Source organism: Flammeovirga sp. MY04, assembly GCF_001682195.2.
In the GTDB taxonomy this organism is placed as follows: Bacteria; Bacteroidota; Bacteroidia; order Cytophagales; family Flammeovirgaceae; genus Flammeovirga; species Flammeovirga yaeyamensis.
Map to the genome: position 1 here is coordinate 346,029 of NZ_CP003560.2, position 230,686 is coordinate 576,714.

The 230,686-nt window shown below is 34.0% G+C and carries 200 protein-coding genes (1 of these 200 running past the window's edge); 93 read left to right on the plus strand and 107 right to left on the minus strand.

Annotated features, from left to right (window positions below):
* The 3 genes from MY04_RS01375 to MY04_RS01385 all read left to right on the plus strand — a co-directional run.
* Nucleotides 1–341, plus strand: partial view of a hypothetical protein gene (locus tag MY04_RS01375; protein WP_158297511.1) — the 3' end only. 727 nt of this gene lie to the left of the window's left edge; the window shows 341 of its 1,068 coding nt (coding positions 728–1,068); its start codon lies beyond the left edge, outside the window; its stop codon occupies nucleotides 339–341.
* Between the two features lie 88 nt (nucleotides 342–429).
* Nucleotides 430–624, plus strand: a complete 195-nt coding sequence (locus MY04_RS01380) for a TM2 domain-containing protein (RefSeq protein ID WP_066205239.1) — start codon at nucleotides 430–432, stop codon at nucleotides 622–624.
* Between the two features lie 125 nt (nucleotides 625–749).
* Nucleotides 750–2,216 (plus strand): M28 family metallopeptidase, encoded by a 1,467-nt coding sequence (locus MY04_RS01385; protein ID WP_066205241.1) that lies wholly within the window; start codon nucleotides 750–752, stop codon nucleotides 2,214–2,216.
* Between the two features lie 65 nt (nucleotides 2,217–2,281).
* On the opposite strand, the gene MY04_RS01390 is transcribed toward MY04_RS01385, so the two are convergent.
* Nucleotides 2,282–4,699, minus strand: a complete 2,418-nt coding sequence (locus MY04_RS01390) for a TonB-dependent receptor (RefSeq protein WP_066205243.1) — start codon at nucleotides 4,697–4,699, stop codon at nucleotides 2,282–2,284.
* Nucleotides 4,700–4,872: 173 nt separating this feature from the next.
* Here MY04_RS01390 and MY04_RS01395 point away from each other — a divergent pair, with 173 nt between their 5' ends.
* Nucleotides 4,873–6,075: an alkaline phosphatase family protein gene (locus MY04_RS01395; RefSeq protein WP_066205246.1), complete on the plus strand. Its 1,203-nt coding sequence runs from the start codon at nucleotides 4,873–4,875 to the stop codon at nucleotides 6,073–6,075.
* A gap of 155 nt (nucleotides 6,076–6,230) precedes the next feature.
* Here the strand turns inward: MY04_RS01395 and MY04_RS01400 are convergent, their stop codons facing one another.
* The 4 genes from MY04_RS01400 to MY04_RS01415 all read right to left on the minus strand — a co-directional run bounded on the left by MY04_RS01400 (nucleotide 6,231) and on the right by MY04_RS01415 (nucleotide 11,007).
* A complete protein-coding gene (locus MY04_RS01400; protein ID WP_066205249.1) occupies nucleotides 6,231–6,860 on the minus strand; it encodes a hypothetical protein in 630 nt (209 codons plus the stop codon).
* Between the two features lie 84 nt (nucleotides 6,861–6,944).
* Nucleotides 6,945–8,405 (minus strand): TolC family protein, encoded by a 1,461-nt coding sequence (locus MY04_RS01405; protein ID WP_066205251.1) that lies wholly within the window; start codon nucleotides 8,403–8,405, stop codon nucleotides 6,945–6,947.
* A 29-nt stretch (nucleotides 8,406–8,434) separates the two neighbouring features.
* The gene (locus MY04_RS01410; RefSeq protein ID WP_066205254.1) at nucleotides 8,435–9,769 is read right to left on the minus strand and encodes an ABC transporter permease; all 1,335 of its coding nucleotides are present in this window, start codon (nucleotides 9,767–9,769) and stop codon (nucleotides 8,435–8,437) included.
* Complete coding sequence (locus tag MY04_RS01415; protein ID WP_066205257.1) at nucleotides 9,769–11,007, minus strand: efflux RND transporter periplasmic adaptor subunit; 1,239 nt, start codon at nucleotides 11,005–11,007, stop codon at nucleotides 9,769–9,771. Before MY04_RS01415 ends, MY04_RS01410 begins: the two co-directional genes overlap by 1 nt.
* Before the next feature lie 292 nt (nucleotides 11,008–11,299).
* Here MY04_RS01415 and asnS point away from each other — a divergent pair, with 292 nt between their 5' ends.
* On the plus strand, nucleotides 11,300–12,730 hold the full coding sequence (asnS, locus tag MY04_RS01420; RefSeq protein WP_066205260.1) for an asparagine--tRNA ligase: 1,431 nt from the start codon (nucleotides 11,300–11,302) through the stop codon (nucleotides 12,728–12,730).
* A 368-nt stretch (nucleotides 12,731–13,098) separates the two neighbouring features.
* Complete coding sequence (locus tag MY04_RS01425) at nucleotides 13,099–13,446, plus strand: TfoX/Sxy family protein (protein WP_066205263.1); 348 nt, start codon at nucleotides 13,099–13,101, stop codon at nucleotides 13,444–13,446.
* 2 nt (nucleotides 13,447–13,448) lie between these two features.
* Here MY04_RS01425 and MY04_RS01430 read toward each other — a convergent pair whose 3' ends face one another.
* The 3 genes from MY04_RS01430 to MY04_RS01440 form a co-directional block, all read right to left on the minus strand.
* Nucleotides 13,449–13,895 (minus strand): hypothetical protein, encoded by a 447-nt coding sequence (locus tag MY04_RS01430; RefSeq protein ID WP_066205266.1) that lies wholly within the window; start codon nucleotides 13,893–13,895, stop codon nucleotides 13,449–13,451.
* A gap of 118 nt (nucleotides 13,896–14,013) precedes the next feature.
* Entirely contained in the window at nucleotides 14,014–14,457 is a 444-nt protein-coding gene (locus MY04_RS01435) for a hypothetical protein (protein ID WP_066205269.1), read from the minus strand.
* A 130-nt stretch (nucleotides 14,458–14,587) separates the two neighbouring features.
* A complete protein-coding gene (locus tag MY04_RS01440) occupies nucleotides 14,588–15,037 on the minus strand; it encodes a hypothetical protein (protein WP_066205272.1) in 450 nt (149 codons plus the stop codon).
* A gap of 156 nt (nucleotides 15,038–15,193) precedes the next feature.
* Here MY04_RS01440 and MY04_RS01445 point away from each other — a divergent pair, with 156 nt between their 5' ends.
* From MY04_RS01445 to MY04_RS01465, 5 genes are all read left to right on the plus strand, one after another.
* Complete coding sequence (locus MY04_RS01445) at nucleotides 15,194–15,676, plus strand: GNAT family N-acetyltransferase (RefSeq protein ID WP_066205275.1); 483 nt, start codon at nucleotides 15,194–15,196, stop codon at nucleotides 15,674–15,676.
* Between the two features lie 17 nt (nucleotides 15,677–15,693).
* Complete coding sequence (locus MY04_RS01450) at nucleotides 15,694–16,656, plus strand: YheT family hydrolase (RefSeq protein ID WP_066205280.1); 963 nt, start codon at nucleotides 15,694–15,696, stop codon at nucleotides 16,654–16,656.
* Between the two features lie 2 nt (nucleotides 16,657–16,658).
* Nucleotides 16,659–16,889 carry a hypothetical protein gene (locus MY04_RS01455; RefSeq protein ID WP_066205285.1) on the plus strand — a complete coding sequence of 77 codons (231 nt, stop codon included), beginning with the start codon at nucleotides 16,659–16,661 and terminating at the stop codon, nucleotides 16,887–16,889.
* 200 nt (nucleotides 16,890–17,089) lie between these two features.
* Nucleotides 17,090–18,964 (plus strand): glycoside hydrolase family 13 protein, encoded by a 1,875-nt coding sequence (locus MY04_RS01460; RefSeq protein ID WP_066205287.1) that lies wholly within the window; start codon nucleotides 17,090–17,092, stop codon nucleotides 18,962–18,964.
* A 196-nt stretch (nucleotides 18,965–19,160) separates the two neighbouring features.
* Nucleotides 19,161–19,619, plus strand: a complete 459-nt coding sequence (locus tag MY04_RS01465; RefSeq protein WP_066205289.1) for a hypothetical protein — start codon at nucleotides 19,161–19,163, stop codon at nucleotides 19,617–19,619.
* Between the two features lie 4 nt (nucleotides 19,620–19,623).
* Here the strand turns inward: MY04_RS01465 and MY04_RS01470 are convergent, their stop codons facing one another.
* Nucleotides 19,624–20,418, minus strand: coding sequence for an inositol monophosphatase family protein (locus MY04_RS01470; protein WP_066212937.1), 795 nt, complete (start codon nucleotides 20,416–20,418; stop codon nucleotides 19,624–19,626).
* Between the two features lie 54 nt (nucleotides 20,419–20,472).
* Nucleotides 20,473–22,728: a transglycosylase domain-containing protein gene (locus tag MY04_RS01475; RefSeq protein ID WP_066205292.1), complete on the minus strand. Its 2,256-nt coding sequence runs from the start codon at nucleotides 22,726–22,728 to the stop codon at nucleotides 20,473–20,475.
* A 165-nt stretch (nucleotides 22,729–22,893) separates the two neighbouring features.
* Between MY04_RS01475 and MY04_RS01480 the strand changes: the two genes are divergently transcribed.
* Entirely contained in the window at nucleotides 22,894–23,490 is a 597-nt protein-coding gene (locus MY04_RS01480) for an NAD(P)H-dependent oxidoreductase (RefSeq protein ID WP_066205295.1), read from the plus strand.
* A gap of 510 nt (nucleotides 23,491–24,000) precedes the next feature.
* Here MY04_RS01480 and MY04_RS01485 read toward each other — a convergent pair.
* Nucleotides 24,001–25,239 carry an aminotransferase class I/II-fold pyridoxal phosphate-dependent enzyme gene (locus MY04_RS01485; protein WP_066205298.1) on the minus strand — a complete coding sequence of 413 codons (1,239 nt, stop codon included), beginning with the start codon at nucleotides 25,237–25,239 and terminating at the stop codon, nucleotides 24,001–24,003.
* Nucleotides 25,240–25,512: 273 nt separating this feature from the next.
* Complete coding sequence (locus MY04_RS01490; protein WP_066205301.1) at nucleotides 25,513–29,763, minus strand: CHAT domain-containing protein; 4,251 nt, start codon at nucleotides 29,761–29,763, stop codon at nucleotides 25,513–25,515.
* Between the two features lie 270 nt (nucleotides 29,764–30,033).
* Between MY04_RS01490 and MY04_RS01495 the strand changes: the two genes are divergently transcribed.
* Entirely contained in the window at nucleotides 30,034–30,744 is a 711-nt protein-coding gene (locus tag MY04_RS01495; RefSeq protein WP_066205310.1) for an NUDIX hydrolase, read from the plus strand.
* A gap of 124 nt (nucleotides 30,745–30,868) precedes the next feature.
* On the opposite strand, the gene MY04_RS01500 is transcribed toward MY04_RS01495, so the two are convergent.
* Together MY04_RS01500 and MY04_RS01505 are read right to left on the minus strand one after the other, a co-directional pair.
* Complete coding sequence (locus tag MY04_RS01500) at nucleotides 30,869–31,522, minus strand: SanA/YdcF family protein (protein ID WP_066205316.1); 654 nt, start codon at nucleotides 31,520–31,522, stop codon at nucleotides 30,869–30,871.
* Between the two features lie 97 nt (nucleotides 31,523–31,619).
* Nucleotides 31,620–32,000, minus strand: a complete 381-nt coding sequence (locus tag MY04_RS01505; RefSeq protein WP_066205319.1) for a group III truncated hemoglobin — start codon at nucleotides 31,998–32,000, stop codon at nucleotides 31,620–31,622.
* 331 nt (nucleotides 32,001–32,331) lie between these two features.
* Here MY04_RS01505 and MY04_RS01510 point away from each other — a divergent pair, with 331 nt between their 5' ends.
* Complete coding sequence (locus MY04_RS01510; protein WP_066205323.1) at nucleotides 32,332–34,257, plus strand: tetratricopeptide repeat protein; 1,926 nt, start codon at nucleotides 32,332–32,334, stop codon at nucleotides 34,255–34,257.
* Between the two features lie 488 nt (nucleotides 34,258–34,745).
* Here the strand turns inward: MY04_RS01510 and MY04_RS01515 are convergent, their stop codons facing one another.
* Nucleotides 34,746–35,567, minus strand: coding sequence for a murein L,D-transpeptidase catalytic domain family protein (locus tag MY04_RS01515; protein WP_066205325.1), 822 nt, complete (start codon nucleotides 35,565–35,567; stop codon nucleotides 34,746–34,748).
* A 224-nt stretch (nucleotides 35,568–35,791) separates the two neighbouring features.
* Here MY04_RS01515 and MY04_RS01520 point away from each other — a divergent pair, with 224 nt between their 5' ends.
* Both MY04_RS01520 and MY04_RS01525 read left to right on the plus strand, forming a co-directional pair.
* The gene (locus tag MY04_RS01520) at nucleotides 35,792–36,265 is read left to right on the plus strand and encodes a hypothetical protein (protein ID WP_205958210.1); all 474 of its coding nucleotides are present in this window, start codon (nucleotides 35,792–35,794) and stop codon (nucleotides 36,263–36,265) included.
* Nucleotides 36,266–36,280: 15 nt separating this feature from the next.
* Nucleotides 36,281–37,078 carry a class I SAM-dependent methyltransferase gene (locus tag MY04_RS01525; RefSeq protein ID WP_066205331.1) on the plus strand — a complete coding sequence of 266 codons (798 nt, stop codon included), beginning with the start codon at nucleotides 36,281–36,283 and terminating at the stop codon, nucleotides 37,076–37,078.
* A gap of 281 nt (nucleotides 37,079–37,359) precedes the next feature.
* Here the strand turns inward: MY04_RS01525 and MY04_RS01530 are convergent, their stop codons facing one another.
* From MY04_RS01530 to MY04_RS01540, 3 genes are all read right to left on the minus strand, one after another.
* Complete coding sequence (locus MY04_RS01530) at nucleotides 37,360–37,806, minus strand: hypothetical protein (protein ID WP_066205334.1); 447 nt, start codon at nucleotides 37,804–37,806, stop codon at nucleotides 37,360–37,362.
* Nucleotides 37,807–37,942: 136 nt separating this feature from the next.
* Nucleotides 37,943–38,959: a helix-turn-helix transcriptional regulator gene (locus MY04_RS01535; RefSeq protein ID WP_066205337.1), complete on the minus strand. Its 1,017-nt coding sequence runs from the start codon at nucleotides 38,957–38,959 to the stop codon at nucleotides 37,943–37,945.
* Nucleotides 38,956–39,678, minus strand: a complete 723-nt coding sequence (locus tag MY04_RS01540; protein WP_066205341.1) for a tRNA1(Val) (adenine(37)-N6)-methyltransferase — start codon at nucleotides 39,676–39,678, stop codon at nucleotides 38,956–38,958. The genes MY04_RS01535 and MY04_RS01540 overlap by 4 nt, the downstream gene beginning before the upstream one ends.
* A gap of 349 nt (nucleotides 39,679–40,027) precedes the next feature.
* On the opposite strand from MY04_RS01540, the gene manA reads away from it, so the two are divergent.
* A complete protein-coding gene (gene manA / locus MY04_RS01545) occupies nucleotides 40,028–41,233 on the plus strand; it encodes a mannose-6-phosphate isomerase, class I (RefSeq protein WP_066205342.1) in 1,206 nt (401 codons plus the stop codon).
* A 108-nt stretch (nucleotides 41,234–41,341) separates the two neighbouring features.
* Here the strand turns inward: manA and MY04_RS01550 are convergent, their stop codons facing one another.
* On the minus strand, nucleotides 41,342–41,869 hold the full coding sequence (locus MY04_RS01550) for an AAA family ATPase (RefSeq protein ID WP_066205343.1): 528 nt from the start codon (nucleotides 41,867–41,869) through the stop codon (nucleotides 41,342–41,344).
* 202 nt (nucleotides 41,870–42,071) lie between these two features.
* Nucleotides 42,072–43,175: a hypothetical protein gene (locus tag MY04_RS01555; protein WP_066205353.1), complete on the minus strand. Its 1,104-nt coding sequence runs from the start codon at nucleotides 43,173–43,175 to the stop codon at nucleotides 42,072–42,074.
* Between the two features lie 65 nt (nucleotides 43,176–43,240).
* On the opposite strand from MY04_RS01555, the gene MY04_RS01560 reads away from it, so the two are divergent.
* Entirely contained in the window at nucleotides 43,241–44,257 is a 1,017-nt protein-coding gene (locus MY04_RS01560; protein WP_066205357.1) for a helix-turn-helix transcriptional regulator, read from the plus strand.
* An 88-nt stretch (nucleotides 44,258–44,345) separates the two neighbouring features.
* Here MY04_RS01560 and MY04_RS01565 read toward each other — a convergent pair whose 3' ends face one another.
* The 4 genes from MY04_RS01565 to MY04_RS01580 all read right to left on the minus strand — a co-directional run bounded on the left by MY04_RS01565 (nucleotide 44,346) and on the right by MY04_RS01580 (nucleotide 49,268).
* A complete protein-coding gene (locus tag MY04_RS01565) occupies nucleotides 44,346–45,116 on the minus strand; it encodes a head GIN domain-containing protein (RefSeq protein WP_066205360.1) in 771 nt (256 codons plus the stop codon).
* Between the two features lie 676 nt (nucleotides 45,117–45,792).
* Nucleotides 45,793–47,706: a hypothetical protein gene (locus tag MY04_RS01570; protein WP_066205363.1), complete on the minus strand. Its 1,914-nt coding sequence runs from the start codon at nucleotides 47,704–47,706 to the stop codon at nucleotides 45,793–45,795.
* Nucleotides 47,706–48,680: a FecR family protein gene (locus tag MY04_RS01575; protein ID WP_066205365.1), complete on the minus strand. Its 975-nt coding sequence runs from the start codon at nucleotides 48,678–48,680 to the stop codon at nucleotides 47,706–47,708. Before MY04_RS01575 ends, MY04_RS01570 begins: the two co-directional genes overlap by 1 nt.
* 42 nt (nucleotides 48,681–48,722) lie before the next feature.
* Nucleotides 48,723–49,268, minus strand: coding sequence for an RNA polymerase sigma-70 factor (locus tag MY04_RS01580; protein ID WP_084005722.1), 546 nt, complete (start codon nucleotides 49,266–49,268; stop codon nucleotides 48,723–48,725).
* 149 nt (nucleotides 49,269–49,417) lie between these two features.
* Here MY04_RS01580 and MY04_RS01585 point away from each other — a divergent pair, with 149 nt between their 5' ends.
* The 6 genes from MY04_RS01585 (at nucleotide 49,418) to MY04_RS01610 (ending at nucleotide 53,741) form a co-directional block, all read left to right on the plus strand.
* Nucleotides 49,418–50,200: a DUF1295 domain-containing protein gene (locus MY04_RS01585; protein ID WP_066205368.1), complete on the plus strand. Its 783-nt coding sequence runs from the start codon at nucleotides 49,418–49,420 to the stop codon at nucleotides 50,198–50,200.
* A 429-nt stretch (nucleotides 50,201–50,629) separates the two neighbouring features.
* Entirely contained in the window at nucleotides 50,630–50,983 is a 354-nt protein-coding gene (rplS, locus tag MY04_RS01590) for a 50S ribosomal protein L19 (RefSeq protein ID WP_066205370.1), read from the plus strand.
* 216 nt (nucleotides 50,984–51,199) lie between these two features.
* Nucleotides 51,200–51,943 carry a UDP-2,3-diacylglucosamine diphosphatase gene (locus MY04_RS01595; RefSeq protein WP_066205373.1) on the plus strand — a complete coding sequence of 248 codons (744 nt, stop codon included), beginning with the start codon at nucleotides 51,200–51,202 and terminating at the stop codon, nucleotides 51,941–51,943.
* Nucleotides 51,912–52,715 carry a hypothetical protein gene (locus MY04_RS01600; RefSeq protein WP_162273782.1) on the plus strand — a complete coding sequence of 268 codons (804 nt, stop codon included), beginning with the start codon at nucleotides 51,912–51,914 and terminating at the stop codon, nucleotides 52,713–52,715. The genes MY04_RS01595 and MY04_RS01600 overlap by 32 nt, the downstream gene beginning before the upstream one ends.
* Before the next feature lie 121 nt (nucleotides 52,716–52,836).
* Nucleotides 52,837–53,205 (plus strand): YkgJ family cysteine cluster protein, encoded by a 369-nt coding sequence (locus MY04_RS01605; RefSeq protein WP_236941090.1) that lies wholly within the window; start codon nucleotides 52,837–52,839, stop codon nucleotides 53,203–53,205.
* Between the two features lie 134 nt (nucleotides 53,206–53,339).
* Nucleotides 53,340–53,741, plus strand: a complete 402-nt coding sequence (locus MY04_RS01610) for a hypothetical protein (protein WP_066205380.1) — start codon at nucleotides 53,340–53,342, stop codon at nucleotides 53,739–53,741.
* A 99-nt stretch (nucleotides 53,742–53,840) separates the two neighbouring features.
* Here the strand turns inward: MY04_RS01610 and MY04_RS01615 are convergent, their stop codons facing one another.
* The 4 genes from MY04_RS01615 to MY04_RS01630 all read right to left on the minus strand — a co-directional run bounded on the left by MY04_RS01615 (nucleotide 53,841) and on the right by MY04_RS01630 (nucleotide 56,436).
* Nucleotides 53,841–54,479 (minus strand): hypothetical protein, encoded by a 639-nt coding sequence (locus tag MY04_RS01615; RefSeq protein WP_066205383.1) that lies wholly within the window; start codon nucleotides 54,477–54,479, stop codon nucleotides 53,841–53,843.
* Nucleotides 54,480–54,705: 226 nt separating this feature from the next.
* Nucleotides 54,706–55,239, minus strand: coding sequence for a hypothetical protein (locus MY04_RS01620; protein WP_158297512.1), 534 nt, complete (start codon nucleotides 55,237–55,239; stop codon nucleotides 54,706–54,708).
* 198 nt (nucleotides 55,240–55,437) lie between these two features.
* Nucleotides 55,438–55,824, minus strand: coding sequence for a hypothetical protein (locus MY04_RS01625; protein WP_066205390.1), 387 nt, complete (start codon nucleotides 55,822–55,824; stop codon nucleotides 55,438–55,440).
* 123 nt (nucleotides 55,825–55,947) lie between these two features.
* The gene (locus MY04_RS01630) at nucleotides 55,948–56,436 is read right to left on the minus strand and encodes a thioredoxin family protein (RefSeq protein WP_066205393.1); all 489 of its coding nucleotides are present in this window, start codon (nucleotides 56,434–56,436) and stop codon (nucleotides 55,948–55,950) included.
* A gap of 14 nt (nucleotides 56,437–56,450) precedes the next feature.
* Between MY04_RS01630 and MY04_RS01635 the strand changes: the two genes are divergently transcribed.
* Complete coding sequence (locus tag MY04_RS01635; protein WP_066205395.1) at nucleotides 56,451–56,684, plus strand: YgjV family protein; 234 nt, start codon at nucleotides 56,451–56,453, stop codon at nucleotides 56,682–56,684.
* On the opposite strand, the gene MY04_RS01640 is transcribed toward MY04_RS01635, so the two are convergent.
* Nucleotides 56,665–58,113 carry an arginine deiminase family protein gene (locus MY04_RS01640; protein ID WP_066205397.1) on the minus strand — a complete coding sequence of 483 codons (1,449 nt, stop codon included), beginning with the start codon at nucleotides 58,111–58,113 and terminating at the stop codon, nucleotides 56,665–56,667. The genes MY04_RS01635 and MY04_RS01640 overlap by 20 nt on opposite strands.
* A 574-nt stretch (nucleotides 58,114–58,687) precedes the next feature.
* Between MY04_RS01640 and pckA the strand changes: the two genes are divergently transcribed.
* Nucleotides 58,688–60,298 (plus strand): phosphoenolpyruvate carboxykinase (ATP), encoded by a 1,611-nt coding sequence (gene pckA, locus MY04_RS01645; RefSeq protein ID WP_066205399.1) that lies wholly within the window; start codon nucleotides 58,688–58,690, stop codon nucleotides 60,296–60,298.
* Between the two features lie 406 nt (nucleotides 60,299–60,704).
* Complete coding sequence (locus MY04_RS01650) at nucleotides 60,705–61,985, plus strand: porin (protein ID WP_101958123.1); 1,281 nt, start codon at nucleotides 60,705–60,707, stop codon at nucleotides 61,983–61,985.
* 72 nt (nucleotides 61,986–62,057) lie between these two features.
* On the opposite strand, the gene MY04_RS01655 is transcribed toward MY04_RS01650, so the two are convergent.
* The 3 genes from MY04_RS01655 to MY04_RS01665 all read right to left on the minus strand — a co-directional run bounded on the left by MY04_RS01655 (nucleotide 62,058) and on the right by MY04_RS01665 (nucleotide 67,210).
* Nucleotides 62,058–62,633: a hypothetical protein gene (locus tag MY04_RS01655; protein WP_066205400.1), complete on the minus strand. Its 576-nt coding sequence runs from the start codon at nucleotides 62,631–62,633 to the stop codon at nucleotides 62,058–62,060.
* Nucleotides 62,634–62,740: 107 nt separating this feature from the next.
* Complete coding sequence (locus MY04_RS01660; protein ID WP_066205402.1) at nucleotides 62,741–66,316, minus strand: ABC transporter permease/M1 family aminopeptidase; 3,576 nt, start codon at nucleotides 66,314–66,316, stop codon at nucleotides 62,741–62,743.
* Nucleotides 66,317–66,319: 3 nt separating this feature from the next.
* Nucleotides 66,320–67,210: an ABC transporter ATP-binding protein gene (locus MY04_RS01665; protein ID WP_066205404.1), complete on the minus strand. Its 891-nt coding sequence runs from the start codon at nucleotides 67,208–67,210 to the stop codon at nucleotides 66,320–66,322.
* Nucleotides 67,211–67,513: 303 nt separating this feature from the next.
* On the opposite strand from MY04_RS01665, the gene MY04_RS01670 reads away from it, so the two are divergent.
* On the plus strand, nucleotides 67,514–68,467 hold the full coding sequence (locus MY04_RS01670) for an aldo/keto reductase (RefSeq protein ID WP_066205408.1): 954 nt from the start codon (nucleotides 67,514–67,516) through the stop codon (nucleotides 68,465–68,467).
* A gap of 74 nt (nucleotides 68,468–68,541) precedes the next feature.
* Here MY04_RS01670 and MY04_RS01675 read toward each other — a convergent pair whose 3' ends face one another.
* Entirely contained in the window at nucleotides 68,542–69,969 is a 1,428-nt protein-coding gene (locus MY04_RS01675; RefSeq protein WP_158297513.1) for a hypothetical protein, read from the minus strand.
* 94 nt (nucleotides 69,970–70,063) lie between these two features.
* Here MY04_RS01675 and MY04_RS01680 point away from each other — a divergent pair, with 94 nt between their 5' ends.
* Nucleotides 70,064–70,231, plus strand: coding sequence for a hypothetical protein (locus tag MY04_RS01680; RefSeq protein ID WP_158297514.1), 168 nt, complete (start codon nucleotides 70,064–70,066; stop codon nucleotides 70,229–70,231).
* A gap of 203 nt (nucleotides 70,232–70,434) precedes the next feature.
* Here MY04_RS01680 and MY04_RS01685 read toward each other — a convergent pair whose 3' ends face one another.
* Complete coding sequence (locus MY04_RS01685; protein WP_066205415.1) at nucleotides 70,435–71,091, minus strand: LolA family protein; 657 nt, start codon at nucleotides 71,089–71,091, stop codon at nucleotides 70,435–70,437.
* Nucleotides 71,092–71,196: 105 nt separating this feature from the next.
* On the minus strand, nucleotides 71,197–74,043 hold the full coding sequence (locus tag MY04_RS01690; protein WP_236941091.1) for an FtsK/SpoIIIE family DNA translocase: 2,847 nt from the start codon (nucleotides 74,041–74,043) through the stop codon (nucleotides 71,197–71,199).
* Nucleotides 74,044–74,526: 483 nt separating this feature from the next.
* Here MY04_RS01690 and MY04_RS01695 point away from each other — a divergent pair, with 483 nt between their 5' ends.
* Entirely contained in the window at nucleotides 74,527–75,837 is a 1,311-nt protein-coding gene (locus MY04_RS01695; RefSeq protein WP_158297515.1) for a GAF domain-containing protein, read from the plus strand.
* A gap of 149 nt (nucleotides 75,838–75,986) precedes the next feature.
* Nucleotides 75,987–76,496 carry a hypothetical protein gene (locus MY04_RS01700; protein ID WP_066205423.1) on the plus strand — a complete coding sequence of 170 codons (510 nt, stop codon included), beginning with the start codon at nucleotides 75,987–75,989 and terminating at the stop codon, nucleotides 76,494–76,496.
* 107 nt (nucleotides 76,497–76,603) lie between these two features.
* On the opposite strand, the gene MY04_RS01705 is transcribed toward MY04_RS01700, so the two are convergent.
* The gene (locus MY04_RS01705) at nucleotides 76,604–77,017 is read right to left on the minus strand and encodes a hypothetical protein (RefSeq protein ID WP_158297516.1); all 414 of its coding nucleotides are present in this window, start codon (nucleotides 77,015–77,017) and stop codon (nucleotides 76,604–76,606) included.
* 287 nt (nucleotides 77,018–77,304) lie between these two features.
* Here MY04_RS01705 and MY04_RS01710 point away from each other — a divergent pair, with 287 nt between their 5' ends.
* From MY04_RS01710 to MY04_RS01725, 4 genes are all read left to right on the plus strand, one after another.
* On the plus strand, nucleotides 77,305–77,463 hold the full coding sequence (locus MY04_RS01710) for a hypothetical protein (protein WP_158297517.1): 159 nt from the start codon (nucleotides 77,305–77,307) through the stop codon (nucleotides 77,461–77,463).
* 96 nt (nucleotides 77,464–77,559) lie between these two features.
* Nucleotides 77,560–78,729 (plus strand): T9SS type A sorting domain-containing protein, encoded by a 1,170-nt coding sequence (locus MY04_RS01715; protein WP_066205428.1) that lies wholly within the window; start codon nucleotides 77,560–77,562, stop codon nucleotides 78,727–78,729.
* 91 nt (nucleotides 78,730–78,820) lie between these two features.
* Complete coding sequence (locus tag MY04_RS01720; RefSeq protein ID WP_066205430.1) at nucleotides 78,821–80,068, plus strand: exonuclease SbcCD subunit D; 1,248 nt, start codon at nucleotides 78,821–78,823, stop codon at nucleotides 80,066–80,068.
* Nucleotides 80,068–83,592, plus strand: a complete 3,525-nt coding sequence (locus MY04_RS01725) for an AAA family ATPase (RefSeq protein WP_066205432.1) — start codon at nucleotides 80,068–80,070, stop codon at nucleotides 83,590–83,592. Before MY04_RS01720 ends, MY04_RS01725 begins: the two co-directional genes overlap by 1 nt.
* 64 nt (nucleotides 83,593–83,656) lie before the next feature.
* Here MY04_RS01725 and trhA read toward each other — a convergent pair whose 3' ends face one another.
* On the minus strand, nucleotides 83,657–84,361 hold the full coding sequence (gene trhA / locus MY04_RS01730; RefSeq protein ID WP_084005725.1) for a PAQR family membrane homeostasis protein TrhA: 705 nt from the start codon (nucleotides 84,359–84,361) through the stop codon (nucleotides 83,657–83,659).
* 254 nt (nucleotides 84,362–84,615) lie between these two features.
* Between trhA and hutG the strand changes: the two genes are divergently transcribed.
* From hutG to MY04_RS01755, 5 genes are all read left to right on the plus strand, one after another.
* Nucleotides 84,616–85,605, plus strand: a complete 990-nt coding sequence (gene hutG / locus MY04_RS01735) for a formimidoylglutamase (RefSeq protein ID WP_066205434.1) — start codon at nucleotides 84,616–84,618, stop codon at nucleotides 85,603–85,605.
* Nucleotides 85,606–85,616: 11 nt separating this feature from the next.
* Nucleotides 85,617–86,279 (plus strand): uracil-DNA glycosylase, encoded by a 663-nt coding sequence (gene ung / locus MY04_RS01740; RefSeq protein WP_066205437.1) that lies wholly within the window; start codon nucleotides 85,617–85,619, stop codon nucleotides 86,277–86,279.
* Between the two features lie 19 nt (nucleotides 86,280–86,298).
* On the plus strand, nucleotides 86,299–87,165 hold the full coding sequence (locus MY04_RS01745) for a cell division protein FtsX (RefSeq protein ID WP_066205439.1): 867 nt from the start codon (nucleotides 86,299–86,301) through the stop codon (nucleotides 87,163–87,165).
* A gap of 16 nt (nucleotides 87,166–87,181) precedes the next feature.
* A complete protein-coding gene (locus tag MY04_RS01750; protein WP_066205442.1) occupies nucleotides 87,182–87,538 on the plus strand; it encodes a translation initiation factor in 357 nt (118 codons plus the stop codon).
* 202 nt (nucleotides 87,539–87,740) lie between these two features.
* The gene (locus tag MY04_RS01755; protein ID WP_158297518.1) at nucleotides 87,741–89,417 is read left to right on the plus strand and encodes a hypothetical protein; all 1,677 of its coding nucleotides are present in this window, start codon (nucleotides 87,741–87,743) and stop codon (nucleotides 89,415–89,417) included.
* 52 nt (nucleotides 89,418–89,469) lie between these two features.
* Here the strand turns inward: MY04_RS01755 and MY04_RS01760 are convergent, their stop codons facing one another.
* Nucleotides 89,470–90,771, minus strand: a complete 1,302-nt coding sequence (locus tag MY04_RS01760) for a cryptochrome/photolyase family protein (protein ID WP_066205448.1) — start codon at nucleotides 90,769–90,771, stop codon at nucleotides 89,470–89,472.
* A gap of 152 nt (nucleotides 90,772–90,923) precedes the next feature.
* On the opposite strand from MY04_RS01760, the gene MY04_RS01765 reads away from it, so the two are divergent.
* Nucleotides 90,924–92,501, plus strand: a complete 1,578-nt coding sequence (locus MY04_RS01765; RefSeq protein WP_084005726.1) for a S8 family peptidase — start codon at nucleotides 90,924–90,926, stop codon at nucleotides 92,499–92,501.
* Nucleotides 92,502–92,512: 11 nt separating this feature from the next.
* Complete coding sequence (gene galE / locus MY04_RS01770) at nucleotides 92,513–93,541, plus strand: UDP-glucose 4-epimerase GalE (protein WP_066205452.1); 1,029 nt, start codon at nucleotides 92,513–92,515, stop codon at nucleotides 93,539–93,541.
* A 55-nt stretch (nucleotides 93,542–93,596) separates the two neighbouring features.
* On the opposite strand, the gene MY04_RS01775 is transcribed toward galE, so the two are convergent.
* Complete coding sequence (locus MY04_RS01775; RefSeq protein WP_066205454.1) at nucleotides 93,597–94,475, minus strand: YicC/YloC family endoribonuclease; 879 nt, start codon at nucleotides 94,473–94,475, stop codon at nucleotides 93,597–93,599.
* Nucleotides 94,476–94,711: 236 nt separating this feature from the next.
* Here MY04_RS01775 and MY04_RS01780 point away from each other — a divergent pair, with 236 nt between their 5' ends.
* A complete protein-coding gene (locus MY04_RS01780) occupies nucleotides 94,712–95,551 on the plus strand; it encodes an alpha/beta hydrolase (protein ID WP_066205456.1) in 840 nt (279 codons plus the stop codon).
* Here the strand turns inward: MY04_RS01780 and MY04_RS01785 are convergent.
* The 11 genes from MY04_RS01785 to tgt all read right to left on the minus strand — a co-directional run bounded on the left by MY04_RS01785 (nucleotide 95,548) and on the right by tgt (nucleotide 110,460).
* Entirely contained in the window at nucleotides 95,548–96,393 is an 846-nt protein-coding gene (locus MY04_RS01785; RefSeq protein WP_066205459.1) for an AraC family transcriptional regulator, read from the minus strand. The genes MY04_RS01780 and MY04_RS01785 overlap by 4 nt on opposite strands.
* A gap of 4 nt (nucleotides 96,394–96,397) precedes the next feature.
* Nucleotides 96,398–97,201: an SDR family NAD(P)-dependent oxidoreductase gene (locus MY04_RS01790; RefSeq protein ID WP_066205462.1), complete on the minus strand. Its 804-nt coding sequence runs from the start codon at nucleotides 97,199–97,201 to the stop codon at nucleotides 96,398–96,400.
* A gap of 79 nt (nucleotides 97,202–97,280) precedes the next feature.
* Complete coding sequence (locus tag MY04_RS01795) at nucleotides 97,281–98,153, minus strand: B12-binding domain-containing radical SAM protein (protein WP_066205463.1); 873 nt, start codon at nucleotides 98,151–98,153, stop codon at nucleotides 97,281–97,283.
* Nucleotides 98,154–98,663: 510 nt separating this feature from the next.
* Nucleotides 98,664–100,283: an aspartate:alanine exchanger family transporter gene (locus MY04_RS01800; RefSeq protein ID WP_066212950.1), complete on the minus strand. Its 1,620-nt coding sequence runs from the start codon at nucleotides 100,281–100,283 to the stop codon at nucleotides 98,664–98,666.
* Between the two features lie 297 nt (nucleotides 100,284–100,580).
* On the minus strand, nucleotides 100,581–101,501 hold the full coding sequence (locus MY04_RS01805; protein WP_066205464.1) for a universal stress protein: 921 nt from the start codon (nucleotides 101,499–101,501) through the stop codon (nucleotides 100,581–100,583).
* A gap of 218 nt (nucleotides 101,502–101,719) precedes the next feature.
* Nucleotides 101,720–104,947 carry a hypothetical protein gene (locus MY04_RS01810; RefSeq protein ID WP_158297519.1) on the minus strand — a complete coding sequence of 1,076 codons (3,228 nt, stop codon included), beginning with the start codon at nucleotides 104,945–104,947 and terminating at the stop codon, nucleotides 101,720–101,722.
* Nucleotides 104,948–105,088: 141 nt separating this feature from the next.
* Nucleotides 105,089–105,343 carry a hypothetical protein gene (locus tag MY04_RS01815; protein WP_066205466.1) on the minus strand — a complete coding sequence of 85 codons (255 nt, stop codon included), beginning with the start codon at nucleotides 105,341–105,343 and terminating at the stop codon, nucleotides 105,089–105,091.
* A 289-nt stretch (nucleotides 105,344–105,632) separates the two neighbouring features.
* A complete protein-coding gene (locus MY04_RS01820) occupies nucleotides 105,633–107,318 on the minus strand; it encodes a DUF6909 family protein (RefSeq protein ID WP_066205468.1) in 1,686 nt (561 codons plus the stop codon).
* A gap of 218 nt (nucleotides 107,319–107,536) precedes the next feature.
* The gene (locus tag MY04_RS01825; protein ID WP_066205470.1) at nucleotides 107,537–108,286 is read right to left on the minus strand and encodes a class I SAM-dependent methyltransferase; all 750 of its coding nucleotides are present in this window, start codon (nucleotides 108,284–108,286) and stop codon (nucleotides 107,537–107,539) included.
* A 378-nt stretch (nucleotides 108,287–108,664) separates the two neighbouring features.
* The gene (locus MY04_RS01830) at nucleotides 108,665–109,216 is read right to left on the minus strand and encodes a hypothetical protein (RefSeq protein ID WP_066205474.1); all 552 of its coding nucleotides are present in this window, start codon (nucleotides 109,214–109,216) and stop codon (nucleotides 108,665–108,667) included.
* A 107-nt stretch (nucleotides 109,217–109,323) separates the two neighbouring features.
* Nucleotides 109,324–110,460: a tRNA guanosine(34) transglycosylase Tgt gene (gene tgt, locus MY04_RS01835; RefSeq protein WP_066205477.1), complete on the minus strand. Its 1,137-nt coding sequence runs from the start codon at nucleotides 110,458–110,460 to the stop codon at nucleotides 109,324–109,326.
* A 565-nt stretch (nucleotides 110,461–111,025) separates the two neighbouring features.
* Between tgt and MY04_RS01840 the strand changes: the two genes are divergently transcribed.
* The 3 genes from MY04_RS01840 to MY04_RS01850 all read left to right on the plus strand — a co-directional run bounded on the left by MY04_RS01840 (nucleotide 111,026) and on the right by MY04_RS01850 (nucleotide 113,249).
* Nucleotides 111,026–111,634 (plus strand): hypothetical protein, encoded by a 609-nt coding sequence (locus MY04_RS01840; RefSeq protein ID WP_169055518.1) that lies wholly within the window; start codon nucleotides 111,026–111,028, stop codon nucleotides 111,632–111,634.
* Between the two features lie 274 nt (nucleotides 111,635–111,908).
* Nucleotides 111,909–112,583, plus strand: a complete 675-nt coding sequence (locus MY04_RS01845) for an SAM-dependent methyltransferase (protein WP_066205483.1) — start codon at nucleotides 111,909–111,911, stop codon at nucleotides 112,581–112,583.
* Nucleotides 112,584–112,625: 42 nt separating this feature from the next.
* Complete coding sequence (locus MY04_RS01850; RefSeq protein ID WP_066205485.1) at nucleotides 112,626–113,249, plus strand: hypothetical protein; 624 nt, start codon at nucleotides 112,626–112,628, stop codon at nucleotides 113,247–113,249.
* Nucleotides 113,250–113,284: 35 nt separating this feature from the next.
* Here the strand turns inward: MY04_RS01850 and MY04_RS01855 are convergent, their stop codons facing one another.
* Nucleotides 113,285–113,788, minus strand: a complete 504-nt coding sequence (locus tag MY04_RS01855; protein ID WP_066205487.1) for an acetyl-CoA carboxylase biotin carboxyl carrier protein subunit — start codon at nucleotides 113,786–113,788, stop codon at nucleotides 113,285–113,287.
* 82 nt (nucleotides 113,789–113,870) lie between these two features.
* Here MY04_RS01855 and MY04_RS01860 point away from each other — a divergent pair, with 82 nt between their 5' ends.
* On the plus strand, nucleotides 113,871–114,575 hold the full coding sequence (locus MY04_RS01860) for an outer membrane beta-barrel protein (RefSeq protein ID WP_066205491.1): 705 nt from the start codon (nucleotides 113,871–113,873) through the stop codon (nucleotides 114,573–114,575).
* Complete coding sequence (locus MY04_RS01865) at nucleotides 114,575–115,075, plus strand: hypothetical protein (RefSeq protein ID WP_066205494.1); 501 nt, start codon at nucleotides 114,575–114,577, stop codon at nucleotides 115,073–115,075. Before MY04_RS01860 ends, MY04_RS01865 begins: the two co-directional genes overlap by 1 nt.
* Before the next feature lie 6 nt (nucleotides 115,076–115,081).
* Here the strand turns inward: MY04_RS01865 and MY04_RS01870 are convergent, their stop codons facing one another.
* From MY04_RS01870 to MY04_RS01890, 5 genes are all read right to left on the minus strand, one after another.
* Nucleotides 115,082–115,717 (minus strand): class I SAM-dependent methyltransferase, encoded by a 636-nt coding sequence (locus tag MY04_RS01870; protein ID WP_066205497.1) that lies wholly within the window; start codon nucleotides 115,715–115,717, stop codon nucleotides 115,082–115,084.
* Nucleotides 115,714–116,436 (minus strand): hypothetical protein, encoded by a 723-nt coding sequence (locus MY04_RS01875; protein WP_066205499.1) that lies wholly within the window; start codon nucleotides 116,434–116,436, stop codon nucleotides 115,714–115,716. The genes MY04_RS01870 and MY04_RS01875 overlap by 4 nt, the downstream gene beginning before the upstream one ends.
* 122 nt (nucleotides 116,437–116,558) lie before the next feature.
* The gene (locus MY04_RS01880; RefSeq protein WP_066205504.1) at nucleotides 116,559–117,461 is read right to left on the minus strand and encodes a type IX secretion system protein PorD; all 903 of its coding nucleotides are present in this window, start codon (nucleotides 117,459–117,461) and stop codon (nucleotides 116,559–116,561) included.
* 22 nt (nucleotides 117,462–117,483) lie between these two features.
* Nucleotides 117,484–118,692: a bifunctional phosphopantothenoylcysteine decarboxylase/phosphopantothenate--cysteine ligase CoaBC gene (gene coaBC / locus MY04_RS01885; RefSeq protein ID WP_066205508.1), complete on the minus strand. Its 1,209-nt coding sequence runs from the start codon at nucleotides 118,690–118,692 to the stop codon at nucleotides 117,484–117,486.
* Between the two features lie 105 nt (nucleotides 118,693–118,797).
* Entirely contained in the window at nucleotides 118,798–119,106 is a 309-nt protein-coding gene (locus MY04_RS01890; RefSeq protein ID WP_066205510.1) for a DNA-directed RNA polymerase subunit omega, read from the minus strand.
* A 275-nt stretch (nucleotides 119,107–119,381) separates the two neighbouring features.
* Here MY04_RS01890 and MY04_RS01895 point away from each other — a divergent pair, with 275 nt between their 5' ends.
* From MY04_RS01895 to MY04_RS01920, 6 genes are all read left to right on the plus strand, one after another.
* On the plus strand, nucleotides 119,382–120,230 hold the full coding sequence (locus MY04_RS01895; RefSeq protein ID WP_066205512.1) for an ABC transporter ATP-binding protein: 849 nt from the start codon (nucleotides 119,382–119,384) through the stop codon (nucleotides 120,228–120,230).
* Nucleotides 120,231–120,234: 4 nt separating this feature from the next.
* Nucleotides 120,235–120,999, plus strand: a complete 765-nt coding sequence (locus MY04_RS01900) for a hypothetical protein (RefSeq protein ID WP_066205515.1) — start codon at nucleotides 120,235–120,237, stop codon at nucleotides 120,997–120,999.
* Between the two features lie 2 nt (nucleotides 121,000–121,001).
* Complete coding sequence (locus tag MY04_RS01905) at nucleotides 121,002–121,361, plus strand: GntR family transcriptional regulator (RefSeq protein WP_066205518.1); 360 nt, start codon at nucleotides 121,002–121,004, stop codon at nucleotides 121,359–121,361.
* Nucleotides 121,362–121,724: 363 nt separating this feature from the next.
* On the plus strand, nucleotides 121,725–122,564 hold the full coding sequence (locus MY04_RS01910) for a hypothetical protein (protein WP_066205521.1): 840 nt from the start codon (nucleotides 121,725–121,727) through the stop codon (nucleotides 122,562–122,564).
* Nucleotides 122,565–122,571: 7 nt separating this feature from the next.
* Complete coding sequence (locus MY04_RS01915) at nucleotides 122,572–123,573, plus strand: S41 family peptidase (protein WP_066205522.1); 1,002 nt, start codon at nucleotides 122,572–122,574, stop codon at nucleotides 123,571–123,573.
* Between the two features lie 81 nt (nucleotides 123,574–123,654).
* On the plus strand, nucleotides 123,655–123,921 hold the full coding sequence (locus tag MY04_RS01920) for a hypothetical protein (protein WP_066205524.1): 267 nt from the start codon (nucleotides 123,655–123,657) through the stop codon (nucleotides 123,919–123,921).
* A gap of 299 nt (nucleotides 123,922–124,220) precedes the next feature.
* Here the strand turns inward: MY04_RS01920 and MY04_RS01925 are convergent, their stop codons facing one another.
* From MY04_RS01925 to MY04_RS01935, 3 genes are all read right to left on the minus strand, one after another.
* Nucleotides 124,221–125,300, minus strand: a complete 1,080-nt coding sequence (locus MY04_RS01925) for a hypothetical protein (protein WP_066205528.1) — start codon at nucleotides 125,298–125,300, stop codon at nucleotides 124,221–124,223.
* Between the two features lie 120 nt (nucleotides 125,301–125,420).
* The gene (locus tag MY04_RS01930) at nucleotides 125,421–126,980 is read right to left on the minus strand and encodes an arylsulfatase (protein WP_066205531.1); all 1,560 of its coding nucleotides are present in this window, start codon (nucleotides 126,978–126,980) and stop codon (nucleotides 125,421–125,423) included.
* Nucleotides 126,981–127,246: 266 nt separating this feature from the next.
* Nucleotides 127,247–129,343 (minus strand): T9SS type A sorting domain-containing protein, encoded by a 2,097-nt coding sequence (locus MY04_RS01935; protein ID WP_066205534.1) that lies wholly within the window; start codon nucleotides 129,341–129,343, stop codon nucleotides 127,247–127,249.
* A 750-nt stretch (nucleotides 129,344–130,093) separates the two neighbouring features.
* On the opposite strand from MY04_RS01935, the gene MY04_RS01940 reads away from it, so the two are divergent.
* Nucleotides 130,094–130,240, plus strand: a complete 147-nt coding sequence (locus tag MY04_RS01940) for a hypothetical protein (protein ID WP_158297520.1) — start codon at nucleotides 130,094–130,096, stop codon at nucleotides 130,238–130,240.
* A gap of 18 nt (nucleotides 130,241–130,258) precedes the next feature.
* Here MY04_RS01940 and MY04_RS01945 read toward each other — a convergent pair whose 3' ends face one another.
* The 8 genes from MY04_RS01945 to MY04_RS01980 form a co-directional block, all read right to left on the minus strand.
* Nucleotides 130,259–131,155: a DnaJ C-terminal domain-containing protein gene (locus tag MY04_RS01945; protein WP_066205536.1), complete on the minus strand. Its 897-nt coding sequence runs from the start codon at nucleotides 131,153–131,155 to the stop codon at nucleotides 130,259–130,261.
* A gap of 185 nt (nucleotides 131,156–131,340) precedes the next feature.
* Nucleotides 131,341–132,273 (minus strand): TIGR01212 family radical SAM protein, encoded by a 933-nt coding sequence (locus tag MY04_RS01950; protein ID WP_066205539.1) that lies wholly within the window; start codon nucleotides 132,271–132,273, stop codon nucleotides 131,341–131,343.
* An 89-nt stretch (nucleotides 132,274–132,362) separates the two neighbouring features.
* A complete protein-coding gene (locus MY04_RS01955; RefSeq protein WP_158297521.1) occupies nucleotides 132,363–133,595 on the minus strand; it encodes an MFS transporter in 1,233 nt (410 codons plus the stop codon).
* 147 nt (nucleotides 133,596–133,742) lie between these two features.
* Nucleotides 133,743–134,756: a class 1 fructose-bisphosphatase gene (fbp, locus tag MY04_RS01960; RefSeq protein ID WP_066205546.1), complete on the minus strand. Its 1,014-nt coding sequence runs from the start codon at nucleotides 134,754–134,756 to the stop codon at nucleotides 133,743–133,745.
* Between the two features lie 302 nt (nucleotides 134,757–135,058).
* On the minus strand, nucleotides 135,059–135,427 hold the full coding sequence (locus MY04_RS01965; protein WP_066205551.1) for a phasin family protein: 369 nt from the start codon (nucleotides 135,425–135,427) through the stop codon (nucleotides 135,059–135,061).
* A gap of 143 nt (nucleotides 135,428–135,570) precedes the next feature.
* The gene (locus MY04_RS01970; RefSeq protein ID WP_066205554.1) at nucleotides 135,571–136,482 is read right to left on the minus strand and encodes an alpha/beta hydrolase; all 912 of its coding nucleotides are present in this window, start codon (nucleotides 136,480–136,482) and stop codon (nucleotides 135,571–135,573) included.
* 5 nt (nucleotides 136,483–136,487) lie between these two features.
* Entirely contained in the window at nucleotides 136,488–136,892 is a 405-nt protein-coding gene (locus tag MY04_RS01975; RefSeq protein WP_066205557.1) for an acyl-CoA thioesterase, read from the minus strand.
* Nucleotides 136,893–136,897: 5 nt separating this feature from the next.
* The gene (locus MY04_RS01980; RefSeq protein WP_066205560.1) at nucleotides 136,898–137,806 is read right to left on the minus strand and encodes an alpha/beta hydrolase; all 909 of its coding nucleotides are present in this window, start codon (nucleotides 137,804–137,806) and stop codon (nucleotides 136,898–136,900) included.
* A 167-nt stretch (nucleotides 137,807–137,973) separates the two neighbouring features.
* On the opposite strand from MY04_RS01980, the gene MY04_RS01985 reads away from it, so the two are divergent.
* The 5 genes from MY04_RS01985 to MY04_RS02005 all read left to right on the plus strand — a co-directional run bounded on the left by MY04_RS01985 (nucleotide 137,974) and on the right by MY04_RS02005 (nucleotide 142,598).
* Nucleotides 137,974–139,728: a M14 family metallopeptidase gene (locus MY04_RS01985; RefSeq protein WP_066205565.1), complete on the plus strand. Its 1,755-nt coding sequence runs from the start codon at nucleotides 137,974–137,976 to the stop codon at nucleotides 139,726–139,728.
* A 23-nt stretch (nucleotides 139,729–139,751) separates the two neighbouring features.
* On the plus strand, nucleotides 139,752–140,498 hold the full coding sequence (locus MY04_RS01990; protein ID WP_066205566.1) for a hypothetical protein: 747 nt from the start codon (nucleotides 139,752–139,754) through the stop codon (nucleotides 140,496–140,498).
* Nucleotides 140,499–140,616: 118 nt separating this feature from the next.
* Complete coding sequence (locus tag MY04_RS01995; RefSeq protein WP_066205570.1) at nucleotides 140,617–141,042, plus strand: YkvA family protein; 426 nt, start codon at nucleotides 140,617–140,619, stop codon at nucleotides 141,040–141,042.
* Between the two features lie 88 nt (nucleotides 141,043–141,130).
* Nucleotides 141,131–141,847, plus strand: a complete 717-nt coding sequence (locus tag MY04_RS02000; protein ID WP_066205574.1) for a hypothetical protein — start codon at nucleotides 141,131–141,133, stop codon at nucleotides 141,845–141,847.
* 64 nt (nucleotides 141,848–141,911) lie between these two features.
* Complete coding sequence (locus tag MY04_RS02005; protein WP_066205575.1) at nucleotides 141,912–142,598, plus strand: hypothetical protein; 687 nt, start codon at nucleotides 141,912–141,914, stop codon at nucleotides 142,596–142,598.
* 132 nt (nucleotides 142,599–142,730) lie between these two features.
* Here the strand turns inward: MY04_RS02005 and MY04_RS02010 are convergent, their stop codons facing one another.
* The 6 genes from MY04_RS02010 to MY04_RS02035 form a co-directional block, all read right to left on the minus strand.
* Entirely contained in the window at nucleotides 142,731–143,429 is a 699-nt protein-coding gene (locus MY04_RS02010; RefSeq protein ID WP_158297522.1) for a PdaC/SigV domain-containing protein, read from the minus strand.
* Between the two features lie 67 nt (nucleotides 143,430–143,496).
* Nucleotides 143,497–145,104: an aminopeptidase P family protein gene (locus MY04_RS02015; protein ID WP_066205579.1), complete on the minus strand. Its 1,608-nt coding sequence runs from the start codon at nucleotides 145,102–145,104 to the stop codon at nucleotides 143,497–143,499.
* Nucleotides 145,105–145,199: 95 nt separating this feature from the next.
* Entirely contained in the window at nucleotides 145,200–146,744 is a 1,545-nt protein-coding gene (locus tag MY04_RS02020; RefSeq protein WP_066205582.1) for an acyl-CoA carboxylase subunit beta, read from the minus strand.
* A gap of 91 nt (nucleotides 146,745–146,835) precedes the next feature.
* A complete protein-coding gene (locus tag MY04_RS02025) occupies nucleotides 146,836–147,498 on the minus strand; it encodes a head GIN domain-containing protein (protein ID WP_066205585.1) in 663 nt (220 codons plus the stop codon).
* 75 nt (nucleotides 147,499–147,573) lie between these two features.
* Nucleotides 147,574–148,161, minus strand: a complete 588-nt coding sequence (locus tag MY04_RS02030; protein WP_066205591.1) for a hypothetical protein — start codon at nucleotides 148,159–148,161, stop codon at nucleotides 147,574–147,576.
* A gap of 149 nt (nucleotides 148,162–148,310) precedes the next feature.
* On the minus strand, nucleotides 148,311–148,886 hold the full coding sequence (locus tag MY04_RS02035; protein ID WP_066205592.1) for an outer membrane beta-barrel protein: 576 nt from the start codon (nucleotides 148,884–148,886) through the stop codon (nucleotides 148,311–148,313).
* A 141-nt stretch (nucleotides 148,887–149,027) separates the two neighbouring features.
* On the opposite strand from MY04_RS02035, the gene MY04_RS02040 reads away from it, so the two are divergent.
* On the plus strand, nucleotides 149,028–150,161 hold the full coding sequence (locus MY04_RS02040) for an MBL fold metallo-hydrolase (protein ID WP_066205595.1): 1,134 nt from the start codon (nucleotides 149,028–149,030) through the stop codon (nucleotides 150,159–150,161).
* Nucleotides 150,162–150,326: 165 nt separating this feature from the next.
* On the opposite strand, the gene MY04_RS02045 is transcribed toward MY04_RS02040, so the two are convergent.
* Together MY04_RS02045 and MY04_RS02050 are read right to left on the minus strand one after the other, a co-directional pair.
* On the minus strand, nucleotides 150,327–151,229 hold the full coding sequence (locus MY04_RS02045) for a diacylglycerol/lipid kinase family protein (RefSeq protein WP_066205597.1): 903 nt from the start codon (nucleotides 151,227–151,229) through the stop codon (nucleotides 150,327–150,329).
* 88 nt (nucleotides 151,230–151,317) lie between these two features.
* Nucleotides 151,318–152,061, minus strand: a complete 744-nt coding sequence (locus MY04_RS02050; RefSeq protein ID WP_158297523.1) for a metallophosphoesterase — start codon at nucleotides 152,059–152,061, stop codon at nucleotides 151,318–151,320.
* A gap of 341 nt (nucleotides 152,062–152,402) precedes the next feature.
* Here MY04_RS02050 and MY04_RS02055 point away from each other — a divergent pair, with 341 nt between their 5' ends.
* Entirely contained in the window at nucleotides 152,403–154,151 is a 1,749-nt protein-coding gene (locus MY04_RS02055) for a SulP family inorganic anion transporter (protein WP_066205603.1), read from the plus strand.
* A 273-nt stretch (nucleotides 154,152–154,424) separates the two neighbouring features.
* Here the strand turns inward: MY04_RS02055 and MY04_RS02060 are convergent, their stop codons facing one another.
* The gene (locus tag MY04_RS02060; protein WP_066205606.1) at nucleotides 154,425–154,985 is read right to left on the minus strand and encodes a rhomboid family intramembrane serine protease; all 561 of its coding nucleotides are present in this window, start codon (nucleotides 154,983–154,985) and stop codon (nucleotides 154,425–154,427) included.
* Between the two features lie 40 nt (nucleotides 154,986–155,025).
* Nucleotides 155,026–156,213 carry an anhydro-N-acetylmuramic acid kinase gene (locus tag MY04_RS02065; protein WP_066205609.1) on the minus strand — a complete coding sequence of 396 codons (1,188 nt, stop codon included), beginning with the start codon at nucleotides 156,211–156,213 and terminating at the stop codon, nucleotides 155,026–155,028.
* A 45-nt stretch (nucleotides 156,214–156,258) separates the two neighbouring features.
* Here MY04_RS02065 and MY04_RS02070 point away from each other — a divergent pair, with 45 nt between their 5' ends.
* Nucleotides 156,259–157,509 (plus strand): competence/damage-inducible protein A, encoded by a 1,251-nt coding sequence (locus tag MY04_RS02070; protein ID WP_066205612.1) that lies wholly within the window; start codon nucleotides 156,259–156,261, stop codon nucleotides 157,507–157,509.
* A gap of 100 nt (nucleotides 157,510–157,609) precedes the next feature.
* Here the strand turns inward: MY04_RS02070 and MY04_RS02075 are convergent, their stop codons facing one another.
* A complete protein-coding gene (locus MY04_RS02075; protein WP_066205616.1) occupies nucleotides 157,610–158,770 on the minus strand; it encodes an MFS transporter in 1,161 nt (386 codons plus the stop codon).
* A 158-nt stretch (nucleotides 158,771–158,928) separates the two neighbouring features.
* Here MY04_RS02075 and MY04_RS02080 point away from each other — a divergent pair, with 158 nt between their 5' ends.
* From MY04_RS02080 to MY04_RS02100, 5 genes are all read left to right on the plus strand, one after another.
* Nucleotides 158,929–159,540: a thioredoxin family protein gene (locus tag MY04_RS02080; RefSeq protein ID WP_066205618.1), complete on the plus strand. Its 612-nt coding sequence runs from the start codon at nucleotides 158,929–158,931 to the stop codon at nucleotides 159,538–159,540.
* A 7-nt stretch (nucleotides 159,541–159,547) separates the two neighbouring features.
* The gene (locus tag MY04_RS02085) at nucleotides 159,548–160,135 is read left to right on the plus strand and encodes a hypothetical protein (protein WP_066205621.1); all 588 of its coding nucleotides are present in this window, start codon (nucleotides 159,548–159,550) and stop codon (nucleotides 160,133–160,135) included.
* Between the two features lie 89 nt (nucleotides 160,136–160,224).
* Complete coding sequence (gene bshC / locus MY04_RS02090; protein ID WP_066205624.1) at nucleotides 160,225–161,787, plus strand: bacillithiol biosynthesis cysteine-adding enzyme BshC; 1,563 nt, start codon at nucleotides 160,225–160,227, stop codon at nucleotides 161,785–161,787.
* A gap of 117 nt (nucleotides 161,788–161,904) precedes the next feature.
* Entirely contained in the window at nucleotides 161,905–162,504 is a 600-nt protein-coding gene (locus tag MY04_RS02095; RefSeq protein WP_066205627.1) for a sterol desaturase family protein, read from the plus strand.
* A 33-nt stretch (nucleotides 162,505–162,537) separates the two neighbouring features.
* Nucleotides 162,538–163,902 (plus strand): dipeptidase, encoded by a 1,365-nt coding sequence (locus MY04_RS02100; protein ID WP_066205630.1) that lies wholly within the window; start codon nucleotides 162,538–162,540, stop codon nucleotides 163,900–163,902.
* A 40-nt stretch (nucleotides 163,903–163,942) separates the two neighbouring features.
* On the opposite strand, the gene MY04_RS02105 is transcribed toward MY04_RS02100, so the two are convergent.
* Entirely contained in the window at nucleotides 163,943–164,914 is a 972-nt protein-coding gene (locus tag MY04_RS02105) for an AraC family transcriptional regulator (protein ID WP_066205633.1), read from the minus strand.
* A 223-nt stretch (nucleotides 164,915–165,137) separates the two neighbouring features.
* On the opposite strand from MY04_RS02105, the gene MY04_RS02110 reads away from it, so the two are divergent.
* The 11 genes from MY04_RS02110 (at nucleotide 165,138) to MY04_RS02160 (ending at nucleotide 177,875) form a co-directional block, all read left to right on the plus strand.
* Nucleotides 165,138–165,686 (plus strand): hypothetical protein, encoded by a 549-nt coding sequence (locus tag MY04_RS02110; protein WP_066205635.1) that lies wholly within the window; start codon nucleotides 165,138–165,140, stop codon nucleotides 165,684–165,686.
* Nucleotides 165,687–165,901: 215 nt separating this feature from the next.
* The gene (locus MY04_RS02115; RefSeq protein WP_066205638.1) at nucleotides 165,902–166,918 is read left to right on the plus strand and encodes an ABC transporter ATP-binding protein; all 1,017 of its coding nucleotides are present in this window, start codon (nucleotides 165,902–165,904) and stop codon (nucleotides 166,916–166,918) included.
* 26 nt (nucleotides 166,919–166,944) lie between these two features.
* Nucleotides 166,945–168,165: a peroxiredoxin family protein gene (locus MY04_RS02120; protein WP_084005730.1), complete on the plus strand. Its 1,221-nt coding sequence runs from the start codon at nucleotides 166,945–166,947 to the stop codon at nucleotides 168,163–168,165.
* Nucleotides 168,166–168,226: 61 nt separating this feature from the next.
* Nucleotides 168,227–168,826, plus strand: coding sequence for a ribonuclease HII (locus tag MY04_RS02125; protein WP_066205640.1), 600 nt, complete (start codon nucleotides 168,227–168,229; stop codon nucleotides 168,824–168,826).
* Entirely contained in the window at nucleotides 168,826–169,542 is a 717-nt protein-coding gene (locus MY04_RS02130) for a lipocalin family protein (protein WP_066205643.1), read from the plus strand. The genes MY04_RS02125 and MY04_RS02130 overlap by 1 nt, the downstream gene beginning before the upstream one ends.
* A 3-nt stretch (nucleotides 169,543–169,545) precedes the next feature.
* Nucleotides 169,546–170,526: a Smr/MutS family protein gene (locus tag MY04_RS02135; protein WP_066205646.1), complete on the plus strand. Its 981-nt coding sequence runs from the start codon at nucleotides 169,546–169,548 to the stop codon at nucleotides 170,524–170,526.
* Nucleotide 170,527: 1 nt separating this feature from the next.
* On the plus strand, nucleotides 170,528–171,112 hold the full coding sequence (locus tag MY04_RS02140; protein ID WP_066205648.1) for a hypothetical protein: 585 nt from the start codon (nucleotides 170,528–170,530) through the stop codon (nucleotides 171,110–171,112).
* Nucleotides 171,113–171,178: 66 nt separating this feature from the next.
* Nucleotides 171,179–173,038 (plus strand): DUF3857 domain-containing protein, encoded by a 1,860-nt coding sequence (locus tag MY04_RS02145; RefSeq protein WP_066205651.1) that lies wholly within the window; start codon nucleotides 171,179–171,181, stop codon nucleotides 173,036–173,038.
* Between the two features lie 5 nt (nucleotides 173,039–173,043).
* Nucleotides 173,044–175,011, plus strand: a complete 1,968-nt coding sequence (locus tag MY04_RS02150; protein ID WP_066205654.1) for a DUF3857 domain-containing protein — start codon at nucleotides 173,044–173,046, stop codon at nucleotides 175,009–175,011.
* Nucleotides 175,012–175,068: 57 nt separating this feature from the next.
* Nucleotides 175,069–175,977 carry a homocysteine S-methyltransferase gene (gene mmuM, locus MY04_RS02155; RefSeq protein ID WP_066205657.1) on the plus strand — a complete coding sequence of 303 codons (909 nt, stop codon included), beginning with the start codon at nucleotides 175,069–175,071 and terminating at the stop codon, nucleotides 175,975–175,977.
* Nucleotides 175,978–176,228: 251 nt separating this feature from the next.
* Nucleotides 176,229–177,875 carry an AMP-binding protein gene (locus MY04_RS02160; protein WP_066205659.1) on the plus strand — a complete coding sequence of 549 codons (1,647 nt, stop codon included), beginning with the start codon at nucleotides 176,229–176,231 and terminating at the stop codon, nucleotides 177,873–177,875.
* Between the two features lie 398 nt (nucleotides 177,876–178,273).
* On the opposite strand, the gene MY04_RS02165 is transcribed toward MY04_RS02160, so the two are convergent.
* Nucleotides 178,274–178,843 (minus strand): YceI family protein, encoded by a 570-nt coding sequence (locus MY04_RS02165; RefSeq protein ID WP_066205665.1) that lies wholly within the window; start codon nucleotides 178,841–178,843, stop codon nucleotides 178,274–178,276.
* Between the two features lie 629 nt (nucleotides 178,844–179,472).
* Between MY04_RS02165 and MY04_RS02170 the strand changes: the two genes are divergently transcribed.
* The 7 genes from MY04_RS02170 to MY04_RS02200 all read left to right on the plus strand — a co-directional run bounded on the left by MY04_RS02170 (nucleotide 179,473) and on the right by MY04_RS02200 (nucleotide 186,451).
* Nucleotides 179,473–180,054, plus strand: a complete 582-nt coding sequence (locus MY04_RS02170) for a TetR/AcrR family transcriptional regulator (protein WP_066212958.1) — start codon at nucleotides 179,473–179,475, stop codon at nucleotides 180,052–180,054.
* Complete coding sequence (locus MY04_RS02175; protein ID WP_066205668.1) at nucleotides 180,054–180,407, plus strand: carboxymuconolactone decarboxylase family protein; 354 nt, start codon at nucleotides 180,054–180,056, stop codon at nucleotides 180,405–180,407. The genes MY04_RS02170 and MY04_RS02175 overlap by 1 nt, the downstream gene beginning before the upstream one ends.
* A 158-nt stretch (nucleotides 180,408–180,565) precedes the next feature.
* Nucleotides 180,566–181,924: a glutamine synthetase family protein gene (locus MY04_RS02180; protein WP_066205670.1), complete on the plus strand. Its 1,359-nt coding sequence runs from the start codon at nucleotides 180,566–180,568 to the stop codon at nucleotides 181,922–181,924.
* Nucleotides 181,925–181,926: 2 nt separating this feature from the next.
* Nucleotides 181,927–183,087: an iron-containing alcohol dehydrogenase gene (locus MY04_RS02185; protein ID WP_066205673.1), complete on the plus strand. Its 1,161-nt coding sequence runs from the start codon at nucleotides 181,927–181,929 to the stop codon at nucleotides 183,085–183,087.
* Complete coding sequence (locus MY04_RS02190; RefSeq protein WP_066205676.1) at nucleotides 183,080–183,817, plus strand: gamma-glutamyl-gamma-aminobutyrate hydrolase family protein; 738 nt, start codon at nucleotides 183,080–183,082, stop codon at nucleotides 183,815–183,817. The genes MY04_RS02185 and MY04_RS02190 overlap by 8 nt, the downstream gene beginning before the upstream one ends.
* A 5-nt stretch (nucleotides 183,818–183,822) precedes the next feature.
* Nucleotides 183,823–185,190: an aldehyde dehydrogenase family protein gene (locus MY04_RS02195; protein ID WP_066212961.1), complete on the plus strand. Its 1,368-nt coding sequence runs from the start codon at nucleotides 183,823–183,825 to the stop codon at nucleotides 185,188–185,190.
* 79 nt (nucleotides 185,191–185,269) lie between these two features.
* Nucleotides 185,270–186,451 (plus strand): bifunctional alpha/beta hydrolase/OsmC family protein, encoded by a 1,182-nt coding sequence (locus MY04_RS02200; protein ID WP_066205679.1) that lies wholly within the window; start codon nucleotides 185,270–185,272, stop codon nucleotides 186,449–186,451.
* Between the two features lie 40 nt (nucleotides 186,452–186,491).
* On the opposite strand, the gene MY04_RS02205 is transcribed toward MY04_RS02200, so the two are convergent.
* From MY04_RS02205 to MY04_RS02220, 4 genes are all read right to left on the minus strand, one after another.
* Nucleotides 186,492–187,190: a hypothetical protein gene (locus MY04_RS02205; RefSeq protein WP_066205682.1), complete on the minus strand. Its 699-nt coding sequence runs from the start codon at nucleotides 187,188–187,190 to the stop codon at nucleotides 186,492–186,494.
* A gap of 187 nt (nucleotides 187,191–187,377) precedes the next feature.
* Nucleotides 187,378–188,007: an NAD(P)H-dependent oxidoreductase gene (locus MY04_RS02210; protein WP_066205685.1), complete on the minus strand. Its 630-nt coding sequence runs from the start codon at nucleotides 188,005–188,007 to the stop codon at nucleotides 187,378–187,380.
* 159 nt (nucleotides 188,008–188,166) lie between these two features.
* Nucleotides 188,167–189,279, minus strand: coding sequence for a DUF819 family protein (locus MY04_RS02215; protein ID WP_066205690.1), 1,113 nt, complete (start codon nucleotides 189,277–189,279; stop codon nucleotides 188,167–188,169).
* Nucleotides 189,280–189,362: 83 nt separating this feature from the next.
* Entirely contained in the window at nucleotides 189,363–189,542 is a 180-nt protein-coding gene (locus tag MY04_RS02220) for a hypothetical protein (RefSeq protein ID WP_066205692.1), read from the minus strand.
* 139 nt (nucleotides 189,543–189,681) lie between these two features.
* On the opposite strand from MY04_RS02220, the gene MY04_RS02225 reads away from it, so the two are divergent.
* Complete coding sequence (locus tag MY04_RS02225) at nucleotides 189,682–190,761, plus strand: lipid A-modifier LpxR family protein (RefSeq protein WP_066205695.1); 1,080 nt, start codon at nucleotides 189,682–189,684, stop codon at nucleotides 190,759–190,761.
* A gap of 78 nt (nucleotides 190,762–190,839) precedes the next feature.
* Nucleotides 190,840–192,660, plus strand: coding sequence for an ATP-binding protein (locus MY04_RS02230; RefSeq protein WP_066205699.1), 1,821 nt, complete (start codon nucleotides 190,840–190,842; stop codon nucleotides 192,658–192,660).
* A gap of 32 nt (nucleotides 192,661–192,692) precedes the next feature.
* Here the strand turns inward: MY04_RS02230 and MY04_RS02235 are convergent, their stop codons facing one another.
* From MY04_RS02235 to lon, 4 genes are all read right to left on the minus strand, one after another.
* Nucleotides 192,693–194,402 (minus strand): glutamine--tRNA ligase/YqeY domain fusion protein, encoded by a 1,710-nt coding sequence (locus tag MY04_RS02235; RefSeq protein ID WP_066205701.1) that lies wholly within the window; start codon nucleotides 194,400–194,402, stop codon nucleotides 192,693–192,695.
* Between the two features lie 82 nt (nucleotides 194,403–194,484).
* A complete protein-coding gene (gltX, locus tag MY04_RS02240; RefSeq protein WP_066205703.1) occupies nucleotides 194,485–196,029 on the minus strand; it encodes a glutamate--tRNA ligase in 1,545 nt (514 codons plus the stop codon).
* A gap of 219 nt (nucleotides 196,030–196,248) precedes the next feature.
* The gene (locus tag MY04_RS02245; protein WP_066205705.1) at nucleotides 196,249–197,238 is read right to left on the minus strand and encodes a beta-ketoacyl-ACP synthase III; all 990 of its coding nucleotides are present in this window, start codon (nucleotides 197,236–197,238) and stop codon (nucleotides 196,249–196,251) included.
* A 224-nt stretch (nucleotides 197,239–197,462) separates the two neighbouring features.
* Nucleotides 197,463–199,922, minus strand: coding sequence for an endopeptidase La (gene lon / locus MY04_RS02250; protein WP_066205708.1), 2,460 nt, complete (start codon nucleotides 199,920–199,922; stop codon nucleotides 197,463–197,465).
* Between the two features lie 279 nt (nucleotides 199,923–200,201).
* On the opposite strand from lon, the gene MY04_RS02255 reads away from it, so the two are divergent.
* The gene (locus MY04_RS02255; RefSeq protein WP_066205710.1) at nucleotides 200,202–202,301 is read left to right on the plus strand and encodes an OmpA family protein; all 2,100 of its coding nucleotides are present in this window, start codon (nucleotides 200,202–200,204) and stop codon (nucleotides 202,299–202,301) included.
* Nucleotides 202,302–202,476: 175 nt separating this feature from the next.
* Nucleotides 202,477–203,718, plus strand: coding sequence for an ornithine--oxo-acid transaminase (rocD, locus tag MY04_RS02260; RefSeq protein WP_066205713.1), 1,242 nt, complete (start codon nucleotides 202,477–202,479; stop codon nucleotides 203,716–203,718).
* Nucleotides 203,719–203,778: 60 nt separating this feature from the next.
* On the opposite strand, the gene MY04_RS02265 is transcribed toward rocD, so the two are convergent.
* The 10 genes from MY04_RS02265 to MY04_RS02310 form a co-directional block, all read right to left on the minus strand.
* A complete protein-coding gene (locus MY04_RS02265; RefSeq protein ID WP_066205716.1) occupies nucleotides 203,779–204,123 on the minus strand; it encodes an antibiotic biosynthesis monooxygenase family protein in 345 nt (114 codons plus the stop codon).
* A gap of 135 nt (nucleotides 204,124–204,258) precedes the next feature.
* Nucleotides 204,259–204,657 carry a hypothetical protein gene (locus MY04_RS02270; protein WP_101958124.1) on the minus strand — a complete coding sequence of 133 codons (399 nt, stop codon included), beginning with the start codon at nucleotides 204,655–204,657 and terminating at the stop codon, nucleotides 204,259–204,261.
* Nucleotides 204,658–204,788: 131 nt separating this feature from the next.
* The gene (locus MY04_RS02275) at nucleotides 204,789–207,491 is read right to left on the minus strand and encodes a choice-of-anchor D domain-containing protein (RefSeq protein ID WP_066205721.1); all 2,703 of its coding nucleotides are present in this window, start codon (nucleotides 207,489–207,491) and stop codon (nucleotides 204,789–204,791) included.
* 388 nt (nucleotides 207,492–207,879) lie between these two features.
* Nucleotides 207,880–210,435 carry a family 20 glycosylhydrolase gene (locus MY04_RS02280; RefSeq protein WP_066205723.1) on the minus strand — a complete coding sequence of 852 codons (2,556 nt, stop codon included), beginning with the start codon at nucleotides 210,433–210,435 and terminating at the stop codon, nucleotides 207,880–207,882.
* Nucleotides 210,436–210,714: 279 nt separating this feature from the next.
* Nucleotides 210,715–211,566: a DUF5777 family beta-barrel protein gene (locus tag MY04_RS02285; RefSeq protein WP_066205726.1), complete on the minus strand. Its 852-nt coding sequence runs from the start codon at nucleotides 211,564–211,566 to the stop codon at nucleotides 210,715–210,717.
* On the minus strand, nucleotides 211,563–212,105 hold the full coding sequence (locus tag MY04_RS02290) for a YceI family protein (RefSeq protein WP_066205729.1): 543 nt from the start codon (nucleotides 212,103–212,105) through the stop codon (nucleotides 211,563–211,565). The genes MY04_RS02285 and MY04_RS02290 overlap by 4 nt, the downstream gene beginning before the upstream one ends.
* Nucleotides 212,105–212,524: a c-type cytochrome gene (locus tag MY04_RS02295; protein ID WP_066205732.1), complete on the minus strand. Its 420-nt coding sequence runs from the start codon at nucleotides 212,522–212,524 to the stop codon at nucleotides 212,105–212,107. The genes MY04_RS02290 and MY04_RS02295 overlap by 1 nt, the downstream gene beginning before the upstream one ends.
* Before the next feature lie 90 nt (nucleotides 212,525–212,614).
* Nucleotides 212,615–213,328 carry a hypothetical protein gene (locus tag MY04_RS02300; RefSeq protein WP_066205736.1) on the minus strand — a complete coding sequence of 238 codons (714 nt, stop codon included), beginning with the start codon at nucleotides 213,326–213,328 and terminating at the stop codon, nucleotides 212,615–212,617.
* A 96-nt stretch (nucleotides 213,329–213,424) separates the two neighbouring features.
* Nucleotides 213,425–213,766, minus strand: a complete 342-nt coding sequence (locus MY04_RS02305; RefSeq protein ID WP_066205738.1) for a hypothetical protein — start codon at nucleotides 213,764–213,766, stop codon at nucleotides 213,425–213,427.
* Between the two features lie 209 nt (nucleotides 213,767–213,975).
* Entirely contained in the window at nucleotides 213,976–215,700 is a 1,725-nt protein-coding gene (locus tag MY04_RS02310) for a phospho-sugar mutase (RefSeq protein WP_066212964.1), read from the minus strand.
* Between the two features lie 201 nt (nucleotides 215,701–215,901).
* Between MY04_RS02310 and MY04_RS02315 the strand changes: the two genes are divergently transcribed.
* Complete coding sequence (locus tag MY04_RS02315; RefSeq protein WP_066205741.1) at nucleotides 215,902–217,101, plus strand: J domain-containing protein; 1,200 nt, start codon at nucleotides 215,902–215,904, stop codon at nucleotides 217,099–217,101.
* Between the two features lie 78 nt (nucleotides 217,102–217,179).
* Here MY04_RS02315 and MY04_RS02320 read toward each other — a convergent pair whose 3' ends face one another.
* Entirely contained in the window at nucleotides 217,180–217,410 is a 231-nt protein-coding gene (locus MY04_RS02320) for a hypothetical protein (protein ID WP_066205743.1), read from the minus strand.
* A gap of 372 nt (nucleotides 217,411–217,782) precedes the next feature.
* Between MY04_RS02320 and MY04_RS02325 the strand changes: the two genes are divergently transcribed.
* A complete protein-coding gene (locus MY04_RS02325) occupies nucleotides 217,783–219,222 on the plus strand; it encodes a hypothetical protein (RefSeq protein WP_158297524.1) in 1,440 nt (479 codons plus the stop codon).
* A 34-nt stretch (nucleotides 219,223–219,256) separates the two neighbouring features.
* On the opposite strand, the gene MY04_RS02330 is transcribed toward MY04_RS02325, so the two are convergent.
* The 3 genes from MY04_RS02330 to MY04_RS02340 all read right to left on the minus strand — a co-directional run bounded on the left by MY04_RS02330 (nucleotide 219,257) and on the right by MY04_RS02340 (nucleotide 224,688).
* On the minus strand, nucleotides 219,257–221,083 hold the full coding sequence (locus tag MY04_RS02330) for an ABC transporter ATP-binding protein (RefSeq protein ID WP_066205747.1): 1,827 nt from the start codon (nucleotides 221,081–221,083) through the stop codon (nucleotides 219,257–219,259).
* An 88-nt stretch (nucleotides 221,084–221,171) separates the two neighbouring features.
* Nucleotides 221,172–222,095, minus strand: coding sequence for a PP2C family protein-serine/threonine phosphatase (locus tag MY04_RS02335; RefSeq protein ID WP_066205750.1), 924 nt, complete (start codon nucleotides 222,093–222,095; stop codon nucleotides 221,172–221,174).
* A gap of 367 nt (nucleotides 222,096–222,462) precedes the next feature.
* Complete coding sequence (locus MY04_RS02340) at nucleotides 222,463–224,688, minus strand: FUSC family membrane protein (protein ID WP_066205754.1); 2,226 nt, start codon at nucleotides 224,686–224,688, stop codon at nucleotides 222,463–222,465.
* Between the two features lie 314 nt (nucleotides 224,689–225,002).
* On the opposite strand from MY04_RS02340, the gene MY04_RS02345 reads away from it, so the two are divergent.
* A complete protein-coding gene (locus MY04_RS02345; RefSeq protein ID WP_066205756.1) occupies nucleotides 225,003–225,590 on the plus strand; it encodes a DUF4625 domain-containing protein in 588 nt (195 codons plus the stop codon).
* 140 nt (nucleotides 225,591–225,730) lie between these two features.
* Here MY04_RS02345 and MY04_RS02350 read toward each other — a convergent pair whose 3' ends face one another.
* From MY04_RS02350 to MY04_RS02370, 5 genes are all read right to left on the minus strand, one after another.
* The gene (locus tag MY04_RS02350; protein ID WP_084005732.1) at nucleotides 225,731–226,741 is read right to left on the minus strand and encodes a cytochrome-c peroxidase; all 1,011 of its coding nucleotides are present in this window, start codon (nucleotides 226,739–226,741) and stop codon (nucleotides 225,731–225,733) included.
* Nucleotides 226,717–227,523 (minus strand): MbnP family protein, encoded by an 807-nt coding sequence (locus tag MY04_RS02355; RefSeq protein WP_066205759.1) that lies wholly within the window; start codon nucleotides 227,521–227,523, stop codon nucleotides 226,717–226,719. Before MY04_RS02355 ends, MY04_RS02350 begins: the two co-directional genes overlap by 25 nt.
* A gap of 2 nt (nucleotides 227,524–227,525) precedes the next feature.
* Complete coding sequence (gene dcd / locus MY04_RS02360) at nucleotides 227,526–228,062, minus strand: dCTP deaminase (protein WP_066205762.1); 537 nt, start codon at nucleotides 228,060–228,062, stop codon at nucleotides 227,526–227,528.
* Nucleotides 228,063–228,378: 316 nt separating this feature from the next.
* Entirely contained in the window at nucleotides 228,379–228,996 is a 618-nt protein-coding gene (locus MY04_RS02365) for a hypothetical protein (RefSeq protein ID WP_066205765.1), read from the minus strand.
* Between the two features lie 367 nt (nucleotides 228,997–229,363).
* Complete coding sequence (locus MY04_RS02370) at nucleotides 229,364–230,545, minus strand: class I SAM-dependent rRNA methyltransferase (protein WP_066205767.1); 1,182 nt, start codon at nucleotides 230,543–230,545, stop codon at nucleotides 229,364–229,366.
* Between the last annotated feature and the right edge of the window lie 141 nt (nucleotides 230,546–230,686).

A 230,686-nucleotide genomic window follows, 5' to 3' on the forward strand; every position in this document is an offset into this window, starting at 1 on the left:
ATCTTTATGTGAGAACAGGATTTATTTATGGCTATGAGGTAGAAAAAGATGAGGCAACAAAAGAGTATGGGGATTTAGCTATTATTCCAATTCAATTTGAATATAGATTTGGTAAAGGGGTGATTAATCCTAGATTAAATTTAGGTTTTAACTATTATCATGTTCCGAGTACTCGTAAAAATGATTTAGCATTTTCAGGTGGAGCAGGATTGAATGTGAATGTAACGAAGAGGTTTTCTTTATTTGGAGAAATTCAAACAGATATATTAGTAATGTCACTAAATATTCAGCCATTTTCGACCTATTCTCCAATGTTCGGATGCCAAATAAAATTCTATTAAATTTTGATGGTTTAATAGTGTGAAATTAGCAACTGTTTACAATTGATTTACGTATAATTGTATAAGTGTCAAATTAAAATACTAAACCATGAAATCAACAGCAGTATCGTACATTTTATGTATATTTTTCGGTGTCTTAGGCATCCATCGTTTTTATTTAGGTAGGCCTTTATCTGGATTACTTTACTTGTTTACAGGAGGTATCTTTGGTATCGGTTGGATAGTAGATCTTTTCTTTATTCCTACCATGGTAGAAGCTGAAAACGGAAAAATGCGATTTTAATCGTTAAACATAAATTTTAATGAATTAAGTGGTGCAGTGAAAACTGTATCACTTTTTTTGTGTTTTGTAGGTTGGTGAAAATTGTATTACATTCGAAGGAAAACTAAAATAAACTTCTATTTCTTATGAGAGTATTACAAATTATTCTATTCAATTTTATTACACTATTATTATTATCATCTGAGGTATTTTCACAAAAAGCACATCTAGAGGCAGACTCTGTAAAAACACAAGAGTTAATCAGCTATTTATCAAAAGACAATATTGAATCTCATTTAAGGTATTTGGCATCCGATGATTTGGGAGGGAGAGGAATGCTGAATTTGGGGAACTCTAAAGCATCATCATATATCCAAAATCATTTTCATAAGATAGGTTTAAAACAACTAAATAATTCTTGGACACAAATTTTTAATGTATATCAGCCGGGATATTCTAAGATGAATATATTTAACGAAAACGATACTATTACGAAAGAGAATATTTTGATGATGTTCGGGCAGGAAACATCTACTTCAGAGGTTGAATTACATTATTTGAATCAATTAACCTTAAAAGATATTGCAGGTAGGAAATTGAAGAATCAAGCATTAGTACTCAAAGAGTATAATCCAGTTGATCAACAAATACAAGTGCCGGATACCCATGCTAAATTTGTCATTTTTATTGCGAAAGATGAGAAAGACCTATTAATTCGTCGTATTCGATTTAGTTCGATGATGGGTAATAGAATGTACCTTTCACCTCAAGAACGTTTTAATGATTTAAATAGCCTTGCTTTAAAACAAGAAGATATATTTTCTTTATTAGGAAAAGAAAAACAAGCACTAATTGAGAAGTACGATGAATTATCAAGAAAAGATAAAAAGCAGTTGAGTACCTCTGTCACTATCGAATTAGAGTATGAAAATCTTGAGTATAATAATGAAAATGTACTAGGTTATATTGAGGGAACTGATTTAAAGGATGAATTTATAGTCGTTACTGCTCATTATGATCATTTAGGAACAAAAGAGGGAGTGGTATTTAATGGTGCTAATGATAATGCATCTGGCACATCTGCAATCATGGAAATGGCCGAAGCCTTTAAAAAAGCAAAGGAAAATGGAATAGGCCCAAGGAGGTCGATACTTTTTATTGCTTTTGCAGCTGAAGAAGTAGGTCTTTTGGGTTCTGAATTTTTCTGCCAAAATCCATTAGTACCCATGGAGAAAATTGTAGCAAATTATAATTTTGATATGGTCGGTAGAATCAACAAAAAATACGATGATCATCCAAATTATACCTATCTTTTAGGAACGGGTGAACAGTCGAAACAATTTTATAAGGTCAATAATGAGGTGCATCAAAGGTATATGCCGGAGTTTACTGTCGATCTAAAAGATCCTGAGAATTTATATAAACGTTCCGATCAATATCATTTTCTAATAAATAAAATTCCAATTGCATTTTTTACGGATCACTGCATGAAAGATTATCATTTACCTTCTGATGATTCAGATAAAATAAATTATGAGGTTTTATATCAAAGAACCAAATTAGGAATGATGATGATTTGGGAAATAGCCAATAGAAATCAGATACTTAATTAATAAGAAAGGTGATAAAGTCAGCAACTCTATCACCTTTACACTTACTAATCTATTCAATTATCTTCTTACAGAAGATTACCAATTTTAATTTCGATAAAATACATTCTTGGAGTAATTGGACCATACACAAATGCTGCATCCTTTTCAGAACCACTTACAAATTGACTTTGCATTTGGTTAAAGATGTTTTTAACACCTGTACCAATCTGAATGTTTGCATTCTTACCTAACTTAGTTCTGTAAGATACTTTAGCACCCATATCGAAGAATGATTCACTTTTAATTAAAGTTTCATTTTCTACAGGTTGGCCATTCATGAAACCACCAGGAAGTAATGGAACGTACATGCTACCAGTATAAACTCCAGTCAATGATGTTGTCCATTTTTGAGCAGGTTGGAAGTTCAATGTCAAAGAACCATATTGGTTAGGAGTTCTTAGAATTTCTTTAGAAACACTTGTTTCCTCATCACCCCATTGATTGTCTTCTTCATATCTAGACGATTGGAAGGTGTAAGCTCCTTGAATGTTGAATTTTTCAGAAGGGGCAATTTTGGCTTCGATATTTACGCCTTGAACAATTGCATCTGAAGTGGAATTTCTTTTGAAGTTATAAAAGATTTCGTTTCCATCTTCATCTACATCTACAGTAAACTGATTGTCGAAGCGATCATAAATTCTTGTATGAAAACCTTCTACTAAGAAATAAGCTTGTGTGTTACCAAAGCTATGTTCCATATCCCACGCAAAGTTGTATGACAAAGATCTTTCTGCTTTAAGGTTAGGATCAAGTACTGTACGAACTGCTTGTCCACCTGCAACTTCAACGTGTAAATCTTCTGAGAACATTTGTGGTGCTCTAAAGCCAGTAGCAATACCACCTCTAATTTGCATATCTTTTGTAAGATTATACTTAAGGTTTAATCGAGGATTGAAAGCAGAAACGTTTTTATTATTGTCTGTATTTTCAAAATCTTGAATCATTACATAATCCATTCTTGCTCCTAAAAGGACAGAAAGTTTATTGCCTTTCCATTCGTTTTGAGCAAAAAGTGCCATAGTTTGAGATTCTTGATTAGAAATTGGAATATCGTTAGTTTTTTCTCCAGCATCCTGATCATAATAACCTAACTTCTTATCGTGGATATTATCATAGATATATTCCGTACCAACAACTAAATAAGAATCGGCATTTAACATTTTACCCAAATTGAAGTTCATTTGAGCACCTCCAATATAAGTTAAACCTGTTGTTAAGCCGTATCCATCTAACGCTTGATCTGCACCATAATAACTGTCTCTATTTACATATTGTAGGTTAGAGTAAGCGTTTAAATGCTTCTTTTTATCTGCACTGTACCAATCATAATTTAAACCACCACTTACAATATTCATGTTTACCCACTCTGTGATGTCCGTTTCATGAGGTTCTTTATCAAATTTATTACCTCCACGACGGTCTTCATGAATAAACCTGAAATCGGCAGTTAATTTATTTTGATCATCAAATGAATGATACACTTTTGTTCCTACTGATGCTGTTTTTAATTGAGGAAGTTCCGAAAAATCATCTTTCATTGGATCCCCTATAGGTTGTTCGTTGTCATCTAAGTGATACCAAATGTCATTAGGATTTGCATTCCAGGCATCTCTATTTCTATATGAACCATAAATATATGCACCAGTTTTATCGTTTTTAGATACTAAAGAAGTATTAAAGTAAAGGTTGTAATCATTTGATTTACCATCGATAGTACCAAAGTTGGTTCCAACTTCATATGAATTAAATTGAGGTGCTTTCGTGATAATGTTTACAGTACCACCAATAGCATTTGCTCCGAATAGAACGGAACCACCTCCACGAACTACTTCAATCTGATCGACCATAGATACTGGAATTTGTTCTAAACCATATACGCTGACCAAACCATTAAATAATGGACGGCTATCCATTAAGATTTGTGTGTATGGACCTTCAAGTCCATTTAGTCTTAAAGCTGTTGTACCACAGTTACCACAATTGTTTTCTACTCTTACACCTGAGACAAAGTTTAAACCATCTGCAACTACTTTTGAACTTGAGATCTCAAATATTTCTTTATTAACAACATTGACCACTGCCGCTGTTTCTTTTCTAGATTGCTCTCTACGGTTACTAGAAACAACAACTTCGTTTAACTGAAGTAAGTCTTTATCTAAATCAATATGCAACTCATCAGCATTGTTCTTTGCTGTATACTTTAATTCTATGGTTTTATACCCAACTGCAGAGATAGTAATTGTATATTCTTTCCCTTTTTCAAGAGCTAGAGAGAAGTGTCCTGTTTCATCTGTTGATGTACCAAATTTACCATTATCTACAGAGATAGTGGCAAAAGGAATATGTTCTTTGTTAGAAGTAATATGTCCTCGAATATTTACATTAGTTGCACCCATTACAATTGAGGCGATTAACACAAATAAGAAAGTGAAATTTACTTTCATGATTTATTTTGAATTTAAGTAGTGACTAACTGTTGGTAATGCAAATGTAAAAATAATTTTTAGACAAGCCTAAAAATATTTTGAGATAAATAAGAATAATTGATAATAAACATTTAAACACATCTAAAGATTAATCAAAATCAATTATCTTCGAATGACCAAAATACCATTAAATGAAAAATCTAATTATTCTGGCAGCCATCACATTTTTGATGTCTTGTCAAACCCATAAATCAAATCAGAAAAACAATACTGTTATCCTCGTATCATTGGATGGATTTAGATATGATTATCCAGAAATTTACGATACACCTAATCTAGATGAGATAGCCAAAAATGGAGTAAAATCAGTATCCATGATTCCTGCATATCCATCAAAAACTTTCCCGAATCACTATAGCTTGGTAACGGGGATGTATCCTCAAAACCATGGTTTAGTGCATAACGTTTTTTACGATCCTGATAGAGATCAAAAATATCATATAGGATTAGAGAAGAAAGATGCAACTTGGTGTAAAGGAGTGCCTTTGTGGAATTTAGCTGAACAACAAGGTATAAAGTCTGCCTCTTATTATTGGCCAACGTCTGATGCAAGAATAGGAGGGATGCAAGGAAGTTATTTTTATAAATACAATAAGTCAACTCCTTATATAGAGCGAGTGCAACAAATAGAAAATTGGTTAAGTTATAAGGAAGATGTGAGGCCTCGATTCATATCTTTATACTTTTCATTGGTAGATACTCAAGGGCATCATTATGGGCCAAAAAGTGAGGAAACAAAACAGGCCGTAGAAGAGGTGGATACTATTCTTGGAAAACTAATGGGAGTGATTAATAAAGCAGATGTTCCTGTAGATTTAATTGTAGTATCCGATCATGGAATGATAGAGGTAGATAAAAAGAACCCAATTGTAATCGATGACTTAGGAACATTTGAGGAGTATGAAGTAGTAAATGCAGGCGGTTCACAATTATTTTTCTACAACAAAGGAAATGGTGATGACGAGCAGCTAAAAAAATCTTTAGGGAAATATAAAAATGATTTTAAGGTGTATCTAAAAAATGAAATGCCTCAAAAATTACATTATTCTGAAGGGAGTCGCATTCCTGATGTGATATGTGAAGGAATTCCTCCTAAAGCCTTTGCCTACAAAGGAAAAACAGTGAGTAAGGGAATGCATGGTTTTGATCCTTATACCAATAAAGAAATGCATGCTGTATTTTATGGTGTCGGACCTCATTTCCAAAAAAACAAAGTGATTCCTTCTTTCGAAAATGTACACATATATCCATTTATTGCTGATCTTTTAGATTTAGAGATTCATCATCAGATTGATGGAAAGTTGGAAGTTTTGAAGGAAGCAATGAAAGAATAATAGGTGATATTTTCTTTTATGTATCGAATCCCGTAATTATAGATACTTAAATAGTAGTTTAATTCCTATTATTAAAGTCTACGATTACGGGATTCTATACATATTTAGTAATATGTAATTATACTTTAGTGTAATAAAAATTTTTTCAAGATTTTCTAAATAGGCTCTTCTCCATAAAAATAAGGAACGGGTTGTAGAGAAGCTTCAGGCATTTCTTTTTTTACTTTATCGGCATAATCTTTTATCAAGTAGTTCCATTGTTGAGCAGCACCGTTGTAGTAACCTCTAGTAAAAATATCCCTAGTACTAGAATTATCAATGCTTTCTACCAACATGGCTGGTCGAGGATATTTTTCAAAACCACCTACCGATTCTTCCAATCTTTTTAAAGCATCTAATAAATTTTGTACAGCTTTATCATAAGCCATCATTTTATCATTATCACCCAAAGAAATTTCGTTGTATTTAAGGTTCTCCACTTCAACGATTGCTTTTTCTAGTTCTTTTCTAATTTTTGGTTTAATCGTAACTCCAGAAAGAACTAAGTCGTCCATGATTTGCTTAGAGAAATTGATCTTTAAATTCTCAGAAGCCATCGCTTCATTTAGCAAAGAATCCAACTCAGAGTGTAAATCATTAGAATTTAATGTGTTTATATCTACATCTTTTTCTAAACTGTACTCTTCGTATTCAGTAGTTTCAGTCTCTTCTTTCTGGGTGTTTTTTTGCTCACAACTGAATATCAAAAAAATGAAGGATAATAATATTAAGTGCTTTTTATTCATGACGGATATCGGAAATTTGATGGTTAATCAGCTAAGAGAAAAAACGCTTAGCTGATTATCTATATATCAAAATAAAGACCAATTCTAATACGTCATGATCTTTTCGTTTTTAATAAAATCATAAAGTGTAAACATTCTAAGTTGATAAAATGACAGCCAGAATTCTTTTAAAGCAGCTAAATATTCTCTAGTTGCTGTATCTTTATCTCTTAATGTGATGTTTAAGTCGGTAACACTAATCTTTCCTACCAAATATCTCTGACGGGCAATTTCATAACTCTTCTCGGCAATTACTTTTGCTCTTTCTGTTGATAAAGCTTTATTTCTGATGATTGGGATCTGACGAGCCAACATATAAATGTTCTGAGTAAAAAGTTGTTCCTCTTGTTGTACTGTACTCTCAACGAGTCTTTGATTTGAAACCGCAGTTTCTACAGCTGACTTACGACGTCCCCAATCGACCAAAGGAATATTAAATCCTAATCGAAACTGTTGTTGGTCGTTAGGATCTTGATACACACCACTTGGGTCCACAGCTTGTTGAGTTAAACCAAACTGACCACTTAAATTAATTTGTAAACCAGCATCTCCTTTTGCCTTGGCAACATCTCTTTCTGCCTCCAGACGCCTTCTCTGAAAACTAATATATTGCTGCCTATTGATCTGTGCTTCCTGTATTGCGATATCCGTACTAATCGTAAGGTCGGGCAATTCTTTTGGAAGGGATAAAGTGGTATTATCAACTGTTGGGGGCAAACCTAAAAATGTTTTTAAGTTTAATGAAGTACGTTCAACATCCAAATTGGCCGATTGAAGGTTTCTTTCTGCAGTGATCACGTTCAATTCCAATTGAAGTAATTCGTTCTCCGCAATTTTACCCAAATTATAACGTCCCTTACCAATCTTAAAGATCGTATCGTTATTTGCCAAGTTTGTAGAGGCTACTTGATGATTGATTTGAGCCAATAACATATCAAAGAAATATTGTGTAGCATCGTAAGCCACCTTTTCCATTTCTTCTACAAACCTCTTTTGGGATTCCTCATATTTTAAAGGCTCAATTTTCTTATTCCACTTAAAAGGGTTATAAGTAAAAAGGGGTTGGTTAAAACCAACTACCAAAGGTTGACCGGCGTAACTTGTTCCTTGATTAATACCTTCGAAGTTATCAATTCTTTGTAATGTCGATCCAAAATAAACCGAACCACCTGTTAGTCCAACATTTTGTTGTAGCGATAGATTAACATCTGAGTTCGCCACACTTACCGCTCTAAATTCTGTCGAACCGTCAGGCTGAGTAACTGGAGTAATGGAACGATTAAAGTTGGGAAGATTACCATTTAACACCAATTGAGGTAGGTAAACAGATTTAAACTGTTTATATAGCCAGTAATTATTCTCTTTTCTATTCTCAGCTTGTTGGGCCGAAAGTGATTGTTCTTTGGCTATATTAATTACCTGATCTAATGAATACAACTGTATTTCTTGAGCTTGTATTTGATAGGATACCATCAAAACAAACACAATAGTGAATATATTTTTCATGATTTGAAGTCGATGTAAGTAATAGTTTTTTATTCGTATCGTAACGATTCAATAGGATCTTGATTAGCTGCTTTTCTAGCAGGAGAAATACCAAAAATGATCCCGATAGAGGTAGCTACTCCGAACGAAATTAATACTGAAGTAAATGATACAATCGTCGGAATATCAGCGACACTTGCTATTGCAGTGGCCATTATAAATCCAAGAATAACACCTATTGTTCCCCCAGATAAACTGATTAAAACAGCCTCTAATAAAAACTGTAGAATGATATCTTGCTTTTTGGCTCCCAAAGAAATACGAAGACCGATCTCTTTAATACGTTCTAGAACAGAAGCCAGCATAATGTTCATAATACCAATACCTCCAACAATTAAAGAAATTGATGCAATTGCACCTAAGACAATATTAAAGATGTCTTTTGTTCTCTGTTGTTGTTTTAGAAGCATCTCAGGAATACTAATTTCAAAATCGACTTTATCGTAATGTCTTCTCGTCAACATTTTTTGCAATACCTCAGCGGCCAAAGAAAGATGTTGAGATTCTGCCATCTGAATCACCACTTTATCCAGTTGATGATAATTGACGTTTTTATTCTCTTGTTCTTTTCCTTGTGCTGCATCTGCAGAAGCTTTTTGAATATCTGATTTGGTGACTTTCGCTCGGTCTTTATATCGAATAAGCATCGTATTTAAAGGAATATACACATCCATATTCGCGTTTCGTATACCTAGTTTTTCCAGATTTTTTGATGAAACCATTCGTTCCTTCAATACACCAACAACAGTCAGCCATTGTCCACCACATTTTATCTGTTTCCCAATAGGATTTTCCTTGCTAAAGAAACGAGTTTGTAAACCTCGACCAATCACACAAACAGGTTTTCCGAATTTGAAATGAGTATTAGAAAATAAAGCACCTTCGCTTAATTCATGATTATATATTTCAAAATAGGTATTCTCCACCCCAATCAACTTGGTCGATCTTCTTATACCATTCTTAATAATGTAGGTGTCTAACTCAATTTCAGGACTAATTTTCTGAATGTTCGGAAGAGTGTGAGCGATGTTTTCAATATCAAGGACACTTAGACCAGGTGAGAATTTCTTTTTATCTTCACCTCCATTGTCATCATCTAATTTTTCCTCACTCTGTTCTTTAATTGGAGTAATCACAATATTATTTACTCCCACCAATTTCATCTGATCCAAGATCTCTTTTTGAGCACCTTGTCCAACAGCCAACATGGCAATTACAGCCCCAACACCAAAAATAATTCCTAGGGCAGTTAAGAAAGATCGTAATGTGTTGGCTAAAATAGCTTCTAAAGCGATGGACAGGTTAATTAATATTCTGTCTATCATTATTCTACAGTCGCTATGTTTGAAGAAGATGATTCAGGTGTATTCAAAGAGATTTCTTCTCCTTCAGAAAGACCGGTAAGGATCTCAATATCTTGATCATTCATCAAGCCCGTTTTTACTTCTTGTTTTTCGAAACCTCCTACTGTTTTCTTGTAGACAAAGTTGATGGAATCTCCTTCAGTATGAAGTGCTTCAATAGGAATTAATAAAACATTCTCTTTACTTCCAGTTTGAATGATGTTGGAAGTTGTCATCGAAGGTCGTAAAGTACTATCTGATTGATTCACAAGGATAACTACTTCGAATACTTTGGCATCTGAATTAGGTTTTTGTTCACCTACATTAGCTACTTTTGTGACTTCACCTGTAAGGTTTTTATCAGGGAATGCATCCAGGCCAATACTCACAGTTTGTCCTTTTTGAATTTTACGGATATCTACTTCGTTCACATAAGTTTTCGAGATCATCACGGATAAATCAGGTAGGGTGGCCACAACAGGGTCCCATGCTCGAATATTTGATCCTTCTTTTTTCTTCTTGCCATCCCAATCTTTGGCGTAAATCACCATTCCAGATTCCGGAGCAACAATGGTAAACTCCTGAAATAAATCTTCTAAAAACTTCACTTTACTTTTCGCCTGACTAAGATTAGCATTCACCTCACGCATTTTTGCACTTAGTTGTTTTTGTTTTACGAGGTAATTCTGTTTGGTTTGTCTAAGATCCCTTTCCGCTTTAATTACCTCAATTTCTGCTTGTTTAATAGTTGCAGGTGGTTCAAAAGCAGATTGCTCAAGGGCTAATTTTTTTTCTTGAACAGTAAATTCTAAGTTGATGATTTTATCACGCTCTAAACTTAGTTGAAGTGCAGTATCTAATTGAGTTTGTTCCCATTGAGATTCAGCCTTAGTTAAATCGGTGCCTTTTTGTTCTAGTTTGTCACCCAAAGAAGAAGCATCCAAACGAGCTACTTGTTGTCCTTTTTCAACCACTGTACCTTCAGGCACTAAGCTGTTGATTTTAGTTTCCCAAATTTGTGCTTGTCGCATTCCTAACGGACCTTGAATTTCTACAAAGTTTTTAGCTTCAAGTTCACCTGTAGTACTTACATTGATATTTAGATTATCAATTCTAGCTTTTGTAAGTAATACTTGTTCAGAATTGTTTCCAGAGAAAAAGAAGATAGAAATAATTAAAACAAGAAAGACCGAGCTACCTATAATTATTTTTTTACTCATTAGTTGGTTTGCTATTTGAAAAAATTGAATAGATTAGTCATTTAATAATTTGACACTATAAGTTTGTGAATAGACATTGAAAGTCGTAAAAAATATTATTAAGCTTTGTTAATCGACGAAAATACCCCCTTATTTAAATCGACTATTTATAACATATGAAAAGAAATTAGCCTCTTTGTATTAAATCCTTTAGAAACGACTACAAAACTTGCTTAATCTTTATATATTTGTGCTCATTTTTATGACAATTCCGTATTGTCTTTTTTTTAGAACAATTTAAACTACCACGCAAGTGAAAAGAACAAAGATTAAAGACTTGCTGGCAACCGGAGAGATCGGAGCCAAAGTTAATGTAAAAGGATGGGTAAGAACATTTAGAAGCAATCGTTTCATCGCATTGAATGACGGTTCTACTATCAATAATTTGCAAGCAGTGGTAGATTTTGAAAATACTGACGAAGATTTACTCAAAAGATTAACGACTAGTGCTGCAATAAGTATTGACGGTACAGTGGTTGAATCTCAAGGTAAAGGTCAAAGAATCGAAATCACTGTAGATTCATTGGAGATTCTTGGAGATGCAGATCCAGATGAATATCCATTACAACCAAAAAGACACTCATTAGAATTCTTGAGAGAAAAAGCGCACTTGCGTCCAAGAACTCAAACAATGAGTGCTGTTTACAGAGTACGTAACGCTTTAGCATATGGTATCCATAAATTCTTTAACGAGAAAGGATTTATCTATATGCACACTCCAATCGTTACAGGTTCTGATGCAGAAGGTGCAGGTGAGATGTTTAAGGTAACTAACCTTGATCTTAAAAACCCTCCACTAACTGAAGATGGAGAAATCGATTACAAAGAAGATTTCTTCGGAAAAGCGGTGAACCTTTCGGTATCTGGACAGCTAGAGGCAGAGGTAGGGGCAATGTCAATGGGCGAAGTATATACTTTCGGACCAACATTTAGAGCTGAAAACTCTAACACTACTCGTCACTTAGCAGAATTCTGGATGATCGAGCCAGAGATGGCCTTCTATGATTTGGACGACAACATGGACCTAGCAGAAGAAATGATCAAATATTTGATCGACTTCGCTATGGAACAATGTCCAGACGATTTGGCTTTCCTTGATCAAAGATATGCACAAGAGCAAAAATCAAAACCTCAAAACGAAAGATCAGAACTAGGTCTTGTTGAGCGTTTGAAATTTGTATCAGAAAATAACTTTGAGCGTTTGACTTATACTGAGGCAATCGAAGTATTGAAGCGTTCAAAACCATTTAAGAAAGGTAAATTCAAATATCCTGTAGATTGGGGTATCGATTTACAATCGGAACACGAACGTTACCTTGTTGAAAAAGAATTCAAAAAGCCAGTCATCCTTACTGATTACCCTAAAGACATCAAATCGTTCTACATGAAGCAAAATGATGATGGAAAAACAGTAAGAGCAATGGACGTTCTTTTCCCTGGTATTGGAGAAATCATCGGTGGTTCTCAAAGAGAGGATTCACTAGAGAAACTTCAAACTAGAATGGAAGAAATGGGAGTGCCTCAAGAAGAACTTTGGTGGTACTTAGAATTGCGTAAATTCGGTACAGCACCTCACTCAGGTTTTGGTTTAGGTTTCGAAAGAATCGTATTATTCGTTTCAGGTATGTCTAACATCAGAGACGTAATTCCATTCCCACGTGCTCCGAAAAGTGCGGAATTTTAGAAAAAAATCATTTTTAATAAAGCCGTTGATTAGCGATAATCAGCGGCTTTTTTTTAATTAAAAATGAAAAGTTAAAAATGAAAAACGTGAAATGTTAAATAGTTCGTAGGGGGAATGTACGGATTTAAATAATTTTTTTAACTAGCGCGAGTCTCCCGACTCGTGCCCGCGTAATGAGGAGCGTAAATTCATCAACTCCTAACTCCTAACTCCTAACTCCTAACTCCTAATTAACCCAAACCTATAACCTACTTTCCCTCTTACTTCTTCCCTCTTCCCTTAACCCAGTTGCTTTTCCCAGCACAGTTCTCTACATTACCTATTCCTTATTAGTTATTACTTAATCCTTAATCCTTAATCCCTAAATCATGGCATACGACGAATATTTAGGCGAACGCATCGACCGATGGTTCCAACAACAAAACGTAGAGTACTTCCCAAAGAAAATGATGGGAGGATTGGTTTTTATGGTGAATAATAAAATGTGTTGTGGGATTCATATTGATAAAAAGTATGGGGATAGTTTGTTGATGGCCAAAATAGGGGAGGATCAATATGTTTTGGAGATAGAAAAAGAAGAAACCCTTCCAATGGACTTTACAGGTCGACCAATGAAAGGGTTTATATATATTATTCCTGATGGATTCGATATGGATGAACAACTAGAATATTGGTTAGAAAAAGCACTAGAATACAATATCAAATTGTATGGTTAATGCTATTGAAAAGATTTTACTGCAGTTGTTCTGTTATCTACAGGTCTCCAACCAATATCTTCAAAATGCTTATATGAATATTGTTTCCATGTGATTTTGCCTGTTTCTTTATTCACTTTCTTAATTCTCCAGATCAATAAACATTTGTTCCCATCTGTTTTATCCGTATAGATTCTAACATAATCTGTTTCTTGATCTAAATGATCAAATAAGATATTGTCAGTTTCTTTATCAATAATCATTTGATGATGCTTACCATCATAAAAAATTTCTAAAGTACCATTCGCAGCAACACCTTGAATGTGTGGAGCCGTTTTAATTTTTGGATTGGTATTCATATGATCATAATTTTCTGATCTTTTATTTTTACCATCTTCTCCTCCTTCTGCAAAGGCGATACTATTAATAATTAATAGAAAGATAACCGATATTAAAGTGTACTTTTTCATAATATTATAGTTTTTGTTCACTTACTTATATCAGCGGAATAAAAATGTCACCAAAAAAAAAGGCTATCGGATGAAAAAAAATCCAAAAGCCTTTATTGGAGCTAATAGTATAAATATTTTATTTATATGATTTTACCTGTGTTGTAGAATTATCTACAGGTCTCCAACCTATATCTTCAAATTCTTTATAAGTAAATTTTTTCCAAGAAATTTCTCCTGTTTTTTCATCAGTATCTATTTTTCTCCAGATAATTAAACAGTCTCGACCATCGGTTTCATCTGTGTAAATACGTACAAAGTCGGTTTCTTCTTTTAAACCATCGAAAAGAATATGTTCCTTTTCAGTATCGATAATCATCATGTGTTTTCTGCCTTCTTTGAATAGCTCCAAGGTAGTTTCATTAGCTAGACCTTGAATAAATGGAGCCGTTTTTATTTTAGGTGCAGTGTTCATATGATCATATTTTTCACTTTTCTTTTTCTTCTCACCTTCTTCTTCATGATCTGCAAAAGTGAATGATGATACAAATAAAAGGGACAATATAAAAAGTAGATTTTTCATAGGGGTAAATGTTTGAGTTTAAACTATAAACGCATGATAGCGATTGAGAGATGTTTGATTTTAAACAAATTAACATAAAAAAAGATCGACAAATACGTCGATCTTTTATGACTTTAATATAATTTGGATGCTAGTTAAATGCTTTCACTATAGTGGTTTCATTATCTACAGGTCTCCACCCCACATTTTCAACTCTCTTGTAAGTATATTTTTTCCAAGTGATTTTTCTGGATTTATGATCATAATGTTTTATTCTCCATATGATCATATTTTTAGTGTGATCTCTTGTATCATTGAATACCCTAACGAAGTCTTTACCCTCAATAAGTCCATCAAATAATATATGGTCAGAGGTTTTCTCCACTAACATTAAATGATGTTTTGAATCTTTATATATTTCTAAAGTAGGTTCTGCAGCCACACCTTTAATAAATGGTGCAGTTTTTACTTTCGGTGGTGTAGCCAAATGATCATATTCACTTTTTTTATGTTTGGGGTGATGACCATCAATGGCATTTGAACCATAAATATTAAATGAGAAGAATATTAAACCGAAAACTAGAGCAATTAAATTTTTCATAGTATTATTGTTTAGATGATATAAGTAGCTGACAATCATTACTAATACTATCAAGTTGGTTAGTTACCCTACACGTATTAAGAGTTATTAAATTTATTTATCTTTGTATCTTACTTTTCCACATTCAAATCATCAATTCAAAAGCATAAATTAAAGATGTTAAACATTCGACCTATTCGAAGTGAAGACAACCCTATTATTGAACAGATTATCAAAACTTCATTGGAAGAACACAAGGCAAATCTGCCCGGTACAGCTTATTTTGATAAAAACTTAAGTAAGCTATCTGAGTTTTATAGTCATATTGATGATATAGAATATTTTGTAGCCGAGTATGATGGGAAAGTGGTAGGAGGTTCTGGAATTGGAAAAATTGAAGGAAACAATACCAATGTTTGTGAACTTCAAAAAATCTACCTTTCCAAAGAAACTAGAGGGAAAGGTATAGGAAAAGCCTTAATGCAGGCTTGTTTAGAATTCGCAAAAGAAAAGAAATATGATGCGTGCTATTTAGAAACAATGCCTCAATTAGTAGGAGGTGTCAATTTATATCAAAAAATGGGGTTCAAAACCCTAGACAAACCTTTAGGAAATACAAATCATCATGCATGTCAAATATGGATGTTGAAAACATTATAACTTAAATCCATCTCATAATGCCCAATATTAACTCAGAATATCACCCACCATTTTTATATAGAAATAAACATGTAAATACCATTTTTGCGAATAGAGTTCGTCCACAAAAAGGGGCTTCTTATGTAAGAAAACGTTTTGAGTCTGTTGATGGAGATTTTTATGATGTAGACACTGTTTTGGGTGGTCATGTTTCTGCTATAGTGTTAATGCATGGTTTAGAAGGCTCAGCACAATCGACCTATATTTTGGAAATGGCCAATCATTTTGAAAATCAATTTGATGTTTGGGCGATGAATCATAGGAGTTGTAGTGGGACTCCAAATCGTTTGTATTCCTCTTATCATAGTGGTCATACAAAAGATTTAGATACTCTTATTCAACATCTTGATGAAAAATATGATCATATTATCTTACTGGGAGTAAGTCTGGGTGGAAACATCACTTTATTACATGTTGGACGATCTGCAGGTCAACTTTCTAAAAAAATTAGGGCTGCTGTGGGGATATCTGTTCCTGTTCAACTGAATAGTGCGGCAAAAGTGTTACAGAAATCAAAGAATATGGTTTATCTTCAAGACTTTCTAGTATCTTTGAAGGGAAAAGTTATACCTAAGTTAGAAAAATATAATAAGAGTCAGGAATTAATTGATAAAATAAGTAAAGCAAAAACATTTGTAGAATTTGACAGCCTTTACACCGGGCCAGCACATGGGTTTAAAGATGCCGAGGATTATTGGACACAGTGTAGTTCAGAACAATATCTTCAGGATATTTCTATTCCCACATTACTTTTAAATGCTAAAGACGATCCTTTTTTGTCTGAAGAGTGTTATCCCTATGAAAAAGCTGCAGAGAATGAATGTTTATTTTTAGAAACACCAAAATATGGAGGACATGTTGGTTTTCTAACCTCATTTAATGATAAAAGATGGTACTTATCTCGTGTTGATGAATTCTTGAGAGAACATTTAAAGAATTAATAATGATTGGATTTTTATTCACTATTCTAGGCATCATAACTGCTGTTACATCTTGGATTGTTTTTAAAGATAATGAGCTGATAAGATATTCAGGTCTTGGCGTGTCATTTTTATTTTTTGTTTACGGAGCCTATTTAAAAAATAAATATATGATTAAATTGAAGAAAGAAATGAACGAAAAAATAGAAGCTGCCAAGAAGAAAAAAGAAATGGAAGCACAAAAAGCAATTTAAGCTTGTAACTTAAATGTTTACCCCAAAAACCCTCTAAAAGCTAAAATAAGCGTGTTTTTTCTTTCTATGTTTACTTCGTAATAGCTTATGTTGACCTTTTGATGGCCAACAAAAGTTGCGTTTCTACGTCTAATAAATCATGTTTGTGTAAACGAATTACACAATTCATATTCTTATATAAAGAGTTATTACTTACCACAATGAGAAAAACACTTACAATCATTTTAGGAACACTATTATTACTTACTAATGTAGTTTCCGCTAAAACAAAAACATCTATTGATAGAGTAGAACCTGCCTTTTGGTGGGCAGGAATGGTCAACCCTAAATTGCAACTACTTGTTCATGGAAATGACATTTCTGATTTGGATGTTAGCCTTTCTTATGAGGGTGTATTGCTAGATCAAGTAATTAAAGTTGATAATCCGAATTACCTTTTCCTAAATCTTACTTTAGATAAAGATGTTGAGCCAGGTAAATTCCCTGTTCAGTTTAAAAACTCAAAAGGCAAAGTGGTTTTCACTTACGAGTATGAGTTAAAACAACGTAGAGAAGGTTCTGCAGAAAGAGAAGGTTTCAGCAACAAAGATGCAATGTACCTTATCACACCAGACCGTTTTGTGAATGGCGACGAATCTAACGATACTGTTGAAGGTATGTTAGAAGGTGTTGATCGTTCAAATAAAGGTGGTCGTCATGGTGGTGATATTCAAGGTATCATTAATCATTTAGATTATATCCAAGATTTAGGATTCACAGCTCTGTGGATCAACCCATTATTAGAAAATAACATGGAAAGTTATTCTTACCATGGTTATTCAACTACCGACTACTATAAAATTGATCCAAGATATGGTTCTAACGAATTGTATGTAACTCTTGTAGCTGAGGCGAAAAAGAGAGGTATCAAAATTATCATGGACCAAATCGAAAATCACTGTGGTTTAAATCACTGGTGGACAAACGATTTGCCAACAAAAGATTGGTATAATTACCAAGATCTAGAAGAGAAGCCAGTGACTTCACACCAAAGAGCTACTTTAGCAGATCCTTATGCAACAGAATCTGATAAAAGAAGACATGCGGATGGTTGGTTCGTGGGTACAATGCCTGACTTAAACCAAAGAAATGAGTTATTGGCTACTTATTTGATCCAAAACTCAATTTGGTGGGTAGAATATGCTGATCTAGGTGGTATTCGTCAAGATACTTACCCTTACCCAGATGCTGATTTTATGTCAGATTGGTCAGGTGCGATCATGGCTGAATATCCAAACTTTAACATCGTAGGTGAAGAGTGGACTTCGAATCCTGCTTTAGTATCAAGATGGCAAAAAGGTAAAGTAAACCAAAACGGTTACGTATCGAATAGCCCTTCTATGATGGACTTCCCAATTCAAGAGTCTTTAGTGAATTCTTTGAACAAAGAAAAAGCACCATACCAACAAGCATTCAACGAAGTGTATGAGATGTTGGCGAACGATTTCTTGTATCCAGATCCATTCAACTTAGTTACTTTCCCTGATAACCACGATACACCACGTTTCTGGGATCAGGTAAATCATAACTTCGATTACTTTAAAACAGGTTTAGTATATATCTACACTGTTAGAGGTATTCCTCAAATTTACTATGGTACTGAATTAGTGATGGGTAACAACGATCCAGCTGGCGACCATGGTTTAATTAGAGAAGACATGCCAGGTGGTTGGGCAGGTGACAAAGTCAATGTTTTTGAAGGCAAAGGCTTAACTGATCAGCAAAAAGAAGCTATGGATTTAGTGAAAAAGTTAACCAACTTTAGAACAAAAACTACAGCTTTACAAGATGGTAAATTAACTCACTTTTCTCCATTAAACGAGGTGTATGTGATGTTTAGATATGATGATGATACAAAAGTAATGTCGATCTTCAACAAGAATACTGAAGAAACAACAGTAGATTTAGATCATTATCAAGAGGTACTAGAAGGAGCGAAAAAAGCAACTGATGTTGTAACTGGTAAAACATTCGATTTAACATCGGGTACAATTACAGTTCCTGCTAATTCAGGTACTATGTTAGTGGTTGAATAATCAAACAGTTAGACATAAATAGAAAGATCCACTTTATTTATTTAAAGTGGATCTTTTCAATTATATGAAGGTGTAATTGCTTCTAATCGTTAACATCAAAAAATAATTTGAAAAAATATAACAAAAAAGTCATACTTTTGTTGTTCATAGTGCAATTACAATTGTCTTTAAAACAAAGGCAACAAACATAAGCGTAATGAATAGAAACATCATTTTATTCGCTATTTCATTCGTTTTTATCTTCAGTGCTTGTGTACCGCTTAATGATGAAGATGACGTACTAATTAACGACCCGATTGAAAACGTTTTTCATGATATTGAGGTCTTGGGAGTACAAGATTCAGCTTCACAGTTAGCAGTGAGAGTGAAAATATTGGGATGGAATAGAGATAAGAGGTCGTCTTACACTTTGAATTATCTATTGATAAACGATTCTACTTCACAAATTGTAGAACAAACGTCGATTCCGTATGAAGAATTGACTATTAAAGATAATGTACTTAGTAAAGATTTAGAGTTTAACGATCTTGATAGTGCAACATTATATTTATTAGAGTTCAAAACTTTATTTGAAGATGAAACTTCTAATGCAGATACATATTTGTTATACACAGACGGGTATCTAGATGAATTTGATTCTACTAATGTGGAATAGTTAATTAACTATTCCACTTTTTGTATATGATCGATTGCATTTCTTTGTGGATAGAAGGAGCAGCAGCAATAATTTCTCGGTCTTCAATATAACTATCATTGTTACTAAAAGTAGAGACTATACCACCAGCTTCTTTTACTATAATACCACCTCCTGCAACATCCCATGGATTTAGGTTATATTCGAAAAAACCTTCAAAACGACCACAAGCCACATAAGCTAAGTCTACAGCAGCAGAACCCATTCTTCGTAAACCATGTGATCCTTCCATCATACCTTTTAAGATATTGATGTACTGAGGCATTTTTTCAAAATCGTAATATGGAAAGCCTGTAGCAATTAAACCAGATTTTAAATTAGTTTGCATAGAAACATGAATTGGAGAGCCATTCATAAACGCACCTCCATCTTTCCAGGCATAAAAACATTCGTTTAGATTCACTTCTCTAACAACGCCTAAACAATAATCGTTTTCAGATACTAAGGCGATACTGATAGAGAAAATAGGCACACCATGAATAAAGTTGGTCGTACCATCTAATGGATCAATAATCCAAGTTAAACCATTCTGTGACGGTTTATTTGTTCCTTCCTCCCCAATAAAACCGGCTTCTGGTAAAAGGGTAGTCAGTCCCTCGACAAGTTTTTTCTCTGCAGTTTTATCTACATAAGAAACCAAATCGTTAAGGCCTTTGTATTCTATTTTAGAACTATCGAAGTTTTGTCTTTCAATGGCAATAAATTCGCCTACCTTCTCAGTTAGTTTTACCACTTTATGGGTCAGATCTTTAAAATCCATTTTGTTCATTTTATAAGGTTATGAGCATGTGCTTATTTTGAATAGTAATATTAATCAAATCCCTCGTTTTTCCTTTCTTTTTTGCCTTTTTTCCTTTCTTAATTCCTTTCGTTTTTGTTTTTCTTCTTTGGATTTCGGTTTGAAGATATTTTTAAAGAACATCTCAACGTCTGTTCCCTCTTTATAATCTTCACAATTCATACTATTTGATAAATACGATGGGGTAGCATCAAATGGAATAAACCAATTTTTTAGCTGACGATCCTTTTGTACTTTTTGCAAGCTATAAGCGGTAATCGGTAAAGCCAATGCACTTCCTGATCCATTTCTTCCAGAAGAAAAATGGATTTGATTGGTCGAGGCACCAACTCTTGATATAATCACCAAATTTGGATTGTAGGTAGCAAACCAAGCATCTCCATAGTTTTGTGAGGTACCTGTTTTACCAGCTAATGGTAAAGTGACACCATATCTACTTCTCATTCCTACACCAGTGCCTTCATTCATTACTTTCTGCAACATGTCCGTCATTTGGATAGCGGTGTTTTCTTGCATTACTCGATGTGAGTAAGGAACTTTAGGAGCAGTATAAAGAACTGTGCCGTCTGCTGCGACAATTTCAGTAATCATACTTGGTTGCACATAAAAACCACCATTAGCAAAAGAGGCATAAGCTTCCGATAATTCCCAAATACTAGCATCTGTTGTACCCAATGCTGTTGAGGGAAAATCCTTTATTTCTTCTTCGAATTGAAGGTTGTCCCATAGTTCTTTGAGATCATCAAATGGAATTTTATTATAGATTCTAACCGTTGGAATGTTTAATGATTTCGCCAAAGCAGCTGCCATACTGTACATTCCTCCGGAGGTCTTACTATAGTTACTAGGCTTCCATCCTTCCTCATTTTCATCTAATTCATTTTTGATGTATTTACAAGGATAGTAACCGTTTTCAAGCCCAACAGCATATAAAATCGGTTTAAAAGTAGAAGCCAATTGTCGTTTAGCCATTACTTGATCATATGGATGAGATTGGAAATCTATACCACCAACATAGGCTTTCACTTCTCCATTTTGAGGATGTATCGCCAAATATCCAGCATGCAATAATAGCAACTCATTTCTAATACTATCTTTTACCGAGAGATCATCGACTTTATTTCCTTCCCAAGTAAAATATTCCTGCTTACTTACCGTATTCTCAACATTTAGTTGATTGAATTTTCTATCAATAATCTGTTGTAGCTCCGTTTTATATTTCTGCATTTTATACTGCTGAAATAAGGCTTCTTGCTTTTCTTTTAATTGACGTTCAACTGCTTCGATAGCGTATTTTTGAAGCTGGGCATTTAGTGTGGTATGAATTTTTAATCCATCCGCCTCAATATCATAGTGTGTTCCATTTTTCTGATTGTACTCCGTGATAATAGATTGAGCCTTAATTTTTACTCTTGATAAAAAGTAGTCAGCAATCCCATTATTTTCTTTATTGGCATAATCAAGTGATATGGGGAGTTTACTTAATGAATCGTATTGTGATTTTGTAATGTAGTCGTATTTCATCATTTGATGTAAAACGACATTACGTCTTTCCAAAGCATGTTCAGGATATTTTCTTGGGTTGTAATAAGTGTTGGCTTTCAACATCCCAATAAGAACAGCCGCCTCTTCAATCTTTAAATTGTTTACTTTTTTATTGAAGAAACGTTGTGAAGCCGTTTCAATACCATAGATACTTTCTCCAAAAGGAATAGTATTAAGGTAAAGGGCTAATATTTCGTTTTTAGAATAGAGTCGCTCTAATTGTTGGGCCGTTTTAATTTCTCCAGATTTATTAATTAACATGGAGAAAATACCGTAGTCTTTACGCCCAAACATATTTTTGGCCAATTGTTGGGTAATCGTACTACCACCACCACTACTTTTATCGCCTAACAAGACACTTTTAACCATCACTCTTAAGACGCTTCGAGAATCGACACCTTCGTGTTCGAAATAACGAGCATCTTCTGTGGCAACAAGGGCCTGTATCAAATAATCTGGGAGATCTTCGAACTGTGCATTTGTTCTATTTTCAGAAAAATATTTTCCTAACAATACCCTGTCTTCAGAAAAGACTTCAGAAGCTTCATCATTCTGGAAGCTTAAAATTTCATCATCCGAATAGGAAGGGCCAAAATATCCTCCTAAAAACAGTATTAGTAAAAGAACACCAATACCCATCAACCCTAAAAAAGAGGCGAGTAGAAGCTTCCAATGTTTCTTTGAGAAAGAAAGTATGATTTGAAAGTAATGATTAATAGGATTCATATCGAATCGTTGTTTGTTATGTAGATTTTGTTGGGGAACAGCAACAAAGGTAATAAAAAAATGATAAGCGTACACTTTGTGAATACTTACTAAATCTTAAGAGAATAGAGAACATTTGTACATTTTTTTCGGTAATCTTATTGAAAGAATATCAAATTATATCTCATGAAAAAAGTATTAGTAATCAACGGATCCCAAAAGTTTATGCACTCTAAAGGATCCCTTAACATCCATATAACACAGTTTTCCGAAGACTATTTAAAGAATCACCCAGACACAGAAGTGAAGGTGACGAATATTGATCTAGGCTATGACATTCAAGAAGAAGTAGAAAAATTCGTTTGGGCAGATGTAATCATTTACCATACACCAATATGGTGGTTCTCTATTCCATTTGCTTTTAAAAAGTACTTGGATGAAATCCTTACAAACGGAGAAGGAAAAATTTACAATAGCGATGGGAGACATCGTGTTGATCCAAAATTAAATTACGGAACAGGTGGATTACTAAAAGGAAAAGAATACATTTTGACAACATCATGGAATGCTCCAGAAGAGGCTTTTACCTTAAAAAATGAGTTCTTTGAAGAACAATCTGTAGATGCAGGCCCAATGTTTGGTTTTCATAAAATGAATCAGTTTATCGGTCTTAGCGGTGCATTCTCTTACCACTTTTATGATGTGATGAAAGATCCGCATATTGAGGAGAACTTGGCGGAATATAAGGAACTTTTGGATAGCTATTTTGGAAAGGAAGGGTAGGTGATAAGTAATAACTAATAGGGAAGAAGTAATAGGTAAGAGGGAAAGTTGAAGTTTTCTTTGGTTTTAGAATGAGGAGTTAGGAACTAGGAATTAGGAGTTGCTGAATTTACACTCGTTTTTTAACTAAGGAACTAAGGAACTAAGGAACGAAGTTGATGATTTTGTAATGTAAATAGAGAGGTGGTGTAACCCCTCAATTTTATCGATTATAAATCTACCGTTTTCTACAATCCAAGTTATTCACAATTTTATCGATATACTCATCTTCCCGAACGAGGGGTGGCAACCCCTCGAGATGTCGGGATAAGCCAAAATGTAAGTATAGAATCAGAGCCCTCTCGTTATGCCCGGGTAAACTAGAGATTCAAGTACAGAGACAGAGCACCTTCTAGATATAAGGGAGATACAATACTAAGAATAAGTAAAGTTACCCTACATAAACTAAAAGGCTGTACCAAAACAGATAAACCTGTTTTGGTACAGCCTTTTATTCTATATCAATTAGAATTACTTCTTAGCAGCAGCCAACTGTACACATACAGCTAGAACTCTTGTAGCTAATTTGATCTCGCCCATTGAAGGAAGAGTTGGAGCAATTCTGATATTTTCATCTTTAGGATCGTTCTTGTAAGGGAACGTAGCACCTGCAGCAGTTAACTTCACGCCAGCTTCAGCAGCTAAACGTACTACTTCTTTTGCACAACCTTTTGGAACGTCTAATGAGATGAAGTAACCACCGTTTGGATTTGTCCAAGTAGCAATTCCTTTATCACCTAGCTCTTTTTCTAGGATTTCGATTACTGCTTCGAATTTCGGAGCGATAATCTTAGCGTGCTTCTTCATGTGTTTTTCAACACCTTTCATGTCTTTGAAGAAACGAGTGTGTCTGATTTGGTTTAATTTATCAGGACCAATTGTAGACATCGATAAATGACCTTTCATCCAGTCGATATTTATTTTGGCAGCACCCATAGCAGCAACACCGGCACCAGCAAATGAGATTTTAGAGAATGAACCGAAGATCAATACTCTGTTCTCAGTACCTGCTTCTTTGGCTAGCTCTAAGATGTTCGCTAATTCGTCTTGTTCTTTAGATAAGTGGTGAACAGTATAAGCATTATCGTACATGATACGGAAGTCCTTTGCCGCCGTTTTCATTGTCGCCAAACGTTTTACAGTTTTCTTAGAACAAGTGATACCTGTAGGGTTAGAGTATTTTGGAACTACCCAAATACCTTTAATCGATTTATCTTCTGCAACCAATTTTTCTACCACGTCCATGTCCGGACCTTTTGATGTCATTGGAACAGTAACCATTTCAATTCCGAAGTGCTCACAGATAGAGAAGTGACGATCGTAACCAGGAGAAGGACAAAGGAATTTTACCTTTTGCTCACCCCAAGGTTTTTTACTTTCTGGGAAACCGTGAGTAACTGCATGAGAAATTGTATCATGCATTAAAGTTAAAGAAGAGTTACCTCCAACAATTACTTCATCAGTAGAAGAAACTTCTAAGAAATCTTTAAAGATCTCTTTCATTTCTGGAATACCATCAAGACCACCGTAGTTACGCGTATCAGCACCCGCTACAGTTTTGTAATCTTTCGATGTTACCAAGTCCAACATTGGTAACGATAGGTCTAATTGCTCAACACCCGGCTTACCTCTAGTCATGTCTAAAGCTAATCCTTGTGCTTTGTACTCTTCGTACTTTTTCTGTAATTCTTTTTTTGTTAGTGAAGCCATTGTCTAGGATGATTTATTAATCTTCTAAAACTGTGTTTAGATGTATGTAAAGTCTACTTCTAAAAAACTATTCAAACTTAGAGGATATTTTTTAATATTTAAATTATTTGATCAATAATTTATAAGATATTTAAAGTAAGTAGTTGATAGTAACGAAATTGATAAATTCAGTTTGTTTTATAACAACATAAGATCAAAAAAAGACCGCCACAATTAAGCGACGGCCTCTAGCAGTTAGTCAATAATAGCCTTTAGAAGTATTATTGTTTATCTTTAGATCTTACCAATCATAATAAAGGCACCCCAATATTTTGGTTCAGGGTATTCTTCTCTTAGTTGTTTTTTGGCAAGAGCAAATGCATCTCTTTTGTTATGTCCTTCTTTTAGCCAAAGTTGATAGAAGCTTATCATTAATTTCTGAGTGGCTTCATCAGATACTTCAAACAAACTCATGATAATATTGTCAGCACCCGCTACTAAAAAGGCTCTTTGAAGACCATAAACACCTTCACCTACTTTATTATCACCTTTACCTGTTTCACATGCAGACAATACGACCAATTCAGTTTCATCGAAATTAAGGTTCATTGCTTCGTAGGCAGTTAATACACCCTCTTCTTTGTTGAAAGCATACACATTATCAGTATCCATTAGATCACCTGCATTGGTAAGTAATAGACCCGATCTTAATAAAGGGTTGATGTCTTGTTGCGTATTGAAAAGCGATTTTGTGTTATTACTTTCCAAGTCATCCAAGAAGAAACCGTGAGTAGCAATATGGAACACTCTAGGTGATGTTAATCCCTTCACTGCTGTCTCTGTAGCGTCTTTGTTTAAGAATACTTGATCGTTTGTATGATCCTTAGATGATAACAGTTTATCCAATGCTTTTACTTCCTTATAAGTACCAGGAAGCTGTGTAATCGGACGAACAGTATACTGATTATATTGATCAGGTGTTAAGTCTTTGTAGAAAACAGGGTTACCAAACAACGAAACATTCATATTGTCTTTTTTATCTTCTTGTTCTGAAAGAATTTCAGCCGTAGAACTTGTAAGTACAATATTGTTTTGGTCGATGATGTAGGTTCCTTTATCAAGGTTAACAGGAATAGACTCTAAGTTTATTTGATTATATACCCCATCAGAAGAGAAATACACTTTAGTACCATCACCCACAACCTCATTGATTGGTTTCCAGAATGCAGCATAAGATTCCTCATCTGGGAAACCAAAAATTAAGTTAGTTTTATAGTAACCTAAGCCCTCAGTTTCTATCATATTGCCATTAGGGATGATTTTAAAGACAGGAGCCGTTTTTGTTTTCGGAGTAAGAATAAGTGCCGCATACATTACCGAATCGGTAAATACATTCGTGAAGTTTCTAAATCGGACGATCTCTACAGCTGCTTCACCATCAGCAAGGTTTTTCTGAATATCCTTCCACGAAATACGTTCTGAAATTCTATTGTTAAATACACTTGAGCGAGCACTTAATTCCTTTTCAAGGACATTAATTTCTTTTTCGAGGTTTTTAATATTGATTCCCTCTTCTAAGCGTTGTTCGATAGACATGGCAAACACCTTCGTCAACAACTCCTTTTTCTCTACCCAATTTTCAAAGTCTTTAATGAGGGTTGAATCACCACTATTTTGAATTTGAGTACGGATTTTTACCGAGCTACTTAACAACAAAGGTTTAGTTTGAAGTGCATAATCGTACATCTTACCATAAAGTTTCTTCTTCTGATAAGTGTTTGTTAGAGAGTAAAAATAGTTGTAATCGTTTTGAATCGATTTCCAATATTTTGCCTTCTCTTTAGCACTTAAAGTAGGGAAATATTCTCTGATGAAAATTTCATTCTGATCAAGTGCAATACTCGCATATTTTAAAGCTTTGTTATAAGAACCTGCCGCATAATAAGCTTGAGATCTCTTCAATGTAGATTTCACATAAAGTGGGTGATCTTTAGTAAAGATCTTACTGTAAATCTTTTGAGATAAATTATAATGATCTTCTGCTTGTCCATAAAACTCACGTTTCATTTCTAAATCACCTAATAGTAAAGTGATTTCGGCAGTATTTGTATTGTTTTCTGTTTTTAATTTATCGATCCAAATCTTATTGGCTTCTTTTAGTAGATCTTCAGCTTCTGCATATTCGCCTACCTCAATTTTTGCTAAAGCCAAGTTCTTTAAGGTAATAGCAAATACCGGGTTATCTTTTCCTAGTTGAATGGCTACAATGTTCACTGCATCTTTAAAGAGGTGCATTACCTCTTCGGCAGGGTAGCCCATGTATAGACCAATTAAAGCTAGATTAGTGTAGCCTTTTGCCACTTCAGTGTGACGTTCGCCATAGACTTTTTTGGTAATTTCTAATTTCTTTTGAGTGTACTCTTGAGCCAGTTCATAGTTACCCATTGCAATGGCAATTTCTGCTTTCACCTCAAGTGGTTCTATGTCTTGCTTGGTATCCTCTCCAAAGATTTCAATACTGATTTCGTGTGCACTTTGGGCAATCGAATCCGCTTTTATATAATCACCTTTAAGGTAGGAGAGTCGGGCCAACTGAGTGTATGGAACTATGAGCAAACGGCTGTGATCACCAAATCTTGCTGTTCTATGTTCAATTGATTTATTGATGATTCTCTCTGCATTAGAGAAGTATTCTTTCTTTAGGTAAATCTGAGCCTGAGTGTCATCGAAAGAAGATGAAGCCACTTTATCGGGAGAATTCTTTGATAAACGATTGGCTTTACTCAAGTTCTGGGAAGCGATATCATATTGTCCGGTAAGCACCTGAAATCTTGCCGCTGTTTCTAAAGCTGTAGCATGAACAACGTTTTGAGTGCCTTTACGGTAAGTATGACTATCATATAAATTCAACATTTCAGTAATCTGAGCATCAGCATCTGCATATTCACCCAAATCAATTGCAAAAGCTGCTGTACCTTGAAGGCCATTAATGTATTCTAAATGGTCGGTACCGTAATAATCGGCATAAGCTTTTTTGATTGAAGCACTTAATTCAGCCGCTTTTTGAGTATCGCCCATTAAAGCATAATAATTAGCTCTTTCTTTTTCCGCTTGTAATCTTTTGTAATGATGAGGACTCAAACGCTCCTTTATTACTGGAAGGTGTTCAGTGAAAAGTTCGTCTGCTTTTTCAAATTTATCAGAATGCATGGTCAAATAGGTCGCTTCATCAACTTTTGCAATGTGATAAGCAAGTGACTCTTTACCGTAATTCTTTTCTGTGTGTAATACATAATTGTCCAAAGCTTTCTGGGCAACTCCTTCCTCTTCTAAAGCTAAAGCGACTTTATAAAGTAACTGATTTGCCAAGATGTATTCTTTATGATTTTTAGGAAGTTGACCTTCGTTGAAAACTTCTTCTAGTATTTTTCCAGCACGCTCAAAATTTCCTCTCAAATAATCGTCCTTTGCAGCTAAACGATTGGAACAAGCTTGCTGAATACTGTTTTTACCAAAGTATAATGACGTGTTGGTATCAAAATCCCATTGCGTTTTTTCACCTTTAAAATGAAAACGTTGCCAAGCGTAATAGTCTACTAAATCTTCTTGAATCTTAAAGTACAACTGATGACTGATTCCTAACACTCTTTCCGCTCTATAGATGTTTTTTTCTAACATCTTTTTAGGAAGGATAGGGTCGATTTTACTTTCGATTATATTTAAAGTACGTTCATGAAAGTTACTGATATAGCTTTCATCGTCTTTACGGATGTTGGTTTCAATCCAAGTTTCAGTAGATAGAAGCACACTATCGGCCATATTGTAATTGCCAATTAAGCGATAAAGCTTTCCTTCTAATGTTTTAGAAAAAGCATATTCTCTTTTTAGACGTTTCTTCTCTCTACTCGAGAATTTAACGTCTTGGTGTTTATTCGATCTTGATTGATAAATAGTTTGACCGCTACTTTTATAAAATTCTTCGGCAGTCAACTGATAGTGAGTTAATGAAGTTTGAGCACTATCGTAATAGCCTAATGATAAATATAGCTCGGTTTTGACTTTAGCCCTCAGTAGATCGTCATCTTTACCTCTCTCTGCTAATTTTACTAACTTAGGATCATTATCAAGTATTTCGATGGCTTTTTGATACATGCCTTGTGCTGTTACTACATCACTATATTCTAAATATAAAGAAGAGGCACGTAGTAAATTATAGGCATAGCCAAAAGAAGCATTTTTTCGTTTTTTAGAGATTTCTAAAAATGCAGCAGTTGTTTCTTCAAATTCTTGTAGATTAGAAAGTACCAATTGATACTTCGCACGGTAATACAATAAATCGATTAACGCAGAGTCTCGTTTTTTGGCAATTTCTATCGCCTTATCGTTCCATTCTAAGGCCTTTTTATATTCACCATCGTCTGCATATTTCTGACTAATCTTTAAAAGATTGTCGATTTTATCGTTCACGCGATCTGCTTTAGACGGTGTAGCAGTTAAAATAAAGAATAGACAGCAAAGAAGAAAAGTAGTGTAAATCTTCATCATAGTAGATCTAGAAGCTTGAGTATTTAGATTTTGAGGTATAAATATAGAGAATTAGATACAAATGTAAATAAAAATTAACATATTCTGAATGTTATTACTATTTGAATTGATTAAGACACCTTTATAATATAAATTTGTAATAAAATTATATATTTACATTTAATACTATCATAGATGGGTTGTAAATACCAACTTTACACCATAATTTGATACTACGAAAACTTAATATCTGATTAATAGACTGATTACAGTAGAAGATACATACAAGATATGAACGAATATTATAACAGTGCATATAAACCACTCTTAGCTATAGATTGTGTAATTTTTGGATACGAAGATGGAGAATTAAAAGTCCTCTTGACTAGAAGAAAAGTAGAACCTTTCAAAGGTGCTTGGGGTCTAGCAACAGGTTTCCTTCATTATGGAGAATCTTTAGATTACGCTGCAGAACGTGTCTTAAAAAAGCAGACAGGTTTAGATAGAATCTATATGGATCAATTAAGTACATTTGGTGAAGTAGACCGTGACCCTGTGGCACGTGTAATTTCATTAGTGTATTACGCATTGATTAAAGTTGATAGCCAAGACGAAGAAATTCTTGAAAGAAACCAGGCACAATGGTTCCCGATTACAGCTTTACCAAAATTAATGTTTGATCATGAAACAATGATTCAAATGTCATGGGGTAAATTGAGAAGAAAGTCGAGATATCAACCTATCGGTTTCGAATTATTACCAGAGAAATTTACTTTACCTGAATTACAATCGCTTTACGAAGCTATTCACCAAAAGCAATTCGATAAGCGTAACTTCAGAAAGAAAATTTTAGCTACTGGATTACTTAAGAAATTAGACGAAAAACAAAAAGGTGTGTCCAAGAAAGGGGCTTACTATTATGTTTTCGAAGAAGGTAAATACGACGAGTTGATCTCACAAGGATTTAACTTCGAATTAAAATCTATGGCATTTGGTTCATAGATAATTATAAAAATAGCCATCATTTTAATGATGGCTATTTTTATATAAGCTTATTTTCTAAAGTTTTAAAGAAGGTTCATCTGTACAGACGTTTTACCAAAACGTCCTCACGGAACACTTTAGATTATTCTTCCCCTACTTTTTCTTCCTTCCCTAAAAACTTAGGAGAGGTCTTTAGTACATAAAGATCAAGCATCATTTTTACTCGAGCGAGTACTTCTCGATATTTTACCCAATATCCCTTTTCGAAGGGAACATCTTCCGCAGCATAGCCATAGGCTTCAATGCCATGATATCTTGCGATAAAGATGGCTCTTTCAATATGAAACTTTTGTGAGATGATAATAAATCGATCTTGACCAAATACTTCTTTGGCTCTAATCACTGAATCTAATGTTCGGAAACCGGCATAATCTAAGACAATGTTTTTTTTGTTCACACCTTGTTTCACTAAGGCCTGATACATTTTTTTTGGTTCGTTATAATCGTTGGTTTTATTATCACCACTTACAATAACAAATTCAATATCGTGTTCTTTTAGTAGTTTAGTAGCAGCCTCAATTCTGTTAGTGAAATAAGGATTCGGTGCCCCACTTCTAAGATAGTTGCTTGTACCTAAGAGTAAGCCTGTTTTACAAGAAACGGTCATGTTGTCGTGTTCCAAGATATACGGACTACTTTTCTCACTTACATAGCTATTGATGTATAGGGTGAGAAAAAATGAAAATATGCCAAGAACAATGCTAGTTTTTATGTACGTCTTTACTTTAATTCTCATAATTTCAATACGAGTTTAAAGATAAAATTAGAATTGACAAAGTTACCTATCTTAAAAATGTTGTTAGAAGAACAATTCGTTAAAATTATTCCTAGATTTACATTCTTCCCTGAAAGATTTTCATAAATAACATATGGGACATATTTCTTGCTCTCGACTTTAAGGTATCCGCATTTTGTCCTTCAAAATGTTCATCCAAGGTATTGAACCAAAGCTGTAGCCAATGTCCAAAATGTTTTTGTTCAATCGGGCTTACCTTATCCACACTTTGGTGTGTTACTACAGGGTTTCCCTTGTATTTATTTACAGAGAAAAGATTACTTTCCCAGAAGTCGTACATAATAGGTAGATGAGTATCCCAATTAATTTTGATTTCTTCATTAAAAAAAGGACCTAAAGTAGGGTGCTGTCTCACTTTGTCGTAAAAGCTATTGACCAAAACTATAATGTCCTCTCTATTTTCGATTTCTTTTTTCATGATTACTATTGGATGTTAGGTAAAGGTAGTGATAAAAGTATATATTTAGGTTTGATGATTAAAGTATACTGATTATCATCCTTTTTATTCTAAACCCACCCAAACCTTATACAAGCTTCTCATCTTCACCAAAAAATACTATATTGTAATTTGTACTTAATAACGAATAAATAAAATAATATGTAGTTTACTCGATCGATTAGTTACTCATCAACTTTCTTTTCCCTATTTAAAGTAAGTTAAATATATTGTAATAAACATTAACGAGTTCATCGAATAGACGACTAACAGGGTTAATACTAATGTATAACCTACCTCAAAACAAAACTGTATGAAATTATTATTTCTATATCTTACCTCCTTTCTTTTAATAAGTCAAGTTGCCTTTTCTCAAAATTGGATGGGAGATGCAATGCAACAATCTCAAAATGGCGAAATAGATAAAGCAATTGAATCTTTAAGTAAAGAGATCGATTTCAATTTAATGAATGATATCGCTTACTTGGAAAGAGCGAAGTTATATATTTCAAAAGGGGAGTATGATAAAGCAAGTGAAGATGTAGATCAAGCAATATCTTTAAATGCAGTGCATCCGGCAGGGTATTATTTAAAAGGATACATCGACCTAGCCAAAGGTGAAAATGCCGAAGCAATTAATAATTTCTCAGCAGCTATTGATTTAGATGCAAATTATGTCAATGCTTATGTTTTTAGAGCAGAGGCCTATTCCAATATTGGTAACATGCCTAAAAGTTTATCAGATTTTGATGCAGTTTTAAAATTAGAGCCTAATGTAGGAATGTACTACCACAGAAGAGCATTGGTAGAATTCCGTATGGGTAAAATTGAGGAAGCCAAGCAAGATTTCTCCAAAGCAACATTATATGAGGTAGGACTTATTGATGCATACACGCATTTGGCTGAAATCTATGTACAGCAAAACAGTTTTGATTCAGCAATTGTAGTGATTGATAAAGGATTAATTGTTAGTCCTGACAATATCAAATTATTAAGCTTACAAGGTGATACTTTTGTTCATGCCTTAAATTATGAAGATGCCTATTTTGCTTACAATAGAGCCATCCAAATTCAACCCAACTATGCTTATGCACATTGTCGTAGAGGTGAGTTGAACATAAAAACAGGTAAGCTACATCAAGCAGAAAAAGATTTTGATAAAGCCGTTAAATTGGCTCCTAAATACAGTTATGCTTTTTATCAAAGAGGATTATTGCATGCGTATCAAAAAAGATATGTATCTGCAATTTCAGACTTTGATTCAGCATTAATTTATACTCCTAACTATTATTCAGCTTTGTTGGAGAAAGCAAAATCTAATCTCGCAATAAGAGAATTAGATGACTGTATAGCTACTCTCGAAAAAGCCAAAGAAATCAATCCAAATGAGGCTTATCTATACACGATTTTAGGTAATGCTCATTTAGCCAAAAAAGAATATAAAGAATCACAAGAGGCATTCTCAAAAGCCATTGCATTATCACCTAAATATGGGTATGCATTACAGCAAAGAGGGTATGTTAACTTCTTGTTGAAAGATTTTGATTTAGCGTTAACCGACTTAAATCAATCCATAATGCTTTCTTCAAATACTGCTAAAGTATATTCTTACCGTGGAGATGTATATATGGCAAAAGGAGAATTCAATAAAGGAATGAAGGATTACTCAAAGGCATTAGCTTTGTATCCTGACTTTTCATATGTTCTACATCAAAGAGCATGGGCATTCATTAAGAATAATCAATACGATGAAGCCTTGCACGATTTCCAAAAGTTAGACAATATCGGTAAATCTAAATATGTAGACCTTTATGGTAAAAGCGTAGCTTATATGGAAAAAGGGATGTTGATCAAATCAAATGATGTACTTGAAAAAGCTATCAATAAATATCCTAATTATTCATCTGCTCACCTATTATTAGGTTTCAATTACGCAGTAATGGGGAATACAGCTAAGGCACAGCAAAAAATCATAGAGATTGAAAAGCTTCAAAAAGATACACCAGAATTGATCGGTGTAAAAGGTATTGTGGCCTACAATCAGAAGAACTTTAAGAAAGCATTAAAATGCCTAAACTCGGCCATCAAATTAAATCCAGAAGATAAACGCTTAGTGTACTACAGATCTTTGACTTTCTCAAAATTAGGTAAAGAAGAAAAAGCTCAGAAGGATATGGAGAAAGCGACAAAACTTGGGTTTGTGGTAAATGATGGACTTTCTGTTACATCGCTAAAATAAAGAAGTTTATTATTTTTAAAATATTATCAACGAGGTGGAGGGATCTGCCTCGTTTTTTTATACGACAAAGAATTAAGGAACTAAGGAACTAAGAAACTAAGGGGTATTACGAAAGGCCAGAGGGATTAATTCTGTGGAAGGGTTTTTAAGGTAAGAGGTAAGAAGTAAGACTCAACTGGCGCAAATGTTAAGCGCAGCGACATTTGTGCCTAATAAACGTTAGAGGTCTCCCGACCTCGGTCATTAATTAGAAGTTAGGAACTAGGAATTAGGAGTTACTGAATCTACGCTCCTCATTACGCGGGCACGCGTTCGGAAACTTGCACTAGTAATTAAAAAAATTCTTATTTAACACATACTTTCCTCCACGAACCACCTAACATTTCACGTTTTTCATTTTTAATTTTTCATTCCCTAAACATTTCACATTTTTCACTTTTAACTTTTCATTTTTAATTTAAAAAAAACGCTCTTCACTTGTATTCCACCTAACTTTTCATTTTTAATTCCCCCTTCACTTCATGTTTCGGCGCAGGAATATCTCTTTCCATCATCGAAGGAGTCGAAGAAGTATAACTCGAAAGTAGTTCTAAAGCGTTGTTAGGAATTTCATCAAGATTGTCATCAGACGAAGTATTCATTTTAGAATAGATAAAAAACACAGATCCACCTTTAATGGTATTGATTACTTGTTTGTGATCTTTATAGGATAGGGCAGGGCAGCCGAAACTACGACCAAGGTAGCCGTTTTGTTGTACGAAAGTTTCTGATACATATTTGGCAGGGTGGATAACAATAGCTCTTTCTCTAGCTTTGTTGTTGATGTTTTTTTGTAATCCATCTAGCTTTAGAGATAGGCCATACTTACCAAAATAGGTTTCTGATGCTTTAAAAAAACCACAGCTCGATTGTTTAGAGTTCATGATGTTGCTGAAGTTATCAGCATATAAAGTTCCTGAATTTCTTCCGTGAGCCACTAGAGTGTTCATTAATAAAACCCCTCTTTTGATATCTATAATGTATAAACGTTTGTTTGTGGAAGGCTGTGAGAAATCGACAATACTTAGAATTCGGGTGTTTTTTATTTCTCCTTTATTTAAAAGATTTAAATATCCTGTTAATCCTTTTGCAAAAGCTTGAAAAGATAAACCATAATCTTGTAACTTCGCCTTTTGATATAACGAAAGAATTAATTCTTTGGTGGTCTCACCAACGTGAGCTTCTTTAACTCTATCAGTAGCAGTTGTGTTAGTAAAATTAATACATAGCAGCGTGATTACTATGATTAATGATTTGAAACTGAAGTTCATTTGTAAAATCGTTTTTTCTTTTAGTTATATCGTAAATGTACAAAATGTTATTAGTATTATTATTGATTTATGTTAATAACTGATTATCATATACATATATTTAACAGTTTAAAGACCTAAGGTCATGACAGAATTTACTTCCTTAAAGTAATGATGGTAATTTTATTATGACAAGAATCTTATACTATGTAACTTTTGTTTTTTCTTTGTAAACTATTTATACCTTGGATTTAACCAGATACATATCAACTTTAATTACAAGTGCTTTAAAGTTCCTTTTTGGTCCTATTGTAGGATACGGAGCCGGTTTAACTATTGTAGAGACCACTATTCTTACCATTGTAGGAATGATGATTACAGTAGTTTCACTTACTTATGCAGGTACTGAGGCCAGAAAAAAACTTCTTTTATGGTTAAATAGAGGTAAATCAAAAAAGCTATTTACTAAGAGAAACCGTATGATTGTCCGTATTTGGCAAAATTACGGAATGAAAGGAGTGGCATTTTTTACTCCAATTTTATTTGGTCCGCCCATAGGTATGCTTATCGCTTTATCTTTTGGAGAAAAAAAGAGAAAAATCATCACTTATATGTTTATGAGTGCCGTATTTTGGGGGATCATAATGAATATAGCTATCTTTTACTTTGGTGAATATTTTGGGTTTTTAACCGAAACAGAAGTATCTCCAAACAATTAATTAGAACAAACAACAATGGCTTTTGATTTTCATAAGGACAAAGAAGTCTATTTTAATATACAAACTGATAATGCCAATAAATATGTACTTCCATTTATTGAGCAATCGCTAAAAATCACACCCAACTTAAGAGTACTTGAGGTTGGATGTGGTGAAGGTGGCGTTCTGAAAGCCTTTTTAGAAAAAGGGTGTTTTGGTGTAGGTGTTGAACTCAGCATGCCTAGAGTAGAGTTAGCCAGTGTTTTTCTTAAAGACTTTATTGATAAAGGTCAGGCACAAATTATAGGTAAGAATGTTTATGATATTGATGTAGAAAAAGATTTTGGAGAAAAATTCGATTTAATTGTTCTTAAAGATGTCATCGAACATATTCCTGACCAGGAAAAAATCATACATTATTTCCGTTCCTTTTTAAAAGAGCACGGAAAAATCTTTTTTGGTTTTCCACCTTGGCAAATGCCTTTCGGAGGTCATCAACAAATTGTTGAAAGCAAATTGCTATCAAAACTACCTTACTATCATTTATTACCTTCTTTTCTTTACAAATTCATTTTAGATAATGGAAATGTGAGTAAAGGGTTGGTAAAAGAACTGATGGATATAAAAGCTACGGGAATTTCTTTAGAGCGTTTCGAAAGAATTTGTAAACGTCAGCAATTTAAAGTGAAAGAGAAAACTCATTATTTTATCAATCCTATTTATGAGTATAAATTTGGATTAAAGCCAAGAAAGAAGATTCCTATTTTAGGAGATATACCTTGGGTAAGAAATTTTGTAACAACTTGCGGGTTTTATTTAGTAGAAAAATACTAGAGAAGGCGTTTAGTAAAATGTCCGTACATTTTACATAGGTAAAATAACTGTACATAATATCAACTTGGAAAGTTCGTCTTTGTATTCTCTATAACGAACGTACTAATACAAGAAAGGACGTTTCAATGAAACGTCCTTACCTAATGATACTATTTATAACAAGTAAGCTCTATTGCAACTGTACTTACTTGGATATAAAAAGAAAAAAGACCTAGACAGTAATACTGCTAGGTCTATATCTTAATTCACTATAATTTAATAACCCTGATTTTAATCTTTGATTACTCTGCTGGAAGGAATGCGCCTGAAGCAACATTAAACTCCTCAGAAGTAATAATATTTTGAGCTCCTTCTGCATCACTTGAGTGATAGAATTGTGCTTGTAATTCATACATACCTGCTGCAGATGGTGTAATAGTAGCAGAAAGGTTTACAGTTTGTTCACCTGCAATTTCTGGGATTTGACCAATTAAGTCAACAGTTACAGTTTCATTAGTTTCAGCATAAGTGAATACTAATTGAGGTGCTTCGATTGTACCTTCAGGGATGTACAATGTAGTTTCGATAACGGCCTCTTCTCCTATTGTGAAAATCTGTCCATCTTCTACGTTTGTGATGTCGATTGTTGCAAATTCTGGAGTTGCATCTACTTCGTCGTTATTGTTTGAACATGAAGCAAAAACGACCATAGCGATGAAAAGTGCAGATAAGTTGTGTAAAAATTTCATTATATTCTCAGTTTTGTTTTTATGATTAGGTGAGCATTTTTTATTGTTTTGCTCTAAACACAATACTGAAAACGGCAATGTTTTGGTTTGGATTTACTAATTTGGTCGTAATGTTTACCAATTTTGTCGGATGATATTAAAAATGTTTAATTCGCTTCGATCCCCTTAATTCTGAAGGTGTATACCCATAATATTTTTTGAAAGCACCTGTGAATTTTGATAAATGACTATAACCCAATTCTTTAGAGATATCACCAATTAAATCATCGGTACTTCTTAATAAACGATGAGCGTCCATCATTCTATGGCTAGTAATAAATGAGAAAATAGATTGGTCAAATACTTTTTTGAAATCCTCTTTTAGTTTAGTCTCACCGATACCGAATTTTAAAGCAATATCTTTAGTAGTAGGTATATTGTTATAATCGCTCAGGATAAAGTCTTTGATCTCGAAATATTTAGTGAGGGTTTCTTCTGTAATCTTATTTTCCAGTTTCTTTTTTTTATGTTCAAATAGCTTTATCAAAAGTTTACCCATTAATTGTAGGCCTAAACCACCAATAATCGCATTTCTTCCAATTGACAACTTTTGAGCAAGAAAAAGGTCTTCAATTATGCTTTCAAGTTCTGTAGTACTTTCTTCATAGTAATTTTGGTTGAGTAGGTAATCAATAAACTCCTCCGAATCTTTCTTATTAATATTGATAAGTGGACCTATTTTGTCGAGGTCCATTCTCATTCCTATCCAAAACATTTCTTCATCTTTATCAATGTCAATAAAAACATCCTTCCGATTCTGACGAAGCATGATATTATATTTTACACCTCTAGCCCCTAAGTGCATTTCATCACTAGCATAATCACTAATTTTTATGCTTGAGTTTTTTCGCATGAATAATATAAATAATTGAGTTGTTTCGGATTCATTCGTATCCTTTACATATAGATCTTGAGTTATATGACAATAATTGATACTTAATTGAAAAGGTGCTCCAATATCAAAATACTCAAGATACATCTGTCCAATCTCAGGATCATTCAATATAAATTGACGCTCAAGAAGTTCTCCTCCAAGGTCTTTTTGAAGTTTAGAATACGTACGATCGAAACTTGTAGAATCGAAATACAAGATTCTTTTATTATCTTTTTTCATAGGAAAGGATGAAAACTTTTGGTGAGGTTTTGATATTCTTCCGAGTAATCGTTATTGTGATTCGCTCTTATATAAAAAGGTTTTCCTTCTATTTTATTATTGATGGCTTTTTTCTGTAAAGCAATCAATAAACGTTTCGCTTTTTTGTTAGCATTATGATGGACAATTCGTAAATCAGAAATATATAATTGATGTAATTCTGCTAAAGAAATAATTTCATCCAAAGCTTCAATAGGATAGATCATACAAAATGTTCCATCGCGAGAGAGTAATTTACTAACCTTTTCGATTAACTGATGTAAACTAAGACTATCTGTGTGTCTAGCTAGATTACGTTCTTTTGTTTCTGCTTTTAATGCATTTTCAAAATAAGGTGGATTGGAAACTATTAAATCAAAAGAAGAAGAAAAAGCAGCGGTTCTAAAATCACCTATTTGAGCATCAAGTCTATTATACCAAGGGCTATTCATAAAGTTTTCTTTCGATTGCTCGAAGGCTCCCTCATCAATATCTATCCCTGTCACTTCTGCATCTTTAAATCTCTGTGCTAACATCAAACTGATTAACCCAGAACCACAACCAATATCTAATACTTTTGGATTTTCCATAGAACTTGTTGCCCAAGCACCTAACAGAATGGCGTCTGTTCCAATTTTCATTGCACATTTTTCCTGATTCACAGAAAACTCTTTAAACTGAAATAAGGCGTACTTACTCATCAATTTGAAATTATAAAACGAACTACATTTTCAATATCCCAAAAAACAATTTTAAATCCTTTATTCCACTCTTATTTTTTGAGGAACTTAACAAAGCATCAAGAATTTGAAATGAAATTTAAATAATAGGATTTTTTAAATCGATAGAATATTTCCGAGTTATAAGGTTTTGTTAAATAGTTTGATACGTTATTATTATTATTTTTGCAACCGAATGCAGTGACTAATTCGATAAGGACATCTCGTCTCATTATCAAAATTAACTTTCACCAAATTCAGAATTACTACTTAACTATATGCTAGAACAATAACAATTCTAGTGATTGTAAATAAATCAACAGTCAAAATAATGTCTACTACAAAATTATTTCCTATTAAAGGAAAAGTACAAAACTATGCTTGGGGCGGTGCCAATTTTATTCCTGAAATGATCGGTATTGAGAAAGAAGATCAACCATATGCAGAATATTGGATGGGCGCACATGATAATGCTCCAGCGAAAGTGGGCGATGATCAATTCTTAAATGAAATGATTAAGTCTAATCCAGAGGCTACTATTGGTAAATATATTAACGATAAATTCGGTCGTTTACCTTTCTTATTTAAAGTTCTTGATGTTAAGGATGTGCTTTCAATTCAAGTACACCCTACAAAAGTAGAAGCTGAAAAAGGTTTTGCTAGAGAAAATGCTGAAGGTATTCCTGTAACAGCCTCTCATAGAAATTACAAAGACGATAACCATAAACCAGAAATTATGGTAGCGTTAAGTGAATTCTGGTTATTACACGGTTTCAAACCAAAAGCTGAATTAAGAGAGACATTAGTTACTGTACCAGAGTTTAACGACTTAGTAGAGATCTTTGATGCCGAAGGTTATTATGGTTTATACAAAACAGTAATGGAATATTCTGCGGAAACTATTAACGAAAAACTTCGTTCGTTGGTTGACCGTGTGATGCCATTATATAACGAAAATAAAATCGAAAAATCTTCTCCTGATTACTGGACGGCTAAATCAGTAGCTTTAAATCCAGAAGGAGCAGATTTAGATAGAGGTATCTATTCGATCTACTTCTTTAATATTGTTAGAGCAGATATCGGAGATGCTATCTTCCAAGATGCAGGTTTACCACACGCTTACATGGAAGGTCAGAATATGGAATTAATGGCCAACTCTGATAACGTATTAAGAGGAGGTTTAACACCAAAACATATTGATGTACCTGAATTATTGAAGCACGTTACTTTCGAGGAAACTATTCCTAATATTATGAAAGGTGAGCTTCAAGAAGATGGTTTTGAAAGAATCTACAAATCTCCAGCTCCTGACTTTGAATTAAGTAGAGTAGCTATTTCAGCAGGTGATGAATACAAGAGCGTAGCAAAAACTGCTCAGATTATTATTGTTTCTGAAGGAGAGGCGACAGTGACGGAAGGAGATACTTCTGTAACTATTAAGAGAGGAGAAGTTGTTCTTTTATTAGTAGATGCTGATTATACAATTACAACAACAGATAAAGCCGTTTTATTTAAAGCGACTGCTCCTGTAGCGTAATTATATTTTTATATACAGTATAAAGGGTTGAATCAAAAATTATTCTCGTATTTGGACGTTGTAGTAAAACTTCCATACAAGACTAATAATTTGATTCAACCCTTTTTATTAAAGCTTATGCAAAATGTCCTTCATCTTCTCAAATCGTTCAATCATGTTACCATTGATGAGGTGATATACTCCATAAGTATTTTTTAATTCTTCTTTATAGCTTTCTAGTAGCTGTTTTCTAGTTTCTATGTTTGGTGTTTCTCTGTATTCATCATATTCCCATGGCAGATCGACATCCATTAAAAATACAGCATCAAATTTTTGTTGGTCTAAATGATCTAGAATCCAAGAATCACATTGTTGATATTTAAACTCCGACCATACTTTGATGACTTCTAAGCCAGTATCGCAGAATAAAAATCGATTGGCCAATTCGAAGTTGATATTCTGAATCTCAAATTGCTTTTTAGCGATAACAACCAAATCTTTTTGTACATATGGCCGGTTTAATTGCTCAAGATAATCTCTTGCATATTCATTCACCCAAAGAGTGTCGTACCACTCTGCAAGTTGATGAGCCAACGTACTTTTCCCTGTCGATTCAGGACCGGTGATCAATATTTTTTTTACTTCTGAATTGTGCATACGTTAAACAACACTAATCTAAATTAGGTTGTCAGCTAAAATTGAATAGAATAATAGTTACAGTACTTAGAAAACTGTTTTTGTTAGTTTAAAATTCCAATAAACATATTAAATGTTACTTATTATTGGCAGAAACTCATCTGTTTCTGCTAAATGTTCAATTTTAAGGGGAACTGACAAGCTGATTTTATTATTAAAAAAATTACATTAAAGTCTGTAGATATTGCTTCAATTCGTGATCGGAAGAAGTTTTATCTTTTAGTTGTCGTAGTTGATAAGTAGATTTCTGAAACTTCTCTTTCATAGCCAAAGAATGTTTTCGAATTCCATTCCCATGTAATCCGGTATAGTTTGAAAAAACATATTGCTCTAACTTACTATGAAGAAACTCTTCTTTTTCACGATCTAAAGTATCAGATTTAGATTGCAAGGATTCCAAAATATGCTCTATTTCATTTTGACCAATATTTATTGCATCTGCAACGTATTTCTGATAAAAAACGATGAGTGTAAACAGGTCGTTGTTATTTTTTGCTTTAATAATTTCTGACATCTTAAGATGCCTATCCTGTTTTACATTATCGTCTTGTACCAAATCAGGATGCAATTTTTTTGCCAAGGCTTTATAGATTTTATTTAAAGAATCGATATGTGTGGTTGTATGCTTTGTTATTGATTTTTCTTCTTCTTTATACCTTTTTATGGCCTTGTTTTTTTCTTTTTCTAATAGAATCGGGGCGATTTTTTTTTCGTAGAATGCATCCACTTTACCTGGGTTTTCTATCAAATGCTCCCAATCCTGAGCAGTAATATAATCTTCTATATTGTTGATTGATCTTGATCTGAATTTTAATTCATATAGTATACTTTGCTTCAACTCTTTCATCAATTGAGACTTACTTCTACTGTGTTGATTACTTTCTATAGATTGATAATATTCCGGGATTAAGCGGTGAACATTAGTTTCATAAACATAAGGAGAGGATAAAGCAGACATCATTAAATTTTGAGTAATTAATTGATAGATCTCGAATTGCTTATTACTTAGAGTAGTCGTCTTTTTGATAAAAAATAAATGCTCTAAAGTAGATTTAATTTGTTCTATATAGGTCTTATGGGAGGAGCTAACAAACTCATTATATTCCGTTAAAAGTGATTTAAAACCATTATAAAGTCGTTTATTTCTTCTATTTTTCTTTTCAACCTCTTGCCATAGCTTTGTTAATTTGTCGGTAGGAGTCTTAGGATTTTTCTTAGGTTTTCGATGGATGATTTTATCAAATACTATTAATTTATCTTCTTTCATTGTAGAAATTCTTAATTTTACGACACATACCTAAAATACAAATATACATACCCTGATAATACTCTATGTCTACAGATCAAGATATTAAATATCATTATACGATAGACCATAAAGATAACTACACTTTCTTTGAACAATTAATGAATCAGGCAGGAGGAGAACTGCTGCATAACGAAAAAGTACTTAAAATACATAATCGTGTAGGCGATGTGCTTTTTCATCGATTTACACATTTCGATCAATTAAGATTGGTCGTTCAAAGGTGTAATTTAAACGAAAAAGTAAGTGTTGAACATATACCCAGTGATGTACAGAAAAATTATATATTCTTTGTGATCCACAAAAGCGGGGCGGTACATCATATGTTTAAAAACGAAGAGACAATTTCTTTATTTGGGAAAGACAGTCATCAAGGGGTGGTGATCACAAACTTTATGAACTCATTGACTAACATTGGAGAAAAAAATATTAAATCAGAGTGGGTAAGTTTAGTCGTTAAAAAATCATTCATATTAGAGTTATTAGAAGAGGTACCTAAAGGTTTTAAAGAGTTTTTATTATCCGATAAACCTTGGCTATTGTTTGAACCGGTGAATTATACCATTTCTCAAGCCCTTCATGACATTTTTAGTCAAACTGAAGAATACCAATTCCGTAATTTTAAAATCTACGGAAATGCAATCGATTTGGTGGGAGAAGTGTTAAAACATATGTCCAACCGTAACTTCGAAGACGTAAATAACTTGTCTAGTCAAGATACTAAAAGAATGTTTGAGGTGAAGGAATATATTTGTAGTGATTTATCAAATCCTCCTACATTAGAAGATATCTGCAAGGAATTTGGTTTAAGCCGCTCTAAATTGATTCGTGATTTTAAAACCGAATTTGGGGTTCCTGTATATCAGTTTTATAATAAAATGAGAATGCAGAATGCGAGAGAGCTTTTGGTAGAGAAAGGGCTGACTGTCACCGAAGTGTCACAAAATTTAGGCTATAAAGGGTTATCAAAATTCTCGGATGCGTTTAAAAACTTTTATGGTGTTTCTCCTAAGTCGATGGTGGAACAGTATAAAATCAAATAAGTTATTCACATTTGTTGTAATATGAATTGAAGTTATCAACATATGTGAATAAACTATGTTGGTAACTTCAATTTTAAAGAATTATTTTCTAATCCATTTTTTTCAAACTTCCCGATGAGGATGTGTTTACATCAAAACTTGGGTTGCCTCTGTAATACAAACTACCACTTGATGATAATCGACCGATTAATGTTTTATTGGTGTGTGTATATACATTTCCTGAAGATGAGATCGTAAATTTACCATGATCCACCTCAAGGTTTTCAGCTTTTAGTCTTCCTGAAGAAGAAAGTGCCCCCGTCAGTTGCAGTGACTTACCATATAATGTGATACTGCCACTGCTACTAATCTCTGCATTTACTTTTTCTGTAGTAACATTTTCGATTTCAATATTTCCAGACGAAGTAGTCCTAACACTCAACTCTTCGGAAACATCTGAAACATCTTGAATTCTTATTTGTCCACTAGAAGATGAATTAACTGTAAAATAAGGTTGGACCACTCTATCAATATCAAGATCTCCTGAACTGCTAATTGAAGCTTTCTTTAAAAATGGAGAGGTGATATATACTTTTACTGAGTGATCACTAAAAAGTCTTCCAAATTGAATATCCCAATTTTTACCTGATACAGAAGTATTTAAAGAATTTACTGCTTCTTCTTCTCCTGTGACTCTAACTTCCACTTCTTCACCGTAGGTTACAAAAACATTCATAGACCCTTTTACATTAATGCTTTCGAAGGCATCTAAAAATAGTTGTTTTTCAATAATAGGACCTTCTGCTTTTTTAGTGATTACACCACAGCTTGAAAGGAAGAATATTGTGAAAATAGATAGGTATGCATATAGCTTTTTCATTAGTTTGTCAATTTATGATTAGATGTTAAGAACAGATTTCGATTTGTTTGAGAATAGATTGATACGTTTTTTGAAACTCTTCTTTTTCAACCTTACTGAAATTTTTTTGAGCAATTTCAAATAATGATTGATATCTATAAGTGGTATTTTTTTTTATTTTTCATCAAATAACTTATTAAAAGTGGATTTTTATCGTGCTTTCAATAACATGACCCTTAAGAAGAGGTTTACCCCTATTTTAAAGTTGATTTTTTTTTGAAAATCAACTTTTGGGAATTAAAAATGAAAAGTTAAAAATGAAAAACGTGAAATGTTAGATGGTTCGTGGGGGTAAGTATGGGTTTAAATAAGATTTTTTTGATGACTAGAGCATGTTTCCAAACTTGTGCTCACGTAATGTAGAGGGAGCGTAAATTCAGCAACTCCTAATTCCTAGCTCCTAACTGCTAATTCCTAACTCTTAATTAAAAACCGAGGATGGGAGACCTCTAACGTTATTAGGCACAAATGTCGCTTCGCTTAACATTTGCGCCAGTTTTCCTTCTTACTTTTTCCCTCAAAAAAGCATCCCCAAGATTAAAATCCTGGGCTTTTGATACATTCTCTCCCTTAGTTGCTTAGTTAAAACGAGCGTTAACTTTGCTACCTGCTACCTGCTACCTGCTACCTCAAAAACCTACCACGTAAATTGCAATCCAAAGTTCGCCGATATCCAAAGCGGTCCACTTTCGAATTCATTTTTCCATAGATTTGGAGGCACAGTCATTCTTCTTCCATCAATTTCTGGACTCCAATTTACTGTAGGGCCAACTAAAATATTGAAGTGTTTTCCGATAGGTTGAACGTATCTAATTTTAGTATTTACATAGAAGGAAGTCCAATCATCATAATCTGTAGTCATGCTAAATACGGCACCCGCTTCGAAGTTTAATCTTTTCATAAGGAATGTACCAAAGCCATAACCTACACCTATACCTTCAGGGTGGTATTCGTTTCCAAAGTTGTATTTCACATGAAAGTAATTATACAGCTTTCTTGATCCTGAACGGAAATAGAAATTGGCCCAAGTGGTTTCGTCTGCTTCTATACCGGCAGAGTGATACCCATCGTCATACCACGCAAAAAGTCCAATAGGGAAAGCGTTCTTTCCTCGTTTTGCAGAGTTGACCAAACCAATTTGTACACCATTCATATTCTTGGCGTAATTGTAAATTCCGGCTAATTGAACACCACTAATGGTATCAGTTACTGTATTTGAAATACCAGCAACCTGCATTCCTCTTAGTTTTTGTCCATAGTTGTAGATACCCGACATCTGCATGCCATTCGAATTTTTTATTGTTGTATTGGTAATACCACCTATTTGAATACCATTGAATTTTTCAGCATAAGAATATATACCGCCAATTTGAATACCATTAGTTTCCTCGACAGAGGTTGATACAATACCTCCAATTTGGATTCCGGTCGTTTTTTTTAAGGTTAAATCGGCAATACCACCTACGTGTATACCTAATACAGTGTCTTTTGCAACATTCAGAATACCACCAAAGTTTACACCGTTTACTTTACCAAGGTTATAGTTAGAGATACCGCCTACTTGAAAACCGTTGACATTACCCCCTACAATATTGGCCAAGCCACCGACTTGCATACCTCTCATATTGAATCGGTTGATGTTCACAAAACCGCCGATTTCAAGTCCTTTTACACCTGCAGAATAGCCTACAAATGTATTTATTGATAAACGGTTTTCGTAAGAACCACCTAAGAAATTGGTATTGCTTAAAAATGGAACGAAGGTAAATTGAAATACCCTAGTTTCCACTTGCTCGATATTATTGGAAATAACATCGACTTTAGTCGGAACTAATTTCTGAACTAAACCTAAAGAATGAGGGTTTGTTGCAGTAAGTGTAAAATCCTTATCAATAGGACCAGGCTGATCTAGATAAGGAGTAAGGTTAACATTGTATTTTATAAACTTGGCTTCTTTGTCAGGGTCAAATTGTACCATAGTATCGTAATACCCACGACCTCTAAAAAAGACCCCTTCATTTAGTTGTTCGACAGGAATATCTAAGCGATAATAACCGGTGGAATCAGTTAAGGTAAGTAGTTTTCTTCTACTATCGTATACGACTACATTTTCGATTCCTTTACCTGTTTTTTCATCAAGTACTTTACCAATAAGAGGAATGTCTTCTTTAAGTCTTTCTTGTTCAGCAGGAGTTAATCGCTTTCGATCCTCCATAGGGCGAATTGTTAGTGTAAATGCTTCCCTTATGATGATATGAGAATTTCCTACTTGTCTAAACTCATAGGAATCTCCAAGTATATCATAAAGAATATTCTCAATAGTTTTGTTCTGAATCCTTTTAGATATCAATTGATTTTTATCGATTATAGAAGAGTTGTAAGAAAACAAAAAACCTCCTTTATCACTGATAATTTCAAGTGCATCCTCTATTGGTTCATTTCTTATGTTTATGCTTATGACTCTATTTAATAAACTTTCAGTATCTGCAGCAATTATTGAAGTAGAAATGAAAATAAAGAAAGTTAATAGTCTAAATATCTTGTTTTTCATTAATCAATTAAATATTGTTTGTCTGCTGTTTTCTGTACTCTCAAGTTTAAGGTTGCTTCCATTACTTGTAAAACACCCTCTATGGATTCATGGTCAAATGAACTTGTAACTTCTTTATGGTAAAGGTTTTCGTTATTCACCTCAATTTTCACATCATAAGCTTTTTCAATTGATTTTACGACCTCTTGAAATTCTGCGTTTTTAAATTCTAATTTTTGATGTTTCCAGAACATCTCATTAACCACATTTACCTCGTTTTCCAGAGGAACGGCTTGTCCTGAGGCATAAATACCTTGTTTTCCTTTAGGAAGTAAAACATACTTTTTGTTTGGAGCGGTTAGTTTTACTAGTCCATCGGTTACTGTAACTGTTACTTTGTTGTCTAAAGTATTTACGTTGAATTTAGTTCCCAAAACAGTAATGTCTCCATACTTAGTATGAACAATAAATGGTTGATCTTCGTTGTGAGCCACTTCAAAATAAGCTTCTCCATCCAAAGTCATTTCTCTGGAGTTACCATCAAAAGATTGTACGGCCAATGCACTTTCCTGATTTAAAGTGATGACAGATCCATCATTTAAAGTATCCAATAGGGTAGAGGTAGTTGTGGCGAAACGTTGTACATCATCCACAACCGTTGTATTGGATTGTTGGAAAAAGCGTACTCCGAAAAATATAACAAGCATTGCAGCAACAGCCGCCGATACCATTTGCCAAGGAGTAAACTGAATTGTTTTCCCTTTTTTAGTCTCAATTTCCTCAGAAAACTTATTCCAAGCTTTGTCCACATCAACAGCTGCCGAAACTTTTCCGGGCTGTGTTGCTTCCCAAACCGCTTTCATTCCTTCGAAATGAAGTTGGTTTTCTTCGCTTTTCTTCACCCAAGCATCCAACTGTAATTCCTCCTCAAAGGAAATATCACCTGCCAAGTGTTTAGCGATTAATATATCTTCTATTTTTTGGTTCTCTTCCATAGTTACTTTTATGACACCTCATTATTCTTTTCCCCCTATTCTTTAATCAAAAAAAATGATGAAAAATGCGATAATTATAGATATAAATGAGGAAAGTTCTGATTTTAAATACTTTAAAGCGGACGACATTTGGTTTTCAACCGTCTTCACACTAATATTTAATTGATCGGCAATTTCAGAATACTTGAGCCCTTCAAACCTGCTTAATAAAAAGATATTCTTCCTTTTATCAGGCATGCTTTGTATTGCTGATTGGATTTTAGTATCCAATTCTGAAGCTTCAAGGTCTTCTTCTACATGTTGTGAAGAGGAATTATGTTCCATTTGAACTTTATAATTCTCTTTCACTTCTGAGTGTCGAATAACATTCAGACATTTATTTCTTACAGCTCGAAAAAGATAAGCATCTAAAGAGAGGTCAATATCAATTTGTTCTCTTTGTTCCCAAAGCTTAATTAATACATCATGAACCACATCTTCTGATGCTTGCATGTCTTTAAGGAACGTATTTGCATAGGCACAAAGCTTAGGATATTGTGCTCTAAACATCTCCTCGAACTGATCTTTCGTAATGATTTCTTGTATCAAGACTACTATTTTTAATTCGAATTATAGCTAAGTAAGAACATAGTTCTCACGAATGCATTTAGTTTTTGTGATCTTCTGAATGCAATATAAGTATATTCAATATTTATTACATTTACATGATAACAAACATTAAAAGCAAAGTTATATTCATGATTTTTTTAAACACCCTCTCCTTATTCGATACCTTTTTCTTTATTTCTTATGGATGGATTATTTTAGGAATCATTACATTTCTATGCTTATTTTTTGGTAGAGTAACCGCTCCTTTTGGTCGACACACTAGATCAGATTGGGGTCCTTTGATTTCCAATAGTTGGGGTTGGTTTATTATGGAAATAATATCTCCAATATTTTTATGGATAGGTTTTTTATGGGGAAGTAGTAACACACCTATATTCAATTATTGGTCTTACATCGGAATGTTTCTTTGGACGATTCATTATTACAATCGAGCGTGCGTATTCCCATTTCGAATGGCAAATAAGAAAAAGAAAATGCCCGTCATTATCATGTCGTCTGCTGTTTTCTTTAACATTATCAATGGATCTTTGAATGGGATATTTCTATCATTCCATGAAACAAATGTGATGACCGATTGGTGGATTTGGGTAGGGGTAGCCCTCTTCTTCTTGGGAATGTACATCAATATAAAATCTGATAATATACTTCTGTCATTAAGAAAGCCAGGAGAGAGTCATTACGTTATTCCTAAAGGATTTTTATTTGATAAAGTAGCTTCTCCCAACCTATTTGGAGAAATTATAGAATGGACCGGCTTTTTTCTCATTGTACCTAACTATGCATCACTTAGTTTCTTGATATGGACCCTCGCTAATTTGTTACCAAGAGCAAGAGATCATTACGAGTGGTATATCAAAAAGTTTGATGATTTTCCGAAGGATAGGAAGGTGGTTTTTCCTTTTGTTTATTGATCATTAATGTATTAGAAGTCTAATATTGAGGCGAATGCGATTCGCCCTTACATCCATATAGGATATAGGTATGGATCGATGGATCTCGGAGGGGTGCCCCCCTCCTTGGGGAAGAGTGGTAGCTTGAGGTGGTTGAGATATAGTTATAGTATTAAATCAATAAGTTCTTAATTGGTAATTAAAGAGGGGTTAAACCACCTCTTTTTGTGGTCTAACTCAAAGAATGGGTTCTAGCTAAAGATATTTTTTTATACGAGCGTTAAATTTGCTACCTGCTACCTGCTACCTGCTACCTGCTACCTGCTACCTGCTACCTTAAAAAACATAATGCTTCATTAACGAAGTAAATATCAAAGTTTTATTTCTTTTCTAAATTATCTTTTCTATCTTTGCATTTCGAAAATTTTGTACGATAAATTTTATCAAACAATGGATTTAATTAAAAAAGTTGAAAAGGATTTTTCATCCAACATGGAGAAACATCCCGCTTTCGGCGCAGGTGATACGGTAGACGTATACGTAAAAATTAAAGAGGGTAACAAGGAGCGTGTTCAAAAGTTCCAAGGTACGGTTATCCAACGTCGTAACAAGGGTTCTTTAGGTGAAACTTTCACTGTACGTAAGATCTCTAACGGTATTGGTGTAGAGCGTATCTTCCCTTTAAACTCACCAAACATCGACAAGATCGAGGTATTGAGAAAAGGTAAAGTAAGAAGAGCAAGATTATTCTACTTACGTGGTCGTTATGGTAAGGCTGCTAAAGTTAGAGAGAAAAGATTCTAATCTTTTATCTTTGCTTTTTTACCAAAGACATACAAAAGTCAGTTTCCTTAAGGAGACTGACTTTTTTTTTGAGATCATATCTTACACAGAATAAGAATTATTTACTCTGAGTCTGAAGATTAAGTCAATTTTTTTAAATAGCTTCAAAACACTATCAGATTTTTGATGAAACTGTTAGTTTTGTAGTCAGAACAAAATAATACATCAATAAAATTTATGTCTAAGAAAATATATTTCGCATCCGATTTTCATTTAGGAACCCCTTCCTACGAGGCAAGTCTTGAAAGAGAAAAGAAGATCTGCCGTTGGTTGGATATGGTGGCAGAAGATGCAGAACATATTTATTTATTAGGCGATTTATTTGATTTTTGGTTTGAGTATCGATTCGCAGTACCAAAAGGCTTCCTGAGGTTTCAAGGGAAACTAGCAGAGTTAAGAGACCGAGGAGTACCCATCACTTTCTTTACTGGAAACCATGATATGTGGATGTTTGACTACTTCCCTAAAGAACTAGGAGTAGAGGTCATTAGAGAACCGATTGATGTAGAATGGTGGGGAAAGAAGTTTCATATCGGTCATGGAGACGGCCTAGGTCCTGGAGATTATACCTACAAGTTTATTAAGAAGGTTTTTGCCAATCCGTTGTGTCAGTGGTTATTTGGCTTTTTGCATCCAACCATAGGTATGGGCATTGCACAAACATGGTCAAAACAATCTAGAGCAGCAGGAGCAGAGAAAGACCATGAGTACCATGGACCCGAAAAAGAATGGATTTGGCTGTATTGTCAGCAAAAACAAAAGGAAGAGTACCGAGATTATTATATATTTGGACATAGACACTTATATCTTGAACTAGATGTCGACAATGGAGGAAAATATATTAATACCGGCGAATGGCTCTCTCAATATAAATACGCTACTTTCGACGGTGAAAAAGTGGAGCTACTTACTTTTGAGTAGCCTCTTATTCTTAACAGGAAATTCATATGCACAAACCCAGCTTTTTGAAATAGAAGTAGGAGAGGTCGCCGCCATGGATATCGACCGAATGGGTTTTATTTATATTGTAGATCATGAAGGAAACGTGATGCAATATAGAGATGATGAGGAAGTACGTCGTTATTCACCAACAACTCCCGCTGAGGTTCAAATTGATGCTTGGGCAATGCTCAACACGGTTTTATTTTCTCCTGATTGGCAGGGTATTAGAGCCTTAGGACAACAACTTACTCAACAATCCGAATATTTATTTGATGAAGAATTGATAGAATATGCTTCCGTGGCTACTAATGCTACCGACGGAGGGATATGGGTATACGACCAACCATCGTTTCGTCTCAAAAAATATTATCCCCAACAACAGCAAGTCAGCCTGGATGTATCGATTGAACAAATTCTATCTGCAAGTTATTGGAACCCCACTTGGATGAGGGAATATCAGAATAACTTATATGTTGTAGAGGAAAGGATGGGTGTATTTACTTTCGATTTATTGGGCAATATTTTATCTGAACCTACTGATATTGGAGGAGCTACGGTAATTGGATTTACCGACGATAAAATGTATTGGCTAAAGAAAGATCAAATACATTTTAAATCATTGTACTCAACTGAAAAAAATACCCTAGATTTGCCCGCGAAAAAAGTGAAATTTGCGGTATATAGTGCGTCAAATCATACAGTCTATTGTATTGTAAAGAATAAAATGATCGCCTACCGAATGCAAGAATAATTATGGATTTATACGAAGATTGGCAGAAAAATTCTAAAGCGAAATTAAAGGAACACAAGACTTTTCTTCAACGCTTGAAAAAACAAAAAAAGGAAAACAAATAGATCAAATTGTCAATCGCTTGGACGATGAAGCTTTTGAACAGTTTGATTGTTTAGCCTGTGCCAATTGCTGTAAAACGATAAGTCCAGTAGTTACGCAAACCGATGTAAAACGTATAGGTAAGCATTTAAGAATTAAGGAAACTGAGGTGATTGAACAGTATTTAAATGTAGATCACGAAGGTGATTACGTGATGAATCAACAACCTTGTCCTTTTCTTGGAAGCGATAATTACTGTTCAATATATGAAGCACGTCCGAAAGCTTGTAGGGAATATCCATTAACTCAAAACCAAGGTTTTAACCAAAGACCGGCACTCCACGCTAGAAATACCATCACTTGTCCAGTAGTATTTCATGTCGTTAAAGAGTTGAAAAAGGAACTATAATCTAATAAATTCCTAATAAAAGTGAATGCAAGGAACATTTACCTCTAACATTGACCAAACCTTTGTAGTTTTAACCCTATTACTAGCAGATAGTTACATTTTGTAGCTATTAAATTATTTTATTCTTTCTAGCAATGAAAAACTTTACCCTAGCCCTAATACAATTAGTGGCATTACTTTACCTTGCAATTACCCCATCATTTGCAACAGAATTGGACAAACTTACAGATGAGCATCTATCATCAGTAAAAAACAAAGTATTCACAGAAGAACATGCTAAGTCGTTTATTCTGGATTACATCGGTATCCACTCAGAAGGAAAGGCTGATTACCTGTATCATACAGGATCAGAAGACCTTGTTGCGAAATTCAAAAAAGGAATTAAAACCGCAAGTTTAGTCGAGGTTGTTAAAACCAAGCACATCACGAATGTTTATTTCAAAATCAACGATGTGTTAATCCACACTTCTTACTTTAATGAAACAGGTGAAATGAACATCTGTAGATTTAAACACAAAGGAAAAAGTACAAGATAAGTACTTTTGAAACGAACAAGTTTCTGGATTCAATCAAAAAGAGGCTATAATTATATAATTAATTATAGCCTCTTTCTCTATCAAATTTTTATTTCAGTATTAAAAGCCAAATACTAAATCAAGCGTGGCCCCAAATGTTGGCTGATGCGTATGTACATCAATACCAGGAGATAGTGTAAATCCTGTACTCCAATGATTATTTAATGAATAAGCAAGTCCAGTTTGTACAATTACAGCACCTCCCCATTCACGATGATTCCCGTCTTCAACAGGAACATCATCAGGGTGAGTCATATCTTCCACATCAACATCAATATAATGTTCATCAGTGAAGTCATGGCTATCATGAGAACCAAATGTACCACCTACACCTACAAACGTACCCCATTTAGAATGACCGATCGGAATTTCTCTGACAACCACAGAAGCAAAGTGTTTACCCGTAAATTCTACTGTACCTTGGAATTTAGTAAGGTGAGCAAAATAAATGGATCCTGTAAACTCCCAATGCCCTGAATTACTGTATGAAATTTCTAATTCATATTTATGATGTTTCCCTTCATGGGAAGTTAACTCTTCGTGATGTTCTACTTGAGTAGTAGACTCGTGCTTAGTAGTGAGATCTTCTTGTTCAACATCTGTATAATTATGAGTAGTTTGACCTATAGCACAGGCAAACGATCCCGTAATGAAAAGGAAAGTTAAAATAGTTTTGATTGATGTACGGTAATAAAACATAGGTTTGAAACTTAGTATAGAGATAATTTACCTGAGACCGGAATAACAGGTAGAATAGCAATAAAATTGTTTTCTAAATGAAGTAACGTAAAGGAATTTTTTATGTTAGCTATCAAACAATGTTTTAAGATACTTTATAAAAAAAGTGGTATTATCTGATTTTTAATCCATCAAATAATACCACCTTACCGTTCTATAAACTGTTTTTCTTTAATTTTTTTTGAGCTTAAAAACCAAACACCAAATCGAATGTCATCCCAAAGTTGGGTTGGTGAGTTTCAAAATCAACACCTGGAGAAAGTGTGAAACCTGTACTCCAATGTCTGTCTAGTGAATAAGCAATGCCCGATTGGAAAATTAAACTTCCCGACCAATCTAAGTGATCTTCATGATCTGTTTGAGGAACAGAACCAGAATGTTGGTCTTCTTCGTGGCTAAAGCCAAAAGTAGAACCTAATCCTACAAAAGTACCGAATTTAGAATGTCCCAAAGGTATTTCTCTTACAAAACATCCCGCAAAATGATGTCCCGTGAATTCGACTGTACCCTGAAACTTTGTCAAATGAGCAAAGTAAACAGAACTTGTAAACTCAAAATGACTAGCATTATTATAAGATAACTCTACCTCAAAATGATTTTCATGATGAGTATCTGAGTTTTTTGTATGTTTTTTATCATCTTCATCACCAAAAGCTTCTACAGAAACCGGAATAAAGAAAAACATTGCTAATAAATATTGTAAATAAAATTTATTGGTCACCACCATGTTGTAAGTTTAAGAATTTAGTTGCTTTTATTCAGCCTTAGGTTTAAAACGTAAATAATTGCTGTTGCACACATTGTAATAATTTCACAGGCTTAATTTATTAAAAACTCCTAAAAACCATCAAATATATTAGTGGATATTAACATAAAGTGTGTGGTGTTATGAAATTGGATAAGTGGGTAAAAATGGTGTTTAGTTCGTTTGAGTGTTTAGTACATCCCATAAAACAATTTCAACAGTATCAATTCTTGGAATTGCTGTAGATTCCTTTACAGATGCATAGGAGAAGTTTTCTGGATTATCATAACGTTCGAAAGTGAGGTTACCTCTGTAATTTACTGCTAAATAAGTGGTAGTATCAGTTTTACTATTTCTTCTAAGATTTCTTGTACTTCCATAAACAGGAGGTTCAAGTGGGTAGCGGTCCAACACAATTACGCGTCCATCTAATGAATTACATTTTTCCCAATTAAAAGCAATAATAACAGTACGCATTGGGTAATTTTCTACAGGTTTACAGGCATAAATTAATAAAGGAATACTTGATAATAAAAGGAATTTAAGTAGGATGTTTTTCATATATTTAAAGTGGTTGTTTGTAGATTTTGATATAACTCCTTGGTCTATATAACCTCAAAGTTATATCAAACTCTTTTATGATTAACTGAAGTAAATAAACTTAATACTTCAATTGCCTATTTTTTAATTATACGTCTTAGGATCTATTGCTGTTGTTGTCCAACCTTTCAAGAACATCATCACTTTATTTTTATCATATCCTTTACCACTTTCTAGATAAGCCGAATTTTGAATATGAATCACTTTCCCATGGCCATCTAAAATAACAAAAACAGGATAGCCAAAGCGTTGCGGATTTCCCAAATACTTCATTGCTTCAGGATTTTTGTTGTCATTACTCCAATTTACTAACACTTTAACATAGTAATCTTCCATAAGTTTTGAAATTTCGGCATCTTCATGTGTAAATTTGGCATATTTCTTACACCAACCACACCAATTACCACCGACCTTTACAAAAACGTGTTTCCCTTCTTTGGAAGCAGTTTTTACAGCTGATTGAATGTCCTTCATGGCATCAGCAGAAGGATCGTAGGTTTCTGTTTGTGCAAAGCAATTGAAGCTTAAGGTGAGAAGTATCGATAAAGTAAACGATTGAATGATCTTTTTCATTAATAAATAATTTTATGAATCCAGAATATGTTGGGCATGTAGCCTCTGTAATTTTAATGATTTCTTTTACGTTAAAAAAAACAAGACAATTAAGAATTGTGAATTCTATAGCTTGTCTTGCTTTTGTAGCTTATGGAATAATGATAACGGCTTGGCCCGTAATTATATCAAATGCATTTATAGCTATCGTAAATACTTATTATTTGATACAAATGAGATCGGGAGCTGCTACCAAAGAGGAGTCCTAAGCAGCGGCATACTCATACAATGAGAACCACCTCTTGCCCTAGATAATTCTGCTGAAGGTAATAATATTAAGGTATTATTTACTTCCGAGGGGTGAAGTTCCTCATTTTTGAATTTATCCAATAAATCTGCTGCTCTGATCACCTCAATTCCTTGTTTCTGGAAACCTTTTGATGTTTTGTCATTTCTGTCATAACCAATCACCACACCCTCTTTTAGTGCTAACACATTACAAGAGTCAGTCCACTGCTCTCTACGTCCATGCGGAAATTCATTATCACCAGAATAAATAAACTGTGTTGGCTCCTCAGATCTTAAATCGGTTTGACTGATGTCGTTCAATAAGTCTTCTAGGTAATCAAATTTGATAGGGTCATCGTAAGATCTGCCTTTGATGTATTGTAGGATCTCGATTTCGTTCTCACTTTTTGATCCACCAAGAGACATGATGTAATCTCCTTGTTCTTGTTTTAAACCTTCTTTAGAGAAAGATCCGAAAATCACCCACATATTACGTTTCACCTGAGTAAAAGTAGTATCTATATGCATGTAGGCTCTTTTAGCAGGTATTTTAACGATCGTTACTTTTTCTACAATATCTCTTTCATGCATCGTACGTATCACTTTACTTGCTGCATGAATAGAGGTTCTCTCACTCACCCCAACCAATAAATGATTAGGAGCCACCATCATTACATCACCACCTTCAATAGTCACAAGCTTTTTCTCTTGTTCCTCTTCGTCCAATAAGAAGAAATCTTCAGGATCGTTAATTTCAATGATATTATTTGTATAGGCTTCAAACATTGGATGATTAAAGAAGATATACTTCATAATAATCGACTCTCTAGTACGGGCTTTTTTCTTAGGTTTGTTTAGAAGTATATGATCATTCACCGTGATACCTATATCCCTTGTGAAAATAAAGTTAGGAACAGGAGGGAAGATCATACGTTTATCAGGCAAGATTCCAGAAATCATCACTCGAGCCAATACAGAACTTTCTAGTTCCATTAACTCAGATTGTAAGGAGTAAGCAGTACCCTCATGTGCACAGATAGAAGCAATCATCCTTTGTCTAAGGTCTTTGTTGTCTAATAAATGTGCAAGTAGATGTTGGGGTTCTATTACTTTGTCTGAAGCAAAGTAATTCTCCTTGTCTGGTTTGTAAAAATGTCTTTGTGCTTCCTTAGAATCAATTTCGTTAATTCTCGGATGAATGTTTTCATAATCTAGAAAGTAGAGCAAGATTTTCAGATATAAATCATACTCCTTTTTTCTCATTGTGTCTACATGTATGATATCTTCAAATAGCCAATCTTGTGCCTTAGTAGGAATCACTTTGCCGATCCCTTCATCAGGACTGTGAATTAATAGTCGTTCTAATGTACCAACTTCAGACGATACATTAATTTTTCGATGGTTTTCCATTTTATAGTTAAATGTTCTCAATAGGCGTTCAATATAAACAACTTTCTATCTAAATGATAAGAATTCATTTATTCTTTAATGATATACAAAATATTATTTGGATGAGAATCATTACTATTCAGTGACTAATGTTGTTGTATTATATCTATAAATTGTCTTTTTAGAAGAAAAACGAAAAAATAATCAAAAAAACTTTTGTATTAAAAAGTGTAATTTCTACATTTGAGTGTCCCAATTCATTAATTTTTTCATTATTAAATGTTTTTGAATAGAATTCATCCTAAAATCTCATCATCTGTTTTAATCTCTAATTATATAAAACACTGTATATTAAGTTATTATGAATGATTTGTAAATAGTCATTATATAATGATGATTAAGTTTTTAATACTTATTGACAAAAGTCATTCTGACACTTTATCAATATGCTTAGGTTTGTATATAATCGATTAGCACAAATAACCTAGGTATTTCGAAAACAACGAAAGCACATAAACAACATTTTATATTTAACACACTACTTTATGGTATTGGATTTTTTCAATATGATAGTTGTAGTACATTAACCAATACAATGACAAATACACACAAATTAGCCAGTAAACTTTTAGCAGAGTCGAAACAAGTAAACACAGACTTGTCAATTGCACAATTAGTTGCAGAAGCAATTAAAAACGGAGAGGGTGTTCTTAACTCTACAGGTGCAATTATGTGCGACACTGGTAAATTTACAGGCCGTTCTCCCCAAGACCGTTTTATTGTAGAAGATAATTACACTAAAGACAGAGTGTGGTGGGGGAATATCAATAAACCGTTCCCACAAGATAAATTCGATGGTCTAGCACACAAGATGGTGGACTATTTAGTAGATAATCAAAAATTATATGTAAACAATGTGTATGCAGGTGCAGATCCAGCATACAGAATCAAAGTAAGAGTAATTACTCCTCTGGCTTCTGTATCTCACTTTGTAAACAACATGTTTATTGTTCCAACAGACGAGGAACTTAGATCTTTCGGAGAGCCAGATTATGTGGTATTGCAAGCTCCTGAGTACAATGCTAACCCAGCAATTGATGGTACTCGCCAAGGGAACTTCTCTATTCTTAACTTCGAAGAGAAATCAGCTTTAGTTGGTGGTTCTCGTTACACTGGTGAAATTAAAAAAGGTATTTTCTCAGTACTTAATGCGTTATTAGTAGATCAAAATGTATTACCAATGCACTGTTCTGCTAACGAAGGTGTAAATGGCGATTCAGCTGTATTCTTCGGTTTATCAGGTACTGGTAAAACAACTTTATCGGCAGATCCAAACCGTAACCTAATCGGTGATGATGAGCACGGTTGGTCAGATAATGGTATTTACAATTTCGAAGGAGGTTGTTATGCTAAAACGATCGACTTAACTAGAGAAAACGAGCCAGAAATTTGGGATGCGATCAAGTTTGGTGCAACTTTAGAGAATACTCGTTTCTTCCCTGGTACATCTGTAGTGGATTACACCAATGTAACTGTAACTGAAAATACACGTGTATCTTATCCTATCAGTCACATTGAAAATGCTAAGATACCTTCTGTTTCAGAAACACACCCTAAAAATATATTCTTCCTAACTTGTGATGCTTACGGTGTATTACCTGCCATCTCTAGGTTAACGAAAGAGCAAGCAATGTATCACTTTATGTCAGGGTATACTGCAAAAGTAGCAGGTACTGAGGCGGGTGTTACAGAGCCAACACCAACTTTCTCAGCTTGTTTTGGAGCTCCATTTATGCCACTTCATCCATCTGTTTATGCAATGAAACTAGGAGAGAAGATGACAGAGCACAATACAAACATTTGGTTAATTAATACAGGTTGGTCTAATGGTCCATCTGACAAAGTGGGTCGTACTAAATTGAAGTATACTCGTGCGATGATTACTGCTGCCTTAGAAGGTAAACTAGATAATGTTGAATTCGTTGAGCACCCAGTATTCGGAGTACAAGTTCCACAAGTTGTAGAAGGTGTTCCTGCAGAAGCACTTGATGCAAGAGCATCTTGGATTGCTAACGGGTTCGAAGGCTATGACGAAACAGCTGAGAAACTAGCGATTAAGTTTGTAGATAACTTTAAGAAATTTGAAGAAGGTTTAGAAGATAAATCTATTCTTGAAGGGGCTCCTAAAGTAAAAGCAAATGTTTAGTCTATAAAGACTATCTGATATAAATCGATTTCTAATTAATGGGTTACTGAATTTTCGGTAACCCATTTTTTATATTCCTTTCTCTTATATAATAAATTGAATAAAAAGTCTACTTTATATTACACTGTAGTATGTGTTTACAAAACAGAACAATCGACTGTTTAGGTTTTATAAAAAGGGTGAAAATAACATTTAAAATATCTATATATTTCTTAAAAATATACAATTTCTTAATGAGTATTAATGCATGTAACACTGAGTAAACTTTAATGGCTTAAATGTTTACGTAGTGTTTATCTAATATGAACTTAATGTTAACTTATTGATTTCTATATTTTTTACCAATCACGACCTCTATACTTGCATCACAATCGCATACGCATACTACAAACAAATAAAATCTTTTATGAAATCGCATATATCACTACTATTGGTGATGCTATTCGCTATGTCGTCTATGAGCTTATATGCTCAAGATAACTTTGAAAATGAAGAAATCCTGATTGATTCTGCAGCATTAGACTTAGATCAAGATGGTGAAGGACTTATTCAACAGTCATTGCCAAAAAGCTGGACTGATAGAATTAAAGTAAGTGGTTACATTCAAGCTCGTTACAACGGACTGTTTGAAACAAACCCTGATTTAGAAGTACCTCAAATGGATAAGAATTGGGGGGCTGATAAAGGTATATCTCTTAGACGTGTACGTCTTAAGGTTAGTGGATGGTTGTTAGATAATGTATACATGTACATGCAAGCTGATTTTGCTGGAGCACCATCATTAAGAGATGCATACATGGATGTTTATTTCGATCATCATAGGTCAACATGGATTAGAGTAGGTCAGTCTAAAGTACCTTTCGGTTATGAAAACATGCAATCTTCTCAATTCCGTATGCCTCTAGACCGTACGGACGCTATTAACTCTGCATTGCCAAATGAACGTGATTTGATGGCAGTTTTATATCACACTCCTCAAAAAGTGAGAAAGATATATAACTATATGAAAGAAAATAACCTTAAGCACTCTGGTAACTATGGTACATTCGCGTTAGGTGCTTTTAACGGACAAGGTATTAATACGCCAGACGCTAACGATAACCTACATGTTGTTGGTAGAGCCTCATGGCCATTTCAATTAGCAAACAATCAGATTATTGAAGTTTCTGCTCATGCTTATACAGGTAAGTATATCTTACCAAATGTAACAGATGGAATGATGGCAGAAGTGAGTAACAATGGTAAAAGTGAACTAGTTGAAGCAGCAGGGTATAATTTTAATGATTCAAGAGTAGGTGCTACATTTGTATACTACCCTCAACCAATTGGTTTTCAATTTGAAGCAAATTACGGTGTTGGACCTGAATACGATGCTGCAGAGAATGTAATTAAGGAAAAGAACTTATTTGGTTTCTATGGGATGGTTTTCGCTAAAATCAATTATGATCATCATACATTCTTCCCTTTTGTTAGATACATTAATTATGATGGTGGTAAGAAGTTTGAATTAGACGCGAGAAGCTATAAGGTTGATGATTGGGAAATTGGTGTAGAGTGGCAACCAAATAGAGCGTTTGAATTTGTAGCAATGTACACTATTGCAAACAGATCGTATGTAGATTCTAAAAATCCAGTAAACGATCAAGCTGGTAACTTATTAAGATTACAAATGCAGGTGAATTTCTAAGGAAATACCTCTGGTAAATATATAAAAGCCTCATGTTTTAAGATTTATACTCTTAATGCATGAGGCTTTTTATTAAAAACGTTTTCCGATACCAATACCAAATGTAAAAGCGTCGTAAATACCATGTCCATGGCTAGATTTTAATTCGTATGATAATACTGGGGTAACATCCCAACCGCCTTCACCCATAATTGGAAATTCTCTTTCTACAGTAATTTTACCAACAAAGAAATTATGATTTTTTTCTATTTCAATACCGGGACCAATACCAATTATCAAAAGGTGAGACACTTCATACATAGCTAATATGGCTCCTACATAGGCATACTCTCTTTCTACTTCTTCAGTATGATGCCTAGTTTCCACAACATAATTGGATAGTTCCAATTCATTTGAAAGACCGATAGCAAATTTGTGTGAGAAAAAATATTCATAGTCTAACCCTATAGTAGGTATAATTAGTGTTTGAGGTTTATCTGGGTTGGAAAATGCTTTTGGGACATATGCATGCCCCCAAATAACAGATAAGCGGTGATGTTTTAATTCCCCATGGGCTTCTTCTCTACCATGCAATTCTCTTTTTTGAGCTAAGGAGATTGAAGTAGAAAATAGTACAACTGTGAGTAATGAAATAAAATAACTTTGCATAAAATAAGTATATGAATCTTATAATTTACAAAATCAATTACTCTTAACTCTATTTCCACATTTCAATCTCTTTTTAGCTCAAAAAGAACTTTATTAAATACCATCAATTAGCTTTTACTATTGATTTTTGCTGTGTTGTCATCATATATTCTTTCGATAAGAATACGTTTAGGATCAACACTGGCTTTAACGGCTTTTTTATCTGATTTTATCTGAATTTGCGTTTGATTCTTATCTAATTTTATGCGTTCAACATAAATAAGATCTTTCTCCTCTGCATCAGCATATAAACCTACATCTACCCAATCATCTAAAGTAGCCTCTTTTTCATTTCCAAGAGAATCAGAATGAAATTTTTTGGCTTCAATATCTATCACATAAGTGAAAATGGAATCTTCCTCAAACATTTCGGCATTGGTTAAGCGGTAATCGTATAAAGTGATTTCCTTGAACCAATCATTTACTAGATAGTTCAAAGAATCCGGTACTTTGTTTTCTAGAAGATTTAAGTAATCTAAAGAAGTTGGATATGGAGGTTCCTTATATCTAAATTCTGTAAGAAATTCCTTTAAGGTTGCATTCACGCTATCCTCTCCAATATAATCTTGCAATGCGTACATTATCAATGAGCCTTTACCGTAGTGAATGTATCCTTGATTTTCCACTTTGTACAATGGCATTTCCTTTTCTTGTTCTACTGAACGTCCTCTTAAATAACGGTTCATATTGTACTTCAAGAAATTTTTCATCTTGACGTCATCGTTATTTTGTTTCATCACCATTAAAGCAGAATATTCAGCAAATGATTCAGTCAACATAGTAGAGCCTTGCATATCAGCACTGATTTCTTGATGGGCCCACCATTGATGAGCCATCTCGTGTGCAATAACAGCATCTATGATATTGTTTTCTTCCTCATCTTCTAAATTGGTGATAAAACCAAAGGCTTCTGAATAAGGCATTGTTCCAGGGAACGCTTGTGCAAAAGTGGCATACCTTGGGAATTCAATAATTCTAGCTTGATTATGATAATATGGACCAAAATTCTCTGTGTAATATTTTAAGGAACGCTCCATTGCACTTAACATCTTAGGTACATTTACTTCGTGTTCCTTTATATAATACACCTCAAGGTCGATACCATTCCATTCTTTCTTGGCAATCTCAAATCTAGCAGAGACAAAAGAAGCAAAAGCTTGTGAAATGTGGTCCACCTCATAATTATAATAATTACGTCCATTCTGTTTCCATTTTCTAGTTAAAGAACCCGGAGCGATGGCAATTTGATCTTCAGAAGTGGAAATAGTTGTTGTGATATTAACCCAATCAGCATTTCCTCTCGATAAGTAATTTTTAAAGCACAAATCGTGGTTATTATCTTCTGTAAGCTTTGGTGTTCTATCCCTAGGTGGAAGGTTGTATTCTCTTCTTTTATATTTATCTGATATTTCAAAATAATTGGAGTACCCAAAAACGGGGAGAATATCGAAATTATTAATAAAAGTTCCATTCTCTACTACTTTTGTACTAGCAGATCCATTTTGAAAACCTTCTTGTATGAAATTAGATTTAATGGTCATTTTTAATGTATCACCAGGCATTAGTGGTTTCTTCATTGCAAATTTCTTGAACCCAATTTCTTCATCAAAAAACGATTCTTCAGCATTGCTAATTAAAAATTCAACCTTCCATTTTTCATCGACGACAAAGAATAGAGAATCAATTGCTTCTTTCGACTTATTTTTTAAAGTAAGATTGTTGACTGTATATACATTCCCTTCTTTAGGGTAAATACTGATATTATGATGTATATCAGTAAGCACCGGTTGTGCAACACCTTCGTATTTTTTATACTTTTTCTCATACTCTGCTTGTTGTTCGTAATTCTCATCAGAGGATTTGTACGAGTTCAATACTTTGGTGTTGTAGTAAATGTTACCTGCCAAACCGATCCATATTAAACCAACTAAACCGAGTGCTCCGATATAACTAGTATCTAGATTATTCGATATATTTTTAAGACGATATTTAAATGAATTCGAGGTGCCTCTTGTCCACATCAAACTGCCCAATAAAAGTAGAAGTATTCCGAAAAATACCCAATACATATTAAACCATATTACTGCGTCAACATTGGGGCCAAACCCGTTCATATCTGAATACATAATGTAAGGTGCAGAAGCAATTTTCAACATATTGGATTGGATATCCATTATAGAGAAAATGATATTAGATCCTATCAAAAGGAGTACCGAGGCACCATAACCAATATATTTATGGTTGATAAGCACATGAATAAATGTACACACTAATGTGAGTGTGATCATTTCAGGTAGCTTCAATAAAATGAAATCAATAAAATAAACATCTAATTTGATGTTGGTAAATCCATTACCAAGTTGATATAGAATTCCTATGAAACAATTGATGAAATATAGTATGCAGATACTGCCTACGATAGCGATAATATTGGCCAATAACGATAAAAAACTAGAGTGAGGGGTAGAGTCAATAACTTCGTTGATATTCGTTTCTCTACTTTGCCATATCAGTTCTCCGCTATAGAAAATGATAATAATTGTAATAAATAATCCAGAGTTATTACCTATGGAATCAAGTACTTTATAAGTTACAGGATAGGATTGAAGACCATAATATTCATATCCTTCTAATAAATCAGCAAGAATCATTATCAAGCTACAAATTAAAAGGATTTTGAAAGTGTTGCTCTTCATGATATTCTTGAAATTGATTTTCAGAAAACTAATGAATTGCACCCAATCTGTCTTACTTGTAAATTGATGATGAAGTTTTGGTTTGATGAAATCAATTTTCTTTTCAACAACAGCGACCTTTTCTTTTTTAATTTTCTTTCTAACTTCAAAAGAGAAAAGTTTATAGAACAGTCCTATGATAGAGAAACTGATACCCACCCAAATAATACGGTTCAAACTTATAATTGATGTTATAGCAGGAATTAATGTATTCTTTTCAACTGGTGTATAGTACTTCGTTTCTAAGTTGATGGCTGATAAACCAAAAATATCAATCAATGCAGCCAATTGTTCATTCTCTAAATCAGAGCTGTAAGTTGTTCCAATAATGTACCCCACAAAAATGATAACGGCACCAACAAATGAAATAGTTGTTGATCTAAATTGAGTTGATAATCCAAAAATGATGGCTCCAGAAATGAGCATATTTGGAAGAATGATCATAAAATATGACCAAAGGAAAGCTAACCAAGGTGTAGGTCCAAATTTTTCGGGATCGGTCCAATCGAAAATTGGTCCAATAATACTGCCTAATAAAATACCTAAGGCAACACCTAGTAGAGGTACTGTAGAGAGAAGTAAAGCTCCTAAAAAACGTCCAAAGAAATAATCTCTTTTCTTAATTGGAGCAGAAAACATTATTTCGTTAAACCCGCTATTAAAGTCTCTTAAAGCTGCATTATTAAAAAATGCAGTGGCAAACAGAATACCGAAAATACTTAAGATTAAAGTGAAATTAATAACTACCGTTGGGGAGTTAGAATGTATATTTCCTATAGCACCTCCAATCATTACTTTATCTGATGCAGTTGCTCCGAAACAAAGCAAGGCCACAACAAATAAGAATATATAGATCATAGGTTGTTTGAAAGCACTAACAACCTCTTTTTTAAAAAATTCTGCAAACATAAATTATAGTTCTTGAGTCTGAGGAGTTAATGATGTTTTGGTAAAGAATACGTCTTCCAAGTCGGGTTCTACTTGAACAAAACCGTTAGAAGGATCTAAATTGCTTAGTATGTGAATAACAGTTTTACCACCCACCATTTTATTAGAAATGATTTTATAGTTACTGTCATATTCTTCTAATTCATTTCGAGCAATTGTTTTTTGCCAAACCAATCCCTCTAATTCACTGATTACATTTTCTGGAGAACCGTTATATACAATTTCACCATGACTCATGATGGCCATATCAGTACATAATTCTCGAACATCGTCAACAATGTGTGTGGATAAGATCACGACAGCACTATCACCAACATCAGCTAGTAAATTGTGAAAACGATTTCTTTCTCCAGGGTCTAAGCCTGCAGTAGGTTCATCAACAATAATTATTTTTGGGTCTCCAATTAAAGCTTGGGCAATACCCACTCTTTGTTTCATACCTCCAGAAAATCCTTTTACAGCTTTATTTTTGTGTTCATAAAGGTTCACCTTATTCAGAAGGAAGTCGACCAACTCTTTTCTTTCTTTCTTTTGGGTGATTCCTTTTAGAATTGCCAAATGATCGAGTAATTCTTCAGCGGTAATTCTTGGGTAAACGCCAAACTCTTGAGGGAGATAACCTAGAATTTGTCGTAGTTGATCTTGATTTTTCAGAATATCTAATCCATTTAATGTAATGGAACCACTGTCAGGAGTTTGAAGGGTTGCTAAAGTACGCATCAAAGAGGACTTGCCAGCACCGTTGGGACCTAATAATCCGAACATGCCATTATCAATAGTCAAATTAATATTATTTAATGCATGAACTCTGTTACTATAGATTTTATTGAGATCCTGAATAATTAGTTTAGCCATGATATGTAGTATAAGAGAGTTATATTAAGAATATTAAAAATACAAATTTAACTGTGTAATTAAAAATGGTTTTCAATAGACTGAAAGTTTAATTGAAAGACTCATAAAAAACTAAAAAGGTTGCATCACATTTTAAAGAATTACCTTTTAATAACCTTTTATTAATTGTATATTCATTACAGTAAAATAATGATAGGTTACTAGGGAGTAATAAACTTATCTATCCTGCACATAAAGTATATATAAACATACCTCTAATAAGTAACCAACAGTTACCAAATACCAACCAAATAACTATTTAGTATGAGCAAATCATTTAAATTAAACAATGGCAAAACTATTCCCAGCATCGGTTTGGGCACATGGAAATCTAAACCAGGAGAAGTATATGATGCTGTAAAAAAAGCAATAAAACTAGGATACCGTCATATAGATTGTGCGGCAATCTACGAAAATGAACCTGAAGTAGGTAATGCAATTAAAGAGTGTATTGAAGAGGGGTTGGTAAAAAGAGAAGAATTATTTATTACTGGTAAACTTTGGAATGATTCTCATTTAAAGGATGATGTTCCAAAGGCATTGGCTCAAACATTATCTGATCTTAAGTTAGATTATCTGGACCTTTATTTAATTCATTGGCCTATTGCTTACAAGAATGGAGTGAAGTTTACTCAAAAAGAAGAAGAGTTTCTTACTTCTGAAGAGGCTCCTATTTTAGAAACATGGGAAGCAATGGAGGAATTAGTTGATGCTTGTAAAACTGTTTCTATTGGTGTCTCTAATTTTGGAGTTACCAACTTGGAATTGATTTTATCAAACTGCAGAATCAAACCGGTAGTGAATCAGATCGAAATGCATCCATTAAATCAACAAAGAACGATGATGGAGTATGCGGATGCTCATGGAATAATATTGACGGCCTATTCACCTTTAGGTTCCAAAGATAGTTTACAGGAAAAAGATGGTGTACATCCTCCAATTTTATTGGAGAACGAGGTGCTGAAAGAAATAGCCGAAAAGCACGATGCTTCAACAGCTCAAATCATGTTGGCTTGGGCGAATAGAAGAGAGACAGTAGCTATACCAAAATCTGTACACGAACATAGGTTACAACAAAACTTAGATGCTCTGAATATACAATTAACTCCATGGGATTTGAGAGAAATATCTTTACTTAACGAGAAATATCGTTTTGTAGATGGAACTATCTTTACCGATGGAGGAAGTCCTTATACTTTGGATTATTTGTGGAAGTAATTTAGAAAAATGAAAAAAGGCAATCTCTTTAAATAATATAAAAAGAGATTGCCTTTTTGATTATAAGTTACTTTCTATAAATCCTTTTGAGAATAGATAGAGAATGAATTTATTTCTAATGATGTTAAAAAGTTAGTTGAAGTAACGAATCCTACTTTTTCAATATTATTAGAAAAGAAATCTTTAAATTTCCCTGAATTAATTTCCTCAAAACCCTCAAAGTCAAATTTTAAAGGTACGACCACTCTAACATTATCACGACCACTACATCTTATATAATTTTTATATATAGTATTACCGATAGTTTCATCTTGAATTACTAAATGAACTGAATTATAAATGTTCAAAGGAGTATCATAATTGAAAGGGTTTAATGCAATATAATCATCTGTGATTTCATAGTCTTGTAAAGAAAAATCAAGAGGTTTTGTGAAGCTTTGATCTAAAGAATTTACAAGAGAAAAGAATGAAGAATTATTATTTACTTCAGGACTTACTTTTGTTTCTCCAAAATAAGAGATTTCAGAATCTTCATGATTTAAGAATTTATAAACTATAAAAGCATTACCATTCTTCTCACAAAAAATATTATCACGAAGCAAAAGGTCATTATATTCAAAGCATTGATATAGTCCCACAACATCATCATTCAATTCTTTAGCAATAGGCTCACTTAATAAATCTTTACTTACTACTATCGTGTCTCCTTCGTTTAATTGATCAAGATCTACTTTAATTCCTTGGTTATCAGAATTATCTTTAATCAAAACAGTATTGTTAGTGAAAGCAAAATTATTTTCAAAATAATGGTAAGCATCTTTTATTTCAAGTGAGTAATAGGTGTAATCATCATCGTATGAAATAACATGTTGACGATTTAATATTACATTAAGTTCACCAAAATCAGCATTTTTAATAGCTAGGACTACATTTCTTTCATTTCTTTCATCGAATTGAAAGTGATTAGCTTCTAAACGGAATTCATCACCTTGACTATGGAAAGGAATTATATTAACTACTCTTTCATCTTCATATTGATCAGCTAGAACTTCTCCAAGATATTTACTGTATTCATATTTCTCTGAACTTTGAATTCGATAAATCATAAAGTTTTGACCTTCTGCATTTTCAGGGATTTCATAAACTTTATTAAACTCTTTGCCATCAGCTTTATAAATTTCAGTTACTTGGTTAAAGTTTTCATCAAGTACTAGAAAACTTTCTTCTTTGTTAAAAAATCGTTGAACCCATTCAAGATCGATACTTTCATCTTCACCAGAAAGTTCAACATCTTCAACTTGGATGAAACCCTCTTCAATAAACATAAGCGGCAGGTAATTATCCACTTCGACTAAAATATCTTGAGACAAAGAAGTAGAGGGTAATTCTAAATCACTATCTAATGAGAGATTGATTGTGATATTATTCTCACCCTCATTAAGCTGTTTTGAATCAAATACAATTTGAAGTTTATTATCCGTTGTCGTTTGATCAATGTTCAAGGTTTTTTCATCTGCTGATACTTGAATATCAACAATTGAAATCTGTTCGTTTGCGTATTCTCCTAGGTCGATCTCTAGTGTGTCATTGCCTCTTATGAAATCTTTTTCAGTGATTGATAGAGAAGGAAGGTCGTCTTCAGATAACGAAATGGGAGTTTCTACTTCTTCTTTAGTACATGAAAATAGTGTAACTCCAAGTAAAGCTGTAAGTAGTAGTTTTCGATTGAATTGCATGAAAAAAATAAAAAGATTGAAAAACTAGTTTAATTTGATTGTGAACTTAATATAAAATCCTTTTAAACTAAATTAACAAAGCACTGATTTATTATATCTATATGAATTATTTTGATAGTTATTTGAAGTGTATAGATAATTCTAGAAATAATGCAATTGGGAGGAATGATTAGAATATAAAAAAGCTGTTCCATTAAGATGAAACAGCTTCTCATTAGAGTGTTGTCTTAATTATCTCAAATCAACTACTTCAACATCTGGGTGCTTTGAAGTGTCGAATTTGAAATCGTTGTCTGTTACTGCAATATTCTTCTTAAAGTTACTTACAGTATAAACGTATTTGTTTTGATTTCCTTTTTCGAACATTTCCCACTTTACCAATTCGTGTGATCCAGGTTTGATATACATTCTTATTCTAAAGAAATTAATATCAGCACCTTTTTCTGGAGAAAGGTCTACAATATCATATCCACCTTCTTGACCTGTATATAGATACTTAAAGTTCTTTTTATACAATTGATAGATTTCAGCTGGAGAACTTGCTAATTCTCCTTCAGTATCTGCCTCTTCAATGGTTACTTCTTCCATTTCTTGATCATAACGATAAACTGTTTTAGCATCGCTATAAATCACCTGACCTTCTAAATGCATCTGATATTTATTTCCAGCAATAATAGCTTTAATATCAAGGTCGCCCATTTTTCCATCATTAATAGAAATCATTTCTTGATGAATATCCGCACTAAATGAAGATAAACTCATATAATGATTACTCATATCATCTAGAATTTTTTGTGCTTTTTCATCTTTTTGTGCCATCGCAAAGTTAGATGATAAGATAAAGGCGAAAATAAATAAAATAGAATTGTATATATGTTTGTTTTTCATCGTTTTCTGATTGTTGAACTGAATATAATTTGACATGTTAACTATTAACGTAAAAATAGGGTATAAAAGTTACATTTTATACCCTATTACTATAGAAAAGGCAAATTAAAGAGTGGCTAGAAGGGATTCTAATTCCATCTCTGATTTTACATTAACTTGCCTTGCTTTACTACCTTCGAATGGACCAACAATACCGGCAGCCTCTAGTTGATCAATGATTCTACCAGCTCTATTATACCCCAAACTTAATTTTCTTTGAATTAAAGAGGTAGAACCTTGTTGATGTCTTACCAGTAAACGAGCGGCCTCCTCAAATAAATCATCTCTGTCATCTGGACTTCCGGCCCCACCACCTGATTTAGAAGAAGGTGGTTCTTCCTCAAACTCAGGGAGCATGTATGCAGTATGGAAACCTGTTTGTTCAGCGATGAAATCACAAAGATGTTCTACTTCATCCGTATCAATAAATGCACATTGTAAACGTGTAAGGTCATTGCCCGTCGATAAAAGCATATCACCCATACCAATTAATTGTTCTGCTCCACCAGCATCTAAAATTGTTCTAGAGTCAATTTTAGAAGTTACTCTAAACGATAAACGAGCAGGGAAGTTGGCCTTAATCATACCCGTAATAACATCTACGGACGGTCTTTGTGTGGCTACAACTAGGTGAATACCGATGGCACGGGCTAACTGAGCCAAACGAGCAATTGGTCCTTCTATTTCTTTTCCTGCGGTCATCATTAAATCGGCTAATTCGTCGATAACCAACACAATGTATGGAAGGAATCGGTGACCCTTTTTAGGGTTTAATCGACGCTGACAGAATTTAGCGTTATATTCTTTAATGTTTCTAACACCTGCAGCCTTTAATAAAGAGTATCTCATATCCATTTCTGTACACAATGAATTTAAGATATGAACTGCTTTTTTGGTGTCTGTAACTATGGCTTCTTCGGCATCAGGAAGACTGGCCAAGAAGTGTCTTTCAATTTTATTGAAGAGTGATAATTCTACCTTTTTAGGGTCGATCATCACAAATTTAAGCTCCGATGGATGTTTTCTATAAAGTAAACAACTCAATAGAACATTAATACCCACCGACTTACCTTGTCCCGTAGCTCCTGCCATCAAAAGGTGAGGCATTTTAGCAAGGTCCATGACAAATACTTCATTCGAAATAGTTCTACCAAAAGCAACCGGCAATGCCATTTTAGCCTTAGCAAACTTCTCTGTGGCTATCACAGATGAAATTGAAACCATTTCTCTATTATTATTTGGTACCTCAATACCAATTGTACCTCTACCTGGAATTGGAGCGATAATACGAATACCTAAAGCTGCTAAACTTAAGGCGATATCATCTTCTAGGTTTCTAATTTTAGAGATTTTGATGCCCACTTCAGGAACAATCTCATATAAAGTAACTGTAGGTCCTATGGTAGCACTAATAGACGCAATACCAATTTTAAAGTGACGAAGTGTATTAACAATACGTTCTTTATTTGCCTCTAGTTCCTCTTTCGTTACCTTCGCCTTAGACTCTTTCGGAGGGTGTAAAAGCGTAAGTTCTGGGAAACGATAATTACTGAGATCTAAACGTGGATCGTATTCGTCCATGTCCTCTACTTGTACTAATTCATCAGGTTCATCTAGAGCATCTAAACTAGCTTTATCTACATCATCGGTATTATTTACACTGCTTAATGATGTAGGGTCAACTGATTTGTCCCTCGGTTTTGGAGGGGCAGGGGGATCAAGCTCAATTGGAGGAGCTGCATTACCTTCTTCCTTTACATCAATCATAGGTGTAGGAGGAGTTTCAGGAGCAGTTTTTTGTTTTGGAGCCTCCATTTGTGGAGTAACATTGTTCGGACGGTTAATTTCTTTGGCCTCAATTTCTTGAGGTGAAGTTTCTTGTCCTACATGAACATGTTCCACTTGAATATTTACATCTACAGAAATAGGATCTACTTTAATAGATTGTTCTTCTTTCTCGTCTTTTAATTCAGGGAGAATTGGTTTTGCAGGCATCAAATCATTTGATTCTGCTGTTTCCTTGACTGTTTCTTTTGTTTCAGTAACAGAATTTTCTTCTATCTGAGTTTCTGATGAAGTGGTGATATCTTCCTCTTCTACTTTGTTTTCAGTAATCTCTTCATTATCATTCTCAAATTCTTGAAGCGATTCTTGATGTAGTTTTTCTATTTCCTCTGCTGCAGCTTGATCTTCAACAGTTTCAAAACGATTTGTTGTGACTTTACGAAGGGCTTTGTCTAATTTTTTGAATTTTGATATATACACTGAATGTATCAATACCATTAAAATCAGAAGTATTAATGTACCAAAACCAATTAAACTGTATAAAGCGTTGGCTATTACGAAACCAACTTTACCACACAAGAAACCTAAGATATTGGGGGAATCTTTTACTACAACGATGTATCCCAAGAATAAACTAGTCCATAGCATGTAGAAAAAGCAGATGTATCCTAACTTTCTAAAACGGATCACTTTGCCTCTACCCAAAGTAAATAGTTCATAGCCTTTAGAAAGAAGCATAGGTACAATTAGGATAGCACCAATACCAAAAAGGTCATACACCAATAAGTGTGACAAGGCAGCACCTAATAAACCAAGCCAATTGTCTACTTCTTTTCCCGTAGAAATTAACTCGGAAATTCCACCCACATTTTCAATCACACTTTGATCGGCTTTGCCAGTAAAGACAAAAGATAATAGTGCGAGGAATGAGTAGATGGCTAAGAAAATAAGCGAAAGGCCTATGCTCGTTTTAAATCGGGGGTCACTGAACTTGTCTCTATTGAATTTTAAACCATCAAATGAGATTCGTTTAGGCTTTTTCTCTTCATCAGATGTATGAGAATTTTCATCATTTGAAGAAGGTTTGTATATATTTTTTCTTACGTTCTGTTTTCTTTCAGAAGACATATTTAGAATTTTGTGGCGAAAGTTTAAAAAGTTTCCATTTACCAGGAATGAATCCTTCCAAAATTATAATAATTTAATTGGATATGGAATAAATCTACAGTTCTTTATAAATAATAAGGTAAATTATAGATTTACCGAATGTTCATAAGAGGAAATGTACAGCACTTAACTTGGTAATGAGTACTAGATTGTATTATTACCGTTTATTGTTTCATCAGCTTACACTAATTTACCAATTTTTTGGAGAGTAATTAAAAACAATCTATTTTTTTCCTTAATAACCCGTGTTCGATGAAAAATAATTTCTCCAACCAAGGTTTTAATCCACTCTCATACTAATTTTTATATAGAATGCGTTTCATAAATAAACATGTTAGCACCAATATTGCATGAGAATCAAAAGGCATTAATGAAGTACTTTTTAAGATGAATTTAGTTCAACAGATATTTAATATAGGTATAAACAAAAATACCAAAACAATAATGAGCGAAAAGGTATTCACTACCAATCAATTCGCTTTTTACTTGATGATTTTTCATGTTTTTTATCTTATTGTTTCTATCGTTAAAGCCCCTACATTATTGCAATGGCCATTAATGGGCATACTTGCTAACCTAATTGTATTGTCTTTAAATTATCTAAGGTTATTTACCATTGCTAGAATTTTGCTTTGTACGGTACCTATGTCGGTGGTGATTATATACAACTCTTATTTAACACCAGTCGGTGCAATTCCAAGAATGTCAGGTTATCTAATAGGTATGGTGCATACTATTATCCCATTCCTTGTTTTTGATATGAAGGAGAGGATTGCTCAATGGTCACTATTTCTGGTTTTATGCTTTACCATTGTTGCCATGTTCCCTTTATCGGACTTGCTGATTGATCCACTTTTGGATTATGATTTAAATTATGCTCCAATGTCGAAAAGAGGATTAATTATAGGTCTTGCTGGTTTAGCAATTCTTCTGTTTTTAATGCAAAAAGAGCAATTAAGGTATAGAAATGAAAGCGAAAAATTAACAAAAGAAAGAGTTGAACGAAACTTAACATTAGAGAAGTCGGAAAAAGAATTAAAAGAAGCACTAACTCAAGTTCAAAAAACAAAACAAGAAGACGAAGAAAGGTCTTGGACCACTCAAAATATTTCTGATTTTAACGATTTAACCCGATCTGTAGAAGATCTAGATGAGCTGATCGATCATTCTGCTAGCTTCTTGGCAAGAGTGCTTAATCTTAATCAAGTAGCAGTTTTTACTCGTAAAGAAGATGCCGATGGGAATGATTTTTTAAAAAAGCAGTCGGTTTATGCTTACGATAGAAAAAAATATCTTGATAAGACAAATATAGAAAGAGGTGAAGGCCTAATTGGTCAGTGTTACATTGAGAAGAAGCCGATCATTATTAAAGATGTTCCTCAAGGATATGTGAATATTAGTTCCGGACTTGGTGATGCAACAGCATCTTTTGTAGCCATCTATCCATTACTCGCTTATGAAAAAGTGGAAGGTGTAATTGAGGTTGCTGGATTCAAGGAACTAAAAGAATTTGAATTAGATTTCTTAAAACGTATTTGCGAAAGCTTAGCGATTACTATCTTAAACAAAATCGGAGCAGAACGATTAAAAGAATTACTTAAGGTTTCTCAAGAGCAAGCTGAACAGGTGAGGTCTCAGGAAGAAGAAATGAGACAGAACTTAGAGGAAATGACAGCCACTCAAGAGGAGTTAAAAAGACAGAAAGAAGAATATGTCAAAGAAATTGACCGTTTGAAGATGCTTTTAAACTCTTAAAAAACTATCATTTTATATAAAAAAACGAAGGTTTACATAAAAAATATCTTAATACTCTTGTAAGTTGGTAGACTTTATGTACTTTTGTGTAGGCAGTATTTAAAAAGCCTATTAAAAATAAATCATCCTTTTAAAATTTATCACGTCCTATGAGCTATATTTTATCAAAAGAAAAAATCGTCCCAGTAGGGGAAAAATTAAGAAATAATCCAATTGGAGTAGTTTACAGTTCTGAAACTTATGGTGCAGGAGAAACTAAACTATCTATTTTCTCGGACGATCAAAAAAAGCAACTTGATCAGATTTGCGAAAGCATCTTGAAAAACTTATCTGCAAACCCGGATCGTATTTACCGTATCTCTTTAGAAGGTAGAGGACAAGCATCTGGAGAAGAAGATAAAAGAAATATTAAGTTAGCATCTTTTAGAGGAAAATATATGCGTGATATGGCGTATAAATACATTCTTAAATACGAAAAAAATGGTCATACAATCGCGTCTCACGTATTGTCAGGTCAGTTAACGCTAAGAGTAATTGATATCAAACCATTTTATGATGTAAATAAAGGAAGAATTTTATGGGCAGACGGTCAAGCAGGCGATCGTCAGTATCAAAGATCAAAAGTAAATGTCTATTATGAATCTAAATTGAAAAAATAATTCTTGAAGTATGAATAAAAAATAAACAATCAAGAATTGTTGAATTAGATACAAGGACATTTTAAAGGATAAATTAAGAGAGCCATCAATTATTTGATGGCTTTTTTTTACATCATATGATAGAATTCCCCATTCCAAATGACAGATAATTTCCCCATGTATTCAGTGACAGAAACATAGATTTCGTCGTTTTTATCATGATTCTCGAAAGTAACTACACTTGGTGTTTCTTTATTTTTTTCTATGATTACACCATCGAGCATTTCGTGATGATGTGAGCCATCTGCTCCAATAAAATCCAAGATAACTTGTTTATTGTTTTTGTTGTAAGTCACTTTTGCTTTTACATCAAAAGATTGTCTAAATTCTACTATATAGACATGAATATTGTCTTCAAATTGCCCCCCTTTTTCACTGAAAACAGTGAGCTGAGCATAAGGATTTTCAATAACAGTATTCTTGAAACTTGTAAGGGGTAGAATAAAAGGTAAAGCAAAAAGTAGGGTAATAATGGTTTTCATGAGTTTAATGTTTAGGGTCATCACAATAACACATTTTTGATTTAAAAAATTAAATATGCCGAACAGTTTGTTTAATAAGTCATGTAATTTCGTGCTTAATTAAAATTCAGATTTCAGAACAATTCAACACATAATTGGTTCTCTTGTAAAGGTCTTACATCAATAGTATTTGATATTTAAATGGATGAAAATAAAAAAGAAATTACATCTCATCATTAATTATTGATAACTACTTTATAATAATTAATCAAACCCCTATATTTGAGCCAACTTAAACACAATAAACTATGGAAACGAGTAATTTTATTTATAAAGTTATATTTATTCTTACTTTAAGTACGATTTTCCCTATGGTAGGCTATTACTTAGATTACCGTTCGAAAAAGAAGAGATTTAAAAGAAGATCGGATATTGTAGGAAATCAATCGAATACAGATTCAAAATAGATATAGACTCCAATGGTTTAAACATTGGAGTTTTTTTTATTTTACGAACTTTTTCAAACATGTGTATGTTTCTAAATTACATCCATAATTGACCACATGCACATCCCAAAAAAACTTTCTCTTTTATTTATAATTTTTATCGTAAACGTTAATGTACTTTTTGCATCATGTGGAATACCTAATCCATTAAATAATAATGTAACTCTATCATCATGTTCAGAAGGTGATGGTTCAACGAATTTAATTATTGATGGAAACAATAGTGCTGATACTGTTTTTATAAATGGAGCGGTAACATGGGATTATGATACCTTATTCATCACTAACCAAGCTGTGGTGGTTATTGAATCCTCCGGTAATTTAAATTTAACTGCCACCCATTTTGTCGTAGAAACAAATTCCTCTTTTATAATTGAAGGTGATATTACCCAAAATCAATCTATTAATAATAAAGGCATTCTTGTTTTTCATAAAAATCATACGGCATCAAACCTTACTAATAGTCACAGATTATTTGCCAAGGCAAATCTTACGACTTTAGGAGCACTAACGAATACTGATTCCGTAAAAGTTGGAGGAGATGTTACCATTTCTGGTTCTATGTTAAACTATGAGCACATATTTTGTATGAATACCATCACCGTTGCAGGTGTTTCCATTGATGGTACAAAAAAGGAAAATTATACATTCCCTCCCGATGATGAATTTTGGGATTATTTTAATTCAGCAGATCTTCCTGTACATCTTATTTATTTTTCTGTTAGCATAAAAGATACTAAAATAGAATTATCATGGGCTACTGCTATGGAAGAAAATGCTTCTCATTTTATTATAGAATCTTCTAGCAATAAACGGGATTGGTATACTGAAAAACGGATAAATGCAAATGGAAATACCAATACCAGAACTAATTATATCGTTACTTTAGATGTAGAAAATGAAGTATTATATTATCGTTTAAAACAAGTTGATTTTGATGGTCGATTCGAATATTATTGTCCTAAAAGTATCTTGAATAATAACTCTACGACTGATGTGAATGTTTTCCCTAATCACGTTAGTAAAGGAAAAACTATACATGTTCAAACTATCAATTTTACATTTTTAGCATCTTATCAAGTATTTGATGAAAACGGTAAATTAATTGTAGAAGCTACAAACGGAAATTTAAGTAGTATCAATACTCATCAATTATCAACAGGTTATTATATTTTAAAAATAACCCATGGAAGAGAACAATTTGTGAAGCGTTTTTATATACAATAAATTTAAGATCTTTCATCAAATAAATATTACGTTTTGTGCTTACAAGTAAAAGCGGTATTTTCATTTTCTTAAATCAAAGTACCCCTTTTTAATGAAAATACTTCACACAGCAGACTGGCATATTGGTAAACGCTTACTTAATTATTCTTTAGAAGAAGATTTTGAACGATTCAAAGATTGGTTAATTCAATTCATAAATAAAAATAATATTGATTTACTGATAGTAGCAGGTGATATTTTTGATTCAGCTTATCCCTCTTTAGGTAGTCAAAAACAATTTTTAGATCTCTTAAGTAGATTACAAAACGAATGTCATCAGATCCAAGTAATTATCACGGATGGTAACCATGATAGTGTTTCATCTATGGGAATCACTATAGAAATTGCCAAGCATGTGAACACTCAAATTATAAGTGGTGTGACTCATCAGTTAGCTGATGAAATAATTGAAGTAAAAGACAAAAATGGTGCACTTCAATTGGTGGTAGCTGCCGTCCCTTTTTTAAGGGATAGAGACCTCAAGAAAATGGTTGAAGGAAGTACTTTTGATGATAGAATTCAAGCCATAAAAGAAGGGGTGAAATCTCATTATCAAGAAATCGGGGCGATAATTAAAGATAGAAATTATTCTGTTCCAGCTTTAGCTATGGGGCATTTATATGCGCATGGAGCATTATCAGATACTAGTAGTGAAAGGGAAATACAGATGGGGCATCAAGCGGGGGTAGAAGGTGATATTTTCCCAGAAATCTTTGAATATGTTGCCTTAGGACACATTCACTCTTCTCAACAAGTAAAAGGACAAGTGCCCATTTTTTATTCAGGTTCACCATATCCTTTAAGTTTCTCAGAACGTAATTACCAACACGGAGTTAGAATAATTGAGGTGAATGACAAGGAAGTGACTTCTGAAAAAGTGGTAATTCCACCTCAAAGAAAATTGGTTAAAGTAAGTGGAACTTTTGAGGAGTGTAAAAGCAAACTTTTCAAATTAGAAAATGATGCTACTCAGCTGGATCAACTGATCGAATTGGAAGTGATTGAAGCAAAATATAATCCCACTTTATTTATTGATATTGAAACGCTTATCAAGGAGTTTAGTGAAAGCTATGAACAACATAGAGGGATAATCATCAAACATCGACATACTTTTAAATCTGAGTCTAAATCTGCTGCTGATTTGTTCGAAAATCATATTGACTTAGACGATCTGACTCCATTGGATATTTTTAAACAACGATTAGAAAAAGAAGATAAAATTGAGATTGATGAGGAATTGAAAGATCAGTTGATACAGGCTTTTATTGAAATAGAACAAAACGAAGAAACGACTAACTAATGAGACTAAAACGATTATACATTAAGAATATAAACTCACTTAAAGGTGAGCACACCATAAATTTTGATGACACTCCCTTAAAAGAGGCGGGCTTAATAGCCATTGTAGGGAAAACAGGTGCTGGTAAATCGACTATTTTAGATGCCATTACTTTAGGTTTGTATAACAGAATTCCAAGGGCATCTGGTCAGTTTTCTAGTAATAATATTCAGTCTTCCGGAGCATTATTGACACGAGGGGAAACTGAAGCAGTTGTGGAGGTGGACTATGAGGTGAAGAACTTGGGAAAAGTATCAAGTTATAGAAGTAAATGGACAGTTTCCACTTTAATAAAAGGGGCAAGAAAAGGAGAAATCCGTGATTATCATATGGAAGTAGGGCATCTTGAAACAGGTGAAATCATCCCTATTAAAAAAGGAGAAGTCCCAAAGAAAAACGAGGAGCTTATTGGTTTGAGTTACGATCAATTCGTGAAATCTATCATGTTGTCACAAGGGGAGTTTAAAGCATTGTTGGCGGCAGACGAAAAAGATCGTTCTGAATTATTGGAGAAGATTACGAAGAAGCTTGATTATAGACAAATCAGTATAGCGGTTTTTGAAAGAGCTTCACAATTAAAGAAGCAGTATGATATTCTTTCTCAGGTAATTGATGCAATTGAAATCAAGGGGGAGGAAGAGATTGATGAACTTCAAAGATCTTATGATGAACACAATGCGCTATTGATTAAACTCGATAAAGACAAAACGGTTGGACAGAAATCGATAGATGTTAAACGCACTGTTCTTGATTTTGATCTCAAATTAGAAAAACAAAATGAGGAGTTAGATCAAGTAATCGAGAGGAAAGAAAAGTTGAAGCCTTTACGTTTAAAGGTGGAACAATATGAACAGGTGCTTCCTGTAATTTCTTTATATAAAGAATGTCAGTCACTAAAAGATCGAATAGCAAAAGGACAAGTAAAACAGGAGGAGTTAAATAATCAATCAAAAAATAATAAGCTGGAGATAGATAAAAATCAGCTTAAAGGATCTGAGATACAAAGTAAAAAAGAGAAGTATCTCCAAGAATTATCAGCATCTGAGAAATTATGGAATGAAGTAGAGGGGGTGGATAAAGCAATTAATGATGCTGGAATAAAATTAAAAAATCAAGAATCAGATCTTGAGGAAAGAAAGGAAAATAAAAAGAAATTACTAGCGGATATAAGTCAAAAATCCGATTCAATTTATAAACAAGAACAGGAACTCCAATTAGGAAAAGAATGGCTATTTGAACATCAAAAACTAGAAAAGATAGCTTTTGATTACCCACTTTTAACCAATTTGATGAAAGAAGTGGAGGAGGATCAAAAAGCATTTGATATTAAAATTGATCAATCTAAAGAGGGGATCAAAAAGCATTTGAATGGGAAATCATTTCCTGATCAATTAGCACTACTGAATCAATGGAAATTATCTACCGAAAACTATATCAATGAGGCTTTAGCAAAACGTCAGCTTCCTGATTTAAATACTGAAGAGGTAAATAGCCTAATGGAGCAGTTGCAGTTGATGGATATTAATTCTCAGCAATCGAATAAGGTAGAAGAACAAAAGAAGGATTTGGAGCAAGAAGTAGTTGATCTTCAGAAAGAAATTGAAGGAAATACTAAGCTGGTAGAGGGTAGTAAAAAACAGTTGGAAGGTATTGGGTTGTTTTTAGATGAGCTCACTACGAAAGAGAAAAGGTTGAAGTGGGAAGCTGCTGAGGATATAAAGGTATTGAGGAATCAGTTAGTGGAGAATGAACCTTGTCTAGTTTGCGGTTCTTTGGATCATCCTTATACAAAAGAAGTAAAATCGGAAGATGAGTTGCAAACGGTCCAAAAACAACTCAAGGAGGTAACGGAAAAGAAAAGTCAACAGGAGAACGAGCTCAATACATTCCTTCAAAATGAAGTGAAATTCAAGACTAAAATCGAAGAAAAGAAAAAACAGATTGTTGGTCTGAAATCACAATTGGAGGCAATTAATGCTTTGATTGGTCAAAGTCAAAGTGAGTTAGAACTTAAGAATATTTCTTATACATCAGATACTTTCAAGACTTTTAAGAACGAACAATCATTACTTCAGGACATTCAAAATAAAAAAGAAGGTTTAAATGAGGTGCTTGAGTTATTGAATAAAGCAGACGATGTTCGAAAAAGTAATCTTCAATCGGATGGCATTTTATCGAAATATGAGGGGTATTATCAAGAAGAAAGTTTGTTGGTGGATCTGAAACGTTGGTTGGATGAATATCAGAAGAAGCAACAAATTGTAGAGAATGCACCGAAGTGGTTGGAAGAATATCAAAAGCAATTGACTGCTCTTCAGTCAGAGTTGGGAAAGCTGGAAACTCTATATATATCTAAAGAAGAGGAGACGAATCAGACAAAATCATTTTTATCAAAACTAAAAGATAAACGTTTTGAACTCTTCAAAGATCAAATGGTTCCTGAAGAAAGAAAATTGATGCAGGAAAAAGGGAAGAAAATTGATGAGCAACTAAATGAAATCAATGTAATATTAGCTTCTCTAAAGAGTAATGAAGAAAGTCTGACCAATCAATTAGCTGATTTGAAAACTGAATTAGCGGAATTATCAGATAGTTTGTTGGAACAAGAAGCATCTTTTGATAAAGCACTTGAAGAAAAGGGAATTCTAGTGGGGCAGTTTGATGAAGTTTTAAAAGAAGAATCAAATCATCAGGAAAATAAAAAGTTATTGAAGGAAGTAGATGATTTAGAAATCACTTTAAAAACATCGATTAAGACTTATAATGAGGAAAGACAGCAGGCGCTACTTAAAGACACAATACCAAATGAAACATTGGATGAGATAGAGGAAAAAGTAAAGCAGCAACTTCTGAAAATGGAGGAATTACGACTGACTTTGGAAGAGATTGGCGGGGAGATAAAAAATAATGAAGAGAAGAAAAAAGAGGTAAAAGATAAACTCGAGCAAAGAGATAAACTAACGCCGGAGTATAACTTATGGCGAATAATGGAAGACCTTATTGGGTCAGCAAAAGGAGATAAGTTCAATAAGTTTGCACAGAGTATTGTATTGAAAACTTTATTGATGAAAGCCAATCATCATTTAGTGAAGTTTACTGATCGCTACCTGTTTGCAGAACCCAAAACGGGAGACAATAAACAGCTATTCATTATTGATCGCTATGCGGGAGACAAAGAAAGGGTGGTAAATTCTACTAGTGGAGGGGAGTCCTTCTTGTTAAGTTTATCACTTTCTTTGGGTTTAGCCGATATGGCTAGTAAGAATGTAAAAGTGGAAAGTTTATTTATTGATGAAGGATTTGGTACCCTCGATGAACAAACGTTGGATCAAGCAATATCTGCATTGGAACATCTAAGAGATACTGGCGGTAAGACGATCTCTTTGATATCACACTTACCACAAATTAAAGAAAGGATACCTACCAAAATCGTTCTTTCAGAAGGAACGATATCTGGGCATAGTGTTTTAAATATAGAAGGATAAAAAAAACAGGGTTGTTTCAATTTTTTGAAACAACCCTGTTTTTTTACTTATCTCATTTATTCTTTTAAAACACATAGTGATAAAAACCATAGTAGACACATGCAGCTCCCGCAACTACAAATAAGTGCCAAATCGCATGGTTATACCTAAGCTTTCTCCATAGGTAGAAAGGGACTCCAAATGTATAACATAATCCACCTGCGATAACATAATTCATGCCATCACCCACTTCAGTAAACATCTCCGGTAAGAGGAATATTCCAACCCAACCGGTACAAATGTATAGTGTTACGGACAGCCATTGAAAACGATCAGCAAAAATTACTTTAAAGACTGTACCAAGGAATGCGATGATCCAAACCATAATAAATAACCAATGTCCACCAAGATGAGGAATCTTGATTAAGGCCATTGGAGTATATGTTCCGGCAATTAACCAATAAATTGCACTATGATCTAAAATAACAAAAGTCTTTGTAAAGGCGTCGTCAGTATGTAAGTGTAATAGTGTAGAGCATGTGAACAAGATAATCATGCTACCACCATAAAGCATGGCGCTGATCATCATTTTAGGATCATGAATATCTATTCTAGAAAGTAATGCCCAAAGACCTACAAAAGCAAGTAAGGCAGCGACTCCGTGGGTTAAACTATTTATGCGTTCTTCTTCGGGTGTATCTCTAGGTATTTCTAATTCGTTGGCAGTAGATGGATGTTCAAGTTGTGATTGATGGATGGTAGAAGTAGGTGATAAAGGAATCTTTTTCATGGGAAAATTATATTTTTAAATGAGATTAAGTTATTAGGTTGCGTTCTTATATATTTAGACAAACAGCTAGTTGAATATGTCAAGGGTAAGAACATTTTGAATAAAATATTAATGTGTTTATGTGATATATTTAAAAGAATCGAATTATATTATACAAAATTTTTCGCTCATAATCAAGCTTTTTGTTTATTTGTATTTGATAAAACACATACTAATTTTTTTTCCTAAATCCATATTAGAATAGTACAATTATAATGATAGATAAAGCATATTTAGCAACCAATGAAAACATTTGGTCAGGACGTAACGATGGTGAAGACTATGACCTACAAAGATGGCATCAAAGAATAGATGTTATTGATTTATCCACTTCAGAAATTCCTCCACTTGCAGAAAATCAAAAAGGTATTGCCTTAATTGGTTTCATGTGTCAAGAGGGAGTGAAAAGAAATAAAGGAAGGTTAGGTGCTATTGATGGCCCTTATGAGCTAAGAAAAGCATGTGCCAACTTACCTGTTCACTTTTCTAAAGAATTGAAATTGGTCGATTTAGGAAACATTCAATGTTTGAACGAAGATCTAGAGCAAGCTCAAATTAATCTTGGTCAATTAATCACTAAAGCATTGCTATCGGGTTATCAGCCATTTGTTTGGGGTGGTGGACACGAAATTGCTTATGCACATTACTTAGGTATACGTGATTTTATGGATCAAAAACACCCTGGGAAAACTTTGGGAATCGTGAATATCGATGCTCATTTCGATTTAAGAGAACCTAACCCGCTACCAAGTTCTGGAACACCTTTCTATCAGATTGCCCAAGATCAGAAAGAAAGAGGTGAGGATTTTAATTATTTAGTGATCGGGATTCAGAAAAACAGCAACACAAAGCGTTTGTATAATATTGCAGATGAACTTGGAGCAAGATACATTTCTGGTCGTCGATTAACCGAAGCAGATAAAGTAGGAACAACCCATAAGTTGGTGGGTTTTATGGATAAAGTCGATTTTATATATCAGACAACATGTTTGGATGTTTTTGCTGCCCATTACGCTCCAGGTGTAAGTGCCTCAGCTTTTAATGGTATTTCACCAAATCCAACCTTTATGAAATTGTTTAAGAAAATTCATAAAAGTGGTAAGGTAATCAGTTCAGATATTGCCGAATTAAATCCAACTTATGATATTGATCGTAGAACTGCTAAATTAGCAGCAGCTTTATCATTTGAAATTGTAAAAGACTAATTGTCTACTCTATGGACGTTAAAATAGCATCGAGCTGGAAAGACAAACTTCAGGAAGAGTTCGATAAACCGTATTTTGAGGAGTTGGTTACTTTTGTGAAAGCAGAATATGCTTCAAAAGAAATATTTCCTCCCGCAAGTCAAATTTTTAACGCTTTTGATCGTTGTAAATTTGATGACATTAAAGTGGTAATTATCGGACAGGATCCTTACCATGATGTAAACCAAGCACACGGCTTATGTTTTTCAGTAAACGATGGGGTGAAAATTCCTCCATCTTTGAGAAATATTTTCAAGGAAATCAAAAACGATTTGGGGATTGAACCTCCAACATCGGGTAACTTGGAAAGATGGGCTGATCAAGGCGTATTATTACTGAATGCCACACTCACAGTTGAGGCACATAAAGCAGGTTCACATCAGAAGAAAGGATGGGAAGAGTTTACCAGTGCGGTGATTAAAAAAGTCTCTGATGAGTGTGAAGGGGTTGTATTCTTATTGTGGGGAAGTTATGCTCAGAAAAAAGGAGAAGTGATCGATGAAACGAGACACAAGGTGTTTAAATCGGTACATCCATCTCCTTTATCGGCATCAAGAGGCTTCTTTGGAAATCATCAGTTCAGTAATACCAATGCCTATTTGAAGCAAAATGGTAAGACTGCGATACAATGGTAAGATCCTATTTTTTTGATATATGAAGAAGAAAATTGTTGGAAGCTATCCTTACGCAAACGTTTTATTTAGTATCTCTGCAGCACTCTTTATGATTGCCCTTTTTGCATTATTTGCATTAGGTACTACTAGACTTGCAAATCGTTTGTCATCTGGCCTGGAAATGCAGGTGATCTTAGAGAAAAATCTATCAAATGTTCAGAAAGATACTCTTCTTGCACAAATCAAAGCATTTGAATTTGTAGCAGTAGGTGAAGAACCTATCTACATAAGTAAAGAAGAGGCCGCTGAGTTAATGAAGGAGAGTACAGGCGAAGACTTTGTAAAGTTTATTGGAGACAATCCACTACGTGATGCCTTCGCTGTAAGAGTAAACATAGGTTTGGATAGTGATGAGGAATTACTTCAATCGAAAAAGAGTTTGGAAAACCTTGGAGGAGTTTACGAAGTAATCTACACAAACAATTTGATTAGAAGTGTTAGAAACAATATGGAAATAATTGGAGGGATAATCATTGGATTATCAGTGATCTTCTTTGTTATTGCCATCATGCTAATTAACAACTCTATCCGTTTGGCACTTTTCTCTCAGCGATTTTTAATTCGATCGATGCAGTTGGTAGGGGCTACTCAAATGTTCATCAAAAAGCCTTTCTTAGTGAGGGGAGCTATACAAGGAGCGATTGGCGGATTGATTGCGTCGGTGTTATTGCTTTTTATTAGCACTTCAACTATAAGTTCGATTCCTCAGGTATCAAAATTACTAAATACAGTAGATGTAGGCTTAATTGCATTGTTTTCTATTATTTTAGGAACCTTTGTAGTGGTAAGTAGCGTATATTTCTCTATAAGTAAGTATCTAAAAATGAAGTTAGACGATTTGTACTAGCTCAAAAAATATAATTATGGCAAAACAAGATTCTGGAGATTGGAAAGATCGTTTGGGTGTAGTATTCAGTACTGATCCTGATTACGATTATGATTATGACGAGGAGCAAGAAGAAGAAACATTGCCACCTCAGCAACAAAACTTAAAGGTGATGTTGGACCGTAAAAACCGAAAAGGAAAAACGGCTACACTAATTACTGGTTTTGTGGGTACAGAAGACGATTTAAAATCATTGGCCAAAACACTTAAATCCAAATGTGGTGTAGGTGGTTCTGCCAAAGATGGAGAAATTATAATACAAGGTGACTTTAGAGATAAAGTCTTAGAACTCCTGAAAGCTTCGGGTTATAAAGCCAAGAAGGCAGGGGGGTAGAAAAAAGCCATTTGAAACGAAAAGTTTTGAATGGCTTTTTTGCTTTTTACAGATTCGATCAAATAACATTGCACCTCTAAGTTAATGGTTGTTAATTGCGAATATTATATAATATTACATTATTATATTCACTTTTTAAATTTGATTAACTATTATGCCGTTCATGAGACTTTTTACTAAAAACGTCTTACTAATCTTAGTAATGACCAACCTATTTTTTTGCTGTACAACTAAAAACGAAGAAAAACCAAATGTTAAAGAGCTCGATTTGCCCAGAATCTCATTGGTTGACTCTGTTGATTTCTTAAGAAGAACAGCAAAGCTAACTGTTAACATAACAGATTATGAAAAGGAATTACTTACAATTCAACAAGTAGGACTTTATAGTAATGGATCTTTGATTGCAGATGGTATTTTAACAGAGAACAATAAATATAATTTTGAGTTTGATTCGAAATTATTACCAGAAGGTATGAATGATCTAGAGGTAATTGCTCAATTTGAGGAAGCTGAAGGATTATTAGAAACAAAAACAAAGTTAAACATTACGATAGAAGTAGATAATTATTTTCCTTCCGTTGTGGTAGAAGACTTTTATGTTTCAAGTCGTTCTTCAAGTTTTGGTCCACGTGGATATATTTATTATTCTGATCATTATTATTCATTCTTTTTTACAGATGAAAATGGAAAAAGAATATCGGAGATATATGATGTATCTAAGTATGAAGGTGATTCTATAAATTTAGAGATTCCTGAAGAATTTGAAGGTCAATCATTCATGTTATGTAAAATTAATACTTATACTCTTAATTATTCTGAACAAACAATATATAATAAGAATACTAAATATAAGAAAGTTAATCTAAGTGAACTAAACTCTAATGATGCTCCCATAGAATACAAACTTACAAGTGATATTACTGTTGAAAAAGAAATAACAATCATTTATCCTAAAGAATTTAATACATATAGTATTGGGTATAATTTTAAAGACGTTGATACTAAATTTGAAGGAAATAATGTAGTACTATCATTGAAAGTGACTCATCATCTCGGAGAAAAGGATAATGATTTTTATGGTAACTATTTTATTTGCAAAAAAATTAATGGTGAATATATTTACTTAGTCACAAGTTTAATAGAATCAGGAACAACAATAATTCTTTCTGAAGACAATTTTTCTAATGTTTACGATACACAAATTTTTAAAAATGAGGATAAAGTTTTTGATAATAATTATGTAATGCAAACACTTTTCCAAGTGTTTGATTATAATGAAGCGTATTGTATTATTAATGATGGTATCAATAAAATGGATGATGGAGAAAATACCATTTATGAAGTAATGAGACCAATGAACAGCGTAAATAAAGAATATAAGTTAATATCAACTGTTTATGGTAATGGTTATGAAAAGAGAATATCAAATACATCACCTACTTTACCTATTCTAAATTATAATAATTTTATATCTGATGATAATTTTATCCATTCTTATGATGGTCAAAAAGTAATATTAAAATCATCATATGATGAGGGGAATTTAAATTTTCGTATTACTAGAAATATTGATGATGAAGAAGGAGAATATTTAGTTAAAACATATTTAGATATCGATTTTGATAGTGAAGTGGATTTTGATTTTAGTAAATTAGATTTAGGTTTAGAAGAATTTCACGACCCTAGGATTAGGAATATATTAGAGTTGTCAAATTCAGATTTTACATTATTAACCTATAAAGATGTTAATTTTTTAACAGATGGTTTTTTCTATAATAAATGGTTTTATGAAAAGTCAGGATCAAGAAAAAACTATGTGGAACTACCTCAAAAAACGAATGATCCATATATTGTGGATAATGCATTATACTTACAATAAGTAAATTAAAATAAAGGCAATTTCAATATTACTTGAAATTGCCTTTATTGATTTATCCTAAAGCCAACTTATACGTTTCAATAGCCTTTAACCTAGCCGCTTTATGCTCTACAATCGGCTCTATATAATTATCAGGATCATAATCAGGAATCCATTTCTTTACGTAAGCTAAAGACTTATCAAACTTCTTCATTTGAGCTTCAGGATTAAATACTCTGAAATAAGGTTGCGCATCTGTCCCTGTTCCTGCCGCCCATTGCCAGCTGCCATTGTTAGCGGCTAAATCATAATCCAAAAGCTTTTCTGCGAAATAGGCTTCTCCCCATCGCCAATCAATCAAAAGATGTTTACAAAGGAAACTAGCCACAATCATACGTGCTCTATTGTGCATGTAACCGGTGGTGTTTAACTCGTGCATTGCAGCATCTACAATAGGGTATCCTGTTTTTCCTTGTTTCCAAGCTTCAAAGTAGGCCTCATTGTTTTCCCATGGTACTTTATCGTATTTTCTGTTGTAATTCTCTCCAACCACATGAGGGAAATGAAATAAAATACTCATGTAGAAATCTCTCCATATTATTTGGTTGAGAAACACCTCGTTAAGTGATTGATATTGTCTAACCAATTCCCTTACACTGATTGTCCCAAAGCGTAAATGTATACCCAAGTGAGTAGTGCCAGCTATGGCAGGGTAATCCCTCTGCTCATCATATTTTCTGATTACTTCAGGGTCAACATCAATTAATGGAATTTCGATGGAAGAATTGGAAAAATTCATGTCTTCCAAAGTGGGAAACGAAAAAGGATCACAGGTATAATAATGATCAAATAATGTGCAATTTCGTACCTCTATTGCTTCTGGTTCTTGAGCTAATTTTGCTTTCCATTTGCGAGAGAAAGGAGTGTAGACTACATAAGGATCTCCATTGTCTTTGGCAATCTCATTTTTCTCAAATACACATTGATCTTTGTGTGTGATGAATGGAATATTGTGACCAGATAAGAAGTCTTCTATCTCTTGATCACGTTTTATAGCATAAGGTTCATAATCATGATTTGTATGCACAGCTTCAATATCAAATTCCTGTATAATTTGCTCCCATGCTTTTTTGGGTGTATCATAATAGGTTTTTAGTGAACTCCCATACTCTTCTAATTGTTCTTTGATCTGAAGTAATTGTTTATGTATAAAGTTTACCCGAGCATCCTTTCTATCTTGTAGATCATTTAAAATATGTTTATCGAAAATAAAAATAGGAAGCACCTTATCTGATGTTTTTAGGGCTGCAGAAAGGGATGTTTGATCGGTTAATCTCAAATCTCTTCTTAACCAAACGATAGTGATTTTGGACATAGAATATAACTTTTTCTTAATTGTAGAGGTGTTCTAAGGATAATATTCAAAATACTAAACTATCTAATAAGATACTTGTTTTAATTTTTATATATTCGACCATCAACCAAGCAATTTATTTAATTTTGTGTTGACAAAAGTAGGCATCTCACATGAAACCATTTTTTATAATACTATTCCTTTCTTTAGTGTTTGAACTTCAGGCACAGGAGACTTTTTATTTAGTGTCTTTTAAAAATAAAGACAATACTACTCATGCGTTGGATCGTCCAGAAGAGTATTTATCTGCAGAAGCTATTGCTCGTAGAACAAAATATTCTATTGCTATAGATTCTACAGATTTACCTGTACCACAAGCTAATATTGATGAGGTAGAAACCACAGGAGCTAAAATTTGGTATCCCTCTAAATGGTTTAATGCAGTAATTGTTTCTGAAGCAGACTCAACTGCTATTGCTCAGTTATCTATTGTAGATAAAGTGATGAATATGAGTGATAAAACTAACGGAGGAATTGAACGAAGTGAAGAAATTGAATGGAAACGAAGTAATGTAAATAATCAAATTCAAAATGAATTGATTGGTATTGATCATATGCATGAGATGGGTTATAAAGGAAATGGAATTTCTATCGCAGTCCTAGATGCAGGATTTAGTAACTACAATAACATTACTTACTTTAGTGAAACTGATATTATAGATACCTACGATTTTTATTCAAAAAATGCTACGGTGGAAGACGATCATCATCATGGTACTGAAGTGATGTCAACCATGGCGGCTGTAGGAGATGATTATTTAGGAGGAACACCCGAGGCATCTTATGCTTTATACAGAACTGAAAATGTGGCTTACGAATCTCGAATTGAAGAGTTGATGTGGTTGATCGCCTCAGAGAGAGCAGATTCCTTAGGAGTAGATATTATTCAATCATCATTAGGATATTATGATTTTGATGATGTCTCTCAGAACTATACGCATGATGATTTAGATGGTCGTAGAGCATGGATCACCATGGCTGCCAATCATGCCTTTACAAAAGGTATTTGTGTGGTAGTTTCTGCAGGAAACGAGGGTTTAACATCTTGGAAGCGTATTACATTTCCTGCTGATTCACCATTTGTTTTAACTGTAGGTTCAGTAGATAAAAATGAAGTAAAAGCAGAAAGTAGTTCTATTGGTCCAACTGCGGATAGTAGAATTAAACCTGATATTATGGCTTTGGGGAAAGCTTGTTACGTTGTAGGTACGAGCTCCAATGTAAAAACATCAAATGGTACTTCTTTTGCAGCACCACAAATGGCTTCTTTCGTTGCAGGTCTACTGCAAAGTGATGCCAACCTAACACCATCACAAATATTTCAAAAGATTAGAAATTCTGGCTCTAGGTCAACTGATATAACGAATGATTATGGTTATGGTACAGCTAATTTTGAGAAATCTTTAACTGTTACTTCAATCCATGATGTAAATCTGCTAGGAGACCTAAAGGTATATCCAAATCCGGTAAATGGGGAACGATTTCAAATGGAAGTGCCTCAAAAGGTCGTTGGAAAAACGCTAGATATTATATGGTACGACATGAGCGGTCGTAAATTGGATAAAAATAAACTTCATCAGGTAGAAAAAGTGACGATATTGAACGTTCCTAAAAAGGCACAGGGTAATTATTTGTTGCTTAAAGTCTCAGCTGATAAAGAAACAAAGACAATCAAAGTAAAAGTCAATTAAATAAAATATAAATGAAACAGATTCTTGTTACAGGAGGAACCGGCTATATTGGTTCTCATACTGTTGTGGAATTACAAAAAAAAGGCTACGATGTGGTTATTGTAGATGATCTTTCGAATTCTGAAAAAAATGTTTTAGACCGTATTGAAAAGATCAGTGGAGTGAAACCACATTTTGAGGAGTTCAATTTGGTAGATCCTTTAAAAACCAATCAACTTTTTGAAAAATACCCGAAAATAGAGGCAATTATACATTTTGCAGCTTTTAAAGCTGTGGGAGAGTCAGTACAAAAACCATTGGCATATTATCAAAATAATTTAGTCTCTTTGATTAATTTATTGAATGCAATGAAGGAATATAAAGTTCCTCATATGGTTTTCTCTTCTTCTTGTACGGTTTATGGTCAGCCAGAAAAATTGCCTGTAACTGAGAATGCTCCAGTACAACCAGCAGAATCTCCGTATGGTAACACCAAGCAAATCTGTGAGGAAATATTGAGAGATACCGCAAAGGCTTATCCAGAGTTAAATACCATTGCCCTTCGTTATTTCAATCCTGTAGGAGCACATGAGACTGCTTTAATCGGTGAGTTACCAAAAGGAGTACCTCAAAATTTGGTGCCTTTCATTACGCAAACGGCTATTGGATTGAGAGATCAGTTATCTGTTTTTGGAGACGATTACAATACTATAGATGGGTCTGCAGTTAGAGATTATATTCATGTTGTTGATTTAGCACAAGCACATATTATTGCTGCAGAAAGATTGTTGGACGCAAATAATGAGGAAAACTTTGAGTTCTTTAATCTAGGTACAGGAACAGGAAGTTCTGTATTGCAGGTTATCAATGCATTTGAAGAGGCCAACGGCATCCCCGTGAAATATAAAATTGTAGATAGAAGAGAAGGAGATGTAGAACAGATTTGGGCTGATACAACAATTGCCAATGAAGTGCTGGGTTGGAAAGCATCTAAAGGCCTGAACGAAATGATGAGTTCTGCTTGGGCATGGGAAAAAAATATTAGAGAAGGAGATTGTTAATCACTTTCTCAAAATAAAAAAAGAGGTTGAATTTTTCGTTCAACCTCTTTTTGTTTTACAGAATATTTAAATTCTGCTCCTTTATTTTTTCGAGTTCATCTTTCATATTCACCACGACTTTTTGAATATTTACATCGTTGGCTTTAGAACCGATAGTGTTGATCTCTCGACCAATTTCTTGAGCAATAAACCCAAGTTTCTTACCATTTGATTGTGGAGTATCTAAAGTCTGAATAAAATATTTAAGGTGCTGTGTAAGACGAACCTTTTCTTCGTTAATATCTAATTTTTCAATATAGAATATCAATTCTTGTTCGAAACGACTTGGATCGAAGTTATCGTTGTTTTCATATTCAGCAATCTGATTTTTTAATTTTTCTTTTAAACGATCAATACGCTGAGGGTCTAACACTTTTACCTCTTCTAAGTATTCAGATATTTTTTCGATAGAACCTCTAAGGGCTTTTTCTAAAGCTTCACCTTCATGAGTTCTAAATTCGATAGTCTTATCAATCGCTTCTTTAATTGCTTTTAAAACAACAGGCCAATCTTCTGCTAAAACATCCTCATTATTTTCTTTTTGATATACCTCAGGCATTGTCATCACAATTTGAAGAAGCGATTCATTGCTTTCATTCAAATCATCAGAAATACTTTTTAAGTCGTTGTAATAGCTTTTGATCACACTCGTATTCAAAGCCGCTTTTAAAGAATCCTCTCTCTTAGATGCATAATTTAATAACAGTAATATTTTACCTCTCTGTAATTTAGAAGTTAAAAGATTTCTGATTTCAATTTCTTTATCTGAAAAAGCAGATGACATTTTAATGTTACAGTCAGCATTCTTAGAGTTTAAAGTTTTAATCTCTATAGATACACTTAACTGATCGTTTTCTACACTTTGTTGGCCAAAGCCAGTCATCGATTGCACCATAATTTAAATTTCTTGTTCATTATCATTCGATAAAAATGATAACAATAATGTTTTAATAACTTGAAAAAGGAATCACAAATATAATCTTTTACTTGAATGATGGATGTTAAGAAATGATTTATTATTCATTTATATTGGTAGAATGAAAAAAATAATATAGAAAGTATGAATGTATCTCACATTGTCCTAACTTACTATTTGATTTAAATGATAAAAACCAAAACTAATAAATACTCATGAAGAATTTTGATTACGGTTGGCAAACGTACGACAAAATAGATATCTACGGCAAATGTTGGTTACCAGAAAACGATTCTCAATTAAAAGGAATGATTTGTCTTGTGCATGGTTTTGGCGAACATATACTTCGATACGAACATGTAGCTCAATTTTTTACAGATCATAATTATGGTTTTGTTGCTTACGATCAGAGAGGACACGGACAGACCAAAGGGAAAAGAGGGGTAGTTCCAAGCTATAAAGATGTTATTGATAATGTCACTGAGTTCCTTTCATTAATCAAAGAGAAGTTTCCAAACACTCCACTAATTTTATATGGTCATAGTATGGGTGGAAACATTGTTACTTCTTATGTGTTGAATTATCCTGATCCACCAATAAAAGGAGCGATTATTACTTCCCCATGGTTGCGCTTAACAAAATCACCACCTAATTGGCAAGAGAAAATAGGAGAGTTCCTTGGTGGTTTAATCAAAGATTTTGTGATGCCATCGAAGTTGACTCCATCAGATTTGTCAACCGATTTATCAGTAGGAGAGGCGTATGTGAAAGATCCGTTGGTACATAAAAAAATTAGTTCAGCTCTCTATTTTGGAGTGAAAGAATCAGGAAAAAGATCTTTAAAAACGGCTCAAAAATTAAAAGTGAAGACACTATTAATGCATGGTACAGATGATAATATCACTTCATACGATGCCTCAAGAAGCTTTACACTTAAATGTGCAGGTGAACTTTTAACCTTTAAAAGCTGGGACGGTTTACGACATGAATTACATAACGAAAAGAAAAAAGACGAAGTGTTAGGGGAGATGTTATCTTTTGTAGATGCACTCTAACATACTTGGGTATTTCTGAAATCACGAATACTCATACCGTACATTTTTTTAAATGATTTTGATAAATGACTGCTGTCCGTAAAGTTAAGCTGATAGGCAATTTCTTTTAGAGACAGATCGGTATGCTTAATTTTTGTCTCAACAATTCTAAGCTTCGCTTTGATGATGTAATCCACCAAGCTCATCTGAGCGTTCTTCTTAAAGTATTCAGAAAAATAAGTTTTCGATACATTAAATTTCTCAGCTAAATAAGGTATTTTCAGTTGTTCAGTATTCGTAATATTCTGATTGATGAATCGGAGTATTTCAGTGAATTTACTATCAGATATTTGGGTTTCTTTGAGGTATTTTTCCTCGATATTTCTACCTAATAATTCAAGGACAGTCACCAGAATACTATTAATGATAGATTTTGAGTATACATCAGTTTTAAGTGATTCTCTGTAGATCATATTCAAGTTCTGAATAAGAAACTGACGTTCACTTTCTGAAGAGATAATATCACCTGCCACTTTATTGTAGTGAGCAATAATATAAGAAATTTGTTCAAACCAACGGTTGTAATCCGTTTTACCATCACTATTCATAAAGTAATGATCGGTAAAACGGATGAACATAAACCGTGTGGTTTCTTTTATTTTGAATGAATGACAATCGAGTGGTGGAAGCAAGAAAATATTACCTTCCTTGTATTCAAATTCATGATCGTTAATGCACTGGAAACCACTTCCTTTTTCGATATATACGATTTCAAAAAAGTTGTGTTTGTGTGGTCTTTTTTCCCAAACGGATAATTCTTCAATATGAATTTCAAATACTCTTTGTAACGATTGTGTGATCATTTCCTTATAAATTACTCAATATAGACTCTGTTTCTTGAATTAAACTGTGGTTTTTTGATAAGTTATAAGCATCAGCATGTGCACGGCCAATTTGTTCTTGGTCGTTATCAAAGTAGATACCTGACTTATTTTTATAGGTATCATCTACAGCCAATTCATACAATATATTTCCTCCTTTATCAGCTGATGACCAGAATTTACCATAGGCCACCTTCACCATATTAGTATTCAGTAAAGAACCTGGGTTAACGGCAATTACAGTAATGCCTTTTTCATCTTCAGCTAAATTAAACGACCACTGCGTTAAAGCCAATTTACTTTGAGCATAGGAAGCATTTTCAGAAATATCTTGTGTTCCCTGTAATGCAGGTATCGATACTGGAGATTGAGCTGCAGAACTTAAATTAATTAACCTTGGAGTATCTCCTTTTTTCAAAAGTTCTAATAGCTCTTTGGTGAGTAGGTAAGGTGCAAAATAGTTTACGACAAAACGTAAGTCCAATCCATTTTCGTTTTTTAAACTTCCACCATAGTAAACACCCGCATTATTGATCAGGATATCTAACTTCTGAAGCTTATTCTTTACATCAGAAGCTAGTTTTTTAACTTCATCAAAAGAAGATAGATCAGCCACAAAACCATCTATATTTTGGTTGTTCGATTGTGCTTTGATTTCTTCAATGACTGACTTTAATTTATTTTCATTTCTGCCGTGTATGTATACTTCATGACCATCTGAAGCCAATTTTATAGCAGCTAGTTTTCCAATACCGTCAGTACTTCCTGTAATAAAGATTGTTTTTTTCATGTTTTGGATTTTTTTATCAGCGTTTGATAAACTATTAGATTTATCAAACGCTATTTCTATTTTCTAAATGAGAAATTTCTTACCAAGCGAAGGTTCTTAGTGTTTCTTTATGGATCTCCGGATGATATTGTCTCGCATGTTCTAAGTAAGTTAAGAAACGATCTTTATTTTCCATAAACATCCCTTTCATTGGTGTTAAATTATTGCCATGATCTCCCCAATACATTGTATCAAAAGTCATATGCTCTATCAGATATTTCTCTTCTTCTAATATTTGAAGCGGTGATGCCTGAATAAATTCACCATCTTTAGCTTGTTGTTCCAAAGTTGTACCTGGCTGTAAAGCCAAAGCCATTGGAGCTATTTCTTCTGGCCGAATGATATTCAATAGATCAGTCGTTTCTTTAATATGTTCCTCAGAACGATACTTACCTCCCAAACCGAAGATGAATGAAGCTAAAGTACGTATTCCAGCTTCTTTGGCTTTTCTAGCACCATTGATGATCTCATTGTGATCTAAACCTTTTTCAACAAAATCTAAAGTCTGCTGGTCACCTGACTCTAAACCAATGTAGGCCATAGTTAAACCTGCTTCTCTTAGTATGGTTAACTCTTCAACTGACTTTCTGTTTAAATCGTTGTAGCTACTATATAAAGCTATTCTTTCTAATTCAGGAAAAGTTTCCTTGATCTTTTGTATTACCTGTAATAGATAATCGGTTTTTAAAACCATTACATTACCATCGGTAAGGAAAATAGAGTGAACATAGGAGTACAATGTTCTCGCTTCTTCAATATCTTTAAAGACATCTTCTAGCTTTCTTTTTCTAAACTTCTTTTCTCTGAACATATCACAAAACGTACAAGTATTGTGCGTACAGCCTATAGTTGTTTGGATAAGTAAACTTTCAGATTCTATCCATGGGCGATAAATTTTTCCTTCGTAATGCATAGTGTCCTCCTTTTTTAGTTTTTTGACTTTACAAAGATGGAGGATTAAATACAGTATTTTGATGTAAAATTATTGGCTAAATATGTATAATTATGGGGAAAAGATAACTTTTACTTGCATAGTGTGGATTTTGATGGTGGATTTACCAATATAAATACATTTTTTAGGTAGCAGGTAGCAGGTAGCAGGTAGCAGGTAGCAGGTAGCAGGTAGCAGGTAGCAGGTGCAAAATTAACGCTCGTTTTAAGTAAGAAGTAAGAGGGAAAAAGTAAAACTGGTGCAGATGTTAAGCGAAAGCGTCATCTGTGCCCATAAACTTTAGAGGTCTCCTGACCTCGCGTTCATAACTAAGAAACTAAGGAACTAAGAAACGAAGTGGGTAATTTTGCAATATATTGAGAGTGGAGGTGAAATCCCTTGTTTTGCATCGACATAAAAAAACACCTGCTGAAGAATTCAACAGGTGAAGGGATATTTAAGGTTTTGTTATTACAAATATAATAATTAATGCTATAAACCTCCAATTATCTGTGCAACAATGATAATAGCTACCAACGCGAAAGGATATACTGTAGCGTATGCTACTTGAGGAGCATCGCTTTCTGTCATATTATCCATTGCAGATAGACCAGGAGTAGAGGTCATGCCACCTGTTAGTGCACCCATTAAAGAAAGGAAGTTTACTTTGAAAACAAAGTGTCCTAAAAGGGTAACAATTAACATAGGTACCAGTGTAATTAAAGCACCAATACCGAATAGTTGGAAACCGTATTCACTAATAGTGGCTACTAGTTTAGAACCCGCACCTACACCAACTGGAGTAAGGAATAATAATAAACCAAATTGTCTTAAAAGGGCATTTGCGTTTGATGGTAAGTGCCAAATAATTGGACCTGTTTTACCTAATCTACTTAAACCTAATGCAGCCATTAATACACCGCCTGTTAAACCAAGTGAGAATGATGTACCTCCGAATAGAGGAATTTCAATTTTACCAAGTAATACACCTACGATAATACCCAAGGCTACAGGTAAGAAACTTGGCGTTTCTACCATTTTGATACTATCACCAAATAGTTCAGTCAATCCTTCAACGTTACCTTTCGTAGATGAAATTAAAATTTTATCACCAAATCTTAATTTAGTTGAGGGACGTGGAGTTAGATCCAAACCAGCTCTTCTTACTCTTGTAACAGTTGCCAAATAGTTATTATGAAGATCTAGCTCACCTAATGATTTACCTACGATATTTCTTGATGAAACCACAAACCAACGGATTTCGTGTAAACCAGAACGAGGGATTTTCTTATCAGTAACTTCTCCTAAGAGTAATTCAACACGTTTTAAAGCCTCTTGTGTACCAACGGCTTTTACAAGATCACCTTTGTGTAATATTGTTTCCTTTGTAGGAGGTTTACTTTCATTATTGTTAGGTTCCATCACACGAGAAACATTCGCTTTTGTCATGAAACGTATATTTAGCTCACCAATACTTTTCCCATCCACGTTATCGTTAGTTACGATAAAGTTTTTGTTCATTAACTCTGGAGTGCCTGCATTAGCTTCTTCTTCATATTTTCTTTCTTCATCTTCTACTTTAACTCCAAAGAACTTTGGAGCAAGTTTCACAAAAAGAATAACACCAATTACACCGAACGGGTATGCAATACCATAACCAATAGAGGCTAATGGAGATTGTGAGCTTTCAATGGCTGCTGCTAAACCTGGTGTAGAAGTAAGTGCACCAGTTAATAGGCCCACAGCAATTTTAAAATCAACATCAAATGCTACTCCTAAAGCAAATGTGACAATACCACCTACTACCACAGAGACAATAGCGAGGATGATTAATTTACTACCTTGAGATTTGAATGCTTCAAAGAAGGAAGGACCAGCTTGCATGCCTATTGTAAAGATGAACAATAGTAATCCTACTTTTTGAATTATACCTGGGATTTGGAAATCATCAAAACCAAGTGCATTGGTGAGGTAACCATAGAACATCGCCACAAATATTACGGCAGATAATCCAAATGAAACTCCTTTAACACTGATTTTCCCTAATAATATACCAAATGCAATAATTGCGAATAATGCTACGTAATCTGATTTCAGTAGCGTGTAGAACATCTCCATTAATGAAAGAATGTTGAGTTTGAGATTATTTTTAATTGACCCTGCAAAAATGCACGATGCACAGTACAAAGATGATTATAATTTTTGCTTTTATATGATGATTTTTTTCATTCTTTTTTTCGAAAAAAGTGATAGTTTGTTAAGCGTTTAAAGTACGTTATTGAAAAATGCTACCATTTTATCTTCTAATATTAAATTAGGTGATAAAATGATAGCATTTTGACTAATTATAAAATTTAAAGAATAGTAAAGTATTGAGATACAACTTTCTATATTCTTTGTTGATGACTATTAAATTCTTTCGAAGAAATCGAATACATCTAATGTTTTCTTTTTATTCTTGTAAATCATTAGAGGTATATTTATATCAGACTGAAGTAATTGTTCCGCCGTAGAACTTAACAACATAGAGGCCATCCAAGTTCTACTTTTTGATCCAATCACTATGATATTGACATCTTCTTGTTTAGCATATTTATAGACTGTATCTGCTACATTTTCGTCGTCTTTAACTAAAACAGATACTGTTTTAATATTATCAGAGTTATTCGTTGTGCTCACAAACTTATCTAATTTCTTCTGAGAAACATCTCCTAAGATTTTGGTCATTTCTTCATAGCTTTTACCCACAGATGAGTAACCACTAGGAACTTTATAACAGTTTACTGCAACAACCTCTACATTATCGATTAATTCAGCGATTTCTTCTACCTGTTCTAAGGCTTCTTTAGACGTATCGCTAAAGTTAATAGGAAGAAGTACTTTCGGTGTCTCTTCGTTTAATAGTTCTGGTGCAAACATGATAGACGATGGAGAGAAGGAAGCAATTTTACGAGCAATTGCACCTGTTTTCTTTCCAGAAGAATTTTTGCCAAGAATCACCATAGTAGCTTGCTTTCTTTTTGAAAGCTTAATGATGGTCTCAGCAGGATCGCCTTCTTCTACCATCAGGTCATAATCCATATCTTTAATATATGGAATATGTTCAGTAACTAGCTTTTCGATATTTTCTCTGATTGACTCATCCAAAGGACTCATCATATCAGGATATTTTTCTAATACTTCTTTAGGCAGGTCCAATGATTCTTGAACGTGCACAAAATAAATTTTCTCTACTTCATTTCTTTGCAGGTATTTGCTTGCATGTTTTAGTAACGGAAGGTCTTTTTCTGTTCCATCTAAAGCGATTATTGTTCTTTTAAATACTGACATTGGCTAAAGGGATTTATATAGTTTTATCAATTAAAAATGAGTAGAATACCCAATTTATATTATTTATAGATCTTACGTAAGTGATCTTCATTTCCTTGTTAAAATTAGTACTTTTTCAAGAAAATCAAATGACTACGGTCAGTAAATAAAAAAAGCCTCACGATTTGTTATCATGAGGCTTAATTTAAGAGTTTTCTAACTCATAAGGCGATTAAAAATTAATCACCAAGTTTATCTAAACGCATCATTGCTGCCGCGTAAAAGTTTCCTAGTGGATACTTTCTAATATACGTTTTATAACCTTCTACGGTATCAATTTTCTGTGCTCTTTTCCAATCGTCTTCTTCTTTTGCTTGAGAATCGTTTTTCAGATCTTTAATTTTCTCCTTTGCATCTTTCCAATATTTCTTCTTGGTTGTCAGGTTGAGATAATTAAAATAAGCACCTAAAGTATTTTCATCACATGTAGAAGACCACAATTCTTCTTCTTCAGCATCAGTTTCTACTTCTTCCTCTTCATCTATTTCAAAGGATGTAGGTAAAGGAGTATCCAAGTTTAAATCGTCTTCAATTTGACTTGTTACTTCAGAGCCAAAAGTGTTTTCAGAATCATCAGATGTTTCCAATGGAGTAATCTCTTCAGAAGTAAGATCGTCTATTAAACTACTGTCTTCTTCTATTGAAGATATGTCATTAGTAGTGTCTATACTATCTGTTGAAGTTTCGGAGGTAACAACTACCTCTTCTCCATTTTGAAGTGTATTAATTCTTGAGTAGGCATCTGCAAGGAAATTGTTTTCTTCCGTTCTCGATAAATACTCTTTATAACTATCTATAGAATTGATGTTGCTAGCAGTTGACCAAAGTTCCTCTTCTGACATTCCGTCTTCAAAAGAAGAAATGGATGGAGTAGCAACTTCTTCTTCAGTCGTATTAATTATTGAATCTACAACAGATTCTTCTTCTTTTTCTTCGACAGTTTCTTCTACTATTTCAGGAACAGGAGTTTCTATAGCAGAAATTGAAACTTCTGGAATTTCACCTTGATCTATCTTATTAATTCTGTAATAAGCCTCGGCAATCTGATCAGCAGTTTTTGAAAGGTTGATATACTCTAAATATCCCTCTTTATTATTAAGCTGCTCAGCGCGTTTCCATAAATCTTCTTCAGATAAATTTTCAATATCTTCTGTATCAACTGAAGGAGTTGTTTCTGCTGCTGTTTCTTTTTCTACAGAGTCATTTACAATAGAATCAACTACGTCGTTAGTAGATTCAGCTTCTTCTTCAACAGTTTCATTAGTACTATCTTCTGTTGTAAAAGTGTTTTCAATGATCTCCGCCTGAATTTCAGCCTCATTGTTCTCTTTTTCTAAAGCATCTTTAGAAAGTTGTTGTGCCTCTTCAATAGAGAAAGATTCAGAGCTAACTTCAGTTACTTCTATTGCAGAAGGATTCTCTTCAGCAACTTCGTTTATGATCACTTCTTCTACTTCTTCAACAGCAGAAGTTTCTTCTTCAATTTTCTCTATAGAAGTTTCTGGTTTCGTTTCTTCCTCAACCTCCCTAATTGCTTCGTCCATGACAAGGTCTAATTCAGAAACAGGCTCCTCTACAGGTTTTGTTTCTGTAATTGTTTCTTGTTTTTTATCGAATAGCAATCGGTCAGTTTCAGTCCAAAGGAGTAATTCACCTTTTAAACCTTTGGCTTCTTCTATTTTAGCAAGAACTTCCTCGATAGGTTCCATTCTTAGATCCATCAATAAAGCTCTGTCAATGCCTAGTTCTTCAACAATAACAGCTTTCTTTGGAGGATCAACAAAGACTTTTGATTCTGTTGGAGACTTTTCTTTTTTGATGGTTTCATTTACCATCAAATTGTTGATCTGCTCCATTCTTTGATGTGCCTTGTTGATATACTTTCCTTCAGGGAACATCGATAAATAAAACTGATAGCCTTCAATACTATTCCAAACAGCAGTCTTTTTCCAGATATTATCTTCTAACTCTTTTGTGACCTCTTCTTTAGATTGTGGTTGAAGTTCAGCAATAAGTTCAGCTTTTATTTTTGCTCTAAGTTCCTCCTCAATCTGAGTTTCCTTAGATTTAATTTCTTCAGATAATTTTGAATCGATTTGTTGTCCAAATTCTTTTTCAAGCTCTTTTCTAACTTCTTCACGTAATTCATTTTCTCTTAAAAGAACATTCTCACATTCTTTTTTTCTACGAGCCACTACAGGGTCGTTTCTATGTTCTAATGCCTTACTGTAAAGTTCTTTTGCATCGTTAAACTTATTCTCGAAATAGGCCTTATCTCCTTGGTCGACCCAATTTGCAAAGTTCAGTTCCGTATCGCAATATTCAATACGTTGAACGTAGGCTGTATTTTCAGGATTAAGTTGTTGAAGTTGTTGATATGTTTCTTTAGAGGCGATAAAATCTTTACGATCGAACTGATCAACCGCAATTTTTTCTAACGATTTGATAATGCCATCTTTTGCTACTTTCTCATTTCTGATTTCGTAAGCTGCTTTAAAACGTTCCATTGATGCAGTATAAGACTGCGTAATGTACATGTGTTCAGCTTGTTGGAGTGTTTCTATAAAAGAAGCAAGGTTGTTGAAATCCTCATCGTTTTCATAATTCTCTATCCCTTCTTTTAGTAAAGGTAGTGCATCATCAAAACGTTTTTCTTGGAAGCATTTATCAATTTCTACTCTAAGTTTTTTAGTGATAGAATATCTCTTATTTAAACTTATAGGAGCATCTTCAGATTTATCTGATAAAAATATTGTTTCTTCTAAACCTGCAGTGTTAGAAAAGTGATTTTTTAAATCTAGAACGGTCAATACTTCACTTTCCTTTTCGACACCTTTTTGAAAAATATCGGCAAGGCCGGAAGCAATCGTTTTTGTACTATTTTCTTGAAGTAACTGAGTTAATATGAATGATTTGTCAGGCCCATAAGGTTTTAAATCTTCAATAGACTTAATGCTAAGTTCTTCGAAATCATCACCAAAAGTAGATGATTTTCTATACTCTGCATCAAGAATAATGAATGCTCTTTTCGCTTGAGATTCATTGATTAACTCTACAATCTCACTTAGTGGAATTCCATTAATGTGACATTGTTGTATAGTAGTATGAGGGGAAGAAAGAATTAATTTTCCTCTTCTTTCGATTAAGTAGCCAGAGTAGAAAAATATTAATGTATCCTGAGTGGTATCGGCAATTTCGGCAATACGTTCCTTTATCATCGTATTTCCTTCCGAATCCACTAAAGAAATGATATCCTTTTCATTCAGTCCAAGAATTTGTTGGTCTGTAAAAGTCTCTCTTAAAAGACTGATATCTTTATACACATGCTCTCTTCTTTGGAGTTGCTCATCCTTAAGAAAAGTTCCTATTCCAATTAAAATGGCTCTGGATTTTGATGAATCAAACATCAATGGCATATCAAATAGTACTAAAGAATTTCAACATAAAAATTGTGCAAAAAATAATACACTCCATTAGTATTTGCACTTCAAAAAATATAACGATATGATTTTGGTCCTATTGTATAGAGTCGATGGAATTTATAAATTTTACAAGTCTTCTTCCTCTATATCATCATTTTTAAGGGCATCATCATAGTCTTTTCTAATGATATTGATTTCCGCTAGGAAATCATCTGGATAGGGGCTACTCTTTTCTTCTTTGGAAAGATGTTTCTTTTCAGAATCAATTTTTTCTTGATCCACTTCCTCTTCCTTTAGATTAGCAGTGTTACGTTTATCTTCTGCTTCTAAAGCATCCCAATCAATTTCTTCTTCTTTCGATTTATTATTAGAGTTTCCCATTTTTTTTAGTCAAATAAATACGGCTAATTCAATTAATAATTAGTACATATTTTTAATGGATAATTGTGAGTAGTAAAAAACAGCTACTCAGCATACAAAACTAAAAAAATCCTATCATGTTTCTAATTATATCAGAAAGTAAATACTTATTTTCTTAAACTAATATATAAATTCAAAAAATTAAAGTGAAAAAGCAATAAAAAAGAGGTTGTACCATCATATAAATGATACAACCTCTAGATATTATTAAATCTCCTTCAATAAGGGACTTACGACTTTATCAAAACACTTAGTTTAAAATCTTATCCAAGATTTTTAAAGTGATGGCATAAGTTGGTTTCACACCCGTTAAACCAAGGCTTCCGTTGGCTAAAGTACTACCTGTTATCAAAGGATTGTCTGATGCATAATAGGCATATCTTACCTTCACATCTTTCTTGATGTTGTTCCTGATTTTAGAGGCTCCTTGGATGGCTTTTTGATAGTGTGCACCTTCCATTTCCAAGCCAATTGCTCCCCAAGAAGAATCTTTAAAGAACTTCAAAATATCTTTGTTTTGTAGTGACGTACCCAATACTGAAATCATAGGGCCGTCTACAAAGTTAAGATCGTCAACATCTTTAAAATCTTCTAATTTTAGATCGTTTTCTACAGGGTAGTTGTCGGCTGTACCTTCAAAAACGTGGGCTGTAGGTATCATGATGTCTCCTTTGTTACCCTTCAGAATCCCAGCTTTACCCATGATGGAAACCGATTGGATATCCAAAGGAATGTTTAATCCTTCGTTAATGTATGGTTTTAATAACTCATCCATTGTTTCGAAGGCTTGCTCACCAAATGCGTAATCCATTACCAAAATGATCGGAGCATTTTTCTTATCTCTTTTCTTTTCAGGTTTAAGCGCCTTAGGTAATTGGGCGTCGTTGATGAATGCTGTATCAAATATCTGAACCGAAATATTGGTTCCTGAATCCTCAGTCACTTGAATCATTCCTTTATCAAATGCCTTTTTTCTGATGTTATCTCTTAGGTGACCATTTTCAGGCTGACTCACCATTTCCATCAGTTTATCGAAGTCTTTCTCATTTACATCAGAGGAAAGTGCCTCTTTAGCATAGAATGAATTCATTACACTGTGCAAATTCGCACTGATAATGTGAATTGGTCTATGAATTAATTGATGATCAGACAGGACTTTCTTAATTCTTGTTGCCCAACGATCGCCATAAATGTGATGTCCGATTCTTTCTCTAAGTGTTGGACTAAAGCTAATCACTCTAGCATCACCTTTTTGAGCTTCATCGATAGCTAATTTACCCATCCAGTAAACAATATGGAAAAGGCCATTATTTTTATCGTGATTTTGAACAAATCGTTGGTGGGCGTTTTTCGTCTCTTTGTATGTTTGTCCTAATAAAGTGGCTAGGTAAGTGAAGGCAACCTCTTCATTTTGAGGTGATAATTCCTCTTCACCTGTGACAATTTTTTCTAATTGAACCCACTCTCTAACAGGGTTTCCTTTTTCATCTTCTGCGTGCTCTTTAATTTTTTGAGCTTCAATATAGATAAATGTTAGATGTGTTAGAATGTCGTATATTTCTGATCTACCTCTTGTGATCTCGATAAACATTTGTTCCTCATCAATTCTGTAGCAATTTCTTCTTCTTGCGTGAGGAATAATTTTTTCGAAGGAAGATTTTTCATATCCTTCTTCAGAGGTTAATTTAATATATCTAGTTTCTTCAATACCTTTTGGTAATCGATCAAAAACATAGACCAAGCCATTAAGATCTACTTTTTGAGGGTCGGCCAATGTGCCATAAATTTCAGGTTGTAAAATTAATAAGTCCTGCATAATTGCACGCCCCGAAGCTCCACCTGGCTTGTAATGACCTCTTATAAAAAGGTGACGCATTACAACATACATTCTTTCGATGGCAGCTCTCGATGCTTGTGCTCTAGTTAATTCTATCATAAATTAATTTTATTTATATGGTTTTTAATTGAAGTTAGTCTGTCGTTTCAGACAGTAGAGTAAATAGTTAATAGAGTTGAAGGATAAATCAATAATAAAAGGGCTATTCTAAGCTATTGAGATTGAAGTGTATAACTTCTACTCAGTACCAATAGTATATTCCAATTTAAACTGTATTGAGAAGTATTGTTCTATACTATTGATGATATTTTGATTATTTAATCGTTTTTTAATGATAAGGAAACCAAATAATGGTTTAACTCTCCAACGTACAGTAATTTGATGTCGTAACCGGCCGTTGCTGAATATTCTTCTAATACAGGGTAACTCACATAAAGCCAATCAAATTCTGCTCCTTTGATGTCCTTGAATTCCATCCAATATTGAATTTGACCGTAGTACTCTGCAGTAAGGTCAATAAGGTATGAACCGTCTTCATCTTCAAATAGATGGATGATGTCGGAAGAATCAAATACTAGTTGACCTCCTGGATTTAGATAGTCTTTTGCTTTTACTAAAAACTCGGCAAGACCATCTAGCGTTCCCACTAAACCGATACCGTTCATCAGCATCAATAAAGTATCGAACTTTGGACCGGTATATTGATAGATATCTCCTGCAATTACATTTTTTACACCTCTCTTTTTCATTGTTTCTACAGCTTTCAAAGAGATGTCCATAGCAGTAACATCTTTCCCTCTTTTCTGAAGGGCCATTGCATGGGATCCAGCACCAGCACCAACATCTAAGATTTTACCATTACACTGATCTAATGCCAAAACTTCAATTTCTGGCATATCATTTTCTTCTCTGAACAACAAAGGAACAGGGATGTCGTCGGGTTCGCTAAAATCCGAATAAACTTTTACACAAAGTTCATCATCTTTAGAATCGTAGTATGAAGCAATACCACTTCCCATGGGGTCATTTTCAGGAGCTAAAGCTTTTCCAAAAACTTTTTCTGTCATGTAATCTATTCTCGTCCTATTAACCTGATTTCGGCGAAAAATATTTTCACAGTTTGATCTGATTTTGAGTAGAAATTTTGACAAATTCTTGCAGTAATACTGGTTGTATTACAAAAAATTTTGGTGAAATTTATACCAAAATCAGACAAATCCTCTGGAAAAGTGGTGTTCACTCCATCTTTGCACTGAATACCTTTCAAAATAACCAGTTATTTTTTCAAGATATTCAGCACAAATCTGGAATAAACATCACTTTCTGTGAGTAATATTTTTCGTCGAAATCAGGTTATTATAAAGTGTAAAATTTTCGCAAATAACTGCATTTAGGGAGAATATACAAATTTATTGAGGTTTGTTAGCGTATTGGTGTTGTCGATCCTAGAATAAAGCAACTAAACGGTAATAATCTACTAATGTAATTCTAAAAGCTTCTCTTTCTTCTTCAGTGGTTAAAAAAGGAAGGGTTTTATCGCCAAATGAGATTTCGTATTTGAAATTGTCTTTCTTAAGGGTATTGTAAATTTCAGTAGCAAATTTAAATTGTTCATTCATACTTCCTTGTTGATATCTAATCTCATTCCATAAACCCGTATCATCTGTCCATTTTACTTTGTAATGCATGTAACCATCGAAAGTTTGGTTAGGGGAGAGCATAATATATGCATTCTGCGTAGTTTCGTGGAAGACAATGTGAAGTTGAATGATGGCTTTTGTGGTATCATGAACCGCTTTTCCAATTTGATACACAATCATGTCATCAGTAGCTTGAGGAACTTTTATCAAATCATAATAGGGAGCTCTTACATTTTTAAAAAACATACGACCTTGATCCAAAGTCTCAAATTTGGGTTTATTGGGATCAATATAGATTTCTTTGTGTTGACCGCAGGAAATTAGAGTAAAAAGTATAAAAAGTGCGAGGTGTTTCATTAATGGGTAGGGTCTACTAAAAAACAATTGTAGGGTATAGAAAAAGATCTATACCCTACATTTATAACTCTTAAAAATTTTATTTGTTATGCCTCAACTAATAAAATTTATAATCTCTGCATTAATGTCGGAATGATCGCATTTTTCCATTCTCTGAAATCTCCATCAATAATATGCTGACGAGCCTCTCTTACTAACCATAAATAGAAAGTAAGGTTGTGTACACTCGCGATCATACCACCTAAAGCTTCCCCCGCTTTGAAAAGGTGTCTCATATATGCTTTAGTATAGAATGTGCTGGCATATCCTCCTAATTGAGCATCAAGAGGTGAGTAATCGTCTTCCCACTTCTTATTCTTCAAGTTCATGATACCTTGAGTAGTGAAAACCATACCGTGTCTCGCTTGACGAGTTGGCATCACACAATCAAACATATCTACACCTAAAGCAATGTTTTCTAGAATATTTGCAGGAGTACCTACACCCATAAGGTATCTAGGCTTGTCTTCTGGAAGAATGCTACAAACAAGTTCAGTATGTTCGTACATCATCTCAGCAGGTTCTCCAACTGATAAACCACCAATAGCATTACCTTCACATTCAAAAGAAGCGATTGTTTCCGCCGATTGTGTTCTTAAGTCTCTGTAAGTCGATCCTTGTACAATTGGGAAAAGTGCTTGATGATATCCGTACTTAGGTTCAGTTTCATCCAAACGATCCACACATCTTTGCAACCAACGGTGCGTAAGGTGCATAGAGTTTTTAGCATATGTATAATCCGATGGATAAGGAGGACATTCATCAAAAGCCATGATAATGTCGGCACCAATAGTTCTTTCAATATCCATCACTTTCTCTGGTGTGAATAAGTGTTTTGAACCATCAATGTGAGATCTGAAAGTTACTCCTTCTTCTTTGATCTTTCTATTATTGGCTAAAGAGAATACTTGATATCCACCACTATCGGTTAATATAGGTCTATCCCAACCATTAAATTTATGTAGACCACCTGCCTTTTCTAAGATTTCCATGCCTGGTCTTAGATATAGGTGATAGGTGTTTCCTAAGATAATTTCTGCATTAATATCCTCCTTTAATTCACGTTGATGTACCGCTTTTACAGTTCCAGCAGTACCTACAGGCATGAATATAGGAGTTTTTATCTCACCATGTTCGGTGGTTATTTTACCTGCACGAGCCTTTGTTTGAGGGTCTTTGTGCGATAATTCGAAAGTTAATCCCATAATTTAAATTTTAATTGCAGCGCAAAGTGCAAAGGTAGCAAAGATAATTGTTCTATCTGTTTTTAATTTATCCTTATTAACCTGACTTTGAATAGAGCCTCTAAATAAATGAAATATGATCTTAGTTTTGGACAATTTAAAAGTGTATGATGTGTTAGTTATTGTATGATTTGTAGTTTGTTCATGAACAATTAATGATTTAAGACAATTTATTTGATAATGAATTTTAGATTATAGTAAATAATAGTTAATATTACATTGGTTTAACTGTGGTATTTTCATTTGTATAATATGAATTATTTCAAATGTTGACGTACAGCTACTATTTGTCACTAACTTAACATGAATTAATTATCCAATTCACATGATCAATGATAGATTGATTTTACTGAACAAAAGACTTCATTTTACTCTTTTTTTCGTCTTTTCTACATTTTTTGCATTTGCTCAAGACGGTGAAATGATTGTTACAGGGGTTTATAAAGGTTCTAATCTTTATGTGGAAAACCCTATGCTACACGATGGCTCTTTTTGTGTTAGTAGAGTGATCATTAACAATAGTGAAATGCAAAAGCTACCGAAAGCCAGTGCTTTCGAGATTGAATTGAGTCATATTCAAAAGGGAGATCATATATCTGTTATTTTATATCACTCGAATGACTGTGTCCCTAGAATTCTAAATCCAAATGCAATACGTGATAAGGGTCATTTTCAATTTATTGAATTAGACGTGACAGAGGAAGGGTTGGAATGGGAAACCTCAGGCGAAGCTGCCGAAGGTAGTTTTATGGTGCTTCGATATGAACATGATAGTTGGGTGGAAGATATGATCGTTCAAGGAAAAAGCGATGAAAGAAAAAACAAATACCACTATAAAGTGTTGCATCACTCGGGTTTAAATAAGTATAAACTGAAGTATATAGAAATTACCGGTAAGGTGTATAATTCTGAAGTATTGGCGCATGAGTCATCTTCAGAACAAGTAAAGTTTTATCCTAACCGAGTTAGCGAAACTTTATCATTCACAAGACCTGTTCGTTTCGAAATACTCGATCAATACGGTAAAGTGGTACTTAATGGTAACGATAGTAAAGTCGATTGTTCAGTGCTAGCTGGAGGACGATACTATTTTGTGAATTATGACAATAAGACCGAAAGGTTTTTTAAAAAATAAATATACGCTCTTTCTTCTAGGCCCCTGCATTTTTATGTAGGGGTTTTTTTATTACTTCATTTTAGAGTGGTTTGAACGATTGAATTTTCTACAATAATATTTCTATCTGATTTATAGGTAGGTAAAGAAGATACAAGCAATTTTCTTGAAAATTTTGAGGTATATAATTAAATTGAACTTAAATATGATATTTCAATTTTACGACCTGACTAAATCCAATTAAATCAGCCTAAAATATCATATTTATTTGACTTATATGTGACCAAAACTAATTATGACCTTTAAGCTAAATACAACTGTGCCTTGGGGAAGAACCCTAGAGGAATACGTTAAAATGTTCTCACTCTCTGATACAGACTTGGATAAAAAACTTATCGGTTTTGGAGATGGCCCAGCAAGTTTCAATCAAGAAATGACCTCGAATGGTAAATCTGTAGTCTCTTTAGATCCCATTTATCAGTTTTCAGAAAATGAAATAAGAGAAAGAATCGAAGAAACTAGGGATATTGTACTTGAACAAACAAAAAACAATCAAGAAAAATTTGTTTGGAGTACTATCAAAGATCTTGATGATTTAGAGGACATTCGTATGGATGCCATGAATACTTTTCTGGAAGATTTTGAAGAAGGTAAATCAGATAGAAGGTACATCTCACACGAGTTACCTGCAAAAACATACTTTTTGGATAAAGATTTTGATATCGCCCTAAGCTCTCATTTCTTATTACTGTACTCTGATTTAGGATTGGATTTTCATATTCAAGCTATTGATGAAATGTTGAGAGTGGCAGAAGAAGTTAGAATTTTTCCTATAGTTAATCTAAATGGTGAACGTACCGAACTTCTTGATGATATCATTAAAAATTATGCAGGTAAGAACATGGTGCTTTTACAAAAAGTAGAATACGAGTTTCAGAAAGGAGCCAACGAAATGTTGGTCATCAAATAAAAACTATAAAACAAAAACTATATTACAAAGACTAATTGGACAATGAAAACTTATCAATTTATCCTGTTGATATTGTGTGGATATTTTTCTTTTTCATGCAATCCCAACATTGATCAAACACCCAAAATTGAAGAAATTGTTTTAGAAGTAGAAGAGGAGTATACTTTTAAAGAGTTGAAATTTTTTAAATCTCCAGAAGATACAGATTCTCTTTTTCAGAAAAAGGTACCGAAGTTGTCTTTTAATGGTCTACCCAATGATGTGACAATGCCTATCCATCCGATTCGTGAGAATAAAAGATCTTACTTTAGGTGTGAGGCTAAGGAAGCTTTTTTAAGGTTAAAAGATCAGGAGGTTTCAGTGGAAATTCCTTACCAAGTAGAGGGAAACCAAATACATTTTTTAGAAGGGCAAAAGGCTGTTTATAATCGGTTAGATCATATTGTAGAAAGTGAGCACAACCAAACAAAAGATGTGATTGTTGCTCCAGAAGGTAGTTCTAGATTTTATGTTGATACAGAATTTAGAAAACGACAATTGTCTTATCAGTTAATTTTGATCAATAATAGAACAGGAGAAGAAAAAGAGGTACACGGGAAGTGGTACGAAATTGCTCCAACAGGAGTTTATAAAATAAAACAAGAAATTTCTTCAGATGAAATATAAAAAAATCGAGGGGTGAAATTGCCCCTCGATTTTTTTTATTCTGTTTCTAAATCAATTAGAATCTGATTTTTCTCGACAGATTGATTATTGGAAACATAAATTTTTTCAATTACGCCATCAGAAGGGGCTTTAAGCACATTTTCCATTTTCATGGCCTCAAGGATGATCAAGTTGTCTCCTTTTTTTACATGCTGCTCTTCTTGGCAAATTATTTCTATAACTTTCCCAGGCATAGGGGCTTGAATATGCTTTTCTTCCTGCTCGATTTTCTGATTCATACCTAATTTTTCAAGCATTTTATCCAAAGAAGTTTGTCCCTCCAATTCTACTTTCTTTCCATTAATTCTTAAGGTTGCTTTTTTACATTCCTCATCAATTTCTAAGATTTCGATATCAAATGTTTGATTGTTGTAGGTAGCTTCTATAACACTGTAGTGTGTATGTTTTAATTTTAAATCTACTTTTCTTTTGTCTACTACCAAAGATTGTTTGTCTTTGATAAAAGAATAGGAAAGTTCGTTAAGTTTTACTGTAAGCATAGTGTGTGTTTATGGTGTGTTTTCCGAAAAATACCTATTTTAATTAAAACTACATCAATTTTTATTACTAAATATCAAATTAATGAGACTAAAAACACTCATTTTCTTTAGTTGTTTGTTCTCTTCCCTTTTTGCTTTTTCACAAACTCAAGATGGGGGGAGTAATCCTGAATATCAAGAAAATAAAAGTTATGAGAAGCCAGTTAGACAACATGAATGGGGTATCTATTTGGGTCCATCGTGGTCTTTTCCCTCTGGAACAATACCTCAATTAAATACTGGATTAACTTACGATAATGAACGCTCGAGATCTAGAACTGGCTTTGATTTCGGTGTGAAGTTTAATTTTTTTATCGATCATCAGTGGTCTGTTGACTTTAATGCTCAGTTTAAATCTGCGGGTCAGAAAATTCAATATTCTGGCTATTGGCATGAGTTAGGTTATTCAGAAACCAATGTGAATTTTACAGAATCTGTTCTTTATTTTAACTTCCCTGTATACGCTAATTATTATTTAAATGATAATTTCTATATCAAGGGTGGAGTATATGGTTCCGCAATTTTAAATGCTCAAAGAAGAGAAGGAAATCTATTTTCCGATTACAACGATGTAGGGCATTTGTATAAAGGTGGAGACTTTGGTTTGACAGCAGGTATTGGTGCAGCCATGAATGTTTTCTTCTTAGAGTGGAGATACTACAGAGGTTTAGTGGATATTACTTTTGATGATGCTAAGCTTTATAACCAATCGATTCAATTAATTTGCGGCTTTAAATTCGGAGGATAATGAAATACATATACAAATTAAACCTTTTATGTTTACTACTTTTATTAGGCAGTTGCGGTAGTGAAATTTTTGATAGTGATATAGACGATAACTCCCCAGAAAGAGGAAATTACCTTTACGAATCGACAGTAGATTATTATGCAAAGCCTACGGATACAACTCCGATTCATACTCAAAAATTTGAAGGTTTTATCGAATATAAACCAACCAACCGTCAGATTGTAGTACACCCATATGATAGTTTTTCTTGGTCGTTAATTATCTCAGATAGTGTGCACAATGGTAATAAGGTGTTGTGGCAGATTCCAAGTGATCAGAATATTACAGTTAATGACGATACCTTTACAATTGATGGTATTGTTTTAGACGAGTATAACAACGAGGATTATCATGTTTCTATCGAGGGCGATAGCTTAAAGTTTAAGTATCGTTCTTATGTACTAGATAGAGATAGAGAGGTACAAGTAACTAAAAGTAGCTTTATATCGATTAAGTTTTAATTGATATTACTTTTTGGAGAAGAGAGCAGTAAACATCATGTCGAAATAGGCATATTTTACTGCTCTTTTTTTATACAGTTTTGTCGCTTCAATCTCTTTGATGTAATTCGGTAACTGAGTGTTTTTTAAGTTGGCAGTCACTTTAAAAAATAAAACCATCGTTTTGTGTAAAGCCCAATGGAAATACCTCTTCTTGGGATGCGGGTCAATTCTGAAATCGCTTACTACCCAATAACCATCATCTTTCATTAAGTTACTGATTTTTGGTAGTACATCAGATAATTGGGGCGGAGTGAGGACGTCTAAAAAGAAGTTGGTGATGATAATATCATATTCTTCTTTTTGCTCGAATAACACTTCATAACTATTATTTATAAATTCAATACGACCGTTGTAATCTACTTTTTGAGCAAGTTCGATCATCACTTTAGAGTAATCCAAAAACACTAAATGAGCTGGTTGTAGTTTCTTTTCTATGTAAGGAATAATTTTTCCGGTTCCTCCGCCAATAATCAACACTTTTTTATTCTTGGGTAATCTATAGAAGGTACGTTGTTGAATTTCTATAATTTTTTTACCAAACACGAAGCTTGCTAGAAGGTCGTACACTTTAGCAATATGATCAAACTGATTGGCTTTCATAATTGGAAATAGAGTAAATAAAGCCCAGGAAATAGAAAAACAAAATCGCCGAAAATTCGGAAGTATTCGTCTTTGCTGAAAAAGTCAGCTTTGATATAAATAAGAATTAGAGAAGATCCCATCAATAAGAAAGTGAAAAGAACGAGGTAGTCCATTTCTAAAAAATAAAAAGAAGCCATCATCAAAAGAATATAAATGATGATGAGTACTTGTATTCTGAATTTTAAACGTTGATGACCTAATATTCTAGTACCTGATAGCTGTTCGTCTTTCGTATCCGTTTCAAAATCAAAGAGTGCAAACTCCAAAAGATTTATTGATGCTAACACAAAGAATATTAATGTTTGAGAAACAAAGAGCATGCTAATTTCTTCGACAAGGCTGAATACCGGAAGGGTAATGCCTGCTGTATAAATAAATGCTACAGTAAATTCCTTAAAGGTGGGAAAAGGTAAAATCTTTAAATTGATGATGCCTAAATACAGTAAAACAATCAAAGAAAGTAGTACGCCGTTTTTTATGATTACATCAGGAAGAAAAAGGAAGGTGTTGGCTAAACCAATTACTCCAACAATTAAACATACAGCACCAATTGTTTTTTTATACTTCTGATGGAACGCATGTCGAAATGTGTGGGCGGTATGCTGAATTGAATGAGCATCAAGAAGGTGGTCTAAGGTATAAATAACCCAAACCGCTGTGCCTAATGATATGAACACAGAGTAGGGAAGCACAATGCCATTGATTACTGCTAAAAACTGACAGCAAAAAATGGCACCGAAAGCTACATCAAGACTTAATGCTTGAATGTAATGATATATATTTTTAACGTTACTGATGTTTAAGGCCTTAAAAGTTTCTTGTAAATCTGAGCTCGAGTAGGATCAAGTTCCAACAAAATTCTACCTACTTCGTCCGCTTGTTCTTTTGTTGCTTTACTAAACATGTTAGCAATCTCAGCCCCTTTGGCTGCAAAGAACACATCCATAGTGACTGATATAGGAATAGCTCTACGAACTCCTTTTAATTCGTTTAAGCCCTGAATGATATTGGTTCTTGCTTCATCAGGAGATTCTCCAAAAATATCTAATCCCAAACGGTGGTAGGTGTACAAGAATTTACGAAAGTTCTCGAATTGGGGATCCATAAAATCTCTAGCCAAGTAATAACGATCTCTTTTATCACCAAAAGCACTCCAACCCGGTCTTCCGTTTTGTTCGGAATAGTTGGCAATTTCTAAGGCTTTTTCGTAAAACTGACTTCCTCCCAATAAAGCAAAAGAGTCATAATCCATACCTAATGTGATATAGGCATAATAGCTTAATAAGGATACAATCTCAGTAGTGTAAATACCTCTTGTATATACTAAACGATCAGAGTTGTTATAAGAAAATGACCATTTTGGATCTATAAAATTAAGCATCGTCGTTTCGTAAGAGGCATTATAAACAGGTCGAATAGCCTGTATTTGCACATCTGCCTGATATGTCTGACTTGGTACATCAGAGTTATTACCTAAGGTGATCTGTATGTTTAGCTTAATTTTTTCGTTGTCCTCAAAGCGATCATCCGTCCATTCTTGATTCAACATAAACTGTTGAAGTTGGTTCTGCAGATCTGTAAAAACTTGAGTTTCGTTTGTTTGTACCCTATCTCCATTTACGGTTACTGTCGGATTAAATTCTTGAGATAAACCGATGAAAGGCAGGAGTAAAAAGCTTAAAAAAATAAAGGTTTGCTTCATTTTATATATCGTTAGGAAAAGTTTATCCTTTTCTGTCTATTATTTCTTCCACAATATGTGTGGCAACTTCCGTCTTAGATAACAAAGGCAATTCTTTGACATCCTTTTCTGATACAATATAGACTTTATTCGTGTCGTGGCCAAAACCGGCTCCTTTTTCTTTTAAGCTATTGAGTACTACAAAATCAACATTTTTCTTTGTCAATTTCGCTTTAGCGTGTTCTAATTCATTATCCGTTTCCAAAGCAAAACCTACTGTAATTTGATGTGGTTTTTTGCGTAACCCCATTGTTTTAGCAATATCAGTAGTACGCTTCATGTTGATGGCTAAATCGCCTTCTTTCTTTTTGATTTTGGAATCAGAAACTTCTGAAGGTGTATAGTCAGCTACTGCTGCAGTGAAAATACAAATGTCGGCATCATCAAAATGTTGGTCTACTTGATGGTACATTTCTTCTGCGCTCTCCACATCAATTTTTATGATTCTATTAGATGGATTTAGTAATACAGGGCCAGAAATCAAAGTTACTTCAGCACCTTGATTCTTTAATTCCTCTGCAATAGCATAGCCCATTTTACCAGTAGATCCATTGGTGATAAAACGTACAGGATCAATTCTTTCTTTAGTTGGCCCGGCAGTAATCACCGCTTTTTTCCCATACAAAGGTAGGCTTTCAGATGGAGTGAAGAAGTTTTCGATAGCTTCTACAATATGTTCTGGTTCTGCCATTCTTCCTTTTCCAACAAGGCCACTTGCTAGTTCACCTTCTTCTGCATCGACAATGACATGACCATAAGAAGTAAGAGTATCTATATTTCTAGTAGTTGATGGATGCAAGAACATATCCAAATCCATGGCAGGGGCGATCATCACTGGGCATCTAGCCGAAAGGTAAGTAGCCATAAGTAGGTTGTCGCACATACCATTGGCCATTTTAGCCATTGTGTTAGCTGTTGCAGGAGCGATAATCATTAAATCTGCCCATAAGCCAAGTTTAACGTGGGAGTTCCATTCGCCGGTCTCCTCGTTGGCATAGGTAGATAATACAGGGTTTTCTGATAATGTGGAAAGAGTAACCGGAGTAATAAACTGTTTAGCTGCTTCGGTCATTAACACTTGCACTTCTGCTTTCTGTTTCTTTAATAGGCGTACTAGCAAAGCTATTTTATAGGCAGCAATACCGCCTGTTACGCCAATCAGAATCTTTTTTCCTTTTAATTTATCGCTCATTTGAAGTTTTTATTTATAACGGCAGTAAAAATAAATAAAAAAAAAGAACTTCCTATTCTACTTTCATAGTATAGGAAGTTCTTAAAACAAAAGGAAGAGTCTTTTCTAGTAGTTAGACTCGTCTACTTTTGTGAAAAAGATTTTGTCCTCGATCAACTCCTCTGTTGCAAGAGTTGTTGGCTTAGGCATACGCTCGTAGAAACGAGAAATCTCAATTTGCTCACGGTTTTCTTGAACTTCTTCAAGGTTATCTACTGTAGTAGCGAATTCAGATAACTTAGCGTTCAACTCATCTTTTAATCTAGATGAGATTTGTCTTGAACGTTTTCCAGTAATAACGATAGACTCATAAATATTTTTAGTCTCTTTCGTCATATCCGTTAAATCACGAGTGATTAGAGATGCGTTCGGCATGGATATATATTAATTTGTAATCGATTACTTTACTATAAGTGATGTTATGTAGATACATAATTAGTCACTTAAGCCCGCAATATAAAGGATATATTTGGGAATCTCAAGTATATCCGAGATTCACCAATTAAAATATCTAAATAACCTAATATTCTGATAATGACATTAAATATCTACCCTTTATGAAAAAAAATTGAAGAAAAATTTGGAATTAATCAACTAATGAATTAATGTTGTAGTGTAATAGTTGATTAATACACTAAAACAATAATAAAATGATCGATATAAACCAATTAACCTTCGGGTATAACAAAAGAAACATCTTATACGATGCACTGGATTTAAATCTTAAAGAAGGAAATATATATGGCCTATTAGGAGAGAACGGTGCAGGTAAATCGACCTTATTAATGTTAATCGCAGGTTTGAAAAAGCCATTCAGTGGTTCTATTAATGTAGGAGGATATGAAGCAGACCACGGTTCAGCAGAATTTTTAAGAGAGATCTTTTTTATTCCAGAAGAAATGACTTTCCCTAATGTGACAGTATCGGACTATATTTCTGTATTAGCACCATTCTACCCAAAATTCAACCGAGAGCATTTTATTGAAATGATTACGGAGTTTGGATTAAGTGCGGAGCAGAAGATGAATAATATGTCTTACGGACAGAAGAAGAAAGTATTGATTTCTATCGGTTTAGCATCAAATACTCGTTTGTTGTTGATGGATGAACCGACCAATGGATTGGATATTCCTTCTAAAAGTCAGTTTAGAAAATTAGTAGCCAAATATATGACGGACGATAGAGTATTTTTAATATCCACTCACCAAGTGAGAGACTTAGAAAGCTTAATTGATCCAATAGTAATTGTCGATAAAGGTAAAGTAGTATTTAATGAAACGTTGGATACTATCAGTGAAAAATTATTATTTACTACAGCAGATAAAGTAGAAGCTTCTGATATTATTTACACAGAAAATGGAGTAGCAGAGGACAAAGTAGTGGCCATAAACCATACTGATGCACCAAGCAGAATTAACTTAGAATTATTGTTCAACGCTGTCTTAACAGAGAAAGCAAAAATGAACGAAGCATTACCAACTCATCAAATTAAAAACTAGTGTCATGGAAACGAAATTAAATTTACAGAGAGTCACAAACCTTTTTAGATACGAGCTTACATTATTAAAACATCCGATCATATTAGCTGCCATTGGTTTTGCATTATTTATTACTGCTATTTGTGCAATGGCTAGTTTATCTGATCCCACAGGAATAGTTAGTGAGAAAACATTAGCAGGACTTTATGGAGTAGCTTTTACTTTAGGATTTCCGATTATTACGAGCTTCTCATTCCATAGAGTTTCTACCAAAGGTGGAGCGATTAATTACTTATCTCTTCCTGCATCTAGAGAGGAGAAGTTTTTAGTGACTTTCCTAAATACAGCCATATTATTTCCGTTAGGCTTAACATTGTTATTCATTATTGTGGAATATGTTTTAATGTTGGTTTGGACTTTATTTGGGGGCGAAATTGGGGTATTCATGCCAATACAACTTGAGTTAGGTTTAGAAGGGATCATACAAGTGTTCTTATCTTTTGTAGGTGTACATTCATTTTTCTTCTTTGGTTCTGCCATTTTTAGAAAATATGCATTCTTAAAAACATGTATCCTTGGTTTTGCTATCATTACAGTTCTGTCAGTGACAGGTGTCTTAATAGCAATGGCAATTGGAGCAACTTTAGCAGGAGAGGGTGGATCACAGAGCTTCTATTGGGATGGATCTTTAAATGGAGTATGGCAATATATTGCTAATGGTATTAGTCTTACTATAGTTTTGATTCTTTGGACAGTATCATATTTAAAATTTAAAAGAGCGGAGGTGTAGTTATGGAATTCAATAACAACAAAGCCATCTATCTTCAAATTATGGATCTCATTTGCGAAAAAGTATTGAAAGGTAATTGGACTGAAGGAGATAAAATTCCTTCAGTTCGCCAGATGGCAGTAGAATTAGAGGTCAACCCCAACACAGTCGCACGTTCGTATAGTGCGTTACAAGACGACGGTGTGATATATAATAAAAGAGGCATTGGATATTTTATATCAGAGGATGCCATCAAAGTAGTTCAGCAATTTTCTAAGACTGAATTCTTGAAAAACGATATCCCCAACTTCTTTAAGAAGATGAATTTATTGGGAATTTCCATCGAAGAACTATCGAATTTATATAATCAACAGAGTAATTAGTGTTTTCTACTAGTGTCAAATCAGAAAACATAAACAGTGTCAAATTTCATCAATAACTAAAAGCTCCCAATTTAAAATATTGGGGGAAAATCAAATAATAATTGAATTGGTTGTGTCATCCTACATTCTTTTGAGTGTAGGATGATTTTTTGTATAAATTTTTAATACCAATTATATCTTTTGAGTTGAGTTTTTGTTAACATATTTCGCATTGTATTTTATGTTAATTAACAATTTTAGTTTGAAAAGCTGTGTTTTACACATTTTCAATGTTATAGGTTGTTAACTGATTTTTCATGTCAAGTTCGCCAATTTGATTTTCTCATTATTGACTAAATAAATCATTCAATCAAAAATTAAATAATGACTTTTAGAAACATTCAAATAATAGTGTGCTTACTTTTAAGTCCACTATTTGTTCTCTCTCAAACAAACGATTCTATATTAACCATCAAAGAGCAGAAAAAGGCACGACCTGTTTATATTAATTTTTCTGCTGGTTTAAATCAGATAAAATTTAGAGATGAAGCCACATCACCTGTATATTACAGAGGTGCTGTGAAGTATTTTTCTGTTGGTTATCGAAGAGGAGATCAAGCGAGAGATACCGAAATAGGCGTGGATATATCAACAGGGAAAACAACAGAAAATGTAAGTAAGTTAAACCTTGAGAGTCAAATTACATCGATTCGATTTCACTATGGGAGATTATTCAGAGTAAATCCAATATCAAGTGGTAAGATGAATTATATGGCCGGTGGTCTATTTAATTCCACTCAGAATATCCGTACTAACCCTGGATTTATGAATAATGCTGTTGGTTTAGAAAATTTTTCATCTTTAATGGCTTCTTTAAAAGCAACGAGGGATTTTAGTAAAGAGAAAAATAATTCAAATAGAAAACGTGAACTATCTCTTCGGTTAAATATTGGGGTGATGAATAACTCTTACAGAAACGGATACATTTACACAAATACCTCTTCGGTGCTTAACGAACCAAAGGCTTTTAGTAATTATGAATCCAAATATTTTTCTGGTTTCAGAATGAGTACAGAGTTGGATTATACCATTTTTCTTCAAAATAAAAATGCCATTAAGTTCTCCTATCTATGGGATGGATTTAAATCGGGTGGAAGTTATAACCAATTTGGTATGACCAATAACATTCTAAAAGCAACATTCTTATTTGGAACAAAAAAGTAATTCAATCATGAAAAATATCATTAAATATATATTCTTAATTCCTGTTTTCTTTTCTTGTAATAAACTCATCTTCAATGATGACTTAGAAACACAGTCGAAACACGAAAATTTTAATTATTTGTGGAATCAAGCCAATGAAAAATACGCTTATTTTGAAGTGAAAAATATAGATTGGGATTCCATAAAAACAGTCTACGAACCTCAGGTAAATGAAGAAATGAGCGATGATGCTTTCTTTACTTTGATGGGAAACATGTTATCTGAGTTAAAAGATGATCATACCAACTTGGTGTCTGATTTTAATGTATCAAGATTTGGCGTTAAGTATGATGCACAAGATAATTTTGATTGGCGTTTGATAGAGGATAATTACCTTCCTCGAAATTATTACACATCGGGTTCTTTCAAACACGCATTTATTGATAATGGAAATATTGGTTATATCCGATTCGCTGAGTTCACAGGGAAAGTTACTCATGATAACATGAACTTCATGTTAGATCGATATAAAAATACCAAAGGATTAATTATTGATTTAAGAGAAAACGGAGGAGGCGTAATTAACGATGCTTTCACTATTTTAAGTCACTTTGTGGATAAGGAAACTTTATTATTCTATTCCAGAGCAAAAGCAGGCCCAGGACATGATGAGTTTACCGAAATAGAACCTACTCGTGTATCTCCATCCGGCACTTATTATGGTAAAAAAGTAATGGTATTAGTTGATAGAGGTACTTTTAGTGCTGGATCGTTTACTTCTTTGGCGACTAAAGCAATCCCTAATATGATTTTAATGGGGGATACTACAGGGGGTGGACTAGGTCTTCCAAATGGTGGACAATTACCTAATGGTTGGACGTATCGATTCTCTATCTCTCAAACACTCAACCTTCAAAAAAGTCCTGAATTTGAACAAGGTGTTCCAGTAGAAATTCCAGTGAACATGAATTGGGATAACAAGAACACAGATGAAATTATTGAAAGAGCTATTCTTGAAATAAATAAATAATCAATTCGAAATTTCTATTAAGAGTTTACATCAATTTTATTGGTGTGAACTCTTATGCTAGCATAAATAACTTCAATTTATATGAACTACTTTAAATCTATCACTTTTTTTGTTCTCTTTTCCATCTTCACAATATCATGCGATAATCATAATGATTTAGATGATTTTATGGCCTTAAAAAGATTAGAAAACACATCCAATTACAATGATTTTAGAAAGGAATATCTAAGAACGAATCATGAAGCCTTAGAAGAATTGCATCATCGATATAACAAGGACTCATTTCTTATTATTCATGATGTTTACTCAGAATTTATGATTATGAAACTCTATAGTGAGCTAAAATAGGAAGTGATGAGGAAAGTGTTTTATCGATTTAAAAAATTACTGGCTATAATTGCATTATTTGCAAGTGCCTATATCATAGATTATCATCTTGAGTATGATTTATCGGAAATCAAAAAAGATTTTTATACATCTATCGGAAATTACTCGAATAAGAAGGAAATAATGCATTACGTAAAACTGAAAACGAATACTTTTTTCTTTAGATGGGTTTTTGCCAGATAAAAAATAAAATCATCCTACATTCTTTTGAGTGTAGGATGATTTTTTAATCTAATATTATAACTAACATGAATTAAAGTTTATAAGTTACTTTTTAGCTCCATTGAATTATTGGTAGTAAACTTTTCTAATAATTTCACTACTAAAAAATAGATAGCAATTTCAGCAATAAATGAGAAAAAGATATCTCCAGAAAATGTGGTTAAGCTATTAATGTCTAGTGTGTTATTGCTTAGTAATTCATTTTGAATGACATAATATTTATAATAGAAATGAAGTCCTATATAAATGATTAAACTTCCCAAATAGAAATTATATTTATTTGTTAAGAATACAATAAACATTAGACCAATGAGGCTCCCCATGAATCCGGTAAAAAACTCAGAAAATATTACTGTCTGAGCGTTATTTTCCTCAAATAGTAAAAAGTATATTGTAATCAGTAATTGAGAGAGGAGACTGATACTCAATAAACTTTTGAAGGGGCTAAACCCTTTATCCGAAAGATACTTGATGCCAAAAGAAGATAAAAACGGTATGGTGAGCAATAAAAAACTATGATATATTACTGTTTGATGAATTACTTCTTCATCTTCAAACATAGTAGTATACACATCAATATTAATACTTAAACTAAACAATAAACCAACAGCAATACTTAACGCATAGGCTAAATAACCGAATTTAAGGTCGTCTCTTAATAGTTTTTTAGTTTCGAGTAATGGTTTGAAATTAATAGTATTGATGAAATAAAATATACCACCAAATAGACTGAGGTTAAGGAAATAAGCAATGATCCCCGGTCTTATAAAGAACTTCAAAATTCGACCAAATAAATCACTAATTCCTACTCCGATATTGTTTTTAAATTGGTCTAATCTAACATAGGAGTATTCATTTTGAAGGTGTACGCCTAGATCTAATAAGAAGATACATGAGAGCAATATGATGATGCTCTTTTTTAAATTTTTATTCTCTTTATAAATCAAAAAATCATGAATGAAGGCGAATGCGACAGTGACATAAATGTAGTTCACCAAATCGTATTTATAGTGCCATGTAGGAGCAAATCGTGAATTTATAATTAGAAATAGTAAAACACATAAGATCTGTGATACAGTAGTTTGCTTATTATAAAAAGATTGAAGTTTTGATAGCATAAAAAAATATTTTTGTTGAGTTGAATTCTAAAAATAAGAAACCCCACTTTAAAATAAAAGTGGGGCTAAAGTAAGCAATTAGAATGTTAGTATTTGTACATATAATGAGAACGTGTATTACTATTGTCGATTCTGCTTCGCATTTTCAGTCTGCTTGATTATGCTTTTCATAATTTGATCCACAGTGAAAGATGCGGCCTTTTGTTTTGGAGGATATTCCATTAAAGTAGCCATAAACTGACCTACTTTATCTTGTGCCATGTATAAGTAAGGCACGTGATCGAAATACCAGTCCCAATAAGCGTTTGAGTCAATGTCAGCACGCTCGTAAGGGTCTCTTCTTAAGTTGAAAATCTTAGGAAGTCTAAGTGTTACGAAAGGCTCTGACCATACGGCCATTTGATGTGCTCTTTGCTCCATGAAGACAATCTTCCAATCGTCCATTCTGATTGCAGTTAATTGTGCATCATCGTTAAAGTATAGGAATTCGTGACGTGGAGATTCTTCTTTTCCGGCTAAGTGATCTACTAAATCATAACCATCTAAGTGTGCTTTGAATGTTTTACCATTCGCCTCTACACCACCATCTAATAAGTCTTGTTTGATGTTATCATTACCTGCATAGTGAAGGATTGTAGGTACCCAGTCTAAGTGAGAAACCATACCGTTTGATACTTGACCTGCAGGAATTTTACCAGGGAATTTTACCATACAAGGAACACGGTAACCACCTTCCCAGTTGGTGTTTTTCTCACCTCTAAATGGAGTTACTGCAGCATCAGGCCATGAGTTGTAGTGAGGACCGTTATCTGTAGAGTACATCACGAAAGTGTTTTCCTCAATACCTAACTTTTCGATGAAGTTCAACATCTCACCAATTACCTCATCATGAGAAACCATTGCATCAGCATAGATACCTTGTCCGTCTGATTTACCCGCTTCTTCTTCAGTAATATGTGTTCTGAAGTGCATTCTTGTTGTATTGAACCAAACAAAGAAAGGTTGGTCAGCATCTACTTGCTTTTGGATAAATTCTTGAGCAACACCCATTACTTCGTTGTCAATTGTTTCCATTCTTTTCTTAGTCAAAGGACCAGTATCAGAAACACGACCGTCAGCATAAGAGTGAATCACACCTCTTGGGCCAAATTTCTTTTTGAACTCAGGGTCTTGAGGGTAATCAGGTAATTCTGGCTCTTCCTCTGCATTTAAGTGGTAAAGGTTACCAAAGAATTCGTCGAAACCATGGTTGGTAGGTAAATCAACGTCTCTATCACCAAAGTGGTTCTTACCAAATTGACCAGTGGCATAACCTTGTGCTTTTAAAAGTTCTGCAAGTGTTGCTGTATCATCAGTCAAACCTTTTTCAGCTCCAGGAAGACCAACTTTAGTCATACCTGTACGGATGCCAGCCTGACCAGTGATGAATGAAGAACGACCAGCAGTACAAGATTGCTCTGCCATATAATCAGTAAAAGTGATACCGTCTTCAGCGATTTTATCGATGTTTGGAGTTTTGTAACCCATCATTCCTCTGTTCCAGAAAGAAAGGTTGTACATTCCGATGTCGTCTCCCCAAAGGATGAGGAAGTTCGGTTTTTTAGGATCTTTCTTCGCGAAAGCCGTTAGGTTCGCAAAACAAAGTAGGAGTGCGGTAAATGGTAGTATTATCTTTTTCATATCAATTATTAGTTATTTGATTTTATCTCTTGATATCATCACGAGTGCAAATCTAAAAACATATACTTGTTTAATATCAAACAAGTTGCAAATTAATCGTTTATTTAACTTTTGTTTTAAATAAGAAGCTTTGAGTACATAATTGTTGAATAATTTAAGAGTTTAAATTCAAATTAAATTAACTAAATGAATGTTAGATATTATACAAAATAAAAAAGCCATCCCTTTCGGAATGGCTTTGAACCCTCGCTTACTTACTTTATATTCTAGTTGTGTACTATAAATCTTTTTACTTCTTTATGACCGTTATGAGTGGAGATGCTTAGGTAATAGATTCCATCATTTAAGTCATTGATATTAATTGTATCCATGTGGTGCATATCTACAGTTTTAACTGCAACACCTAAAGCATTTAAGATTACTGCTGATGCATTTTCTAAATCCTCATCCGAAGATACTCTTGCATGGATTGTTCCGTGTGCTGGTACTGGGTATAATGACAATTCAGTACCGTGAATTAAGTTGTGTGTATTGATCGTTACAACGTTTGAATATTCGAATGCACCATCAAAATCAACTTGCTTTAATCTATATTTTTTATACTTTACAGAATGTGCATGGTCAACAACAAAATCATATTCGATGGTAACATTAGAGTTACCGTTACCATCCACTTCACCAATTTTGTTAAAGTGTCTACCGTCTGTAGAAGCTTCGATTTCAAAATGAGAGTTATTTAATTCAGTAGCAGTTTCCCAGAACAATACTACTTCGTCGTTATCATTTACTTCAGCATTGAACGTTACTAATTCTACTGGTAAATCGTGATCAGAACCACCACCTAAAGTAAAAGGTGAGAAACTTGAAGCAGAAGTGGATAATAAAATACCGTGGTTATTACTTTCTGTAGTATTGGCTGCTTGTCCTTGTGATTCCCAGTGTGTACCATCGTAGTGCATTACTTCAACATCACTTACATAGGTGTTGTTTACACCACTCTCGTCATCATAAGTTAAGATTACTGAGGCAACCGAAGAACCTGATGTTCTATCTACATCCCAATACTCAGAAGCACTTACTGCTGAAACTGTTGCCATTGGATCAATACTTAAATTAGTGTGTGCGTTATCATGGTATTCAATTCTAAAGTTCACTGCAGAGTTGGCTGTAAAAGCTGCAACACCAGCTTCTCTTAACTTTGTTCCGTTACCTACTGGGTAGATTAAGTGGAAGTTGTTCGCAACAATACTTAATGCTACTTGTAATCCAGAGGTATAGTTAATTGTTTTAAGTAATGGACCGTTAATATGTGAGTTATCAGAACCACCAGAAGCATATGTAGACCAAGAATAGTTGGCGTTGGTAACATAAGAGAATTCATTCATTCCTAAAACATTCGTCGTTGTGGTGTTTAAGATACCATTCGTTAACGTCAAAGAAGAAGTGTTATACGACGTATTGAAGATCTCTAAAGTACCATTTAATGTAATTCCTGAAGTACCTGTAGTATTCATCGTTAAAGAACGTACTCTGTTCTCACCTGTTGCAATAGTTACTGTACCAGCAGATTGACCTGCGAAAGTTAAATCTACTGAAGGTTGGATCGCATTGTCTGAGTTATCATCAAGGTGTACGGTTACTGTAGAACTTACTGAATCGGCAATAACTAAATCGTTTCCTTGTGTATAAATATCTACTGTCTGACCAGCTAAATTAGTTACTAAAGCGGCATTACCTGTTAATACGATATCACCTACATTAGAGGGAATACCATCAATAGTACCTTGTATAATAGATTTTGGGTTATCACCAGGTAACGCATTGATCTGAGCTGATGAGATTAAATTATTTGATGCACCACTAGTTGATAAAGTCACATTATCCTCTACAGAAATACCACCTGTCCAGTTTAAGCCAGAATAAGAGTTAGATCCTACAGAAGGTACAGCGAATTCAGCACCGTCTTCTAAAACAATATCTTGAACATTTACATATAAACGACCACCTGAGTGATTGTCGCCATTAAAGTTACCTGTACCAGAAACGATGATCGTTCCAAAATGACAAGTAGTTCTATAAGCTGTATTATTAATAGTACCGTCCACAAATAAAGTATCGATAACTACGTCTGGATCAAAAGAGTTATTTCCTATATATACATTCTTTCCAGATTGAATTCTAACATTATAATTTCCTGTCCAAGAAGGTAATGAATTTCCATCCTCATCCTCAAAATCTGATAAACTTCCTCTTGTTCCTATATATACATAACCTGAAGCTGAACTTGATACTGAGTAGGTTTGGGCTAATAATGATAATTTTGTAATAAAAATTAGGAGCAATAATAATAAAATCTTTTTCATCTTTTTAGCGAGTTAAATAGTTATTAGGTTCAGTTTTCTTAACGGTTTTGTTGATGAAAAGGATGTATTTGTACAAAGTAACTTAAGTAAGTGATTGTCAATTATTATGGGGTAAAATGGATGTGTTAAGATAACTTACATGACTTATTCTAAGAAAATCGGGAGTTTATTAATCAAAAGTAGTTAATAATCAGTGTTTTATTTCAAAATTAACTATTGTTTACATATGTAAGTTATTTGATGTTTGAAAATAAAAATATCAAAAAATGAGCGTCAAAAATGAAAAATAACATTGTAGTTTTCCCGTCACCAAGTAGTCGTTTTTGAAAAAAATGATGTGAATTTGTGAGATAATACATGGAATATCGCTGGGATCTGAGATGTATGATGTGTCAATATTATCAATATATATGGTATATGTTATGGACTCGCCTCGATCTCATCCCTAACGAGGCGGCCTTGGCCCCTCGAGGTCTATGGGCTATGAGATAATATGGGTTATATATAGATCTTGATGGATGTGAGATGAGAGATGTATGATGCTTCTTCACTTTCAAAATACATCGCAATTATATTTCGATCTCCGTCTCCAACGAGGCGGCCTTGGCCCCTCGAATCCTAAGGGCATATTAAGATATATGTGCCAAACACAACCCCAAGTGCAAAAAAAAACGATATCAACTTTAAATAATTGATATCGTTTCTTGGTGTTATACTTTGTCTTGTTTCAACGTGTATAAAGCATAGCCGATGGATACTAATAAGGGTGGTACCATGAAGCCCATCGCTGCGATCTCTAAATATGTAATTGCTTCCATGTTAGTTGGAGTTTATGAAATTCCTTTAATTCGCCACAATAATAAACAATTGTTACTATCTATCCAACAGAGTTGCTGATTTTAATCATCGTTTTGATTAAGATAAATCTTTCAGTTGTTGAAATAGAGATTTTTGCTCTTCTGTTAAGTTTTTAGGAATCACAACGTTGTAGGTAATATATAGGTTACCGTAGTTATTATCCGATTTATAGATGGCAAAGCCTTTTCCAGATAATTTAACTTTTGTATTGTTTTGCGTTCCTGCAGCTACTTTTAGCTTTACTTTTCCAGTGAAAGTATCGATAGTAATTTCTCCACCAAGGATAGCAGTATATAAATCAATATCGACTGTATTGTAAAGATCTGCCCCTTTACGTTCAAAAGGAGTGGAGTTACTAATATTGAAGGTCATGAGTAAGTCGCCTTTCTCTCCTCCATTAATGCCGTCTTTACCGTGTCCTTTTATCTTGATAGTCTGACCATCCTCGATACCGGCAGGGATAGTTACACGAATATTTTTCTGATTGATCTTATAGGTTTTCTTCTGTGTTTCATACACTTCCGTAAGATCTAAATTGATATTCACTTTAAAATCACCTCCTTTTTGAGGTCTTGGAGCTCTTCTGCCTCCTCCACCAAACATGGAATTAAAGAAATCGGAGAAATCGCCACCTTGGTCAAAGTTGCCAAAACCACCAAAGCCGCCTCCGCCTTGACCAAAACCGCCAAAGCCTCCACCACCGAAGCCTTGAGATTCAAACTGATCGGCATGTTCCCAATCTTTACCGTATTTATCGTATTTCTTTCTTTTATCTGGATCACTTAATACCTCATTGGCTTCGTTTACCTCTTGAAATTTCTTCTGAGCCGCTTTATCGTCAGGGTTTTTATCAGGATGATATTGACGAGCCAATTTTCTATATGCTTTTTTGATCTCACTTTGAGATGCACTTTTATCAATTCCTAAAACTTTATAATAATCGATGTATGCCATTTTGATTCTTCAAATTTGATCTTTTCTTCTCTACAAAAATAAAGAAAGCCGTTGTAACTTCCCTTACAAACGGCTCTAAAAATAGAGTAAATTGCTCACCAATCGCTCTTTGACTCTATTTATCTCTTTCTATTTTTTATCGTTATCAAAATATCTATTTGATAACGGAACCTAGTATTCTGATTCTATTTATATAATCTACCTTGATAGGTATCTCTTTCTTTTAATCTCTTTTCAATCATCAATTGAATTTGATTAGGACGGATTCCCCAATTAGGTGCCATTCTAAGGTTAATCGGTGTATCGCTACTAAAACGTTGAATCGCCATATCCGGACGAAGTCTTTCTAAGAAATCCACCATGAAATCAACATACTCATCAGGTTGAAATAATGGAAACTGATTAGGGTCTTCTTTGTATTGTTTTGCCATAATCGTACCTTTTACAATCTGAAGCTGATGAAACTTTACAGATCCCAAAGGTAACTCTGAAATCATTTCCGCTTGTGCTAAGGTTTCTTCTCTGCTTTCACCAGGTAATCCAAATAGCATATGGCCTGCCACAGGTATACCTCTATCGGCAACTTTCTTTATAGCTTCAACAGAATCTTCGTAAGAGTGACCTCTATTTACCCTTTCTAATGTCTTATTATAGCAAGATTCTATCCCAAACTCAATAAAAATATAATGATCTTTGGCCAAATCGGATAAATAATCCAATTGTTCATCAGAAAGACAATCGGGACGTGTACCAATGACTAGTCCATCAATCTTCTCATGTTCAAGGGCTTCTGAATAAATTCTCTTTAGGTGTTCTACCGTACCATAAGTATTCGAATAGGCTTGGAAGTAGCCCACAAAAGCTTTCGCACTATGGTATCTTCCTGGTAGGAACTCCATACCATGATCAATCTGTTCGGTAATGCTCTTCATACCGTCATGAAGATAATTAGGTACGAAACTATCGTTATTACAGAAGGTACAACCACCATATCCTAAAGATCCATCTCTATTAGGACAAGTGAAGTCTGCATGAATAGAAACTTTCTGGATTCTTCCACCATATTGTTGTTTAAGGTGTTCAGAATAAGGGAAATATCTTCTTGATGATTGATTCATTAATAATGGAATTTAAAATAACACGCCAAATCATTATCACTTAATTTAGCACAAATGATTGATTTTTTGATCTTGCTTACAAAGATAAATTAAGGAACGGATATAGATTCTTTTTGGGTGTTACTTACAGGTTTATCTTTCAAATACTTGAAAAACACAACGCCAAACATTGTTGCAGTCACACTTATGTATCCTAAAATATTATAATGATTTAAAGTTTGATCTATCGGATTTGTTGTGATAATCAATCCAGAAGCAAAAGATGCTGCTCCTTGTGAAAGATTCTGAACAGACGAACGGATACTCATAAAACTACCTCTCTGTGCCGCTGTTGTGGTATTTATAAGTAATGCATTTGCGGGGATAGAACGTGACCCACAAATAAACATAATAGTAGATAATACCAATACAAAAGGAATACTCATTGGAGCAACATTCGTTAAAACTAAAACGGGTAGGATGGTAATGAAGGAAATGATGACAAACGTTTTGTATTTGCCAAATTTATCAGACCATTGGCCAATTTTAGGTGAAAAGTAGATGGTGGCTATACCTCCTAAGAAATAGATCCAAGTAAGTTGTTGGTCTTCGAACCCAATATTTGATACCAAATAAGGAGTGAAGAATGGAATAATGATAAAATGCCCAAAGAATACCAACGACAAAGCAAATAAACCAGTCAACTGTTTTTTATTCTTAAGTACCATTAAAAGAGGTGTAGCGAAAGAAGTTTTGGTGTTTTTATGAGTTAGATGTCCATCAAGCACTGGAAGTCTCTTGTAACTGACCACCCATAATATGGCTGCTAGGGCAGATATAATTAGGAAAGGAGCATGCCAATCAATTTTTACTCCTAGGTATAATCCGATAGGTACACCCACTGCAGAAGATACAGCAAAACCTGTCATTAAGATCCCGATGCCTGTACCTCTTTTATTTTCTGGTAATAAATCGCCTACAATCGTAAACAAAGCCGCATTGATTAATCCACCAAAAATACCAGTGAATAATCGTGCAATTAATAAGAATTGATATGTCGTAGCAATACCACATAAAAATGTACCTATTGTAAAGAAGAAGTAGATGCTTAAAAACATTTTCTTTCTTTCAAATTTATCAATGATAAAAATGGAAAGTAAACCTGATACTGCGGCTGCTAAAGTATATGATGAAACAACAGCACTCCACTCAAAGGGAGTCATGTCGAAAGTTTCTTGCAATGTATGACCAAGGGGCATAAGCACAACAAAATCTAAGATATTTGTAAAACTTATGGCCGCTAGCATATAAAGTGTTAGTTTTTCGTTTCTAGTCAATGACATTTTGATAATGTTTGATGAAAGTTGTAATCTTCCAAATAACATCAAAAAAAATCAGAATGTTTAATTCAAAACAAAACTATTAACTAAAAATATTTATGCTAATAAAAAAATGAGGCTGATGTTAAAAATCAGCCTCACAAGGGTTTATTATATTTTTTCTACCTTTTCTAGTTGTTGTAAGCAGCGCATTGCTTCTTCCACCATGTTTTTAGATCCTACATAGAACGGCGTCCTTTCGTGTAGTTCGGTAGGTTTTAATTCCAATATTCGTTTGTATCCATTCGTTGCCATACCTCCAGATTGTTCAGCAAGGAATGCCAAGGCATTACATTCGTAAAGTAATCTTAATTTTCCTTTTGAGTATTTGGAAGTTGAAGGGTAGATATAGATTCCGCCTTTTAAAAGGTTTCTGTGGAAATCACCCACTAACGAACCAATGTAACGAGCAGAATATTCTCTTTCTTTGCACATTGCAATATACTCCTTTAGACCTTCTGGGAAGGTATTGTAGCCACCTTCGTTTATAGAGAAGATAGAACCATCTTCTTTACATTGCATATTAGGGTGAGATAAGAAATACTCACCTAAAGAAGGTTCGTAGGTAAATCCATTTACCCCGTAGCCAGTAGAATACACCAGCATAGTCGATGATCCGTAAAGAACATAACCGGCAGCAATTTGTTCAGTTCCTTGTTGAAGCATATCTTCCTCAGTTGGTGGACGGCCAATAGGGGAGCGTCTTCTGTAGATTGAAAAAATTGTACCTACTAATACATTTACGTCAATGTTAGAAGATCCATCTAGTGGATCTATTGTGACAATGTATTTTGCATGATGATTACCTGTATCGATAATATCATCCATTTCTTCTGAAACAATACCGCAAGTTTCTCCGCCTTTTGAAAGGGCTCTTGTAAATCGCACGTCGGCAATCATGTCTAGTTTCTGTTGTGCTTCTCCTTGCACATTATTAGATCCTGCTCCTCCTTCAATACCCGCTAAACCTGCTCGGTTAATTTCACGGTTAATAATTTTGGAAGCCAAGGCAATGTCTCTCAATAATTGAGAGAGTTCACCTGTAGCATAAGGAAATTGCTCTTGTTTTTGTTGAATAAAACGATCGAGAGCTGTGCCTACAGATGCCGTAAGTTTATCTATCATAGGGGTTATGATTATAAAAATGTATTTTATGTGTGTAAGTTATTGAAGATGTGTTATTTAAGTAAGTTGTGTATTTTACAGCAGAGAATATACAATCGTGTTAGTAGTAGAATTTCTTGATATACCTCAAGTTAAATAATCGAACAGACAAAATAATATCAACAATAAATTCTTACATCGGTAAAAATACAGATTTTTATTAAGAATCCGCAATCGATTGCATAATGTATAAAAAAAAGGACCGACATTATTGTATTTATACAATAGTGTCGGTCACACACATCACAAAAGTACCAGAAAGCTTACGCTTCCGATGACTCTGAAGATGTAGATTCTTTAGCATTTGCTGCTTGTTGTGCTTCTAAAGCTTCAATACGAGCTTTTAGAATTTCTACTTCTTCAGAATCATTGCCTTTGAACATTGAAGTGATTTTATCAAAATCAAAATCCATAGACGATGTAAATTTTTCTACTAGAGACTTCACCTGTCCTTCAAACTCCTCTTTCTTCGCTTCAGTGTTGGCTACAAGCTCATCAACGATCTTTTTACCTTCTTCAGAAGTGATTTTTTCTTCAGCTACAAGTTTGTCTACTATCTCGTTAATTTTCTCCACTGTAAATGCTGTGATACCCACTCCAGTGTAAACGATTTTTTTTAGTAACTCTTCCATATTTTTTTGCGTTATAAAGTGTGATTTTTATTTGTGCAAAACAATAATAACGGTGAAGTTCTATTGCTTACACAAAGGTATGAAAAATAAATGAATGAACAATCATTTATAATTTCAGTAACCATTTTTTTAGATATTTTAATTTACGAAACTTTTAGTTTAGAGTTCAGAAAATCACAGACTTTATTGATGGCATCTTCAGATTCTGGAATAAATCGCCAAAACAGTTGCCACCAATGAATTAAACCGTCCCATTCTTGGTAAGTCACTTCTCTTTTTGCTTCCATCAATTTGTCTCTTAAACGTGTACTGTCACTATACAATACTTCGTTACTAGAAGTTTGAATCAACATAGGAGGGAAGTTGGAAAAATTACCATTAAGCGGTGAAACCATTGGGTCTTTAAGGGGTTTGTTCCCAGCGTATACTTGTGCCCAATTCTGCATTTCATTCACTTTTACAAAAGGATCAGAATACTTATTATCTACTGTAGAGGAACCAGTATGTTCTAAATCCATCCAAGGTGATAAACATATTCCACATTTTGGTAAGTCTTTCTTCAATTCATTCAACATAAAAAAGAAAGAACAGACCAGGCCACCACCGGCAGAATCTCCAGCCACTGCTATTTGATCAGGATGATATCCTAAATCTAATAGATATTGATACCCTTTAAGTGCATCTTCTATAGCTGCTGGGCAAGGAAATTCTGGAATTTTTCTGTAATTCACCAATACGGCGGTCACTTTGGTTTCATCTACAATCTTTCCCACTAAAGAACGATGAGTTTGAGAAGAACCAATGGCGTAACCTCCTCCATGTAAATACAATAAAGCTTTCTTTTCAACATGTTCTTTTACAGGCGAAATAACCTCTGCTGTGATACCATCTAAGGTCAATTTCTTAGCTTTAACTCCCCAAGGAAGTAGTGCAAATAAAGACAATAGTTCGGTAGACTCCCTTAACAAAGTGAGGTTGATGTTCTCCGATGGAAAAGCTATTGCCGTTAGGTTTAAGCCTAGTTTTAAAAGTCTATGTTGAATCGAAATACTCATAAGTGTTATTTTATGATTTCAGCTCTCATCTCTTCTGTAATTTCAGCAGGTAATTGTGTTTTGATATCAAAAGATACTAAAGTTACATTAGCAGATAAGGCTTGTTTTTGATTTTCCTTTATAAAAATTTCTTGTTTAAATACGACACTCTTTTTTCCCATTTTGGCTAGAGACGTTTTAATTTCAAGTGTTTGATCCATACTTGCTGGATACAAATAATCGATATTATAGTTGGCAATAACAAACCCAACACCACTTTTAGCGACTGTTTCAAGAGTTTTATTCCCTTCAAAGTGTGTCCATCTTGCTTCTTCAAGAAATTCCATGTACCTCATGTTGTTGACATGTTGGTAACTATCAATATGATAACTTCTTACTTTGATGTTTGTTGTACTAGTTCTGTATTCCACAGTGTTTAATTATTATGATGGTGAATATTAATTTGTGAAATGATGGTATGTATATATTCCATCACTTTTTGTTCATATTGTTTTGGAGCAACTGATATTGATTTAGCATGTTCTGCATTTTCTACTAACCATAAGAATTTCTCTCCATGTTGTTTCATGGCATACATCTCCTCAGTCATTTCCTTAGGAATATAAGTGTCTGATATCCCATGGATAAATAAGAATGGAACCTTAGATTGGGCCACTTTTTCTCGGGGAGAACTATCACTAAAAAAGAAACCGGCACGTACCCTTGCCATAAGACTAGTTGCTTCTACAAATCCTAGATCTGGTAACCCCATATCTTCTTTTGCTCTTAAAGTCAATAAATCTTCAGTATCAGAAAAAGCACAATCCGAGATGTAGAAATTTACAGAATGCGTTTCTTCATTAATACCAGAATGCATACAAACTGTCGCGGCTCCTAATGACTCCCCATGAGCACCAATCCAATGATCTTGTTGTTTGTTTTTAGTCCATTGAATCACTTTTTCCAAGTCCTTGCTTTCGAAATAACCAAAAGAAACTTCGTCACCCCCACTTAAACCATGTTTTCTATGATCGTACAAAACCACATCAATACCATGTTTTAAGTAGACCTGAGCATAACGCATCATTCTCCAACGATCATGTGTTACTCCATGCACCATAACCATTGTAAGGTGGAATTTGTTTTCAGGAACCTTCAACCAAGACCCACTTAAGTTGTATCCAAAATCGGAAGGTATACTAAAGTTTTCTTCAGTAACGCTGTCCAATAAAGTAGTATCAAAAGAGTGGTTGTGTTTTTCTTCTTCTATGTGACTTACGCCTTGGTTGGTTCGGATTAAAACCGACTCTCCATAAGCCAATAAAGCCACTAAAAAGTAAAACATACATAGTAGGAATAGGAGTCCTACAGTAATTTTTTTAACTCTGGAATTTTTAAATGTCATTGATTGATTAAATGAGTATTGAAATACAATATAATTATCTTTTGCTCAATTGAATTAAAAATTAGAAATTTATGTAAATAAGAACTTTTTATAATACCATAATTCTCGTGAAGAAATACTTTTTTTACCAATTCATACTCATTGGCTTTTTGATAAGCTGCGATACTAAACAAGAACAACCACTTTCAGAAGAAGTAGATTGGTCAACCGTTTTTGAGAAGACCAACGGAAAGGAAACGTTCACTTACCAAGAAGGAATCGACTACTTACAAAAATTAAATAAGCATTACGAGAAGTTTCATGTATTGGAATATGGAACAACTGATGCCGGTTATCCTTTGCATTTAGGTATTTACACTCCAGATGAAAATTACCTGCCTACCGATTTCAAGGAAAAAAATGTCCTTCTAATAAATAATGCCATACACCCAGGAGAACCTGATGGTGTAGACGCCTCTTTTATGCTAGTAAGAAATATTCTTCAAGGAAAAGAGGATTTTGAGGTGAAAAATACCATCATCGCTTTTATTCCCTTTTACAATATTGGAGGAGCACTAAATAGAAATACAGGAACTAGGGCCAATCAAGAAGGACCTCATTCCTATGGCTTTAGAGGAAATGCGCAGAACTTGGACTTAAACCGTGATTTTATCAAGATGGATTCCAAGAACATGAAAACGCTTGCCGAAATTTTCCATTTGATTCAACCCGATTTATTTATCGATACGCATGTGAGTAACGGGGCAGATTATCAATATACCTTGACATACCTTGCTTCTCATGAAGGAAAATTAGGTGAGGTTGGGAAATTCGTAAAATCAACTATGAATCCGTATTTCGAGAAAAATATGGAAGAAAAAGGATGGCCGATAGTTCCTTATGTAAATGTTTGGGGTACGACTCCAGATAAAGGTTACCGTCAGTTTTACGATTCTCCAAGATATTCTTCTGGTTATGCAGCCTTATTTAATGTGCCTAGTTATGTGATTGAAACTCATATGCTGAAGCCTTTTAAACAAAGAACTCAAGCGACCTATGAGTTTCTGAAACAAAGTATTTTACTCTTGGAAGAAAAAGGAGATGCACTAACTCAAGTGATGAAAAAAGAAAGAAACCAACAACAATTAGCCACTTATCTACCTATCAAATGGCAAATTGATGAATCGGTTGCCGACACGTTAAATTTTAGAGGGTATAAAGGGGAGATCATCAAAAGTAAAGTATCAGGATTGGACCGATTGTATTATGATCGATCGAAACCATACACTAAGAAAATACCTTTCTATTCAGGTCTTACTGTGGTGGATAGTGTGAAGGTTCCAGCAGCTTATATTATTCCAAAGGGATATCAAAAAGTGGTAGAAATGCTGAAGCAAAACAATATTGATGTGGAGGAATTACCTACTGATATAGAAAAACAAGTAATGACTACTTATATAGATGATTTTCAAACGGTAAATTCACCCTATGAAGGGCATTATCTTCATTATGATATCAAAACATCAGAAAAAGAGGAAAATATCAAATTTCTAAAAGGAGATTATTTGATTAAAACCGATAATCAATCCAAACGATTTTTAGTGGAAGTATTAACCGCTAGAGCACAAGACAGTTACTTTGCTTGGAACTTCTTTGATGCGATTCTTCAACAAAAAGAACATTTTTCATCTTATGTTTTTGAGGATAAGGCCGCAAAATTGTTAAAAGAAAACCCTCAATTGCTAAAAGAATTGGAAGATGCCAAGAAAAGGGACACCGAAATGAGGAAAAGTGCCTATAAGCAGTTAAATTTCATATACGACCGTTCCAATCATAAAGAAACATCTTATCGAAGATACCCTGTGTATAGTGTGTATCATTAGATGATGATATTCCCAATAATACTATGGATTTTAAACAGTTACAATTAAGACCTGCCGAAATTGCATTGCTTACCCGATCGAATACTATCGATGGAAAAATACTCATGCGATATACTCTAATCTATCTTGTTTTTGAAAGAGTACTCGATGGAGTGGGCGGGGCCGATGTAACGAAAAAGAAAACCATTCTAAAAATAGGGAAGCATTTCAATGGGTTTATGGCGAGAAACTTCGAGAAGTGTTTTCTTCAATATTTTTATAACAATAACAACCTTCAAATTAGTACTCGTGAACTGCTGTCAAAGGTGGAATCGGATATTACTTACAAAAAATTTCTGAAGGAATTCCTAAAAGAAGAACATCAAATTAAGCCTTACATTAGAGAAAATCTGATTGATGTTTTACGTTCAAGTATCACTCTTAATGATAAAGGTAATTTACTGGTCGGAGATGTAATTTCTTACCTCAAAGAAAGAAACCATGCGTATAAATATGCTATGAGCGTGGATAAAAAAATGGAGGTGATTAAGGAAATGGGTTCTTATGCCATACTTTTACCATCCTTCGATCAAGAAATTTTACCTCAATTCACTTCTATTCTCCACACCAAAAGAGAATGGGACGGAGACGCCGATGAAGACGATTTCGATATCTATTTCGACGAGGAACCATTTTACTTGGGGTCGCTTAAAATCTTAGAAAGATCTGGTGGAATTGACGAGAGTGGACATACGATGGATAGTCAGGATGATGGAGGGGAAGGAGCGTGATTTTGAAGTAAGAGGTAAGAAGTAAGAGGGAAGGGGAGATTCTTGTAATTCTTGGGTAATTTGAGTTAGGAGTTAGGAGTTGGACTATGTATTTGAATAAATTGAAAATTAATAAACAATGAAAAAGATAAACCTAGAGAACATTGATGTAGATAAATACGCTACTAAATTTAAAGAAAACGATTTCCTGCAATCCTTATTTAAGATTGTAAAAAAGGCGGGTCAAAAAGTGGTTTATGCTGGATTGATATTATTCTTCATGTACATTGATAATGATACGCCATCGAAAGCGAAAGCAGCCATCGCAGGTGCACTAGGCTACCTCTTAGTACCATTTGATTTGATTCCAGACTTTATCCCTGTAGTCGGTTTTGCCGATGATTTTTCTGTAGTTCTTGCGGCTTTAAGCTATGCTGCAGTTTGCATCAAAGAAGATCATAAGGATTTAGCCGTAAAGAAAATGAAAGAATGGTTCGACGATTTCTCTGAAGAAGAAGTGGAAATGTTGAATAGCATCATTTTTAAGAAAAAGGAAGAAAAATAAAATTAGTAACAAAAGCCTCGGAAATTCATTCCGGGGTTTTTGATATGAAGTATCCTTTTTAACTCTTCAATATAAAACCAATAAACTAATGAAAATCAAACGATTACTTTGTATTGTAATTACACTTTTCTATTCCTGTAAAGATACTATTGATGAAGATATGGGATTGCAGGAGTTGGTGTATAAAGGGGAGGCAGTACATCATAATCTTGATTTATTAAGCCCTGAATCAAGTTGGGGAAACATAACCAATAATGTCATTTTATCGATTTATAAAAATAATGATGGGTCTAAATCATTTGAATATTTTTATTTCAAACATTATATCATAACCTATACTATTTATCCAAATGACAGTTTAACTAGAGTGGATATGGTAGACGGGAAGAAGGAGTCTGTCAAAAAATACGATTTAAAAGATCAGGTTCAAATAGAATTTGAGGGAGACATTATTGATGTTTATAAATTCAGAAAATTATCAGACGGAATCTGTATGTGCGGATCTTGTTACGAATCTAGAACGTATTTTAATCCGGATTTGGGTTTGATATGTAATTATAGTTTCAGCACCTCTAAAACATATGTGCTATCTGATACAAGATATCATAAAGATAGTTTTACTAAAATAAATTCAACACTAAGCCAAAACAAACAGTTTTATCCTGATGAAGAAGAGTTGGTCAAGAATTTTTATTCTAGAATAAATAATTTAAAAAAAATTATAATTAATGATGTTGGAGAAGATATTGAAGATGAATTAGAATTGGATATTTATGAAATGGAGGAGGATGACTTTAGTCAATAAGGTTAATTCATTGGTACAAAATGTCGTTTAAAGAGAATAATAAAAATTAAAAGACTATCTATTTATGAAGCTTAAATATTTAATTTTTGTTGGGTTGATATCTTTCCTTTCATCTTGTAAAGATACTATTGATGAAGATATAGAATTGCAAGAGTTGGTGTATAAAGGGGAGATAGAATACAAAAATTACAAGATAAACATTTCAGATTCCTCCAAAAGTAGAAATTATCAACTAACTGTTTTTAAGGACAAGAACAACACAAAAGCATTTGAATATTATTTAAGTGAAGATTGTATCGAAACATTTTCATTTTTTGAAAACGATAGTCTATCTAAAACAACAAGGTTGGGGCAAAATGAAATAATAAAAACTTATTTCAGGTTCATTGATCATCTTTCAGTTATGACATCAAATGAAGTTTTTGATGTTTATAAGTTTCAGAAACTATCAGATAAAAAATGCTTTGAAGCATATTATCCTTTATCAATTATATATTTCAGTCCTCAAATCGGTCTCTTAGCAGAATTTGAAAGCAGATATGTTTGGGGAGATAAAATACAACACGATAGTCGTTATTCTGATCCTACTATAAATGAATTATTCCATCAGTTAAATAGCAATAGAGCATTTTTCCCAGATGAAAAAAAGATGAATGAAATTGAGGCTGAAAAGATGTTGAATTTTATGAAACTTGAAAATGAAACAGATGAATCAGAAATTGATGGTGAGATTATTTTAGAATTTGATTGATAATTAATTGACAAACAGTAGTTTTTAAAATCGGAATTTCTAAGGATGAATAAAATAAAAACTCCTAACTCCTAATTCCTACCTCCTAACTAAAATTTCCAAAAGCCACCCTTACCTCTTACTTCTTACCTCTTACTTAAATCCCTCCCCATATTCACTCAACAACCCAGACATCTGTCCCCACTTCACCATCACATTATCCGGACATTCTTTCCCTTTACATCTCGTTTTATCTAATAAGAAAACAATGCCTTCTTCTTGAATACAAAAGGAATTAAGTACATCTTTTTTCACTTTCTTACCATGACCAAGATTGTCTTTGATGATATCAAATAGTTGATCTTTGTAATCGATATCTCCTTTGAATAAATCGGATAACTGAATTTTTCGTTTATTGGTGGCATCATAATTATAAGCGAGCTTTTTGATATCAATATCATCAATACCATTATAATATGTATCTTTTTTAAAGGAGATACTTAAAATGCCATTGTTGTTATGGAATACGTTATAATCAAGGTTAAGGTAACTTAGTCCAATCGCCCCTTTTTCAGCTTTTACACTAGTAATTTTAGCTCTGAAATCGTTAATAGCCATGAAAAGAATGTTCTGAATATCCAAGTTAATCTTATGTTCTAGATCTACTTTCCCAGAGCATTTTACTTTAGGATAAGAGACATTCAGCTCATAATGAAGGGATGAGTTCAACTTATTGAACCCCTGTTTTTCAATCTCAATAGACTGTTCCAACAGGGCGTTATTCAACACGAAGGATGTTTGTTTAAAAGAGGTGTTGAAATAAAGTAGTATGAATACAAATAGGAATCTCATTAATGCAATGATGCCTTATTAACTTTAAAACAAGTATTCTTTTGAAATATTGTGTTTGGGTTGAAAATTATTCTAAATCTGGAAGAACTAGCTGATTAAAAACACTTTCCTTTTTCATCAGATCTTCTATTTCTTCTGTAGTTCTTGGTGCTTTCTCTGATAAATTTACTGGACCTTGAGGAGTGATCAAAATATCATCTTCAATTCTTACCCCAATACCCCACCATTTTTCATCACAATCACTATTTAGGGGGATATAAATTCCCGGCTCTACGGTCACCACCATATTGTTTTCGAGTGTTTGATAGTGTCCTTTGTCATGTACATCCAATCCAATATGATGCATCAATCCATGAGGAAAATAAGTATCGTAATATTCTGGAGAAGGAATAATTTTGAGTTTGGTTAAGCCTTTACCAATAATGTCAGTAGATCGCTTATATATCTCGCTAAACGATTTTCCTTCTAAACACATTTCGATACATTTATTTTGTGCTTCAAGGACAATATCATAAATCTGTTTTTGCTCTTTAGAGAAAGTGCCATTTACAGGAATTGTACGTGTAACATCGGCAGTATATCCTCTATATTCTGCCCCGCAATCCATCAGAATTAATTCTCCATCTTCTAGTTTTGGTTTGTTATTACTGATGTAATGTAACATACAAGCGTTTTCTCCTGCACCTACAATACTCGGATACCCCACTGCTTTCGCACTATATTTTTTATATACAAACTCATGTATGCCTTGCACTTCAGTTTCTGACATTCCCGGTTGTATCGCTTTCATGACTTCATTCTGTCCAATAGCCGACATTTCAGCGGCCTTTCTGAGCAAAGTAATTTCTTCTTGGGTTTTAATCTGACGTAAATCGCTCATTAAACTATCCAATACTGAGATCACTATATTGGTTTCGGGAAGGGTTTGTACCACTTCCATACGTTTTTCATTGTCTTGTGCAGAAAGGAAATTGATGATATTTTGATCTAATCGAAGTACGCTAGTATACCTTAATTGCTGTCCAACTACTTTTGCTACATTCGAAGCATTTTGAAGTGTAGTCCTTTTCATTGCTTCATATACTTTTTCTGATGCAGGATTTAAATACTTCGGATAATTGGCTTTCTTTTTAAATGATTGAATCAAATCATACAAGTCGTTTGTAGCATATATATCATCCCTTGAATCTCGATGAGGATCAAACGTAAGTAAATAATCAAATGATGTAAAATCGATAGGGATGTTTTTAAACTCTTCATTCGATAACACTGTGGTTATTTTCAATGTTTCTTTAGTGCCTTCAACGCCTAATCGAGCACCATTCCAACGTTCATCATATTCATCTTTTGGTTGAACATAAATCACTTCTTGGGTAGGGGTGCCGAACACATTGGTTTGTTCAGAAAATAAAACTAAGACAGCATTAGGTTCTCTGTAGCCAGTTAGATAATAAAAGTCAGGGTCGGGATGATAGATAAAGTTGACATCATTTGCCCTATTTCTTATAGGATTGGCAAAAAATATGGCAACACTATTTTTAGGCATCTTCTTTATCAACTCTGCTCTTCTTTTAACATGAAAATCAGACGAAATATAATCTTTTGGAGCATGTTTGTACTGTGCAAAAAGAGAGGAAAGTGATAATGTTAGAAGTAAAAATAAAATGTTACGCATCTTAATATAATTGGAGTCAGACAGTTTATTATTGTCTTTGTATGTAAAATAAAAGGTTGTATCAATTAATATGATACAACCTCTTCAATATACTGCTAAAGTGGAATATTTCCATGTTTTTTCTTCGGAAGGTGATCCACCTTATTACTTAACATCTCAAAAGCAGAAATTAATCGCTCCCTTGTTTTTTCAGGGAGAATAACTTCATCAATATAACCTCTATAAGCTGCTCGATAAGGATTGGCAAACTCATCTGTATATTCATCAATCTTCTCCTGTAATTTTGCTTCTGGATCTTTGGCTTCTTTAATCTCTTTTTTAAAGATGATTTCTGCTGCACCTTGAGCACCCATAACCGCTATTTCTGCTGTAGGCCAAGCGTAATTTAAATCAGCCCCAATATGTTTAGAGTTCATTACATCATAGGCACCGCCGTAGGCTTTTCTTGTAATGACTGTAATTCTAGGAACAGTGGCTTCACAAAATGCATATAATAATTTAGCCCCGTTGGAGATAATTCCGTTCCACTCCTGATCAGTACCCGGAAGGAAGCCAGGTACATCTTCAAAAACTAAAAGTGGAATATTGAAGGCATCACAGAAACGAACAAAACGTGCGGCTTTTTTGGAGGCATTAATATCTAGTACACCTGCTAAAACTGCAGGCTGATTACCAACAATTCCTATACTGCGGCCACCCATTCTTGCAAAACCAACCACAATATTTTCAGCATAGTCTTCGTGAACTTCAAAGAAACTATCTTTGTCGACACAACCAACTACGACTTCTCTTATATCATAAGGTTGATTGGGGTTATCTGGAACAATACTATTTAATTCGACACGAGTTTCTTCTTGATCCGTCTCATATGGATATTGTGGAGCTTCTTCTTCACAGTTTTGAGGGAGATAAGAAAGCAACTTTCTCAATTTCTTTAAAGCAATCGCTTCGTTAGGAGCCTTAAAGTGTGTGACACCACTCTTGGTAGAATGTGCAGATGCCCCCCCTAAATCTTCAGAAGTCACTTCCTCGTGAGTCACCGTTTTTACTACGTTTGGCCCAGTCACAAACATGTAAGAAGTTTGCTCGACCATCATAATAAAATCTGTAATGGCAGGGGAGTAAACGGCTCCACCCGCACAAGGTCCCATAATACAAGATATTTGAGGGATCACCCCCGAAGCCATCGTGTTTTTAAAGAAAATATCAGCATAGCCGCCAAGAGACTTTACCCCTTCTTGAATACGGGCACCGCCGGAATCGTTTAATCCAATAATAGGTGCACCATTTTTCATGGCCATGTCCATTATTTTACAGATTTTCTCTGCTTGAGACTCAGATAATGATCCACCAAAAACGGTGAAATCTTGAGAGAAAACATAGACCAATCGACCAGCTACTTTTCCATAACCTGTCACTACACCATCTCCAAGATAATGTTCTTTGTCTAAGCCAAACTGAGTTTCTCTATGTCGAACGAGTTTACCTACTTCATGAAATGTACCTTCATCTAAAAGTAAAAGTAGACGTTCTCTTGCGGTTAATTTTCCTTTTTTATGTTGCGCTTCAATTCTTTTTTCACCGCCCCCTAATTCGGCTAGGTGGTTCATTTTCTCTAATTCTTGAAGTTTATCTTTCATGTGTTTATTGCAAGGTGTTTTTTTTGATAGTTGTTTTGAAAGAGAAACTTAGAGAAAAAAAGATAGAATTAAAAGGAACATCAAAGAATAATTAATTATCCTTCATGTCATTATAGTTCTTAACGCTACCAATACCTGAAGAGCTAATTTTACAAGTATTGTAAGCATTCACCTTCATGTTACCGATACCTGTCCAAGTTCCTTCAAGATCACGAACCAACAATTTACGAGCATCAAAAGAACCAACACCTGTACCTTCAAATTTGGCAGTCTGTGCTTTTCCTTCAAACTCAACAGAACCAACACCTGTCACTTCAACATCAAGGTCTTTGGCTTCCATGTTTAATTTTAATTTTCCAACGCCAGTATATTCCAATTCAAAAGAGTTGAATTTCAATAGTCCTTCGCTCTCAATATTACCTGCGATAGCACATTCCATTTCTTCAAGATTTTCAAAAGTAATTTGAACAACCATGCTTGTTTTGTCTGTCTCGTTATGTCCATCTTTACCTTTGTGATTATCAACATAAAGAGTATTGTTTTTTACATAGACTTTTAACTCATCAATTTCTTTTTGTTTGCCATTAACAAAGACTCCATGTTGGTTGCCTTGAATTAAAACAACGTGATAACCACCACTTAATTCAATTTTTTCAAATGAATCCACTTTATAATCTTTTGTTTGATTTTTTTGAGCAAATAAAGCTGTTGAAGTTAATGCGAATAAGATGAAAATGTTTATTAGAGTTTTCATATGGAGTTTAATGTTATAATTTATAATAGTATGGTTTAATGACAATAAGAAATTTAATAGGTTGCATCTGCTCAATTATTTTTTTGATAATAGATAGGTCAACCCAAAACTAAGGCTACTTAGTTGTTCCTCCTCAAGGTAAATATTTTCATATTCAATCTGAAATTGTATTGACCTTATAAGATGAATACCTAAACTTACCCCATAAATAAAATGAGTTTCGTTAGCATCATTGCTATACTTGGTAAGTTGAACACGATTATTTTGACTTGGTAACGTTTTTTTGACAACAAAATTAGTGGTTGTATTGCTGTAAAAAGCACCGGCTTTCCCTTTCAAGTTGAATCTTTTCCATTGAAACCTACCAAAACCCATGACGTCTATCCCCCGGTTGTAGTAGTTAAAATAATAAGTGGGATTTTCGACTTTTAATGTGCCATTGTCACGGTAAGAAACCTCCATTCCAAAAAAATCTAATTGGTAACCCGTAAAGATTTTCCAAAAGGTAGTTTGTCCTTGTGATTCAAAATAGACATTCCCGACTTCAGCCAAACTATGATTTGAATAACCAAAACCGATATTTCCACCGAAATAATATTGGGAAAATGATTTATGGGCGAAAAGAAGGAAGATGATAATTGAGAAATAGTATTTGAGTTTCATATTTATAATGTAACAATTTATTCATATTAAGTCAATGAATATCAAATTATAAGGTATGAAAAAAGCGATTGATAGTACACCAATCGCTTAAAAGTATTCGCTCGATAAGTACCTAGTCTTGGCTAGATAATTATTGATTAATATTATTTCTAGTCTTGATCTCCGAAATGGAAAGCAGCACCTACTGTCAACATAGAAAGATTGTTATCACTACTCATATCCATATTTTCCCATTCTAAACGTAGTTCTAATTTTCCAAGTTCAACACCTGCGCCTACGCCCCATAAGAACTTGGTATTGTTTTCAATTTCTGAAACAGGAACACCTCCTGTTGATGGAATTGCTTCGTTCTCGTATCGTGCAAAAAAGGCTCCTGCTTTACCAAAAGCGAAAATTGGACCTGCACGTAAAGTTCCTTTTGCAGCTACATCCCATCCTGAAATTGTTGATTCTAGAGAATGGTTAGCAGCATAATCTGTTACCTTACCTAACGAACGGTAACCACCTTCTACACCTAAATGACGGCTGCCAATACCACCATATAATTTCCAGGCAAATGCATTTTTATCAAATGAAAAATCATTTCCGCTGATGTCTGTAACTTTATGATTAATGAAAGAGTTACCAAGGTTACCACCTAAATAAAAATCTTGTGCTTGTGTTGCTGTTGAGTTAATGATGATAATACCAAAAACAATTGCAATTAATAAGGATAGTTTTTTCATAATATAAATTAGATGATAGGTAATTAATTTGATTCGTATTATAATGACAACTTATTATCTAAGGCTGACAAAAAATAATTTAATAAATGATTTTTTGATGGAAAGCATTATCTTCAATAATTCAAATTTATACTTCTATTTATGTCTTTAAGAAAAATATTCCGATTCCTTGCATTTGGGATCTTGTTTTTGGTGTTATCCGTTGTCATTATAGGTACATTATTTATCAACTTTAGTCCAGAGTTTGGTGGTTCACATACCGAAAACGATATAAATAGATACAAAGAATCAGGACACTATAAGGATGAAGGTTTCTATAATTTAATGCCCACCTCTCTTGATATGAATGCCGATAGTTTATGGGCAACGTTAAAAGAGTACGTTAATGGTGTTCAAAATCAACGTCCATCTAGAGAACTTGATATTTTAAAAATTGGCAAAGAAGAGATTGTAAATAACGATTCTCTTACAAGAGTAGTTTGGTTTGGGCATTCCGCTTTTCTTCTAGAAATTGATGATAAAAAAATTCTTTTAGATCCAATGTTAGGAGATGTTCCTGCTCCTCATCCATGGTTAGGAGAATCAAGATATTATAAAGAATTACCCATATCTATCGAAGACATGCCCCATATAGATGCTGTCCTGATTTCACACGATCATTATGATCATTTGGATTATGGAAGTGTGATGAAATTAAAAGATAAGGTTGATGATTTTTTCTTGCCACTAGGCGTTGGAGCTCATTTTAGAGCATGGGGAATAGAAGAAGATAGAATTCACGAAATGAATTGGTGGGATGAGATCAAATACAAACAATTGGATTTAGTTTTTACACCATCGAGACATTTTTCAGGTAGAGGATTAACCGATAGAAATGCTACTATGTGGGGATCTTGGATCGTAAAGGGGATTCGTCATAATATTTACTTTAGCGGTGATGGCGGGTATGCAGAACATTTCAAAGAAATCGGAGATAAATACGGACCATTTGATTTAGCCATGATGGAATGTGGTCAGTACAATTCAAAATGGGCACAAATACACATGATGCCAGAGCAAACCGCACAAGCTGCAGTAGACGTAAAAGCCAAATTAATGGTGCCAATACATTGGGGAGCATTTACTTTAGCCTTGCATTCATGGACGGATCCAGCAGTAAGAGTCACCAAAAAGGCAAAAGAGCTGAATATGCCTATCACCACTCCAGAAATCGGAGAACCTATAATCGTAGGAGAGAAGTCGTATCCTATGAGTCGATGGTGGGAGAAGTATTAAAAATCTTCTGTGTCTATAAAGGTCGGTTAGTTTCCCCTCATGAAAAACGAGGTCAGGAGACCTCTAAAGTATATAGACACAGATGACGCTATCGCTTAACATCTACGCCAGTTTTCCCTTTTCCCTTTTACTTAAACGAGCGTTAATTTTACTACCTGCTACCTGCTACCTGCTACCTGCCAATTTATTCTTCCTAGTAGTAATATACCTCACCGCACTCTCAATAATCTCCACTTTAATTTCGGTAACATCCCCAATAATCTCTCCGTCTAGTTGGAGAAGTTGAGGTTTCTCGAATCGTATAATTGCTTTGTTAGTGCTGTAAACATTGCCATCTGCTTCTTCTAAGAAGCTTTCGTCGAATTTTGATAAACCGACAAGTATAAGATCTTCAAAATCCATTTCGGGGATTGCCACTAACTCAAATTTACCATCAAACGGATTGGAAATACTATTTAGCGGTACACCTGTTCCGAATTTACGGGCATTACAAATAGCTAGCATTATACCGCTTTCGTTGTATTCATCACCATCAATCTCAATGCTATAATCAATGATGTTGGTTACACGCAATTGTTCGAGAAAGTATTTGATGTAGGTAGTCATGCCTCTTTTACTATCAGAGGAATAGCCTTTAACAATTTGAGCGTTAACGCCAATATCACCAATATGTAGGCAATAATGTTCATCGTTTACCTGAATTAAATCTAGGCCAGCAGTAATGTTTGAAAGCAAGATTTCTTTCAAAGCTTCCATAGGATCAGAATCCACAAAAAGTTCTACAGCCATTCCATTAGCAGAACCAAGGGGTATGATTCCCATAGGAATGTCAGTTCCCATCAAAGCAGTAGATGTAAATAGGGTAGTACCATCACCACCAACAGAAGCTACTCTGTCGGGTTGATACTGTTTTATACTTTCTTTGAGGTTTTCTAAATCATTTACTCCAGTCGTATAAAAAACATGATATCCGATTCCATAGGTATCTAAATAGGTCTTTGCTTCTGAAAGGAAAGGTTCTTTGTCGATATCACCAGAAATAGGGTTAACAACGAATAGAATTTTCATGGAGTAAAAAGTTTATTGTTCTTGCTTTTTTTCGAAGCTAAATATATAAAAATAATATCAAGTTTGAAGAACAATAAGTGTATTTGATCTAGAATTCTTGATCCCTATTTTTTACTTTGATCACCTCCATAGTATCTAAGTTGAGACACGTCAAGAAACCTAATTCAATTCTTTGTTCAATATTAGGAGGCTTACCAAATGCACAACCAGAATCTAAATTGATGACTAAACCACTTTCAGCTATATTTTTTTCGATTTCAGTGATAAACGTTGGAGTATGACCGTGAACCAAACGCTTTTTCTTCAATACCTTTTTGATTACTTCATTTTCTGGTAAAGGTTTTCGAACCGTTAGCATTGATGTAAAATCCTTTTTTGGTTTTGGTAGATCAAAATCAAATCCAGCATGAGTGAAATGAAAATCTTCAATAGTGATTTGATAAGGTAAGCTTTTTAGAAATCCTTTAAACGACCAAAAGATATAGCCATCTTCATTCAAGATTTTCTTTTTTAGGCTAGTGCTGAACATCTGAGAGAAGAATCTTAAAAATCTTGGCTGATAATTCTTCTGCTTATCCATAAGATTTTGTTCGTGATTTCCTCTAATAGTATATATAGGATAACCATCTTTCTGAAGATTAATGATATAATCGATTACCTCATAACTTTTTGGTCCTTTGTGAACATAATCGCCAAGCAGAACAACAAAATCGTTGGTGGTAATTTGAATCTCTTCTTCTAAGAGGTGTTTTAAAGTAGCAAAACAACCATGTACATCCCCAATCGCAAAACGACGTACATATTTCTCGGTTTTAAGTTTGACTTTTTTCAAGGTCATATTATTTAATTTTGCTCAAAGTTATAATTTTGCGCTAAATTTTTAAAATACTCTATCTATTTTCATCTTACATGCTTTACTATCAGTAAATTAAAGTGTATTTGTTGAAATAGTTATATATTTTTGTGTTCGTATATTGGAAGTTATGCACAATGTGTTAGAGACTTGATAGTCATATTGTTGATAACTTTGGTGATATATTAACAAAATGTCCCAAAAAAGTAAAAATATTTACTTGTTATATCTACACTTGTAAATAAAATTGAATAACAATGTTGATAACTTAAAAATTTGTTGATAACTTGTTGTTGTTGGAATAATACAATTTTAAATCTATGGGGAATCCTATTACAGCATTTGGTTTATTAAAGAATTACCGAAAGAAAAATTGGTCAGGTGATATTTCTGCAGGTTTTGCTACAGGTGTATTACTTATACCTCAAGGGATGGCGTATGCTGTAATTGCTGGCTTGCCGGTCGAATATGGTTTATATGCCGCTTTGATGGCTCCAATTGCGTACTTTTTATTCGGAACAACAAAAAAGTTAGTTATTGGTCCTGCAGCCTTAGATTCTATGTTATTGGCTTCAGGTGTGGCTTCACTAGGACTTGCACTTACTACAGAACAGTATGTAACTCATGTTTTAGTAATAGTATTCTTTGCTGGACTTCTACAGATCTTGGCAGGGATATTTAAATTCGGTTTCATTGCCAATTTCTTTTCACAACCTCTTTTAAAAGGATTTACTTCGGCTGCTGCTCTTTTAATTGCTTTTAGTCAGTTTGGAGGGTTAATAGGATTAAAAATTGAGGAAAAGTCGTTTTTTCATCAAGAAGTCATTCAATATATAAACCAACTTCATGAAGTACATTGGCCTACTTTGTTTTTGGGTTTTGGAACTTTAGGCATCATTGTATTATCAAAGAAATTTAAGTTTAATAAGCTCACAACACCTTTAATGGTATCCATTGGAATATTATTAAGTATTCATTTTGGTTTTGAAGAAATGGGTATTAAAGTAATTGGAGAAATCCCAAAAGGTTTACCTCATTTTAGTGTTCCGGATTTTACATCAGTAAATCTTATACAAGTAATGCCAATATCGTTAGTTGTGGCAATTATTGGATTTACAGTATCCAATAGTATTATCAAAAGTGTAGAAGAGGACAATAAATCATTGAATATAAATAGAGAATTTACTGCTTTAGGTTTAGCCAATACACTAGGAGTATTTTTTGGTGGATATCAGGCAAGCAGTAGCTTTTCGAGATCAGCCATAAATAAAGAAGCAGGAGCAAAAACAAGAATGTCCAATTTGGTTTCTTGTTTTATGATCGCCGTTGTTCTCTTATTTTTTACTCCAGTTTTTTATTATTTACCGAAAGCGATCTTAGCGGCTATTATTATTGCTGCAACACCATCATTATTTAGTTTCACCTATTTTAAAGAACTATATTCTCTAAGAAAAAGAGAATTCTTTGTTGGAGTATTCACTTTTCTAATGACTTTAGAGTTTGGCGTAATCATAGGATTAATTGCTGGAGTAACTGTTTCTATGTTTGTCTTCCTATATCAAACATTAAAACCTCATGTGGCCATCTTAGGTAAAATAGGGGATACGAGAGTATATAGAAATATCTTGCGTTTTGAAGATGCCAAGGAGCAAGATCAAATAGTAATTATAAGAATTGATGCTCCTTTATACTTCAGTAATATCCGATTTGTGATCGATGAAATGAAACAAGCACTTGATGAAAGATCAAATATCAAGTCATTAGTGATCAAATCAGAAAGTATTAACTCTATCGATATTACTGCCCTAAACGAATTAAAATATTTCATCGAAGACCTCAATAAAAAAGGCATTCATATTTATTTCTGCTCTGTGGTCGGCCCAGTAAGAGACTTGCTTTACAAAGTAGATATTGTCTCAAAACTTGGAGGAGAACAATTGTTCCTATACCTCAACGATGTGGTTGATTTTATTCAAAACGACAAAGAATTCTCGGAGAGAAAAGTAAGTATTGCCAACCAAGCTGATTTAGTGAAGAGTGAAGAGGGAATAGTGAAGAGCGATTTTTAAATTAAAAATGAAAAGTTAAAATGAAAAACGTGATTACTAATTCTTACGCTTGTGGGGAAATTAGAAATTTCCAATGAAGAGTGAATAGAGAATAGTGAAGAGCGGTTTTAAATTAAAAATTAAGAATGAAAAATTAAAAACGTAATTACTAATTCTTACGCTCGTAGAAGAATTAGAAATATAAAAACTCCTAGTTCCTAATTTTACCCTATTAGTTATTCCTTATTAGTTATTACCTAAAAAACGAGCGTCAACTTTGCTACCTGCTACCTGCTACCTGCTACCTAATCTATCGCTTCCAAACCCAAAGATAGCTCCACAAACGCCTCCCATAAGATGTGCCATCTGAGAGATATTATCTTGACTAAATGAGTTAACCACTTCTTGTCCTAGGAAGACCACAACGACTAATATGAATGTTAGAGGAAGAGACCCTTTTTGGACATTGACTACTGAGCTAAGTAAAATGAGCATAAATACTATTCCACTTGCTCCCAATAGTGCACTGCTTAAGAAAATGGCATTGATTAAACCTGTAATTAGTGCAGTCATCAACATCATGATAAGAAGTTGTTTACTGCCGTATTTTTCTTCTAAAATTGGGCCTAGTAAAAGGATGTAAGTGAAGTTACCTAAGTAATGATCCCAGCCGCCATGACCAATAACATGACTGAATAAACGAAAGTATGAGAGTGGATTTGTTAATCCCATTTGGCCGAAAGGGGCAACATTAAACATAAATGTGAGATCAAACCCTATACTTTTAAGTACCATAAATGCAGCACAAATAAAGGTAAAAGATAGAGTGACTGGGGCGTTATATTGAATGCGCATATATTCTTAATTGATTCTTTAATTCTTATTTCTTTAGAGTTTAACCTCCGCAACCAATTATTTTATTGAAGTTTGGTCTTTCTTCATTTTCATCAAATTGATCTTCTGAAGTCGATTCTTCTTTAGCATCAGGATAGATATAGTGAACAACTCCACCAATGTTATCAATTTTAGCACCAGTGACGCTTTTCAGACAATTCACTTCTTTGTGTAATCTCAAGTTACCTAAAAAGGCGAAGAGTAGTGCTTCCTTATGATTGATAATTTTCTCATTGGGTAAGACTACTTCAACATTAGAGCAATAGTTGCGAATTCTTTCGATCATATAATCGTTAAATGCACCACCTCCTGTGATAAGTAATTTTGATTTTGAAAATCTGATCTTAGAATGTTGCTCGGCTTGATCAATAATGCGTTTGATTTGATAAGCGGTATGTTCGATACTTGTTGCTAATCGATCTTCAATTTTCTCAATTTTATCAAGTAATGGTAAATATTGGGCTTCCACCCATTCCTTTCCTAATGATTTTTTCTCGAAGGTTTGATAAAAAGGTAAATTGTTTAGGGCATCAAATATTTCTTTTCGAACAAAACCTCTTCTTGCCATTGCTCCCTGATCATCATATTCTTTACCAAGCGTTCTCATGTAAATATTTAGGGGCATGTTGGCAGGGCTCGTATCAAAGGCGATGGTTTCATTATCCACTTCGTATGAAATGTTACCAATGCCTCCCAAATTTAGTCTGTAATGATATTCGCTAAATAATAGACGATCGCCGATAGGAACTAAAGGAGCCCCTTGTCCTCCTAAGGCTACATCGCCAATTCTGAAATCATTAATCACATTATGACCCGAAGCTACTGCGATCTCAGGACCTGAACCAATCTGTGATGTTACACCTAAATCGGTTTGATGAAAGATCGTATGACCATGACTACTCACATAATCCACTTTCAAATTATGCTTGTCGATAAAACATTTTGCTAATTCTCCTAGTTTCTTACCAAGTTCACGATCTAATTTTATATATTCAAAAGCAGAAAGGTGTTCTGCAGTATTGAGTCGTATTCTCCAATCTTCAGAATAGGGATAGCTTTCCACATATGGCATATAATATTGCCATTGTCTTTTACTATCTTTCCAAAATTCGGCATAGCAAAGATCCACGCCATCAAGGCTAGTTCCAGACATTATGCCAATTAAACGGAATTTATTCTTTTTGCTCATGCTGTTAATTTCGTAACTCTAAATTTAATTTGAAAAAAAATATCAATGAATAAACCTACATCAGTCGAAATAGTTACAATTGGCGACGAAATTCTTTATGGTCAGATAACAGATACCAATTCCCAATGGATGGGAACAGAACTTAATAAGATAGGGTTAAAGGTGATTCGTAAAACCTCAATAGGTGATACAAAAGAAGAAATTTTAGGTATTCTAAAAGAAGCAAGTGATAGAGCAGATGTGGTTTTGATCACTGGTGGATTAGGTCCTACAAAAGATGATATTACTAAAAAGACGATAGGTGAATATTTTGGAGTAGGGATGACTTTCAGAGATGAAGTCTTGGCTAATTTGGAAGAGCTTTTCAAAAATAGAAACCGAAAAATGACAGACTTGAACAGGTTGCAAGCAGAAGTGCCAGCAAATGGTAAAGTCTTGATGAATGACGTAGGTACTGCTCCTGGAATGTGGTTTGAAGAAGATGATACTGTTTTTGTATCTATGCCAGGCGTTCCTAGAGAAATGAAGTTTTTGATGAGTACTCATGTGTTGCCTCAATTGCAAAAGAAATTTGATACTCCACATATTGTACATAAAATGCTAAGAACAATGGGTATTCCAGAATCGTTTTTAGCACAAACTATAGAGGAGTGGGAAAATAACTTACCTGAATTCATCAAACTCGCTTATTTGCCTCGATTTGGTCAAGTAAGATTACGTTTAACAGCCATAGGCGATGATAAGGCCTTGCTACACTCGGCCATAGCTGAAGAAGTAGAAAAGTTGAAGCCATTATTAGGTGAAAAACTATACGCAGAAGAGGATGTTGAAATTGAATACATGATCATGGAGAAAATGATTGAGAAAGGTTTCAGTTTAGCAACAGCCGAATCGTGTACAGGTGGTTTTGTAGCACACAGAATTACAAAAATGGCCGGCTGTTCAACATTTTATAATGGAGGGATAGTATCCTATAGCAACGAAATAAAAATGTCACAATTAGGTGTAAACGAAGAAACGCTAAGTAATCACGGAGCGGTTTCTGAGCAAACAGCTATTGAGATGGCACAAAATGTAAAAGCTAAGTATGGTGCTGATTTTGGTATTTCAACTACTGGTATTGCAGGTCCTGGCGGTGGTACACCCGATAAACCTGTTGGAACAGTTTGGATTGGTATTTCCACACCAACTGAGACGAAAGCAAAGTTGCTTCAGTTAACCAAACAAAGAGAAGTGAATATAACGGCTACATCAAATAATATCTTGCAGTGGCTATACGATGAAATAAATGAATAAAAAGGATGTCTCATACATCCTTTTTTTTCTCGTATCAAAAACCCAGGAATTCATTCCTGGGTCTTTAATATGAGGTTTTGTAGAAGGTTGTGCTTATTTTTTACGCTGATGTTTCAGGCTTCACTTTCATAAACTGTGTAAATGCTAGAGATAAAACACAAAGGAAGGCACCACCGTAAAAAGGCAATGTCCAATCTTGTAACCATATCCATCCTCCAAGAAGAGGTAGAAAAACGGCAACAACATGATTAATGGTAAACCCAACCGCCATTGAAGGAGCAATATCTTTTGGATCCGCTGTTTTTTGGAAATACGTTTTAATACCAATAGAGAAGCTAAAGAAAATGTGATCGATAACATATAATCCAGCGACCACCCAACGGTTCTCCACAGTGGCATAACATAAAAAGACCAATATAAGACTGATATACTCGAAGCTTAACATCTTCCGCTCCCCATATTTGTTCAACAACCTAGCAATAATAGGGTTGAAGTACATGGAAACAATATTGTTCAAGACAAATAAGATAGTGATTTCTTGAATAGTGAAATCATATTTTTCTACCAATAAAAGCACAGCAAATACAACAAATACTTGCCTTCTTGCACCACTCAAAAGGTTAAGTACATAGAAAAGCCAGTACTTGGTTTTAAATATCATTTTCTTGTGTTGAGGTACTGCGTCTTTATGGATTGGGTTTTGGAATAGCGCCCATCCTCCAGCAATAACTACAATTATACCTATAAGTAAGTAGATGTTTTTAAAGTCAGTAATAAAAGTAAGTCCATATATAGCACCACCAATTGCGATATTTGTGAAGGCCATAATTGATCGTAATCGAGCCATTACATGTGGACTTTCTAGTTTGCTAAAGCTTTGTAAGGTAAGCGATTGATTGGAAGTTTCGAAGTAATGAAAACCGATTGACATGATGAGGGTGGTGTACATTAATCCCCAAAAGGAAGGGAATAAACCTGTAATGCCAATTCCAATACCCATCACAATAATTGATATAGAAGCGAACTTATCTTCTCGAATAAACATTAAGAAGAAGAGGGCAGTAACAACCAAAAAGCCAGGGACTTCTCTAAAAGATTGAATTGCTCCGATGTCAAAGCCGTTTAGACCAATTTGATCAACTGCAAAATTATTAAAAAGTGTTCTCCATCCTTGAAAACCTAAAGCAGTAGCTATAGAGAGTACAAGTAGGAAAACATACATAGGGTTTTGTCGAAGTGCTTTGATTGCTTGTTTGTCCATTGTTTCAAATTAGATGAACTGCAAAGAAAAGAAAAAAAGAGGATAAAATTTTTCTAACTTACAGTTGTAAACACTTTATCAATTTAGTAGATTGTTACATCCATTATTTGAAATGAATATTAAATACAACACTTTCCTTAATTATTAATTCAATATTTATGTCTGAAATCCAAACTGTAGCAAAAGAGTATATTGAACATGCTTTCACCTATGAAGCTTACAGAGAAGCACTTGATGCTTTATTAGCTGCCGATCCTACCATCATTAACTATGATGATTCTCAGTTAGTAGATTACACGAGATTAAATGTATCTCGTATGCAACGAATTGATAAAACCAATCGACTGAGAGATGATCTTAGAGAGGCGGCTAGAGGATTAAACCGAAGTGTTTATTGGTTAGTCATCACAGAAGGTTGGTGTGGTGATGCTGCACAGAGTATTCCAATCATTGCAGAAACAGCACAGGTTTCAGAAAAAATTGATTTACGATTTGTACTTAGAGACAATAATGTAGATCTGATGGAGCAATTCTTAACCAATGGTTCTAGATCAATCCCAAAATTGGTTGTGGTTTGTCAGAAAACATTCGAAGTCTTGGGTGTTTGGGGACCAAGACCTAAAGAATTAACGGATTTGATACCAGAAATTAAAAAGGAAGTAAACGATAATAAGCAACAATTCAGTATCAAAGTACAACAATGGTACAATAAGAATAAAGGCAAGGCGATCATGAAAGACCTTCAAGGAATTATCGAAAATATAAAATAATAAAAGCTTGTCATCACATCATATTGTTCGCGACGATCAAGAGCCGGCATTGCTAATTTTACATCTCGATCAGAACAATCATTCTATCATCCATTCCTTACTGGGGTGGAGTCCTATTGTTATTGCCAATTATCAAACAGCAGAACAATTAATTACTTTAGATATTAAGGTGGATTGGGTGTTGGTAAACGAAAATCAGCAAGAAGAAATTGAAGATTTAATGCTTTATCAACATCCTTATCAACTTAAAATAAAACAAAGTAACGACGATATTAAAGAAGCATTAGATTGGCTGATTGAAAAAGGACATAATGCGGTAAATATTATTGGACATCAATTTGATGATCACACTTTAGACCTTATTCTCCATCAAACAGACTTAGAAACCATCGTGCTATTTGATAAAGATTTTAAAGGTCTGATTTCTAAAAAGAATACCTTTGAGAAGTGGATGAGGAAAGATCAACATCTTAAAACCTCTGCCATTTCACTTCAAAATACATCTGAGCAAGAGGGCGAATTGGTCGTTTTAGAAGACGGCATGATTCAATTAGAAGCTAATCCACCCTATTATATTTTTGAGAAGTGGAATTGATTTCTATTGTTTAAACAAATATTGCAATTTCTCCTTTTATTTTTCAATTCATTGATTAACTTCGTGATTCTAAAGTACGATTAACAAGTATGAATCAATATACTATCCCATTTGAAAAAGCGGGTCTATACGGTAAAATGTTTTTGGACTATTTATCGGGTAAAGACCAACTGAAGACACTATACAAACATACTCCATCTATAGACGCATTCGATCAAATAATTGAAAGTCGACAATCTTTCCCCCAATATAAAAGGGATTTATTGGTAGATGTGCTTAGCGATCAATATAGAAATATTGAAGATGCACCTGTAGCTCAAATTTTAAAATTAGGAGATAAGAACACCTATACTGTTGTCACAGGTCATCAATTAAACATATTCACTGGACCACTTTTCTTTATATATAAGATTGCTGCAACAGTAAATCTATGTAGACAATTGGCCCAAAAGTATCCTGATCTTAATTTCGTTCCTGTCTATTGGATGGCCACGGAAGATCACGATTTTGAAGAAATTGCCTCATTTAACCTTGGAGATAAAAAGTACACTTGGGAACATCCTCAAATAGGAGGTCCAGTGGGTCGTTTATCTTTAGAAGGGATGGATCAGATTATTGATCGTATAAAAGATATGCCAGAAGTCTTTAAAGAGGCCTACACTAATTTTGGCAACCTAGCAGACGCTACACGTTATTATGTGAACTCCCTTTTTAAAGAATACGGTTTGATCAGCATCGATGCTGACGATGTACGTTTAAAAACGGAATTCAAAGAAATCATCCAACAAGAAATATTTGATCAAAAAGCAGTAGAGGAAGTTGAAAAAGCCAATCAATTGATTATTGATAATGGTTATAAACCTCAAATACATGCAAGGGATATCAACCTATTTTATATGGAAGATACGGAACGACTTCGCTTAGAAAAAGTAGGCGATGAGTTCAGAACTGTGGATGCAGATTACAAATGGTCAGCTACCGAAATGCAACAACTCATTGATGCATCACCGGAGAAGTTTAGTCCAAATGTAGTTTTAAGACCTGTTTTGCAAGAAGTATTGTTACCTAACCTGGCTTATCTTGGAGGACCTGCAGAGGTGATCTATTGGTTACAGCTTAAAGGCACCTTTGATACTTACAATGTGGATTTTCCTATGGTCCTTCCTAGAGGTTTTTGTTTAGTAATGGACGATTGTTGTACCGTAAAATGGCAAAAGACAGGTTGGTCTCTAGAAGATGTGCTTAAAAATGAAAGAGCTATAGAAGATAAAATTCTGGAAGAACATCAAGAGGTAGATACCGATATTTCAGATCAACTAGCACAAATAAACAGTTTATATAATGATATTCTAAAGAAAGGAGTGGAGATTACCCCTAATTTAGAAAAGCATATTATTGCTGAACAAAAAAGAGTATTAAAAAGAGTACAGCATACTCAAGATAAATTGAAAAAAGAAGGTAGAAGAAAATTAAAAGACGAAAGCGATCGTATTTTAAAAGTGAGATCTTTTATACTTCCTAATAATGCTCCTCAAGAAAGGGTAAAAAACATTATGGAATTTTGGAGTATTCATCAAGAGGTCATTGGAGATTCAGTGAAATGCTTAAATCCTTTGTCGTTTAACCTCAATGTGTTATGTGATGAGTGCTAATTTTCGAAATTAGATAAAGAAATCAGTAAAAAACGGACAGGAATATTTTTAAAATTCCTGTCCGTTTGTATTTTTATAGAGTAAATAATAACCCGAACCCAAATTAACTACCCCAATATGTCTGTTGCTCATAATAAAAAAAGTAAAGCTCTTTTTGAACATCCACTATTAGAAAAACTTACCCATACACATGCATTCGTTCCCATCAGTATGTATTTAATCATAGGATTAGGACTTTCTGTTTATGGTTGCTGGAACAATCTGTTATCTATTGGGCCAACAGTGGGATTGTTTATGTTGGGTTTATTATTCTTCACCTTAGTCGAATATTTGATGCATCGTTTTGTTTTTCACATGTTGCCAGATACTAAATTAAAGAAAGATATTACCTATAAATTTCACGGCGTTCATCACGATCAACCAAAAGATAAGTCTAGGTTAGCAATGCCTCCAATTATAAGCATTGTTTTATCATCTGCTTTTTTTGGCTTCTTTTATTTGATAATGAGTAATTATGCTTTTGGATTTGGTGGAGGCTTTTTAGTGGGATACAGTGCCTATTTGGGCATTCATTATATAATACACGCTTACAGACCTCCCAAAAATTTCTTTAAAATCTTATGGATTCATCATGGGATTCATCATTATAAGTCTGATGATAAGGCATTTGGAGTTTCTTCTCCATTATGGGATGTAATTTTCAGAACAATGCCTTAAATTTGCAGTTAGAATATAGAAATTAATTGACATATGACTCCATATATAAAAGACAACAAAGACAGATTCTTAGCAGAACTTTTTGATCTACTTAGAATTCCATCAGTAAGTACGGATGCAACTTACCAGCCAGACATTAAGAAAGCTGCAGCTTTTATTGCACATCAATTAAATGAGGCTGGAGCAGATAAAGTAGAAATTTGCCAAACTGCAGGTAACCCTGTTGTATATGGTGAAAAAATCGTTGACCCTAAATTACCAACAGTGTTGGTTTATGGTCACTACGACGTTCAACCTGCAGATCCGATCGATCTATGGGATACACCTCCTTTTGAGCCTACTTTAAAAGACAACAAAATCTACGCAAGGGGAGCATCAGATGATAAGGGCCAAATGTATATGCACGTGAAAGCCTTTGAATCGATGATGAAAAACAACACTTTGACTTGTAACGTCAAATTTATGATTGAAGGTGAAGAAGAAATTGGTTCAGTAAACCTTGGTCAGTTTATCAATGAAAGAAAAGAAAGCCTTTCTGCAGATGTTATTCTAATTTCTGATACAGGAATGATTAGCATGGATACACCATCAATTACTGTTGGTTTGAGAGGTTTAAGCTATATGGAACTGGAATTAACAGGTCCAAACAGAGATCTTCACTCAGGAATGTACGGTGGTGCAGTTCAAAATCCATTGAACGCATTGGCAGAAGTAGTAGCCGCTTTAAAAGATAAAGACGGTCATATTACTATTCCAGGATTCTATGATAAAGTAGAAATCATTTCAGATGAGGATAGAGCAAAAATGGCTAAAGCGCCGTTTAACTTAGATGCTTATAAAAAAGCTTTAGATATCGAAAAAGAATTTGGCGAAAAAGGATATTCAACAAATGAAAGAACATCAATTCGTCCTACTCTTGATGTGAACGGTATGTGGGGTGGTTATACAGGCGAAGGTGCAAAAACAGTAATTGCATCAAAAGCTTATGCTAAAATCTCTATGCGTTTAGTACCTCACCAATCATGGGAAGAAATTTCTGAGTTATTCACTAAACACGTAGAATCATTAGTGCCAGATGGTATTAAAGTAAAAGTAACTGCTCACCATGGAGGTACTCCAGTAGTTATTCCTACGAATTCTATTGAATTTAAAGCAGCATCAAACGCTTATGCTGAGGCATTCGATGGTAAAGAACCTATTCCAGTAAGAAGCGGTGGATCAATTCCAATTGTAGCTTTATTCAAAGAAGAATTAGGTTTGGATTCTATCATGATGGGCTTCGGTTTAGACTCTGATGCTATCCACTCACCTAACGAAAAGTTTGGTGTAGATAATTTCTTAAAAGGAATTGAAACGATCGAATTATTCTACAAGCATTACGCCGCTGTGAAAAAGTAATTTGATATATAAAATATATTAGCCAAGTGATTCACCATAATTACTTGGCTTTTTTTATAAACTCACTTGGCGTGCACCCATATTTGTCTTTAAATAATTTTCCAAAATGTGTCATACTACTAAACCCTAAATGATACGTACAATCAGAAACATTATGAGTGCCATCAATCAACCACTGATGCGCCATGGTAATTTTATAATGGTTGGCGTATTGTAATATGGAAATCCCGACTATTTCTTTAAATAGTTTTCTTAGCTTACTGTAGCTAAACTGAGCAACCTCTGCTAAATTTTCAGCTTTAATCACTTCAGTGTAGTTTTCTTCTATGTAATTCTTTACTCTAAATACCTTTTCAACATCAGATTCTGGATAGCGTTTTGGAAGCATGCCAGTGCCAAAACGATTTTCTACTTTATTGGCAAAGTTATAGAGCAGCTGATAAGTGAGGTAATCAAGCTTTAGCTTTTCAATATCATTATTAAAATTACAACCTTTTACATCTTTAATGATCTGTTGAGAGGTCTTGGAGATACTCTCATAAATGATAAAAGGAGATTTCGTGTTCAATAAATTATTAATTAGTGGGACACCATTTTGATTATATTTCTCCATCATTGCATAGGAATGTTTAATTGATAAGATGGAGACTTTTTGATGGGCAGGGAAGTAGAACACTTCATCTTCTTTGATATTCGACCAGTATTTTTTTTTCTGAATCTGAAAATCTGAGAAATCGTATTCGTTGGTAAATCGAAAAGGAGTAAGGAAATAGGCAATAACAAAAGCAGGGTCATCATTTTTCGTTCTCACCAATTTAATAGGCTCATTGATGTACCCTTCAATTTCTGAAATCTCCAATCCGTCATTAATGGAATAACCTCTAATGGTCAACGAACTTTCTTCATTAATCGTCACTTTTAACTCATTGCCATAGTAAGTGCAATCAAATTGTGAAGATAACTCATTGAAGAAATTAGTATAAGAACTTTTATTGATAATGATTTCTCTCATTTTGTCATTTTCGTTTAAAAGAAGTTGATGAAAGAAATTAGATAGATAGCGATGATTTTGTTGGTTCAAAGTTAATACTTCAACATATCACAAATAATAACCTGCATCACTTTAACAGCATTTAGTATTAAAATGTCAGAATGAGAGAAGATAAGGTCATAATCAAATAATAATATTCTTGGAGGTGCCTCATATTTGTATCATCAACAAAACGATAGATACGATGCTCAATAACCTAATAGACTTAACAAAGAAAGTACAAACAGACCTTCTTATTTATCAACAACAATATGATAAGATAAAAGAGAAGGCAGATGAAATTAAGGGAGAAGTTCAATCGGAACTTTCCTTGAAAATTAATGATCAAATTCTTCAAAGTGAGATTAATGCTTTGGAAGATTTAAATCAATTAGAAAAAGGTTCAAACGAGTTTATTGATAAACTAACAAACTTAAATAAAAACATTCTGGACTTCACGGAGGATGCCAATAATATGATTATTGGTTCTCTGAAAGATAGTGCTGTACGGAAAATTAATGATAGCAATTTGATAAAGGATGAGAATAAAATCCCCATTACCGAAAGAGCAGTTCGTGATTTAGAAAATTTACAAGCAAGTTTGGAGATTCTGATTCGAGATAATAAACAAAAATGGAATGAAATGAATTTGTCTTCGAAAAAAAATGTAAAAGAAACCGGCGAAAAGATAGAAACTCTTGTTTCTAAAGCCGGTGATTTTACCGAAGACTTATCCAACAAACTAATCTATTAACCATTAACAGTACCTTATAAATAATAGAGTTTGAAAGTTAAATGTACTACAAACAACAACAATAATGGGTGTTATAAGGGTAACAGGAATTTCTTGTTGCCCTTTTCTTTTATTTCTGTCAGAAAGTAACCTTAACGTAATAAAAAAATGAGTTTATCCTCAGTAGAATAAGATAAATCGTTTATTTTTGCCATCAGAAAAACGAAAAATTATATATGTCAAAAAGGAAAACGATTTTAAGGGTTGAAAACTTTGTAAAATCATACGAAGAAGGAAAATTAGCAGTAGATCATTTATCATTTGATGTGAAAGAAGGAGAAGTCTTTGCATTGATTGGAAAAAGTGGCTGCGGTAAAACAACATCCTTAAAACTTTTATCTGGACAAATGCGTCCCGACAATGGGAGTGCATACATTTATGGCGAAAGAATATTAGGTCCACACGAACGTCTATTGGCGGGACATGATAAAATTGCACTTGTAGAGCAAGACTATAACTTATTTAATCATCAAACTGTAGCAGATAATATTAAATACCCTATTAGAAGGTCGAGTAAAAAATATCAGGAGTACCGTCTAAAAGAACTTTTAAGAATCTGTGAATTAGAGGATTATAGAGATACTCGTCCAAAAGAACTATCTGGTGGACAAAAACAAAGAGTAGCCATTGCTAGAGCAATAGCAGACGAACCACCTGTACTTTTATTGGATGAACCATTCTCACACCTTGATATGGCAATGCGTTCAGATTTAAGAAGAATGGTGAAAAATATTGCTATTGAGGCAAATATTTCTGTAGTATTCGTAACACATGATACACACGATGCATTATCTATGTCGGATAGAATAGGTGTAATGTCTCATGGAAAAATATTACAAATCGCTTCTCCTGAAGAAATTTATAAGCAACCATTAAATGGTTATGCTGCACACTTTTTCCCTCATTGTAATGTCTTAACTTCTGATCAATTGGCTTCTATTGGTATCCAAAAAGAAAAAGGAGAATATATGGCCAGACCAGAATGGTTAGATGTAGTAGAGGCAGATAACTCTGAACATACAGCCACATTAAAACACATAGATTATTTTGGTAATGCAAGTTATGGTGAGTGGAAATTTGAGCAGGGATTTAGTATTTGGATCCATCACGATAGCTTTTTTACTATCAAAATTGGAGAAAAACGTAATATCCAGATGTTGAATCATGTGGATTGGTGGAAATTACAAGATTAACAGTGACTATATTATTTCGATTAACAATGAACTTCTTAAAAACAATATCCATCTTACTTCTTGCACTTTTCATGGGCTGTTCAACCACCCAAAAAGAGGAAGGGAAAAACACTACTCTTTCTAAGTGGAGGGCAGTAATAACGAACAATCATCAAAAAGATATTCCATTTTATCTACAAGTAGAGGGAGAGGGAGATCAACAAGTATGGACGGTTATTAATGGTGATGAAAGAATGAAACTAGATGAGGTTTACTATGAAGGAGACTCTCTTCATGTTCCATTATTGATTTACGAAGCAGAGATCATTGTAAAAGAAAGTGAAGAATCATTGAATGGTCGTTTTCTAAGAAAAGGTGCTTACTCTCTTCCATTTCTTGCAGAAAAAGGAAAAGCGAATCGTTTCTCTGTATCGGAAAGCCCAGATGTGGACTTTACAGGAAAATATGCGGTAAAACTAGGTAAGACCGAATCTATTGGATTATTCAGACAAAATGGAATGTATGTTACAGGTACATTCATGACTGCCACTGGAGACTACCGCTATTTGGAAGGAGTTGTTGAAGGTAATAAAATGAAACTTTCTTCTTTTGATGGTGTTCATATTTTAAGATTTGAAGTCGAAAAGGAAGAAAATAAACTTGTGAATGGTAAAATGTGGTCAGGAAAAGAAGCCTTTAAAACATGGCAGGGCGTTAAAGATGATCGTGCTAAGCTTCCAGATCCAAAAACATTGACTTACCTTAAAGAAGGATATAGCCATATTTCTTTTGCCTTTGAAAATTCAGAAGGTAAAGTGATTTCACTAGGAGATGAAAGGTACGACGATAAGGTAGTGATCTTACAAATTATGGGTTCTTGGTGTCCAAACTGTTTGGACGAGAGCAAGTTTTTTGGTCCACTTTACAAGAAATATAATGAGAAAGGATTAGAGATTATCGGTTTGTCATTTGAACGTTCTGAAGAAGCAGAAAAAGCATTTAAGAGAATCTCTAGAATGAAAAATAAACTAAATTTAGAGTATGAAATTCTTTATGCGGGTACTCCTCAAATGACTTCTGATGCTTTGCCAATGTTAAATAAAGTCATGTCTTTTCCAACATCAATAGTCATTGATAAAAACCGAAAAGTAAGAGAAATTCATACAGGTTTTACTGGACCAGGAACAGGAGAGTATTACGAGAAATATGTAGCCGAATTCACTCAGTTAATTGAAACACTATTGGCTGAGGAACCTTCACAGAAATAATATATTCGAATAAGTATCATTATGGTTTTGACTAGGTGATATTGTTAGATAAATTGCAGTTATGTTAGCATCAAGTTTTACAAAAGATAAAGTAGAAGCAGGTTTAGATGAAGCGGGAAGAGGTTGTTTGGCAGGACCTGTAGTCGCTGCTGCTGTAATTTTACCTAAGAATTTTTCACATCCTGATTTAAATGATTCCAAAAAGTTGACCCATAAAAAAAGAATGGTGTTAAGAGAGGTAATCATGAAAGAAGCCATAGATTATAAGGTAATAGAAGTTCAGGCTGAAGAAATTGATAAAATTAATATTTTGCAAGCCTCATTTACAGCAATGCATCGCTGTGTAGATGGCTTAACAGAAAAACCAGAACTTTTATTAATCGATGGTAATCGTTTTCGACCTTATAAAGGGATAGAGCACGAATGTATCGTAAAGGGAGACGGTAAATATTTAAGTATAGCTGCAGCATCTATTCTAGCAAAAACGCATAGAGATCTTTTAATGACAAAATTGTCAGAAGAATTTCCTCATTATGGATGGGAGAAAAATGCTGGGTATCCTACAAAACAACATAGAGCCGCTATTGCAGCCCATGGAACTACTCCTTGGCATAGAAATTCTTTCAAACTTTTACCAGAGCAAAAAACAATTGAGTTTTAATGAAAAAGTACCTTTACATAGTATTGTTGTTACTTCTTTGGGCTTGTGAGAATCCTAAGCCATTTGGAGACTTATATGTTCAGGTAAGAGATGAGCAGGGAAAGGAGGTAGTCAATGGAAAAGTGAACCTATATGCTTCACATGAAGATTTTGTGGATCAAAAAAATGCAGTAGCACAAGAACAAACTACAGATGTTAATGGGTTAGCCTTTTTTCTAAAACTGGATAGTGGTTCCTATTACGTTTCTGCATCATTAATAGATACTGCCAATGGAATAGAAAAGAACAATTTCTTAGTGAATACTGAAGTGAAAGTAGTTTCTACAGAAATTGGTTATAGAAATTCAATTACTGTAATTATCTGGGATTCATTCATTACTCATTTAACATCTCCTACAGGAAAAAAATGGGTCATTTCGAGAATGATAGATAATGCCACAGGGGAAGAAGTAGAAATACCTGAATGTTCTAAGGACGATGAGTGGGTGTTTTATAGAAATGGTACTTTTAAATACAATGATTTGAGTACAAATTGTACTGAAACGGATGATGATAGTTTTGAAGGTACATTTGCACCTGTAGGTAATGGATCGTATATATTGATTCAGGATCAGGATCAAAAAGTGAGGTATGGTTTATACATTATCTCCGTTACTGCGAATCAAATGTTGGCCCAGTATGGTCCTCACCTAATTTATTATCAACTAAAGCAATAGAAAATGAATATTGGAGATAAAGTAAGAAGTTTACACGATAACATGGATGGTATCGTAGTCGGCTTTAAGAAAAATAATATTATTGAGGTAGAAGTGGATGGCTTTCGAATGGATTTTGTCGAAGGTGATTTAGCCATTGTATCTCAAGTAGAATCTGATGAGTTCGGAAGTGTTGAAGAAGAGGAAAGAGTTGTCACTCCTTCGTTAAAAAAGAAACAACAAAACCGACCAAAAGCAGCTTTACCTATGATTTCCGAGAGGGGATTATTTATTGCTTTTGTTCATCAGAACGATCAGATTCTTGACGTTTATATTTGTAACAACTCAGACTTAACCATTCCTTTTGTATTAGGAACGGAGAGAAAAGGGGATTATAAAGGAGTGCATACCGCTGTTCTTCATCCTAGAACACAACTAAAGGTAGATCAGGTAACCCTTCAAAATTTTGAAGAATGGCCTGCTTATGTATTCCAATCTTTATTCTTTTATGCTGGCCCAAGTGTTAACCACGAGCCTTTAATTAAAAAGCTAAGATTTAAAGCATCTACTTTCTTTAATAATAAAAAAGATGTTCCAGGTATGAGTGCTGATGGATACGTTTTCCAATTAGACGTAAAAGCATTGGAAGCAGTAGACGCCGACAAAATTAAAGACGGTATTTTAGAGAAAAGAACACCTTCAGAAAAAGTTGAAAAAGTTGTTCAGAAGCCTGCCTCTGAAGTAGACTTACATGCTGAAGCTCTGGGGTTAGATCCAAATATGGGCAACTCTACTTTAAGTATGCAAATTCTTCATTTTGAGAAGGAATTAGATGCTGCAATCGTAACAGGTATGGATCATATTACTTTTATCCATGGAATTGGAAGTGGAAAACTGAAAACTGAAATTCAGAAGCGTTTATCTAAACACCCTGATGTGGAGTATTATGAAGATGCTAGAAAAGAGAAGTTTGGTTATGGTGCCACCTATGCTAAACTAAAATAAGATGAACGTTAGAATAGCTGTTGGTTTAGTTTTAGTAGGGGTTGCAATTCTTATTTACGGAGTGAGTGCTCCAAAAGTAAACAAAGAAGCAGATGCCTTGGAAAAAGCAATACTAAACCAAGATAATTTAAAGATTGTCGAAGGAATAGTCGATTCATCAAATTTTCTGGTTGAAAACTTTTTGGTGATTGCTTCAAAAGAAGAATTCACTGGAGCAGGAAAACATAATGGATTTAAATCAGTAGAGAAAAAACTTCAAGATATCACCGTAAAAACACCTAAAGGCAAAGAGATTTTGGTGTTTGATAAAGTACCTTGGAGAGGTGAAGATGTTGCTCATATTCTTTTAGATGAGAAAACAAGTTCGAATGCACCTATTCAATGGTTAGGATTAAGACAAGGGGCTAGGATTATTGCTGTAGGGCAACCTGAACATGATAAACTAAATGTTCAATACGCTTATGCAGGGGACCTTTCGGATTATCTAAATCTTTTAGAAGAAGGTCAAAAGATATTGAATATTGTATGTGGTATTATCGCATTAATAGGTTTTCCTCTTTTAATATGGGGATTTGTTAGAAAATAAATAAGAAGTCGCTTTTTAAAAGTGACTTTTTTTTTGATCTTTATATTTCAAGCGAACTGAACATCTATGCTTTATTATTACAAACAAATTTTAATTACTCTATTTCTATTATCTCATGCTGTGGTCTTTGCTCAAAATGCACAAGTCGTAAGTTATGATACACATATTGCTATTGAAAATGGGAAATTAAAAAAAACTGTTGATGTATCTATCCAAATAAATGACAAGGACGCCGTGTATTATGGAGAAATTGAAATCCCTTATAATTCTTCCATGCGTGTTAACCGTGCTTATATTTTAGATCAAAATGGTGTTCAGGTAAAGAAATTAAAAGGAAAGGATATTGGCACAAAAAGTCTAACTGATAATAGCACTTTTTACAGCGATGCCCACGTAAAATACTTTAACTTAAAGTGGAGTAATTTTCCTTATACTATTTATTATTCTTATACTGTTTCGGAAGACAATTATGTAAACTTAGCCACATGGAGTCCTGCGTATTTTAGTAACATAGATATTCAAAGTGCTTCTTTAGAAGTTGAATTACCCTTGCATTACCAATATAAAGTATATGAAAAGGGGAATTACATTAAATCTGAAAACGAGAAAGAAGGAAAAAAAACAATATCATGGGAGTTTGATTTGTCTCAGGATTTAGTCATCAAATCAGAACGCTTTTCACCTCACCTATTTGATAAGTTACCATTAGTGATTATCACCCCTAAAAATGTTGATTTTGGAGGGATAGGCGATATGTCAACATGGAAATCTTATGGCGATTGGGTCTATAGTTTATCTGATGGATTGGATGAATTAACTCCTCTAGAAAAGAGAAGGGTGCATGCTTTAACAGATCATATACCTAACAAAAGAGAAAAAGCAAAAGTACTGTATCGTTACATGCAAGAAAATACAAGATACATTAATGTAACGATTGATATTGGAGGCTTAAAACCTTATCCAGCAGAATATGTTTGTGAAAATAAATATGGCGACTGTAAAGCTTTAACCAACTACATGAAAGCACTTTTGAAGGAAGTAGACATCCCATCCTACGCAATTGATGTAAATGCTGGTTCAGAAGTGAAAAAAATAATATCCGATTTCCCAAGCCAACAGTTTAATCACGTCATCCTTGGAGTGCCATTTGAAAAGGATACGGTGTATTTAGAAAATACCTCAAAATATCTGCCTTTTAATTATTTAAGTGACTTCACTTATGGCAGACAAGCCTTATGGGTTGAAAAAGGGAACAGTCGTTTAATTACTTTACCAAGTTATACAACAGATAATGCCAAAGAAGAAGTTGATCTAAACTTTAAATTGAAAGACAACTTATCAGCAGATTTGTCAGTGGATTGGACAGTTAGAGGGACTCACTTTGCTACTTTATTAGAAGTGAAAAATACATTTAATGAAAATGAACAAAAAGAGTATTTTAAAAACTTAGCCTTAGTGTATGATATTGAAGTGGATAGTATGTCTATCAATACAATTCCGGATTCAGATGCCTTGGAAGTGAAATTGGAAGGGACTGTTCAAAAAATCATCAGACAGGTTGGCACCTTAAAAGTGATTTCACCAATTAATTTTTTCAATACCAAATTAGAAAATATAAAAGATAGAGTTCACGATGTTGTAGTTCATCATCCCATACACCAACAATTTACTGTCACTTACGATTTAAGTGTTTTTGATAAAGACTTTGTAGAATTCTCCCCCGAGAAAATTATTGCCACAAAATATGGTAGTTTTGCCATTACCTACGAACACATAAAACAAGAGAATAAGGTCAAAATGCATCAGACTTTATTGATACCAAGTGGACACTATCCAATTAAAGAATATGCTGGATTTCATGATTTTATAAAAAATGTAGAGAATATCATGAAAAATTCTAATGTTATACTTAAACGAACTATTTAACTAAAATGAAACATTCTTTTTTATTTATCACCTTTTGGGTGATTTTTTCAACAATTAGTTTTTCTCAGAAGATTGACAAGAACTATGGAAAAGTAACAATCAATGATTTTAATGTAGAAGTACCTGAAAATGATGATGCAGTAGTTATTTTCGATAAAGGGGAAGTCAAGTTCACAGAAGGAAGAGATCGATTTCATATCATTTTTGAAAGGACGAGAAGAATTAAAATAGCTACCGATAGAGGTGTAAGCTATGCTAATGATGAAATTCTTCTATATAAATCAAAAGAACGAAGAGAACAAGTTTATCAATTCTCTGCTGCTACATATAATTTCAATAAAACAACTGGTCTAATAGAGAAAGAAGAGATTGATAAAAAAGATCTAATGAGTGAAGAGGTAAACAAATACTGGCAAAGAGAAAAGTTTACCTACCCTAAAGCAAAGAAGGGATCGATCATCGAATATAAATACAAGGTGGAATCTCCATTTATTTTCACTCTACCCAAATGGAACTTTCAAGCAAAAATTCCTACTCTCTACAGTAAATTTACAGTAAACATAATTCCATTATACAATTATGTATTTACTACACAAAGCATTAAAAAATTCTTTTCAACATCAAATAAAAGGTTAAATGGAGTTTTTAATTTTAAAGGAAAAGATTACGATATTATTCGTTATGATTTTGTCATGAAAAACACTCCTGCCTTTAAGGATGAGGAATATATATCATCTATAGATGATTATCTTATGCAAGTGAAATTTCAGATTTCTGAATATCAAAACTTACAAGGCGGTACAGTGGAGGTACTTTCAACCTATCCTAAATTTATTGATGAGTTGAGCAAAGATCATCGTTTTGGTAAGTACCTAAAAAAGTCAACGTCTTTTGCTAAAAAAGTATTTGAGGTACATCCAGAATTAAATAAAGGACCTGAAGCTGAAAAGGCTGAAAAAATTATCCGATATGTAAAAGATGGATATAATTGGAATAATTTCTACAGTAACTTAGCCACAGAGACTCCAAAAAAGATCTTTGATACTAAAGAAGGAAATGTGGCAGAACTTAATTTCTTTACTGCGGGGCTTTTACAAGCTGCAGGAATTAAAGTGTATCCAGTAATTCTAAGTAGTAGAGGACATGGAAAAATCAATAAAAAATATCCTTTTCAGGAAGTATTTAACTACACAATATTCCTAATCGAATTGGATGGGAAAGAGCATTTATACGATGTGACCACACCTATGTTAGGAACTTACATTCTACCCCCAAGATGTAATAACGGAGATGGATTACTGATTAATGGTGATGAATCAAAGTGGATAAAGATAGCAAACCATTTAACTTCTTTAGATCAAACCACAATCAATATTAGTGATATAGACTTGGAGAAGCATACTGCTTCAGTAAGTTATGTAAACAATACTTCAAGTATAGAGGCCTACATTAATAAACTTAGATTTAACGATAAAGAGGAAAAAATCAAGAAGTATTTATTGGATAATGGGTTTACGTCTATTGATCAACAGAGAACAAAGGGATATAAAGACTTCGATAAACTTTACAGGATTGCTGCAGCTGGTAAATCAGAAGTAGAACAATTGCAAGATCATATAGTGGTACAACCTTTCTTGAAGTTATTTGAAGAAAAACAACCATTTACCTCACATATTCGAACATATCCTATCGATTTTACAAATGCATTTACTAAAGGAGCAAAATCGACAATTGTTATTCCAAATGGATATGAATTCATAGAAGGTCCTCAAAATTATAGTTTCAAAGATCCTACAATGTCATTAAAAGTATCGACGAAGGTGAATGGAAATAATGTTGAAATAGATTTTAAATTAAGCTTTAAAAAAGCAGTGTACGATGCTGAGGATTATTTTATGATTAAGAAAATATATGATAAATACTTGAAAGCAGTGGAGACACCTGTGGTCTTAAAGAAAAAAGTAGAACAGTAAAATACGTTATAAAAGGTTGTTTCATGGTTTTGTGGAACAACCTTTTATTTTTACTATATGGCAGTATTAGAAAAAGATTTTTATTTATTAGACGGTGGATTATCCAATGCTATCAAAAAGCTTGGGGGTAATGTCAATAACCAATTATGGACAGCCGATTTAATTCATCATCAAGAAGAAGTAATTAAAAACGCACACCTGAATTATTTGAAATCAGGAGCAGAGATCATCATAAGTAGCAGCTATCAGGCATCTATCAAAGGATTTATGGAGAAAGGATTTTCTCATGAAGTGGCCATAGATCTTTTAAAGAAAACGACAGAAATAGCTCAATCAGCAAAAGAAGAATATAGAGAAATTTCAAAAAGGGAGGTTTTCATTGCAGGAAGTATTGGTCCTTATGCAGCCTACTTGGCGGATGGAAGCGAATACAAAGGGTATGATGAAGCGGTAGATGAAAATACATTAAGATCATTTCATAATGAAAGGCTAAGAATTATTGATGCTACAGATATAGATGTTCTTGCAGTAGAAACAATTCCATCACTTGAAGAAGCTAAAGTTCTAAACGATTTAATAGAGAAATGTGGGCATAAAGCTTGGTTTTCTTTTTCATGTAAAAACGAAAAACAATTGAACGATGGTACCGATATTATCGATATTGTTTCTTTGTTAAAGCATAATAATAATGTAATGGCTTTAGGGATTAATTGTACACATCCAAAATATATTTTAGGTCTTATTTCTGAAATATTAAATGCAGGTTGGAAGAAAAAAATAGTGATATATCCTAATGCAGGAATGGTATATAATCCCGATACAAAAACTTGGCTGGGAACCTCATCTCCAGAAGATTTCCTCACTTTAGCTTTACAATGGAAAGAGGCCGGAGCTAATATTATTGGAGGATGCTGTGAAATTAGCGAAGAGCACATTCACTTACTCCATAAAAGGTTAGTATCGTGATTTTTAAGAAGATATATAAAAAAAACGATAAATTTATTTGGCTAATTATTATAATGTTTGCAATTTATATTACTATTGATTTCATTATATGAAATTTCAAACGGTAATCTTATAAACTGAGGATCAATTATGAAGACTCAGCTATTAAAAGTATAAAAGTAGAATTATACAATTTTATACTTTTATGTGTTACAAATAGAAATGAAATACTCAATACAAAATAAGCACTCTTAAATACACACACACAGACTATGACTTTTATCTCAGCACTAGACGCATTTCAAAAATGGGAGAAGGAAGCTCCAAACCTGCCATTTTTGCATCAGAACATTCATGGGGAAAAACTAACGGTTACGTATCAAGAAGCTGGAGAACAATGTAGAAGAATGGCTTCAGCATTAATGAACATGGGCCTAGAAAAAGGGAGTCACGTGGCACTTCTTTCTAAAAACTGTTCACATTGGATCATGGCCGATTTAGCTATTCTTATGGCGGGTTGTATAAGTATTCCAATTTATCCTACTACTGACAAGGATACGATTAAACTCATTCTTGAGCACTCGGATTCTAAAGCTGTTTTTATTGGTAAGCTAGATGATTATTCATCTCAAGAAGAAGGTGTTAAATCTGTAGACATTCCTAGAATTGGAATTGAAATGCATGGAGTGAAAGAGGAGTATGGTTGGGATGAATTGGTAAAAAAGAATGCACCAATGCAAGATATTGCCAAACCTGGACCAGACGATTTGATGACTATTCTTTACACTTCAGGAACTACCGGAAACCCTAAAGGAGTAATGCATAAATACAGTAGTGTAGAATTTGCAGTAAAAGAATTTGAACATCATTTTAGTTTGCCTAAAAATCCAAGGTTCTTTGCTTTCTTATCTTTGGCACATATTGCTGAAAGAGCGGCTTATGAATTCATCGGTTTATACTTAGGTGGGTCGATTGCTTTCCCTGAATCGTTAGAATCCTTCCCTGCGAATCTAGCTGAAGCTAAACCTCATATGTTTTTTGCTGTGCCTAGAATCTTCCAAAAATTCCAAGAAAGTATCCTTAAAAAGATGCCTCAAGGTAGATTGGATTTACTGCTGAAAATTCCAGTGATTAATAATGTCATTAGAAAAAAGATCAAAACAGCTTTAGGTTTCCAAGAAGCGGTTTCTGTAATTTCTGGTGCAGCACCTATATCACCTGATTTACAAGAATGGTTTAAGAAATTAGGCATTGATGTCAATCAAGGGTACGGAATGTCTGAGGATGTTTGTGTATCGCATATGAACTTCCCTGGTATGAACAGAATCGGAACTGTTGGATTGAAATATGATCATATTCAAACCAAACTTTCTGAAGAAGGTGAGGTGAGATTAAAGAGTGATTGTTTGACTCTTGGTTATTATAAAGAACCAGAAAAGACAAAAGAACTATTTGATGAAGATGGTTTCCTTAGAACTGGCGATTTAGGAGAATATGATCATGATGGTTATTTATCTATTGTTGGTCGTGTAAAAGATCAATTTAAAACTGATAAAGGGAAGTATATTTCACCAAACCATTTAGAATTACCAATTTCTGATAATGCAAATGTAGAACAAGTATGTGTGGTGGGAACAGGAATTCCACAGCCTATTGCTCTAGTGATTCCTTCTGAAGATGGTAAAGCTATATCAAAAGACGAGTTGTCTTCTTCTTTATCAACTACTCTACAGGCATTAAATGCTACTTTACCCAACTATGAAAAAGTAGCTAAAGTGATTGTAATGAAAGAGGATTGGACAATAGATAATGGACTTTTAACTCCTACTTTGAAGTTGAAGAGAAATAATCTTGAGAAAATTCATCAGCCATATTATAGTGAGTGGTTTGCAAAGAATGATACAGTTATCTTTGAGTAACAGATACTTGTGATCAAATACTGATGTAGTCTTAATATTTTGAATACTACAAAGAATGGTTTGAAAGATTTTTTGCTTTCGAACCATTTTTTTTATCTTGAAGCAACCTTTCTAAGAATCCGTTGTCATTATAACAAAGTACCAACAAAATCACTTAAATTAATTTCAACAATGAAAATCTTCAGTCTAATATTTATCGTTTTATTAAGCTCATGTAACTTTATTTGCATTAGCTTCGAAACACAACAATCAAAAGAGATCAAAAAAATCGAAAAGCAAATCATGGATCTTCAAGTGAAAAAAGACTCAATGCTTAATCAACCTCACTATTTTCAATTTTCATAAAAAAAAACACCCCTCGAGGTCGAGAGGTGCCTGGATAATGGGCTGATAATGCCTTAGATAGTTTGAACTTTGAAATCGATATCAAATTCATCTGCAATAGCCTTGTCACCTAAGTTGTCAAAGAAGCTATCTGATCCATATTTAAGACCAAATTTAGTACGGTCAATCTTGATTTTACCCTCTAGTACATGTACTTTGCCCTCTTTAGATAATTTAGAATCAAAAGCAATTTCTTTTGTTACTCCTTTAATCGTCAAATCACCTTTAAGTTTGTGAACATCACCTTCGTGAGATACCTCTTTTAAAGTAAAAGTAGCTGTTGGGTGTTCTTCAACATGGAAGAAGTCAGCACTTTTTAAGTGACCATTTAATTTTTGTTGCCATTCCCCTTCTAGGTCAGTTGATGTAAGTGAAGAAAGGTCGATAACAATTGTACCTTCTTGAACTTTACCTTTTTTGATTTTTAACTCACCATCTTTAACTGCAACAGTTCCTGTGTGGTTCGAACCTACAACTTTGTAACCTGTCCAGTTTACTTTAGATTGCTCAGTATTAAGTTTTTGAGCAAATGTAGAAGCGAAAGTAAATAAAATTACACCAAGTGTAAGAGTAAGCTTTTTCATAATATAAAAAGTTTAAGTATTAATTTTTGTTTCTGTTTTTGTCATTGTTTTTTGTTGACATTACAAACATATGTATATATAATATTTGTTCAAACAAATTACGTTTAAATTACTGTTATTTTAACTTAAATTAACATATTAAATTCGTTCCATTAGGTAGGTATTTAAAGGAATTAGTAAAGGACAAGGATGTTAATGCTTAATAATCAAATGATTATACATGAGGAATATTTTGTTTTAATTTTGAAATGCAACTTACTTCTTATGTAAGTAGGGACTATCTTAGATTTATATTGTATATTAGATAGAAACGGTGAGGCTATACTTGACTTAATAAAACTAGATAATGAAAAAGGTAACTTTATATTACATTGTATTAATAATCTGCTTAAGCAGCTTAGTTTTCTTGTCTTATTCAATAATACCTCAAGCACACTTTCAGAACTCATCAATACTGATCTTGCAAGGTATTCTGATCACAATATGTTTTATACTTCCTTTCAAGATTTATAACTACAGTCAAACTGTAAATCATCATCAAGAATCTTAAGACCGATATGGTCTTTTTTTTTGGTTTAATTTTGACAGTTCAGTCAAAAATATTTTTATTTGCAAAAAAAAAGAATTCTATGGCTGGTAGACCTAAACTATTTAACCGCGAACAGGTTTTAGAAAAATCTATTCTTCTTTTTTGGGAGAAAGGATATGAAAATACAAGTACTGCCGAGTTACTAGAGGTGGTCCAATTAAATAAAGGCAGCTTATACAATGAGTTTAACTCAAAGAAAGAATTATTTATTGAAGGGTTGAAGTATTTAGAAGAAAAAGCATTACAAAATTTAGAAAGCAATTTAGCTGCATCCGATGCACCTATTGAAGTGATAAAATCTTTATTTTATGGTGTATTGAATGCTTCTCCTGAACAAAATTGTAAAGGTTGTATTCTAGGAAATACAATCATGGAGTTTGCAGGTCAGCAAAAAGATATAGTAGATATTGCTGGTAGGTATATCAAGCAGCTAGAGGGATTATTTGTTACCTACATTCAAAAAGCCAAAGACAATGGAAGTTTTTCTGGTTTAGGCACCGCGGAAGATATTGGAAAGTACCTTATCAATTTTTGGAATGGAATAAATATTAGTCGCCGAATTTATCAAGATGATAAAGTTTTAAAAGAGATGATCGATTTTCACCTAAGAATATTAAACTAATGGATTTATTAAAAGAATATAGAGATAGAAGATCAGCACAGAATCAAAAAGTAATTGATAATGCTGATAAAGTGGTTAAACGTATCTACAGCTTAGATACAATCACATATAACGAAGGTGCATTAGATGCGAAAACAAAAGAAATGATTGGCCTAACCACTTCATTGGTTTTAAGATGCGATGATTGTGTTAAGTATCACTTAGAGAAATGTGTGGAGTTGGGATACACCAAAGAGCAGATAGTAGAAGGAATGGCTGTTGGAAATGTAGTAGGGGGTACAATTGTGATTCCACATTTACGTCGAGCAGTAGAATATTTAGAGGCTCTTTTTGAAGAAAAAGAAAATAGCTAAATCATTCACTATGAATGAAAGAGGAAGGCAATAACTGTTATATGTCTTCCTCTTTTTTTTTCTGTAATTTCTTCTTAATTTATATACATAAACAATCAGAGGTGCTAATTTCTATTGGTCACCTTTGTTTCGCTAATTCACCCAAAAACTAACCATAAATGACAAAACAAGAGATTATTGACTTGCTGGAGGATAGCAGGCATAATAAAATTAAGGTAGCTATTGTCGATATCGATGGAGTATTGAGAGGCAAATACATGCACATTAAAAAATTTATTTCTTCCCTTGATAAAGGATTCGGGTTTTGTGATGTAATCTTTGGTTGGGATATGGTGGATGAATCTTACGACAATGTGAAAGTCACAGGTTGGCACACAGGGTACCCCGATATGCCTGCTAGAATAGATACATCCACATTTAGACAAATTCCCTGGGAAGATGATCTTCCTTTTTTTATCGCTGATTTTAGTAAAGATAATAATGATGATACCACTGTTGGACCCCGTGCACTTTTAAAAAGAGTGAGGTCTAAGGCAGAGGAGATGGGATTTACTCCTCTATTTTCTCAAGAATTTGAATGGTTTAATTATAGGCAAACGAGTTCGGAGTTACATCATAAAGACTTTAGAAAGATAACTCCTCTAACAGAAGGGATGTTTGGTTATTCGATATTAAGATCTTCAGAGAATAGCGATTTCTTCCATGATCTTTTTGATCTGCTTGAGGAGTTTAACATTCCTTTGGAAGGGTTACATACTGAAACTGGTCCAGGAGTTTTTGAAGCCGCAATTCAATATTCTGATATTGTATTGGCTGCTGATCGTGCTACATTGTTTAAATCAGCCGTTAAGGAAATAGGTTATAAACATGGAATAATAGCTAGTTTCATGGCGAAGCAGAATATGGAATTACCAGGTTGTAGCGGTCATATTCATCAAAGTTTATGGGATAAACATGGAGAAAAGAACTTATTCTTTGATGTAAATGAAGCGGATTGCATTTCTAAAACCATGCAATCTTACATTGCTGGTCAACTTCATTGTTTACCCTATATTTTACCTATGTTGGCTCCAACTATAAACAGTTATAAAAGATTAGTAGAAGGGGCTTGGGCGCCCACCACCTTAACTTGGGCAGTAGATAATAGAACTACTGCTTTGAGAGCATTACCCTATGGCGAAAAATCATCCCGCTTAGAAACGAGAGTAGTGGGTTCTGATGTGAATCCTTATTTAGCAATGTCTGCGTGTTTGGCTGCAGGTCTTTATGGTATTGAAAACAATCTAACATTGGATGTCCCTCAGACAATAGGAAATGGTTATAAAAACAAAGAAAATGGCACGCTGCCGACAAACCTATGGGAAGCGACTCAAAATATGAAAAATTCCGAATTGGCTCAATCGTTCTTTGGAGCTGACTTTGTAGAACATTTCTGTTTATCGAGAGAATGGGAGTGGAAACGTTTTATGAACGAGGTGACCGATTGGGAAACAAAGCGCTACTTTGAAATCATTTAATTATGCTTAATATACATCAAAAATATACCTATAATTTCCCTACAAAAATCAGATTTGGAGTAGGTGTCATTCAAGAATTATGTCCCTATTTAAAAGAAGAAGATTGCAGACACCCTATGCTGGTTACAGATGCTACTGTACATCAATTACCCTTCTTTAAAAAAATTATCGAGCAATTAGAACAGTCTCATTTAAAGGTGACGGTATACGATAAAATGCATAAAAATCCTGTGAAATCAGATGTTTTGGGTGGTAAGGAGATGTATAGAGAAGAAGGGTGCGATGCAATAATCGGTATTGGTGGAGGTGTTGCCATGGATGTGGCAAGAGCGATCGCTTTAAGCATTAATCACCATAGAGATTTATTTGATTATGATGATTTGATTGGTGGAGATAAATATGTGACTGAAGAAGTACCCTTATTCGTTACAGTCCCCACGACCTCAGGAACAGGAAGTGAAGTGGGGAGGTCGGCCATCATATCTGATGATGAAACCAAACAAAAGAAGATTCTATTTTCACCTAAATTATTAGCCAAAATTGTTTTTGCAGACCCATCCTTAACACTAGATTTGCCCCCTTTTATCACTGCAGCTACTGGAATGGATGCACTCACACATAATATTGAAGCCTATCTATCGAAAGGATTTAATCCTATGTGTGATGGAATCGCTCTGCAAGGAATGAAACTAATTGCCACTTCTATTGTCACAGCCACAAATGCTCCAGATTTATTCTCTAGATCTAAAATGATGATTGGCTCTTTAATGGGGGCTGTTGCTTTTCAAAAAGGATTAGGAATGGTGCACAGTTTAGCTCACCCTTTATCAAGTTTATTGGATATGCATCATGGACTAGCTAATGCAATCTGTTTGCCCTTCGGTTTGGAGTTCAATCAATCTGGCTTTGAAGAAAAGTATAACATAATGGCTTACACTATGAACCTAGGACCAAATCAAGGTAAAAATCTAGTGGATTCTATGCATGTTTTTAATCAACAATTGAACTTGCCCAGCAACCTTTCTTCACAAGGTGTAACAGAAGATCATATTGATAAGCTATCAAAATTAGCAGTCCAAGACTTTTGTCTTCCATGTAATCCCAAAGTAGTGAGTGAAGAAGATTTTAGAGACATCTACAAAAAAGCGTTGGATTATGATTAAAATAGGCATCTCTTCATGTTTTATGTATCCGGATATATCAAGGTCTACCTTCGGACCTAAAAGCTTATCTTATGTTGAAAATGATATGATGGAGTATGTGTCCCAAAATGGAGTTTTACCTATCTTATTACCTGATATCAATAAGGAAAAGCTGAAAAGGATATTAGACGAATTGCAAGGTGTAGTTTTGCAAGGTGGAGTAGATGTTGCCCCAGAAATGTATGGGGAAAAGCCAATAGGGAAATGGCTAGGTGATGCTTACCGAGATGAGTATGAGTTATTTATTATTGAGGAAGCCATAAAACGGAATCTTCCGATTTTAGGAATTTGCAGAGGGTTTCAATTACTGAATGTGTATTATGGCGGTACATTATACCAAGACACCATTACTCAACGCACACAATCATTACAACATCGATCTGCAGAATTATATGATAAAGTGAATCATAAAATAAGTATTCATAAAGCCACCCCACTTTATGAAATTTATCCTTTTGATCAAGATGTTTTTGTAAACTCAGTACATCACCAAGCCATAAAAGACTTATCCAGCCAACTTGAAATTTGGGCCACTTCTGAAGATGGTTTAATCGAAGCATTTGGCCACAAAAATTTTAAAGATACAAAGGTGATGGGGGTGCAATGGCACCCTGAATTTTCGAAAACATTAGATCAACTAGTTATAAATGCAAACCCATTAATTCAATTATTTATACATCAAGCATTATGAGTAAAATGGATATAATAAGCCCTTCTAATGGAATGGTGTTGACAACGCTTGAAGAAGATAGTCGAAATGTTTTATCCGATAAATTGGATCACTTAAGAATTGGACAGAAAAGTTGGAGGGAACAAAGCGTAGAAAGTCGTTTAGATGTAATTGTAAAATTTGGTGAGTTAGTGATGGAAAATATCGATGAACTCGCCAATATATTAACGGATGAGACAGGTAAGCCTATCACTCAATCTTATAATGAAATAAGAGGAGCGAATAATAGAATAGAACACCTTAAAGCCCATGCATTAACGACATTAAAAGAAGAAGTGGTGCCCAATTTAGAAGGTACTTACGAAAAAATAGTGTACGAACCTTTAGGGGTAATCGCCAATATATCCGCATGGAACTTTCCTTATAATGTAGGATATAATGTATTTTTATACGCATTGGTAGCAGGAAATTCAGTAGCCTATAAACCTTCTGAACATGCAACCTTAACCGGATTGAAATTTCAAGAACTATTGTATGAAGCAGGATTGCCCGAAGACGTTTTTCACTGTATGGTAGGAGGACCTCAAGTGGGAGAGTTTTTATTACAAAACGATTTAAATGGATATTTCTTCACAGGTTCTCATAAAGTGGGATTGCATGTTGCTTATAAAACTTTTCAGAAACTAGTACCCATACAATTGGAATTAGGAGGAAAAGATCCCCTTTATGTGATGGAAGATGTGAAAGACATAAAGCAAGCTGCAATCAATGCTGCAGAAGGTGCTTTTTATAACAATGGACAGAGTTGTTGTGCCGTAGAACGGATTTATGTTCACGAAAAAATATATGAAGCATTTACTAAAGCTTTAGTCGAAGAAGTTCGTTCTTATAAGATAGGAGATCCACATGAAAAAGATACTTTTATTGGTCCATTAACGAGAAAGAATCAATTGTACTTTTTAAAAGATCAAGTACATGATGCTTTAGAAAAAGGTGCTTCTTTATTGATTGGGGGACATAGAATAACAGGAGATGGTTTTTATTTTGAACCCACCGTTTTTAAGGACGTCAACCATAGTATGAATATTATGACGGAAGAGTCTTTCGGACCAATCATAGGTATTCAAAAAGTGATGGACGATGAAGAAGCTTTTTCTTTAATGTCAGATACTAATTATGGATTAACAGCTGCAGTATTTTCTTCGGATAAAGAGAGAGCTTATCAAATTTTAGATAAAATGAACACAGGAACCGTGTATTGGAATTGCTGTGATCGTGTGAGTCCTAATGTTCCTTGGTCCGGTAGGGGAAATTCGGGAGTTGGTGCCACATTATCAACTCAAGGAATCCGTGTTTTTACAAAACCTAAATCATATCATTGGAGGAAACCATAGCTATACCTCTTTGATAAAGGAGTAGAGAATAAGCCAAGTTATTGTCTATATTTGCAATACATATATAAACTTATTATCCATGTCAGCCACAATAATCAATTTTAAAAATAGATCTGAAGGATCACTTCATGCTCAATTGTTTTTACCTGCAGATGAAAAGCCGTTAGCATTTGCATTGTTTGTACACTGCTATGCACTTTCGGGGCAAAATTTTGCATCACAGGCAGTAATTAGAGGCCTAAATCAAAAAGGGTTTGGCATTTTAGCTTTAGATTTTACTGGGGAAACTGCACAGGATGCTAAATACATAGCTTCTTCTAATGATATTATTGATGCAACAGAATATCTAATAAAGAATTATGCTGCTCCTAAATTATTGATCGGACATTCAATAGCGGCATCAGCTTGTCTGATTGCAGCAAAAGAAATACATAATTTAGAGGGGATTGTATCTATTTCAGGAATTGTGGATAAGGAGCAATTGTCGGGGAGATTTAAAAAGTTGAAGTATTACTCTAAGTTTGAATTGGGTGATCATAAATTAAAACTTGACAAGCAACTTCAAGATCAATTATTATCTGATAAATATCAGGAAGATATCAAGCAGCTTAAGAAGCCAATACTAATTTTCCACTCACCTTTTGATGATCTGATTCATATCAATAATGCCGAAACAATTTATCAGCAGTCTTTTCACCCAAAGAGTTTTATCACTTTAGATAAAGCAAATCACTTTTTAACGAATGATGATAACGCCGATTATGTTGGTAAAATGATTGGCAGCTGGGCAGAAAGATATATTGAAATGCAGAGGGAAAATCCATTGGAAACTCAATACCAAACTGCTGTAAGAATTGGAACGACGAAATATATTACAGAAATTAAAGCAGGAAAGCATCATCAAATTGCTGATGAACCAATTGAAGATGGAGGGAAAGATTTAGGTCCTAATCCATATCAGTTTTTATTGGCAGGATTAGGAGCCTGCACAGCAATGACGCTAAGAATGTATGCCAACCATAAAAAATGGCCTCTTGATGAAGTGGATGTACATTTAAATCATGAAAGAGAATACCTTAAAGACGCCAATGAGACCAATAAGAGAACGGCTAAATTGGATAAACTCTACCGTCATATTCAGGTAAAAGGTGATTTAACGGAAGAACAAAGACAACGACTTTTAGAGATTGCTAACAAATGTCCTGTACATAGAACATTAGAAAATAATCCAATAATTATCACAGAATTATTGGAAGAATAAATTAGTTTTAGAGGACGTTGGGTTACAACGTCCTCTAAAACTAATTTATAATAGTAAAATTTAGCTTTACATAAGGGTTAAAATAACTGGCTTGTATAGTTTGAGCATAACTATCAAATCCTTCTTGCAACAACTTATCCCACCCTGAATTACTTCTAGTCGTTATATTTTCTTCATTGATATAAGGTAAATCAGAAGACCCCATGTAATTACAACCGATAAGAATACCAAAATTTTGATTGGGATAAACACCTATTCCACCTCCAATTCCATACCCTAGAAATATTTCATTATTCATCTTAATATTCTCATGTTTATCACTATGATTAAAGAATGAATCGAAATTGAAATTTCCCTTGGTATGTGCTCCTCGAATTCCTAAAAGTGCATCCGCATATGGACGAAGGAGACCTTTTTTAGAAGATACTCTAAATAAAAAATTCAAATTATAAATATTAGAAACCGATTTATATTCTTTTACTCTGGGTAGGTTGTATAAAGCTTTTTGATCGGTGAGGATATAATCAAAGTTTACTCCTACTGTAAAAGAACTCTTAGGAAAGCTGTAATGTAAATCTAATGCAAGACCGCAACTATAATTGCTGCTGATGTTTTGTGCTAGAGTTCCTGTTGGTATAAAACCACTTCCACCAATACCGAGATCAAGGCTTTGGGATTTAGATATTTTTGGGTACAGTAATAAACAAAACAATAGGTAAAATAGTGATAGTTTTTTCATTATTTGTGCAATATCAACCTAATTGTAAATAGGTTTCTGGGTTAAAAAGAATCTTATGTTCGATGTTTTTACATCAATGGGTTATTAACACGAATATAACTATTATCTATCAGAAAGTCATTGATTTATGAAATAAAAAAATCCCAAGGATTTACCCTTGGGATTCAATGTTATGGTAATATTTATATTAAATATATAATACGCTATCTGATAACGATTTTCTTACCTTTTTAAGTTGTTGGTAATCATCGTCTTCAGCTCTAAAACCTATTGGAAGTAAAACGGTAGATTTTAAACCTAACTTATCCAAACCTAAGATTTCGTCATATTTATCTGGAACAAAACCTTCCATTGGAGTGCTATCCACTTTAAGTTCTGCACATACAGCAAGTAAATTACCCAAGACAATGTAAGCTTGTTTACCAACCCACACATCTTTATCCTGATCACTTAGGTTGTTGACTGTATTAGTCATCATTCCTTTGTATTCAGCCAATGCTTCTTGAGGAATTCCTCTTGTTTCAGAAATATTTTCGATAAATGCTTGTACATCGCTTTCAGCAATTGCACTATGGCGAGCAATAACCAAAAGGTGAGAAGCATCAACTACTTGTTGTTGCCCCCAAGAGTGTTCTACTAGTTGTTGTCTGATTTCTTCGTTTTTAACAACAATAATTTTCCAAGGCTGAAGTCCATAAGAAGAAGCACTAAGATTACCAGCTTCTAGGATTGTGTTTACAGTAGCCTCATCTAATTTTTTAGTTGGGTCGAATTTTTTTGTGGCATAGCGCCAGTTCAGGGATTCTATAATACTCATAGTTGTATTGATAATAGATGTTTAAACAAATTATGTTGCAATATGTAACAAACATATGTAATCAGCAAATGTTTTTTTATAACTATGAAAAAATAATAATGGCCACAAACCTAAATTTGTAGCCATCATTAATTTGAGAAAATATGTAAAGCTAAAGAGCTAAAATAAGTTCTTAAGTATCTCTGCAATAAAAATTCCCCAGTAGTTCGCAATAGCGTACCCTAAAGCGCCCGCTGTCATTCCAGAAACAACAACATGTTTATTATTTAAGGCTTTGGCAATAGGTCCGACAAAAGCAGGTCCATACAAGCAAGCAGTCGATGTTACTAGAAAGGTATCTGTATCTATTTTGAAAAGTTTAGAGAGAATAAAGTGTATTGTTATACCAATACTCATTACTGTAAATGTAAAAGCCAAGAAACTCCCTCCACTTTCGATAAGTTGATTGAAATTAGATAAACTACCTAACCCTAAACAAAACAGTAAAATAAAATATTCACCTACTATATAGCTCCCTTCAATAGTTCTTATGCTTCTAATATTTGATGCTAATAGACATAATGTTGTTACCCCAAGTATAATGAAGATCTCATCCATTTTATCGAAAAGAAGTATGGAAATACCTACACAAACGCCAAGGTTCAAGACCACCACACCTAATGCTTTTAGAATACTTAAAAGTTTAGGATGAGTATAAGCTACATTATTTGCTATCTGATTATTTTTTAACTGATCCGAAGAAAATGAGGGTAAAAATTTCCCGAATATTTTTTGAGCAATGCTTATTAGAAAAAGCATCCAAATACCACCAAGCAGCATGTCTGCTGTATTCATTAGGATAAAGCTATCTTCATCAGCTTTTAAGGCTACCCCGATGGCTGACATATTGGGTGTACCTCCGGTATATAAACCAATAGACATCCCAGAAATAATATGGGTGTCATCAATCTGATTTTGAAAAAGAAAAAAGGCTATTATTGCTCCCGAGGTGATCCCAAGGGTACAAAATATAAAGGATAATATAGTAGTTCTAGCTTCTTTCAGCCACAATAAAATATTTGATGAAATTAAGATTAATCCAATAGATAATGGAACAGCAACTTCTATTAATGTTTTTGAATTGTTTTCGTGAAGTGGTAATCCGCTATTTCCCCAAAGGATTCCTATAGCATAAGCAATGATAACCGTACCAATCTTCTCTAATAGTGGAAATTTCTTAGTCCCGAGAATTAGCATAAGTGGGACCAACAACATAATTATTATTTGTATCATAAGCTGAAAAAATTTCAGCTAATTTAGTTCTTATTCAGGGAATAATGTAATAGTTTAATTTTTGTTTGTGAATTATTTAAAATTTATTTCTGAGCATGGTGTCTCTGTATCAAAAGCCTTAATGCAGTAAGCTTAGTTTCAAGAAGTTCCTTTTTTCTTGTCACCTTTTTGATACTATTTTCTAACTCTTTGCTTGATTCAATATTGTCATTAATTTTTGATAATAACGAATCAACCACCGTCCTCGAATCTTTATCTTCCATAATGATAGTTGTTTTTGTATTCAACAGTGATAATACAAATAACGTAGGTATTTGCTAAATTGATAATAAATTATGTGTAATGCTTGTTAAGGAGAAACTAATAAGTATTAATTAAAGTGATATTGATCATCAAAAAAGAATGCGTTTAGTTTTTGTTTTTGTCTTGAGCGTCTGTTTTTACCAACAGGTATCTGCTCAAGTCGACTCTCTTCATAAAGATCAAAGTGAATTTATTTCAATTTCATCCCAAAACGATTTTTATCAATATTGGATGCAATCCGATAGAAACTTCACCAACGGAATACATCTAACTTGGTCGAGTCATCATTTTAATAATAAACTGATGGACAAACTTTTGGTTGGACTTAAAAATGCAACACAGAAAGAATTCAGTTTAGGAATTGGTCAGGATATGCATACTCCAGAAGATGCTACAAAAACAGAAGTAGACTCTACAGATCGACCTTATGCAGGGCTATTATATGCTACTTATAAAAAGGTGACCTCTAATTATTGGAAAACTTTAAGAGTGGAATCAAATCTATATTTTGGAGTTCAAGGACCTGCTGCTTTTGGTGGGGAAACTCAAAATTTTATGCATAGTTTATTTTTAGAAAATAAGGATTTTGAGGGATGGCATAACCAAATTGGTAATGGTTTAATTCTTGATTATGATGTGACAGTTCATAAAATGCTTCCTTTTGTGGGTAATCTATATGAAACAAGTGCTTTTGCAAAAATACATGTTGGTACCATCTATAACTATGCACTTACAGGATTGAAATTTAGATTCGGTAAATTTAACGACACCTATTACTCAAAAGAGGGCGTAAGGCAAAAGAACCCCCCTTACTTAAAAACTAGTGAGAATATGAGTAAGGCAAGGAAAAAGTTAATGAGCAAAAGAAAGTTAGGGAATACTTTTGATCGTCTTTTACCTAGCTTGAATGAGGTAAAACAAATCTATTTCTTTACAGAATTTCATATTGGAGGTTTAGCCTATGATGGTACTGCACAAGGATCCCTAATACAATTTGAATCAAGTCCTTATGTTTTAAAAAGTCATGAAATTCAGCCTTTAATATTGAACTGGGTGTATGGATTTAATTTCAATATCAAAAGATGCATGTTTAGGTACTATAGAGTAGTGGAGAATGATAGTTTTAAAAATAGAAATCTGTTTGGTTGGGGAGAGATTTCAGTCTTTTATGGTCTATAGATCAGTGAATTAAAATTGGAATTTTACAATTATTTTACTAGTTTACTGTGACTACTCAAATGTATTTAACAATTAACTGTGGAATTCAATATATTAAACAATTTCTTAGAATCTACTCTTCTTACTGATAAAAAATCAGCTATAACTTTTTGTAATCAGTCATTTTATCAGGAATTCAATTATTCATCAAGCATTTTAGGGGATGAACTTAAAACCCTAATACCTAATTTTCTAGTTGATGCTCAAAACAATCAAAAAGAAATTACCATAAAGGATAATCAAACGATCACAATTATTAATGGTAATGGAAAAAATGTGGAGGTATTAATTACCAAAACTATTTTTGAGAAAGAGTATTTTAAGTACACATTTATTCCTATCAATCATTTAAATCCTCTTAAGAATGAGGAATTGATGAAGATGGAGATGTATTTATCTCTCATTGAGCATAACATCGATCATTTATTTCAATTAGACGAGAATTTAAATATTTTATATATCAACCATGTTGCTCCAGGTCTTGTAAAAGAAGAGGTTATTGGAACAAGTATTCTAAACTATCTTCCCAACGATGCATCCATGAAAATTGTAGAGGAAGCATTAAAATTAGTGAGGAAAACAAAGGAAGGCACAAGGTATGTGGTTGATTATGATTCCCCATTAGGGAAAATGTATTTTGATACAACTGTAACACCTGTAATAAAAGACAATAAGGTTTTTCGTTACAATCTTATTACAAGAAATATAAGCGATGATTACTATAATAAAGCTGCTTTAGCTCATAAAAGTAAGTTCGTCGAAAAAATCAGTCAGAATAATCTTGCAGGAATCTATATTTTTAATGTGAGAAAATCTAAAAATTTGTACAGTAATGAAAGATGTAAAGATATTTTAGGTTTCAAAAATGAAGAATTTAAAAATATGTCCGGTAGGAAGTTCATTAATCATATTCATCCTGACGATCGTGAAAAAGTGATGAATCACTGGCAGAAATTAATTGATGCTACATCCAAAGAATCTTTTGTAGTTGATTATCGATTTAAATCAAAATCTGATGGATATAAATGGTTGAGGTCTCGTGATTCTAATTTTGAGTATGATGACAAAGGTGAACTAGAATCTATAATAGGTTCATTTGTTGATATTACTGATATCGTTGAATTACAGAACACTAAAAATGAACTTCAGAAAAAGAATCAAGAAATTGAAGATTTTGTTTATTCTGCATCTCATGATATTAAGTCACCTATCAATAATGTAGCTCAGTTGATTGATTTTAGCATTTCTAAAGGGGATTTAAATGGGCCAGAAATTGAGGTGATTAATAAAGCAGTTCAGCGATTAAATAATTTAGTGATTGATGTATTAGACTATGGTAAATCCAAAAAACTAGGTGTACTAGAAGAAGTGGATCTCAATAAAGTATTTGATAACGTCAAAGAAGATTTAAAGACAGAGATAGATGAATCAAAAGCGAATATTGAAATAAATATCTCACCTACTAAAGTAATGACCTATTATTTTGGGCTCTATAGAATTTTTCTAAACTTAATAGGAAATGCCATTAAGTTTAGAGACAAAACCAAATCATTAGAAATAAAAATATCCGGTTTCGAAAAAGGTGATTTTTGGGAATTCACATGTGAGGACAATGGCATAGGAATTCACGAAAAAAGCTTTGATAAAATCTTTGAGCCTTTTGTGAAATTACATAATGCAGATGTGTATGCGGGTAGCGGTTTGGGTTTATCGAATTGTAAAAAGATTGTTCAATATCTGAAAGGAGATATTCATGCCACGAATTCCGATATGGGAGGAGCTAAATTTACTTTTACTGTATCAAAAGACTTTTTTATAGAGAAAAAAAGAGACACTAATAATAGTGCCTCTTCTGTATAATATTTATAATCCCTCTTAGAGGGATTTTTTTATTATTTTTTCTTTGCCCAAGAATCTCTTAAACCAACTGTCTTGTTAAAGATCAAATTGTCTGGAGTAGATTCCTGATCTAAAATAAAGTAGCCCAATCTTTGGAATTGGAAGTTATCACCTGCTTTATTTTCTTTTAAAGAAGGTTCTACTTTACATCCTTCGATCACTTGTAATGATTCAGGGTTTAAGAACGTCTTGAAATCAATTGGCTCTTTTGTTTCCGGATCTTTACGTGCATCAGGAGCTTCATCTGAGAACAAACGATCGTAAAGGTTCACTTTAGCATCTACCGCATGTTCAGCAGATACCCAGTGTAAAGTACCTTTCACTTTACGTTGAGATTCTTCAGTTCCTGAACCTGATTTAGAAAGTGGGTCGTAAGTACAGTGAATTTCTGTAATATTACCCTCAGCATCTTTTACACAGCTCTCACCTTTGATGATATAAGCATTCTTCAAACGAACCTCTTTACCAATGGTCAAACGGAAGAACTTACGGTTGGCTGACTCTTTAAAGTCTTCTCTTTCGATATATAACTCTTTTGAGAAAGGAACCTGACGTGAACCAGAGTTCTCGTCTTCTGGGTTGTTTTCCGCTTCTAACCATTCTGTTTTACCTTCCTCATAGTTATCAATAACTAATTTGATTGGATCAAGAACAGCCATTACTCTTGGTGCAGTTTTGTTCAAGTCTTCACGAACAGCAAACTCAAGAAGAGATACGTCAATCACGTTGTCACGCTTAGTGATACCTACCGTTTCTGCAAAGTTTCTGATAGAAGCAGGAGTGTAACCTCTTCTTCTTAAACCAGAAATTGTAGGCATACGTGGATCATCCCATCCGTTCACTACACCTTCTTCTACTAATTGAAGAAGTTTTCTCTTAGACATTACTGTATAATTCAGGTTCAATCGAGAGAATTCAGTTTGTTCTGGACGAACTTGATCCTTATCTGCTAATTGATCTAAGAACCAATTGTAAAGTGGTCTATGCACTTCAAATTCAGTAGTACAAAGTGAGTTAGTGATACCCTCGATGTAATCTGACTGACCATGTGCCCAGTCGTACATTGGGTAAATACACCATTTATCACCTGTTCTATGGTGAGACTTCTTGATGATTCTGTACAAGAATGGATCACGAAGGTGCATGTTAGGATTGGCCATATCGATCTTAGCTCTCAAAACACGAGAACCTTCTTCGAATTTACCTTCCTTCATACCTTCAAACAATTCCAAGTTTTCTTCTACCGATCTATTTCTAAAAGGAGAATCAGTACCAGGAGTAGTTGGAGTTCCTTTTTGAGAAGCAATAACATCTGCTTTTTGATCATCTACATACGCTTTGCCCTCCTTAATAAGTTGAACTGCCCATGCGTACAATTGATCGAAATAATCAGAAGTAAATTTTGGTTCACCTTCCCAGTTGAAACCTAACCATTGAATATCTTCTTTGATAGCATCTACATATTCCTGATCTTCTTTGGCAGGGTTGGTATCATCGAAACGAAGGTTAGTACCTGCACCTTCGAATTCCTGTGATAAACCGAAATTTAAACAGATTGACTTTGCGTGACCAATATGCAAATATCCATTTGGCTCAGGAGGGAAACGGAATAATAGTTTGCCTCCGTTTTTGTCAGACTTTAACTCTTCGTTGATTTTCTCACGAATAAAGTCCATTCTTTTTTCGCTTTTGTTTTCTTCCATTGTTCCAATGAAATTTTAGGCTGCAATAGTTACTTCCCAATACATTGATATTGAAATGCAACTACTCACAATATGTAAATGCTTAATTATTCTCTTTTAATTTGCTGATCTCCTCAATGGCAATTCTAATTCTGTTCGCTACTTCTTTAGCACCAAGAACCTCTTGCATAATCATTAAGTCAGGACCACCACCTTTACCAGAGATCGCTACTCTCAATGCAGGCATCACTTTACCTAAATTGATTTCGTGTTTCTCCAATACTGCAGTGAATGTATCCTTAGCAATATCAGCAGTAAACTCTTCTAATCCTTCGATGGTTGCTGCGTAATCTTCCAAAACAGTGACCCCTTCAGGTTTCCATTTTTTCTTTACCGTCTTCTTGTCGTATTCAGAAGGTACTTCGTAGAAGAAACGACCATCTCTCCAGATTTCGTGAGGGAAAGTCACACGCTCTTTTAACTGATTGGCCACTTGAGCAGCTTTCTCCGGAGTAGAGGCTACACCGTCAGCTTTCATGTCTTCCAATAAGTATTGCGCTAATTCTTCATCGGCTTTTTCTTTAAGGTATTGTTGGTTGTACCACTTTGCCTTATCGATGTCGAATTTAGTACCTGCTTTAGTCACTCTTTCCATAGTGAACTCTTCGATCAATTCTTCCATAGTGAAGAACTCTCTCTCATCACCAGGGTTCCAACCTAAGAAAGCCAAGAAGTTAATGAAAGCATCATTTAAGTAACCGTCTTGTTTGAAACCTCTAGAGATATCGCCTGTTGCAGGATCTTTCCACTCTAGTGGGAATACAGCAAAGCCCATTTTATCTCCATCTCTCTTACTTAACTTACCGTTACCGTCAGGTTTCAATAATAATGGCAAGTGAGCGAAACGAGGCATTGTTTCTTCCCAACCTAAATATTTATATAAAAGTACGTGAAGTGGGGCAGAAGGTAACCACTCTTCACCTCTAATCACGTGAGTAATGCCCATTAAGTGGTCATCAACAACATTGGCAAGGTGGTAAGTTGGCATGCCGTCCGACTTCATCAAAATTTTATCATCAATAGTATGAGAATGAACCATAACCCATCCTCTCACCATATCGTTTAATCTGATTTCCTCTTTTCTAGGAACTTTCAAACGGATAACATACGGATCACCATTATCAATTCTTTGTTTCACTTCCTCAGCAGAAAGCGTCAAAGAGTTGGTCATCTGCATTCTTGTCATCGCATTGTACTGAGGGGTATTTACGCGAGCTTGTTTTAAGCGCTCACGCATTTCCTCTAATTCCTCTGGAGTATCAAATGCATAATAAGCAAGGTCGTTCTGGACTAATTTTTCGGCATATTCTCTGTAAATCTCCTTACGCTCAGATTGTCTGTAAGGACCACATTCCCCTGGTTTCCAAGGAGCCTCATCAGCTACGATGCCCGCCCATTCCAAACTCTGCTTAATATATTCCTCAGCGCCTTCTACAAAACGAGTCTGATCTGTGTCCTCAATACGAACAAGAAAATCGCCACCGTTGTGTTTGGCAAATAGGTAATTAAATAATGCAGTTCTCACTCCACCAATATGAAGTGGTCCGGTAGGACTTGGTGCAAAACGTACTCTTACTTTATTTTCCATTTTTTATATGTGATATAATTATTTTCTAGTAATCTGCAAAGCTAATCAAAACATCGAAAAAAGTTTATTTTCTAATGCTTTAGTTTAAATAAAACTTCATGGATTAAAATTCATTATTGATTCTAAAGGTGATTAGATTACGGATTGTGTGATACTTTTGTTTCAGGGTAATAAAAAAGGCGACTCTTTCGAATCGCCTTCTATATATTTGATACATTATTATTTTGTATCGTATGCCCATTTCAAGTAGACGGATCCCCATGTGAATCCACCACCAAAAGCGGCTAAGATGATGTTATCACCTTTTTTGAAATCTTTTTCGAAGTCCCACAAACATAATGGTATTGTCGCTCCTGTTGTATTACCATACTTTTCGATGTTAATACAAACCTTTTCACTACCAACACCCATGCGTTTTGCAGTAGCATCAATAATTCTAAGGTTGGCTTGGTGAGGCACCAAGTAAGCGACATCATCTGCTGTTAATTCATTCTGCTCCATAATTTTTGCTGCAGCAGAAGACATGTTCGTCACGGCATGTTTAAAAACAGATTTTCCATCTTGATGGAAGTAGTGGTGTTCTCCCATTACTTGCTCTTCTGAATAAGGGAAAGCGGATCCTCTTTTTACATTAAGAAGTTCTTTACCAGATCCATCGGAGTACATCAAAGAATCGACAACGCCATATTCCTCATCCGGTTCTAGAAGTACTGCAGCAGCACCATCACCAAAAAGAATACAAGAGTTTCTGTCTTTATAATCTATCACTGATGACATTTTATCAGCTCCAACAATCACTACTTTTTTATAGTTGCCAGACTTGATAAAATTTGATCCCATTTCTAAAGCATAAATAAAACCGGAGCAGGCAGCAGAGACATCAAAAGACATTGCTCTTGTTCCAATAGCTTCACCGACTAAATTTGCTGTTGAGATAAAGCCCATATCAGGTGTTGAGGTAGCACAAATAATAAGGTCTACTTCTTCACCGTTTAAGTTAGCTTTGTTTAGTAAGGCCTTTACAGCATTTATTGCTAATACTGAAGTTCCTTTAGTTTCGTCATTTAAGATACGTCTTTCTTTGATTCCTGTACGCGTAGTGATCCACTCATCGCTAGTATCGACCATCTTTTCAAGGTCTTTATTAGTCAATTTGTGTTCAGGAACCCATCCAGCTACCGCAGTGATAGCAGCATATTTAGGATTCATATCTATTTGGTTACTTTTGTGATGTGTGTAAAATACTTGGTATAAATATGAAAGCCTCGAAAGAAAATCATATCAAATATTGATACAAAACAAATAAAATTATCCGATTAACAAAAATCTATAATCGTAATCGAATAATATTTTAATTGATATTGTCTTTTATGAAAAAACACACCTTCAGTCGAAACCGAAAGTGTGTTTTGTATTTTAAGAAATTAAATTTGCTATTTCTTTGGGAAATCAAATTTAATTGGATCTTCTACTTTCTTTTTAAGTAGGGCAATTTCTAAAACTTCTTTAGCATCTTTTACGAAATGTAAAGTCAAACCATCTGTATATTTTTCAGGAATATCTTTCACATCTCTCTGATTTCTTTCTGAGAAAATGATCTCCTTAATTCCGGCACGTTTTGCGGCAAGAAGCTTTTCTTTGATACCACCTACAGGTAATACTTTTCCTCTAAGAGTAATCTCACCTGTCATGGCAATCTTCGCTTTCACTTTTCTTTGAGTGAAGATAGATACCATCGAAGTCAACATAGTGATACCGGCTGAAGGTCCATCTTTAGGAACAGCACCTGCAGGAACGTGAATGTGAAGATCATAGTTTTCGAAAATCTGATGATCAATTCCGTATTTATCTGCGTTGGCTTTTAACCAAGATAGGGCAGTAGTTGCCGATTCCTTCATCACGTCACCTAACTGACCAGAAAGGGTGATTCTACCCTTACCTTTTGCTAATGAACTTTCGATGAATAGAATTTCTCCCCCCACCTGAGTCCACGCTAAACCAGTCACTACACCAGCATAATCATTATCAGAATACGTTTCTCTCTCAAAAATTGGAGCACCTAAGTATTTGATAATTTGATCTGGACCAATTGATTTTTGGTATTCTTCTTCCAAAGCAATTGATTTAGCAACTTTTCTAACAACAGATCCTACTGTTCTTTCCAAACCACGAACACCCGATTCACGAGTATAGTTTTCGATTAAGAACTTCAAGCCTTTAGCAGAGAAAGAGAAATCTTTTGCTTTCAGACCATGCTCAGATCTCTGTTTAGGAATCAAATGCTTTTTAGCAATTTCTTCTTTTTCCTCGAAAGTATAACCAGTAATCTCGATGATCTCCATACGGTCTCTCAAGGCAGGTTGTATGGTATCTAAAGAGTTCGCAGTCGCGATAAATAATACCTTAGATAAATCGTATTCTACTTCAAGGTAGTTATCTACGAAAGTACTGTTTTGTTCTGGGTCAAGTACTTCTAGGAAAGCCGATGAAGGATCTCCTCTGAAATCGTTACCGATCTTATCAATCTCATCAAGGATAAATACAGGGTTAGAAACGCCAGATTTTTTGATACTCTGAATGATTTTACCTGGCATTGCACCTACATATGTCTTTCTGTGACCACGAATCTCAGTTTCATCATGTAAACCACCTAAAGAGATACGGTTATATTCTCTTCCCAACGCTTTTGCAATCGAACGACCCAAAGATGTTTTACCCACACCTGGAGGGCCATAAAGGCAAAGAATTGGTCCTTTAATATCTTTCTTAAGCTTAAGAACGGCTAAGTATTCAAGAATACGTTCTTTCACTTTTTCTAAACCTTGGTGGTCTTTGTCCAAGATTTTTTGTGCGTTCTTTAAATCGAATTTATCATCAGTTACTTCGTCCCAAGGAAGGTCCAAAAGGAACTCACAATAGTTCATAGAAACAGCAAAATCCGCTGCAGCAGGATTAGAACGCTGAAGCTTTGCTAATTCTTTATTGAAGTGTTCTTTAACAGTCTCTGGCCATTTCTTTTTCTCTGCTTTGATTTTCATCACAGCAATTTCTTCGTCAGGACCATCAACACCTAATTCCGTTTGTAGCACTTTCATTTGCTGACGTAAGTAGTAATCTCTCTGTTGTTGATCGATATCTACATTGGTTTTACCAGCAATTTCATTTTTGATCTCCAAAAGGTTGACCTCTTTGTGCATCAACTTCAGTAGTTTTTCTACTTTAGTTTTACCATTCGATACCTTTAGGATTTTCATCTTTTCATTTACATCAGCATTGATGTTTGTAGCGATGAAGTTGGCCAAAAATTCTAACTCACGGATATTTTCTAAAGCATGTGAAGCCTCTTGTGGGATATCTCTATTCAAACTTAAAATTTGATAAGCGACATCTTTCAATGAAGACTCTAATGCTAATTCTTCGTTTTTAGATATTTTCGAAAAATCTTCTTCCAAAACAGAAACACGACCTTTTAAATAAGGATCCTCGGTAGTCACCTCATTTAATTGAATCTTCTTTCTACTTTGAGCGATAATTGTGGAATTACCATCAGGAAGTTTTAAGATTTTTACGATCTGCACTAATGTACCATATTGATGTAAATCCTCAGCAGAAGGATCTTCTTCAGAAGCGTCTTTCTGAGCAATACATGCAATAAACTTTTTCTCGTCGTAAGCATTATTCACTAATTTGCTAGATTTCTCTCTACCAATTGTAATAGGAATAAGTACATTAGGGAAAAGAACCATATTGCGAAGAGGAAGTATAGGTACTTCCAATTCTTCAATACCGTCCAAATTATAATCACTATCAACATCGTCTGAAATAACGGAGATGATAGCGTCATTATTTATATTTGATAAAAGGCCTTGGGCCAATGTGTCTTTCGTTCTCATATAAGTTTGTCTGATCTTAGACTGCAACAACACAATTAAGTGTTTATTTCTATGCAATATATCAACCAAAGATCTAAAACTGACATATTTTCATATATGCTGACAAAGTTGTCATGATTATGGTGTAATCTTTGTGAAATATTAACCAATTAAAAATATAGGTGCATGTATAAGATCATGATTTTTGATCGTTATAAATGTACAGCGTATTTAACAATAACATAATCTGATTAATATAGTTTCCTTAATTAACTAATAATTAGGGACTAAACATATACCATGGGAAACATCTTCAAAAAAGAAGGGATCTTACTAATATTACTCTTGACTATTTTATTTACCTCGCCTGTTTTCGCACAAAAGAAAAAAAAGAAGAAGAATAAAAAAGTTCAAGAAACTGAGAAAAACGAAGGGAGTGGACTTAGCATTCAAGAATTTCAACCTACAAAAGTGAATAATGTAGTGAAACTTCCTGGATTGAAATTTCCGAATATAAATAAAATACCGCTCTATCAAAACAATGCACTTTTAGCCCAAATTGCCCGTTTGGAACGTAATAAACAATGGGAGGAATACCGTGAGTTATTATACAAATATGTAACTTCCTTTGGCATCAATAACTTTCTAAGATTGGAAGATATGGACCTCATGTGGAGGTTGGCCAATGTGTCAGAGTATTTAGGTGATAGAGCTTTGGCTAAGGAAACCTATCGATTACTTTTAAGACATAACCGTGGTGATATTAAAAAAGCGTTGGCACATTACGAAGATCTAACACTATTTGATAAACCACTTTATGCTAATATCGATGATTATTATCGATTGGTCGAAAAAAGAGCATTGATAGATACTTTAACTCCTCCAGAAGATGTCCTGATAGAAATGGGTCCTGAAGTAAACTCCGATTTCTCTGATTATGGAATGACACTAGGAGGAGAAAATCAATCCCAATTGCTATTTACAAGTAACCGTTCTGAGCGTGATACTTCTGAGTTCAACAAACAATTCAATCCAAAAAAGCACAACGAAAATATTTACATCTCCACAAAAACCGATTACGATATGTGGGGAATGGCAGAACCTCTAGAAACCATCAATACTAATTATAATGAAGGCTCTCCTTTCTTAAGTAAAGATGGGAAGACACTTTATTTTATTAGATGTATGACTCCTGAGGGGTATGGAGATTGTGATATCTATTACAGTAAGAAAAATGAGGATGGCACATGGGATGAAGCGGTCAATTTAGGATCAAAAATAAATTCCTATGCTTGGGATTCTCACCCTTCTCTATCGATGACAGAGGATACGCTCTATTTTGCATCAGATAGAAAGGGCGGGTTTGGTAGTTCTGATATTTATTTCAGTGTAAAAGACAGTAAAGGTGAATGGGGCAAAGCCAAAAATATTGGACCTTTCATCAATTCAAGAGGAAGCGAGTTAAGCCCGTATCCTCATGTGAAATATCCTATCTTATATTTTTCATCTTCCGTAGGGATTGTCAATTTTGGTGGTTTTGATATTTATAAATCATTTATTGTAGATGGCGAGTTTTCAGAACCAAAAAATGTTGGACCACTTGTGAACGGATCTGGTGATGAATACTACTTTGCCATAGATGCAGAGGCGAAACAGTTATACTATGCAAAATCTAAAGTGAAAGGTAATCCAAATTTAGATATGCAATCTTTTCCACTACCTATGGAAGCTAAACCCAATAACACGGTACGTTTCTCAGGAAGAGTGGTAGAACCTACAACAGGTGAAGTATTTAAAGGAGTAGTAACAATCATCGATTTATCGGATAGAGTAGAAGTGGCTCCTAAAAAAATTAGAGATGATGGTTCCTTCGATTTTGAATTGATCAATGATAAAAAGTACTTGCTAGTGATTGAAGGGGATAACTTTTTCCAAATTGAAGAAATTTTCTTCGTCGATGGAGATAAGCACGTTCAAATCCCTGCAGTTTCTGTCAACAGTTCACTCTCTTTTGCTTCTATAGACTTTGATCCCGGAAGTGCCAAGTTAAAACCTGAAATGGAAAACAACTTACATTTGGTGATTGACTTTTTGGTAAAGCATAGCAATTACAGATTGATTGTGACAGGTCATACTGACTCTGACGGTAATCACGATGCGAACGTAAAGTTGTCAAAGGAAAGAGCGGTGTCTATCAAAGAATTTATTATTAACTATGGGGAGTTAACCAATGATCGAGTGATTGCAGATGGAAAGGGTGATTATCAGCCGATTGTAAAGAACCCGACGACTGCAGAAGAAAAACGATTAAACCGTAGAGTAGAATTCAAAATTTTCTTGGATGAATATCGAATATCAGTTCCAGTTGATGATAATGACGATATTAATTGGGAAGATTAAGTAACATAAAACACATTTATAAAAATCCTGATGTAACTCTTACATCGGGATTTTTTTTCTAATAATATTGAATAATTATAATATTATTCTTCAATATATTGTTGGATAAGTAGTCCTTTACTCTCATATTTGAGGACACATATAACATATAAACATTTAATATCAATCTTTTACTATGGAAAATGTAATGGCTATGACTTCGCAAGAAGCAATGGAGATGGAGAAGAAGTATGGTGCGAATAACTATGCTCCCCTTCCCGTTGTACTTTCTAAAGGTGAAGGCGTATTTGTATGGGATGTAGAAGGAAAAAGGTATTACGATTTTCTTTCGGCTTACTCCGCAGTAAACCAAGGACACGTTCATCCTCGTATTTTGAACGTGATGATTGAACAAGCATCCAAGCTAACACTTACTTCAAGAGCATTTTATAGCGATCAATTAGGTATTGCAGAAAAGAAACTTTGCGATACTTTTGGTTTCGAAAGAGCCATCTTGATGAACACAGGTGCTGAAGGAAACGAAACAGCTATCAAATTGGCGCGTAAGTGGGGTTATGAGAAAAAAGGTATTCCAGCAAATGAGGCAATCATTGTTGGTGTAGAGAAGAACTTCCACGGTAGAACGACTACAATTATTTCAGCATCAACTGACCCTGTTGCCACAACAAACTTTGGCCCTTATATGCCAGGTTTTAATATCATTCCTTACAATGATTTATCAGCAGTAGAAGAAGCACTTCAAAACCCTAACGTAGCCGGTCTATGGTTAGAGCCTATTCAAGGCGAAGCAGGTGTATATCTTCCTGATGAAGGATATTTAAAGGCTTGTCAAGAACTATGTAAAAAGCACAATGTACTTTTCATGGTAGACGAAGTACAAACAGGTGTAGGTAGAACAGGTAAATTGTTAGCCTCTGATTACGACGAGTTCAAACCAGATATGGTAATTCTGGGTAAGGCGATCTCAGGTGGTTTCTACCCAGTATCTGCGGTATTGACTTCATCTGAAGTAATGGATGTATTCAAGCCAGGTGAGCACGGTTCAACTTATGGTGGTAACCCACTTGGTTGTGCAGTTATGGTGGAAGCATTGAACGTTCTTGAAGAAGAAAAACTAATGGAAAATGCTTTCCATTTGGGTAATATTTTCAGAGAGAAAATGACAGAACTTTGTGGTAAAACAGATCTTTTGGTGAAAGTTAGAGGTAAAGGTTTATTGAATGCCTTGATCGTTAACGATACAGAAGAGTCGTCGACTGCTACAAAAATCTGTTACGCATTAATGGATAAAGGACTTCTTGCAAAACCTACGCATGGTAACATCATCCGTTTTGCTCCTCCATTAGTCATCAACGAAGAACAATTAAATGAGTGTATCGAAATCATTACTGAAGTGGTAATGAACTTTGAAAAATAAGCACTTGTTTTTTAAGAATATTGAAGGTCAGCTTTCTAACAGAAGCTGACCTTTTTAATTTTAATCATGATAGACTTTACTATCAGATGGTGCTTCATTTCGCTCATTCAAACCATATTCTCTTATAATCTGACCTACACGGATGGTATAATCAGAAAATATATATTGAGCTCCTTTTGCCTGACCCTCTCTATGGCTCATTACATTCCTCCATTGCTCAATTGCTTCTTCATTTTCCCAATAAGATAAGGATAGAAGCTTTCCTGGGTTCTGTAGACTCTCAAACCTTTCAATTGAAATAAATCCATCAATATCAGCCAATAGTGGTTTTAGGTTGGCGGCAATATTTAAATATTCTTCTTTGTTTTCCTCTTTTGGGAAAACTTCAAAAAGCACTGCGATCATATTTGGTTAGTTTAGTTTATATCAAGTTATGAAGATTGTTTGAACACCACTTTTTCCTTCTCAATTATTATGATAAAAAAGAAAGGGTTTCCTTAATTCAATTAGAAAACCCTTTCAGATGTATGTCGTTTAGTCTTACAATACTTCGTTACCCTCTTCATCAACTGGATAAGGGATATACACGAAGTTCACAAAATCATCATCGATCACAAACAAGCAACAGAACTCATCTGCATCTTTGTACGATTTTTTAAACTCCTCATATTTATCAACCAAAATCAATTCTTTTTGTAAAAATTCTTCTGCATAAGATGCTCCGTAATTCCACTCCAAAAACTCTTTTTGCTGAGGCCCAACAATATGCTGTCCTACTTGCAAATCTTGTTTAGAAACTGGAAAAATAGGGTATTTAGAAAAGTTTCTTTTTCTAATCTGATAAGAAGCTTCTTTCAATACAGAGTAAACCTTAATAAAATCTTTAGTGATTGTACCAAGATATTTCCCTTGACTATTTAATTCTGGTGTGTTTTGCATAATCTAATTCTTTGTGTTGAAGCCAAATAATAGAACCGACTTCCAAATACAAAATTCTAAAGTATTATTGATGGATGCAAATCTCTTAAAGTAAAGTTAACTAAATCACTATGGATTAATCAGATTGATAGTTACTTAATCATGATCTTTTTCATCACTCTACCATCAATATCAAGAAGATACATTCCTGCAGATAGGCTACTAATATCTACCGTAGCATTTGATGTTGTCTCCAAATGTTTTACTCCGAACATATCAAAAATTCGAATTTCAACTTGTTGAGATAACCCATTAATCGTTAAAGTGTTTTCGGCAGGGATTGGAAATACTTCAATTTTAGCCAATTGTTGATCAATGCTAGTTATACTTCCTTCCTTTAGAACTAAAGTGAATTCAAGTAACTTTTTGTCATTCGTCTTAACCACAAATTGCCCATCTTCTTTAGAACTATTTTGTGGAGAATAATTGATTCTTACCTCTAAAGATTCATTGGGTCTTAAGAAAGTGATATCATTATCATATTCAACACTAAATTCATTATTATCAAGAATTGATATTTCATTCAAATCCATAATCTCATTCCCTCTATTTAAAAGAGTCAAGGCATACTTTCTGATGTTGTTAAATTCAATAGTAGTTGGTTGAATGACTTCATTATTATTGATGACCTCCAATACAGGTAGTTGAGAAAGCATTCTTACAGTATAAGAAAAATTATTCGCTCCAGGTTCATCAGTAGTGATATGCACCTTAGTATCAAATTGACCAGGTTTTTTAGGAGTCGCATGCATAGTAATGTTTTGCTTTTCACCTGCCTGAAGTATAATTGGTAATACAAAATCCGAAAACTCTAAATCGTATCCATCGTTGAGTTCTGCAGAAATTCCATTAATTCTTAAAGGTCCCTCTCCTCTGTTTTTAATTTCATAAGTGTACTCAAAATCTCGATCATAAGATAATGGACCATATTCTTCTATATCGCCATTCCAAACTGTAATCGTGTTTTCCGGATTACTCATATAAAACTCAGACTTCACAGGGTTAGCTCTTAGACCGACTGACTGTATTGGGTTTTTATAATCTGAGGTTTCTACTTGAAGAACCTCTTCATAATGTTCAAATGCTTTGTCTCCATCAAAAACGATAACTACTTCAGCATTTTCTCCCTGAACTACTTCCTCAGAGGTAAACGATTTTACTTTAAACGAAGATTGAGCCACATCTTTAAAAACCACACTCTTTATCTGTAGAGGAAGTGTTCCCGAATTCTTTACTAATAAAGTCACTTCTTGTTCTTTATTGATGTCGAAACGACCAAAATCGATTGGGTAGGATTCATCTACTAAATTCCCTTCATATCTTAATTCTGTCTCATGATATTGATGATAAGCATGAACATTATAACGAATATCTTTATTTTCATGAGCATTGGATAGGATATCAAAAGGATAGCTATTTTTATAAGCATTATGTCCATTAGGTGAATAAGTGAAAGTCACTTTTTGTCGACTATTCGGAGCAATTGTCCCTCCAGCATAATCACTTGATAACTGATTGTGAATATCGTATACCTCCTCAAACTTCGTGATGTTTAATGTTTTGTTCCCAATGTTTTTGATATACAATTCATCTTTCACAATCGCATTGTCAGTGGTAGATCTCATATCGAAACCAAGCCCCTGCTCAATTTTATTCCCGTCTTTATCTTCAAACTGAATAAGAGCGGCTTCTACAAGGGTAGAGAAATCTACTTTTATTTTAGGTCGATCTGTATCTGTAGTATTGAATGTTATTTCAATGTCTTTCTGACCTATACTCGAAGGAATTAACTCCAAAGTGTACATCAAAGACTCCTTGGGTTTGATGGTCTTAAAAGAACCGCTATAAGACATGTTGTATTCATTGGCGTTACTCTGATTCAACGTCACACCATTAATAGTTAAATCAGCATTTCCATTGTTCACTACATTAAATATGAATTGTTTAGTACTGTAATCTACAGGGTCTTCATTAATAGTATTATTATCTAATAGGAGATTTCCATCGTAGCTAATTTTAACCTCTGGAGCCAATACATTACCAATCACTTTTACCTTATGGATATCCGTTTGTCCTCTTTCCAAAGAGTGTTTGATAATCGTTTCGAATTTACCTTTCGTGGTGGCTTTAAAAGAAAAGTTATTGTTGTAGGCGGTACCCGATGAAAAGCCTTTCTTTTCAGAATAATCAGAAGCGAAAGAGTTACCCGCATTTTCAAATTCTGTTTTGCCAACATACATAAATCCTTCCCCAACATTATCCATTTCTAGAGTGAAATATTTAGTTGATCCAATGACTACATCACCTAAATCTATTTGATTATCCACCACAGGATAATCAGCACTTGTGATCTTCAGTTCCCCATCGTCTTTATTTACAATTGCATTGATTTTAACAGTAGGAAATGAAGCGTCCGAAGTGGAAAAAGAAAAAGATCCTTTATACACATTAATATTAGATGAAGCAGAATAATAGATATAGAAAGAACCTGATTCATTTGGTTGAATTTCCATATCTCCTTCATAAGGAAAAAAGCCAAAAACACCCTCTTTATCAAATGTGATATTACTGATGCTTAAAACCTCTGTAGAAGATTCGTTTTTTACTTTTACTTGATGTGATAGGATAGAAGACGAAATGCCCGGATTACCAAAGTCAATGGTTTCGTCGTTATTTATTTTTGTTTCGGAGAGATCACTATTTACTTTATATAGACCTACTTTACCTTGAGCAAAAGAAAAGTTTGTTATAGCCAGAAATAGAATTGAAATTAGAGTAGTATTAAATTTATTCATTTATGGTTAGTTGATTGAATAGATGAATTATTAAAATTATTTAAAATTGAGGTTGCAAATCTAGGTTTTGATTATATCTGTAACAAATACATTTAATGATAAGGGGAATTGTTTTGCATTGTTGTTTGGGTAATTATCAAATTTTCAAAGGAGTAAACAATACTAATCCAAATATTATTCTGATTTCAGATAAAAAGCCCCTTTATTATCTAACCTCATTTTGTTTAACATCTGTTATCGTTTTAAACCTACTTTCGCTCTTCACTTTTCCCTATTCACTCTTCACTAATAAAAAAGGCCTTCCTTTCGGAAGACCTTTGCTCTTTAACTGAAGGTGAGTTTGTAGTTTAGTCTATTTGTTAACTGTGTGTGTACTGATGACCTGACTTTATTTCATTGTAGTCAAGTTGTCTTTTTCTGAAACGCTAATTACTCTACCATGATTTCCCAATGCATCAAATGCTGCAAATTGGTAGTTACCATCTAAAGCGATATCCGATGTAAACTCAGGAGATTGGTTAGTCAACTCTTCACCTACTTTGGCATATCTGATGGTTAATCCTGGGTAAGCAATATTCGCACTCACTTTATTATCTTCCACTTGTAAACCTACTGGAGGAATTCTGTAATTTCTACCCCAAGTAGCTAAACGGTTAAATTCTCTTTGTCCTAAAGCATTAGCAAAAACATTCCATTGCTTATCTAACTTTTTGATGATGGCATCACCTTGTTCTCCTTTATTGACAAGTGATTTTGCCCATCCTCTTTCTGCTAAAGCCAACATTTTAGGGTAAATCATGTATTCCAAACGATCGCTTGATTTTAATGTCTCAGCCCACATCGCTCCTTGAATACCTTTAATATGAGAAAGACCTTTCTTCGTTAGTCTTTCTTTATCTTTCATCTCTTCTACTGTAAGTACCCCACCCAATCTTAACTTATGATCAATATCAAAGAAGTGGGTAGGAAGGTAGTTGAAAACAGCTCTTGTATCGTTGTAATCACCCCAATAGAAGCCTGGCTCGTCAACTTCTTTAGTATATGCCATATCAAAATATAAGCTTGATACTGAAGTTAGAATAACATCGTATCCTTGGTTGGCTCTTTTGTAACCAAAATCCTCAGTACCTACACCCCAAGAGTTGTCCCAAGCGTTAAGCGTTAAGTTCTCTGGAGACATTCCTTTAGCATGGTGTAAAATATCATCCCATAGCTGAAGCTTCACTTTGTTTTTCTTCGCCATTTTGGCAATTCTTAAAGCATAATATCCTTTGATTGCTTCAACATCTTTAAGGTTATTTTCTTTCATGAATTCCTGACAAATTGGAGATTTCTCCCAAACACCTTTTGCTACTTCATCACCACCAAAGTGAATTGTTTCTAAAGGAACGCCTGCTTCGTTGTAGATCGATTGGAATTCTGTTACTAAAGCTTCAATGAAGTTGTATGAAGATTCCTGACAAGGACAAATTGTGTTATCATCAAATCCTTGTACCGAAGAATACTCTGAGGCATCGTTAGGATCATTTAATAAATATTTATTCGCTTCTTCCGGTGATTTGCCTTCTTTAAGTAGTTTCTCAGCTCTGTAGCTCATAGCATTAATAGCTATTCTAGCATGTCCAGGGATATCTACTTCAGGAATAATCTCTATATTTCTTGCTTCTGCATACTTTAAAATCTCTATATAATCTTCTTTAGAGTAGTAGCCATTAGAAACACCATCAATACCTTTTGCTCCAGATCCATAAGATGGAATTGTAGAGTAAGGAGAAGTAGGGTGGGTTCTTTTAGAACCAAGTTCGATCAATTCAGGGAATTTCTCTAATTCAATTCTCCAACCTTCATCATCTGTTAAGTGAAAGTGCAATGTATTCATTTTATAGAATCCCATTACATCCAATAGGTTCAAGATCGTTTCTTTCGTTTGGAAGTTACGAGCAACATCCATCATGAAACCCCTATAACCAAATCGAGGGTAATCTTTAATGCTTACCGATTTGATGGTTGAACTTTCCCCTTTTAATGGTAATAATGCTCTTAAAGATTGGATGCCATATACAAGGCCTTTTTCAGTACCTTGAATAGTAATTTCTTTCTCTTTAATGTCTAATTGATAAGCTTCTTTTGAAGGAGCGTTTACTCTCTTGTTGACTAGCTTAATATAATGATCTGAAGTGGCCTTATCTACAATAGCAATATCCTTATCTGTCGACTCTTTGATATACTTTTGTAGTAACTCTGCTTGTTTATTGGTTGCTGAATTCGATACAATCTCTTTTATTAAAGCAATATCAAATCCTCCTTTACCCTCAATAACTTGAATAGGTGTTGGTATAATCTTTTGTGCTGTAGTTAATTCAACTTTGGTCAGTTTCGCATTGTTCTTATATCGGATGAACTCATTTTCTACTTCATAAGTATCGTCTTTCGACATCACAGCCATATCAGGGGTGAATTTACCTACTTCATAAGCTGGAGTGTAAAATTCTTCTTTTCCTTTATTCTTAAATAAGAAATAGAAACCACCGGCAGCATCAGTATATTTAATTACTGCACTGTTGGTATATAAGTCTAAAACTAAACTTTCTCCTTTTTCTAAAGCTTTGAATTTTTCAGTGGGTTTCACCTCAAAAAAGTCACCATTAATGCGTTTAATGCTTACTTGGTCTCCAATAGCATTTACATCTAAATTGGTACAAGGTTTATTATTAAAATACAATGCCCAATCACCTTTGGTAAATGTATTTTTCCCAATGTTTTTAATAGTTAATTGTGCAAACGATTCTCCTTTTTCATTCACATCATTGCCCACTTGTTGCCAGTGAATAAGAATATCGTGCTTACCGTTATCTTTTGTTCCAACGCATCCATTAAGTCCCAATAGCCCAAGGACTAAAAACGTAATAAAAATTCTCATTTGATAAGTTAGATCGACTTTCATCGAAATTTAATGTTAATTTACTCTTGTTCAGAATAACTACTCCTCTGAATAAGTTTAAAGCAATCTAATTCATAATAAGTGTATAATGAAAACTTTTAGATAAGAGGTAAACATTTCCCGCTAAACGACAATAAAATCATGGTAAACTGTTGAAATCAAAAATACGCAGTGTTATCGCTAATTTTTTTTGCAATAAACTAAATGATAATCAACTTAAAAGAGGTGTGAAATAGGGTTGTTTATTAGTGAATACTTGAAAATGAAAATTTGATTTATTAGTTAAAAAACGCGAACAATGTTAAATCCAAAATAAATTTCACCTTCACTCCAGTCGCCTGTAGCATACGTTAAATAAGAAGGTGGGAGGTTGGCTTGTGCATTAGAAAATAGTAATTGGAATACGTGACCACCTGTTTCTAGATCAACACCTAAAGACAATGGGTTCTTGAATGGGTTTTGTTCAGGTCTAGAAAAATTATAATCATATTCTGCTGTTAAAGCTACTCTTTTCGAGACTTTATATCGCCCTCCAGCCCCAAGAATAAAATAATTATAGATATCGTAATCTGAGTACTTCAAATTTTGCCTCACATACTTTGGAGTCAGTTGAAGGGAGAAATGATCTGTCAAACGTCTTGCAACTTGTAATTGATATAAAAAGCTTAATCGATCTGTATTGGTTAACTCTGGATAGGCATTATCAGAAAGTTGTGTGTTGGCATAAATCCCCGCAAATGCAACTAGGTGTAATGGGAAGTCTTTGCTTTGCTCAGTTATTTTATATTTCAAAGAACCAACAATGGTTTTTCGATAGGTTTCCCTACCTAAGGAAACATTTAGTTTATCAGTAATACCATACAATAATCCGATGTAGGTATTGGCATTGTCTAAACCAAAAAAGGTGGTAAAACCATCTTTTATACTACCAAATCGATGGGAGATGACCAGATGGAAATCTTTTTTAGCAGCAAGTTTAGATGATTCTCCATTGATAATTCTTGTTGCCTTAAATGCAGGCATTTCAAATTGTTCATCTATACTATCAGTATTAATCTCATTCAGAAGATCATCTTGTGCTAAAACAGAGGAACATATAAAAATGGAAGAGAATAGGAAGAATAGAAGTTTCATGAGGTAGGTGCTAAATTTAACTTGAGCTGAACAATAACTGTTTCAGCAATTTTTTTATAAACTATTTTAGGGATTTTGATTTTGTAATCTTCTGGCTTCAATGTCATTTGTGAGGAGATATTGTATGTATTATTCTCGTACAATATCAGAAGCTCTCCAGAGATAGATTGCTCCTCCCCATGTATCGTTAAGGTACCTTGATATTGATAAGTACCCGATTGTTTGATCAAAAAATCTTTGATGACACCCTTAAAAGTAGCTTTTGGATATTTTTTGGTATCAAGATAATTCTCGTTAAAATGCTCTTGCATTAACGCTATTGGAAACTCAAAACTTTTTATGGGAATGACAGCTGCGATGTTTCCAGTACCTTCATCTAGTATTCCAATCAGTTTATCTGATTTTGCTTCTATAGGCTCAAACGCAGGAACAGAAGCAGAGAAATTACATTCTCCAACTTCTGTTTTGTATTTGGTCTGACTGTATGAATTTTTTAGTGGGAAGAGAAGGATAATATAAAGTATAAAGTAGCGTTTCATTATTCAGCAAACCCTCCTTCAGCCCAATCTTCTATAGCTTTAATATTTGCTTCCGACATTAAACCACCTTGAGGCATAGGGTTATTTGAATTTCTTATTCTAGAAAGTACTGCCCCATTTTCGGCACCATCTTTGGCTGTGGCGTAGGTGTGTAAACTTAAACCTGCTCTAGGGTTCGAACTACCATGGCAACTTGTACAATTAGAAGTTAATATTGCTTGAACTGTTCCTGAATATGTAATGACATTAGCATCTTGACTATTATCATTATTATCCTGTTGATCGTCCTGATCATTGTTTTGATCTGCTGTTGTATTGTTTGTTGGTGCTTGTTGTGTTGGCTGCGGAGAAATATCACCTTCTGAACAGGCTACAAAAATAAAGATTAATAAAAAGGTAAATATTGATAAGAATTTCATATGATATTAGTTGATGTTTAGAAGAGTAACTCATTCCGTTTAAATTTGTTTAAACAAACATCGATTAATATCCAATTTTAATAATTCGGATTATGCATTAAGAATTGCCCTTCTTCTCCCCACTTTTTTTAACCTTAGTAGGAATCTACATAAGCGTCCAAGAATCATATCACCGCCGATGTAAATAAACATAGCGCCAATAGGTGGGTTGATTGTTTGAAATATCCATTGAAAGGTGTCCCATTTCCATACGTGTAAAGCAGTTCCAACGATTTCAATCCATAAAACAAGACAACTCATAATTAGGTAGAAGCTACTATAATTTTTTCTTCTTAAAGCCCAGAAAAACAATATTCCTAATGCAAAACTTAAAGTGTCTTGGAAATAAAGGATGATAAAAGTAAAGAGTATCAGGAAAGAGGGAGTGAGGACCTTCTTTATTTTTTCTTGAGTTTTAGCATCAAAGAATTGGTTGATATGCCAGCCTAGCGAAAATATACATGCATGTCCTATCGGAACGTATAATGGAATTTGATTGCCTCTGTAATCATACATATCTAAAATCACGCAACATAATAATTCACCTAACCAAGAAAGAGGAACCATCACCAACATTAAATATTTGATTTTTAATGAGGATTGTTTGAACAGAAAAATATAAAGTAGAAGAACGGAAATACTTGTTATAGGCTTACCATCAAAATACTCTTCAGCAAAAAATGTTGAATCAAAAAATAGAATGGGTAACCATAAAAGAACAGCAAGAGTGTAAAAGAAAATGGAAGTGTAGCGTTGTTTAGTCATGATGAATTATTAGTGTCAACTTCTTAAGCAAGAAATTAACTGTAGCTTATTCATCACAAGTTAGTAATTTTTTGAATGTAGTAGATCAAATTAATCTTATATACTGATGAGGTAATTCATTAAATAGAATAAATACCTTAATGGGAATACAAATATCAAGAACAGGATACTAAATATCACATAAAAGAATGTGCTATGAATAACCGGAGTGGTTGCTACTTTCTTATTTGTAGAAACCTTATGAGAAGCATCATAATAGTGTACATTATTTAAAATAACATCTTCATCTTGTTGTATGTCACTTTCGATTTGGGATACTATTTTCTTTTGAGGAAGTTTAAAATATCCTCGGTGAAATGGTATAAACGCTAAGCCTAAAAAAAGGAAGGAATAAAATATGTATTTCAGCTCCCTTTTTAATATTGTGTAATTTTTCATGTCATATGGTTGTTAGGTTTAATTTTTAATTCTGGGTATATATTTTTTTACGATTGGGTATTTAGAAAGGTTGGAATATTAACAATAGAATTAGGATTATTTGACTGATTTTTGAGTTTTTGGACAGATTCTAAATTATTAACCTAAAAATGACAAAAAAAGGCCATAACATTACTGCTATGGCCTAAATATAATTTGATGTTAAACGATTAGTTCAACTTCATATCTTCAATAATCTTAGCAACTTTTTCTTCTAATTGAGCATCAGCAGCATCAAATTCTTCTACCGAATTGATAGAAGTGTTTACGCTGAAATAGAATTTAATCTTTGGTTCAGTACCAGAAGGTCTTGCAGAGATTTTAGTACCGTCTTCCAAGAAGAACTGAAGTACATTTGACTTAGGTAAATCAATTGTAGATTCTTCTTTAGTAGATAAATCTGTTGCGATAGACGATTGGTAATCTCTCATTTCTAACACTTTCGAACCGTTGATTGTTGCAGGAGGTGTAGCTCTAAGATCTTTCATCATTTGAGCAATTTCCTCAGCACCACTCATTCCCTTCTTAGTGATAGAAATTAGTTTTTCTTTGAAATAACCATGTTCGTGATAAATATCAATTAATTGTTCGAACATCGACTTACCTTCTTTTTTGTAGTAAGCAGCCATTTCACAGATCATAGAAGCAGCAGCAACTGCATCTTTATCTCTAACAGCATCTCCGATAAGGTATCCGTAAGATTCTTCACCACCTACGATAAAGTTTTCTTTACCTTCCTTCTCTTTGATTACTTCTGCGATATATTTAAATCCAGTAAGAACGTTATAACAAGGCATTCCGTTTGCAGCAGCAAAACGATCGATAAGGTCAGTAGTCACAATTGTTTTACAAACAAAATCGTTATCCTTAGCCAAACCTGCTTTCTTACGTGCAGAGATCACATAGTTAAACAATAATGTAGCCGTTTGATTACCATTTAATAATGTCCACTCACCTTTATGGTTTTTAATGGCAATACCTACACGGTCAGCATCAGGGTCAGTACCTAATAATATATCAGCATCAATTTCTTTGGCTTTAGCTAAGGCCATGCTTAATGCTTCTGCTTCTTCTGGGTTAGGATAAACTACTGTTGGGAAGTTACCGTCGGTTACTTTTTGTTCTTCAATAATATGAACGTTTTCGAAACCTAAACGCTCTAATATTGGAGGAACCATTGTAATACCTGTACCATGAATAGAAGTAAAGACAATTTTAAGATCTTTTTGAGCTTTAATTGCTTCAGGAGATACCGATAATTTCTCAAGCATATCTAAATATGGCTCATCTACTTCTTTGTTGATTGCCACAATTCGATCTTCACCACCTGTAAATTTTACCTCATCAACAGAAGCAATTTTATTTACTTCGGCAACAATGTTAACATCGTGTGGAGGAACAACTTGTCCACCATCGTTCCAATATGCTTTAAAGCCATTGTACTCACGAGGGTTGTGAGATGCTGTAATAACAATACCTGTATCGCAACCTAAATGACGGATAGCGAAAGATAATTCAGGAGTTGGTCTTAATGCATCGAATAGATATACTGTGAATCCGTTAGCTGCTAAAACATTGGCAGCTACATTGGCAAATAAAGCAGAGTTATTTCTACAGTCGTGTGCAATAACCGCTTTTGGAGTGCCATCCACTTGTTGATTTACATAGTTTGCTAAACCTTGAGTAGCCATACCAACAGTATATTTGTTCATTCTGTTCGTGCCTACACCCATAATACCTCTAAGTCCGCCAGTACCAAATTCTAAAGATTTGTAGAAGCTTTCAGTTAATTCTTGAGGGTTTTCAGCTTGCAATCTTTTGATTTCAGATTTTGTTGCTTCGTCGTATGACCCTTCGAGCCATTCTGTAACTTTATTTGCTATTACTTGATCCATGTTCATGTAAAGAATTGAGATATATATAATTTGCTGCAAATTAACAGAATAATTACTCATAACAACGCTGACTAATGTCAGTTTTAGATGAAAATACCCTTTTTTGATGAAACATTTACAAGCATTTACGTATTATAAGTATATATAATTGATAATATTATCTACTTCTATCTATAACATTGCACCCGTACACTGCGAATTATGAGTTCATATTATGAAATATTAGGAATATCCAGGTCGTCCTCGAAAAAGGAGATCAAAGCAGCCTATAAAAAATTAGCAAAAAAATATCATCCAGACACCAACAAAACCGATTCAAATTCCTCAGAAAAATTTAAAGAAATTGCTTTTGCTTACGAATATTTGATGAATGATTATCAGCGTCAGATGTACGATCAATGGCTTAAATATCAAGAAGACCTTAAAAGTACTACTACCAATTATGAAAGTGAAGACATAATGTGGGAAGATAAATCGAAGTTTTATGAAAACTTCAAATCGAATCGAGAAATCCAGAAAGAAGATGATAAACGTATTTTTAAGTGGGGATCGATTGCTGTTGTATTTATGGTGATTGGTTTAAATGTGTTGTTCTATGGAGGAAAATATTATCAAGAAAAAGTATACAAAGAAGAATTAAACAACGAAATAAAAGCGATAGAAAATGTACTTAAATATACTGAAGAAGGACATTATGGTAAGGCTTTAATTGAAGCCAAACAGATGGAGAAAACATTGCATATCCTTACACACCAAAGAGATGTATTATACGATAGTTTATTAAAAGAAGTAGATATTGCTTCCCTTTATTTTTTTCAGGAAAGATCATTTGATGAAGTGGTGAGTCTACTTTCTGAGGTAGAAGAAGAGGTCGGGATGAGCATGCCCAATGAATTATATTGGAGATTGGCAGTGGCACAATTCAATACTAAAAGATATCATCAGTCTACTTATACGTTTAGACAAATGATCTTAAAAAATAGATACGATTTTAAAGCTCACATGGGATTGGCCGAGGTATATTCAACAGGACTTAATCAACCAGAAAAAGCAATTGATGTTTTATCGGGTGCTGCCAATTTAACCAATGATTATTATGTGGAAACGTATGGTAAAGCCTACGCGGTGGTGCTAAATGAAACAGATGTCCCTGAGGAGCATTTTACCATTTATCTACTTCGAGCAAGGTTACTGAAAACTTTGGGCCGACATGAGGAGGTCATCCGAGATTGTAAATGGGGGGCAAGGGTTAGACCCAAAGATCATAGATGTTTTTATTTATTAGGCGAAAGTTTTTTAGCAATTGGAAAATACGGAGAAGCTTGTGCTGCCTTTAAAAAAGCTTCGGATCTTGGTCACCTGCCATCATCAAATCGTTTTAATCAGATTTGTATGCAATAAAAAAGAGGTGAGCTCATTTATCAATAAGTTCACCTCTTTTTTGGATTCAAGATTTGGTATAATCTTGAAAAAAGTAAATTACTTTTTATATAATTTATTACGGATATCTTCCATTCTCATTAACAATTCAGCATCCGCCTTTTCGTATTCGTTCTTTAACTGAACTGGTTCTGCTTCTCTGCTAGGCCCGTAAATGCGTTTGCTGTTTAGGTTAACGCCTGGGTTTGGTGCGTGGTTGTGCTGGCCAAAGCACGATGACAAAGTCACCAATACTGTACACACGCCTACATAATTAAAAAACTTTTTCATAAAATTTTGATAGTGTTTGTTTGACTAATTGCGCAAAGTCAAGCAAAAATAAATAATCATACTGTAAACACAATATAATGTGAGATTATTTGTAAAGATTTATAAAGATCAATCTTGTTTTTTCATACTCTAAGAAGATACTATATGTAGATAAATCTTGATTATTTATTTAATATATCTCGTTTTTAGCTAAAAAATGAAGATAAATAGTTTAATATTTTACATAATTCTGTAAATTATATTTTGTAATAACAGTTCTTTGTATAATTATTGGTAGAAGGTAAATGATAAGTTGTGAGGACATACATTATAAGATGTATGCAAAGTATCTTCGCCAAGTATTTATATCATGATTTTTGTAGACAACTTGACATGAATAAAAAGCCAAATCTTTCTGCAATAGAAATTTACTCTGAAAAGGTAGCAGATGCCATATGTGATGATTTTTTTTCAAACAATGATTACATAACAGGTATTCAAATAACGAAATTAACCAATATAGAAAGTGTCAATCTTTTTGTCTTAAAAAGAATTTTTGAGAATTGGCAAAAAGAAGCAATTAGAATTCAAAGTCCATATTTTGATTACACTTCTGATGCTGTTCGTGAGTCACTATCTCACTTAATGAACGCATTGTCTAAAAATATACATATCTCTAGAATACATTTCTTGCCTTTATTACATAAAGCAGTAAGAGATGTATTAGTGCTTACTTTCTCTCCAGAAATCTTTTATGATGAGTTTTTTGGAATGCAAGGAATGAAAATTCCATTAAAGAATTTCTTGATTCCAATGTTTGGGTACATTAAAATTCACCCAAGATTAACGAAGGAAATTCAAAATGCAATAGAAGAGGAAGCAGGTATCAATATCAAGAGAACTGAAGCAATTAATATTTCATCGAATATCGTAAGAAAACATCCAGAATTGATAGACGATCCTCAAGAAATTATTGCAGCGTTTAATGATATTCTTCCTGTAGGCATATTTGAACTTCATCCGGGCTACCTTGATGAAGCACCTGTAGAAAAAGAGGAAGAAGAGGTAACAGAAACTTCATCCATAGATATTGAAGAGATGTCTAACAATATTGTTTCTTTTGATCATGAAAATGTAGAAGAGCAAGTTGATGAGGCAGAGGAAGAAGTATCCCCGATAGAGGAGACTATAGTTACTTCTGAAGTACAAATAGAAGAAACGGAAGTAGAAGTAGAGGAGAAGCAAGAAGCTACTCTTTTTGAAGAACCTACTTTCCAAGAACCCGATTTTTCTACTACACCTGCTAATGAAGTAGACAATGTGATTGACGATATCGTTGATGAATCTTTGAAAAGCTTTGATCAAGAGGATGTAAAAGAAGATAATGTGGGTGAATTTGAAGAAAATTCTATCGAAGAATTTACTTTTGAAACAATCGAAACTCCAGAAGAACCAACAACAGTTGAGGATCAAAGTAAAGAAGAGGAGAATGTAGTTGAAGAAAAAGAATTGCCTATTTCTAAAGAGGAAGAGGTAACCTCTCAAATATTGGCTTCTGCTGAAAAAGAAAATGAGTCCAATGGTTTACTTGATCAATTAAACTCTGGAAGTATTAAAGAGAATATGAATTTAAATGATCGTTTTCTTTTCCAAAAGGAATTGTTTGGTGGAGACCAAGAAGTGCTTACGCATGCGATCAATAGAATTGATAATTGTGAGGATTATACATCAGCAATTAGTCTAATTAAAACGGATTATGCAGTGAAATACGATTGGGACTTTACTTCAGATGCTGTAGTAAGTTTTATTTCACTGGTCGACAATAAATTTTAATTACAACTTTCTTTCAAAAAATCCCATTAGTTTTCTAATGGGATTTTTTTTGGTCTTTCAATTTTTGTGAGATTAAATTTTTCTGAAGTTGTTCAAAATTGGCTTCAGGAATGGATTCAATCAATTTCTTGGTGATCTCTGTTTTTGGAGATTTATAAATTTCATTAGCCAATCCCCATTCCACGATTTCTCCTTTGTTCATCACTAAAATTCGGTCGGAGATAAATTTAACAACGGCCAAGTCATGTGATATAAATATATAAGTAAGGTTAAATTTCTCTTTAAGATCTTGAAGTAAATTTAGTACGATCGCCTGAACAGAAACATCTAATGCAGAAACCGACTCATCGCAAATAATAAACTTAGGCTTAGTCGATAAAGCACGAGCGATACAAATTCTCTGACGTTCACCTCCAGAAAACTCGTGAGGGTAACGGTTCATATAATTTGCACTTAAACCAACTGTTTCAAGTAAACGTATTGCTTCTTTTTTCCTAGTTTTATCATCAGAATAAATCTTATGCACTTGCATAGGTTCAATAAGTGTCTGACCAATAGTTAACCTAGGATTTAAAGAAGTATATGGATTTTGGAATATGATCTGAATATCAGAACGTAAATTATTAAGATCCTTTTTAGGCATTTTTGTGAGTTCACGACCATCAAAAACTACTTCTCCATTAGTAGAGGCTATTAATTGTAATATAGTTCTACCTAGTGTCGTTTTTCCACAGCCCGATCGACCTACAAGACCTAATGTTTCTCCTTCTTTTACATCAAAGCTTACGTTATTTACTGCAACAAAAGATTTTGTGACCTTGCCCCAGATGTTTTTCTTCACAGGGAATTCTACAGATAAGTTTTTCACCTGTAACAAAGGTTGATGATCTAAAATCTCTTTCTCTTGTTCAAGTACTTTGTTTTCGTCAACCGCATTGACAATTAAAGCTTGCCCTACAGACATGAAACGTGCTTTACTGCGACCATTTCCTCCTGCGTCTGTTGTAAAATCGTTTAAAGTTGGTAGCCTCTTTAGCGAGAAGTCTAATCTCGGCCTACAAGCTAACAAACCTTTTGTATAGGAATGCTTTGGTTGATTAAAGACTTCATATACAGTACCATATTCTACTAATTTCCCTTTACGCATGACTGCGATTCTATCCGCCATTTGAGCTACAATGGCTAAATCATGAGAAATAAAAATGGTAGCTGTATTTCGGGTTTTCTTAAACTCATTAAAAAGATCTAAGATGCCTTTTTGAGAGGTAACATCCAAAGCCGTAGTAGGCTCATCTGCAATAAGTAAACTAGGGTTACAGATTAACGCAATAGCAATAAGTACCCTTTGTTTCTGACCTCCGGATAACTGATGTGGATACGAATTAAATACTTTTTTGGGATTGCCTAATTGACAAGTGGCAAAAGTTTCTAAAGCTCGCTGCTTAGCTACTCTTTTATTTACTTTTTCATGAACAATAATCGTTTCAATCAACTGATTACCACAAGTGATAGAAGGGTTTAAGGAACTCATCGGGTCTTGAAAGATCATCCCTATATCTCTACCACGAATATCTTGTATTGTTTTTTTTGGAACTTGAAGTAAATCCACTGTTCCATGATTATTGCTATGAAATAGGATCTCTCCATCAACTTCTCTACTTGATTTATTCAAAAGCTGAAGCATGGATAAAGCGGTCACAGATTTACCCGATCCAGATTCACCAACTATTCCTAAAGTTTCTCCTTTTCTTAAAACAAAACTGATGTTTTTAACTGCAGAAGAACTGCCTCTATCTTCATGATCAAAAGAAATAGAGAGTTTTTTTACTTCAAGAAGAATATCAGAGTTGTTTTTTTGCATCGACAAATATTAAAAAATCTTTTCAAATCGTAATTTAGGAATAAAAATATTAGGTCGTGTAATTTTCTTTGTTTTTTGCTGATGTTTCTTATTTCATCTCAATACCGATAACTGTAATATCATCTCTCTGAGGAACATTTTTCTGATGAACATCAAGTGCTGCTTCTAATAAATCGCCCACATCTTTTAGAGGATTATTGCTATGTTGACGAAGATAATCTTCGAAATATCGACGACCGAACTTGTCATTTTTGATATTGTTTTGATCAAGTAATCCATCCGTAAGCATAAAAATATAATCACCTTTATTGATAGGTATATTTGTGGTAGAAAAATTGATATCTTTTCTTTGATGCCCACCAATAAATTTTCTACTCCCTCTATATCTTTTCAACGTGTTTTTCTGTTTATCTATTTTGTAGATATCACTCTTAGCTCCAGCAAAATCAATGCTTTTTACACTTCCTTCCTGATCAGTAAATCTAATTAAAGAAATATCCATCCCGTCGTTTATACTATTTTCTTGTTGTCTTAAGTAGGAGATAATTCTTGTATTGATCATTTCTAAGATTTTTGCAGGATCTTTTGCCAATCCTTTATCCACGATTTCTTGAAGGATCGTTTTGCCAATCATTGACATTAAGGCTCCAGGAACACCATGTCCCGTACAATCCACACAAGCAAAATATTTGTACGTAATATTATCTTCTCCTTGAGATTCACCATACCAATAAAAATCCCCAGACACAATATCTTTAGGTCTGTAGATAGTGAAATAACTATTAAATACTTTTTTTAGTAATTCGGAAGGAGGTAGGATGGCATGCTGAATTGTTTGAGCAGCTCTTAAACTATTCGTAATTTTTATATTTTGTTCATTGACTTCAAGTAAAGCTTTATCTAACTCTTCTTTTACTTGTTCGACTTTTTGCTTTTGAAGTTTCGTTTTTCGAATAACCATAAATAAGGCAATCACTAAAAAGCTAAGACTAAGAATAGAGATGATGTACACAATTAGTCTTTGTTGATATTGCTCTTCTGTAACAGAAAAAACTGTAGAGGTGATAGGTGACCAAAGTAAAGAAAAAGGTATTATATTATTCCAAGACGTATCAAGCCAATTGATACTTGAATGAAATAGAATTTTATTGCATGGATCAAAGAGATTAAGAATAGTATTTTTTATGAGAAATTCGATAATAATAAATTTTAGTAGTTGTACGGGTAAGAAGAGGTCTAGGCAGAAATCTGTTTGGCATAATTTTACAACCTCTTACTAGATATACAAGATACAACAATATTTTTGTATGTTGAATTTTTTGCACTAATAATTGAACGAAATCACGAATTAGTTATGTTTTGACCTTTTGAAATTGTACTTATGATAGTTTAGTGTTATTAATGTAAATGAGTTGATTCGCATAGTTACCCATAAATTTCACGTTCTTAGAAACCCTTAGTAACTGATTCGTAATTAAAACATAATCAGATAATTCTTTAATAAGTGGTGAATCTTTGATGCCTTTTTTAAGTTCCTTTTCCCTAAGACAACTCAATTCGTCGGTTTTATGAATTAAGAATTGAAGCTGATCAGATAGATTATCAATTTCAATAATAGCCTCTTCTTCTTTAATTCCTTTTGCTATGTTATTCAGTTGCTTTTTGATGCTATCTTCGAATATTCTTAACTCCGTAAAATTATATTTCTGAGATAGTCGTTCCGCATTAGCAGAAAGGGTGGCAATGTGTGCAAACAACATTCGACTTGCAGCAATAAATGAATACAAATTACTACCATCTAATTGATTGCTTTTTGGATCGCCTAACATGTTTTGGAAACTAACAGCTAGGTTGGCATTGGCCAATTGTGCTTTCTTTCTTGATAATCTGTACGTGTTTTTATCAAGTGATCTTTGGTTGGTGTAACTCTGTAATACTTCTGTAAAATATTCGCAATCTGCTTCAATCGCTTCTAATAACTTTGATTTGATTTTTCTGATTTCAAATTCAGGAAAAACAAAACTACTCACTAAAAAGGCGATTAATCCACCAATACAGGTATCCACCACTCTAGAAATAGCTATTTGATGTGTAACCGGCATGGATAAGGAGATCATCAAAAGGATAAAAGGAGTTAGCAAGGTGATACCCGTTCTATAATCTTTGAATAAGGTAGCAAATGTTCCAATTCCAAAAGGAATAAGGAATAGGATAAAAGCTAGTTGAGAATTAAATAGATTCAAGATTCCTAAAGCGATGATGATGCCTAGGATAGTTCCGATAATTCGAGCTAACATTCGTTGTTTCGTAATCGCAAAAGATGGTTTGAGAATGACAGATATACAAAGCCACACCCAATATCCTCGGTCTAGATCAAAAAACTTGGCGACAATCATTCCGGCCACCATAGCAATGCTAATACGGATTGCATGTCTAAAATGTATGGATTTTATGGTGAGGTGATCGGAAAACGTCCCTTTTTCTAAAGTGGTTTTAAATAAAGGCAGATTCAGTCCGTCTGTAAAACCTATATTTTGACTGTTTTTAGGATCGGTATAAGTAGAAGCTTCAGAAATAGTACGATCAATTCGATTAAAGTTCCTCATGATATTCTTCACTTCTGCTAAAATATCAATAGGTATGTTTCGATCCTGATGATCACGAATAGTTTCAAACTTCTTCTGTAGTGCCTCAAGTTCTTCAAAATGACGTTTCATTTCTGTCACTTTTTTTCTACTCATAATGGCACGACCTAGGGTATTTAGTTGGTGTCCCATTTTAGAAAATGTCATCTGCAGGTCTTCCAAAAAGTCTGTTTGATGCAAATGTTGATGTAATTCTGAGTAGGAGATATGAGTGGCTGAGGCTTTCTCGAAAATATCAATTGATGCCCTCAACATTAAAATAAGTGACCTACCTAATGGAGTCGCACCTTGCAATGCCGAACGTTGGCCTAGTAATAAAGTACGTACCTCTTCTTGTTGATGATCGATCTTAGTTTGAATTGTGAATAGTTTATTTTGTAACGAATTGTTGTTGGGCTGAGTGAACAATTGGGCTTTCGTTTCGAAGTATTGTGACATTAATATATACGATTCTCCCAATATTTTCTCAATGCTTGCATAAGGTCGAATTTGCCATAATAATAAAGAGTTTAAGGTGTACCATAGACCGCCTATGAAAAGGAAGACTCCCATCACTCCTATATTACTTAAAGGCAAACCAAAACCGACACCTAAACTAACGGCTACAAGAATACTATTCCCAATCATGGTTGCTCGGTTGCCAAAAATACTCATAATGGCGGAAGCAAAGACAGCAAAGAAGAGGTAGATTTCAGCGAAAACAGCGTAAGGCATGATAATCGCCATACAGACTGCGGCAATTGGATTAATAAAAGAACCACCCAAAAGACCTTTGGCTTTTTCTTGCCAAGTACCTGGTGAGTCGGATAAACCGACACAAAGTGCACCTATGGCTAAATTAGTCGCCTCAGCAATGTGATCGGTATAAGCACCTATGATTAATGGAAAAACAATACACCAGGTCATTCTTAGACCATTGGAAAAATAAATACTCGAAATGTATTGCTTGATGTCTTTCATAATGTATAAATAAGATAGGGGAAATCGATGAAAATTTCGCCATCTATATCAGAATATCTTTTCTATTAAGGAAAGAAAAATAACTTTTCTAGTCCTGTGTTGGGTGAAAATTTAAAACAATAAAGTTCGAAGATATCAATCTAATGTATTTAAAGGGGATTTATTCTTTAATTGATTAAGGAGGTTTGTTTTCTTTAACAATTAGTTGAAATCCTTAAAATTTCTAAATACGTATAAATTAAATACGATAGTGTTGCAAAAAATAAAAACGAGTTGTTATTTGCGACAGTATTGCAAAATAATCAAATTAAAATATGAAAATCAAACATCTTATCCTTGCTTTAGCTGTAGTAGGTTTCGCGTCTTGTAATAACGATGACTCATCGAATAACCCTGCTCCAACAATTGAAAACTATGTAGTTGAAAGCGGTCATGATCACGAAGATCACGCACGTTTATCAGAAGAGGATCATGCTCACATCGTACCAGGGGAAGAGGCAGTTGTTGAAGCTGATTTAAAAGGACACCAATTAAGCTATGCTCAGGTAGATGTACACTGGGGAGCTGGTCACGAGCATTCTGCTAGAGTAGCAAATACAGATGATCATGTTCAATGGACACAAAAATATACTTACTGGTTCGGAATTAGCCAAGAAGAAGCAGAAGCAAAAGGTGCTTATAACTATGCTTTAACAGCGGCAGGCGATTTCCCTAACGAGCATCATTTACACGTACACATGGATGTTCCTACAACATGGACAAAAGATGGTGTTACAGGTCCAGTTGAAGAAGGTGATTACCACTTTGTTCTATTCTTAGTAGATCAAGAAGGTCAAAGAACTGAAAAAGCATTAACTGTTGAGGTTGCTGCTGAGGATCACGAGCCACACGCATCTCTATAATTTAGAGTTCAATAAAAATATAAAAGGTTTATCTCAATTGAATTGGGATAAACCTTTTTTCATTTCTTGCCCTTAAAACATTTTTTAATAACGTTGGAAATCTTTCTAAAAAAGTAGTTTAAGATTTTATCAAATAGACTTTATTGTTTCAGTCCTAAATAAGTAGAATCCATTAAAGTGGTTAAAAAGATTTTTACTTGTTCTCTTTCTTCTTCATTAAGATCTATTCCATTACGCATTTGAGGTGCAAGACTTTTATGAGGAAGTATACCTGATTCATAATGATCAAATACCTCATCAATAGTTTTAAACCTTCCATCGTGAGTATATGGTGCAGAAGCAAATATATTTCTGAGGGTAGGGGTTTTATATTTCCCCATATCTTCTTCTTTTAAGGTGATTCTTGCTCTTCCTTGAAAAAGATTCTCTAAGGTATCAGAGAATACGCTATCTAAACCAATATTATGATAATTGAAATCGGTGAAAAATGGAGCAGGGTGACAACTGCCACATCTGGTTTCTACGATTTTCATCCCCTGCAATTCATCATAGCTAAAATCGATTTCTCCGTTTAAATATTGATCGTATTTACTTTGATTACTTATCAGTGATCGACAAAAAGCGGCTAGAGCTCTAGCGATATGAGCACTCTTAATGGTTTTTATTTGATAGGCTTTTTGAAAAAGAACAGGATACTCTGGATGATCATTTATATCTTTTACCACTTCTTTTAAGTTGGCTCCCATTTCATTCGGGTGAGTGAGCGGACCAAACATTAATGATTCAATGTTTTTGGCTCCACCTTCCCAAAACCATCCTTCTGCCCAAGCAATATTAATGAGTGGTGGTGTATTTCTATGAAGTGGTTCTTGGGTAATGCCGTTGGTACTTAAAGCCATGTTTTCTCCAAAGGCATACTTTTGTTCATGACAATCTACACAAGCTACTTTTCCATTACCAGATAAGTTTTTATCGTGAAAAAGCATTTTGCCTAATGCTACTCTTTCATCGGTCATTAAGTTTCTTTTCGGGGCAGGGATGTTTTCGTATGAAATGATAGAAGCTTGTGCATCCTCTTCTTGAGAGGACCCACAAGCTCCTAAAATAACTAGAAAACCTAAGGCGATTATTCTACAGTAATTTCTTTCCATTCGAACATTTGTTCATAGTTATCAGCTATTTTTTGTGTATTCGGACCAAACATGGTATCGTTGGTTGAATCATCATTTAAATCGATATAATGATTCACGGGTCCTACATCAGGATTAGGTTGTTCTGCTAGATTTTTATTGCCAAAGACATAATCTACATGAACATCAAATTCTATGGTTAAATTATTATTTTGATTTAAGTTGATGTCTTTTTGAGTAAATCGAACGGTTCTGTAATTGGCATCACCACCTATGTGATATACCAATCCACGAGTGGAGGAATCAGGTAATATTCTCAATCCATTTAAATAAACAAATTTATATCCTGTGTTCCAATCCCAAGCCATTCCATTAGCAGGATCTAAATCGCCTACTTGGTCAGTACTATAATTGGCATCATTATCAACACCCACAGAGAAATTGATTTCGGTAAAATTGCTATTTGGTAAATCCTTAATGACTATAGAAGTATCTGCATTATCAATCATTTCGATTAAATGATAGCTATTGGGTACTTTATAGTAATGGGTGCCTGTTGTATCTCTTAATGTGACATTAGATATATACATTCTAAAATCATCGAAAAGATAGGTTTGATTTAAGGCGTTTTGATAAGGAGTATTATAATTTAAAGGAATTTGATTTCCTAAAAGATCATGTAACAAATTAAATTTTAGCCTAATCTGACCTGTTCCGGGAACATCAAAATTTTCTTTATGTTTATCACATGATGAAAAACCAAGTAATAAGAATAAGAGTAGGTAATAAGGTAGGTATTTCATTTTTAGAATTTATTTTTATGCATCATAGACTCCACAGGTTTCATACTTCTGTTGAGGTATTTTGCATCTTTCTTTATATGATAATAATTACGGATGTCGCCATCTACCTTAAAATAGAATAGCTGACCAATGGGCATATTTTTATATATCTTGACGGGTTGAGCAACACTGATTTCTAAGGTCCAAGTATTGCAAAAACCGACATCTCCAGCTCTTGAGTTCGCATTGATGCTAATGCCTAAACGTCCAACACTAGACAACCCCTCTAGAAAAGCAACATGCTCTAAAGTTTCTGTATATTCTTTGGTGACTCCCAAATATATTTTACCAGGATATAAAACAAATCCCTCATCTGGGATTTCAAAAGTTTCAATATCATTATGTGCTTTCGCATCCAATACCTCATTTTTATATACAGCAAGGTGACGCCCTAAATGTACATCGTAGGAATTAGTTCCTAATGCATCTGGATCAAAAGGTTCAATAAGAATATTGCCCTCCTCAATTTCTTTTAATATTTGTGTGTCTGAAAGTATCATTATCTAGCGTTGCCACGCAATACTAATGCTGATTATAGTAATAAAGATAGCAATAATTTGCCATCAAAAAATAAGTGGATAAAATTAAACATTAATCTTGTATGAATAAGAATTCACTGTAAAGAATTAAGAAAGATTTAAAAAGCGGAGCTTTTTAAAGTGAAGAGTGAATAGTGAAGAGTGAATAGGGAAGAGTGAAGAGCGATGGGGAATGGTGGAGGTATTTATTTATAACCCATATTATATAATTTAAATTATAAAATAAGGGTTATAAAAAACACTATGTGCAAAACCGCTTTTCACTCTTCCCTCATCACTATTCACTAGAAAAACGCAGTTTTTCACCTTTCGCTGATTGTTGAAGGTAAGCTATGAATAGGTCCTTCATATGATTTGTCATTTTTATTATTTCTTTCTCATCTGTCAACCACTCATCAAAAGAAATAATCAAGTAATGTTTTACGGTATCAGGATCGATATAATCGTTGGTGATATTAATTTCAGCAGGATGATCTGCCACAAATTCAAGGAAGGGGATTAATGGTTTTACATACTTCTTTTTACCACTTAATTGATACTTCCGTCCTAATTGGAGGTTTGAAATATCAATATCTCTACCAATCAGTTTATTGATAAATTGGATAAAAGATAGTTTGGGTCTTAGATTAAAAGTGAATAAGGGTTCTGGTGCTTCCATCCAGATTTCAAATACCTTTTCATTTATTGCTCCTTTATTGGAATTTCTGTGATGTTCTAAATCTTTAGCCACAAAGGTGCATCTGATTTTCTCAAAAATGATGGAAAACCAATAATCACAATCTATCCGAGAAACTCTATATTCTTTAAAGTTGTAATCACAACTTTCGTCTGCGTATTGTTCATATATGTTCCTCCAAGATTCGAAGGGGAAGTCGATATTAAATGTAGTTTGCATGGTTAAAAATCGAAGATTTTTAAAGTGAATAGTGAAAAGGGAAGAGTGAAGAGCGGTAGGGGAATTGTGGAGGTATTTATTTATAACCCATATTTTACAAATTAAATTATAAAATATGGGTTATAAATAGCTCTATGTGCAAAACCGCTTTTCACTAATAAATATCCCCAAGATTGAAATCATGGGCTTTTGATACAGTTTTCTTATTAAAGTAACTTTCCTTAGTTCCTCAGTTAAAAACCGAGGTCGGGAGACCTCTAACGTTTTTAGGCACAAATGTCGCTATCGCTTAACATTTGCGCCAGTTTTGGCAACTCCTAATTCCTAACTAAAAAACGAGCGTTAACTTTGCTACCTGCTACCTATCCTATTCCACATAAAGAACAAGTCCTTTCAAGTACTCGTTCTCCGGGTAGAAAATATTAATCGGGTGACAATTCGGTTGTGATGTTTGATGAAGGATTCTCACATTTCTATGTGCTTCTGCAGCCGCTTGGAATACAATTTTTCTGAACAGTACTTTATCGACTACTTGTGAACAAGAGAAAGTGAATAGAATTCCTCCTTTCTTGATTTTTCTGAAGGCTTTAAGGTTCAGTTGTTTGTAACCTCTTGCTGCCTTAGTTAATACTTTAGACGATTTTGCGAATGCTGGAGGGTCTAGGATCACAACATCATAATCGTTACTTTCCATAGCATTCAGGTGATCGAATACATCGGCACAATATCCGGTATGTTCACCGTTATTGAAACCGTTTAGTTCTGCGTTTTCATCACATAAATCGATAGCCGACTGAGAGGCATCCACTGAGTGAACTAATGTAGCACCCGCTTTTAAGGCATACATCGAAAAGCCCCCGCTGTAGGAGAAAGTATTCAATACTTTTTTGTCCTTAGAATACTGACCTACCAATGAACGTGCATCACGCTGATCCAAGAAGAATCCTGTTTTCTGACCAGTTTCTACATCCACCCAGAACTTCACGCCATTCTCAAGGACTTTCACCTTAGGAGAACCTTGCTTTTCTGTTAGCCACCCTTTTGGTGTTTCAACATTCTCTAAACGCTTAGAAATTTCTTTCGATTTATTGTAGATACGTTTAAACCCTAAATTCTGAATTGCTTTCACAATCATAGGAGCAATTTTATCAACCCCTTTAATCAAAATCTGGATAGAGACTAAATCGTTATAAACATCAGCAATTAAGCCTGGGAAGAAATCGCCCTCACCATGTATTAATCGGAAACAGTTCGTTTCCTCAGTGATCACATGAGACTTTCTTAAAGCATAAGCCGAAGCAATTTTTTCGTTCCAATACTCCTGAGTTAACACCTCCATTGTTCGTCTTGTATATTCAAATACACGACAAACAATCTGATTACCGGGAGCATAAAACCCATATCCTAATAATTTCTCTCCAACAGCGATTTCAACAATTTCGCCATCCTCCAAAGACTCCGGCATCTTCGCCACCGCCCCAGAATAAATCCAAGGGTGACGATTATCCAACGCCTTTAGTTTGTTTTTCTTTATATATATCTTTTGCATATCTCTATACTATGTAAATACCAATATGTCCCGTACAATATCGTCGTCTGATAGTGTTCGAGTCTCTCTATCTCGTCCCGTACAATATTGTAGTCTGATAGTCTTCGAGGGGCCAAGGCCGCCTCGTTGAAGACGGGGATG

What these genes read in the sequence shown, in the direction of transcription:
- MY04_RS01380 (WP_066205239.1), top strand. Translation starts at nt 430, where the DNA reads ATGAAATCAACAGCAGTATCGTACATTTTATGTATATTTTTCGGTGTC.
- MY04_RS01385 (WP_066205241.1), top strand. Translation starts at nt 750, where the DNA reads ATGAGAGTATTACAAATTATTCTATTCAATTTTATTACACTATTATTA.
- MY04_RS01390 (WP_066205243.1), bottom strand. Translation starts at nt 4,699, where the DNA reads ATGAAAGTAAATTTCACTTTCTTATTTGTGTTAATCGCCTCAATTGTA.
- MY04_RS01395 (WP_066205246.1), top strand. Translation starts at nt 4,873, where the DNA reads ATGAAAAATCTAATTATTCTGGCAGCCATCACATTTTTGATGTCTTGT.
- MY04_RS01400 (WP_066205249.1), bottom strand. Translation starts at nt 6,860, where the DNA reads ATGAATAAAAAGCACTTAATATTATTATCCTTCATTTTTTTGATATTC.
- MY04_RS01405 (WP_066205251.1), bottom strand. Translation starts at nt 8,405, where the DNA reads ATGAAAAATATATTCACTATTGTGTTTGTTTTGATGGTATCCTATCAA.
- MY04_RS01410 (WP_066205254.1), bottom strand. Translation starts at nt 9,769, where the DNA reads ATGATAGACAGAATATTAATTAACCTGTCCATCGCTTTAGAAGCTATT.
- MY04_RS01415 (WP_066205257.1), bottom strand. Translation starts at nt 11,007, where the DNA reads ATGAGTAAAAAAATAATTATAGGTAGCTCGGTCTTTCTTGTTTTAATT.
- MY04_RS01425 (WP_066205263.1), top strand. Translation starts at nt 13,099, where the DNA reads ATGGCATACGACGAATATTTAGGCGAACGCATCGACCGATGGTTCCAA.
- MY04_RS01430 (WP_066205266.1), bottom strand. Translation starts at nt 13,895, where the DNA reads ATGAAAAAGTACACTTTAATATCGGTTATCTTTCTATTAATTATTAAT.
- MY04_RS01435 (WP_066205269.1), bottom strand. Translation starts at nt 14,457, where the DNA reads ATGAAAAATCTACTTTTTATATTGTCCCTTTTATTTGTATCATCATTC.
- MY04_RS01440 (WP_066205272.1), bottom strand. Translation starts at nt 15,037, where the DNA reads ATGAAAAATTTAATTGCTCTAGTTTTCGGTTTAATATTCTTCTCATTT.
- MY04_RS01445 (WP_066205275.1), top strand. Translation starts at nt 15,194, where the DNA reads ATGTTAAACATTCGACCTATTCGAAGTGAAGACAACCCTATTATTGAA.
- MY04_RS01450 (WP_066205280.1), top strand. Translation starts at nt 15,694, where the DNA reads ATGCCCAATATTAACTCAGAATATCACCCACCATTTTTATATAGAAAT.
- MY04_RS01455 (WP_066205285.1), top strand. Translation starts at nt 16,659, where the DNA reads ATGATTGGATTTTTATTCACTATTCTAGGCATCATAACTGCTGTTACA.
- MY04_RS01460 (WP_066205287.1), top strand. Translation starts at nt 17,090, where the DNA reads ATGAGAAAAACACTTACAATCATTTTAGGAACACTATTATTACTTACT.
- MY04_RS01465 (WP_066205289.1), top strand. Translation starts at nt 19,161, where the DNA reads ATGAATAGAAACATCATTTTATTCGCTATTTCATTCGTTTTTATCTTC.
- MY04_RS01470 (WP_066212937.1), bottom strand. Translation starts at nt 20,418, where the DNA reads ATGGATTTTAAAGATCTGACCCATAAAGTGGTAAAACTAACTGAGAAG.
- MY04_RS01475 (WP_066205292.1), bottom strand. Translation starts at nt 22,728, where the DNA reads ATGAATCCTATTAATCATTACTTTCAAATCATACTTTCTTTCTCAAAG.
- MY04_RS01480 (WP_066205295.1), top strand. Translation starts at nt 22,894, where the DNA reads ATGAAAAAAGTATTAGTAATCAACGGATCCCAAAAGTTTATGCACTCT.
- MY04_RS01485 (WP_066205298.1), bottom strand. Translation starts at nt 25,239, where the DNA reads ATGGCTTCACTAACAAAAAAAGAATTACAGAAAAAGTACGAAGAGTAC.
- MY04_RS01490 (WP_066205301.1), bottom strand. Translation starts at nt 29,763, where the DNA reads ATGATGAAGATTTACACTACTTTTCTTCTTTGCTGTCTATTCTTTATT.
- MY04_RS01495 (WP_066205310.1), top strand. Translation starts at nt 30,034, where the DNA reads ATGAACGAATATTATAACAGTGCATATAAACCACTCTTAGCTATAGAT.
- MY04_RS01500 (WP_066205316.1), bottom strand. Translation starts at nt 31,522, where the DNA reads ATGAGAATTAAAGTAAAGACGTACATAAAAACTAGCATTGTTCTTGGC.
- MY04_RS01505 (WP_066205319.1), bottom strand. Translation starts at nt 32,000, where the DNA reads ATGAAAAAAGAAATCGAAAATAGAGAGGACATTATAGTTTTGGTCAAT.
- MY04_RS01510 (WP_066205323.1), top strand. Translation starts at nt 32,332, where the DNA reads ATGAAATTATTATTTCTATATCTTACCTCCTTTCTTTTAATAAGTCAA.
- MY04_RS01515 (WP_066205325.1), bottom strand. Translation starts at nt 35,567, where the DNA reads ATGAACTTCAGTTTCAAATCATTAATCATAGTAATCACGCTGCTATGT.
- MY04_RS01525 (WP_066205331.1), top strand. Translation starts at nt 36,281, where the DNA reads ATGGCTTTTGATTTTCATAAGGACAAAGAAGTCTATTTTAATATACAA.
- MY04_RS01530 (WP_066205334.1), bottom strand. Translation starts at nt 37,806, where the DNA reads ATGAAATTTTTACACAACTTATCTGCACTTTTCATCGCTATGGTCGTT.
- MY04_RS01535 (WP_066205337.1), bottom strand. Translation starts at nt 38,959, where the DNA reads ATGAAAAAAGATAATAAAAGAATCTTGTATTTCGATTCTACAAGTTTC.
- MY04_RS01540 (WP_066205341.1), bottom strand. Translation starts at nt 39,678, where the DNA reads ATGAGTAAGTACGCCTTATTTCAGTTTAAAGAGTTTTCTGTGAATCAG.
- manA (WP_066205342.1), top strand. Translation starts at nt 40,028, where the DNA reads ATGTCTACTACAAAATTATTTCCTATTAAAGGAAAAGTACAAAACTAT.
- MY04_RS01550 (WP_066205343.1), bottom strand. Translation starts at nt 41,869, where the DNA reads ATGCACAATTCAGAAGTAAAAAAAATATTGATCACCGGTCCTGAATCG.
- MY04_RS01555 (WP_066205353.1), bottom strand. Translation starts at nt 43,175, where the DNA reads ATGAAAGAAGATAAATTAATAGTATTTGATAAAATCATCCATCGAAAA.
- MY04_RS01560 (WP_066205357.1), top strand. Translation starts at nt 43,241, where the DNA reads ATGTCTACAGATCAAGATATTAAATATCATTATACGATAGACCATAAA.
- MY04_RS01565 (WP_066205360.1), bottom strand. Translation starts at nt 45,116, where the DNA reads ATGAAAAAGCTATATGCATACCTATCTATTTTCACAATATTCTTCCTT.
- MY04_RS01570 (WP_066205363.1), bottom strand. Translation starts at nt 47,706, where the DNA reads ATGAAAAACAAGATATTTAGACTATTAACTTTCTTTATTTTCATTTCT.
- MY04_RS01575 (WP_066205365.1), bottom strand. Translation starts at nt 48,680, where the DNA reads ATGGAAGAGAACCAAAAAATAGAAGATATATTAATCGCTAAACACTTG.
- MY04_RS01585 (WP_066205368.1), top strand. Translation starts at nt 49,418, where the DNA reads ATGATTTTTTTAAACACCCTCTCCTTATTCGATACCTTTTTCTTTATT.
- rplS (WP_066205370.1), top strand. Translation starts at nt 50,630, where the DNA reads ATGGATTTAATTAAAAAAGTTGAAAAGGATTTTTCATCCAACATGGAG.
- MY04_RS01595 (WP_066205373.1), top strand. Translation starts at nt 51,200, where the DNA reads ATGTCTAAGAAAATATATTTCGCATCCGATTTTCATTTAGGAACCCCT.
- MY04_RS01610 (WP_066205380.1), top strand. Translation starts at nt 53,340, where the DNA reads ATGAAAAACTTTACCCTAGCCCTAATACAATTAGTGGCATTACTTTAC.
- MY04_RS01615 (WP_066205383.1), bottom strand. Translation starts at nt 54,479, where the DNA reads ATGTTTTATTACCGTACATCAATCAAAACTATTTTAACTTTCCTTTTC.
- MY04_RS01625 (WP_066205390.1), bottom strand. Translation starts at nt 55,824, where the DNA reads ATGAAAAACATCCTACTTAAATTCCTTTTATTATCAAGTATTCCTTTA.
- MY04_RS01630 (WP_066205393.1), bottom strand. Translation starts at nt 56,436, where the DNA reads ATGAAAAAGATCATTCAATCGTTTACTTTATCGATACTTCTCACCTTA.
- MY04_RS01635 (WP_066205395.1), top strand. Translation starts at nt 56,451, where the DNA reads ATGAATCCAGAATATGTTGGGCATGTAGCCTCTGTAATTTTAATGATT.
- MY04_RS01640 (WP_066205397.1), bottom strand. Translation starts at nt 58,113, where the DNA reads ATGGAAAACCATCGAAAAATTAATGTATCGTCTGAAGTTGGTACATTA.
- pckA (WP_066205399.1), top strand. Translation starts at nt 58,688, where the DNA reads ATGACAAATACACACAAATTAGCCAGTAAACTTTTAGCAGAGTCGAAA.
- MY04_RS01650 (WP_101958123.1), top strand. Translation starts at nt 60,705, where the DNA reads ATGAAATCGCATATATCACTACTATTGGTGATGCTATTCGCTATGTCG.
- MY04_RS01655 (WP_066205400.1), bottom strand. Translation starts at nt 62,633, where the DNA reads ATGCAAAGTTATTTTATTTCATTACTCACAGTTGTACTATTTTCTACT.
- MY04_RS01660 (WP_066205402.1), bottom strand. Translation starts at nt 66,316, where the DNA reads ATGTTTGCAGAATTTTTTAAAAAAGAGGTTGTTAGTGCTTTCAAACAA.
- MY04_RS01665 (WP_066205404.1), bottom strand. Translation starts at nt 67,210, where the DNA reads ATGGCTAAACTAATTATTCAGGATCTCAATAAAATCTATAGTAACAGA.
- MY04_RS01670 (WP_066205408.1), top strand. Translation starts at nt 67,514, where the DNA reads ATGAGCAAATCATTTAAATTAAACAATGGCAAAACTATTCCCAGCATC.
- MY04_RS01680 (WP_158297514.1), top strand. Translation starts at nt 70,064, where the DNA reads ATGAAATCTTTTTCAGTGATTGATAGAGAAGGAAGGTCGTCTTCAGAT.
- MY04_RS01685 (WP_066205415.1), bottom strand. Translation starts at nt 71,091, where the DNA reads ATGAAAAACAAACATATATACAATTCTATTTTATTTATTTTCGCCTTT.
- MY04_RS01690 (WP_236941091.1), bottom strand. Translation starts at nt 74,043, where the DNA reads ATGTCTTCTGAAAGAAAACAGAACGTAAGAAAAAATATATACAAACCT.
- MY04_RS01695 (WP_158297515.1), top strand. Translation starts at nt 74,527, where the DNA reads ATGAGCGAAAAGGTATTCACTACCAATCAATTCGCTTTTTACTTGATG.
- MY04_RS01700 (WP_066205423.1), top strand. Translation starts at nt 75,987, where the DNA reads ATGAGCTATATTTTATCAAAAGAAAAAATCGTCCCAGTAGGGGAAAAA.
- MY04_RS01705 (WP_158297516.1), bottom strand. Translation starts at nt 77,017, where the DNA reads ATGAAAACCATTATTACCCTACTTTTTGCTTTACCTTTTATTCTACCC.
- MY04_RS01710 (WP_158297517.1), top strand. Translation starts at nt 77,305, where the DNA reads ATGGAAACGAGTAATTTTATTTATAAAGTTATATTTATTCTTACTTTA.
- MY04_RS01715 (WP_066205428.1), top strand. Translation starts at nt 77,560, where the DNA reads ATGCACATCCCAAAAAAACTTTCTCTTTTATTTATAATTTTTATCGTA.
- MY04_RS01720 (WP_066205430.1), top strand. Translation starts at nt 78,821, where the DNA reads ATGAAAATACTTCACACAGCAGACTGGCATATTGGTAAACGCTTACTT.
- MY04_RS01725 (WP_066205432.1), top strand. Translation starts at nt 80,068, where the DNA reads ATGAGACTAAAACGATTATACATTAAGAATATAAACTCACTTAAAGGT.
- trhA (WP_084005725.1), bottom strand. Translation starts at nt 84,361, where the DNA reads ATGAAAAAGATTCCTTTATCACCTACTTCTACCATCCATCAATCACAA.
- hutG (WP_066205434.1), top strand. Translation starts at nt 84,616, where the DNA reads ATGATAGATAAAGCATATTTAGCAACCAATGAAAACATTTGGTCAGGA.
- ung (WP_066205437.1), top strand. Translation starts at nt 85,617, where the DNA reads ATGGACGTTAAAATAGCATCGAGCTGGAAAGACAAACTTCAGGAAGAG.
- MY04_RS01745 (WP_066205439.1), top strand. Translation starts at nt 86,299, where the DNA reads ATGAAGAAGAAAATTGTTGGAAGCTATCCTTACGCAAACGTTTTATTT.
- MY04_RS01750 (WP_066205442.1), top strand. Translation starts at nt 87,182, where the DNA reads ATGGCAAAACAAGATTCTGGAGATTGGAAAGATCGTTTGGGTGTAGTA.
- MY04_RS01755 (WP_158297518.1), top strand. Translation starts at nt 87,741, where the DNA reads ATGACCAACCTATTTTTTTGCTGTACAACTAAAAACGAAGAAAAACCA.
- MY04_RS01760 (WP_066205448.1), bottom strand. Translation starts at nt 90,771, where the DNA reads ATGTCCAAAATCACTATCGTTTGGTTAAGAAGAGATTTGAGATTAACC.
- MY04_RS01765 (WP_084005726.1), top strand. Translation starts at nt 90,924, where the DNA reads ATGAAACCATTTTTTATAATACTATTCCTTTCTTTAGTGTTTGAACTT.
- galE (WP_066205452.1), top strand. Translation starts at nt 92,513, where the DNA reads ATGAAACAGATTCTTGTTACAGGAGGAACCGGCTATATTGGTTCTCAT.
- MY04_RS01775 (WP_066205454.1), bottom strand. Translation starts at nt 94,475, where the DNA reads ATGGTGCAATCGATGACTGGCTTTGGCCAACAAAGTGTAGAAAACGAT.
- MY04_RS01780 (WP_066205456.1), top strand. Translation starts at nt 94,712, where the DNA reads ATGAAGAATTTTGATTACGGTTGGCAAACGTACGACAAAATAGATATC.
- MY04_RS01785 (WP_066205459.1), bottom strand. Translation starts at nt 96,393, where the DNA reads ATGATCACACAATCGTTACAAAGAGTATTTGAAATTCATATTGAAGAA.
- MY04_RS01790 (WP_066205462.1), bottom strand. Translation starts at nt 97,201, where the DNA reads ATGAAAAAAACAATCTTTATTACAGGAAGTACTGACGGTATTGGAAAA.
- MY04_RS01795 (WP_066205463.1), bottom strand. Translation starts at nt 98,153, where the DNA reads ATGCATTACGAAGGAAAAATTTATCGCCCATGGATAGAATCTGAAAGT.
- MY04_RS01800 (WP_066212950.1), bottom strand. Translation starts at nt 100,283, where the DNA reads ATGTTCTACACGCTACTGAAATCAGATTACGTAGCATTATTCGCAATT.
- MY04_RS01805 (WP_066205464.1), bottom strand. Translation starts at nt 101,501, where the DNA reads ATGTCAGTATTTAAAAGAACAATAATCGCTTTAGATGGAACAGAAAAA.
- MY04_RS01810 (WP_158297519.1), bottom strand. Translation starts at nt 104,947, where the DNA reads ATGTTTGATTCATCAAAATCCAGAGCCATTTTAATTGGAATAGGAACT.
- MY04_RS01815 (WP_066205466.1), bottom strand. Translation starts at nt 105,343, where the DNA reads ATGGGAAACTCTAATAATAAATCGAAAGAAGAAGAAATTGATTGGGAT.
- MY04_RS01820 (WP_066205468.1), bottom strand. Translation starts at nt 107,318, where the DNA reads ATGATAGAATTAACTAGAGCACAAGCATCGAGAGCTGCCATCGAAAGA.
- MY04_RS01825 (WP_066205470.1), bottom strand. Translation starts at nt 108,286, where the DNA reads ATGACAGAAAAAGTTTTTGGAAAAGCTTTAGCTCCTGAAAATGACCCC.
- MY04_RS01830 (WP_066205474.1), bottom strand. Translation starts at nt 109,216, where the DNA reads ATGAAACACCTCGCACTTTTTATACTTTTTACTCTAATTTCCTGCGGT.
- tgt (WP_066205477.1), bottom strand. Translation starts at nt 110,460, where the DNA reads ATGGGATTAACTTTCGAATTATCGCACAAAGACCCTCAAACAAAGGCT.
- MY04_RS01840 (WP_169055518.1), top strand. Translation starts at nt 111,026, where the DNA reads ATGCAAAAGCTACCGAAAGCCAGTGCTTTCGAGATTGAATTGAGTCAT.
- MY04_RS01845 (WP_066205483.1), top strand. Translation starts at nt 111,909, where the DNA reads ATGACCTTTAAGCTAAATACAACTGTGCCTTGGGGAAGAACCCTAGAG.
- MY04_RS01850 (WP_066205485.1), top strand. Translation starts at nt 112,626, where the DNA reads ATGAAAACTTATCAATTTATCCTGTTGATATTGTGTGGATATTTTTCT.
- MY04_RS01855 (WP_066205487.1), bottom strand. Translation starts at nt 113,788, where the DNA reads ATGCTTACAGTAAAACTTAACGAACTTTCCTATTCTTTTATCAAAGAC.
- MY04_RS01860 (WP_066205491.1), top strand. Translation starts at nt 113,871, where the DNA reads ATGAGACTAAAAACACTCATTTTCTTTAGTTGTTTGTTCTCTTCCCTT.
- MY04_RS01865 (WP_066205494.1), top strand. Translation starts at nt 114,575, where the DNA reads ATGAAATACATATACAAATTAAACCTTTTATGTTTACTACTTTTATTA.
- MY04_RS01870 (WP_066205497.1), bottom strand. Translation starts at nt 115,717, where the DNA reads ATGAAAGCCAATCAGTTTGATCATATTGCTAAAGTGTACGACCTTCTA.
- MY04_RS01880 (WP_066205504.1), bottom strand. Translation starts at nt 117,461, where the DNA reads ATGAAGCAAACCTTTATTTTTTTAAGCTTTTTACTCCTGCCTTTCATC.
- coaBC (WP_066205508.1), bottom strand. Translation starts at nt 118,692, where the DNA reads ATGAGCGATAAATTAAAAGGAAAAAAGATTCTGATTGGCGTAACAGGC.
- MY04_RS01890 (WP_066205510.1), bottom strand. Translation starts at nt 119,106, where the DNA reads ATGCCGAACGCATCTCTAATCACTCGTGATTTAACGGATATGACGAAA.
- MY04_RS01895 (WP_066205512.1), top strand. Translation starts at nt 119,382, where the DNA reads ATGATCGATATAAACCAATTAACCTTCGGGTATAACAAAAGAAACATC.
- MY04_RS01900 (WP_066205515.1), top strand. Translation starts at nt 120,235, where the DNA reads ATGGAAACGAAATTAAATTTACAGAGAGTCACAAACCTTTTTAGATAC.
- MY04_RS01905 (WP_066205518.1), top strand. Translation starts at nt 121,002, where the DNA reads ATGGAATTCAATAACAACAAAGCCATCTATCTTCAAATTATGGATCTC.
- MY04_RS01910 (WP_066205521.1), top strand. Translation starts at nt 121,725, where the DNA reads ATGACTTTTAGAAACATTCAAATAATAGTGTGCTTACTTTTAAGTCCA.
- MY04_RS01915 (WP_066205522.1), top strand. Translation starts at nt 122,572, where the DNA reads ATGAAAAATATCATTAAATATATATTCTTAATTCCTGTTTTCTTTTCT.
- MY04_RS01920 (WP_066205524.1), top strand. Translation starts at nt 123,655, where the DNA reads ATGAACTACTTTAAATCTATCACTTTTTTTGTTCTCTTTTCCATCTTC.
- MY04_RS01925 (WP_066205528.1), bottom strand. Translation starts at nt 125,300, where the DNA reads ATGCTATCAAAACTTCAATCTTTTTATAATAAGCAAACTACTGTATCA.
- MY04_RS01930 (WP_066205531.1), bottom strand. Translation starts at nt 126,980, where the DNA reads ATGAAAAAGATAATACTACCATTTACCGCACTCCTACTTTGTTTTGCG.
- MY04_RS01935 (WP_066205534.1), bottom strand. Translation starts at nt 129,343, where the DNA reads ATGAAAAAGATTTTATTATTATTGCTCCTAATTTTTATTACAAAATTA.
- MY04_RS01940 (WP_158297520.1), top strand. Translation starts at nt 130,094, where the DNA reads ATGGATACTAATAAGGGTGGTACCATGAAGCCCATCGCTGCGATCTCT.
- MY04_RS01945 (WP_066205536.1), bottom strand. Translation starts at nt 131,155, where the DNA reads ATGGCATACATCGATTATTATAAAGTTTTAGGAATTGATAAAAGTGCA.
- MY04_RS01950 (WP_066205539.1), bottom strand. Translation starts at nt 132,273, where the DNA reads ATGAATCAATCATCAAGAAGATATTTCCCTTATTCTGAACACCTTAAA.
- MY04_RS01955 (WP_158297521.1), bottom strand. Translation starts at nt 133,595, where the DNA reads ATGTCATTGACTAGAAACGAAAAACTAACACTTTATATGCTAGCGGCC.
- fbp (WP_066205546.1), bottom strand. Translation starts at nt 134,756, where the DNA reads ATGATAGATAAACTTACGGCATCTGTAGGCACAGCTCTCGATCGTTTT.
- MY04_RS01965 (WP_066205551.1), bottom strand. Translation starts at nt 135,427, where the DNA reads ATGGAAGAGTTACTAAAAAAAATCGTTTACACTGGAGTGGGTATCACA.
- MY04_RS01970 (WP_066205554.1), bottom strand. Translation starts at nt 136,482, where the DNA reads ATGAGTATTTCGATTCAACATAGACTTTTAAAACTAGGCTTAAACCTA.
- MY04_RS01980 (WP_066205560.1), bottom strand. Translation starts at nt 137,806, where the DNA reads ATGTTTTACTTTTTAGTGGCTTTATTGGCTTATGGAGAGTCGGTTTTA.
- MY04_RS01990 (WP_066205566.1), top strand. Translation starts at nt 139,752, where the DNA reads ATGGATTTTAAACAGTTACAATTAAGACCTGCCGAAATTGCATTGCTT.
- MY04_RS01995 (WP_066205570.1), top strand. Translation starts at nt 140,617, where the DNA reads ATGAAAAAGATAAACCTAGAGAACATTGATGTAGATAAATACGCTACT.
- MY04_RS02000 (WP_066205574.1), top strand. Translation starts at nt 141,131, where the DNA reads ATGAAAATCAAACGATTACTTTGTATTGTAATTACACTTTTCTATTCC.
- MY04_RS02005 (WP_066205575.1), top strand. Translation starts at nt 141,912, where the DNA reads ATGAAGCTTAAATATTTAATTTTTGTTGGGTTGATATCTTTCCTTTCA.
- MY04_RS02010 (WP_158297522.1), bottom strand. Translation starts at nt 143,429, where the DNA reads ATGAGATTCCTATTTGTATTCATACTACTTTATTTCAACACCTCTTTT.
- MY04_RS02015 (WP_066205579.1), bottom strand. Translation starts at nt 145,104, where the DNA reads ATGCGTAACATTTTATTTTTACTTCTAACATTATCACTTTCCTCTCTT.
- MY04_RS02020 (WP_066205582.1), bottom strand. Translation starts at nt 146,744, where the DNA reads ATGAAAGATAAACTTCAAGAATTAGAGAAAATGAACCACCTAGCCGAA.
- MY04_RS02025 (WP_066205585.1), bottom strand. Translation starts at nt 147,498, where the DNA reads ATGAAAACTCTAATAAACATTTTCATCTTATTCGCATTAACTTCAACA.
- MY04_RS02030 (WP_066205591.1), bottom strand. Translation starts at nt 148,161, where the DNA reads ATGAAACTCAAATACTATTTCTCAATTATCATCTTCCTTCTTTTCGCC.
- MY04_RS02035 (WP_066205592.1), bottom strand. Translation starts at nt 148,886, where the DNA reads ATGAAAAAACTATCCTTATTAATTGCAATTGTTTTTGGTATTATCATC.
- MY04_RS02040 (WP_066205595.1), top strand. Translation starts at nt 149,028, where the DNA reads ATGTCTTTAAGAAAAATATTCCGATTCCTTGCATTTGGGATCTTGTTT.
- MY04_RS02045 (WP_066205597.1), bottom strand. Translation starts at nt 151,229, where the DNA reads ATGAAAATTCTATTCGTTGTTAACCCTATTTCTGGTGATATCGACAAA.
- MY04_RS02055 (WP_066205603.1), top strand. Translation starts at nt 152,403, where the DNA reads ATGGGGAATCCTATTACAGCATTTGGTTTATTAAAGAATTACCGAAAG.
- MY04_RS02060 (WP_066205606.1), bottom strand. Translation starts at nt 154,985, where the DNA reads ATGCGCATTCAATATAACGCCCCAGTCACTCTATCTTTTACCTTTATT.
- MY04_RS02065 (WP_066205609.1), bottom strand. Translation starts at nt 156,213, where the DNA reads ATGAGCAAAAAGAATAAATTCCGTTTAATTGGCATAATGTCTGGAACT.
- MY04_RS02070 (WP_066205612.1), top strand. Translation starts at nt 156,259, where the DNA reads ATGAATAAACCTACATCAGTCGAAATAGTTACAATTGGCGACGAAATT.
- MY04_RS02075 (WP_066205616.1), bottom strand. Translation starts at nt 158,770, where the DNA reads ATGGACAAACAAGCAATCAAAGCACTTCGACAAAACCCTATGTATGTT.
- MY04_RS02080 (WP_066205618.1), top strand. Translation starts at nt 158,929, where the DNA reads ATGTCTGAAATCCAAACTGTAGCAAAAGAGTATATTGAACATGCTTTC.
- bshC (WP_066205624.1), top strand. Translation starts at nt 160,225, where the DNA reads ATGAATCAATATACTATCCCATTTGAAAAAGCGGGTCTATACGGTAAA.
- MY04_RS02095 (WP_066205627.1), top strand. Translation starts at nt 161,905, where the DNA reads ATGTCTGTTGCTCATAATAAAAAAAGTAAAGCTCTTTTTGAACATCCA.
- MY04_RS02100 (WP_066205630.1), top strand. Translation starts at nt 162,538, where the DNA reads ATGACTCCATATATAAAAGACAACAAAGACAGATTCTTAGCAGAACTT.
- MY04_RS02105 (WP_066205633.1), bottom strand. Translation starts at nt 164,914, where the DNA reads ATGAGAGAAATCATTATCAATAAAAGTTCTTATACTAATTTCTTCAAT.
- MY04_RS02110 (WP_066205635.1), top strand. Translation starts at nt 165,138, where the DNA reads ATGCTCAATAACCTAATAGACTTAACAAAGAAAGTACAAACAGACCTT.
- MY04_RS02115 (WP_066205638.1), top strand. Translation starts at nt 165,902, where the DNA reads ATGTCAAAAAGGAAAACGATTTTAAGGGTTGAAAACTTTGTAAAATCA.
- MY04_RS02120 (WP_084005730.1), top strand. Translation starts at nt 166,945, where the DNA reads ATGAACTTCTTAAAAACAATATCCATCTTACTTCTTGCACTTTTCATG.
- MY04_RS02125 (WP_066205640.1), top strand. Translation starts at nt 168,227, where the DNA reads ATGTTAGCATCAAGTTTTACAAAAGATAAAGTAGAAGCAGGTTTAGAT.
- MY04_RS02130 (WP_066205643.1), top strand. Translation starts at nt 168,826, where the DNA reads ATGAAAAAGTACCTTTACATAGTATTGTTGTTACTTCTTTGGGCTTGT.
- MY04_RS02135 (WP_066205646.1), top strand. Translation starts at nt 169,546, where the DNA reads ATGAATATTGGAGATAAAGTAAGAAGTTTACACGATAACATGGATGGT.
- MY04_RS02140 (WP_066205648.1), top strand. Translation starts at nt 170,528, where the DNA reads ATGAACGTTAGAATAGCTGTTGGTTTAGTTTTAGTAGGGGTTGCAATT.
- MY04_RS02145 (WP_066205651.1), top strand. Translation starts at nt 171,179, where the DNA reads ATGCTTTATTATTACAAACAAATTTTAATTACTCTATTTCTATTATCT.
- MY04_RS02150 (WP_066205654.1), top strand. Translation starts at nt 173,044, where the DNA reads ATGAAACATTCTTTTTTATTTATCACCTTTTGGGTGATTTTTTCAACA.
- mmuM (WP_066205657.1), top strand. Translation starts at nt 175,069, where the DNA reads ATGGCAGTATTAGAAAAAGATTTTTATTTATTAGACGGTGGATTATCC.
- MY04_RS02160 (WP_066205659.1), top strand. Translation starts at nt 176,229, where the DNA reads ATGACTTTTATCTCAGCACTAGACGCATTTCAAAAATGGGAGAAGGAA.
- MY04_RS02165 (WP_066205665.1), bottom strand. Translation starts at nt 178,843, where the DNA reads ATGAAAAAGCTTACTCTTACACTTGGTGTAATTTTATTTACTTTCGCT.
- MY04_RS02170 (WP_066212958.1), top strand. Translation starts at nt 179,473, where the DNA reads ATGGCTGGTAGACCTAAACTATTTAACCGCGAACAGGTTTTAGAAAAA.
- MY04_RS02175 (WP_066205668.1), top strand. Translation starts at nt 180,054, where the DNA reads ATGGATTTATTAAAAGAATATAGAGATAGAAGATCAGCACAGAATCAA.
- MY04_RS02180 (WP_066205670.1), top strand. Translation starts at nt 180,566, where the DNA reads ATGACAAAACAAGAGATTATTGACTTGCTGGAGGATAGCAGGCATAAT.
- MY04_RS02185 (WP_066205673.1), top strand. Translation starts at nt 181,927, where the DNA reads ATGCTTAATATACATCAAAAATATACCTATAATTTCCCTACAAAAATC.
- MY04_RS02190 (WP_066205676.1), top strand. Translation starts at nt 183,080, where the DNA reads ATGATTAAAATAGGCATCTCTTCATGTTTTATGTATCCGGATATATCA.
- MY04_RS02195 (WP_066212961.1), top strand. Translation starts at nt 183,823, where the DNA reads ATGGATATAATAAGCCCTTCTAATGGAATGGTGTTGACAACGCTTGAA.
- MY04_RS02200 (WP_066205679.1), top strand. Translation starts at nt 185,270, where the DNA reads ATGTCAGCCACAATAATCAATTTTAAAAATAGATCTGAAGGATCACTT.
- MY04_RS02205 (WP_066205682.1), bottom strand. Translation starts at nt 187,190, where the DNA reads ATGAAAAAACTATCACTATTTTACCTATTGTTTTGTTTATTACTGTAC.
- MY04_RS02210 (WP_066205685.1), bottom strand. Translation starts at nt 188,007, where the DNA reads ATGAGTATTATAGAATCCCTGAACTGGCGCTATGCCACAAAAAAATTC.
- MY04_RS02215 (WP_066205690.1), bottom strand. Translation starts at nt 189,279, where the DNA reads ATGATACAAATAATAATTATGTTGTTGGTCCCACTTATGCTAATTCTC.
- MY04_RS02220 (WP_066205692.1), bottom strand. Translation starts at nt 189,542, where the DNA reads ATGGAAGATAAAGATTCGAGGACGGTGGTTGATTCGTTATTATCAAAA.
- MY04_RS02225 (WP_066205695.1), top strand. Translation starts at nt 189,682, where the DNA reads ATGCGTTTAGTTTTTGTTTTTGTCTTGAGCGTCTGTTTTTACCAACAG.
- MY04_RS02235 (WP_066205701.1), bottom strand. Translation starts at nt 194,402, where the DNA reads ATGGAAGAAAACAAAAGCGAAAAAAGAATGGACTTTATTCGTGAGAAA.
- gltX (WP_066205703.1), bottom strand. Translation starts at nt 196,029, where the DNA reads ATGGAAAATAAAGTAAGAGTACGTTTTGCACCAAGTCCTACCGGACCA.
- MY04_RS02245 (WP_066205705.1), bottom strand. Translation starts at nt 197,238, where the DNA reads ATGAATCCTAAATATGCTGCTATCACTGCGGTAGCTGGATGGGTTCCT.
- lon (WP_066205708.1), bottom strand. Translation starts at nt 199,922, where the DNA reads ATGAGAACGAAAGACACATTGGCCCAAGGCCTTTTATCAAATATAAAT.
- MY04_RS02255 (WP_066205710.1), top strand. Translation starts at nt 200,202, where the DNA reads ATGGGAAACATCTTCAAAAAAGAAGGGATCTTACTAATATTACTCTTG.
- rocD (WP_066205713.1), top strand. Translation starts at nt 202,477, where the DNA reads ATGGAAAATGTAATGGCTATGACTTCGCAAGAAGCAATGGAGATGGAG.
- MY04_RS02265 (WP_066205716.1), bottom strand. Translation starts at nt 204,123, where the DNA reads ATGATCGCAGTGCTTTTTGAAGTTTTCCCAAAAGAGGAAAACAAAGAA.
- MY04_RS02270 (WP_101958124.1), bottom strand. Translation starts at nt 204,657, where the DNA reads ATGCAAAACACACCAGAATTAAATAGTCAAGGGAAATATCTTGGTACA.
- MY04_RS02275 (WP_066205721.1), bottom strand. Translation starts at nt 207,491, where the DNA reads ATGAATAAATTTAATACTACTCTAATTTCAATTCTATTTCTGGCTATA.
- MY04_RS02280 (WP_066205723.1), bottom strand. Translation starts at nt 210,435, where the DNA reads ATGAAAGTCGATCTAACTTATCAAATGAGAATTTTTATTACGTTTTTA.
- MY04_RS02285 (WP_066205726.1), bottom strand. Translation starts at nt 211,566, where the DNA reads ATGAAACTTCTATTCTTCCTATTCTCTTCCATTTTTATATGTTCCTCT.
- MY04_RS02290 (WP_066205729.1), bottom strand. Translation starts at nt 212,105, where the DNA reads ATGAAACGCTACTTTATACTTTATATTATCCTTCTCTTCCCACTAAAA.
- MY04_RS02295 (WP_066205732.1), bottom strand. Translation starts at nt 212,524, where the DNA reads ATGAAATTCTTATCAATATTTACCTTTTTATTAATCTTTATTTTTGTA.
- MY04_RS02300 (WP_066205736.1), bottom strand. Translation starts at nt 213,328, where the DNA reads ATGACTAAACAACGCTACACTTCCATTTTCTTTTACACTCTTGCTGTT.
- MY04_RS02305 (WP_066205738.1), bottom strand. Translation starts at nt 213,766, where the DNA reads ATGAAAAATTACACAATATTAAAAAGGGAGCTGAAATACATATTTTAT.
- MY04_RS02310 (WP_066212964.1), bottom strand. Translation starts at nt 215,700, where the DNA reads ATGGATCAAGTAATAGCAAATAAAGTTACAGAATGGCTCGAAGGGTCA.
- MY04_RS02315 (WP_066205741.1), top strand. Translation starts at nt 215,902, where the DNA reads ATGAGTTCATATTATGAAATATTAGGAATATCCAGGTCGTCCTCGAAA.
- MY04_RS02320 (WP_066205743.1), bottom strand. Translation starts at nt 217,410, where the DNA reads ATGAAAAAGTTTTTTAATTATGTAGGCGTGTGTACAGTATTGGTGACT.
- MY04_RS02325 (WP_158297524.1), top strand. Translation starts at nt 217,783, where the DNA reads ATGAATAAAAAGCCAAATCTTTCTGCAATAGAAATTTACTCTGAAAAG.
- MY04_RS02330 (WP_066205747.1), bottom strand. Translation starts at nt 221,083, where the DNA reads ATGCAAAAAAACAACTCTGATATTCTTCTTGAAGTAAAAAAACTCTCT.
- MY04_RS02340 (WP_066205754.1), bottom strand. Translation starts at nt 224,688, where the DNA reads ATGAAAGACATCAAGCAATACATTTCGAGTATTTATTTTTCCAATGGT.
- MY04_RS02345 (WP_066205756.1), top strand. Translation starts at nt 225,003, where the DNA reads ATGAAAATCAAACATCTTATCCTTGCTTTAGCTGTAGTAGGTTTCGCG.
- MY04_RS02350 (WP_084005732.1), bottom strand. Translation starts at nt 226,741, where the DNA reads ATGGAAAGAAATTACTGTAGAATAATCGCCTTAGGTTTTCTAGTTATT.
- MY04_RS02355 (WP_066205759.1), bottom strand. Translation starts at nt 227,523, where the DNA reads ATGAAATACCTACCTTATTACCTACTCTTATTCTTATTACTTGGTTTT.
- dcd (WP_066205762.1), bottom strand. Translation starts at nt 228,062, where the DNA reads ATGATACTTTCAGACACACAAATATTAAAAGAAATTGAGGAGGGCAAT.
- MY04_RS02365 (WP_066205765.1), bottom strand. Translation starts at nt 228,996, where the DNA reads ATGCAAACTACATTTAATATCGACTTCCCCTTCGAATCTTGGAGGAAC.
- MY04_RS02370 (WP_066205767.1), bottom strand. Translation starts at nt 230,545, where the DNA reads ATGCAAAAGATATATATAAAGAAAAACAAACTAAAGGCGTTGGATAAT.